We start from the raw sequence: 166,641 nt of genomic DNA, 5'->3' as shown, positions 1-166,641 counted from the left end.
CAGAAGTGAAACGCCGTAGCGCCGATGGTAGTGTGGGGTCTCCCCATGTGAGAGTAGGGAACTGCCAGGCATCAAATTAAAGAAACCCCGTACCGTAAGGTGCGGGGTTTTTTGCTTTGTGCGCCAGAAAATACCGGGTGGCGGCACCGCCTGACCGTGCCTACAATTGTTAAAACGCTTTTAACAATGGTGCTGCTTTGATACGTCCCTTTGATTACCAACAAGATTTTGCCAACATTAATTTCCGTGACCATCCAGAGCTGTATCAGGTGGGGCGGGGAGAGCAGGGTGTGCTCATGGTGGAACCTTACAAAAGCGAGATCCTACCGCACTGGCGATACAAAAATGCTGAAGTTGCAGCGCGATCGGCAAAAGAAATATACGCCCTGTTTGAAGAATATCGTCAGCAAAACGACTTTGTGGGTATGGATATGGCGCGTAAATTCATTCAGATGGGCTATACCCGCGCCAGGCGATACGCCAATCATAAAGGCGGTAAAAAGTACGATGAGAAGCGCCAGGTCAAACCGCTGGATTGCGATCCCGTAAAAGCAGAAGCCGCCGCGGTCTTCAAAAAGTGGTGGGATAAAATTCGTGCAGATGAAGATTATTTGCAGCGAAAAAAGGCGCATCAGCAGAAGTGGGGATAATTACTACGTCCGCTAATAATTCGATACCTGATCGAGTTCACAAAACGCAATGAAACATATTAGAAACATTTTATTTACCTAACGATTCGTTTTAAATCCGGTTTTACTGTTTGTGGGCAATGGCCCGCAATGTGAGACAGGGGATTTTAAAATGACAGAAACCGTAGCCAGTGCAGATACGGATAACACCAATTTGGCAAATAAGGATACCCGTCGTCGGGTTTGGGCAATCGTTGGGGCCTCCTCGGGAAACCTCGTAGAGTGGTTTGACTTTTACGTCTATTCATTCTGTTCACTCTATTTTGCCCATATCTTTTTCCCGTCAGGGAATACCACCACTCAGCTTTTGCAAACCGCAGGCGTTTTTGCCGCCGGGTTCCTGATGCGCCCTATCGGTGGATGGCTATTCGGCAGGATCGCAGACAGAAAAGGGCGCAAGACCTCCATGCTCATCTCCGTATGCATGATGTGCGTCGGCTCTCTGGTGATTGCCTGCCTGCCTGGATATGACACTATCGGAACATGGGCACCCGCATTGCTGCTGCTGGCTCGTCTGTTCCAGGGGCTGTCAGTCGGTGGCGAATACGGCACCAGTGCGACATACATGAGCGAAGTGGCGGTTGAAGGCCGAAAAGGTTTCTATGCATCATTCCAGTATGTGACCCTCATTGGCGGACAGCTGCTGGCGTTGCTGGTTGTAGTGATCCTGCAACAAATCCTTAGCGATGAAGATTTGCGCGCCTGGGGCTGGCGCATCCCGTTTGCTATGGGCGCTGCCCTGGCGGTTGTCGCCCTGTGGCTACGCCGTCAGCTTGATGAAACCTCTCAACAGGAGGTCAGGGCGCTGAAGGAGGCGGGCTCAATGAAGGGGCTCTGGCGAAACCGCAAAGCATTTTTGATGGTGTTAGGTTTTACCGCCGCGGGCTCGCTAAGTTTCTATACCTTCACCACCTACATGCAAAAATATCTGGTTAACACCACGGGCATGCATGCAAACGTTGCGAGTGTCGTCATGACGGTGGCGTTACTGGTCTTTATGCTTATCCAGCCGATTGTCGGCGCGCTGTCGGACAAAATAGGTCGCCGCACCTCCATGCTGATCTTTGGCGGCATGCTCACCCTGGGTACCGTTCCGCTTTTGACTGCGCTACAGCAGACAACGTCGCCGTATGCCGCTTTTGCGCTGATCATGGTGGCACTCATCATTATCAGTTTTTACACGGCAATCAGCGGCATTTTGAAGGCGGAAATGTTTCCCGCACAGGTGAGGGCGCTGGGTGTAGGCCTCTCTTATGCGGTCGCGAATGCCCTGTTCGGCGGTTCGGCGGAGTATGTCGCGCTATCGCTTAAGTCGTGGGGCAGTGAAACGACCTTCTTCTGGTATGTCACCGTAATGGGAGCGCTGGCGTTTATTGTCTCGCTGATGCTGCATCGCAAAGGAAAAGGTATCCGCCTTTAATAATGTGCCATCTGCCAGACGGCGTAGCCAGTTGTTGCGCCGGCTACGTCCCACGCAAAATCTTTCCAGCTCCAGCCGCTTCCTGAGGGGCGGCTATCCCAAAGCTCTTTCGATGCCCCCAGGCTTATGGAGAACATCAGGCCCATTGTGGCACTTCGATCCCGGCTATATCCCTGGTGCAGCGCATACTCATTGCCCGCAGCGGACAACATTGCAGACGCCAGAAAGTGTTGAGCTTTGTCCTGACCCGACCAGCTATCATTCGCCATATGGCTGCAACCGGTCAGGAAAAGAGGGATTATCAGGAAAGGGGTACGCATTAACAGGCTCCATAAAAAAGCCCCGTCAGTGACAGGGCCCGGGAATTACAGAATACGGCTAATGAGGCGATCGATACGGATCCGACGTAGACGGCGAATCAGCTTGCGAACTTTCACCGGATAATCCGCGATGCTTTGCAGATCGCGGTAATGACGAACCACTGTGGTATGCGTGCGTATAAGCTCCAGCTCACGATCGCGTTTCGCGGCTAACGCATGCTGAGGATCGTGAATCAGGATGGCATTCTCCAGATCCAGACGCCAGGCGCGCGGGTTCAGGTTATTACCGGTCAACAGCATCCACTCATCATCGACCCACATCCCTTTGAGATGATAGCTGTTATCTTCATCTTTCCAGAGACGCACGACCAGCTGGTCCGTGTTCACGTAGTACTGTAAACGGCTCAGGAAGCGACGCAGGTTAATCTCATAAAGATAAGGCAGTGCGCCGATGATCTTGAAAGGCTGATCTTCCGGAATGAAAAAGTCGTTTGCCGTTTTATCCCCGACGATGATTTCCACCTTTTTACCCTCACGCAGCAGCTGAATAATATTGCGCACCAGAACGGCGGGAAGGTTGAAGTATGGGGTGCAGATAGTGAGCTTATGCTCCGCGCACGGCATCAAATGGAAAATCGTCTTGTTCAGCAGGCTGGTTTTTCCCAGGCCTACCAGCGGCGTAACGGACAGCTCGTCATTACTGGCGTCCCCCTGTAAACGATAAACCGCATCGCGCAACTCCTGGCGGAAGGAGCGAACGTCGTTTTTGATTTCCGGGCTTTTCGGGCGATGAGGATCGTCAAGACGGTGGACACCCCGACCATGAACCAGGTTTTTATCTACCCAGTTGAACATGATGTCGGCCATCTGTGGATTGCGGATCAGATGGTAGCGATCGTAACGGTATTTATCGAGCTGATGGAGATAAACATCATTCAGGCTGGCGCCGCTGTAAAGAACGCTGTCATCAATGATAAATCCTTTGAAATGAAGAACGCCAAGCGCTTCACGGGTATTCACGGGCACACCATACACCGGAATATCGATCCCCGGGTTCTCCTGGGCCGTGCGGCAATACCAGTCAGCGTTAGTGTTCGAGGCGGCCGCGCCAATACGGCCACGCTGCGCGCGGTGCCAGTCAACCAGCACACGAACGTCCAATTCCGGACGTTGACGTTTCGCTTCATAGAGCGCGTTCAGGACAGCACGCCCACCTTCATCCTGTTCAAGATAGAGCGCCACAATGCAGATACGTCGCGTCGCGCTGGCAATCTTTTCCAGAAGCGTCTCCCGGAAACGAGCGGGAGCATAAAAGAACTCTACATCATCAACTGACTGAGAAATCTTCGGTAGTTGAGCAAGGTGTTGTTGATGTTTATTACGCTTAAATTTTGACAACATCACAGTGCGTTTCTTCTCTGTTCATTGAAGGGTTGTCTGTACCAGGCAAACAACATAAGCGGACAATGATACCCCAGTGATGCGAAAAGTGGGTAACATTTCCAGAAGCTTACTCGTGTTTATCCGTTGATGTCAGGCTGAGGGACAGGGAGACAATGCCTTCATCCAGCTGGATATCAACGTCAAAACCGAGCTTCCGCGCCAGGGTCACCATACCCCGATTATTTGGCATAGTAATGCCGTTCAGGCGTGACAATCCGTGATCGCGCGTATATCCAATGAGTTTTTCGAGCAGCCTTCTGCCCAACCCCAAACCTTTAAGATCGGAACGCACCAGCACGGCAAACTCCGCATCTACGTTATCCGGGTCGGAAATGGCGCGCGTCACGCCGAGGATCTCCTCTCCCTCTCCGGAACGGCGAACCGCCACAATCGCCATTTCTCGATCGTAGTCGATCTGGGTCATATTGGCTAAATCGTCGTGGGTAAATTCGTTGATTTCGCTGAAATAGCGATAGTATAAGTCTTCCTTCGTCACCTGCGAAATGAACGCTCGCAGCAGCGGCTCGTCTTCCGGCAGGATAGGGCGAAACAGCGCCCGCTCTCCATTTTTCATCTCCACCCACTCTTCCAGATGAAGCGGATAAGGACGAATGGCGAGACGGCTTTCCCGGTCACCAACAAATGACGCAATTTCCAGCGTCACGTCGAGGGCCGTAAATTCATTTCCGGAAGCGAGGAGCGGGTGGATATCCAGGCGCTGGATCTCCGCACAGTCAACAATGAGGTTAGAGACCTTCACCAGAAACTGGCTTAATCCGGCGATATCAAGCGGCCTCAGAGCGCTTCTCCCGCGGATTTTTTTACTTTTAATGGCCTGAATAATTAAATAACGCGCCAGGTTCATGTTTAGTGGTGGAAGCGCGACAGCCGCCTGTTCTTCAGGCCGCCATTCAACGCCGCCTTCACCCAGCATAATGAGCGGACCAAAAACCGGATCGTGTTCGACTACCACGCGCAGCTCCTGCGCGCCCGCACGGTTAGCCATGCTCTGCACCAGCAGGCCGTGGATCCTGGCCTGTGGCCACGTCATTTTCACGCGATCGATAATGGCATCCGCGGCCTGTTGCACTTCTGTCGCGGTGCGCAGATACAGCATGACGCCCTGCACATCTGATTTGTGCGGAATATCGGGTGAGCGCAGCTTTAGCGCGACCGGATAGCCAATCTGCTCAGCGATATGTACCGCCTCGGCGCTGTCGCCGGCAATCCAGGTGGGCAGCGTTTGTATCCCATAGCTGCCAAGAATGGGTTGCACTTCATGCGTATCAAGCGACGTGGCGCCCTCTTCGATGGCCTGCTGCAATAGCCTGTGCACGTCCACCGAATTTGCTGTGAGGTTGCCCGGCAGGGCAGGTGTTTCACGCAGCTGCTTCTGGTTGCGGCGGTATTCAACCATATGCATAAACGCGGTAATGGTGCCCTCCGGCGTGCGGTAGGTTGGCAGCCCGGCTTCACTGAACAGACGCCGCGCTTCCTGTGAGGAGAACTCGCCGCACCAGTTGGTCAGCAGGGTGACGTATTTGCCGCGCGGATGGTTTCGGACAGTCTCAATCAGCGCGCGTGCGCTTTCACTGCCGGGCGCAGCGGCGCTGGGTGAATGAATGATCATCAGCGCATCGAAATCCTGACTGTCGAGCAGGAGGGAGATCGCCCTGATGTAGCGATCGCTTGTGGCATCATCGCGTAAATCGAGCGGATTACCGGGAGTAACGCTGCCCGGCAGCACCTCCCGCAGGCGCTGAAGCGTCGCTTCGCCCAGCGTTGCCAGCTTGCCGTTGCGCAGCCACAGTTCGTCCAGCGCCAGTGCGGCGGGAGCGGCGCCGTTGCTGACGATCATCAGCTTTTCACCGCGCAGGGGGCGCATGTGGCTTAACGTTTCGACGGCAGAAAAAAGCTCGTGCGTATCCTGAACCCGCAGCAGACCGGCGCGCTGGATCGCGGCATCCCAGGCGGGATCCATCCCGGAATGGGAATGCAGCAGGCGCTGCGCCGCCGGGCTGCGCCCGCTTTTGATGACCAGAATCGGTTTATTACGCGATGCGCTACGCGACGCCGACACAAAACGACGGGCGTCGCTCAGGTGTTCAAGATAGAGCAGGATCGCGCTGGTTTTGCTGTCACGCGCCAGGAAATCCAGCAGTTCATCAACGTCAATGTCCAGGCTGTCACCCAGGGCGATGAAGTAGGAGAAGCCCATCTCACGCTGTTGTGCCCAGTCGAGGATCGTATTGGATACCGCAGCCGACTGCGAAATAAAGGCCAGCTTACCTTTACGGATCGGAACCGGGGAGAAGCTGGCATTCAGCCCTTGCCAGGGGGCAAGCAGACCCAGGCTGTTTGGACCAAGAATACGCATCTGGTAGCGGCTGGCACAGGCCAGCAGCTCAGGCTGCTGCTCAGGAGGCGACGAGAGAATAATGCAGGTTTTACAGCCTTTCTGGCCGAGCGACTCAAGCAGTTCGAGGTTTCGTTTCGCATGCGTACAGAGCACGGCGAGGTCGGGAATGAACGGTAAACTTTGCACGTCCGGCCACGCCAGCACCCCCTGAACTGCCTTATAGGCGGGCGTAACGGGCATGACCGGGCCATTAAACCCGCCAGCCAGCAGATTGCGCATCATCAGATACCCTGCGCGGTCCGGTTTCATTGAGGCGCCAATAACGGCAATGGATTTCGGACGAAGTAGCGCTTCTAACCCTCTCTGGCTCATGCAGGCCTCCCGTGAATGCAAGCGACCTGATGATTTTAAACGCTTTCTGTCTCAGTTGCTGTGACGCTACCCTTATGAACGGTTTTTCCCGCAAGATAACGTTCGCGGAAGCAGGAGAAGTGACTGCCCAGCGCGCTGGCTGCCTGGGTATCGCCTGCCAGATCCAGTAGCGCAATCGCGACCTCCGCAGTGCAGTACTGGCCGTCGGCATGGGCTTCGCGCAGGCGATAGGCCGAAACGCGCGACAGATCGACGGAAATTACCGGCAGCGCATCAAGATACGGGCTTTTGCGAAACATCTTTCTCGCTTCCGTCCAGGTGCCGTCAAGCATAATAAACAGCGGCGGTTGACCGGATGGCGGCGCCGAAAGCACCTGACGATGTTCGCCTGCATACGATGCAGGGAAAACGACCATTGGCTGATATTCCGGGCTTGCCACCAGGTCGAGCAGTGCCTGAGGTGGCTCAGTGCGCGACCACTGAAACGCCGCTGTGTCTGGCAGAATATCGGCGATCAGGCGCCCCGTATTGCTGGGCTTCATCGGTTCGGTATCAAACATGACCAGACAAAAGCGGCTTTTCGCCTCGCTCGGCGCAAGCGTTTCGCACAGGCACACCTTCAGCGGTAAAAGGCAGCGCTGGCAGCGGCGAATACGATTGCCTCGGGCCAGAAAAGGGCGGGTGGCGCGAGCAAGGCGCTCGGCGCGTAATTGAAGTACAGCGTTAACAGTCATGGGCGAAAAGGCAGGAAAAACCCCATTTTCGCAGAGGAGAGAACGGGGCACAAGATGTGCCCCGTGAATGTTACAGGGATTCGTTTAACCAGCTGTCGAAAGGCGCTTTTGGCACGGCACCGTTGAGCATGTCGATCACTTCACCATTTTTGAAAATCATAATGGTGGGAATGCTGCGGATGCGAAAACGGGCGCTGAGCTCACGTTCGGCTTCGGTATTCACTTTCACAAAACGCATTTTCCCGCTGCGCTCTTCCGCCACGTCTTCGAAAATTGGCGCAAAGTTACGGCAAGGGCCGCACCACGGCGCCCAGAAATCGACCACAACAGGCAGATCGTCCTTGAGGAGTTTGTCCAGCGTAGCACCCGTCGCGTTAATGACATCGCCATTAAATAATTCGTGGCCACAACGCCCGCATTTCGCACCGTCATCCATCCGATCGTCCGGAATGCGGTTTAAAGCCTGACAGTTGGCACATACGGTATTCATAACTAACCTCTGATAGAGCCGTGGAACAACGGCAGAACGCCGATAATGTTTCTGATATGTTACATATTATCAGTGAGCCTGTATGAAACGACAACGCGTTTTATTCAATGGGAACAATAGTCACAGGCTTTTGTACGAAATTATGGCTATGAGCTTGCACATCGGGTAATCTGCGCGCTTCGCGCAGCGCTGGTGGAGAAAAGCATGAACGACGAAATGAAAAACAAAAGCGGCAAGGTCAAAGTGATGTATGTCCGCAGTGATGATGACTCTGATAAACGCACCCAAAATCCGCGTACCGGAAAGGGTGGCGGGCGTCCAGCGTCTTCTCGTGCAGACGGTGGCCGTCGCCCCGCCCGCGATGACAGAAATAACCGCGGCGATGACCGCAAACGTGATGACCGTAAGCGTGACGATCGCAAACGCGACGATGTTGTCCGCGACGGTGGATCGCCATGGCGTACCGTTTCGCGCGCGCCGGGTGAAGAGGCGACTGAAAAGGCCGATCACGGCGGTATCAGCGGAAAAAGCTTTATCGATCCGGAAGTGCTGCGTCGTCAGCGTGCGGAAGAGACCCGTGTATACGGCGAGAACGCCTGTCAGGCGCTGTTCCAGAGCCGGCCGGAGTGTATCGTTCGCGCATGGTTTATCCAGAGCGTGACCCCGCGCTTTAAAGAAGCGCTGCGCTGGATGGCGGCGAACCGCAAAGCCTACCACGTGGTTGACGATGCCGAGCTGACTAAAGCGTCCGGTACTGAACACCACGGCGGCGTCTGCTTCCTGATCAAAAAACGTAACGGCACTACCGTGCAGCAGTGGGTCAGCCAGGCGGATGCCGATGACTGCGTGCTGGCGCTGGAAGATGTGGGTAACCCGCATAATCTGGGTGCGATGATGCGTAGCTGCGCGCACTTTGGCGTGAAAGGCGTGCTGTTACAGGACGCCGCGCTGCTGGAATCCGGTGCGGCAATCCGTACCGCGGAAGGCGGTGCAGAGCACGTTCAGCCGATCACCGGCGACAGCGTGCTGGAAGCCCTTGAGCAGTTCCGTAAAGCGGGCTACACCATTGTCACTACCTCAAGCCGTGCCGCTACGCCGCTGTTCAAAGCGACGCTGCCACGCAAAATGGTGCTGGTGTTAGGCCAGGAGCGTGATGGTCTGTCTGATGCGGCACTCTCCAGCGCTGACCTGAGCGTCTCTATCGACGGTACAGGCAACGTTGAAAGCCTGAACGTCTCCGTTGCGACCGGCGTACTGCTGGCGGAATGGTGGCGTCAGAATAAAGCATAAGCCTTTGTGCGTTTGAATGCCCGGTCCACCGGGCATTCAGGCTCAAACTACTCACTCTCTGCCGGTAATACAGGCATCCAGTCAATTGGCTTTTCCCCACGCTTTTCCAGCCACTCATTCGTCAGAACAAAATGATTACTGCCAAAGAAACCGCGGTGAGCAGACAGCGGCGACGGGTGCGGTGCTTTCAGTACGTGATGACGCTGACGATCGATAATCGCCCCTTTCTTTTGTGCATGCGAACCCCAGAGTAAAAATACGACGCCTTCACGGTGCTCATTAATCAGGCTGATGACCTTATCGGTAAAGGTTTCCCAGCCGAGGCTGGCGTGGGAGTGCGCCTGGCCTGCACGAACCGTCAACACGGTGTTCAGCAACAGCACGCCCTGGCGCGCCCAGCTTTCCAGATAGCCGTGATTAGGGCGAGTAAAGCCAGGGATCGTTCCTTCAAGCTCTTTATACATATTTAGCAGAGAAGGGGGGATAGCCACGCCCGGACGCACGGAGAACGCCAGTCCGTGAGCCTGACCAGGGCCGTGGTAGGGATCCTGCCCCAGAATAACCACCTTCACGTCGCTCAGTTCGGTATAGCGAAAGGCGTTAAACACATCTTTCTGCGGCGGATAAATCGTCTGGCCAGCCTGCCGTTCAGCCGCAACGGTGCTGAGGGTATTGATAAAGTAGGGCTGCTGCTTCTCTTCTGCCAGCACGTCATGCCAGGTTAAAGGTGTCGTCATCTCGCTCTCCTGCGAATTTCATTCTCTCCCTAGCTTACCTGTTAAAGCCCGGTGAGCAAAATAACACGCTGAAAAGTGGGCTAAGTCGTTAAATTTATTTTGGAAAAGATGCGGGATAAGTTGAATGGGTAAGATGAAGAAATTGATCTGAAACAATAAATCCAGACCACACTCTTTGTGTGGTTAGTGGTTTTGTTGATTTAAATCAATAAATCACCGGGGTCTGAATGTTATATATACACACAAGAAACAATGGTTTTACCAATTGGCCGCGAAAGGCCAGCATCAGTTAATGTAGCCTAAGGGAGGCAACACATGATTACAGGTATCCAGATTACTAAAGCAGCAAACGACGATCTGCTGAACTCTTTCTGGCTGCTGGACAGCGAGAAAAACGAAGCGCGCTGTGTCGTAGCGAAAGCAGGTTTTGCGGAAGACGAAATCGTTCCGGTGAGCAAGCTGGGCGAAATTGAATACCGTGAAATTCCAATGGAAGTGAAGCCAGAAGTCCGCGTGGAAGGCGGTCAGCACCTGAACGTTAACGTTCTGCGTCGCGAAACCCTGATGGACGCCGTTGAGCACCCGGAAAAATACCCGCAGCTGACCATCCGCGTGTCTGGCTATGCGGTACGCTTCAACTCTCTGACCCCGGAACAGCAGCGCGACGTTATTGCTCGTACCTTTACTGAAAGCCTGTAAGGTTTCAGCCACGGGGGGGAATAAAAAAGCCGGGAATGTCCCGGCTTTTTTTTACTCTTCAGTTTTTGTCTCTGGCGCAGCAGAGCTTGGCTTACGGCGCTTACCAATGTTTTTGGTGTCGCGGTGTCGCTGCTTAACGCGCGGTTTCTCTTTTTCTTTCTCTTTTCTCTCGGCACGTTTCGCGAGCGCTTTCTTGGACGGTTTACCCGTCATTTTTTCACTCGGTGCACGTGTGGTCGGACGAAGTCCGTCGATAACGCGAGCTTTAAGTGGCTCATCAACGTAGCGGCCAATTTTCTGAAGCAGCAGATGGTCGTGCGCTTCCACCAGAGAGATAGCAATACCTTTACGGCCCGCACGGCCGGTACGACCAATGCGGTGGAGATAAGTATCACCGCTGCGTGGCATATCAAAGTTGATCACGTGGCTCACGTCAGGGATGTCGATCCCGCGCGCGGCAACGTCGGTGGCAACCAGCACATTTACGCGGCCATCGGTCAGACGCTTAATCCCTTCGGTACGCTTAACCTGCGCCATTTCACCTTCGAGATAGCAGTTATTGATGCCGGCGTTGCGCAGCATTTCTGCCAGCTCATGCACGCGCTCGCGTTTGCGAACGAAGACGATGGTACGGGTTGCATCTTCCTGCTTCAGCAGGTGTTTCAGCAACTCAACCTTATGCTCCAGGTTATCTGCACGGTAGTACCACTGGTGGATCTTCTTACGCTCGCGCGTGGATGGCGTGGCGGACACTTCCACCGGATCTTCCAGCAGACGTTCGGCGAAATCTTTGATGGCATCCCCTTCAAGGGTTGCCGAGAACAGCATGGTCTGGTTACGCCAGCGCGTTTCACCCGCGATGTGTTCGATATCCTGGGCAAAGCCCATGTCCAGCATGCGGTCAGCTTCATCGAGAATGAGCGTTTCCACCGCGCGGCAGTCGAAGTTCTCTTCTTTAATGTATTGCAGCAGACGGCCTGTCGTCGCAACAACGATATCCTGGTTTTCGCTGAACACTTCCGCGTGGTTCATATACGCTACGCCGCCGGTGATGGTAGCGATATCCAGATGGGTGTTCGCCGCCAGCTCACGCGCGTGTTCGGCAACCTGCATCGCCAGCTCACGGGTCGGGGTCAGGATCAAAATACGCGGCGGGCCTGATTTTTTACGCGGAAAATCGAGCAAATGCTGCAACACAGGCAGCAAGTAGGCTGCTGTCTTCCCCGTGCCGGTTGGCGCAGAACCGAGCACATCGCGGCCCTCAAGCGCAGGCGGAATGGCCGCGGCCTGAATGGCGGTCGGGCGTGTAAAGCCTTTGCTCTCAAGAGCATTGAGCAGGCTTTCATCGAGTTCAAGTTCGGAAAAAGTCGTTACAGTCATGTTCTACCTCTGTGTGGGGCGCTGATTATAGACGTTACGGCTGTAATCTTCATCTGTTTGTATGGATATCGCTTTTCGGCCACTTCGCTTTCCCCTATGCTACTCCAGTTTCACACAGAAGGTTGCCCTGACATGTCTCAACTCAAAGCGCAGCTGCGCCGCGATGGTTTTACGTTTAAACAATTTTTTGTGGCGCACGATCGTTGTGCGATGAAAGTCGGTACAGACGGTATTTTACTGGGTGCATGGGCGCCTGTCGCAGGTGTAAAACGCATTCTGGATATCGGGACGGGCACCGGGCTACAGGCGCTGATGCTGGCGCAGCGAACGGAAGAACACGTCACGATCGATGCCGTTGAGCTTGATCCTCAGGCGGCGCAGCAGGCGCGTGAAAACGCTGCTGAATCCCCGTGGGCAGAACGCGTCAGGGTGGAATGCGCAGATGTCCTGACCTGGGCACCAGAGCAGACCGCGCGTTACGATTTGATCGTCAGCAACCCGCCGTATTTCGTGCCCGGCGTGGAATGTGGAACGCCGGAACGCGAGCAGGCGCGTTACACCCGTTCGCTCGATCACCCGTCACTCCTGACCAGTGCGGCGGAACTCATCTCGGAAGAGGGATTTTTCTGCGTGGTCCTGCCTGAAAGCACGGGCAACACCTTCATTGAGATCGCTCGTGAGATCGGCTGGAAGTTGCGTCTTCGTACCGATATCTCCGATACGGAAGGGCGCTTACCGCATCGCGTGCTGCTGGCGCTTTCGCCGAAAGAGGGGGAGTGCTTTATCGACAGGATGGTCATTCGCGGGCCAGACCAGCGTTATTCCGAAGATTACACTGCCCTGACCCAGGCCTTTTACCTGTTTATGTGAACCTGCGGCGTCAGCACCGACGGGCCGGACGTTTCCAGCGTGTCGGGATAGTCCAGCGTATAATGCAGACCACGACTCTCTTTGCGCATCATTGCGCAGCGCACAATCAGCTCGGCAACCTGCACCAGGTTGCGAAGCTCCAGCAGGTTATTGGAAACGCGGAAGTTGGCGTAATATTCATCAATTTCCTGCTGCAACATCATAATGCGGCGTAACGCGCGCTCCAGACGCTTCGTTGTGCGTACAATCCCGACATAATCCCACATGAGCAGCCGCAGCTCGTGCCAGTTATGCTGGATAACCACCCGTTCGTCAGGGTTATCCACCCGGCTTTCATCCCACGCCGGCAGGCACGCTGTCGCACACGCATAGGGCATGCGTTTGGTAATATCTTCCGCAGCAGACCACCCGTATACCAGACACTCCAGCAGCGAGTTTGATGCCATGCGGTTGGCGCCATGCAGGCCGGTATAACTGACCTCGCCGATCGCATAGAGGCCATCCACGTCGGTACGACCGTGATCGTCAACCATCACGCCTCCACAGGTATAGTGGGCGGCAGGCACAATTGGTACCGGATCGCGGGTTAAATCGATACCCAGACTCAGCAGCTTTTCGTAAATCATCGGGAAGTGCTGGCGAATAAATTCTGCCGGCTTATGGCTAATGTCCAGATACATGCAGTCCACGCCAAGCCGCTTCATTTCGTGGTCGATGGCGCGGGCCACGATATCCCGCGGCGCCAGTTCACCTCTGGGGTCGAAGTCCGGCATAAACCTGGAGCCGTCCGGGCGCTTAAGACAGGCGCCTTCACCGCGCAGCGCTTCCGTCAGCAGAAAGTTTCGCGCCTGCGGATGGAACAGGGCGGTGGGATGGAACTGATTGAACTCCAGATTCGCCACGCGGCAGCCGGCGCGCCAGGCCATGGCGATACCGTCTCCGGACGCGATATCCGGGTTCGTCGTGTACTGGTAAACCTTGGAGGCTCCGCCGGTCGCCAGCACAACGGCTTTTGCCTGGCAGGTTTCCACCTTCTCTTTATTCCGGTTCCACACCCATGCGCCGACAACGCGGCGCGTGCCGGGCAGGCCAATCTTGTCGGAAATAATCAGGTCGACGGCGTTGCTGCGCTCCAGCACCTGAATATTGGGATGGCTGAGAGCTTTGCTGACCAGCGTAGTTTCAACCGCCTTTCCGGTCGCATCAGCAGCGTGCAGAATACGGCGGTGGCTGTGCCCGCCCTCACGGGTCAGGTGATAACTCTCTTCACCATTGGGCTTAATCTGCGTATCAAACAGCACGCCCTGGTCGATAAGCCATTGCACACAGTGGCGGGCATTGCTGGCGACAAATTCTGCGGCATGCTCATCCACGATCCCGGCACCAGCAATCAGAGTATCTTCTACATGTGAGGCAATGCTGTCCGTTTCATCAAACACGGCGGCAATGCCGCCTTGTGCATAGAAGGTGGAACCTTCGCTCATCGGCCCTTTACTCAACACGATGACGTTCTGATGTTCTGCCAGGCGCAGCGCAAGGGAAAGGCCGGCAGCACCGCTACCGATGATCAGTACATCACAATGAAGTTCAGGCGTCGTGTTCATGATGTTTGTTTAATTTACTAAACATGGTGTCGGGAGAATAGCATTCTGATGCGAGTTATCGCACGTTTTTTTTGATGCGTGTTGCAATGACTAAACGAAAGGCCAGAAGTTAAATCATCGCTAAATGACGGGAAATATTTTGCGAAGCAGATCGTTAGCTTCAGATTTTGTGGTGAAATAAAGCCTGTGTTGCGTTACTCTTCTGACGATAAAGTTGATGATTCTTGTCAGAAAGCGGGTGCGTATCGTGAACAGACTTATAATGAGAGAAAATGAACGGTCTGCGGCGCGATGAACAAAAACAAAGGCGTTACGGAACTTATTGAAGAACAGACGCTCTAACTCGGTGCTTGCTCAAAGTGCAATGTTGGTAGAGTGGCGTTTCGATAACGCGTGGAATTTGGTTTGGGGAGACATTACCTCGGATGAGCGAGCAGTTAACGGACCAGGTCCTGGTTGAACGGGTCCAGAAGGGAGATCAGAAAGCTTTTAACCTACTGGTGGTGCGCTACCAGCATAAGGTAGCGAGTCTGGTTTCCCGCTATGTACCGTCAGGCGATGTGCCTGATGTCGTACAAGAGTCTTTTATTAAGGCCTATCGCGCGCTGGATTCATTCCGGGGGGATAGTGCTTTTTATACCTGGCTGTATCGCATTGCAGTCAATACGGCTAAAAATTATTTGGTTGCTCAGGGGCGTCGTCCGCCTTCAAGTGATGTCGATGCTATCGACGCGGAAAACTTCGAAAGTGGCGGCGCGCTGAAAGAAATTTCGAACCCTGAGAACTTAATGTTGTCAGAAGAACTGAGACAAATCGTTTTTCGCACGATCGAGTCGCTCCCGGAAGATTTACGCATGGCAATTACGTTACGGGAGCTGGATGGCCTAAGCTATGAAGAGATAGCCGCCATCATGGATTGTCCGGTCGGCACGGTTCGTTCACGAATTTTCCGTGCGCGAGAAGCCATTGATAATAAAGTTCAACCGCTTATCAGGCGTTGACGATAGCGGGATACTGGAAAAGGTATTAGGCATGCAGAAAGAAAAACTTTCCGCTTTAATGGATGGTGAAACGCTGGATAGTGAGCTGCTTGATGAGCTGTCTCATTCTTCCGAAATGCAACAGATCTGGGAGAACTATCACCTCATCCGCGACACGATGCGCGGTGATACCAGCGAGGTTCTCCATTTCGATATCTCAGCTCGCGTTATGGCGGCCATTGAGAACGAACCTGTTCATCAGACCACGCCGCTGATTCCTGAAGCGCAGCCTGCACCTCACCAGTGGCAGAAAATGCCGTTCTGGCACAAGGTGCGTCCGTGGGCGAGCCAGCTCACCCAGATGGGTGTCGCTGCGTGCGTATCGCTTGCAGTTATCGTTGGGGTCCAGCACTATAATACTCAGTCTGAAGCCAGCCAGCAGCCTGAAGCGCCAGTGTTCAATACGCTGCCGATGATGGGTAAAGCCAGCCCGGTGAGCCTGGGCGTACCGGCAGATGCCTCCGCAAGCGGCGGACAGCAACAGCAGGTACAGGAGCAGCGTCGTCGCATTAATGCGATGTTACAGGATTACGAGTTGCAGCGTCGTCTGCACTCCGAGCAGCTTCAGTTTGAGCAGGCCCAAACCCAGCAGGCTGCTGTGCAGGTGCCAGGAAACCAAACTTTAGGAACGCAATCGCAGTAATGAAGCAACTTTGGTTCGCCATGTCTTTGATGGCGGGTAGCCTGTTCTTCTCTGCTAACGCCTCGGCTGATGTTTCATCCGGGGCGTTGTTGCAGCAAATGAATCTGGCCAGCCAGTCACTCAATTATGAGTTGGCATTTATCAGCATCAATAAGCAGGGTGTCGAATCGTTACGCTATCGCCACGCCCGCCTTGATAATCAGCCGCTCGCCCAGCTTTTACAGATGGATGGCCCGCGACGGGAAGTGGTCCAGCGTGGGAACGAAATCAGCTATTTCGAGCCTGGCCTTGAGCCGTTTACGCTTAATGGCGACTACATCGTTGATTCTCTGCCGTCGCTCATTTATACCGATTTTAAACGTCTCGCTCCCTACTATGATTTTATCTCGGTGGGGCGAACACGTATTGCCGACAGACTGTGCGAAGTGATCCGCGTTGTGGCGCGGGATGGCACACGTTACAGCTATATCGTCTGGATTGACGCAGAGACGAAGCTGCCGATGCGCGTTGATCTGCTCGATCGCGACGGTGAAACGCTTGAACAGTTCCGCGTGATCTCCTTCGACGTGAACAGCCAGGTTGGCAACAGCATGCAAAATCTGGCCAAAGCCAGTCTGCCGCCTTTGCTTTCCGTTCCTGCCGGCGATTCTGTTAATTTCAACTGGGTACCTTCCTGGATCCCGCAAGGGTTCAGCGAAGTTTCCAGCAGCCGTCGCCAACTGCCTACCATCGAAACGCCGGTTGAGTCACGACTCTACTCCGATGGTCTGTTTAGCTTCTCTGTGAACATCAATCGCGCAACGGCGAACAGTTCCGAACAGATGCTCCGAACCGGCCGCCGGACGGTTAGTACCACGGTGCGCGATAACGCAGAAATCACCATTGTCGGTGAATTACCGCCGCCAACGGCAAAACGCATTTCAGACAGCATTAAATTCAGGGCGGCACAATGATTAAAGAGTGGGCCACGGTCGTTTCCTGGCAGGATGGCGTAGCGCTCGTCAGCTGTGATGTTAAAGCATCATGCAGCAGCTGCGCCTCCCGAGCCGGCTGCGGCAGCCGCGTGTTGAATAAGCTGGGGCCGCAGACGTCGCATACTATTGCGGTGCCAAGTGACCAGCCGCTGGTGGCAGGGCAGAAAGTGGAGCTGGGCATCGCTGAAGGTAGCCTGCTCACCTCGGCCATGCTGGTTTACCTTTCTCCGCTGGCAGGTTTGTTCGTGATGGGCGGGGTTTTCCAGATGCTGTTTGGCACGGATTTGGCCGCCATGTGCGGAGCCGCTTTAGGCGGCGTGGGCGGATTCTGGCTTGCTAAAGGCCTCTCCCCGAGACTTACCGCCCGGGAAGCCTGGCAGCCCATCATCCTCAGCGTTGCGCTGGCACCCGACCAACTTCGTGTTGAGACGCTCTCTTCTGAGGCCCGGTGATCTGCCGGGCTTTATTATTATTTACACCGCAATAAAGAAAACGCCAACTCTTCGCGCTATACCTGGCTCTAAGTGCATTTCCAGCAGACGAGGATGTAGTGTAGAATGCTGCGTTTTCGCACTGAAAAACGTCAGGCTAAGAACAGCGGCCTCCAGGAATTCGTAAGGCATAATTATTTAACTATATGAAGAACATACGTAACTTTTCGATCATAGCTCACATTGACCACGGTAAGTCGACGCTGTCTGACCGTATTATCCAGATTTGCGGTGGCCTGTCTGATCGTGAAATGGCAGCCCAGGTTCTGGACTCCATGGACCTGGAACGCGAACGCGGTATTACCATCAAAGCGCAGAGCGTAACGCTCGACTATAAGGCTTCCGATGGTGAAACCTACCAGCTGAACTTTATCGACACCCCAGGGCACGTTGACTTCTCTTATGAAGTATCACGCTCGCTGGCGGCCTGCGAAGGCGCGCTGCTGGTGGTGGATGCCGGGCAGGGCGTAGAGGCCCAGACGCTGGCAAACTGCTACACCGCCATGGAAATGGATCTCGAAGTGGTGCCGGTTCTGAATAAAATCGACCTGCCAGCCGCCGATCCTGAGCGCGTAGCGGAAGAGATTGAAGATATCGTCGGTATTGATGCGACCGATGCCGTACGTTGCTCGGCAAAAACCGGCGTCGGCGTTCCGGACGTACTGGAACGTCTGGTGCGTGACATTCCGCCGCCGGAAGGCGACCCGGATGCGCCGTTACAGGCGCTGATCATCGACTCCTGGTTTGATAACTACCTCGGCGTTGTCTCGCTGGTGCGTATTAAAAACGGCACCATGCGTAAAGGCGATAAAATCAAGGTCATGAGCACCGGACAGGTTTACAACGCTGACCGTCTGGGCATCTTCACGCCAAAACAGGTTGACCGTACCGAGCTGAAATGCGGCGAAGTGGGCTGGCTGGTCTGTGCCATTAAAGACATCCTCGGCGCGCCGGTGGGGGATACCCTGACCGGTGCGCGTAACCCGGCAGATAAAGCGCTGCCCGGCTTCAAAAAGGTGAAACCGCAGGTTTATGCGGGTCTGTTCCCGGTCAGCTCCGATGATTACGAAAACTTCCGCGATGCGCTCGGTAAGCTGAGCCTCAACGATGCCTCCCTGTTCTACGAGCCAGAAAGCTCAACGGCGCTGGGCTTCGGCTTCCGCTGTGGCTTCCTCGGCCTGCTGCACATGGAGATCATTCAGGAACGTCTGGAGCGTGAATACGATCTGGATCTGATCACCACCGCCCCGACGGTTGTTTACGAAGTAGAAACCACGTCGAAAGAGGTGATCTACGTTGATAGCCCGTCCAAGCTCCCGCCGCTGAATAACATTCAGGAACTGCGTGAGCCTATCGCGGAGTGTCACATGCTGCTGCCGCAGGAGTTCCTCGGCAACGTGATCACCCTGTGTATTGAGAAGCGTGGCGTGCAGACCAACATGGTTTACCACGGTAACCAGGTGGCGCTGACCTATGAAATTCCGATGGCGGAAGTGGTGCTCGACTTCTTCGACCGTCTGAAGTCCACCTCCCGCGGCTATGCGTCGCTGGACTACAACTTCAAACGCTTCCAGGCCTCGAACATGGTCCGCGTGGACGTGCTGATCAACGGCGAACGCGTTGATGCCCTGGCGCTGATCACCCACAACGATAACGCACCGTACCGCGGTCGCGAGCTGGTTGAGAAGATGAAAGATCTGATCCCGCGTCAGCAGTTTGACATTGCGATTCAGGCGGCCATCGGTAACCACATCATTGCCCGCTCAACCGTGAAGCAGCTGCGTAAAAACGTTCTGGCGAAATGCTATGGCGGTGACGTCAGCCGTAAGAAAAAGCTGTTGCAGAAGCAGAAAGAAGGTAAGAAGCGTATGAAGCAGGTCGGTAACGTAGAGCTGCCGCAGGAAGCATTCCTTGCCATCCTTCATGTTGGTAAAGACGGTAACGGTAAATAACCTTAAGGAGTTGGCATGGCGAACATGTTTGCCCTGATCCTGGTCATCGCTACCCTGGTGACAGGCCTGCTGTGGTGCCTGGATAAGTTTATCTTCGCCCCAAAACGCCGTGAACGTCAGGCTGCCGCGCAGGCAGCCACTGGCGATGCGCTGGACGCGAAAACCCTGAAGAAAGTTGGCCCTAAACCGGGCTGGCTGGAAACGGGAGCATCGGTATTCCCGGTGCTGGCGATTGTTCTGGTGGTGCGTTCATTTATCTATGAACCGTTCCAGATCCCGTCAGGATCGATGATGCCAACGCTGCTGATCGGTGATTTTATTCTGGTTGAGAAGTTTGCCTATGGCATTAAAGATCCGATCTACCAGAAAACGCTGATCGAAACGGGTCATCCGAAACGTGGCGATATCGTGGTGTTTAAATATCCCGACGATCCGCGCCTGGACTATATTAAGCGCGCGGTAGGTTTACCGGGCGATAAAGTGACCTACGATCCGGTGGCGAAAGAGGTGACCGTTCAGCCTGGCTGTCGCTCTGGTACTGCATGCGAAAATGCGCTGCCAATCACTTACTCCAACGTCGAGCCAAGTGATTTTGTGCAGACCTTCGCCCGTCGTAACGGCGGTGAAGCGACCAGCGGTTTCTTCCAGGTGCCAAAAGGTGAAACCAAAGAGAACGGCATTCGTCTGGTTGAGCGCAAAGAGACGCTGGGCGATGTCACTCACCGCATTCTGACCGTACCAATCGCGCAGGACCAGCTGGCAATGTACTACCAGCAGCCGGGCCAGCAGCTGGCGACCTGGATTGTGCCGCCGGGACACTACTTCATGATGGGTGATAACCGCGATAACTCCGCGGACAGCCGTTACTGGGGCTTCGTGCCGGAAGCGAATCTGGTCGGTAAAGCAACCGCTATCTGGATGAGCTTCGAGAAGCAGGAAGGCGAGTGGCCGACCGGCGTTCGCCTGAATCGTATTGGCGGAATCCATTAATTTTCGTGAAAAATAACGCGTAGCGGCTTTTATTAGCCGCTACGTGAATTATTTCAGCGATAAATCTCTTTGAACTAACGACATCCCCTGTCGTTGTGTATAGAATATTCCCCCGAAGTTTAAGGTTGGCCCTGCAAGGGTGCCACGGCACACGAAACCGCGTTGGTTTTCTCAGGTCGGTTTCGTGTGCTGCATTTTTGACGCATTCATTTATTGGTATCGCATGAACCCCATCGTAATTAATCGGCTTCAACGGAAGCTGGGCTACACTTTTCATCATCAGGAGTTGTTGCAACAGGCATTAACCCATCGCAGTGCCAGCAGCAAACATAATGAGCGTCTCGAGTTTTTAGGCGACTCTATTTTAAGCTTCGTGATTGCGAATGCGCTTTATCATCGTTTTCCGCGTGTGGACGAAGGTGATATGAGCCGCATGCGCGCCACGCTGGTGCGCGGCAACACCCTCGCTGAAATCGCACGCGAGTTTGAGCTGGGTGAATGTCTGCGTCTGGGGCCGGGTGAGCTGAAAAGTGGTGGATTCCGTCGTGAATCCATTCTTGCCGATACGGTCGAGGCCTTAATCGGTGGCGTGTTCCTGGACAGCGATATCCAGACCGTAGAAAAGCTGATCCTGAACTGGTATCAGACCCGTCTGGACGAAATCAGCCCGGGCGATAAGCAAAAAGATCCGAAAACGCGTCTGCAAGAATATTTGCAGGGTCGTCACCTCCCGCTGCCATCCTATCTGGTGGTGCAGGTGCGTGGCGAAGCGCACGATCAGGAATTTACTATCCATTGCCAGGTCAGTGGCCTGAGTGAACCGGTGGTCGGCACGGGTTCAAGCCGTCGTAAGGCTGAACAGGCTGCCGCCGAACAGGCGTTAAAAATGCTGGAGCTGGAATGAGCATCGACAAAACCTATTGCGGATTTATTGCCATCGTCGGACGTCCGAACGTTGGCAAATCCACCCTGCTGAATAATCTGCTTGGGCAGAAGATTTCTATTACCTCGCGTAAGGCGCAGACCACGCGTCACCGCATCGTCGGTATCCATACTGAAGGCGCGTATCAGGCGATTTACGTCGATACCCCGGGCCTGCACATGGAGGAGAAGCGCGCCATCAACCGTCTGATGAACAAGGCGGCGAGCAGCTCCATTGGCGACGTAGAGCTGGTGATTTTCGTTGTGGAAGGCACCCGCTGGACGCCGGACGACGAAATGGTCCTGAACAAGCTGCGCGACGGCAAAACGCCGGTGATCCTCGCGGTCAATAAAGTGGACAACGTGCAGGAAAAAGCCGATCTGCTGCCACACCTACAGTGGCTGGGCAGCCAGATGAACTTCCTGGACATCGTTCCACTGTCTGCGGAAACCGGTCTGAACGTTGATACCATTGCCGGCATCGTACGTAAGCACTTGCCAGAAGCGACTCATCACTTCCCGGAAGATTACATCACCGATCGCTCGCAGCGCTTTATGGCCTCTGAAATCATCCGCGAGAAGCTGATGCGTTTTCTGGGCGCAGAGCTGCCGTACTCGGTCACGGTTGAGATCGAGCGTTTCCAGTCGAACGAGCGTGGCGGTTACGACATCAATGGTCTGATCCTCGTTGAGCGTGAAGGTCAGAAGAAGATGGTGATCGGCAATAAAGGCGCCAAGATCAAAACTATCGGAATCGAAGCCCGTAAAGACATGCAGGACATGTTTGAAGCACCGGTTCACCTGGAACTGTGGGTGAAAGTGAAATCTGGCTGGGCCGATGATGAGCGTGCGCTGCGCAGCCTCGGTTACGGCGAAGACCAGTAAACAAAGACGGCGAGCATATGGATGGATGGCAGCGCGCCTTTGTCCTGCATAGTCGTCCCTGGAGCGAAACCAGCCTGATGCTGGACGTCTTCACGGAAGAGTCCGGTCGCGTGCGCCTTGTTGCCAAAGGCGCACGTTCCAAACGTTCTAATCTCAAAGGTGCCTTACAGCCTTTTACCCCGCTGCTGGTTCGCTTTGGCGGGCGAGGGGAAGTCAAAACCCTGCGCAGTGCTGAAGCCGTTTCCCTCGCGCTTCCGCTTTCTGGCATTACGCTCTACAGCGGTTTGTACGTCAACGAACTCATCTCACGGGTGCTTGAACATGAGACCCGCTTCTCTGAACTTTTCTTTGATTACCTGCACTGTATTCAGTCGCTCGCTGGCGCAACCGGCACCCCTGAGCCTACGCTGCGTCGTTTCGAGCTGGCGCTGCTCGGGCATCTTGGATACGGCGTCGATTTTCTGCACTGTGCGGGGAGTGGGGACGAGGTAGAAGATACCATGACCTATCGCTATCGTGAGGAAAAGGGCTTCATTGCCAGCGTCGTCGTTGATAACAGCACCTTTACCGGACGCCAGCTCAGAGCACTGTATGAACGCGAGTTCCCGGACGCCGACACCCTGCGCGCCGCAAAACGCTTTACCCGGATTGCGCTCAAGCCGTATCTTGGTGGCAAGCCCTTAAAGAGCCGCGAATTATTCAGGCAGTTTATGCCGAAACGTTAGACCACAGCATCAGAAAGAAAACCGAGGATTGTCATGGCTGAATTATTGTTAGGCGTCAACATCGACCACATCGCCACTCTGCGCAACGCGCGCGGCACCGCGTATCCGGATCCGGTTCAGGCGGCATTTATCGCTGAACAGGCTGGCGCCGACGGCATTACCGTCCACCTGCGTGAAGATCGTCGCCACATTACCGATCGTGACGTGCGCATCCTGCGCCAGACGCTGGATACCCGCATGAACCTGGAGATGGCGGTAACGGAAGAGATGCTGACCATTGCCTGCGATACGAAGCCGCACTTTTGCTGTCTGGTGCCGGAAAAGCGTCAGGAAGTGACGACCGAAGGCGGTCTGGACGTGGCGGGGCAGCTCGACAAAATGCACGACGCCTGCAAACGCCTGGCGGATGCCGGTATCCTGGTTTCCCTGTTTATCGACGCCGATTTTACCCAGATTAAAGCCGCTGCCGACGCGGGCGCGCCGTACATTGAAATTCACACCGGCTGCTATGCTGATGCTGAAAATGACGCTGAACAGGCTAAAGAGCTGGAGCGTATTGCCAAAGCGGCAACCTACGCGGCCAGTCTGGGCCTGAAGGTTAACGCCGGACACGGCCTGACCTATCACAACGTGAAGGCCATTGCTGCTCTGCCGGAAATGCACGAGCTGAACATCGGCCACGCGATTATTGGCCGGGCGGTAATGAGCGGCCTGAAAGAGGCGGTTTCAGAGATGAAGCGCCTGATGCTGGAAGCACGTCAGTAATGGCCATTCTGGGCTTAGGTACCGATATCGTTGAAATAGCCCGCATCGAAGCGGTGATCGCCCGCAGCGGCGATCGCCTGGCAAGACGCGTGCTGAGCGATAACGAATGGGCCATCTGGGAGGCGCATCAACAGCCGGTGCGCTTTCTGGCAAAGCGTTTTGCGGTAAAAGAGGCGGCGGCGAAAGCGTTCGGCACGGGCATTCGTAACGGCCTGGCGTTTAACCAGTTTGAAGTCTTTAACGATGAGCTGGGTAAGCCACGTCTGCGCTTATGGGGCGAGGCGCTTAAGCTGGCGGAAACGCTGGGCGTGGCGCACATGCACGTAACGCTGGCAGATGAACGGCACTATGCCTGTGCAACGGTAATTATCGAGAGTTAAATTTTGTCCGCATGGTGCATCAGGACAAACTTATCCCACAGCTGTTCTTCGTTCTCGACGTGTGCCGGATCTTTTAAGATCGTATTGGGGATTGGGCACACCTTCTGGCAGGTCGGCGTTTCATAGTGGCCGATGCACTCGGTGCAGCGGTCGCTGTTAATCTCATAAATGCTGTCGCCCATCGAAATCGCCTGATTAGGGCATTCGGGTTCGCACATATCGCAGTTGATGCATTTTTTAGTGATTAACAGCGCCATCGGGAAATTCTCAGAAACATCACAAACAGGGCGGGCATTATACGCGCATTTTGTGCTCAGACCAGTTTTTTTACCAGCTCTTCGCTGTGACGAATTCGCTCTGGCGCTCGCTCCAGATCCTGCTGAACCAGCGCCATAAACAGCAGATCCGTCAGCATCATTTGCGCACTTGTTGAGGAAATAGCCGCGCTGCGAGTGGCCTGTTCCTCGGCAATGGTATAGAGACAGCGCGTTGCCCGCTGCTGGAGCGCATTGGGGCTAAAGCCGGTAATGGCCAAAATTTTCCCCCCCACGCGCAGGGCCTCGTCGGTGGCCATATTTATCTCCCGGCGCTCGCCGGAATAGGAGATGGCCAGCAGCACATCGTCAGGATCCATCGCCTGAACGGTTGCCAGCAGCGCGTGCATATCCTGCTCAACGATGGCGTTATAGCCGATTTTGGTCAGCTTCCAGCCAAAGTTACGCGCCACCAGCCCGGATGCCCCAATCCCGGTCAATACAATGCGCCGCGCGTCGCGAAGCATGGCGACGCTTTCCAGCAGCTTCTCTTCGGTGTTCACGTCCAGCGTGGCATGCATTGCCGCCACGTTCTCCTTAATCAGCTTTTCACCGACCAGACGCATCGGATCGTCGCCGCGGATCTGGTTATGCACCGGCATAGACTGCGGGTTAGGGTTGCTCACCAGCGCTTCGCTGATGGCCAGCTTCAGCGCCGGAAAGCCCTTAAACCCAATCTTCTGGGCAAACTTCACCACGCTTGACTGGCTCACCCCGGCTTCGCCTGCCAGCTGCTGCGAACTAAGGTGCCGCGCGCGATCGGGCTGAGAGAGTAAAAAATCCGCGAGCTTTTTGTCACTCTGGGCAAAGCCTGCGTAGCGCTGACGAATGCGAATTAAACAGTTCATACGATCTCCTGACGAAAATGTGATTGCCTGCGCAAATACGGATTTTGCTCGCCTGAATGAATTTTATATTCCATTATAGTGCGTTTATTATGAATTAAAAATTCCAGAGGTACATAACATGAATCTAGGCTCTCTTGTTTCTGAAACGCGTAACCCGCAAACCATGGATCTTGACGCGCTCTCCACGCTTGAGCTGGTAAACCGCTTTAATCAACAGGATACCCTCGTCGCGCTGGCAGTCAAAGAGACATTGCCTGAGGTAGCAAAAGCCGTGGACGCCGCTGCCGACGCGCTGAAAGCCGGAGGACGCATTATTTATATGGGGGCGGGAACCAGCGGGCGCCTCGGCGTGCTGGATGCTTCCGAGTGTCCGCCGACCTTTGGCGTTCCGCACGGCCTGGTTGTGGGCCTGATTGCCGGCGGCCCTGGCGCGCTGCTGAAAGCGGTGGAAGGAGCAGAAGATAATCAACAGCTTGGGGAAGATGACCTCAGGACGCTGAACCTGACTGCGCAGGATCTGGTGGTCGGGCTGGCGGCATCCGGGCGTACGCCGTACGTCATTGGCGGGCTGGAATATGCCCGGAAGATCGGGTGCACCACGGTCGCCATCTCCTGCAACCCCGGCTCGCCGATAGCGCAGGTAGCGGACATTGCCATCTCGCCTGTCGTTGGGCCCGAGGCGTTAACCGGCTCGACGCGTCTGAAGTCGGGTACCGCGCAGAAGCTGGTGCTCAATATGATCTCCACCGGCGCGATGGTGAAATTCGGCAAGGTCTACCAAAACCTGATGGTGGACATGCAGGCGACCAACGTCAAGCTGGTGGACAGAGCGTGCCGCATGGTGATGGAAGCGACGGGCGCCGCGCGTGAAGAGGCGGAAAGGGTGCTTCAGCAGACCGATCACGACGTCAAACCGGCCATTCTGATGATATTAACCGGGCTGGATGCAGCCGCGGCCAGAGCCAGACTCGATGCCCATCACGGGTTTTTACGGGCGGCATTAGAACACGAATAAGAGGCGTGTATGGACAAAACAGCAGCGCTCGCCAGCGACATCCTGCTCGGGATCGGTGGGGAAAACAATATTCAGCGTCTGGAAAACTGCATGACGCGCGTGCGCGTCGAGGTGCATAACGACGACAAGCTCGATGTCACGCGCCTGAAGCAGCTTCCCGGCGTGAGCGGGTACGTTAAGCAGGGGCAACAGCATCAGCTGATTGTCGGCCCGGGCAAAGCGGCGCAGGTGGTTGACGCCATGCGCGCTCTGATGACGGGCGGGGAAACGGTTCACGCCGTTGACGACGCGGAGCGCACCAAAGCGCAGGCGAAAGCCAGGTATAAAGCCCCTATGAGCGACGCGCTGCGCCAGCTGGCCAACGTCTTTATTCCGCTGATCCCGGCGTTTATCGCGTCGGGGCTGATCACCGGGATTATCAATATCCTTAAGCGTCCGGATATTGTCGGGGATTTTGCCACGCAGTATCCGAACCTGCTGGGCATTCTCGCCATTTTCGGCAGCGCGGTGTTTGCCATCATGAACATTCTGGTGGGGGTGAATACCGCCAAAGTGTTCGGCGGCTCGCTGGCGATGGGCGGCGTGATGGCCGGGATCCTCTCCAGCCCGCAGCTGGCGCAAATTACGCTGTTTGGCGAGGCGCTTCAGCCTGGCCGAGGTGGGGTGATTGCCGTGCTGCTGGTGGTGATCCTGATGTGCTGGATCGAGAAAAAGCTGCGCGCGGTACTGCCCGGCTCGATTGAGCTGATCCTCAACCCATTGCTGACCACGCTGATTACCGGGAGCGTGGCGATTGTGGCTCTGCAACCGCTGGGCGGCTGGATCTCGGAAGCCATCGCCCACGGCGCGTCTCTGGCTATCGATCGCGGCGGGTTGCTGGTAGGCGCCGTGCTGTCCGGAACCTTCCTGCCGTTAGTCCTGACCGGTCTGCATCAGGGGATGGTGCCGATCCACGTCGAACTGGTGCAGGCGCACGGCTATAACGCGCTGCTGCCGATCCTGTCGATGGCGGGCGTTGGGCAGGTCGGTGCGGCCATCGCGATACTGATGAAAACCCGCAACGTACGTCTGAAAAAGGTCATTAAAGGGGCGCTGCCGGTTGGGTTACTCGGTATCGGCGAGCCGCTGATTTTCGGCGTTACGCTGCCGCTGGGTAAACCGTTTCTGGCCGCCTGCCTCGGCGGTGCGGTGGGCGGGGCGCTGATCAGCTACTGGAAAGTGGCGACCGTTATCACCTTTGGGATCTCCGGTTTACCGCTGGCATTAACCATCGTGACCGGAAAAGTCATGCTCTATCTGTTAGGCTATCTGGTAGCGGTGATCGCCGGGTTCCTGTTTACCTGGCTGTTAGGATTCAATGACCCAGAGGAGTAAGGTTTGGCCAATCACGAGCGTCGCGTTGTTTTTTTCGATCTGGATGGAACGCTGCACCAGCAGGATATGTTCGGCACGTTTATGCGCTACCTGCTGCGGCGCCAGCCCCTTAACGCGCTGCTGGTATTGCCCCTGTTACCCGTTATTGGCATCGCGCTGCTGGTGAAAGGCCGTGCAGCGCGCTGGCCGATGAGCCTGCTGCTCTGGGGATGTACGTTTGGTCATAGCGAAGCGCGTCTTAAGCAGCTTGAGCAGGATTTTGCCCACTGGTTTCGCGGGCACGTGGCCGCGTTTCCCGTAGTACAGGCGCGCCTTACCAGCTACCTCGACGCCAACGACGCCGATATCTGGCTGATTACCGGCTCCCCGCAGACGCTGGTGGAGCAGGTCTACTTTGATACCCCCTGGCTGCCGCGCGTGAATCTTATCGCTACGCAAATTTCCCGCGGCTACGGCGGCTGGGTCCTGACGATGCGCTGTCTGGGGCATGAAAAAGTGGTCCAGCTGGAAAAACGCATCGGCACGCCGCTGCGTCTGTACAGCGGCTACAGCGACAGCAAGCAGGACAACCCACTGCTCTATTTTTGCCAGCACCGCTGGCGCGTCACGCCTCTGGGTGAACTTCAGCAACTCGAATAGTCTTATCTATAACGGCTGTGTATAATGCCGCCCGCTTTTCGACTGGAGTATCAGCCCTTGTCCAACCCTGAACACAATCATGAATACTGGATGCGCCACGCGCTGGCGCTGGCTCAGCGCGCCTGGGAAGAGGGCGAAGTGCCCGTGGGCGCGGTGCTGGTCCATAACAATCAGGTGATTGGAGAAGGGTGGAACCGTCCTATTGGCCGCCACGATCCCACCGCGCATGCTGAAATCATGGCGCTTCGTCAGGGCGGACTGGTGCTGCAAAACTATCGTCTGCTTGATACCACCCTGTACGTCACCCTTGAACCGTGCGTGATGTGCTCCGGGGCAATGGTGCACAGCCGAATCGGCACGCTGGTATTTGGCGCGCGGGATGAAAAGACGGGCGCTGCCGGCTCGCTGATGGACGTGCTTGGGCATCCGGGGATGAATCACCAGGTGAAAACTATCGGTGGGGTACTTGCACCAGAATGTTCGGGTCTGTTAAGTGACTTTTTTCGAATGCGTCGGCAGCAGAAAAAGCAACAAAAGGCAGAATTGAAGCCTCAGGGTGATTAAGCTCGTCCGGTGCAACCACCGGATAGCTTTCAGCCAGCTGTTGGGCCTCGGTTGCCTCTTTTTCTTTCTCCAGCAAATACCCCACCAGGCTTATCTGATATTTACGAATATTCTCCACGTAGGCATACGCTTCATGTCCGCGCGCATAGCCGTACGTCAGTTTTTTATACCACTGTTTCTGGCTAAGCAGCGGCAGGCGCTGTTTTACATCAGACCAGCTGTCCGGATTACCTTTTGTTTTCGCCGTCAGCGCGCGCGCGTCGAGCATATGCGCATAGCCCATGTTATAGGCGGCCAGCGCAAACCAGATCCGCTCCCCTTCCGGGACCGTCTCCGGCACTTTTGCCATCATATCCTGCAAATATTGCGCGCCGCCGCTGATGCTCTGTTCCGCATCGGTCCGGTCGCTGATGCCGAGGCTCTGGGCGGTATTTTTGGTCAGCATCATCAACCCGCGCACGCCCGTCGGGGAGGTGGCCTGAGCATCCCAGTGTGATTCCTGGTAGGAAATCGCCGCCAGCAGCTTCCAGTCAATTTCCTGTGCGTATTTCTCAAACAGCGGTTGCAGCTCCGGCAGCACGCTGTCCACGGCGCGCAGGAAGGTGCGGGTGTCCACGTAATCAAAATCGTCACCGTGACCGAGATATTTCTCTTCCAGACGCGCCAGGGTGCCGTCTTCATTGATGGAATTAAAAAAATCGAGCATGGCCGCAGAAACGGTCTGATCGTCGTCTAGCGGGGTAAACCAGGTCACCGGCTGTTCGTCGGTCACATCCAGCGCCACGGCGATTTCAGGATGAACGCGCTGGAAGAGGCTGATCGCTACCGAATCAGCAATGGTATAGGCCAGCTTTTTATCCTTTACCTGCTCCAGCAATGCGTTGGTGCCCAGTTTCGGGTCAACCTTCCAGCTGAGGTTCGGGTATTTTTTCTCTTTTAATTCCCGCAGATCGTCAATCACCACGTGGCCGGGGGCGATGGTTAACTGCTGGTCGGTGATGTCGGCCAGCGAGCGCGGGCGCAGGCTACCCACACGGTAAACCACCTGCTGCGACACGGAGTAATAGGTTGGGCCCGGCTGATAGTTTTTGCTCCGCTCGGTGTTGTACACCAGTCCGGCGGCAAGGATATCGGCGCGGTTATGATCCAGGTCGTCAAAGAGCTGGTTAATGTTTTGTCGCACGGTGACCTTCAGCTTTACGCCCAGGTAGTCTGCAAATAGCTGTGCGAGTTCGTAATCAAGCCCAATGGTTTTACCGTTGATATCGTCATAAATAAGCGGGGAAGAGAGGGTACTGACGCGCAGCTCCCCCCGCTCCTGAATGGCGGCGATACGGTTCTCGGCTTTGCCGAACCAGGGGATAGAAGGCCAGAGGGCCACTGCCAGCAGCAACGTAACAATGCCGATGAGCAGATAATTAATCTTTAATTTTTTCAATTAGTTAATTCTCTGCGACGCCGGATGCCTCAGTGTGCTGTAGTCATGTTATGAATAGGGTTTGCCATTGATTGAGCGGCATTTTGCGCAAAGTAGCGCCAGTTGGCAACCAATTAGAGAGACAGGTCACATCTATTGTTAAACATAATGGATGATTTTATTTCGACGCAAACGGTTTCGTCGGCGCTCAGGATTCTCTATAATGACGCCCGTTTTCCCCCTTGCGCACACTGTAAGCGCCCCGGCGCTTCGAAGACGAGAGACTTATGATGGAAATTCTGCGTGGTTCGCCTGCACTGTCTGCCTTCCGTATTAACAAACTGCTGGCACGTTTTCAGGCGGCCGACCTTCCGGTAAGCAATATTTACGCTGAGTATGTCCATTTTGCTGACCTGAATGCCCCTTTGAATGCAGAGGAGCGCGTCCAGCTGGAACGCCTGCTTAAATATGGCCCAAGCCTGAGCAGCCATACGCCGACCGGCAAACTGATCCTTGCCACGCCACGTCCGGGCACCATCTCCCCCTGGTCTTCCAAAGCAACGGATATCGCCCACAACTGCGGCCTGAGCCAGATTAACCGTCTGGAGCGCGGCGTGGCGTACTATGTGGAAGCGTCCACCCTGAGCGACGCGCAGTGGCAGGCCGTTGCGGCAGAGCTGCACGACCGCATGATGGAGAGCGTGTTTGCCTCTCTGGATGAGGCGCAGAAGCTGTTTTCCCACCATCAGCCTGCGCCGGTACAGAGCGTAGACCTGCTGGGGCAGGGGCGTCAGGCGCTGATCGACGCAAACCTGCGTCTGGGTCTGGCACTCGCAGAAGATGAAATTGACTACCTTCAGGATGCATTCGTTAAGCTGAACCGCAACCCGAACGACATCGAACTGTATATGTTCGCGCAGGCCAACTCTGAGCACTGCCGCCACAAGATTTTCAACGCCGACTGGATTATCGACGGCGAACAGCAGCCGAAGTCGCTGTTCAAAATGATCAAAAACACCATGGAGCAAACCCCTGACCACGTGCTGTCTGCCTATAAGGACAACGCCGCGGTAATGGAAGGTTCCGAGGTGGGCCGCTTCTTCGCCGATCGCGAAGCGGGGCGCTATGACTTCCATCAGGAGCCTGCGCATATCCTGATGAAAGTGGAAACCCACAACCACCCGACGGCAATCTCGCCGTGGCCGGGTGCGGCGACCGGTTCCGGCGGTGAAATCCGTGACGAAGGTGCGACGGGGCGCGGCGCTAAACCAAAAGCGGGTCTGGTCGGTTTCTCCGTTTCCAACCTGCGTATCCCGGGCTTTGAACAGCCGTGGGAAGAAGATTTCGGCAAGCCAGAGCGCATCGTGACCGCGCTGGATATCATGACCGAAGGCCCGCTGGGCGGCGCGGCGTTCAACAACGAATTTGGTCGTCCGGCGCTGAACGGCTACTTCCGTACCTATGAAGAGAAAGTGGACAGCCACAACGGCGAAGAGCTGCGCGGCTACCACAAACCGATCATGCTGGCGGGCGGGATCGGCAACATTCGCGCCGATCACGTGCAGAAAGGTGAGATCGTCGTCGGCGCGAAGCTGATCGTGCTCGGCGGTCCGGCCATGAACATCGGTCTGGGCGGTGGTGCAGCCTCGTCTATGGCTTCCGGCCAGTCTGATGCGGATCTCGATTTCGCCTCCGTGCAGCGCGACAACCCGGAGATGGAGCGTCGTTGTCAGGAAGTGATCGACCGCTGCTGGCAGCTGGGCGATGCTAACCCGATCCTGTTCATCCACGACGTGGGCGCGGGCGGTCTGTCCAACGCCATGCCAGAGCTGGTGAGCGACGGTGGTCGCGGTGGCCGTTTCAACCTGCGCGACATCCTGAGCGACGAGCCGGGCATGAGCCCGCTGGAAATCTGGTGTAACGAATCCCAGGAGCGCTACGTGCTGGCGGTGGCCGCCGATCAGCTGCCGCTGTTTGACGAGCTGTGCCGCCGCGAGCGCGCGCCGTATGCCGTCATCGGTGAAGCGACCGAAGAGCAGCACCTCTCCTTGAGCGATACCCACTTTGACAACCAGCCGATCGATCTGCCGCTGGACGTGCTGCTCGGCAAAACGCCGAAGATGACCCGCGACGTCACCACCCGCAAAGCGGCGGGCAAAGCGCTGGACCGCCAGGGCATTACCGTTGCGGACGCGGTGAATCGCGTACTGCACCTCCCGGCCGTGGCAGAGAAAACCTTCCTGGTCACCATCGGCGACCGTACCGTAACCGGTATGGTATCCCGCGATCAGATGGTTGGCCCGTGGCAGATCCCGGTCGCTAACTGCGCCGTGACCACCGCGAGCCTCGACAGCTACTACGGCGAAGCGATGGCGCTGGGCGAACGTACGCCGGTGGCGCTGCTGGACTTCGCCGCCTCTGCGCGACTGGCGGTCGGTGAAGCGCTGACCAACATTGCCGCGACGCAGATTGGTGATATTAAACGCATCAAGCTTTCCGCGAACTGGATGGCCGCTGCCGGTCACCCGGGTGAAGATGCCGGCCTGTACGAAGCGGTGAAAGCGGTGGGCGAAGAGCTGTGTCCTGCGCTCGGCCTGACCATTCCGGTGGGCAAAGATTCCATGTCGATGAAAACCCGCTGGCAGGAGGGTAACGAGCAGCGCGAGATGACCTCTCCGCTGTCGCTGGTGATCACCGCGTTTGCCCGCGTGGAAGACGTACGCCATACCGTTACGCCGCAGCTGGCGACCGAAGATAACGCCCTGCTGCTGATTGACCTCGGCAAAGGCCATAACGCACTGGGCGCAACCGCGCTGGCGCAGGTTTACCGTCAGCTCGGCGATAAGCCAGCCGACGTGCGTGACGTTGCCCAGCTTAAAGGTTTCTACGACGCGATCCAGGTGCTGGTGGCACAGCGCAAGCTGCTGGCCTACCACGACCGCTCCGACGGTGGCCTGCTGGTCACCCTGGCAGAGATGGCCTTCACCGGCCACTGCGGCGTGGAAGCGAAGATTGGCGCTCTTGGCGAAGACCGCCTGGCAGCGCTGTTTAATGAAGAGCTGGGCGCGGTGATTCAGGTCCGCGCCGCAGACCGCGAGGCGGTGGAAGCTCTCCTTGCGAAGCACGGTCTGGCAGACTGCGTGCACTACCTGGGGAAAGCGGTGCAGGGTGACCGCTTCGTGATTGAAGCCGACGGCCACGCGGTGTTCAGCGAAAGCCGTACCACGCTGCGTATGTGGTGGGCGGAAACCACCTGGCAGATGCAGCGCCTGCGCGACAACCCGGAATGCGCCGATCAGGAACATAACGCGAAGGCCAATGACCAGGATCCAGGCCTGAACGTGAAGCTCTCCTTCGACATCAACGAAGACATTGCTGCACCGTACATCGCGACCGGCGCGCGTCCGAAAGTGGCCGTGCTGCGCGAGCAGGGCGTTAACTCCCACGTTGAGATGGCCGCGGCCTTCCACCGGGCGGGCTTCGACGCCATTGATGTTCACATGAGCGACCTGCTGGCGGGACGTACCGGGCTGGATGATTTCCAGGCGCTGGTGGCCTGTGGCGGTTTCTCCTACGGCGACGTGCTGGGCGCGGGCGAAGGCTGGGCGAAGTCCATCCTGTTCAACAGCCGCGTGCGTGACGAGTTCGAGACCTTCTTCCACCGTCCCCAGACGCTGGCGCTGGGCGTTTGTAACGGCTGTCAGATGATGTCTAACCTGCGCGAGCTGATCCCGGGCAGTGAAGCCTGGCCGCGCTTTGTGCGCAACCAGTCTGACCGCTTCGAAGCGCGCTTCAGCCTGGTAGAGGTGACTCAGAGCCCGTCTCTGCTGTTGCAGGGGATGGTGGGGTCTCAGATGCCAATCGCGGTGTCGCACGGTGAAGGTCAGGTTGAAGTGCGCGATGCGGCGCATCTGGCTCAGCTTGAAAGCAAAGGGCTGGTGGCGCTGCGCTTCGTTGATAACTTCGGTAAGGTCACCGAAACCTATCCGGCTAACCCGAACGGTTCGGCAAATGGTATTACTGCGGTCACCAGCGAAAGCGGTCGCGTAACGATCATGATGCCGCACCCGGAGCGAGTCTTCCGTACCGTGAGCAACTCCTGGCACCCGGAAAACTGGGGCGAGGACAGCCCGTGGATGCGCATTTTCCGCAACGCGCGTAAACAGTTGGGTTAAGGTTTAGCGTACTACCTGTAGGCCCGGTAAGCGTGAGCGCCACCGGGCTTTTTTATACCTGTCGCAAAATCGCGACAATCCTCCGGTTTGAGTGTCTCCAAAAAGAGACATTTAACTTATTGATTTATATATGGCATGACAAGTTCCCGTTAAGGTGTTGCTTAATAGCGACACTTAGGCTGGAAATCATTTACGCCGCTTTCAATACACTTATGTAATAAAATCTTTTGTAATCATAAAGATAATCGATTGTTTTGCATTCTGGCACGCGAGTTGCATTACAGTAGTCAGTGGCTCATTCACCTTCTTATGTCAGCCCCTTCGGGACGTGCTACATAAACTTCGAATGACGCACAAAAAGGTGCCTGCCGTCCAACTACTGATTATTGCAATGCTTTATCAGGCCAGGGCGAAACGTCGAGTTAGGCACCGCCTTATTCCATGACAAAGCCGGGTTTTTACCCGGCTTTGTTGTATCTGAAGGGCAGACTCAGTTACGCTCTCCTCAAACCCGGATGAAGAGAGTAATGTGTTGAAACGCTGGCCCGCTTTCCCTCGCTCCCTGCGACAGCTCGTTATGATGGCCTTCCTGCTGATCCTGCTACCTTTGCTGGTGCTGGCCTGGCAGGCCTGGCAAAGCCTGAACGCGTTAAGCGCCCAGGCGGCGCTGACTAACCGCACCACGCTTATTGATGCCCGCCGTAGCGAGGCGATGACCAACGCCGCGCTGGAGATGGAGCGTAGCTATCGCCAGTACTGCGTGCTGGACGACCGCACGCTGGAAAGGGTGTATCAGAATCAGCGTAAACGCTACAGCGAAATGCTGGACGCCCATGCCGGGGTGCTGCCGGATGACAAACTCTATCAGGCGCTGCGTCAGGATCTGAACGATCTGGCGCAGCTCCAGTGCAAAAACAGCGGTCCTGATGCCGCCGCCGCCGCACGGCTTGAAGCCTTCGCGAATGCCAACACGGAGATGGTTCAGTCCACCCGTACGGTAATCTTTTCCCGCGGACAGCAGCTCCAGCAGGAGATTGCCGAGCGCGGCCAGTTCTTTGGCTGGCAGGCGCTGGTGCTGTTTCTGGTCAGCCTGGGGCTGGTGCTGCTCTTTACCCGCATGATCATCGGCCCCGTGAAGGGGATCCAGCGGATGATTAACCGCCTGGGAGAGGGCAAATCCCTCGGGGATACCGTCGTTTTTAAAGGCCCGCGCGAGCTGCGCTCGGTCGGCCAGCGCATTATCTGGCTCTCAGAGCGTCTGGCGTGGCTGGAATCCCAGCGTCACCAGTTTCTGCGCCATATCTCACACGAACTCAAAACACCGCTGGCCAGCATGCGTGAAGGCACGGAGCTGCTGGCCGACGAAGTGGCGGGGCCGTTAACGCCTGAGCAAAAAGAGATCGTGGCGATTCTGGATGCCAGCAGCCGCAATTTACAGAAACTTATCGAACAATTGCTGGACTATAACCGCAAGCTGGCGGATGGTGCTGTGGTGCTCGAGAGCGTTGAAATTGAACCGCTGGTGGATATGGTTATCTCCGCCCATAGCCTGCCAGCAAGAGCTAAAATGATGCATACCCAGGTGGATCTCAATGCGCCAGCCTGTCTTGCAGAACCTATGCTGTTAATGAGCGTGCTGGATAATCTTTATTCCAATGCGGTGCACTATGGTACTGAATCCGGTACCATTTATATCAGAAGCAATAACAACGGTTCGCGGGTATTTATTGACGTAGCGAATACGGGAAGCCCGATTCCGGATGATGAAAAAACGATGATCTTTGAACCCTTCTTCCAGGGGAGTCATCAGCGAAAAGGTGCGGTAAAAGGAAGTGGTCTGGGGCTGAGTATTGCCCGCGACTGCATACGACGCATGCAGGGTGAGCTTAACATCGTGAGTGATGAACGCGCCGATGTCTGTTTTCGTATCGAACTGCCTCTTGAGCCGGAAAAATCAATGAAATGAATAACAACCTGGTGAGTATGTCACACGTCTTTTATCGCGCACTGCGCGCGGTGTTTTCCAGCAAAAATATGCGCCTGAGCCTGCCCTGCCTGCTGCTGGCAGGCTGTGTCACCCATGCACCAAAAAGTGCAATTAGCCACAAACAGGAAGATAAATGGCCGCAAAAACAGCTGGCCGACTTCCTTTCAACACGTTGCGATGATATCTGGAGCCTGTCGGGACACGATGTCGAATCCAACCCGCTGTTCTGGCTGCGGGGAATAGACTGCGCCCAGCGTCTGGCCCCCGCCGAGGCCCGTGCGCAGGCGGCGATGCTGGTGGACGACACCTGGCAGGACGCGTTTAAACGTGGGATCGTAATGGCCGATGCCAGAATCACCCCCGTCGAACGCCGCGCCAACGTGACGCGGCTTGATACTTACGTAATCAATATTCCCTCGCAGGTGCGCCCGGTCTATCAGCTCTGGCGGGACGGACAAACCCTGCAATTACAGCTGTCTGAAGAGCGTTTCCGCTACAGCAAATTGCAGCAGTCGAGCGACAGCGAGCTTGATGCGCTGCGCCAGCAGCAGGAGTCGCTGCGCGAGCAGCTTGATACCACCACGCGTAAGCTTGAGAATCTGACCGATATCGAGAGACAGCTCTCGACGCGTAAGCCGGCAGGCAGCTATCTGCCCGACGGGTCGAAAGGCAACTCTGCCACGACGCCAGACGGTGAGACGCCGAAACAAGAGGATGTGAAGCCATGACAAGCCGTAAACCTGCTCATCTGTTACTGGTGGATGACGATCCCGGTTTATTAAAGCTGTTGGGAATGCGTCTGGTCAGCGAAGGCTACAGCGTGGTCACCGCTGAAAGCGGGCAGGAGGGGCTGAAAGTGCTCAGCCGCGAGAAAATCGATCTGGTGATCAGCGATTTACGCATGGATGAAATGGACGGCCTGCAACTGTTTGCGGAGATCCAGAAGCAGCAGCCCGGGATGCCGGTGATTATCCTCACCGCACACGGATCCATTCCGGATGCGGTGGCCGCGACGCAGCAGGGCGTGTTCAGCTTCCTCACCAAACCGGTGGATAAAGACGCCCTCTACAAAGCAATCGACAGCGCCCTTGAGCACGCGGCGCCCTCCGGCGACGACGCCTGGCGTGAATCCATCGTAACGCGAAGCCCGGTTATGCTGCGCCTGCTGGAACAGGCGCGGATGGTGGCGCAATCAGACGTTAGCGTACTGATCAACGGCCAGAGCGGGACCGGGAAAGAGATCCTCGCCCAGGCGATCCACAACGCCAGCCCGCGCAGTAAAAATGCTTTTATTGCCATTAACTGTGGCGCGCTGCCGGAACAGCTGCTTGAGTCTGAGCTCTTTGGTCACGCCCGCGGCGCCTTTACCGGCGCGGTGAGCAGCCGTGAAGGGCTATTCCAGGCGGCTGAGGGAGGCACGCTGTTTCTCGATGAAATTGGCGATATGCCCGCGCCGTTGCAGGTCAAACTGCTGCGCGTGTTGCAGGAGCGAAAAGTGCGTCCGCTCGGCAGCAACCGCGATATCGACATCAACGTGCGTATTATTTCCGCCACCCACCGTGATTTACCCAAGGCGATGGCGCGCAACGAGTTCCGCGAAGATCTCTACTACCGACTGAATGTCGTCAACCTGAAAATTCCGGCGCTGGCCGAGCGCGCGGAAGATATTCCGCTGCTGGCAAACCATCTTTTGCGACAGGCCGCAGACCGCCATAAACCGTTTGTGCGCGCGTTCTCCACCGATGCGATGAAGCGCCTGATGACGGCAAGCTGGCCGGGCAACGTGCGTCAGCTGGTGAACGTGATTGAGCAGTGCGTGGCGCTGACCTCATCGCCCGTGATCAGCGATGCGCTGGTGGAGCAGGCGCTGGAAGGGGAAAACACGGCCTTACCGACGTTTGCGGAAGCGCGAAATCAGTTCGAGCTGAACTATCTGCGCAAGCTGCTGCAAATCACCAAAGGCAACGTGACCCACGCGGCGCGCATGGCCGGGCGTAACCGTACCGAGTTCTATAAACTCCTCTCACGCCACGAGCTGGAAGCGAACGATTTTAAAGAGTAGTACCGCAAAATCCGCCTGAATATGATACTGTGAGCAACCGATTACGAGGCAGCTTACAGGCAAGAGTTTAAGGACCGACCATGAAAAAAATTGATGCGATTATTAAACCTTTCAAACTGGATGATGTACGTGAAGCGCTGGCTGAAGTGGGCATCACCGGGATGACCGTAACTGAAGTGAAAGGTTTTGGTCGTCAGAAGGGCCACACCGAGCTGTACCGTGGCGCTGAGTACATGGTGGACTTTCTGCCGAAGGTGAAAATCGAGATCGTGGTGAGCGATGACATCGTCGATACCTGTGTAGATACCATTATCCGCACGGCACAGACCGGCAAAATTGGCGACGGGAAAATCTTCGTCTTTGACGTGGCGCGCGTGATCCGTATCCGTACCGGCGAAGAAGACGACGCGGCGATTTAACACGCTTGCCGGGTGGCGCTGCGCTTACCCGGCCTACAAAACCCTTCGTAGGCCCGTACAAGCGAAGCGCCGCCGGGCGATTACAGCACCTTATGCGGGCCGAAGCATTCGTAATGAATGTTGTCCTTGTCCACACCCAGGTCTACCAGCTGCTTCGCGGCATACTGCATAAACGCCACCGGTCCGCAAACGTAGAACTGCATTCCCGGTGCGCTGAACGCCCCTTCATGCTGCCCTAAATTCATCAGCCCTTCGCTGTCAAAACGTGCCGCTGCGCGGTCGGCTTCCGTTGGTAAACGGTACCAGGTATGCGCGGTAAAGTGCGGCAGACTGGCCGCCAGCGTTTTCACTTCATCCGCGAAGGCGTGGACATCACCGTTTTCGGCCGCGTGGAACCAGTTGACCTGCGCGCTGTGGCTGGATTTTGCCAGCGTATCCAGCATCGCCAGCATTGGCGTTTGACCCACGCCCGCGGAGATCAGCGTCACCGGCGTGCCGGGTTCCACCGCCATAAAGAAGTCACCCGCCGGCGCGGCCAGATGAACGATATCGCCCACGTTAGCGACGTTATGCAGCCAGGTCGATACCTGACCGCCTTCCTCACGTTTAACCGCAATGCGATAGCCTTTGCCGTTTGGCTTGCGGGTCAGGGAGTACTGGCGGATCTCCTGATGCGGGAAGCCTTCCGGCTTCAGCCAGACGCCCAGATACTGCCCAGGCTGATAATCCGCCACCGGCTGGCCGTCAACCGGCTCAAATTCAAAACTGGTGATAAGCGCGCTGCGCGGGGTTTTCTCAACGATACGGAAGGCGCGAGTGCCTTCCCAGCCGCCGTTCTTGCTGGCGTTTTCGCTGTAGATCTGCGCTTCACGGTTGATAAACACGTTTGCCAGCACGCCGTAGGCTTTACCCCACGCGTCCAGCACCTCCTGGCCCGGGCTGAACATTTCGTCCAGCGTGGCCAGCAGGTGGCTGCCGACGATGTTGTACTGTTCAGGTTTGATCTGGAAGCTGGTGTGCTTCTGGGCAATTTTTTCCACCGCAGGCAGAAGAGCCGGCAGGTTTTCGATGTTGCTGGCATAGGCGGCGATAGCGTTAAACAGCGCTTCACGCTGATCGCCGTTACGCTGGTTGCTCATGTTAAAAATTTCTTTGAGTTCCGGGTTATGCGCGAACATGCGATCGTAGAAATGGGCGGTCAGCTTAGGACCCGTTTCAACCAGCAGGGGGATCGTGGCCTTCACGGTAGCGATGGTTTGAGCGTCGAGCATAGCAGCTTCCTTCTGATGTTACTTTAATGATGTATTTTGGATGCATCTTATAAAAATACCCATGCAATGTAAATGGTTCTTTGCATCGTGAAAAATATGCATCACAAAGCTGAAAAGAAATCCGTTGAAAATGGCGAGAGCTTTATCGCTCAAACCCTTGCGTGGCGTGAAGGTAAACGTTTGCGTAAAATCGTTTGTCAAGACCTGTTATCGCAGAACTATTCAGTTATACTGTTGCCCGTCGTCCAACAGGACTGCCTTTTCAGGCCAAAAATTTACTTGTTAGCTGAGTCAGGAGATGCGGATGTTAAAGCGTGAAATGAACATTGCCGATTATGATGCCGAACTGTGGCAGGCTATGGAGCAGGAAAAAGTACGTCAGGAAGAGCACATCGAACTGATCGCCTCCGAAAACTACACCAGCCCGCGCGTTATGCAGGCGCAGGGCTCTCAGCTGACCAACAAATACGCTGAAGGTTACCCGGGCAAGCGCTACTACGGCGGCTGCGAGTACGTTGATATCGTTGAGCAGCTGGCAATTGACCGTGCGAAAGCACTCTTTGGCGCTGACTACGCAAACGTCCAGCCGCACTCTGGCTCTCAGGCTAACTTCGCTGTTTACACCGCGCTGTTGCAGCCGGGCGATACCGTTCTGGGTATGAACCTGGCACAGGGCGGCCACCTGACTCATGGCTCCCCGGTTAACTTCTCCGGTAAACTGTACAACATCATTCCTTACGGTATTGATGAGTCCGGTAAAATTGACTACGAAGACATGGCGAAGCAGGCTAAAGAGCACAAGCCGAAAATGATCATCGGTGGTTTCTCTGCTTACTCCGGCATCGTTGACTGGGCCAAAATGCGTGAAATCGCAGACAGCATCGGCGCGTACCTGTTTGTCGACATGGCGCACGTTGCTGGCCTGATTGCCGCAGGCGTTTATCCGAACCCGGTTCCACACGCTCACGTTGTGACCACCACCACCCACAAAACCCTGGCGGGTCCACGCGGTGGCCTGATCCTGGCGAAAGGCGGTGACGAAGAGCTGTACAAAAAGCTGAACTCTGCCGTGTTCCCAAGCGCGCAGGGCGGCCCGCTGATGCACGTTATCGCGGCTAAAGCGGTGGCGCTGAAAGAAGCGATGGAGCCAGAGTTTAAGGTTTATCAGCAGCAGGTTGCTAAGAACGCCAAAGCGATGGTGGAAGTGTTCCTGAACCGTGGCTACAAAGTGGTTTCTGGCGGGACGGAAAACCACCTGTTCCTGCTGGACCTGGTTGATAAGAACCTGACCGGTAAAGAAGCTGACGCTGCCCTGGGCCGCGCCAACATCACCGTGAACAAAAACAGCGTGCCAAACGATCCGAAGAGCCCGTTCGTGACTTCCGGTATCCGTATCGGTTCTCCGGCCGTGACGCGTCGCGGCTTTAAAGAAGCGGAAGTGAAAGAGCTGGCGGGCTGGATGTGTGACGTTCTGGACAACATCAATGACGACGCGGTTATCGAGCGCGTTAAGGGTAAAGTTCTGGAAATCTGCGCACGCTTCCCGGTGTACGCTTAATCCTCTGCGTTGCAGAACTGAAAAAGGCCGCTTATGCGGCCTTTTTTGTGGGCTAACGTCGGTCGAGGGAGATGGCCCCCGGCCCTGTAATCGCCAGCAAAATAAAGGCGCCCGCGATACTCACATTTTTGTAGAAGTTAATCATATTGGGCAGGACCGCATCCCCGGTCATATCCCAGTAGTGATGACCAATCACCGCCGTCCCCAGCGTATAGAAGACAAAGATGACCGCGAGAGGGCGGGTGAAAAAGCCAAGCACAATCAGTATCGCGGCGGGAATCTCCATCACGACGGCAATAATGGCCGCCAGCATGGGCATGGGCGCACCGAGAGACGTCATGTACTGAACGGTGCTGCTAAACCCCGTCAGCTTTGGATAACCGAAAATAATAAACAGAACCACGATGGCAATGCGGGCAATTAAAAGCAGGAGCGAACGGGAAGAGCCGAAATCAAAATAACGTAAGCTGTTCATGGCAAACGACCTCTTCAGGCGATGTCCTTTAAACGTAATACAGTTTTACCGCTCTCGCCATACGCCGACCGGCTGTGCATGATGTTAATTTTTCGTAAATTTATAGCGCGCTAACGACTTGCTAAAGTACAGGATAAACGCCAGACTATCGCCTCCATTTCGGGAGGATTCATGGTCTTGCATTCCACGCGCTGGCTGGCGCTCAGCTATTTCACCTATTTCTTTAGCTACGGTATTTTTTTGCCTTTCTGGAGCGTCTGGCTCAAGGGAATTGGTCTGACGCCTGAAACCATCGGTATCCTGCTGGGCGCAGGGCTGGTGGCGCGTTTTCTCGGTAGCCTGCTGATTGCCCCCCGCGTCAGCGATCCCTCCTTACTGATTAAAGCGGTGCGCATTCTGGCCCTGCTGACGCTGGTCTTCGCGGCCTGTTTCTGGGTCAGCCACCAGTTTGCCTGGCTGATGGTGGTGATGGTTGGCTTTAACCTGTTCTTCTCCCCGCTGGTGCCGCTGACGGATGCGCTGGCGAACACCTGGCAAAAGCAGATCACCATGGACTATGGCCGCGTGCGCCTGTGGGGATCGATTGCCTTCGTCATCGGCTCTGCGCTGGTGGGCAAACTGGTCAGCCTCTACGATTACCGCGCGATCCTGGCATTCCTGAGTATCGGGATCGCCTCCATGCTTCTGGGGATGCTGCTGCGCCCGTCGGTAATGCCGCAAGGGGAAAGCCGTCATCAGGAAAGCGCGGGCTGGCCCGCCTGGCGAAGCCTGGTGGCGCAAAGCTGGCGTTTTCTGGCCTGCGTCTGCCTGCTTCAGGGCGCGCATGCGGCCTATTACGGCTTCAGCGCCATCTACTGGCAGGGCGCGGGATATTCCGCCTCCGCCGTCGGCTATTTATGGTCGCTTGGCGTAGTGGCTGAAGTGATTATCTTTGCGCTCAGCAAAAAACTGTTCAGCCGTTTCGGTGCGCGGGATCTGCTGCTGCTTTCCGCCGTCTGCGGCGTGGCGCGCTGGGGTATCATGGGCTGGACGACGGAGCTGCCGTGGCTGATTGTGGCGCAAATTCTGCACTGCGGAACCTTTACCGTGTGCCATCTGGCGGCGATGCGCTACATCGCGGCGCGAGAGGGCGGGGACGTTATTCGTCTCCAGGCGGTCTATTCAGCGGTGGCGATGGGGGGCAGTATCGCCGTGATGACCGTCTTCGCCGGTTTCCTCTATCAGCATCTCGGGCATGGGGTGTTCTGGGTGATGGCGCTGGTGGCCTTACCGGCCATCGTCATCCGCCCGAAGGTGGCTGCTCGCGCGTGACTATGATTCGAGCATAACGCGAATATGTTCCTGCTGCTGCGAATTCAGGGTCTCAACGGCATGAATGAGCGGCGGCGAGAACAACGGCAGGGCGGTTGGATAGGGAGTAATGACCAGCGCTGCCTCGCGAGGAGCGCCCTCTTTCTTAAACGCTTCCAGGCTGAGATATCGAATATTGAGCGGCAGCAGCGTCAGTTCGCGAAGCTGCTGCTCAATCAGTTCCTCACAGGCTTTATCTTCCCCCGTTAACAGCACCACCTGTTTTTCATGCAGATCGGTTTCCTGCATCAGCCAGGCACCGAAAATCACCGCCACCAGAGCCCTCTCTTCACCGGAGAATCGCAGGCCAAATTCGGCTTCCAGCTCAGACAGCGCTTCTTTGGTGGTGCGCAGCAGCCGGGGGTAAAGACGGTGGATCTCTTCCGGCAGGCTGTTGTCGATGCCAATGTCAAATAAGGAGCGGTCCAGCGCCTGAGCCAGATGAACATATAGCTGATCGGTCAGCCCCTGCTCATCGCTGAAGTTCATGCCGGTTTGCGCCCGGAAACGGGCAATCATACGCACGATGGCGCGACGCAGGCGCTGATCCTGCTGATGTTTATCCAGCACCGGATCGGGTGTGCGGAGCATCATAAACAGCAGCGCCAGAAACAGCTGTTCATCGCCGTGCGTGCCCTGTGGAACGCGCCGTTTCCAGTGGCGAACAATTTCCTGTGCCGTAAAGTACTCCCCTCTCGACTGCGTCCAGCTGCGCTGAACGGGAGAAAACTGTGGCGTATTGCCCAGATGATGCTGAATCAGACAGTATTGCAGATAGAGCTGTAAAAACTGCACGTCGCGGGCCTCAAACTGACGCTGAAGCTTGCGCGAACAAAAGCTGATAAGCGCCCGAAGATTCGCATCGTCATAAAGAGGGCGGGCGATACCGTGCTGTTTAAGCGCGGTTTTTAAGGCCGGGGTAAACTGTTGCGAGACAAAATGCGGACACAACCGGAGCGCCCTGCGCAGCCAGTGCAGCAGGCACAAGCGCTGGTTCAGGGCGGAACCCTCAATTCGGTAGCAGCCATCAAGGTGCGTGACGATATCAAGCCGATGATAGCGCTGGATTTCATCGCGCGTCTCGGCTATATCTTGCCGTGCCAGAGCGTCGTCCACGCCGTTGGCAGCGATTATGCTCTGTGCGGTGACGGCAGCATCGGGCAGGTAAAGCATCAAAAGCACCTGGCAGCGGCGCTGCGAACTGGAAAGCACAGATGGAATTTCAAGCGTCGTCATCATCATCTGTCGGGTATCCAGTGTGAATGTTTGATAAGAATAGCTAAAGGATGGGCGCTGAAAAGCGCGCCGGCAGGCCTTTCACTCAGGATTGCTGGCGAACATCACAGAATTTTTGACGTGAGGAACAGATGCAAATAGTTAAACAAAGCGCGGTAGCGTTATTTTTGGCGGTTTTCACTTTCGCCGCCGGCGCCCATCCTCACAGTTTTATCAGCCTGAAAACCGAGCTGGTGACGGACGGCACGCAGCTCAGCGGCCTGAAAATGCGCTGGACGATGGATGAAATCACCTCCGCCGATCTGCTGTACGATGCCGGAAACGCAAAGCCCGGCGACGAGATCTGGAAAAAGCTGGCGGCAGAAGTGATGGCCAACGTGCTGGGTCAGCACTACTTCACCGAGTTCTGGCACAACGGACAAAAGGTGAAGTTTCTTAACCGTCCCACGGAGTACGGCATGACCCGCGACGGTCATCAGGCGGTGCTGACGTTTATCCTTCCGCTGGCGCACCCTCAGCCGCTGGCAGGGCAGAAGTACACGTTCTCCACGTTTGATCCAACCTACTATGTCGATATGCATTACGCCCAGGACAGCGACGTGCAGTTGCCGGAAAATTTGCAAAAAATCTGCAAAATTGCCGTGCACACGCCGACGCCCAGCGAAGAGACGCTGAATTTTGCCGTTTCCCTTGATAAAGAAGATGCGCCCCCAGAAGACATGGAATTAGGAAAACAGTTTGCGCAGGAGGTGACGTTGCAATGTCAGTGATCTCCTCTCCCGTCAGCAAGCCGCGTCGCTGGCTGCACCTCTGGCCTCTGGCGCTCTTTTTACTGTTAGCCGTCTGCGGCGCGCTCTGGCTGTGGCAGGCCTGGCCGCAGGTGATGATAAAAAGCATTATCTGGCAGCGTGAAGTCAACCAGCAGATGAGCGGGCTGCTGAAGGCGGTGGCGGAGAACCCGACCAAAGCGGGCGGTTCTCTTCTGGCGTTCAGCTTTATCTATGGCGTGCTGCACGCGCTGGGGCCGGGGCACGGTAAAATCGTCATCACCACCTGGCTTGCCACCCATCCGTCGAAGCTGAAATCGAGCATTGGCCTGACGCTGGCGTCCTCTTTACTTCAGGGCGTTGTGGCGATTGCGCTCGTGGTGATAGTCCTTTCGCTGTTGCAGCTGCCAGCCCGTCAACTGCATATGAGCAGCTTCTGGCTGGAGAAGGGGAGTTACGCGCTGGTGGGCGTGCTGGGGCTGATCCTCTGCTGGCGGGCGCTGAAAAAGTTGCGCGCGCTGCTGCAAAAACCGAAATTCAAAGCCTTTACGCCGCATCACGTTCACCATGAAAACTGCGGATGTGGGCATCAGCATCTGCCGACGCAGGCGCAATTACAGAGCGGCGACGACTGGCGCGCGCGCCTGATGATTGTGCTCTCTATGGGGATGCGCCCGTGCTCGGGAGCGATCATGGTGCTGTTGTTCAGCAAAGTGATAGGGGTATTTGGCTGGGGAATGCTCTCGGCGCTGGCGATGGCGGCGGGAACGTCTCTGACTATCTCTTCGTTAGCGTTGCTGGTGCACAGCTTCCGTCAGCTGGCGGTAAAACTCAGCGGCAATAAAACGCCGGTGCTGTGGCGACAGGTTGGCTGGACGACGCTTGCGCTGGCGGGCGGGTTGATTCTGCTGGTGGCTGCGGTCACGATGTGGATGAGCGCGGTGCCGGTGGGAAGGGGGCTGCGGCCTTTTTAGCCGTACCTGAGGGATTTGTAGGCCCGGTAAGCGGAGCGCCACCGGGCTTAACATGCTGAATTAACGCTTCAGCGCATCACTCAGTTCATCACGCATGTTTGCCAGCATGGCTTTAACGACGCGCGGGTTACCTGCAACGATGTTGCCGGTAGACATATAGTTATGACCGCCGGTGAAGTCACACACGATGGCGCCTGCTTCACGTGCGATCAGTTCGCCCGCTGCAAAGTCCCACGGCTTCAGGGACAGCTCGAAGTAACCGTCAACGCGACCGGTCGCCACGTAGGCCAGATCCAGTGCAGCAGAGCCGGTGCGACGGAAGTCCGCGCATTCGGTGAACAGTTTGCCCAGGATATTCATATAGGTGGTTGCGTGCTGCTTCGCCTTGAACGGGAAGCCGGTCGCCAGAATGGTGCCGTCCAGATCGCGTGCATTGCTGCAACGCAGACGGTAGCCGTTCAGCTGCGCGCCCTGGCCGCGGGTAGCGGTGAACAGTTCGTTACGCATTGGATCGTAGACAACGGCGACTTCAGTACGGCCTTTGATGCGTACTGCGATAGAAACTGAGAAGTGTGGCAAGCGTTTAACGAAGTTGGTAGTGCCATCCAGTGGATCGATAACCCATTGAACATCCTGATCGGTACCTTCATGTTCACCGCTTTCTTCGGTGATGATGGTGTGCTGCGGGTAAGATTTGCGGATCGTTTCGATAATAATCGCTTCTGCGGCTTTATCGACGTTAGTCACGAAATCATTGCTGCCTTTCTGGCTGGTTTCTACGGAGTCTGGAGTTTCGTAGTGTTTGGCAATTACATTACCCGCCTTGCGCGCTGCGCGCACGGCGATGGTCAGCATCGGATGCATCGGTCTCTCTCACTGGATGTTAAAGAACAGGAAAATCGGCGCAGAGTATAGCAGCGGGATCGGATTATGTCTCTCGTTTATGATAATATGCCCGAATATTCTTCAGACACTGAACCCAGACATCTAAAAATTATGCTGCAAAACATTCGAATCGTGCTGGTCGAAACATCGCACACCGGCAACATGGGCTCTGTGGCCCGCGCTATGAAAACCATGGGCTTAACGAACCTGTGGCTGGTTAATCCGCTGGTGAAACCAGACTCTCAGGCTATTGCCCTGGCGGCCGGCGCCAGCGACGTGATCGGTAATGCGCAGATCGTGGACACGCTGGATGAAGCCCTGGCCGGTTGCAGCCTGGTGGTGGGCACCAGTGCGCGCTCCCGTACGCTCCCGTGGCCGATGCTGGATCCGCGCGAATGCGGCCTGAAAAGCGTCTCAGAAGCGGAGCAGGCGCCGGTTGCGCTGGTGTTTGGTCGCGAACGCGTTGGCCTGACCAACGAGGAACTACAGAAGTGCCACTACCACGTGGCGATTGCCGCCAACCCGGAATACAGCTCGCTTAACCTGGCGATGGCGGTGCAGGTAATCGCCTACGAAGTGCGCATGGCATGGCTGGCGGCGCAGGAGAAACAGGTCGAACCTAAAGAAGAGACGGCCTACCCGCTGGTGGACGACCTGGAGCGTTTCTACGGCCACCTGGAGCAGACGCTGCTCTCTACCGGCTTCATCCGTGAAGGCCACCCGGGCCAGGTAATGAACAAGCTGCGCCGTATGTTTACCCGCGCCCGTCCGGAAAGCCAGGAGCTTAACATCCTGCGCGGGATCCTGGCGTCGATTGAGCAGAAGAATAAAGAGTAGTGCCGTGTGTTCGCCGGGTGGCGCTTCGCTTACCCGGCCTACAAAGCCCGTAGGCCCGTGCAAGCACAGCGCCGCCGGGCAAAAAATACGGCACAGAAGGTTAAATACCTGACTAAAACAGTCAAGTAAATAGTTGACCAATTTAGTCAGGAATGTCAGACTTGGCCCTGCTATGCAATACCCCCATTTTACAATAAAAAACCCCGGGCAGGGGCGAGTTTGAGGTTAAGTAAGACATGAGACTGACATCTAAAGGGCGTTATGCCGTGACCGCGATGCTGGACGTTGCGCTCAACTCCGAAGCGGGCCCGGTTCCGTTGGCTGATATTTCTGAACGACAAGGGATCTCCCTCTCTTACCTGGAACAGCTGTTCTCCAGACTGCGTAAAAATGGACTGGTGTCCAGCGTTCGTGGCCCGGGCGGCGGTTATCTGCTGGGTAAAGACGCGGGCAGTATTGCGGTTGGCGAAGTGATTAGCGCGGTGGATGAATCCGTTGACGCAACCCGTTGCCAGGGTAAAGGCGGCTGTCAGGGCGGCGATAAATGCCTGACCCACGCGCTGTGGCGCGATCTGAGCGACCGTCTGACCGGCTTCCTGAACAATATCACCCTGGGTGAACTGGTGAATAACCAGGAAGTTCTGGACGTTTCTGGTCGTCAGCACAGTCAGGATTCACAACGCAGCACCCGTTCGCAGGACGCCATCGACGTTAAACTGCGCGCGTAATTAAAAAGATAAGTATTCAGAATCAGGCCGGGGTAGTCACACCCCGCGTACTCGGTCGTACATCCAGCCGGTTGCCTGATTCCTTGCATTGAAGCGATGTACGGAGTTTATAGAGCAATGAAATTACCGATTTATCTCGATTACTCCGCAACCACGCCGGTGGACCCGCGTGTTGCCGAGAAAATGATGCAGTGTCTGACCCTGGACGGAAACTTTGGTAACCCAGCTTCCCGTTCACACCGTTTTGGCTGGCATGCTGAAGAGGCGGTAGATATCGCCCGTAATCAGATTGCTGACCTGGTTGGCGCCGACCCGCGTGAAATTGTTTTCACCTCCGGTGCGACCGAATCCGACAACCTGGCGATCAAAGGTGCGGCCAACTTCTATCAGAAAAAAGGCAAGCACATCATCACCAGCAAAACCGAACATAAAGCCGTGCTGGACACCTGCCGTCAGCTGGAGCGCGAAGGGTTCGAGGTGACTTACCTGGCGCCGCAGAGCAACGGGATCATCGACCTGAAAGAGCTCGAAGCGGCGATGCGTGACGACACCATCCTGGTTTCCATCATGCACGTTAACAACGAAATCGGCGTTGTGCAGGACATCGCGACCATCGGCGAAATGTGCCGTGCGCGCGGCATCATCTACCACGTGGATGCGACCCAGAGCGTGGGCAAACTGCCTATCGATCTGAGCCAGCTGAAGGTGGACCTGATGTCCTTCTCCGGCCACAAAATCTATGGCCCGAAAGGTATCGGCGCGCTGTACGTTCGTCGTAAGCCACGCATCCGCATCGAAGCACAGATGCACGGCGGCGGTCATGAGCGCGGCATGCGTTCCGGTACGCTGCCTGTTCACCAGATCGTGGGCATGGGCGAAGCGTACCGTATCGCGAAAGAAGAGATGGAAACCGAGATGGCACGCCTGCGTACGCTGCGTAACCGTCTGTGGGACGGCGTGAAAGATATGGAAGAAGTGTATCTGAACGGCGATCTCGAGCAGGGCGCGCCAAACATCCTCAACGTCAGCTTCAACTATGTTGAAGGTGAATCGCTGATCATGGCGCTGAAAGACCTGGCCGTTTCTTCCGGTTCTGCCTGTACGTCTGCAAGCCTGGAGCCATCCTACGTGCTGCGCGCGCTGGGCATGACTGACGAGCTGGCACACAGCTCAATCCGTTTCTCTTTAGGTCGTTTCACTACCGAAGAAGAGATTGACTACACCATCAAGCTGGTTCGTAACTCCATCGGCCGTCTGCGCGACCTTTCTCCACTGTGGGAAATGTTCAAGCAGGGCGTGGATCTGAACAGCATTGAATGGTCACATCACTAATCGGTACATAAGGAGAATTCAATCATGGCATACAGCGAAAAAGTTATCGATCATTACGAGAACCCGCGCAACGTTGGCTCTTTTGACAACAGCGACGACTCTGTCGGCAGCGGCATGGTTGGTGCGCCAGCATGTGGCGACGTGATGAAGTTGCAGATTAAAGTCAACAATGAAGGTATCATTGAAGACGCGCGCTTCAAGACCTACGGCTGCGGTTCTGCTATTGCCTCCAGCTCCCTGGTCACCGAATGGGTGAAGGGCAAGTCTCTGGACGAAGCACAGGCAATCAAGAACACGGATATTGCTGAAGAACTCGAACTGCCACCGGTGAAAATTCACTGTTCTATTCTGGCAGAAGACGCGATCAAAGCCGCCATTGCGGATTACAAAAGCAAACGTGAAGCAAAATAATTGAGGTTTGAGTATGTCGATTACCCTTAGCGACAGCGCTGCCGCGCGAGTAAGCTCTTTTCTGGCGAACCGTGGTAAAGGCTTTGGCCTGCGACTGGGCGTACGTACCTCCGGCTGTTCTGGTATGGCTTACGTACTGGAGTTTGTTGACGAGCCGGCGTCTGATGACACCGTGTTTGAAGACAAGGGCGTGAAGGTGGTGGTCGATGGCAAAAGCCTGCAATTTCTCAACGGCACTCAGCTGGACTTCGTAAAAGAAGGCCTGAACGAAGGGTTCAAATTCACGAACCCGAACGTCAAAGACGAGTGTGGTTGCGGCGAAAGCTTCCACGTTTAACCGCGCGTCATCCGAAACCCCACCGTGGCTTTGCTGCGCGTGGGGTTTGTTCTAACAGGCTACCCCTGAGATTGTTATGGATTACTTCACTCTCTTCGGACTACCCGCTCAATACCCGATCGATCTTCAGGCACTGACGATCCGTTTCCAGGATCTACAGCGTCAGTACCATCCGGATAAATTCGCCAGCGGGACGCAGGCAGAGCAACTGGCTGCGGTATCGCACTCCGCAACCATCAACCAGGCCTGGCAAACGCTGCGTCATCCGCTGACGCGTGCCGAATATCTGCTTTCGCTCCACGGCTTCGATCTGGCGAGCGAACAGCATACCGTGCGTGACACCGCCTTTCTGATGGAACAGCTTACGCTTCGCGAAGAGCTGGATGAGATTGAACAGGCCAAAGATGAAGCGCGTCTGGAACGTTTTATCACGCGCGTGAAGGGCATGTTCGATACCCGCCATCAGCAGATGGTGGAGCAACTGAACAACGAGACCTGGGACGTCGCGGCAGACACTGTGCGCAAACTCCGTTTTCTCGATAAACTGCGAAGCAGTGCTGAACAACTCGAAGAAAAGCTGCTCGATTTTTAATTTCGGAAGCAATTATGGCCTTATTACAAATTAGTGAGCCTGGCTTAAGCGCCGCACCGCACCAGCGTCGTCTGGCGGTCGGTATTGACCTGGGCACCACCAATTCCCTCGTGGCGACCGTGCGCAGCGGCCAGGCGGAAACGCTGGCTGACGAGCAGGGCCGCCATCTGCTGCCTTCCGTGGTCCACTATCAGCCGCAGGGGCACGCGGTTGGCTACGACGCCCGCGCCAACGCCGCGCGCGATCCGGCCAACACCATCAGCTCCGTAAAGCGCATGATGGGCCGCTCGCTGGCTGATATCCAGACCCGCTACCCGCACCTGCCGTATCAGCTTCAGGCCAGTGAAAACGGCCTGCCGATGATTGCCACGGCGGCCGGCCTGCTGAACCCAATTCGTGTTTCCGCTGACATCCTCAAAGCGCTGGCGGCGCGCGCGACGGCGACGCTCGGCGGCGATCTGGACGGCGTAGTGATCACCGTTCCGGCCTATTTTGACGACGCACAGCGTCAGGGCACCAAAGACGCCGCGCGTCTGGCGGGCCTGCACGTGCTGCGCCTGCTGAACGAACCGACGGCGGCGGCGATTGCCTACGGCCTCGACTCCGGTCAGGAAGGGGTGATTGCGGTCTACGATCTGGGCGGCGGCACCTTTGATATTTCTATCCTGCGCCTGAGCCGCGGCGTGTTCGAAGTGCTGGCGACCGGCGGGGATTCCGCGCTCGGCGGCGATGATTTCGACCATCTGCTGGCGGACTACATCCGCGAGCAGGCGGGCATCAGCGATCGCAGCGATGCGCGCGTTCAGCGCGAACTGCTGGATGCGGCTATCGACGCCAAAATTGCGCTGAGCGATGCGCAGTCGGTCAGCGTGAATGTCGCAGGCTGGCAGGGTGAAATCACCCGCGATCGGTTCAACGAGCTGATTGCGCCTCTGGTTAAACGCACCCTGCTGGCCTGCCGTCGCGCATTGAAGGATGCGGGCGTGGAGGCTGACGAGGTGCTGGAAGTGGTCATGGTAGGCGGCTCAACGCGCGTGCCGCTGGTGCGCGAGCGCGTGGGCGAATTCTTTGGCCGCACGCCGCTGACCTCCATCGACCCGGATAAAGTGGTTGCCGTCGGCGCCGCTATCCAGGCCGATATTCTGGTTGGCAACAAGCCGGACAGCGAAATGCTGCTGCTGGACGTCATCCCGCTGTCTCTCGGTTTAGAAACCATGGGCGGCCTGGTGGAGAAAGTGATCCCGCGTAACACCACCATTCCGGTGGCGCGCGCGCAGGAGTTCACCACCTTCAAAGACGGCCAGACCGCGATGTCCATCCACGTGATGCAGGGCGAGCGCGAACTGGTGCAGGACTGTCGCTCTCTGGCGCGCTTTGCGCTGCGCGGTATCCCGGCGCTGCCGGCGGGCGGGGCGCATATTCGCGTGACCTTCCAGGTGGACGCCGACGGCCTGCTGAGCGTGACGGCGATGGAAAAATCCACCGGCGTGGAATCGTCCATCCAGGTGAAGCCGTCCTACGGCCTGACCGATGGCGAAATCGCCTCCATGATCCATGATTCAATGAGCTACGCCGAGCAGGATGTGAAGGCGCGTATGCTGGCTGAACAGAAAGTTGAAGCCGCACGCGTGCTGGAAAGCCTGAACGGGGCGCTCGCTGCCGATGCCGCGCTGTTAAGCGCCGCCGAGCGCCAGGTGATTGACGAGGCTGCCGCGCGCTTACGCGCAGTTGCCGAAGGCAATGACGCTGACGCAATAGAAGAAGCCATTAAAAACGTTGATAAACAAACCCAGGACTTCGCCGCTCGCCGCATGGACAAATCTGTCCGCGTCGCGCTGAAAGGCCAGTCCGTGGACGAGGTTTAATATGCCAAAGATTGTTATTTTGCCTCATGCGGACCTCTGTCCGGATGGTGCTGTTCTGGAAGCGAAGACCGGTGAAACCATTCTCGATGTTGCCCTGCGTGCAGGTATCGAAGTGGAACACGCCTGTGAAAAATCCTGTGCCTGCACCACCTGCCACTGCATCGTGCGTGAAGGTTTCGACTCTCTCGCCGAGAGCACCGAAGACGAAGACGACATGCTGGATAAAGCATGGGGTCTGGAGCCAGACAGCCGCCTGAGCTGCCAGGCCGCGGTGACCGATGAAGATCTGGTCGTGGAGTTCCCGCGCTACACCATTAACCACGCACGCGAGCACTAATATGGGACTGAAGTGGACAGACAGCCGTGAAATCGGCGAAGCGCTCTACGACGCGAACCCGGATCTCGATCCGAAAACCGTACGATTCACCGACATGCACCAGTGGATCTGCGATTTAGAGGATTTCGACGACGATCCTAACGCATCCAATGAAAAAATTCTGGAGGCGATTCTGTTAGTCTGGTTAGATGAAGCAGAATAAATAACAAAACGGGCTGCCTTCAGGCGGCCCGTTTGCTAGTTGCTAATAAGGATAAATAAAATGACCGAAGCGATGAAGATTACGCTCGCCACACAGCCTGCTGACGCGCGCTGGGGCGAAAAAGCCACCTACAGCATCAACAACGACGGTATTACCCTGCACCTGACGGGCAACGATGATTTGGGTCTGATCCAGCGCGCCGCGCGTAAAATTGACGGCCTGGGCATTAAGCATGTGTCGCTGGAAGGTGAAGGCTGGGATACTGACCGCAGCTGGGCGTTCTGGGCGGGATACAAAGGCCCGAAAGGCACCCGTAAAATTGAGTGGGCGAACCTCGATGAAGCCGGTCAGAAAGAGCTGGAAAGCCGCCTGCAAATTATCGACTGGGTGCGCGACACCATTAACGCCCCGGCGGAAGAGCTTGGCCCTGAGCAGCTGGCGCAGCGCGCCGTTGACCTGCTGTCCGGCGTGGCGGGGGATAACATGTCCTACCGCATCACCAAGGGCGAAGATCTGCGCGAGCAGAACTACATGGGCATTCATACCGTGGGCCGTGGTTCTGAGCGTCCTCCGGTCCTGCTGGCGCTGGATTACAACCCAACCGGCAATAAAGAAGCGCCGGTCTTTGCCTGCCTGGTCGGGAAAGGCATTACCTTCGACACCGGCGGCTACAGCCTGAAGCAGAGCGCATTCATGGATTCCATGAAGTCCGACATGGGCGGCGCGGCAACCATCACCGGCGCGCTGGCGTTCGCCATCACTCGTGGCCTGAACAAGCGCGTCAAGCTGTACCTGTGCTGCGCGGATAACATGGTGAGCGGTAACGCCTTCAAGCTGGGCGACATCATTCGCTACCGCAACGGTAAAAATGTCGAAGTGATGAACACCGACGCCGAAGGCCGTCTGGTGCTGGCCGATGGCCTGATCGACGCCTCTGCCCAGAAGCCAGAGCTCATTATCGACATGGCGACCCTGACCGGCGCGGCGAAAACGGCCCTGGGTAACGACTACCACGCGCTGTTCAGCTTCGACGACAAGCTGGCCGCTCGCCTGCTGGCAAGCGCTGCGGCGGAAAACGAGCCGTTCTGGCGCCTGCCGCTGGCCGAGTTCCACCGCAGCCAGCTGCCGTCTAACTTTGCCGAGCTGAACAACACCGCGAGCGCGGCGTATCCGGCGGGTGCAAGCACCGCAGCAGGCTTCCTGTCGCACTTCGTTGAGAACTATCATGAAGGCTGGCTGCACATCGACTGCTCTGCAACCTACCGTAAAGCGGCGGTTGAACAGTGGTCTGCGGGGGCGACCGGTCTGGGTGTGCGTACCGTGGCGAACCTGCTGACGGCTGAGTGATCTTTTTTGCGGGGTGGCGCTGCGCTTGTGCGGGCCTACGGTTTTGTAGGCCGGGTAAGCGAAGCGCCACCCGGCGTATCTTTGAAGTAGCGAAACTATGTCAGATACTAAAAACGAATTAGAGACCCTGCTGGAGCAGGCGGCGACCGAGCCCGCCCACCGTCCGGCCTTTTTCCGCACGCTGCTGGAATCCACCGTCTGGGTGCCGGGAACGGCGGCGGAAGGTGAGCAGGTTGTCGAAGACAGCGCGCTGGATCTGCTGCACTGGGAGAAAGATGACGGCACCTCGGTGATCCCGTTCTTTACCTCGCTGGAAGCCTTGCAGGAAGCGGTAGAAGATGAACAGGCGTTCGTGGTGATGCCGGTGCGCACGCTGTTCGAAATGACGCTGGGGCAGACGCTTTTCCTCAACGCCAAACTGCCGACAGGGAAAGAGTTCACCCCGCGCGAAATCAGCCACCTGATAGGTGAGGAGGGCAACCCGCTCAGTACCCAGGAGGTGCTGGAAGGGGGAGAAACGCTGCTGCTCTCTGAAGTGGCCGAGCCGCCCGCGCAGATGATTGACTCCCTGACCACGCTGTTTAGTACCATTAAGCCGGTGAAACGCGCTTTTCTCTGCTCCATCAAAGAGGGGGCTGATGAACAGCCCGTGCTGCTGATTGGTATTGAAGCGGACGGCGATATTGAGGAGATCATTCAGGCAGCGGGAAGCGTAGCGACCGACACGCTGCCGGGCGATGAGCCGATCGATATCTGTCAGGTGAAGAAGGGCGAGAAGGGAATCAGCCACTTTATTACCGAGCACATCACCCCGTTCTATGAGCGTCGCTGGGGCGGCTTCCTGCGCGATCTTAAAACCAACCGCATTATTTAATTACGGCGGGGTGAGCCTCACCCCGTTGCCTCCAGCAGCAGTAAATCCATCAGTAGCACCAGATTCGACTCAAACGACGTCACGCCCGCGGCTTCGGCAGCGAAATGCACCGCCTCGTCATACAGCGCGAAATGCAGATCCGCCATGCCCGCCAGCGTATTGGCGGAGGCTCGGGTAAAGGCGACGACCGTCATGCCGACGTTTTTGGCTATCCGCGCTTTATCCAGTACCTGCTCCGTTTCGCCGCTGCGGGAGACGGCAATAAACACCTGATAACGCGCGGCGTTACTGAGAAAAATATTCCGGCTGTCCCCCGGCCCGGAGATGAACGCCGTTTTGCCCAGCACCTGCAACTTCTTGGTCAGGTACTCGGCAAAAAGATACGAAAACCCGGCGCCGTAGAGAAAGAAGCTCTCTTTCTGGCGCAGCAGGCTGGCAAACTGCTGGCGTTTGGCCTGGGTGACCCACTGAAAGGTGTGCTGATAGTTGGCAATAAACTGAGCGAACAGCGCCGGTAGTTCCGCATGCTGCTCAGGCTGTACGGTGATGTGCGGCGTGTCTGAAAGCAGCTGCTTGCAGTGCCAGATAAACTCGCTAAAGCCGCTGAACCCGAGCTTCTGACACAGGCGCATAATCGTCGCGGTGGAGACAAATGTCGCCAGCGCCAGCTCGCGCACCGTGATGTTGCCCACCAGCAGCGGATGCTCAGTGAGGTGGGCGAGGACGCGATACTCCGCGCGGGTCAGCGAGGACCCGCGCGTTAACAGCGTTGCCAGGCGGTTATCCATTATTTCGTCGGTTCAACCGGCAGATCGTCCCGCGCGCCCCATTCGCTCCAGGCGCCGTCATACAGCGTCACGTCATTCGCGCCAAGGGTTGCCAGCGCCAGAATCACCACGCAGGCCGTCACGCCGGAGCCGCAGCTGGCAATAATCGGACGATGCAGATCCACGCCCTGACGTTCAAAAACGGCACGCAATTCATCGGTGGTTTTCAGCTCACCTTCAAACACCAGATCGCCCCACGGCACGTTCAGCGCACCCGGAATATGGCCTCGCCTCAGCCCCGGTCGTGGTTCATCCGCTTCAGCGTTAAAGCGTGGTGCAGGACGCGCATCGACGATTTGCGCCGTCTTTTCGTGGCTGACGACCAGCACATCGGTCAGACGCTTCACCACGTGTGCGTCAAACGACGCGTCGAAATCGCCTTCCGGCAGCGTGACGTCACCCTGCTGGAGCGGCAGCTCATCGCGTTTCCAGCCCGCAAGCCCACCCGCCAGAATCGACACTTTTTCCACGCCGAAGTTTTTCAGCATCCACCACGCGCGCGGCGCGGAGAACAGATTGCCTTCATCGTAAACAACAAGATGTTTGTCTTTGCTGATGCCCAGCTCGCGCATCGCCACGGAAAACGCTTCCGGACGCGGCAGCATGTGCGGCAGGGGAGAGGTGTGATCGGAAAGCGCTTCGATATCAAAAAATACCGCGCCTGGCAGATGCCATGCGCGGTACTCACCGGGAACGTCACGATGCTCTTGCCCCGGAGGTGCCATGCGCGCATCAATAATCTGAACTTCCGGGTCGTCACCGTGCTCAATCAGCCAGTCGGCAGCGACAAAATATGAGGTGGACATGGTTGCCTCCATTCTTTTCCGTAAAAAAGGATTGTCGGTGTTTTTTCTGACACCGACAAGCTAACCACGTTCAACTCGCGAGCAAGCCCCTATTTTTTCACCGCTTCGCCGTCCTGCCAGGCCTTTTGCAGTGCAGGCCAGTAGTCGCGGTTGGCTTCGATCATCTCATCCAGGATCGCTTTCGCATGTTCCATGGTCGGCACGGTGCGGTTCAGGGTGAACGCCTGAAGTGCTTTCTCATAGCTGCCTTCGATGGTCGCCTCAACCAGCAGCTGTTCAGAGGCCAGCTGCTGCTGTAAAAGCGTCTGGTGGAACAGCGGCACCTGACCCACGCGGACGGGCTCTGGTCCTTCGGAGGTAATATAGGCAGGCACTTCCACCACCGCATCATAAGGCAGGTTGGTAATCGCCCCGCGGTTTTCGACCATCACCAGGTGACGCTGGCGCAGGTTAAACGCCAGCGAGCAGGCGACATCGACGATAAACTCACCGTGGACACCTACGTGGAAGGCATCCGGTAAAATTCCGGTGCGCTGGTACTCTTCGGCAGCGGCGAAGAGTTTTTTCTCACGCCCGTTCATCACTTCGTTGGCCCGGGTATAGTCGGGGTTTTGATGCTCCACGATCTGGTTCGGCATCAGGTAGTACTGTAGATACGGGTTCGGCAGGTACTCCGGGAAGTTATCCATAATCGGCTTGATGTTGCGCCAGGTTTTCACCCACGACGGATCCGAGTGCTGCGGGTCGGTTTTTGCGGCATCTTCCGTCAGCAGGCCAAACTTCGCGATATGTTTACGCAGCTCCGGTAATTTGTCCTCGCCGTCCACCAGCACGCGGGTAAACCAGCCGAAGTGGTTGAGACCAAAATAGTCCACCTCCAGCCTGCGACGATCCACGCCCAGGATGGCCCCCATATTACGCATCGCCGCGACCGGCATATCGCAGATGTTCAGCACCCGTGCGTTGGGGCGCAGGCGACGCACGCCTTCCGCAACAATCGCTGCCGGATTAGAGTAGTTCACGATCCACGCTTTCTCATGTGCGTAGCGTTCCACTCGATCAATCAGCTCGACCATCGGCAGGATCGTGCGCAGTCCATACGCCAGACCTCCTGGGCCGCAGGTTTCCTGGCCGACCACGCCGTGGCGCAGCGGAATTTTTTCATCCTGCTCGCGCATTTTGTACTGTCCGACGCGCATCTGGGCAAAAACAAAGTGCGCGCCGCTGAAGGCCACTTCCGGGTCGCTGGTGACGGTGAATTTGATGCTCTGGCTGTGGTCGCGAATGACCTTCTCCACCACGGGCGCAATGGTCTTCTGACGCGCCTCGTCGATGTCGTACAGGCGGATCTCTGCCAGAGGGAAATCGTCCAGGCGTACCATCAGGCTTTTCACAATACCCGGCGTGTAGGTGCTGCCACCGCCGGCAATCGACAGAATAAAGGGGGGTGTAAACATTTTTAGCTCCTTTCAGAGAAACGTCTCAACGGCTTCTCGCATTTTTTTGACATGCAGCCCGTAGACCACCTGAACGTTGTTACCTTGTTTGATAACCCCTTTCGCGCCGGTCGCTTTCAGGCGCGGTTCGTCGATGATGTCGACGTCCTTCACCGTGACGCGTAAGCGGGTGTAGCAGTTATCAACGACTTCAATATTTTCCCGGCCGCCCAGACCCACCACGATGGATTCGCCCAGCCCGTCGTTATTCCCCTTCGCCTGGTACTCCTGCTTGCTGTAGAGGCGCGTCTCCCGATCCTCATCTTCACGGCCCGGCGTTTTCATGTTGAAACGCAGGATCAGGAAGCGGAACACCACGAAGTAGAGGGCAAACATGATCAGCCCCACCACCATGTACATTGGCCAGTTGGATTTCTCCGTGCCGAGCGGCAGGTTGTAGAGGATGAAATCGATAATTCCGTTGGCGCCGATGGCGTGAACGCCAAACAGCGAGAACAGCATCATGCCGATGCCGGTCAGCACCGCATGCACCACGAACAGCAGCGGGGCGACAAACAGGAAGGAGAATTCAATCGGCTCGGTTACGCCGACCAGCAGCGAGGTCAGCGCCGCCGGGATCAGAATGGCCTTCGCAATCGCCTTACGCTCTGGCTTCGCGGTCATGTACATCGCCAGCGCGGCGGCGGGCAGGCCAAACATCTTGCTGATGCCGCGCGCATCCCACACCACGGTGCTGCTGAGCTGTTTGACGTCCGGGCAGGCCATCTCGGCGAAGTAGATATTGCGCGCCCCCTGGTAAGCCGTACCGCACACCTCCTGCGTACCGCCCAGTTCGGTATACAAGAACGGCGTATAGACCAGATGATGCAGGCCCGTCGGTACCAGAATGCGCTCAAGGAAACCGTAGATCGCCACCCCGAACGGGCCAGAGCCTTTAATAGCCAGCGCCAGGGCGCTAATACCATGCTGCGCGTACGGCCAGAGTTCGCTCATGACCACGCCGAGCAGCATAGAGACGGGCAGCATGACAATCGCCACAAAGCAGTGGCCGGAGTAAATCGCCATTGCGCCGTTAAACTGTACGCCGGAATATTTGTTGTACAGATAACCGGAGAGCGCCCCGGTCAGGATCCCGGCGAAAACGCCCATCTCCAGCACCTGGACGCCCAGTACCATGCTTTGTCCGGCGGCTTTCATCTGCTCAGCCGGAGCCAGTTCACCCTGAAGCTGTAGCGTCACGTTCATCGCGTTAATGAATACGATGAAGGTCACCAGCCCAATCAGCGCCGCGTAGCCTTTGTCTCGTGTTGCCAGCCCAATGGGGATCCCGACGGCAAACACCAGCGCCAGGTTGACCAGCACCGACACGGCAGATTTGGCGATCAGCTGGCCCACATTCTGGATCAGCGGATGGCCGAGAAACGGCAGGTACTCGGCCAGATTGCCGTTACCCAGTACATTGCCAAAGGCGATAAACAGGCCGACGATGGGTAAGATAAGTACAGGTCCATAAAGTGATTTTCCGAAATTTTGTAGGGCGTTCACGGCTCGTTTCATGGCTTTCTCTCTTATTGAACCGCGCACTCGGGGTGCGTCATGGACATAAAACTAGCAGGCTCAGCGCGAGTTTATCCAGCTATCTTCTTGTTTTAAAAACAAATGACGTGAAAGGTAACATGTTACGTTACGCCGTGTGATCGCGGTTCCAACCCGGTAGATCAGCGAGATGCAATTCTGCGAGGCGCTTTCCAGATTATAAAATTGGACTTTTTGTATTAACGAAACTTGCGGATAATACTTATCCGGACGACGACCAACAGGCCCCCTCAGGCCAGGGACACAGGATGAAACCGTTTCGCTTAGCCGCGATCTCTCTCGCGCTACTCACCACCTTTACGCTTGTCGGCTGTGATAACAGCGACGATAAACCTCAGGCCGCTGCGCCCGCAGCGTCTACGGCATCACAACAGAAAGCCCCGGAAAAAGCTGATCCTGAAAAGCTGGCTAAGCTGGCCGCGCAGAGTCAGGGCAAGGCGTTGACGCTGCTGGATGCTTCTGAAGTGCAACTCGACGGTGCCGCGACGCTGGTTCTGACCTTCTCTGTACCTCTTAAACCCGATCAGGATTTCGCCAAAACGGTGCACGTGGTGGATAAGAAAAGCGGGAAGGTGGACGGTGCATGGGAATTGGCACCCAATCTTAAGGAGCTGCGCCTGCGTCACCTGGAGCCGAATCGTAATCTGGTCGTCACCGTTGAGCATGGCCTACAGGCACTGAATAACGCAACCTTCGATAAGAACTATGAAAAGGCGCTTACGACACGGGACATTGAGCCGACGGTCGGATTCGCCAGCCGGGGATCGCTGCTGCCAGGCAAAGTGGTGGAAGGGTTGCCGGTGATGGCGCTTAACGTCAGCAACGTGGACGTCAACTTCTACCGCGTGAAGCCGGAGTCGCTGGCCTCGTTTGTCAGCCAGTGGGAGTACCGTAACTCGCTGACCAACTGGGAATCCGACAACCTGCTGAAGATGGCGGAACTGGTCTATACCGGCCGTTTCGACCTCAACCCGGCGCGCAACACGCGTGAAAAACTGCTTTTGCCGCTCAAAGAGATTAAGCCGCTCCAGCAGTCTGGGGTCTATATCGCCGTGATGAATCAGGCCGGTCACTATAATTACAGTAACGCCGCGACGCTCTTTACCTTAAGTGATATTGGGCTGTCCGCTCACCGTTATCATAACCGCCTGGACATCTTCACCCAGAGTCTTGAAAACGGTGCGGCGCAGTCAGGCGTGACCGTTACCCTGCTGAACGATAAAGGGCAGACCCTTGCCGAGGCGAACAGCGACGCCGACGGTCATGCGAAACTGGAAACCGATAAAGAAGCCGCGCTGATCCTGGCCAGCAAAGACGGCCAGACCACGCTTCTTGACCTCAAGCTTCCGGCGCTGGATCTGGCGGAGTTTGATATCGCCGGCAAGCCCGGGTACAGCAAGCAGTTCTTTATGTTTGGCCCGCGCGATCTCTATCGTCCGGGTGAAACGGTGATCCTTAACGGCCTGCTGCGCGACAGCGACGGAAAACCGCTTCCCGATCAGCCGGTAAAACTTGACGTGCTGCGTCCGGACGGACAGGTAGCACGTACGGTCGTTGTGCAACCCGAGAACGGTCTCTATCGCTTCAACTATCCGCTTGATAGCGGCGCCCAGACCGGCATGTGGCATATTCGCGCAAATACGGGCGATAACCAGCAGCGCATGTGGGATTTCCACGTCGAAGATTTTATGCCTGAGCGTATGGCGCTGAATCTGACCGGGCAAAAAATACCGGTTTCCCCGCAGGATGATGTGGGCTTTAACGTTGTGGGCTATTACCTGTATGGCGCACCGGCTAACGGCAATGCTCTGCAAGGCCAGCTTTTCCTGCGCCCGCTACGCGACGCCGTTCCTGCACTGCCTGGCTTCCAGTTTGGTGATATTGCCGAGGAAAACCTGAGCCGCAGCCTGGATGAAGTGCAGCTTACGCTGGACGAAAAGGGACGCGGGCAGGTAACCACCGAAAGCCAGTGGAAAGATACGCACTCGCCGCTGCAACTGATTTTGCAGGCCAGCCTGCTGGAATCAGGCGGGCGTCCGGTGACACGGCGCGCTGAGCAGGCTATCTGGCCTGCGGCTGAACTCCCTGGGATCCGCCCACAGTTCGCCAGCAAGGCCGTTTATGACTACCGTACCGATACCACCGTCAACCAGCCGATCGTCGATGAGAACGGCAACGCCAGTTTTGACATTGTCTATGCCGATGCCAGCGGGGCGAAAAAAGCGGCATCCGGCTTGCAGGTGCGTCTTATCCGTGAGCGTCGTGACTACTTCTGGAACTGGTCCGAGAGTGAGGGCTGGCAGTCTCAGTTCGATCAAAAAGACCTGGTTGAGGGCGAGCAGGAGCTTAACCTCAAGGCCGATGAAACCGGAAAAGTCACCTTCCCGGTGGAGTGGGGCTCATACCGTCTGGAAGTGAAAGCGCCTGATGATATGGTCAGCAGCGTACGCTTCTGGGCCGGTTACAGCTGGCAGGATAACAGCGATGGCACGGGGGCTGCACGTCCGGACCGCGTAACGCTGAAGCTGGATAAACCCGCTTATCAGCCGGGCGATACCATTAACCTGCACATTGCGGCCCCGGCAGCAGGCAAGGGCTATGCGATGATCGAATCCAGCGAAGGACCGCTGTGGTGGAAAGAGATCGACGTGCCGGCAAACGGTCTGGATCTTTCTATTCCGGTGGATAAAGCCTGGAAGCGTCACGATCTCTATCTCAGCACGCTGGTGGTTCGTCCCGGCGATAAATCCAAATCCGCCACGCCGAAGCGCGCGGTTGGATTGCTGCACCTGCCGATGGGCGACGAAAATCGTCGTCTCAACATTGCCCTTGAGAACCCGCAAAAAATGCGCCCGAACCAGACGCTCTCAGTGAAGGTGAAGGCCAGCGTGAAAGAGGGAGCTGTGCCGCAGAAAGTCAATGTGCTGGTCTCGGCCGTTGATAGCGGCGTGCTGAACATCACCGACTACGTTACGCCGGATCCGTGGGAAGCTTTCTTCGGCCAGAAGCGCTATGGCGCGGATATCTATGATGTTTACGGCCAGGTTATTGAGGGCCAGGGCCGCATGGCCGCACTGCGCTTTGGGGGGGACGGCGATGAACTGAAACGCGGCGGTAAGCCACCGGTGAACCATGTCACCATTATTGCCCAGCAGGCGCAGCCGGTAACGCTTGATGCCAATGGCGAAGGCACTATCACGCTGCCGATTGGTGATTTCAACGGCGAACTGCGTCTGATGGCGCAGGCCTGGACGGAAGACGATTTCGGCAGCAGCGAAAGTAAAGTCGTAGTGGCTGCGCCGATTATCACCGAGCTTAACACGCCGCGGTTCCTGGCGAGCGGGGATACCTCAAGGCTGACGCTGGACCTGACGAACCTGACTGACAAGCCACAAACGCTCAATGTCGTATTAACCTCTACGGGCAAGCTGGCGATTGAAAGTAGCGCGCCGCCGCGCCCGGTTCAGCTAGAGCCCGGCGCGCGCAGCACGCTGTACATTCCGGTGCGCGCGCAGGACGGTTACGGTGAAGGGGAAGTCATCGCGCTTGTTACCGGGCTTCAGCTGCCGGGTGAAACGTTTGTCCCTCAGCACAAGAGCTGGAAGATAGGCGTGCGTCCCGCATACCCGGCGCAAACGGTGAATACCGGCGCCATGCTCAACCCCGGCGAGTCCTGGACCGCGCCAGTGCAGCACAGCAGCGGCTTATCGACTGCCACTTTACAGGGGCAACTGCTGCTGAGCGGCAAACCGCCGCTGAACCTGGCGCGCTATATTCGTGAGCTACAGGCGTATCCGTACGGCTGTCTGGAACAAACCACCAGCGGCCTGTTCCCGTCGCTCTACACTAACGCCGCGCAGCTGGCGGCGCTGGGCATCAAGGGCGACAATGATGATAAACGCCGCACCGCCATTGATATCGGGATCTCCCGCCTGCTGCAAATGCAGCGTGACGACGGTGGTTTTGCGCTGTGGGATAGAAATGGTCCGGAAGAGTACTGGCTGACCGCTTATGTGACGGATTTCCTGGTTCGTGCGGGAGAACAGGGCTACAGCGTTCCCGCTGACGCGGTCAATAAAGCCAATAACCGCCTGCTGCGCTATTTGCAGGATCCGGGCATGATGTCCATCCGCTACAGTGACGACACCCAGGCCAGTAAATTCGCCGTGCAGGCCTATGCTGCGCTGGTGCTGGCGCGCCAGCAAAAAGCGCCGCTTGGGGCATTGCGTGAAATCTGGGATCGTCAGGCCCAGGCTGCTTCCGGGCTCCCGCTGATGCAGCTGGGCGTGGCGCTGAAGCTGATGGGCGACGGGCCGCGCAGCCAGCAGGCAATGGATCAGGCGATGAAAACGCCGCGCAAAGAGAGCAAAACCTGGATTGCGGATTATGGCAGCCAGCTTCGCGATAACGCCCTGATGCTCGCTCTCCTTGAAGAGAATAAGCTGCTGCCGGAGGCGCAAAATACGTTACTGAACGGCTTGTCTGAACAGGCATTTAGCCAGCGCTGGCTTTCCACGCAGGAGAGTAACGCTCTGTTTCTTGCTGGACGTTCGCTGCAAAACCTCAGCGGCGCCTGGCAGGCCACCACCAGCCTCTCCGATCAGACGCTGAACAGTGAAAAATCGCAGGTTCAAAACGTGAACGGTGCTCAGCTTGACGGTTTGCAGGTCACCAACATCGGCGCCGCGCCGCTGTGGGTGCGACTCGACAGTACCGGTTATCCGGAATATGCCCCGCAGCCCTCTTCGAAGGTTCTGAGCATCCAGCGTCATATACTGTCCCTGGACGGCAGCACGAAATCGCTCTCATCGGTGAAGAGCGGGGAACTGGTACTGGTGTGGCTTGAAGTGAAGGCCAGCCAGAACGTGCCGGATGCCCTGGTGGTGGATCTGCTCCCGGCAGGTCTGGAGCTGGAAAATCAGAATCTGGCGAGCAGCAGCGCCAGCCTGCCGGACAGTGGCAGTGAGGTGCAAAACCTGCTTAATCAGATGCAGCAGTCTGATATCCAGCACATGGAATTCCGCGACGATCGCTTTGTGGCCGCCGTGCCGGTGAACGAAGGTCAGCCGGTCACGCTGGTCTATCTGGCACGTGCCGTTACGCCGGGAACCTACCAGGTGCCTGTTCCGATGGTCGAGTCCATGTACGTTCCGCAGTGGCGAGCAACGGGGGCGGCCAGTGGCCCGCTGATCGTTGTACCGTAAAATGCGGATAACGCGCCTGATTCGCTCCCACTGGCTGTGGCTGGCGGGAGCGCTTCTCGTTTTAGGAGGGCTGGTTGTCGTCGCTGACCGCGTCTGGCCGTTGCCCCTGAAAGAGGTCAACCCTGCGCGAGTGGTCGTGGATGAGCAGGGCGTCCCGCTGTGGCGTTTTGCCGACAGCGAAGGTATCTGGCGCTATCCGGTTACCATTGAAGACGTCTCCCCACGCTATCTGGAGGCGCTGATCCAGTATGAAGATCGCTGGTTCTGGAACCACCCTGGCGTCAATCCGCTTTCTGTACTGCGTGCCGCCTGGCAGGATCTCACTTCCGGGAGAGTCGTGTCAGGTGGGAGCACGCTGACCATGCAGGTGGCGCGCCTGCTTGATCCGCATCCGCGCACCTTTGGCGGCAAAATTCGCCAGCTGTGGCGGGCGATGCAGCTGGAGTGGCATCTCTCCAAGCGTGACATTCTTACGCTGTATCTAAACCGTGCCCCGTTTGGCGGCACGTTGCAGGGCGTGGGCGCTGCAAGCTGGACTTACCTTGGAAAGCCGCCTTCACGGCTGAGCTATTCCGACGCGGCGCTGCTGGCGGTGCTGCCGCAGGCGCCAAGCCGTCTGCGCCCGGACCGCTGGCCGGCGCGTGCGGAAGCGGCGCGTAACAAAGTGCTCGACCGCATGTTGACTCAGGGCGTCTGGTCAGAGAAACAGGTGAAAGAGTCCCGTGAAGAACCGGTGTGGCTGGCTCCCCGGCAGATGCCGCAGCTGGCGCCGCTCTTTTCACGCATGATGCTCAGCAAAAGTCGTGACACAAAAATAGTCACCACGCTGGATGCAGCTCTGCAAAGACAGCTTGAAGAGCTGGCAATGAACTGGAAATCGCGCCTGCCCGCCCGCAGTTCGCTGGCGATGATCGTCGTTGATCATACGTCCATGAAAGTACGTGGCTGGGTTGGTTCGGTAGATATCAATGATGACAGCCGTTTTAGCCACGTGGATATGGTCAATGCGATCCGATCTCCGGGATCGGTTCTCAAGCCATTCATCTATGGCATGGCACTGGACGAGGGTCTCATCCATCCCGCCTCGCTGCTTCAGGATGTCCCAAGAAAAACGGGAGATTATCGTCCCGGCAACTTTGACAGTGGCTTTCACGGGCCGGTCAGCATGAGCGAAGCCCTGGTGCGTTCCCTCAACCTGCCTGCTGTGCAGGTACTGGAAGCGTACGGTCCAAAACGCTTTGCAGGCATGCTGAGCAACGCGGGATTACCGCTCATTCTCCCTGCGGGTGCGCAGCCCAATCTCTCCCTGATTCTGGGAGGCGCCGGGGCGCGCCTGGCTGATATCGCTGCCGCCTACAGCGCTTTTGCGCGTCAGGGTAAGGCGGGCCGACTGCGTTTACAGCCTGGCGATCCGCTGATCGAACGTCCGCTGCTGTCGCAGGGCGCGGCGTGGATTATTCGTCGCATACTTGCCAACGAAGCGCAGCCCCTGCCGGACAGCGCGCTGCCCCAGGTTGCGCCGCTGGCCTGGAAAACGGGCACCAGCTACGGCTACCGTGATGCCTGGGCCATCGGGCTGAATGCCCGCTATGTCATCGGTATCTGGACTGGACGTCCGGACGGTACGCCCGTTGCGGGGCAGTTTGGTTTCGCCAGCGCGGTTCCGCTCCTTAATCAGGTGAATAACATGCTTCAGTCACGCTCAATGGTGGATGAAGCGCGTCTGCCGCGCGATCCGCGTCCTGCCAGCGTTGGGCGGGGCGTGATTTGCTGGCCAGGCGGCCAGTCCCTGCCTGAAGGGAGCGAAAACTGTCGGCGTCGGCTGTCAACCTGGCTGCTTGAAGGCAGTGAACCACCTACGCTGCTGTTGCCGGAACAGGAAGGGATTCGCGGGATCCGTTTCCCGGTCTGGCTGGATAAGGCAGGAAAACGCGTCGCGGCGGATTGTCCGGATGCCACAGAGAAAGTGCTGGATGTCTGGCCGTTGCCGCTGGAGCCCTGGCTGCCTGCTGCCGAAAAACGGGCGGCTCGTCTCCCCGCCCGTTCCGGGGTTTGCCCCCCGCTGGATAACCACAATGCAGCACCGCTGATGCTGTCAGGCATCAGGGAAGGGGCGGTCATTAAACGTCTTCCGGGCGAGAAAAATATGACCCTCTTCGTTTCAACCAGCGGCGGGGAGGGGCAGCGATGGTGGTTTTTGAACGGCGATCCGCTGGACGGCCATCAAAAGAATTATTCATTACAATTATATTTGCCGGGTAAATATCAATTAATTGTTTTAGATGAAACAGGACAAACGGCGACGGTGAATTTTGAATTAGATCGCTAAGTGTTACTCCTGAAGAGTTAGCTTGATAATTATCAATATTCGTTCCTGAAAAAAAACGAGAATGCGTTTTTATTTTCAGGAACGAGCAATGAAAAAAAATAAACATCAGGGAGAGGGGATTATTCCCGCCATATCCCGGCGTCAGTTTATTCAGGCAGGATCGGCGCTCGCCGCCCTGCCGTTTGTCATCAAAACGGGCAAAGCACAGGCACAGGGCGCGGCGGTATCAGACGCTACGCCTGAAGAAAAAGTGGTGCAAACCTGTAGCACGTTTGACTGCGGCGGTAAGTGCGATATTCGTGCTCACGTCAGTGAAGGCGTCGTGACCCGAATTTCAACGCGTCCGGATAACGCGCTGGATCCGCAAATGCCGGTAATGCGCGCCTGTGTTCGTGGTCGGGCTTATCGGAAATTTGTTTATCATCCCGATCGGCTAAAATATCCAATGAAACGAGTGGGTAAACGTGGTGAAGGAAAATTCGAGCGTATTACCTGGGATGAAGCCACCACGCTTATTGCGAATCATTTAAAAACCATTACGCAAAAATACGGTGCGGCTTCACGCTATGTTCATGTGGGTACGGCGGTTTCCGGCGGGACGTTCTCCGGCGATAAAATGGTTCGTCGTCTGCTGAACTTAACCGGCGGCTATCTCGAAAGCTATCACTCGGTCAGTATGGGTAACACGGCGGCAGCCACGCCGTATACCTACGGCACCGCCGCCAGCGGCAGCTCTCTGGACACGCTGCTGGACACCAAACTGGTCATTCTCTGGGGACATAACCCGACGGAAACGATCTTCGGGCACAGCAATCACTTCTATCAGAAGATGAAGCAAAACGGGACGCGCTTTATCGTTGTCGACCCACGCTATTCCGATACGGTTTCCTCCCTGGCCGACCAGTGGATCCCGCTGCTCCCTACAACAGACAACGCCCTGATGGACGCGATGATGTACGTGATCGTCACGGAGAACCTGCACGATCGCGACTTTATTCAGCGCTATACCCTGGGCTTTGACGAAGACGCCATGCCGGAAGGTGTTTCGGCTAATGAATCCCTGATGGCTTATCTGAGCGGCGCAAAAGATGGCGTGGCGAAAACGCCCGAGTGGGCAGAGAAAATCACCCACGTGCCTGCGCAAACCATTCGTCAACTGGCGCGCGACTACGCAACCACCAAACCCGCCGCGCTGATCCAGGGCTGGGGGCCGCAGCGCCATAACTGTGGCGAGCGCACCGCACGCGGCTCAACGTTGCTGGCCACGCTGACGGGTAACGTCGGGGTAAAGGGCGGCTGGGCGGCAGGCTATGGCGGCTGCGCAAACCGGAAATTTGCCGCAGGTCCCGAAATGCCGGAAAACCCGGTGAAGGCCAAAATATCGGTAATGAACTGGGTGCAGGCCGCCGATGATGCTTCTAAGGTCACCGCGGAAGACGGCCTTAAAGATGCCGCGAAGCTGGACAGCAATATCCGCATCCTGTTCTCGCTGGCGGGCAATTATCTGGCTAACCAGAACCCGGATCTGCATCAGGCAACCCGTGTTCTGGAAGATGAGTCGAAAATCGAGTTCATCGTCGCAAGCGATCTGTTTATGACGCCGAGCGCCAGGTACGCCGACCTTCTCCTGCCGGAAACCAGCTTCATGGAACGCTGGAATATCGGCGAAACCTGGGGCACCGCAAGCTATCTCATCCTGTCAGAGAAGCTGATTGAACCCGAATTCGAACGCCGTTCAGATTACGACTGGCTGCGGGAAGTTGCTGCTAAGCTTGGCGTCGAACCTGCATTCAGCGAAGGCCTTGATGAAAAAGCGTGGATTGAGCACATCTGGGAACAGACGCGGCTCGCCATGCCAGACGAAAACCTGCCGGACTTCGCGACGCTTCAGAAAACGCGCCAGCACCTCTTCAAAAGCGCGCCTTTCGTCGCCTTTGAAGACAACATTCGCGATCCGCAGAATCATCCGTTCCCGACGCCCTCCGGTAAAATTGAGATCTTCTCGAAGCGTCTGTACGACATGCATCATCCGGAGATTCCGGCGCTGTCGCACTACGTGCCTGCCCATGAAGGGCCGGAAGACGAGCTGGCGAAACGCTTCCCGCTCCAGCTGATCACCTGGAAGGGGAAAAACCGCGCTAACTCCACCCAGTACGCCAACCCGTGGCTGATTGAAGCCCAGCAGCAAAAGCTGTGGATCAACCCGCAGGACGCGCAAAAGCGCGGCATTGCGCAGGGGGATACCGTGCGTATTCATAACGCCCGCGGCATTTGCGAGATCCCGGCGGAGGTCACGCCGCGCATTATTCCAGGCGTTGTCGCCATGCAGGCTGGCGCCTGGTGGCAGCCGGACGCGCAGGGTATCGATAAGGGCGGCTGCGCGAACGTGCTCAGTTCTGCCCGTATTACCGCGCTTGCGAAAGGGAATTCCCATCAAACCATGCTGGTGGAGGTAGCTAAAGCATGAGTCAGTTTAAACACTACGCGCCGGTGAGCGACAAACAGCTGGGTTTTTATATCGACTCTTCTCGCTGCTCGGGCTGCAAGGCCTGCCAGGTGGCGTGCAAAGATAAAAACAACCTTGAGGTCGGACGTCGTTTCCGTCGTGTTTATGAAGTTAACGGCGGGAGCTTTATCCCGACCGGGCAGGGCGGCGTCAGCAATAACGTTTTTGCCTACACGCTCTCTATTTCCTGTAACCACTGTGCGGACCCAATCTGCACCAAAAACTGTCCGACCACCGCAATGCATAAGCGTCCGGGGGACGGCATTGTCCGCGTTGATACGGATAAGTGCGTGGGTTGCGGGTACTGCGCGTGGTCTTGCCCTTACGGCGCGCCCCAGCTCAACGAGCAGACCGGGCAGATGTCCAAATGTGATTTCTGCGTGGATCTCCAGGCGAAGGGAGAACAGCCCGTCTGCGTGGCAACCTGTCCACTCGAAGCGATTAAATTCGGGCCGATTGATGAACTGCGGGCGAAGTATGGTGCGGTCTGTGATGTGAAAGGGTTACCTGATTCCTCCATCACCAAACCAAACCTGGTGATCAAGGCGCATCAGGGCGCAGAGAAAGAGGGGAAACGTCATGCATGAGTTACCGCTGCTGATTTTTACGCTGTTCCTGCAAGGATCGGTTGGCGTTACGCTCTGGCTGGCGTTCGGGGGCGCGTACGCTTCGCAACGTAGCGTGCTGCTTCCTGCCGTCGGCGCGTTTGTGCTGGCAAGCCTTGGGCTGCTCGCCTCAGCGCTGCACATGGGCTATCCGCTCAATGCGCTTAACGCGCTGCGCCACGTATCCAGCTCCTGGCTGAGCCGTGAGATCATCTTTGCCAGCCTTTACCTTGCGGCGCTTGGTCTCGCCGTGCTGCTGATGTTTGTCAAAAAGCCGGGCTGGAAGCCGCTGCTGGTTGTGGCAGGTCTGGTGGGTCTGGTCGACGTGTTCTGCATGGCGCAAATCTACATGCATGCGTCCGTGGTGACGTGGCAGCACATTAACACGCTGGTGCTGTTTATCGGCTCGGTGGGGATCATCGGCTCAGCCTGCATGGCCTGTGCGCCGCATGCCCGCATCAACGTCCGTGCGGCGGTGGGCATTGTCACGCTGCTGGTGCTTGTGCGTCTGGTGATGCAGCCCGTCTGGCTGGCGGACATCACTGCCATGGACAACGCCGTAGTGACGTTCCCTCACGCTCCGCTACGGATGCTGGAGCAACTGCGCACCGTGCATCTGCTGAGCTGGTGCGTTTCTGTTGCGGGTCTGCTGTGCTTTGCTGCGGGCGGCTTAAGAGTGGCGCGCGGCACAATGCTGCTGGGCAGCGCCTTGCTGATTGTGGGTGAGCTGATGCTGCGCTTCGTTTTCTTCAGTATTGGCTGATGGGCGGATTAACGTTTGCCCCGGCGATGGACGTGACGCATGCGTGCGTCCGTCGCCGTTTTCGCCACGCTTCCTGCTGCGCCTGTGCGGACGCCTGTCCTGCGCAGGCTTTTTCTTTTACGGACGCACGCATCTCGGTTGATGAGAGCCGCTGTATAGAATGCGGTGACTGCCTGTTTGTCTGCCCTACGGAGGCGATCGCCGGCATCAAGCCGCGAAAACGCTTTCTGTATGGCGATACGCTGGTTGGGCCTTTTACTGAACGCGCGCCCGGGGTGAATGAGCTGCTGCTGTGGCACGTGCAGCACCACGTTCGTTTTATCAGTATCGACGCGGAGCAGTACCCTGACTGGCTGCTGGCGATTGCCCGGCTCAATCTTGCGCTTCGTCGACGCGGTGAAGCGGCGTGGGCGTTTAAACTGATACCCGCCAGCGAGGTGAATATCGCCCGCCGCGCGCTGATGCACGTACCCCGCGAGGATGTCCGGGCCTGTAGCGTCGTGCCCGGTCAGCGTGAACTGCGCAGGGCGTTTTCTGCGTTTAGCGAGGCAGATATCACCCTCGACGCCGGAACGTGCGTACTGTGCGGCGCGTGCTGGCGGAGCTGTACGGAAAACGCGATTCGGTTTGAAAACGCTGAACTGGTCGTGGAAACCGGGCGCTGTACCGGCTGCGGCGGCTGCGAAGCGGTGTGCCAGCATGGGGCGATAAAAGTGACGCAAACTGAGGGGACAGCGAAAAGCGTGGCCATACCGGCATATGAAGCCGTTTGCCTGGCGTGCCACCGTCATTTCTGGTCATTTACGCCTGATGAAAAGCAGTGTCCGCTCTGTTTTCACCATCAATACGGTATGCGAAATACGGGCTGTTGCTAATCTTCGTCTCATTTTAAAAAAATGTTATGCATAACCATAGGCAATGGCGCTATTGCTCTTTATAATCCGCGCCACACCATACTCAGGTATGCAAAAACAACAGAACATTTTACAGAGGTTATCAATGGCTATTGAACGTACTTTTTCCATCATCAAACCAAACGCGGTGGCAAAAAACGTTATTGGCAGCATCTTCGCTCGCTTTGAATCAGCAGGGTTTAAGATCGTTGGCACCAAAATGCTGCACCTGACCGTTGAGCAGGCTCGCGGTTTCTACGCTGAGCACGAAGGTCGCCCATTCTTTGACGGTCTGGTCGAGTTCATGACTTCTGGCCCAATCGTGGTATCCGTACTGGAAGGCGAAAACGCGGTACAGCGTCACCGTGACCTGCTGGGTGCAACCAACCCGGACAACGCGCTGGCCGGTACTCTGCGCGCTGACTATGCAGACAGCTTCACCGAGAACGGCACCCACGGTTCCGACTCCGTTGAATCTGCTGCGCGCGAAATCGCGTTCTTCTTCGCTGAAGGCGAAGTGTGCCCGCGCACTCGCTAATAATTTCGTAAATGCCGCGTGCAAACGTGGCATCCCTGCGCCAGACTTTGTACAATGCAACGCCCCGGACGAGCAGACTGCTTACCGGGGCGTTTCTTTTCAACCCACCAAGGGCCACAACGTGTAACAACGAGGCCGGAAAATATTATGTCTGAATTAGTGAATACCTCCGAAGTCGCCATTCCTGCGGTTCCCAATAAAAATGGAAAAATTAACCTGCTGGACCTGAACCGTCAGCAGATGCGCGAGTTCTTTAAAGAGATGGGCGAGAAGCCGTTTCGTGCCGATCAGGTCATGAAATGGATGTACCACTATTGCAGCGACAACTTTGATGACATGACGGACATCAACAAAGTGCTGCGCAATAAGCTTAAAGAAGTGGCGGAAATCCGCGCGCCGGAAGTGGTGGAAGAGCAGCGCTCCTCGGATGGCACCATCAAGTGGGCCATTGCCGTTGGCGATCAGCGCGTTGAAACCGTGTATATCCCGGAAGACGATCGCGCCACGCTGTGCGTCTCTTCTCAGGTGGGCTGTGCGCTGGAGTGCAAATTCTGCTCAACGGCGCAGCAGGGCTTTAACCGTAACCTGCGCGTGTCGGAAATCATTGGCCAGGTCTGGCGTGCCGCGAAAATCGTGGGCGCGGCGAAAGTCACCGGTACGCGTCCCATCACCAACGTGGTGATGATGGGGATGGGTGAACCGCTGCTGAACCTGACCAACGTCGTGCCAGCGATGGAAATCATGCTCGACGACTTCGGTTTTGGTCTGTCCAAGCGCCGCGTGACGCTCTCTACTTCCGGCGTTGTGCCTGCGCTGGACAAACTGGGCGACATGATTGACGTCGCGCTGGCAATCTCCCTTCACGCGCCAAACGACGCCATCCGTGACGAAATTGTGCCGATCAACAAAAAGTACAATATCGAAACCTTCCTGGCCGGCGTGCGCCGCTACCTGGAGAAATCCAACGCCAACCAGGGCCGCGTGACCATCGAATACGTGATGCTGGATCATGTCAACGACGGTACCGAGCATGCTCACGAGCTGGCAGAACTGCTGAAAGATACGCCGTGCAAGATCAACCTGATCCCATGGAACCCGTTCCCGGGCGCGCCGTATGGCCGTAGCTCAAACAGCCGTATCGATCGCTTCTCCAAAGTGCTGATGGAGTATGGTTTCACCACCATCGTGCGTAAAACGCGTGGTGATGATATTGACGCAGCCTGTGGTCAGCTGGCGGGTGACGTTATTGACCGTACCAAACGTACGCTGCGCAAGCGCATGCAGGGCGAGTCAATCGCGGTTAAAACCGTCTGATTATTATGCAGACACGGCGCATTTTTTGCGCCGTGAAGCATTAATTTACTGAATAATCAGCCACAATCATTACAACTGATTAATAATTACGGTGCGTTTCATACGACTTTCGGGCAGTATGTAACGACGTAACAACAGTTTAGCGTGAAGGCCCGCCAGCGCTGTCATCTGCGGCCCGACAGTCTTATACTGTTTGTTCCAGGTTAACTGACCTGAAGTTTCGCGGTGCGGGTGGCATTGTGACTCACCGGCACCTGAACCCTTATTTTCACGTACCAGTAGTTGTAGCGAATGAATACTGAAGCCACTCACGATCAAAATGCAGCACTCTCCACTGGCGTTCGTCTTCGCAACGCCCGTGAACAACTCGGACTCAGCCAGCAAGCCGTTGCAGAACGCCTGTGCCTGAAGGTTTCCACCGTTCGCGACATTGAAGAAGATAAGGCTCCTGCCGATCTGGCTTCAACGTTTCTGCGCGGCTATATCCGTTCTTACGCCAAACTGGTTCATATCCCTGAAGACGAATTACTGCCGATGATGGAGAAGCAGGCGCCGGTACGTGCAGCAAAAGTGGCGCCGATGCAAAGCTTCTCGCTGGGTAAGCGTCGTAAAAAACGCGATGGCTGGCTGATGAGCTTTACCTGGCTGGTTCTGTTTGTGGTTGTCGGCCTGACGGGCGCATGGTGGTGGCAAAACCACAAAGCGCAGCAGGAAGAGATCACCACCATGGCCGATCAGTCCTCCGCTGAGCTTAATCAATCCAACGGCGCACAAAGCGTGCCGCTGAGTACGGAAGGGGCTGCGACCTCCAGCGAACCGCAGACGGCGGCAACGAACGCGCCTGCAACCGAAGCTGCTCCAGCGCCAGAGGCGACGGCGAATACCGCGCCAGCCACCCAGGCTCAGGATCAGAATGCGGTGGTATCGCCTTCACAGGCAAATGTTGATACCGCACCTGCGGCAACGGCACAGGCGGATAACACCGCGGCGTCGCTGCCCACTGACCCGGCTGGTACGGCGGCCCCTGCCGTTGACCCGAATGCGCTGGTAATGAATTTTACGGCGGATTGCTGGCTGGAAGTGACTGACGCAACAGGTAAAAAGCTGTTCAGCGGCCTGCAACGCAAAGATGGCACGTTAAATCTAACGGGCCAGGCACCTTACAAGCTTAAAATCGGCGCACCGGCAGCGGTACAGATCCAGTATCAAGGAAAACCTGTCGATCTGAGCCGCTTTATCAGAACTAACCAGGTTGCGCGTCTTACCGTTAATGCCGAACAATCAGCAGCACAGTAACAGACGGGCAATGCGGGAGATTTTACATGCATAACCAGGCTCCTATTCAACGTAGAAAATCGAAACGGATTTACGTTGGGAACGTGCCAATCGGCGATGGGGCGCCTATCGCCGTCCAGTCGATGACCAATACGCGCACCACGGACGTGGAAGCGACGGTCAATCAAATCAAAGCGTTAGAGCGCGTAGGCGCGGACATTGTTCGCGTCTCTGTGCCGACCATGGACGCCGCTGAGGCGTTCAAACTGATCAAACAGCAGGTGAGCGTGCCGCTGGTTGCCGATATTCACTTCGATTACCGTATCGCGCTGAAAGTCGCTGAATACGGTGTCGATTGCCTGCGCATTAACCCAGGCAACATCGGTAATGAAGAACGCATTCGCATGGTGGTTGACTGCGCCCGCGACAAAAACATTCCAATCCGTATCGGCGTGAACGCTGGCTCTCTGGAAAAAGATCTCCAGGAAAAGTATGGCGAGCCAACGCCGCAGGCGCTGCTCGAATCCGCCATGCGTCACGTCGATCATCTGGATCGCCTTAACTTCGATCAGTTCAAGGTGAGCGTAAAAGCCTCTGACGTTTTCCTGGCCGTTGAATCGTATCGCCTGCTGGCAAAACAGATCGATCAGCCGTTGCACCTTGGGATCACCGAGGCGGGCGGTCTGCGCAGCGGTTCGGTAAAATCGGCGATTGGTCTTGGCCTGCTGCTCTCTGAAGGCATCGGCGACACGTTACGCGTCTCTCTGGCGGCCGATCCGGTGGAAGAGATCAAAGTCGGTTTTGATATCCTGAAATCACTGCGTATCCGCGCGCGTGGGATCAACTTCATTGCCTGCCCAACCTGTTCACGTCAGGAGTTTGACGTGATTGGCACCGTGAACGCCCTGGAGCAGCGTCTGGAAGACATCATCACCCCGATGGACGTGTCCATCATCGGTTGCGTGGTGAACGGTCCGGGTGAAGCGCTGGTGTCCACGCTGGGCGTGACCGGCGGTAACAAGAAAAGTGGTCTCTATGAAGATGGCGTTCGTAAAGATCGTCTGGATAATAGCGACATGATCGACCAGCTCGAAGCCCGCATTCGCGCAAAAGCGACGATGATGGACGAAGCGCAGCGCATCAGCGTTCAGCAGGTTGAAAAATAACGTGATGGGAAGCAGGCTGCTTCCCATGTATGATTGAGCCCATTCTTTGGGTTCTTTTTTGTATATAGAAAGAGAATAAACGTGGCAAAAAACATTCAAGCCATCCGCGGCATGAACGATTATCTGCCTGGCGAAACCGCCATCTGGCAGCGCATTGAAGGCACACTGAAGCAGGTGCTCGGCAGCTACGGTTACAGCGAAATTCGTTTGCCGATTGTAGAGCAGACCCCGTTATTCAAACGCGCCATCGGTGAAGTGACCGACGTGGTTGAAAAAGAGATGTATACCTTTGAGGACCGCAACGGCGACAGCCTGACCCTGCGTCCTGAGGGGACGGCGGGTTGCGTACGCGCCGGCATCGAACATGGTCTCCTGTACAATCAGGAGCAGCGCCTGTGGTATATCGGCCCGATGTTCCGCCACGAACGTCCGCAGAAAGGCCGCTATCGTCAGTTCAACCAGCTTGGCGTGGAAGTGTTTGGCCTGCAAGGCCCAGATATCGACGCTGAGCTGATTATGCTGACTGCCCGTTGGTGGCGTGCGCTCGGTATTTCTGAGCACGTTTCACTGGAGCTGAACTCAATCGGTTCTCTGGAAGCGCGTGCGAACTATCGCGATGCGCTGGTGGCATTCCTGGAACAGCATAAAGAGAAGCTGGACGACGATTGTAAGCGTCGTATGTACAGCAACCCGCTGCGCGTACTCGATTCCAAAAATCCTGACGTACAGGCGCTGCTGAACGATGCGCCTGCACTGGGTGACTACCTGGACGAAGATTCTCGCGAACACTTTGCTGGCCTGTGCAAGCTGCTTGAAGCGGCGGGCATTGCCTATACCGTTAACCAGCGTCTGGTTCGCGGTCTGGACTACTACAACCGCACCGTATTTGAGTGGGTCACCTCCAGCCTAGGTTCGCAGGGCACCGTGTGTGCCGGCGGTCGTTATGACGGTCTGGTTGAGCAACTGGGTGGCCGTGCAGCACCGGCCGTTGGCTTCGCGATGGGCCTTGAGCGACTTGTTTTGCTGGTTCAGGCAGTTAATCCGGAATTTAAAGCCGATCCTGTTGTCGATATATACCTGGTGGCCTCAGGTGCGGATACGCAGTCTGCGGCGATGCAGCTTGCCGAACGCGTGCGCGATGCGCTGCCGGACGTTAAGCTGATGACCAACCACGGCGGCGGCAACTTTAAAAAACAGTTTGCTCGTGCCGATAAGTGGGGCGCAAGTATCGCACTGGTGCTGGGTGAGTCCGAAGTGGCCAACGGCGAAGTGGTAGTAAAAGACCTGCGCTCTGGTGAGCAAACTACGGTAACGCAGGACGGCGTTGCGGCACACTTGCGCACTCTATTAGGCTAAGGAGAAGGACTGCGTGGAAATTTACGAGAACGAACACGACCAGGTGGATGCGGTTAAACGCTTCTTTGCCGAAAACGGCAAGGCATTGGTTGTTGGGGTTATTTTAGGTGTAGGTGCGCTGGTAGGCTGGCGTTACTGGAACAATCATCAGGCTGACTCTGCTCGCGGTTCGTCCCTGAACTACGAAAATATCGTTAGCGCAATCAGTGCCGATCGGCCGCAAACCCTGGCGGCCGCGGAAAAATTTGCCGCTGACAACAAAAACACCTACGGCGCACTGGCTGCGCTGGAAGTGGCTCAGCAGTATGTTGATAAAAACGAACTGGACAAAGCCGCTGCGCAGCTGTCCCAGGGGCTTGCTGCTGCCAGTGACGAAAATCTGAAAGCGGTAATTAATCTGCGCCTGGCACGTATTCAGGTTCAGCAGAAAAAAGCTGACGACGCGCTGAAAACGCTTGATACCATCAAAGGCGAAGGCTTTGCCGCCATCGTTGCCGATCTCCGCGGTGAAGCACTGCTGAGCAAAGGTGACAAAGCGGGCGCGCGCAAAGCGTGGCAAGCTGGCGTGGATAGCAAAGCTTCACCTGCGCTGAGCGAAATGATGCAGATGAAAATAAATAATTTGTCCGTCTGAGAGGGACCCAATGCAATTGCGTAAATTACTTCTGCCAGGACTGCTTTCTGTTACGTTATTGAGCGGTTGTTCACTGTTCAGTGGCGAAGAAGATGTTGTCAAAATGTCCCCGCTGCCGACGGTTGAAAACCAGTTCACGCCATCCACCGTCTGGGATACCTCCGTGGGAGATGGTATTGGCGATTTTTATTCCAACCTGCACCCGGCGTTTGCTGACGGCTTGGTCTATGCAGCCGATCGCAAAGGCACCGTCAAAGCGCTGAACGCGGATGACGGAAAAGAAGTGTGGTCCATTAACCTGGCGGAAAAAGACGGCTGGTTCTCCCGTAAGCCTGCACTGCTTTCTGGCGGCCTGACCGTTGCCGGTGGTCATGTGTATGTGGGCAGCGAAAAAGCGCAGGTTTACGCGCTGAATGCCAGCGACGGTTCTGTTGCATGGCAGACCGCCGTTGCCGGTGAATCCTTGTCTCGTCCGGTCGTGAGCGACGGGCTGGTGCTGATCCATACCAGCAACGGCCAGCTTCAGGCGCTGAACGAAGCCGACGGTCTGGTAAAATGGACCGTAAACCTGGATATGCCAGCGCTGTCTCTGCGCGGTGAATCTGCTCCGGCGACCGCCTTTGGCGCCGCTATTGTGGGCGGTGACAACGGCCGCGTCAGTGCGGTACTGATGCAGCAGGGTCAGATGATCTGGCAGCAGCGAATTTCTCAGGCGACCGGTTCAACTGAAATCGACCGTCTGAGCGACGTGGACACGACGCCAGTTATCGTTGACGGTGTGGTTTACGCGCTGGCGTATAACGGCAACCTGACGGCGCTGGACCTGCGTAGCGGCCAGATCATGTGGAAACGTGAGCTGGGTTCCGTGAACGATTTCATCGTCGACGGCAACCGTATTTATATGGTGGATCAGAACGACCGTCTGCTGGCGCTGAGCACCGAAGGTGGCGTGACGCTGTGGACGCAGAGCGATCTGCTGCACCGTCTGCTGACCGCACCGGCACTGTATAACGGTAGCCTGGTGGTGGGCGACAGCGAAGGCTATATGCACTGGATCGATCCAGAGAATGGCCGCTTCGTGGCGCAGCAGAAAGTGGACGGCTCAGGATTCCTGACCGATCCGGTTGTGGCTGACGGCAAACTGCTGATTCAGGCAAAAGACGGCACGCTGTACGCGATCACGCGTTAATTACACGGCGGTTGTAGTATACTAAACGGCTCCTGTTCACTCAGGAGCCGTTTTGACATTTTTAAAAACGCCGCGAAAGCGACGTTATTTTGAATTTTATGAGGCTTCAAACATGGTACCTGTGGTCGCGCTTGTCGGGCGCCCTAACGTTGGAAAATCCACTCTTTTTAACCGTTTAACACGCACCCGTGATGCGCTGGTTGCGGATTTCCCGGGGCTGACGCGTGACCGTAAGTACGGTCGTGCAGAGGTGGAAGGACGCGAGTTCATCTGTATCGATACCGGGGGTATTGACGGTACGGAAGACGGCGTAGAAACCCGCATGGCAGAGCAGTCTCTGCTGGCTATCGAAGAAGCGGACGTGGTTCTGTTTATGGTGGATGCGCGCGCTGGCCTGATGCCTGCGGACTCTGCTATTGCCAAACATCTGCGTTCACGCGAAAAGCCAACCTTCCTGGTGGCGAACAAAACTGACGGTATCGATGCCGATCAGGCCGTTGCGGATTTCTGGTCTTTAGGCCTGGGCGATATTTATCCTATTGCGGCTTCGCATGGCCGCGGCGTGACCAGCCTGCTGGAAACCGTTCTGCTGCCGTGGGTGGATGAAGTGAACCCGCCGGAAGAGGTGGACGAAGACGCCGAATACTGGGCGCAGTTTGAAGCCGGAGAAGAAGGCGAGGAAGAGCCGGAAGACGACTTCAACCCGCAGGATCTGCCTATTAAGCTGGCTATCGTTGGTCGCCCTAACGTAGGTAAGTCTACGCTTACTAACCGTATTCTGGGTGAAGAACGCGTGGTGGTTTACGACATGCCGGGCACAACGCGTGACAGCATTTATATTCCGATGCAGCGCGATGAACGTGAATATGTCCTTATCGACACCGCAGGCGTGCGTAAGCGCGGGAAAATCACCGATGTGGTGGAAAAATTCTCGGTGATCAAAACCCTTCAGGCGATTGAAGACGCGAACGTAGTGCTGCTGGTGATTGACGCACGTGAAGGTATCTCCGATCAGGATCTCTCTCTGCTCGGCTTTATCCTCAATAGTGGGCGCTCACTGGTCATTGTCGTCAACAAGTGGGACGGCCTGAGCAACGAGGTGCGTGAACAGGTGAAAGAAACCCTGGACTTCCGTCTGGGCTTTATCGACTTTGCCCGCGTACACTTTATCTCTGCGCTGCACGGCAGCGGCGTTGGTAACCTGTTCGAATCCGTTCGTGAAGCCTACGACAGCTCTACCCGTCGTCAGAGCACCGCCATGCTGACCCGCATCATGAATATGGCTGCGGAAGATCACCAGCCGCCGCTGGTGCGCGGTCGTCGCGTGAAGCTGAAATATGCCCACGCCGGTGGCTATAACCCGCCTATCGTGGTGATCCACGGCAACCAGGTGAAAGATCTGCCGGATTCCTACAAGCGCTACCTGATGAATTACTTCCGCAAGTCGCTGGACGTAATGGGTACGCCTATCCGTATTCAGTTTAAGGAAGGGGAAAACCCGTTTGCGAATAAACGCAACACCCTGACGCCGAACCAGATACGTAAGCGTAAGCGTTTGATTAAGCATATTAAGAAAAGCAAATAAGCCTTGCTCTTCCCACTGAAACCCGCGCCTGTCGCGGGTTTTTTTATGCCTGGCGGCAGGCCATTATTAAGTCTCTGTGATGTCAATCACTATTCACTTTTAACCATGTTTATATCTAAGAAAGTAGACAATCGTCGAATTTTCGTCTTAAAGTCCAGGGTTCGGTACTAGACAAAACTAGCGCCTGGTTATCAAATGGTTAACCAACTTTTCGCCGCATGTAAAAAATCGATCGGATACGTAACCGTTCGGCGTACATGCTGGTGTTTACAAGCACGACACATACCTTTTCGGGAGAATTATGCAATCCTCTGTTAATCAAAAAGAGAGCCGAACCTTCTTCGGCCATCCTTATCCGCTCGGTTCGCTGTTCTTCACCGAGATGTGGGAGCGTTTCTCGTTTTACGGTATTCGCCCGCTGCTGATCCTGTTTATGGCCGCCACCGTCTATGACGGCGGGATGGGCCTGGCGCGCGAAAACGCCTCGGCGATTGTCGGTATCTTTGCCGGAACCATGTACCTGGCCGCGCTGCCGGGCGGCTGGCTGGCGGATAACTGGCTCGGCCAGCAGCGTGCCGTCTGGTACGGTTCGATTCTGATTGCGCTCGGTCACCTGTCGATCGCGCTGTCGGCCATCATGGGCGACAACCTGTTCTTCATCGGCCTGATGTTCATCGTGCTCGGCTCAGGCCTGTTTAAGACCTGTATCTCGGTCATGGTCGGTACCCTGTACAAAAAGGGCGACGCGCGTCGTGACGGCGGTTTCTCGCTGTTCTATATGGGCATCAACATGGGCTCGTTCATTGCCCCGCTGATTTCCGGCTGGCTGATCAAAACGCACGGTTGGCACTGGGGCTTTGGTATCGGCGGTATCGGGATGCTGGTGGCGCTGATCATCTTCCGCGTGTTTGCCGTTCCGGCCATGAAGCGCTATGACGCTGAAGTGGGTCTGGACTCCACCTGGAACAGCCCGGTGGTGAAACGTAACGGCGTAGGTGCCTGGCTGCTGGCGCTGGCGGTGGGTGTTGCAATCATCGTTACGTTGATAGCCCAGGGCGTGATTGTGATCAATCCGGTCGCGGTCGCCAGCGTGCTGGTGTATGTGATCGCCGCCTCCGTTGCGCTCTACTTTATCTACCTGTTCATCTTCGCCGGTCTGAACCGCAAAGAACGCGCCAGGCTGCTGGTGTGCTTTATTCTGCTGGTCTCCGCCGCGTTCTTCTGGTCCGCGTTCGAGCAGAAGCCAACCTCCTTCAACCTGTTCGCCAACGACTACACTAACCGCATGATCGGTGATTTTGAAATCCCGGCGGTATGGTTCCAGTCGATTAATGCCCTGTTCATCATTCTGCTGGCACCGGTATTTAGCTGGGCATGGCCAAAGCTGGCGAGCAATAATATTCGCCCGAGCAGCATCACCAAGTTCGTCATTGGTATTTTGTGTGCGGCAGGGGGCTTCGGGCTGATGATGCTGGCGGCACAGAACGTGCTGAGCAACGGTGGGGCAGGCGTATCGCCGTTCTGGCTGGTGGGCAGTATCCTGATGCTGACGCTCGGGGAACTGTGCCTGAGTCCAATCGGCCTGGCAACCATGACCCTGCTGGCACCGGAAAGAATGCGCGGCCAGATGATGGGCCTGTGGTTCTGCGCCAGTGCGCTGGGTAACCTGGCGGCGGGCCTCATTGGTGGGCACGTGAAGGCCGACCAGCTGGACATGCTGCCGGACCTCTTTGCTCGTTGCTCCATTGCGCTGCTGATTTGCGCTGCGGTGCTGATCGTCCTCATTGTTCCGGTACGTCGCATGCTGGAAAATGCGCAGACGAAACCGGCTACTGAAGCCTGATAATTCTCAGACTGCCGGGGCGGTTATCCTGCCCCGGCCCAACTTAACGGGAGAGAGCATGTCCATTACCTGTCCTGACTGCCACGCAGAGCTCGAGCCGCAAAACGGTGTTGCGCACTGCGACAGCTGCAATAAAGATATTCCCCTCGAAGCGCGCTGCCCTGACTGTCACCAGCCGCTTCAGGTACTCAAAGCCTGCGGCGCGGTGGATTACTTCTGTCAGAACGGCCATGGGCTGATCTCAAAAAAACGCGTCGAGTTCGTCAGGGCCAAGGCTTAATCGCACACGCAGCCTTCGCCTTTTTGCCACAGCTCGATCAGCGATTCCGGCGCTTCCTGCTCCGGAACCAGCACGATAATATCGGTATACTGCGCCTGATTGTGCCGGGTCCAGATGATCTGAATGCGAAAATAGCGCTGATCGCCGCTGCCCGGGGACGACACCTGGCCCGGCGGCTGCCCGCGCGGGATAGCCTGTTCCAGAATATTCACCACGCGCTGACGCTGCGCCTCGTTGAGGGTGGAGAGGGCGATAGTGCGCTGACCGCTCAGCTTAGGAATAAAGGCGACGCCGCCTTCCCGGGCCAGCTCAACCACGGCGTCATCCGTCAGTTCCGGTACCTGCATTACAGTACTCCCACCTGTTCCCAGGCTTGTTTAATTGCCGCCCCAACGTCACTACCGGAGCGCTTCTCACCATGGGCGATCGTCAGTTTTGCGAAAGCGTCAAAATCGGCATCCTGCGCCAGAGTGCGATCGCACACCGTGTCGTACCAGGCATAACCGGCTTTTTCCCAGGCGTAACCGCCGATCGCCGTCGCGGCCAGATAAAACGCCCGGTTGGGGATGCCGGAGTTGAGATGTACGCCGCCGTTATCCTCGCGCGTCTTAATGAAATCTTTCATATGCCCGGGCTGCGGATCTTTGCCGAGCAGGGGATCGTTATAGGCGGTGCCCGGTTCAGACATAGAGCGCAGCCCTTTGCCGTTAATGCCTTCCGCCAGCAGTCCTTCGCCAATCAGCCAGTCTGCCCGATCGGCGGTCTGCTTAAGATGGTATTGCTTCACCAGCGAACCAAACACGTCGGATAACGACTCGTTCAGGGCGCCTGACTGTTCAAAGTAGATCAGTCCGGCCTCGGTCTCCGTCACGCCATGGCTCAGCTCATGCGCCACCACGTCGATAGCAATGGTGAAGCGGTTGAAGATTTCCCCGTCGCCATCGCCAAAGACCATCTGCTGACCGTTCCAGAAGGCGTTTTGATACTCCCGGCCATAGTGCACGGTGCCGGTGAGGATCAGCCCTTTGTTATCAAGCGAATCGCGCTGATATTCCTTCCAGAAGAAATCATGGGTGATGCCCAGATAATCGTACGCTTCATCCACCGCCACATCGCCGTTAGACGGCTGGCCTTCATAGCGCACCTGGGTACCCGGCAGCTCCTGGGTCTGTTTTGCATCGTAGATGTCACGCTCAAGCTGACCGGCTTTATTGACGTGCGGTGCGGCGGGCTTACCCGGCATATGCGCCATCAGGGTTTGCACGTGGGTTAATGTCTGACGGGCGCAGCGCTGCTGGGGCTCTGACCCGCTTTCGATAATACGACGAAGAATATACGGAGGGATGACGCTATGTAGATGGGGCATGCTGCTCTCCTTATTAAAAAAGGCAATAGCAGCAGTATAGTTTGTAACCAGCGAAAATTTATCCGCTTTTACGCTGACGCGTTTTTTTCACCGGTTTGATCTCTTTGACTTCACTCTCAACCCAGCCGTCTGAAAGACGGGTGGTGAGCACATCCCCGGCTTTTACCTGTTTCGTTTGTTTCAGCACTTTGCCGTCCGTCGCGGTGGTCACGCTGTAGCCGCGCGCCAGCGTGGAGAGCGGGCTGACGGCTTCCAGATGGGTGACCGCATTGCCAAAACGCTCGCGGGTGGTGCTCAGGCGTGAACGAATATTTTCCGCAAGGCGATACTCGAGCTGCTGGATCCGCGTTTGCGCACGGTAGATGGTCGGCTGCGGGTTTTGCTGATTCAGACGCTGCGTGACGCGCTGCTGACGGGATACCGCGCGCTTAAGCTGGGTATCTATCGCGAAGTTCATGCGCTGACGCAGACGCTCCAGCACGGTTTGCTGGCGCGCCAGACGCAACTGCGGATGCTGCTGTTGCAGACGATGGTGAAGCTGGGTAAAGCGGCGGGTGCGGTTAGCGAGGAAATAGTCCATCGCCATCTCCAGGCGCTGCTGCGCGTTCTGGATCTGACGCAGCAGCTCCTGCTGGTTACGGCTGACCACCTCTGCCGCCGCAGACGGCGTGGGCGCGCGTAAATCCGCGACAAAATCCGCAATCGTCACGTCCGTTTCGTGACCGACGGCGCTCACGACAGGAATAAGACTGGCAAAGATCGCCCGCGCCACGCGCTCGTCGTTAAAGCTCCACAGGTCTTCCAGCGAGCCGCCGCCGCGCCCGACGATAAGGACATCACACTCCTGACGCGCATTCGCCAGTTCAATGGCGCGTACGATCTGCCCCGGCGCATCGTCACCCTGAACGGCAGTCGGGTAGATAATGACGGGCAGGGAAGGGTCACGACGCTTCAGCACGTGCAAAATATCGTGCAGGGCCGCACCGGTTTTCGAGGTGATAACCCCTACGCAGTGGGCAGGAGAGGGCAGGGGCTTTTTGAACTGCTGGTCAAACAACCCCTCAGCCGAAAGCATGGCTTTAAGCTGCTCGTACTTCTGTTGCAGCAAGCCTTCACCGGCGGGCTGCATGCTCTCGACGATAATCTGATAATCGCCGCGCGGCTCATAGAGGGTAATATTGGCGCGCACCAGAACCTGCTGGCCGTGCTGAGGACGGAACGTCACGCGACGGTTGCTGTTGCGGAACATGGCACAGCGCACCTGGGCGGTGTCGTCTTTCAGCGTAAAGTACCAGTGGCCGGAAGCGGGCTGCGTGAAGTTAGAGATTTCACCGCTGATCCAGACCTGCCCCATTTCCTGCTCAAGCAGCAAACGCACCGTCTGATTAAGGCGGCTGACAGTATAAATTGAGGGGGATTGAGAGGATAACATGTGAGCGGGATCAAATTCTAAATCAGCAAGTTATTCAGTCGATAGTAACCTGCTGAGAGGGGAGCGCAAGCATTTTTTTCAAAAAAGTGTAGATGCAATCGGTTACGCTCTGTATAATGCCACGGCAATATTTAACCACCCAGGTCAGAGATATTGCCCATGCTACGTATCGCTAAAGAAGCACTGACGTTTGACGACGTCCTCCTCGTTCCCGCTCATTCCACCGTTCTGCCGAATACTGCCGACCTCAGCACGCAGTTGACGAAAACCATTCGTCTGAACATTCCTATGCTCTCCGCAGCAATGGACACCGTGACGGAAGCGCGTCTGGCTATCGCCCTGGCACAGGAAGGCGGCATTGGCTTTATCCACAAAAACATGTCTATCGAGCGCCAGGCGGAAGAAGTTCGCCGCGTGAAGAAACATGAATCCGGTATTGTGTCCGACCCTCAGACCGTTCTGCCAACCACCACCCTGCACGAAGTGAAAGCGCTGACCGAGCGTAACGGCTTCGCGGGCTACCCGGTTGTGACCGAAGATAACGAGCTGGTGGGGATCATCACCGGTCGTGACGTGCGTTTTGTCACTGACCTGAACCAGCCTGTCAGCGTATACATGACGCCTAAAGAGCGTCTGGTGACCGTGCGTGAAGGCGAAACCCGCGACGTCGTGCTGGCGAAAATGCACGAAAAACGCGTTGAGAAAGCGCTGGTTGTGGATGCGAGCTTCCACCTGCGCGGCATGATCACCGTTAAAGATTTCCAGAAAGCAGAACGTAAACCGAACGCCTGTAAAGACGAGCATGGCCGTCTGCGCGTCGGTGCTGCGGTTGGCGCGGGTGCAGGTAACGAAGAGCGCGTTGACGCGCTGGTTGCTGCGGGCGTTGACGTGCTGCTGATTGACTCCTCCCACGGCCACTCCGAAGGCGTTTTGCAACGTATCCGTGAAACCCGTGCTAAATACCCGGATCTCCAGATCATCGGCGGTAACGTGGCAACGGGCGCAGGCGCTCGCGCACTGGCGGAAGCGGGTTGCAGCGCGGTGAAAGTGGGTATTGGCCCTGGCTCCATCTGTACTACCCGTATCGTCACCGGCGTGGGCGTTCCGCAGATCACCGCGGTTTCTGACGCGGTTGAAGCGCTGGAAGGGACCGGTATTCCGGTTATCGCTGACGGCGGTATCCGCTTCTCTGGCGACATCGCCAAAGCGATCGCCGCAGGTGCAGCCGCCGTGATGGTGGGCTCTATGCTGGCCGGTACTGAAGAATCCCCGGGCGAAATCGAACTCTACCAGGGCCGTTCTTATAAATCCTATCGCGGTATGGGCTCCCTCGGTGCGATGTCCAAAGGTTCCTCCGACCGTTACTTCCAGACCGATAACGCCGCAGACAAACTGGTGCCGGAAGGTATCGAAGGCCGTGTGGCCTATAAAGGCCGCCTGAAAGAGATCATTCACCAGCAGATGGGCGGCCTGCGCTCCTGTATGGGTCTGACCGGATGTGGTACCATCGACCTGCTGCGTACCAAAGCGGAATTCGTACGCATCAGCGGTGCGGGTATCCAGGAGAGCCACGTTCACGACGTGACGATCACCAAAGAGTCCCCGAACTACCGTCTGGGCTCCTGATAAATTTCCGCGCCCGGCTCAATGCCGGGCGCTTTGTTTTGTTTCACTTGCCTCGGAATTAGCGTCAATGACGGAAAACATTCATAAACATCGCATTCTCATCCTGGACTTCGGTTCTCAGTACACTCAGCTGGTGGCGCGCCGCGTGCGTGAGCTGGGCGTTTACTGTGAGCTGTGGGCGTGGGATGTCACGGAAGCACAGATTCGCGAGTTCAATCCAAGCGGCATCATCCTCTCCGGCGGTCCGGAAAGCACCACCGAAGAGAACAGCCCGCGCGCGCCACAATACGTGTTCGAAGCGGGCGTGCCGGTATTCGGCGTCTGCTACGGCATGCAAACCATGGCGATGCAGCTGGGCGGCCACGTAGAAGGCTCTAACGAGCGTGAGTTCGGCTACGCGCAGGTTGAAGTCGTCACCGACAGCGCGCTGGTGCGCGGTATTGAAGACTCCCTGACCGCAGACGGCAAGCCGCTGCTGGACGTGTGGATGAGCCACGGCGACAAGGTTACCGCCATCCCGTCCGACTTCGTGACCGTTGCCAGCACCGAAAGCTGCCCGTTCGCCATCATGGCGAACGAGGAAAAACGCTTCTACGGCGTGCAGTTCCACCCGGAAGTGACCCACACCCGTCAGGGTATGCGTATGCTGGAGCGCTTCGTGCGTGACATCTGCCAGTGTGAAGCCCTGTGGACCCCGGCAAAAATCATCGACGACGCCGTGGAGCGTATCCGCCAGCAGGTTGGCGATGACAAAGTGATCCTCGGTCTCTCCGGCGGCGTGGACTCCTCCGTCACCGCGATGCTGCTGCACCGTGCCATCGGTAAAAACCTGACCTGCGTCTTCGTGGACAACGGCCTGCTGCGCCTGAACGAAGCCCAGCAGGTAATGGACATGTTTGGCGACCACTTCGGTCTGAACATCGTTCACGTGGAAGGCGAACAGCGCTTCCTCGACGCGCTGAAGGGCGAGAACGATCCGGAAGCGAAACGTAAAATCATTGGCCGCGTGTTCGTGGAAGTGTTCGACGAAGAAGCGCTGAAGCTGGAAGACGTTAAGTGGCTGGCGCAGGGCACTATCTACCCTGACGTGATCGAGTCTGCGGCCTCCGCAACCGGTAAAGCGCACGTGATCAAATCTCACCACAACGTGGGCGGCCTGCCGAAAGAGATGAAGATGGGCCTGGTTGAACCGCTGCGCGAGCTGTTCAAAGATGAAGTGCGTAAGATCGGCCTGGAGCTGGGTCTGCCGTACGACATGCTCTACCGTCACCCGTTCCCGGGCCCGGGCCTCGGCGTGCGCGTGCTGGGTGAAGTGAAGAAAGAGTACTGCGACCTGCTGCGCCGTGCGGACGCGATCTTCATCGAAGAGCTGCACAAGGCTGACCTGTACAACAAGGTCAGCCAGGCGTTCACCGTGTTCCTGCCGGTTCGCTCCGTCGGCGTGATGGGCGATGGCCGTAAGTACGACTGGGTTGTCTCCCTGCGTGCGGTGGAAACCATCGACTTCATGACCGCGCACTGGGCACATCTGCCGTATGACTTCTTAGGCCGCGTGTCTAACCGCATCATCAACGAAGTTAACGGCATTTCCCGCGTGGTGTATGACATCAGCGGTAAGCCACCGGCGACGATTGAGTGGGAATAAGCCAGTAACCCAACCTGTTTTCTCATAAACAGGCAGAAGTATTTAAAACCCTCTGTTTAAACAGAGGGTTTTTTTTGCCCGATCGGGATGTGAGCTACTGGCTCATCTGCCGCGATCCACGGCAGCCGATACTGCGCCGCCATGCGCCTGGCGCCTGACCGTACTGGCGCTTAAAGCTGCGGTTGAAGGACTGCTGTGAGTCAAAGCCCAGCGCGATCGCCACGTTCAGAATCGGTTCATCACTGTGGGCCAGGCGCTCAACCGATTTTTGCAGCTTTTGTGCGCGAATATATTCGGCGAGAGGGGAGCCGGTATGTTCTTTAAAGATCCGCTGGAGATGCCATTTCGAATACCCGGCTCGCCTGGAGACGGTTTCAATGTCCAGACGGCTATCAAGGTTGTTGTCGATCCAGTCGAGTAAATCGTGAATGAATGCACCCGTGTTCATCTTGCTTCCCCCTACGCCACGCACCAAAAAGCATCTTTGTTTGTTGCATTTAAAGGTGGCCCGATTTTGCATTAATTGCAAGTATTATTGTTACATTTAAATCCCTTCTAAAAACAGGTTATTTACCTTCACCGCAAATAGCACATAAAGTGCAACAATTATTCTTGCACTTAATTAAGCGCCTTCCTACAATCGCCGCGATAGTGTATTCGCAACTGTTACAGTTTTGTGGCGATGAACGACACAAATGGCCTTCAGCCAGCCCGGACAAAGGAAGTGGCGCGGCGCCTCCCGCTGCGTCTTGCCCGGCGGCTACAATAACCGGAATAAAAATAATGAGCCTGCAAAAAACCTGGGGTAACTTTCATCTGAGCGCGATGGGGGTGATATTACTCTCCGCGCTGCTGGTCGGGTGCGATGACAGCGTCGCGCAAAATGCTGCGCCGCAGGCGCCCGCCGTCAGCGCCGCTGACGTGGTTGTGAAATCCATTAGCCAGTGGGACAGCTTTAACGGTCGCATTGAGGCGGTGGAAAGCGTCCAGTTGCGCCCGCGCGTCTCCGGCTACATTGATAAAGTGAATTACACCGACGGCCAGGAGGTGAAAAAGGGCGAGGTGCTGTTCACGATTGACGACCGAACCTATCGCGCCGCGCTGGAACAGGCGCAGGCGGCGCTGGCGAGAGCCAAAACGCAGGCCAGCCTGGCGCGAAGCGAGGCTAACCGGACCGATAAACTGGTCAACACTAACGTGGTTTCCCGTGAAGAGTGGGAGCAGCGTCGTTCGGCCGCCACTCAGGCGCAGGCCGACATTCGTGCAGCGCAGGCGGCGGTTGATGCCGCGCAGCTTAACCTGGACTTCACCAAAGTGACCGCGCCCATCGATGGCCGCGCCAGCCGTGCACTGATCACCAGCGGTAATCTGGTCACCGCCGGCGACAGCGCCAGCGTGCTCACCACCCTGGTCTCGCAGAAGACGGTTTACGTCTACTTCGACGTGGACGAGTCAACCTACCTTCACTATCAAAACCTTGCCCGCAGCGGGCAGGGGGCGTCCAGTCATCATACGGCGCTGCCGGTGGAGATCGGCCTGACCGGTGAGGAGGGTTATCCCCATCAGGGCAAAGTGGATTTTCTTGATAATCAGCTCAGGCCGAGTACCGGAACGATCCGCATGCGCGCCCTGTTAGATAACGCGCAGCGTCAGTTCACGCCGGGTCTTTTTGCCCGCGTGCGCCTGCCGGGCAGCGCGGAATTTAAAGCCACGCTTGTTGACGATAAAGCGGTGCTGACCGATCAGGATCGTAAATATGTTTATGTCGTTGATAAAGAGGGAAAAGCGCAGCGTCGCGATATTACGCCCGGGCGTCTGGCCGACGGTTTACGCATCGTACAGCAGGGGCTGAATCCTGGGGATAAAGTCATCGTCGATGGTTTACAAAAAGTGTTTATGCCGGGTATGCCGGTTAACGCGAAAACCGTTTCCATGACCGCCAGCACCGCTCTTAACTGATCCTTTACCTGAGAATCCAACCCATGGACTTTTCCCGTTTTTTCATCGACAGGCCGATTTTTGCCGCCGTACTGTCGATTCTGATTTTTATCACCGGATTAATCGCCATCCCGCTGCTGCCGGTGAGCGAATATCCTGACGTCGTCCCGCCAAGCGTGCAGGTACGCGCGGAGTATCCGGGCGCCAACCCGAAGGTGATTGCCGAGACCGTGGCAACGCCGCTGGAAGAGGCGATCAACGGCGTTGAAAACATGATGTACATGAAGTCCGTTGCGGGTTCCGACGGCGTGCTGGTGACCACCGTCACCTTCCGTCCAGGTACCGACCCGGATCAGGCGCAGGTTCAGGTGCAAAACCGGGTAGCGCAGGCTGAAGCGCGTCTGCCGGAAGATGTGCGGCGTTTGGGCATCACCACTCAGAAACAGTCCCCGACGCTGACGCTGGTGGTGCATCTGTTTTCGCCAGGCGGTAAGTACGATTCACTGTACATGCGTAACTACGCCACGCTGAAGGTGAAGGACGAGCTGGCGCGCCTGCCCGGCGTGGGGCAGATTCAGATCTTCGGCTCTGGCGAATACGCGATGCGCGTCTGGCTGGACCCAAACAAGGTGGCGGCGCGCGGGCTGACGGCCTCAGACGTGGTGACGGCGATGCAGGAGCAGAACGTGCAGGTGTCTGCCGGGCAGCTTGGTGCCGAGCCGCTGCCGAAAGAGAGCGATTTCCTGATCTCCATTAATGCTCAGGGCCGGCTGCATACCGAAGAAGAGTTTGGCAATATTGTCCTGAAAACTACGCAGGATGGGACGGTCGTCCGCCTGCGCGACGTGGCGCGCATCGAGATGGGTTCCGGCAGCTATGCGCTGCGTTCGCAGCTCAACAATAAAGACGCGGTCGGGATTGGTATCTTCCAGTCTCCCGGGGCAAACGCCATCGATCTGTCTAACGCGGTGCGTGCGAAAATGGACGAACTCTCCACCCGTTTTCCGGACGATATGAAATGGGCGGCGCCTTACGACCCGACCGTTTTCGTCCGCGATTCCATCCGCGCGGTGGTGCAGACGCTGCTGGAAGCGGTGGTGCTGGTCGTACTGGTGGTGATCCTGTTCCTTCAAACCTGGCGGGCGTCGATCATCCCGCTGATCGCGGTGCCGGTATCCGTCGTGGGCACGTTCAGTATTCTCTATCTGCTGGGCTTTTCACTTAATACCCTGAGTTTATTCGGGCTGGTGCTGGCGATTGGTATTGTGGTGGACGATGCCATCGTGGTGGTGGAAAACGTCGAGCGAAATATTGAAGAGGGGCTCGCCCCGCTTGCGGCAGCGCATCAGGCGATGCGGGAAGTGTCCGGGCCGATTATCGCCATAGCGCTGGTGCTGTGCGCGGTGTTTGTGCCGATGGCATTCCTCTCTGGCGTTACCGGCCAGTTCTACAAGCAGTTTGCGGTAACGATAGCCATTTCAACGGTGATCTCCGCGATCAACTCGCTGACGCTCTCGCCAGCGCTGGCCGCGCTGCTGTTGAAGCCGCACGGCGCGCCGAAAGATTTTCCGACCCGGCTTATCGATCGTCTGTTTGGCTGGATCTTCCGTCCGTTTAACCGCTTTTTCCACCGCAGCTCGACCGGCTATCAGGGGCTGGTGGGCAAAACGCTTGGCCGACGCGGGGCGGTGTTTGCGGTTTATCTGCTGCTGCTTTGTGCCGCGGGCGTGATGTTTAAAGCCGTACCCGGCGGGTTTATTCCGACGCAGGATAAGCTGTACCTGATCGGCGGCGTGAAAATGCCGGAAGGCTCGTCGCTGGCGCGTACCGATGCGGTGATCCGCAAAATGAGCGAAATCGGTATGAATACCGAAGGTGTGGATTATGCGGTCGCGTTTCCTGGCCTGAATGCGCTCCAGTTCACCAATACGCCGAACACCGGGACGGTATTTTTTGGCCTGAAGCCGTTCGACCAGCGTAAACACTCTGCGGCGGAAATTAACGCGGAGATCAACGCGAAAATCGCGCAAATCCAGCAGGGCTTCGGCTTCTCGATTCTGCCGCCGCCGATTCTGGGGCTGGGACAGGGATCGGGCTATTCCCTGTATGTTCAGGATCGCGCAGGTCTGGGCTATGGCGCGCTGCAAAATGCGGTGAACACCATGTCCGGCGCAATTATGCAGACGCCGGGGATGCACTTCCCCATCTCAACCTATCAGGCTAACGTTCCGCAGCTGGACGTGCAGGTCGACCGGGATAAGGCGAAAGCGCAGGGCGTGTCGCTCACCGATCTGTTCGGTACGCTGCAAACCTATCTGGGCTCGTCATACGTAAACGACTTTAACCAGTTTGGCCGCACCTGGCGCGTGATGGCGCAGGCCGACGGGCAGTTCCGCGACAGCGTGGAGGATATTGCGAATTTACGTACCCGCAATAACCTCGGCGAAATGGTGCCGATCGGCAGCATGGTGAATATCAGCACCACGTACGGGCCGGACCCGGTGATTCGCTACAATGGTTATCCGGCGGCGGATCTCATTGGCGATGCCGATCCTCGCGTGCTCTCGTCCGCGCAGGCCATGACGCAGCTGGACGCCATGTCTAAGCAGATCCTGCCGAACGGAATGAATATTGAATGGACGGACCTGAGCTTCCAGCAGGCTACGCAGGGCAACACGGCGCTGATCGTCTTCCCGGTCGCGGTACTGCTGGCGTTCCTGGTGCTGGCGGCGCTGTATGAGAGCTGGACGCTGCCGCTGGCGGTGATCCTCATCGTGCCGATGACCATGCTCTCCGCGCTGTTTGGCGTCTGGCTGACCGGGGGCGATAACAACGTCTTCGTGCAGGTGGGTCTGGTGGTGCTGATGGGGCTGGCCTGTAAGAATGCGATTCTTATCGTAGAGTTTGCCCGCGAGCTGGAAATGCAGGGCAAAGGCATTATGGAAGCCGCGCTGGAAGCGTGCCGCCTGCGCTTACGTCCGATTGTGATGACCTCAATCGCCTTTATTGCCGGGACGATCCCTCTCATCCTCGGCCACGGCGCGGGTGCCGAAGTGCGCGGCGTCACCGGGATCACCGTGTTCTCCGGTATGCTGGGCGTCACGCTGTTTGGTCTGTTCCTGACGCCGGTCTTTTACGTCACGCTGCGTAAGTTCGTGACGCGCGGCAAAGCGGAAAGAGAAGTGTTGCCTGCGTAGGACGTAGCAGACAATAAAAAACCGCCTTCACAGTGAAGGCGGTTTTTTTTCGCCGTCCGTAAAGGATTAAGGCGCTTTTTTATGCTGCGTACAGATTTCCGGCACCGGATCGCACCCGCTGGTGTCGGCTTTTTTTACCTCTTCCAGCGCGCTGGCGACGGTATGGCGCGCTAAAACCTCCAGCGAAGCCTGCTCCGCTTCATCAGCAATGGATTTGAAATACCAGCAGGCGTTGGCGCTGACCACGCAGCGGGCCGGGACGTCAGGACGGGACGCCCACAGCTTTTTATCTTCCGTGACGGAGAGGTAAATATCGCGCAGGGTAATCTCTTCTGCCGGGCGGCCAAGGTGAATAGAGCCGTTGCGGCCAAGCGTGGAGACGATAATGCCGTCGCGAGCGAGCGGAACCATTAACTTGCGGATAAAGCTCGGATTCGCCTCCAGGCCGTAGGCCAGGATTGCACTCGTCGAACGTTCACCCGATTGCTCCGCCATCGCTACGCTGAGAACCATCTGCAAAGCTGTCGGGAAGCGGTAATCTAGCATTTTTCTGTCCTGGGTCGCGGTGAATCTTGTTCTTTTTGGCACCGCAGAGGTGAATAATCAATAAGTAACAATATAACAAATACGGTAATCTTATTGAAGCAATCTGCGGCATCCGCAAAATAACGCAGCCGTTGGGGCGCGCCGCGTTTCCATTCATGTGAACGCGGGGCTCGGGAAGTCAACGGTCACCATCAGGCCACCTTCTGCTGACGTGCTCAGGTTGACCCTGCCGTTGTGCTGCTGCGTAACGGCTTTGACGATGGCAAGCCCTAAGCCACTCCCGCTCTGGATCTGATTGGGATCGCGGAAAAACCTGTCGAACACCCGCTCCCGCAGTTCAACCGGAATGCCGGGCCCCGCATCCGAGACGCGCAGCTGAGCGGATGTCTCTCTCGATTGTAGCCGCACCTCTATGCGTCCCCCCTCGGGGCTGTACTTCACGGCATTTTCGACCAAATTGTCGATCAGTGACACCAGCCGTTCCCGGATGCCTGCGACCCGGATTTCATCGTCGGCGAAAAACTCAAGCTCAATACTGCGCGCCGACGCCAGCGGCTCCAGGGCAGCCATGCGCTCCTGAATAAGCGTTGTCAGCGGCACAGGCTCCATAACCGTGTCGATGTGCGCTTCGCTGTGCTGCATCAGCAGAAGCTGATTGACGAGACGAGCAGCACGGCTATTGCTGCGAACAATGCCTGCAAGCAGCTCCTGCTGGCTTTCGCTGGTGACCCAGGACTGCAACGCCTCGACGTTGATCCGCATCGCGGCCAGAGGCGTTCGCAGCTCGTGTGCGGCATCGGCAATAAAAATTCTCTCCCTTTCGGCGCTTTCCCGCACCCTGGCGAGAAAATCATTAATCGCGTCCACCGTCTGGCGAAGCTCCCTGTGCCTCGGGACGGACTTTAAAGGAGAGAGATCGTCCGGCGTACGTAATGAAATTTCATTCACCACCCTGTTCCAGGGGCGCATCGCGATGCGGATTGACAGCCACGCGGGAAACAGAAGAAAAGGGATGCATATCATCAGCGGCATGACGTAGTAGCCGCGCGAGTTCAGGTAGATAAAGAAATTCCAGCTCCCGGCCGGGGTGAAGAGGGTGACTTCCACGTCGGAGTGCGCGGATTTGAGCGTACGGCTCGTCCAGGCGTGGTCCTCAGTCTCGACACGCTGCATTTCCCCCAGGCGGCTATTTTTCACCTCCGTTGGCGCGCCAGGCGATGAATAAATAACCTCATTATGCTTGCGAACAATGAGGTTGATGGACAGCTCCGGATCTTCGCCGCCGCCATATCCCTCCCGCAGCGCCTTGCTGAACGCTGCCAGCACAACATCACGCGCCTGCGGGCGATCGTCCATGCTCTCGACAAGGGAAAAAACGGTTTCGTAAGTCTCACTGCCCGTGAGGATCGGCGGGCTGCGCAGGTCCTCCAGCAAAATGAAGGTTAAAAAAAGACACCACAGCAGCGTAAGCAGCAGCATCTGGGCGACCATCATTCGCCTGACCAGCGTAGGGAGCCTGAGGTGATACCAAATCTTACGCATCAGCCTGCCGCCTTCTGAACCGGTACGGTATCAATGACGTACCCAACGCCGCGCACCGTTCGCACAAAGCCCTCGCCAATCTTTCGCCGGAGGTTACCCATATGCACGTCGAGCGCGTTGCTGAGGTTTTCTTTTGTGCCGAATATTCTTTCTTCCAGATATCGCCGCGTAAGCACGCGGTCGGCACGCAGCATTAAGGTTTCAAGCAGCGCATATTCACTGGCCGTCAGCTCAACGTGACGTGCGCTTACGGTCACGCGGCGCGTCGGCACATGAAGCGATAAACCGCGAATTTCTATTGCTTCATTTTCAAAGCCATAGCTACGCCGCGCAAGGGCCCGTACGCGCGCCAGCAGCTCGGCGAGAACAAAAGGTTTAACCAGATAGTCGTCTGCACCTGCATCCAGCCCACACAGGCGGTCCTGTAGCGTGCCCCGCGCCGTCAGGATAATGACGGGGACGCCCTTTAGCTGTTGACGCAGGCGCGTCATCAGGCTCATGCCATCGCCATCGGGCAGCCCCAGGTCGAGCAAAATAAGTTCCGGCACGCAGAGCGCAAGCTGATGCAGCGCATCCTCTTTGCGGCGTACCCATATAACATCAAATCCCTGATCTGCAAGGGCGATACGTACGCCGTTGCCGAGATCCAGGTCGTCTTCAATGAGGAGAATTTTCACATTGGTCACTGTATCAACAGAGAATGAAGAACAACTGAAGAAAAAACGGTAACAGGAATTATTCAGTGTTTACAGCACGTTCACGTGCTTCAGCATTTCTTCATTTACGGCTCATTAGAACCTCAGGGTGGGTATTCAGAATGTTCGTTCTGGCGTTTAACACCGCTTGTATCGTAATTATCTGAATCCAAAGGGCTTCTTTAATGAGAAACATCAAACTGCGTCATAGTTTCCCCCGTTCACGCATCGGTCGCAGCATGAAAAGCATCCTGCCGGGGGCCGTCCTGGCGTTACTGGCCGCCCCGGCGCTGGCGGCTGATCAGCCTCAGGGCAATGTGTTAACCCTGGGGGGCGGCGTCGACGTTGCGCCACGCTATTCCGGTTCGGATAAGAGCCGCGTTACGGCGGCTCAGGTGGTTGATTACGCTATGGCGAATGGTTTCTTTGTCAGCACCACGCGGGGGATCGGCTACGGCAATAGCTTTGGCAACCTGAACTACAACGCTGCGCTGAGCTATCGCGCAGGACGTAAGGATCGCGATGTAAGCAGCGATTCGATCGCCTCCGGCAGCGACTACCTGCGGGGAATGGGAGACATCAAAGGCTCAGCTATTGTTGTGCCCGGGCTGGAATACAAGGTGACCGACTGGCTTAACGTGCAGATGCAGGCTGAGGTTCCGTTTTCGTAGAGAGACAGCGGGGAAGCTGTGCATTTCGGCATTGCCAGCCCGCTTTATACATCTCCCAAAAATACGGTAACGCTGGCGCTGACCGGCAGTTGGGGTTCCAGCAAGTACATGCAAACGTACTACGGCGTCAGCGCCGACCAGTCGGCCGCGTCGGGATTTGCCCGACATGAAGCCGGTTCCGGAATATATGTGTATTCGCTGAACCTGGACTGGACCCATAAGCTCACCTCTCGCTGGAGCCTGCTTGCCGCAGCTGGCGTTACGCAGCTGACGGGTGATGCAGGCGATAGCCCAATTGTTCAGCGAAAAACGTCCCCTACGGGAAGCCTGAAGGTGGCATATAGCTTCTGATGGTTAAGCGAGGGGGAAGGGGCTTTTTGCTGACCACATACTCGCTTCAGCTGCTGCCGTCGGCAAACGCTCCGTGCGCCAGCAAATGACGTCAGCGCAAATACAGGAAGCAGGAAATATCGACGAATCATCTGTGTCTCTCCTCATCAGTTTATTATGGCGAGGGATACAGAAGACCATTTTTATGTATCGGGTATGTTTGCTTTTGCGGGCGTTTTGTACCGGTTTGTTAGCGTAGCGCTCGGGATACAGTGCGATACAGTTTGTCTGCCGGGAACGAACAAGCGTTAACGCTCGGGCGTATCCACCACAATACCTGACTGCTGCGACTGAATTTTGTCCTGATGGTGATACCAGGCGCCGATGGAGGAATATACAAAGCGGCCGAAGAAAAACATGAAGCTGATGAGCAGTATGATGCGGGTCATCCGGGTGTTGAATCGATGTCGTTTTCGCATACGCGTAGCCTGACTCACTTTATTTTCCTGAGTATACCCTTTTGGGCGATACGGCTATTAAGGCACAGCCGCAAGTCAGGGTCAATTCGTCAGAATGTAAAATACCGTCAATGCTTACATTAATTTATGTTATTAAAAACAACGCATTTATTTATCGCCTTGATAATTACAGGAAAAATATTCAAAAAAAACGTAAGAAAGATTTATTCAGATAATTTAATTTGATTTAGGTCAACGGAATCCCGCCTCTGGTATTTAAAATCCTTCCTCCACTGCTTGCCAGGAATTTTCCAGGCAACTTATACGTCAGGTTGGATGCCTGTCTTCACTTACCCTCTGGAGCGCAAGGGTTGTAAACGAGCATCTATGAATATTCAGCACATCCTGAAGCAAAATAAAGACCGCTGGTGGGCACTTCCTCTTATTTTACCCGTGGTGTTACTCCCGGTGCTGAGCGTGGCAAATACCTTAACGCAGCTGGGCGAGGGTATCGTTGCGCTCTATTATTTACCGCTCTCTTTTCTGCTGACGCTGATGCTGTTCTTTGGCATGGAGGCGCTCCCCGGCATCGTGGTGTCGCTGTTTTTACGCTATTACCCTTCCGTTGGCCTATATGAAACCGTGGCCGGCATTCTGCATTTTATCGTTCCCCTGGTGCTCAGTTGGGGCGGTTATCGCGTGTTTGCGCCCCGACGCAATATGACCGCGTACGGCGACGTGCGCCTGATGGGACAGCGTATTTTCTGGCAGGTTTTCTGCCCCGCAACGCTCTTTTTGATACTGTTTCAGTTTGCGGTGTATCTCGGCGTGTACGAAAGCCGCCAGAGCCTGGCAGGGTTAAATCCTTTCAACATCCGCACGCTCATTAACTATCAGGCGCTGCTGGTGAGCGGGCTGACGGGCGTGCCGCTCAGCTATTTGCTGATCCGTCTGATTCGCCATCCGCGCTACGTCAAAGGGCTGATATCCCAGATTCGCGTGCAAATAGACAAAAAGGTTACCGTCGTAGAGTTTGTGGCGTGGTTTTTAGTGCTGGGCGGGCTGCTGGGCATGCTGCTGCTGCCCATGAACATCAACAGCTCTATTTTCAGTACAAACTATACCTTGTCACTGCTGATGCCCGTGATGCTCTGGGGCGCAATGCGCTTCGGTTACAAGCTGATGTCGATTATCTGGACGCCGGTCCTGCTGGTGTCGATTCACTATTATTATCACTACATTCCGCAGCATCAGGGCTATGACATTCAACTGGCGATTACCTCCTCCAGCTATCTGGTCTTTTCATTTATCGTCATCTACATGTCGATGCTGGCGACACGCCAGCGCGCCATTAATATTCGTTCCCGCAGACAGGCGTTTCTCGATCCGGTTGTGCATATGCCGAATCTGCGGGCGCTGTCGCGCGAGCTGGCCAGTAACCCCTGGTCGGCGCTCTGCTTACTGCGCGTACCCGAGCTGGAAGTGCTGGGGCGTAATTACGGCGTACTGCTGCGCATCCAGTATAAACAGCAGCTGGCGCAATGGATAAATGGCACCCTTCAGCCAAATGAGCGCGTCTATCACCTCACCGGGTATGACATGGCGGTGCGTCTGGATGCGGAGTCGCATCAGCAGCGCATTGAGACGCTGGACGAGCATATCAAGCAGTTCGTTTTTATCTGGGATGGTATGCCGGTACAGCCTCAGGTCGGCGTGAGCTACTGCTATGTACGTTCTCCCGTCAATCATCTCTATCTGGTGCTGGGGGAGCTGGGCATCGTGGCCGACCTCTCCCTGTCCACCAACCACCCGGAAAATCTTCAGCAGCGCGGGGCCGTTCATTTGCAGCGTAGCCTGAAAGATAAGGTGGCGATGATGAGTCGTTTGCAGGCCGCGCTGGAGCAGGATTCCTTTACCCTGCTGGTTCAGCCGGTTCGCGGACTGCGCGGCGATCGTTACCACGAGGTGCTGCTGCGGATGCGCGACGATAACGGTGCGCTGATCTTTCCCGAGCAGTTCCTGCCCATAGCACAGGAGTTTGGCTTATCGTCGCGTGTGGATTTATGGGTACTCGAGCGTACGTTGAGTTTCCTGGCGCAGCACCGTCAGCGTCTGCCGGGCCAACGCTTTGCGATCAACCTTGCGCCGTCTACCGTCTACCGGGCTCAGTTCCCGCTTGAGGTGAGCCGCCTGTTAGCCAAATATGCCGTTGAAGCGTGGCAGCTGATTTTTGAGGTGACCGAAAGCAGCGCCTTTGGTCATGCGGATCGGGCGGAAACCAACCTCAGGAAATTACAAAAAATGGGGATACGGATCGCCATTGATGATTTTGGCACCGGCTACGCCAGCTACGCGCGGTTAAAAAGCGTGGACGCCGACATCCTCAAAATCGACGGCGGCTTTATTCGCAATATTGTCAGCAACAGTCTGGATTACCAGATTGTGGCCTCCATTTGCCATCTGGCCCGGATGAAGAAAATGCTGGTGGTGGCGGAATACGTTGAAACAGAAGAGATACGTAGCGCGGTACACGCGCTAGGTATCGATTATGTACAGGGCTATCTGATTGGGCTGCCGGTGGAGCTCGAAACATTGCTCGAAACGCAGCCTTCTGAGGAAAGCGCCTGAGCCGTTACGCGGCTGCCTCAGAGCTCTCTTCTTCAATCTTTAACAGCCAGCCGGTGACCGCTTCCCAGTACTGCTGCTCTTTTTCCAGATCCAGCAGAACCAGCGCGTTCTGGCTGAACCAGTCGTGCGGGAAGCTCAGCGTCCAGTGATGGTCGTCCGTTTTCAGCTTCAGCGTCGGCGGCGTGGTGGTTGCCTGACGCTGGTTATTAAGCAGCACGCCAAGGCGCAACAGCTGAATCAGCGGCAGGAACTGCTTTTTCTTGAACAGCGTAAAGCGCGGCAGATCGTCGAGCTTAATGGCTTTGCGGTGATAGCGCACCAGCGTCGCCATCATGGTTTGCTGCTCCTGGTTGAAGCCAGGCAGATCGCTGTTTTGCAGAATATAGGCTGAATGACGATGCATCCCGCTGTGATTGATGTTCAGCCCCACCTCGTGCAGCATTGCGGCCCATTTTAACAGCGCGGCGAGCTGCGGGTGCGCCAGCTTCGGATTCTGCTCCTCCCACTGCTCGTACATCTGAACCGTGGTTTCCAGAACCCGTTTCGCCTGCTCGCGGTCGATGTTGTACTGGTTCGCCAGGCTCTGGGCGGTGCGGCTGCGAATATCCTGATGACGGAAGCGGCCTTCCATCTCATACAGCACGCCTTCGCGCAGGGCGCCGTCAGAGAGGCGCAGCTCTTTGATCGCCAGCGCGTCAAACACGCCGCACAGGATCGCCAGCCCCGGCACGAACACCGCTTTACGTTCGTCGGACAGGCCCGGCAGACTCAGGGCGTCGAAGCTCTTATGCTTAAGCACCTCTTCGGTGAGTTTTACCAGGCGCTCAGGCGTAATAAACCCGTCTTTTTCACCCATCGCCAGCAGCACTTCGTGGGCGGCTTTAATCGAACCCGATGCCCCGAGCGCCACGTTCCAGCCCTGAATACGGTACTGCCAGGCCAGGTTTTCCAGTTTTTGTACGGCGGCCATGCGCGCGCGCTGGAAGTTTTCGCGGGTGATTACGCCGCCCGGGAAATACATCTGCGCGAAGCTGACGCAGCCCATACGGCGGCTTTCCACCAGGCGCGGCTCGAAGTCTTCGCCAATCACCAGTTCAGTGGAGCCGCCGCCGATATCAATCACCAGCTTGCGGCCTTTTTCCGGTTGGGTATGCTCCACGCCCATAAAAATCAGGCGTGCTTCTTCGTTACCGGAGATGATCTCAATCGGGTAGGGGATGACCTTTTCCGCGCGCTTCAGAAACTCCGGCGCGTTCAGCGCCTGGCGTAGCGTATGCGTCCCGACGATGCAGACGCTGGAGGGCGAAAAGCCTTGCAGACGTTCTGCGAACAGCGACAGGCAGTTTAGCCCGCGCTCCATTGCCTCTTCGCTCAGCATGTTACGCGCATCAAGACCATCGGCCAGATGCACACGCTGTTTCAGGCGACCGATGATCTGCATCGCGCCATCCACCTCGCGGGCGATGACCATATGGAAACTGTTTGAGCCAAGATCGACCGCAGCGAACTCCTGCGGACGGGGGGTATTATCGTTTATTGGCATAGGTTAATCGGGTTGCTCAAGTGATTTGATGTAATCGTAAATCGCCAGCTGCGACCGGACTTTTCGGCGATTGCCGCGCGGTACATAGCGATTACTGAGTTCTTTGTCGATATAACGTGCTTTCACCGTATCGCTGAACAGGATCTCGATAATGTCCAGAATACGCTGCTTAAGGCGGGGATCCAGCAGCGGTGCCGCCACTTCAATACGGTAATCAATATTACGCGTCATCCAGTCGGCGGAAGAGAGATATACGCGCTTATCACCGGCATTATCGAAAATATAGACGCGATCGTGTTCAAGATAGCGATCCACAATGCTGATCACGCGGATGTTGTCGCTGATGCCTTCCAGTTCGGGGATGAGCGAGCACATGCCGCGAATGAGCAGATTAACTGGCACGCCGGAGCTGGAGGCCGCGTACAGGCGGTCTACCAGGCCTTTGTCCACCAGGTTGTTGAGCTTCAGCGTGATGCCGGACGACAACCCGTTCTGCGCGTTGGCAATCTCTTTGTCGATCATATCGTACAGCAGGCGGCGCGAGTTCTGCGGGGACACCAGCAGGTAGTCGAAGCTAACCGGGCGGTACGGGTTCTCAATGAAGTTAAACACCCGACGCACTTCGTTGGTAATGCGCGCATCGGCCGTCAGCAGCGAGTAGTCGGTGTAAATTCGCGCGGTTTTCTCGTTGAAGTTACCGGTGCCGATATGGGCATAACGCACCACGTCGTCGCCTTCTTTACGGGAAATCAGGAACAGCTTGGCGTGAATTTTCAGCCCCGGCGCGGAGAAGATGACGTGCACGCCCGCTTCCGTCAGTCGGCGCGCCCAGTGGATGTTGGCCTCTTCGTCGAAGCGTGCCTGTAGCTCAACCACCACGGTCACTTTCTTGCCGTTGTGCGCCGCGTGGATCATCGCGTCGATGATGCGGGAATCTTTCGCCACGCGATAGATGTTGATTTTAATCGCCAGCACGTTCGGATCGAACGAGGCCTGACGCAGCAGCTCCAGCACGTGTTCAAAGGTGTGATACGGATAGTAAAGCAGCACATCGCGCTCGCGGATGGCGTCGAACCCGTTACGGAACTTATCGAACCAGATATGGCGCAGGCGCGGCAGCGGCTTGTTCACCAGGTTGGCTTTGCCAACGTTCGGGAAGCCGATGAAATCTTTAAAGTTGTGGTAACGCCCGCCGGGGATAATGGAATCGTAGCGGGAGATGGTCAGCTTATCGCGCAGCATTTCCACCATCGCGTCCGGCATATCGCGCTGATAAACAAAACGCACCGGCTCTGCGGTCAGGCGCTGCTTGAGGCTGGAGGACATCAGCTCCATCAGGCTGGCCTCCATCTCGTGCACCAGATCGTACTCGGCGTCACGGGTCATCTTCATCGAGTAGGCGTTTAGCGCGTCGTAATCGAAGAAGCCTTTGAAAATATCGTCAAGGCAGTAACGCAGGATGTTATCCAGCAGAATCATCGGCTTACGTCGACGCGGCGTTTCCGGCGGCAGGTTCACAAAGCGTGGAACCTTATCGGACGGAATTTCCAGCAGCGCATAGTTGATGGTCTCACCGCGAATGATTTCCACTGCCAGATAGGTGTAATCATCTTTCAGGAACTGCACCAGATCGGTTTCACGGTTGATCAGAATCGGGGTGATGTGCTGGCGCAGATAATGTTTGAAATAGTGGCGAAGCCAGTTTTGCTGATTCGCGGAGAGCTGACGTTCGTTGATCAGGAAGATTTGATTGCGTGCCATTTCCAGCAGCAGCTCGTTATAGAGGCCATCAAATTCCTGATCGGCTTTCATGACGCGAGACTGGATTTTTCCAAGCAGATGCCGCGAGTGGGAGTTTAAGCCCTGTTCTTCACTGATGATGATTCGGCGCTTCAGTTCGGCAAAGCGAACCTTATAGAACTCATCCAGATTGTTGGAATAGATGCCTAAAAAACGCATGCGCTCAATCAGCGGGTTGCTTTTATCGGCCGCTTCCTGAAGTACACGTTCGTTGAATGCTAACCAGCTTAGCTCTTTCTCAATGTATAACTTTTCCTGACCCATTACAGCTCACACTCCAGTTCAATCACAGGACGTGGTAAATCCGTCTCGTCCTTATTATGGCGAGCATTTCCACGATATGTCCAACAGTGCCAGAAAAGTATGACAGTTATTTTTTTTGTTGGGGATTTTAGAGGGTTGGGGAAGGAGTGTCGGGTGGCGCTGCGCTTACCACGACCTACGGGACCGTAGGCCCGTGCAAGCGAAGCGCCGCCGGGCAATTCAAACAGACTACTCTTCGGCCGCATAACCCTGCGGGGGCAACTTCACGCCATCCAGCCAGGCTGCGCCGTTGCGCATCTCCAGGCGTCCATCGACAAACCAGCTTACCACCAGGGGGTAAATGGCGTGCTCCTGCGTCTGTACGCGTTCGGTCACGTCGTCTTCGTTGTCGCCGTCAAAGACAGGCACTTTCGCCTGCAAAATTACCGGACCGCCGTCCAGCTCGTCGGTGACGAAATGCACGGAGGTACCGTGCTCCTCATCGCCGTTCTCCAGCACCTGACGATGGGTGTGCAGGCCGGGGTATTTTGGCAGCAGGGAAGGGTGAATATTGAGCAGCCGACCGGCGTAGTGTTCAACAAAAGCCGGACTCAGGATGCGCATGTAGCCTGCCAGCACCACGACGTCGGGTGCGTAGGCGTCAATTTCCTGCACCAGTTCGCGGTCAAACGCTTCACGGCCCGCAAACTGACTGGCTTCCAGCGCGTGCGCGGGGATATTGGCTTCCCGCGCGCGCTCAAGGCCGAATGCATCGGCCTTGTTGCTGAATACTGCCCGAATGGTGCCATTGATTTTCTTCTGTTTGCAGGCATCTATGATTGCCTGCAAATTGCTTCCGTTGCCGGAAATAAGCACCACGATGTTTTTCATTCAATGACCACACGCTGTTCGGAATCGGACGCTTTAATCGTACCGATTTTCCACGCGTTTTCACCTTTTTCTGTCAGCAGCTTAACCGCTTTATCCGCTTCGCTTGCCGGCAGGGCGATAACCATGCCCACGCCGCAGTTAAAGGTGCGGTACATTTCGTGCGAGCTCACGTTGCCGGCGGTTTGCAGCCAGTTGAAGACGGACGGCCACTGCCATGAGGAGGCGTCGATTACCGCCTGGGTAGTGTCCGGCAGCACGCGCGGAATATTTTCCCAGAAGCCGCCGCCGGTCAGGTGAGCGATGGCGTGAACGTCGACGTTCTCAATCAGCGCCAGTACGTTTTTCACGTAGATGCGGGTCGGGGCCAGCAGGTGATCGGCCAATGGTTTGCCGTCCAGCTCGGTGGTCAGCGGGTCGCAACCGCTCACTTCGAGGATTTTACGCACCAGAGAGTAGCCGTTAGAGTGCGGGCCGCTGGAGGCCAGCGCAACCAGCACATCGCCGTCAGCCACTTTGCTGCCGTCGATAATTTCTGATTTTTCTACCACGCCAACGCAGAAGCCTGCGACGTCATAATCTTCACCGTGATACATGCCGGGCATTTCAGCGGTTTCACCGCCGACCAGCGCACAGCCGGATTGCAGACAGCCTTCGGCAATGCCGTTAATGACGCTGGCTGCGGTGTCCACGTCCAGCTTGCCGGTCGCGTAGTAATCCAGGAAGAACAGCGGCTCAGCGCCCTGAACCACCAGGTCGTTGACGCACATCGCCACCAGATCGATACCGATCGTATCGTGACGCTTAAGATCCATCGCCAGGCGCAGTTTTGTCCCTACACCATCCGTACCCGAGACCAGCACAGGTTCACGATATTTTTGCGGCAGCGCGCACAGTGCGCCGAATCCACCCAGGCCACCCATCACTTCCGGGCGGCGGGTTTTTTTCACCACACCTTTGATTCGGTCAACCAGCGCATTACCTGCGTCAATATCAACACCGGCATCTTTGTAGCTGAGAGAAGTTTTGTTGGTCACGGCTCAAGTCCCCACGCGATTGCATAGCTAGTAAGAAAAATCGGCGCAATTCTAACAGTCCAGGCAAACGTTTGCGAGCCTATTCTCGGCGCGAAGATCTTTTTTTTGCAAAGGCCTGTAAAGGGCGACAAACTTGACTCTGTTCACGAAAATGAAACCGGTTTCTGCGATCTGCTTGCAACGGCTTTCCCCTTTGCACATCATCAAACTGAAACCGGTTTCTGTAACTGTTTTTGCAGAAAATAACGCAGAATGAGGGAAAGCAAATGTCTGGATTTAAAGCAGGTTTTCTGTGGGGTGGAGCCGTTGCGGCGCACCAGCTTGAAGGCGGCTGGAAAGAGGGCGGCAAGGGGGTAAGCGTTGCCGACGTCATGACCGCGGGCGCCCACGGCGTGCCGCGTGAAATCACCAACGGCGTGCTGGAGGGGAAAAATTACCCAAACCACGAAGCCATCGATTTCTACCACCGTTATAAAGAAGACATCAAACTCTTTGCCGAGATGGGGTTCAAATGTTTCCGCACCTCCATCGCCTGGACGCGTATCTTCCCGAAAGGCGACGAGCTGGAGCCGAACGAAGCAGGACTCAAATTCTACGATGACCTGTTTGACGAGTGCCTGAAGTACGGCATCGAACCGGTTATCACGCTTTCCCACTTTGAGATGCCGTTCCACCTGGTGACGGAATACGGCGGCTGGCGCAACCGTAAGCTGATCGACTTCTTCGTGCGCTTCGCGAAGGTCGTTTTTGAGCGTTACCAGCACAAGGTGAAGTACTGGATGACCTTTAACGAGATCAACAACCAGGCCAACTTCCACGAAGACTTTGCGCCGTTCACCAACTCCGGGCTGAAATATGCGCCGGGTGAAGACCGCGAGCCGGTCATGTTCCAGGCGGCGCACTATGAGCTGGTGGCCAGCGCCCTGGCGGTGAAGGCGGGCCGCGAGATCAATCCGTCGCTGCAAATCGGCTGCATGATTGCCATGTGCCCCATCTACCCGCTGACCTGCGCGCCGGACGACATGATGATGGCGATGAACGCCATGCATCGCCGCTACTGGTTCACCGACGTGCACGTGCGCGGCAAGTATCCGCAGCATCTGCTCAACTACTTCGAGCGTCGCGGCTTCGCGCTGGATATCACCGAAGAAGATAAGGCGGCGCTGACGCAGGGCTGCGTGGATTACATCGGGTTCAGCTACTACATGTCTTTCGCCACCAAAGCGACGGCAGATAACCCGGCGCTGGATTACGACGAGAGCAAGAGCCTGGTCTCCAACCCTTACGTGCAGAAATCCGACTGGGGCTGGCAGATTGACCCTGTCGGCCTGCGCTACTCTCTGAACTGGTTCTGGGATCACTATCAGCTGCCGCTGTTCATTGTTGAAAACGGCTTTGGCGCGATCGACGTGCAGGAGAGCGACGGCACGGTAAACGACCAGTACCGCATTGATTATCTGTCTGCACACATCCGCGAGATGAAAAAAGCGGTGGTGGAAGATGGCGTGGATCTGATGGGCTACACCCCATGGGGCTGTATCGATCTGGTCTCTGCCGGAACGGGCGAAATGAAAAAACGCTACGGCTTTATCTTTGTCGATAAAGATAACGAAGGGAACGGCACGCTGAACCGCAGCAAGAAGAAGTCGTTCGACTGGTATAAGCAGGTGATTGCCAGCAACGGCGATAACCTCTAATTGTCGGGTGGCGCTCACGCTTACCCGACCTACAATACACGTAGGCCCGCGTAAGCGCAGCGCCACCGGGCAAGATCCCGCACCCAAGCCGGAGCCCTGCCTCCGGCTTTTTTGTTTTTGATTGATATACGTCAAGCAAGTTGGGTATGGCGCAATCCGAAAAAAGCGGTATAATCCCGCGATTTTTTTGCGGATGCCACCTCAGAGGAGAAAGAGAATGAAGATTGTGGAAGTGAAACACCCACTCGTTAAACACAAGTTGGGCCTGATGCGTGAGCATGACATCAGCACGAAGCGTTTTCGCGAACTGGCTTCTGAAGTGGGCAGCCTGCTGACCTACGAAGCAACCTCCGATCTGGAAACGGAAAAAGTGACCATCGAAGGCTGGAACGGTCCGGTACAGGTTGAGCAGATCAAAGGTAAAAAAATTACCGTGGTGCCAATCCTGCGTGCGGGTCTGGGCATGATGGAAGGCGTACTGGAGCACGTGCCAAGCGCGCGTATCAGCGTGGTGGGTATCTACCGTGATGAAGAGACCCTTGAGCCGGTCCCGTACTTCCAGAAGCTGGTCTCTAACATCGACGAGCGTATGGCGCTGGTGGTTGACCCGATGCTGGCGACCGGTGGTTCGATGATCGCCACCATCGACCTGCTGAAAAAAGCCGGATGCAGCAGCATTAAGGTGCTGGTCCTGGTTGCAGCGCCGGAAGGTATTGCGGCGCTGGAAAAAGCGCACCCGGACGTTGAACTGTATACCGCGTCTGTCGACCAGGGACTGAACGAGCACGGGTACATCATCCCGGGGCTTGGCGATGCCGGCGATAAGATTTTTGGTACTAAATAATCGAATAACGATAAAGAAGCCGACTTTGATAGTCGGCTTTTTTTTGAATAAAAACCAACAATAACACTCAGAGGAAAACACTATGACGCGCCGTGCTATCGGGGTGAGTGAAAGACCGCCGCTTTTACAGACAATCCCGCTTAGTTTGCAGCACCTGTTCGCCATGTTTGGCGCAACCGTGCTGGTGCCAATCCTGTTTCACATTAACCCGGCTACCGTGCTGCTGTTCAACGGCGTCGGTACGCTGCTTTACCTCTTTATCTGTAAAGGCAAAATTCCGGCCTATCTCGGGTCGAGCTTCGCCTTTATTTCTCCGGTACTGCTGCTGTTGCCGCTGGGTTATGAGGTCGCGCTGGGCGGCTTTATCATGTGCGGCGTGTTGTTCTGCCTGGTCTCCTTCATCGTGAAGAAAGCGGGCACCGGTTGGCTGGACGTGATGTTCCCGCCTGCGGCGATGGGCGCCATCGTTGCCGTCATCGGCCTGGAGCTGGCTGGCGTGGCGGCGAACATGGCCGGCCTGCTGCCGGCGGATGGTCAGTCACCGGATTCTAAAACCATCATTATTTCGCTGGTGACCCTGGGCGTAACGGTGTTTGGCTCCGTGCTGTTCCGCGGTTTTATGGCGATTATCCCGATCCTGATTGGCGTACTGGCGGGCTATGCGCTCTCCTTCGTGATGGGCGTTGTGGATACTACGCCGATTGCCGAGGCGCACTGGTTCGCGCTGCCAACCTTCTACACCCCGCGCTTCGAATGGTTTGCAATCTTCACTATTCTGCCTGCCGCGCTGGTGGTAATTGCCGAGCACGTCGGCCACCTGGTGGTGACGGCGAACATCGTGAAGCGCGACCTGATCCGCGACCCGGGCCTGCATCGCTCCATGTTTGCCAACGGTTTCTCCACCATCATCTCCGGCTTCTTCGGCTCCACGCCAAACACCACCTACGGCGAGAACATCGGCGTAATGGCGATCACCCGCGTCTACAGCACCTGGGTTATCGGCGGCGCGGCGATCATCGCCATTTTGCTCTCCTGCGTCGGTAAACTGGCGGCAGCGATCCAGATTATCCCGGTGCCGGTGATGGGCGGCGTCTCGCTGCTGCTGTACGGGGTGATCGGTGCCTCCGGTATTCGCGTGCTGATTGAATCCAAAGTGGATTACAGCAAAGCGCAGAACCTGATCCTGACCTCCGTTATCCTGATTATCGGGGTGAGCGGCGCGAAGGTGCACATTGGCGCAGCGGAGCTGAAGGGCATGGCGCTGGCGACCATCGTGGGCGTCGGCCTCAGCCTGATTTTCAAGCTGATCTCGGTGATCCGCCCGGAAGAGGTGGTCCTGGACGCGGACGAAAGCGAAAAAGCGCCTCATTGATCGTCATGCCGGGCGACGGATCGCCCGGTTCTCTCCTTGCAGGTTCCGTGTTAAACTCCATTCCGATTTTATGTAAGATCTCTGGTTGAGGTATTTCTGAACGGACCGGCACAGCTCTCTCTGCCACTTTATCTCCCTGACGATGAAACTTTCGCGAGTTTCTGGCCGGGTGATAACCCCTCTTTACTGGCTGCACTGCAAAACGTGCTGCGCCAGGAACACAGCGGATACATCTATATCTGGTCACGCGAAGGCGCGGGGCGCAGCCACCTGCTGCATGCGGCCTGTGCCGAGCTTTCGGCGCGCGGCGATGCGGTCGGCTACGTGCCGCTGGATAAACGTACCTGGTTTGTGCCTGAAGTGCTTGAGGGCATGGAACATCTCTCCCTGGTCTGCATCGATAATATTGAATGCGTGGCGGGGGATGAGCCGTGGGAAATGGCAATCTTTAACCTCTATAACCGCATTCTGGAGTCGGGCAAAACCCGACTGCTGATCACCGGCGATCGTCCACCGCGTCAGCTTAATCTTGGGCTGCCGGATCTGGCGTCTCGTCTGGACTGGGGGCAAATCTACAAGCTGCAACCGCTGTCGGATGAGGACAAACTCCAGGCGCTCCAGCTGCGGGCAAGACTGCGCGGCTTCGAACTGCCGGAAGACGTGGGCCGTTTCCTGCTGAAGCGGCTGGATCGCGAGATGCGCACGCTCTTTGATACGCTCGATCAGCTCGATCGCGCGTCCATTACCGCCCAGCGCAAGCTGACCATTCCGTTTGTGAAAGATATTCTTAAGCTGTAGTTATGCCGGGTGGCGGCGACGCCTTACCCGGCCTATGGCTTTGATTTTTTTGCCCGGTGGCGGCTACGCCTTACCGGGCCTACGAAAACCGCTCTCCTTGTAGGCCGGGTAAGGCGCAGCCGTCACCCGGCTAAAGATCCCCCACCAAGTGCTCCACCAGCAGCGGAATCGGCCTTCCCGACGCCACGCTCCTGCCGTTCTCCCGCCATAGCGCCGTTCCGCTGATGTCCAGATGCGCCCACGGGATCGTCGGCGGGCAGAAGTGGTGGAGCAGCCACGCCGCCGACGCGCTGATCGCCGCATTGTTGGTCGGCGTGTTGCACAGATCGGCGATGGCGCTGTCGGTCTGCTTTTTCAGCCGCGCATCCAGCGGCAGCGACCACACCTCGTCACCGCTCCGTTTTCCCGCCCCCGTCAATGCTTCGCGCAGCGGTTCATCCTGCGTCATTAATCCGCTCAGCTCATACCCCAGCGCCTTCACGACCGCGCCCGTTAGCGTTGCCATATCAATGATATAGCGGGCCTGCGGGTGCCGCTGGCTGGCCCAGGCGATGGCGTCTGCCAGCACCAGCCGGCCCTCTGCATCGGTATTATTAATCTCAACGGTGGTGCCGTTGCAGGCCGTTGCCACCGTGCCGGGCTGCATCGCCTCCGGGCCGATAGCGTTTTCCGCCAGCGCCAGCACGCCCATGATGCGTACGGGCAATTTCAGCTCCGCAACGGCCAGCATCAGCCCGAGCACGTTAGCCGCGCCGCACATGTCATATTTCATGGTGTACATGCCCGCGCCTTCCTTCAGCCACAGGCCGCCGGTGTCAAAGGTAATGCCTTTACCGACATAGCAGCGTATCGGGCCGTCAGAGACACCGTTATAGTGGACAGCGAGCAGACGCGGCGGGCAGGCCGCCCCTTTGCCAACCGCGTGCAGCAGCCCAAGACCCTGCTCAACAATATCCTTTTCGTTCAGCACCTCGCAGCGCAGGGCAGGGTAGGCGGCACACAGTTTTTGCGCCTCTTCGACCATAAACTGCGGCGTACAGCGGTCAGACGGTATATCCGCCAGTCGCCGCGCCGCGACCATTCCGAGGGCAATAGCCTGCTGCTGGCGGAAGATCGTCTCCAGCTTCGCCCGCTGTTCCGGCAGGCAGAGGGCGGTGATGCACGTAAGACGCACCGCGTCGTCCGTTTTCTTGAGCTTCAGATCGCTCAGCCTGTGCGCCTGGTTAAAGAGAAATCGCAGTACCTGCGCCAGCACCACCTCGTCGATATCCGTCACGTCCAGCACGATATCGGCGCTGGCGGGGGCGGCAAGCAGCGGCCGCAGGGCAGCGAGCAGCCCTTCGGTCAGAGCGTCATGCCAGAGCCCATCCGGCAGCAGGGTGATACGGGCAAACGGCGCGCAGCCAAAGCGGGTGTCCGCAACGGTACTCTGCTGGCGCATTTCATCGACAAGCGCGCTTTCCGGTAAAAGAGAACTGGCCGAGCGCGCAATCAAATGGCTGTTCGGCTTCGCGTCCGCAAGCGCGCTGATAAACTGATACGTAATCATCATGACTCCTCAATGGGCGCGCGGATCCGCGCGGCATAGGCCTGCATCCACGCCTCGTCTACCGCATGATAATGCGTTTTCTCCCGCAGGCGCTCGGTACGAAAAACCGTGAGCGGCTGGCGGGCCGTCGCCACCACAAACGAGAAGGTTTTGATGTTGGTTGCGGCGCCAAACTCGCCTCTGTTGTTCATGCACACCACGGAGAGATCGCCCGCGCGGCCAAAGCGCGACATCAGCCTGTCTTCCAGTTCAAAGACGACCGAATCCGCCGCCTGCTGCGGCGTCATGCCCTGAGCCATCCGGCGAACGATTTCGTAGCTGGTGCAGCCTTTCATCAGATCTTCACCCACGCCCGTGGCGGTGGCCGCCCCGGTTTCGCTGTCGCAGTAAAAGCCGGAGCCGATAATCGGCGAGTCACCGAGGCGACCGCGTTTTTTCATGAACAGGCCGCTGGTGGAGGTGGCAACGCTCATTGAGCCCTGTTTATCGAGACCGATAACGCCGACGGTGTCGTGCCCATCGTAGGGGCTTAACCCCTTATCCAGCGTCTCGCGGCAGCGCTTGCGGTAGTGCTGCATGGCCCGTTCGGTGAGCATGCTTTTGTCGGTAAAGCCCTGGCTCAGTGCCCACTCGCGCGCGCCCTGGCCGACCAGCAGGCTGTTGTAGCGCTGACGGCTGAGCGCATGCGCCACGCGCACCGGGTTGGCGATATCCACCAGATTCCCCACCGCGCCGAACGCCAGCGTGTCGCCGTCCATATACGCCGCGTCCAGCTCCACCTCACCGTTTTCGGTCGGCAGCCCGCCGTAGCCGACGGATTTATACAGCGGGAAGTCCTCCACGGCCGCGACGGCATCAACCACCGCCGCAGCGACCGGTTTTCCCGCCGCCAGGGCAGACGCAGACTCTGTTACCCCTTCAAGCGCCATTCGCCAGGTTGCGATAATTCCCCACATGCTTTACTCCTGTTTTGCAAGGGTGGTGTCGGTTTGCGTCACCGGGGTCAGTTCCGCGGCGCGGTACTGTTTATCCACGATACGCATGAAAGGCAGGTACAGCATGGCGCCAATCAGCAGGTTGATCAGCTGCATTACGCTGCCGCTCAGGTGGCCGGTGACGATAAAACCGCTGATAACCGGCGGCAGCGTCCAGGGGATAAACACCCCGGTGGTGACGGCGACCGCGCCAATTTTCATCGCCACATACTGCACGGTGACCAGCACCAACGGCACCAGGTTGAACGGGATAAGCATGATCGGGTTCATGATCACCGGCAGGCCAAACAGGATCGGCTCGTTGATGTTAAACACCGATGCCCCTGCGCCGAGGCGCGCCACTTCACGCATGTTTTTGCTGCGGGCGAAAATCAGCATCGCGATCACCAGCGACAGCGTGGCCCCCGCGCCGCCCATCCAGATCATGTCAAAAAACTGTTCCGTGATAATGTGCGGCGGCGTCGTCCCCGCCTGGATCGCGGCGATATTATCGGTCTGGTTCTCCATCCACAGCGGGCGAATAATGCCGTTGATCATCGAACCGGAGTTAATGCCCACTGACCACAGAATGGTGATGCTGAATACCGTCATCAGCGCACCGAAATAGGAGGTGCCGTAGTGGCGCACCGGGGTAGCAACCACTTCATAAATAAACTGGTGGATGGTGCTGTAATGGGTGTTTTCGAAGATGATGCGGATGATAAGCACCAGAATCATCACCAGCAGGGCCGGGATCAGCGCCGCGAACGACTCCTGTACCGCCGGGGGCACGCCGTCCGGCATTTTGATGACCAGCTTTTTGCGCTTCAGCCAGCAGAACAGTTCCGTCCACAGCAGGGAACCGATCATCGCCACGAACAGCCCTTTGCTGCCGATCCACTCCACCGGCATCACGGTAATACCACCGTTTTCCGCCACTTTGATAAAAGGCGTTAGGATCAGAAACGCGACCAGCGCCAGGATGCCGCAGGAGATGCGGTCCTCGCCGTAATATTCCGCCAGGCGGTAGGCCACCAGGAAGCTGATAAACAGCGACATGGTCGAGAACACCGCGTTGAAGGGGATCTCAATAATCGCGCTCCAGCTGTCACCAAAGGCCTGAGACATAAACTGCTGATAGGCCTGGTTAGGGAAAGAGGAGATCACCAGCAGGATGGAGCCGACGATGATAAACGGCATGAATGAAACGTAGGCTCCACGGATGGCCCCAAGATGGCGCTGCTGGGCTGTTTTCGCCGCCAGCGGCATCAGTTTTGCTTCAAGAAATCCCAGAACATTGTTCATTGTGAACTCCGTACAAGATTGAGGGGTGTGGTTTATGTTATGTCTGTGGATTATCAGTGAAGCGCGGCGAACGAAAGGTGAAATCGGTCACAAAGCATTCGCTGCTGCATAATAAATCTCATGAGATTGGTTTCGGAGAGAGACGCGATGGAAATCAAACTGCATGCCAACGCTACGACCACGCCGCGTATCCGTCGCTACCTTCAGCAGTCCGATAAAAGCGACAGAGAGCTGGCCACTGAGCTGGGGATCTCGGTCACCACCGTCAGGCGCTGGCGCAACCGCGACCAGGTATCGGATAACCACACTACGCCCAAAGTGATACACAAAGCGTTGAGACAGGAACAGGCGGCACTGATAAATGCCCTGCGGGATATCACCGGTGCGCCGCTGGATGAGCTGCTGCTGTTGGTGAATGACGGGCTCGGGATCGCCGTTTCCCGCGCGACCCTGAACCGCTACCTCAAGCCGGCTTCGGTAAAACAAAAGGGGGCTTTGTTGCAGGGCAAAAAGGCGCTGAAGGCCGGCATCATGCCGCAGAAACTACTCCTGCATCATCAGCCGCTGTCGCTGCATATGGACGACGGTGGCGAGCAACATCTGCTCTGGGCGCGTGAACCCGTCAGCGGCTGGTGCTACGCCCGGCTTTATGCCGGCGTTTCCCCGCAATTGTTAACCCGCTGGGCGAATGAGGTGCTGGAAGCGTGTCCGGCAGATATTCAATCTGTTGAGACTTTTGGACTGGCGGTGACGCTGCCGGGGCACAGCGTTAGCGTGAAAGCGCATCCGCAGCAAATCCGCGCCGTACTGGTGGCGCTGCCGTTACGCGACATCATTCCACGGGTGAACAAAGAACCGATGGGAGAGCTGTTGATTCAACTGTGTGAGTATTACAACCGGGGGAAAGCGCAGAAAAAGCTGGGAGAGCGTACGCCGCAGGCGTTTCTGGAAGCGCTGCGGCGTAACGATTAGACGATCTCGAGCACGTCTTCCGGCGGACGACCGATACGCGCCTTGCCGTTCGCCACCACAATCGGACGCTCAATCAGCTTTGGATTATCGACCATTGCCTGGATCAGCCGCTCTTCAGTGAGATGTGTATCGTTCAGATTGAGCGATTTATACAGATCTTCTTTCTGACGCATCAGCTCGCGCGCGCTGCTCATATCGAGCATCTTAAGCAGCTGACGGATCGTCTGCGCATCCGGCGGCGTCTCCAGATACAGCACCACTTCCGGTTCGATGCCGTTAGACTTCAGCAGGCTGAGGGTGTCGCGGCTCTTGGAGCAGCGAGGGTTATGATAAATTTTTACCGCGTCTGTCATGACTTCTCCTTTATTACATCTTCTCGTACGGCTTAAAGCGTTGTTGCAGGCCGCGCAGCTGGTCGATTCGCGCGTCGTAACGGGCCTGTTGCAGGCTGCCGAGTTTCACCTGTGAACTGGCGCTGCTCAACAGGGAAATGGCCTGGTCGAGGCGGCCCGCCAGCGCCAGACCTTCCGCACGCGCGGCCAGCTCCTGATCGCGGTTACCCAGTTGCCCCTGCGCCTGGGCGAGCAGCTCCCAGCCGTTCTGGTCATCTTTATTGTTAAAGGTGTAGCGGTTCAGAATGGTCACCGCCTCGCCGGGCTGGCCGCCCTGTAAATAAGCGTTCGCCAGGTTAAGCTGCAATACCGGATTGTTACGAAGATCTTTCGCCCCTTTCAGGCGATTAATCGCATCGGTCGCTTTTTTCTGTCCCAGATCGATATCGGTGGCGAGGTCGAGATACCATGGATTATTTGGGGCCGCCGCCAGAAGCGGCTGTAGCGCTTTACGCGCTTCATCATATTTGCTGGCCTCCATAGCCTGGAGCGCCTGACCATACTGCGCCGCGTTTTTCTCGCGCACGTTGCCTTTCGCCAGCGCGTCCAGCAGATCGCTGGTGAGCTGATTACGCCCGGAGTTGTACATGCCAAGCGTTCTCACTTTTGCCATGTAGAAATCCTGCGAAGACTGCACGACCACCGGACGCATCTGGTTGGCACGGTTACGCGCATCCGAGAGGCGGCTTTCCGGCAGCGGGTGGGTCAACAGAATTTCAGGGGGACGCGACGAGTAGCGTGCCTGGTCGAGCAGTTTTTCCAGGAAGCTCGGCATGGCCTGCGGGTCAAAGCCTGCACGCTGTAAAACCTGAATGCCGATGCGGTCTGCCTCTTGCTCGTTCTGCTGGGTAAAGCTGATCATCCCCTGACGCGTTCCCGCCAGCGTCCCGGTGAGGGCCGCCATCCCGGCCTGCGGGCTGGCCATCGCCAGCAGAATAGAGCCCAGCGCGCCCACCCAGGTCAGCGGCGCGTTACGCTTCTGGTCTTCCATCGCACGCGCCAGATGGCGCTGGGTAACGTGCGAAATTTCGTGCGCCATGACCGACGCCAGCTGGCTTTCATTATCGGAATAACGGAATAACGCCGAATGCAGCACCACGTTCCCGCCAAAGAAGGCGAAGGCGTTGATTTCGTCGTTATTGATTAAGAAGAAGTGGAAGGGCGTTTTTACCGAGTCCGCGTGCGCCACCAGCCGCATCCCCAGACCGTTGATGTACTGGACCAGCAAAGGGTCGTTGATCAGTGGAGCACTGCCGCGCAGCTGGCGTACGTAATAATCCCCCATCTGCATCTCCTGCCCGATGGAGAGCGTGCTTCCTGCCGTGGTGCCCATGTCCGGCAATGAATCGGACGAGTCAGCGAAAGCGGGCAACACCTGGCCGACCGTCACGGCGGCAATCAGTGTCGCAACCAGTGTTTTTCTCAACTGCCTGAACATAACCACTGTCCTGTATGTTGGATGTGCTAATTTGACCGATGAACCCGCATAACGTTCATCTCCGCTGCCCTGCGAGTGTAGCCGTGTTATGAGATGAAGAAAATCCCATTCATCAGGGTTTTGCGAAACCTGACAGTGGAACAAAAAGGAAAGTCTTTTTTGTGACAGTTAGATACAATTCACCGTCTCACTCCCGCCATTCGATTCAGGGAAGGGTTGTATGCTCGAAATGTTAATGCAGTGGTATCGGCGTCGGTTTAGCGATCCGGAAGCCATTGCTTTACTGGTTATTCTGGTTGCCGGATTCGGTATCCTGTTCTTCTTTAGCGGCCTGCTGGCTCCTCTGCTGGTGGCGATCGTGCTGGCGTATCTGCTGGAGTGGCCCACCGCGCGTCTGGAACATATCGGCTGTTCCCGCCGCTGGGCGACCAGCATCGTGCTGGTGCTGTTTGTCGGTATACTGCTGCTGATGTCCTTCGTGGTCATGCCCATCGCCTGGCAACAGGGGATATATTTGATCCGCGATATGCCCGGCATGCTGAATAAACTGTCTGATTTTGCCGCCACGCTGCCGCGCCGCTATCCCGCGCTGATGGACGCCGGGATCATTGATGCGATGGCCGAAAATATGCGCGCCCGCATCATGACCATGGGTGATTCGGTGGTGAAGTACTCGCTGGCCTCGCTGGTAGGGCTGCTGACCCTGGCCGTCTATCTGGTCCTCGTGCCGCTGATGGTGTTCTTCCTGGTCAAAGATAAAGAGCAGATGCTGAACGCGGTACGCCGCGTGCTGCCGCGCAATCGCGGCCTGGCCGGGCAGGTCTGGCAGGAGATGAACCAGCAGATCACCAACTACATTCGCGGCAAGGTGCTGGAGATGATCGTGGTGGGCGTGGCGACCTGGGTTGGCTTTGTGATCTTTGGGCTGAATTATTCGCTGCTGCTGGCGGTGCTGGTTGGATTCTCGGTTCTGATCCCGTATATCGGCGCGTTTGTGGTGACCATTCCGGTCGTCGGCGTCGCGCTGTTCCAGTTTGGTCTGGGCACGGAGTTCTGGAGCTGCTTCGCGGTATACCTGATCATTCAGGGGCTGGACGGTAACCTGCTGGTGCCGGTGCTGTTCTCAGAAGCTGTTAACCTGCATCCGCTGGTGATTATTCTGTCGGTGGTGATTTTCGGCGGGCTGTGGGGTTTCTGGGGCGTGTTCTTTGCCATACCGCTGGCGACGCTTATTAAAGCCGTGGTCCACGCATGGCCGGATGTGCCGGCGGTGGAAGAGAAGTAGTTTTGCCGGGTAGCGCTGCGCTTACCCGGCCTACTTATTCTTGTAGGTCGGGTGAGGCGAAGCCGCCACCCGACACTCACTTTCAGGCACTTTCTTTCAGCCAGTTCAACACCACGTCGTGGTGATTACTGGTTTTGAAGTCGTCAAACACGTGCTCAACTTTACCGTCAGCGCCAATCAGGAAGCTGATGCGGTGGATCCCGTCGTAGGTTTTGCCCATAAAGGACTTCTCACCCCAGACGCCAAACTGCTCGCAAACCTGGTGGTCTTCATCGGAAAGCAGCGTGAAGTTCAGCAGCTCTTTTTCCGCAAAGCGTGACAGCTTTTCTGGCTTATCGGTGCTGATGCCCAGCACTTCCACACCGATTTTCTTCAACTCATCCATGTTATCGCGTAAACCGCAGGCCTGTACGGTACAGCCCGGCGTCATGGCTTTCGGGTAGAAATAGACCAGAACACGCTGTCCCTGGAAGTCGGTCAAATTTACTTGCTCGCCGTCTTGATCCGGTAAGCTAAATTTCGGTGCGATATCACCGGCTTTCAGTGGGTTCATTACTCAACTCCATCCTGTTCGTGCTGCGAATAATCGACGACGCTTATACTGCCTTGCGCGTGTAATTCTGTACAGAGGGCTTTGAATGCTTGCTCGATATTTGACGCATCCTGCGAGGCAGGGCTGTGGGCGGTAATTTGAATAAACAGCGTCGGGATGGCGTTCTCATCACCCGGCTGTGTGCGGGAAACCAGTTCGGCAATGTTCATCTGATGGCTGTCAAACAGCGCCGTAAAACGTTCAATCAGATGAGGTGAATCAGGCACTTCAACCTGTACCCAGACCGTGGCAGGCAGAGCCGGACGCGGGCGCGCGGTGGTGCGCTTCATCACAATCAGTAAATCCAGCTCTGCGCCCTTCAGCGGCAGGGTAGATTCGATGAGGGTAATGGCATTCCATGTTCCGGAAAGCAGCATAATGAACGTGAACTCTTCACCCAGCATAGCCAGCCGGCTGTCTTCGATATTGCAGCCGCAGCTGCTCACGTGGCGAGTGATGGTATTCACGATACCCGGCCTGTCAGCACCCAGCGCAGTGATAACCAGGTAATGTTGTGATGAGGTTGTCAAACCTGTTCTTCCTTTGCGTGGTTAAGTCTTCCTAAGGAAAGCATAAAAAAAACATGCATACAACCGCCTGAGAGCCTCAGGTCGCTTGCTTTTATTACAGTTCCAAACGTAACATTGAGGCTCTTGTTCGCACAGAGGATGGCTCATGTTCACGGGAAGTATTGTCGCGCTTGTTACACCGATGGATGAAAAAGGTAATGTCTGCCGGTCAAGCATGAAGAAGCTCATTGATTACCATGTCGCCAATGGAACCTCGGCGATCGTTTCGGTAGGGACTACCGGTGAATCCGCAACGCTGAGCCACGACGAGCACGGCGACGTTGTGATGCTGACCCTTGAGCTGGCTGACGGGCGTATTCCGGTCATCGCGGGTACGGGCGCAAACGCAACGGCTGAGGCCATTAGCCTGACCCAGCGTTTTAACGACAGCGGCGTTGTTGGCTGTCTGACGGTCACGCCTTACTACAACCGTCCTACTCAGGAAGGTTTGTTCCAGCATTTCAAAGCCATCGCCGAACATACTGACTTGCCACAAATTCTGTATAATGTGCCGTCTCGTACCGGTTGCGATATGCTGCCGGAAACCGTTGGCCGTCTCTCGAAAGTAAAAAATATTATCGGGATTAAAGAGGCGACAGGGAACTTAAGCCGCGTTCATCAGATCAAAGAGCTGGTTTCAGACGACTTTATCCTGTTGAGCGGTGACGATGCGACCGCGCTGGACTTTATGCAGCTCGGTGGAAATGGCGTGATTTCCGTGACGGCGAACGTTGCGGCGCGCGATATGGCTGACATGTGCAAGCTGGCCGCAGCCGGTCACTTTGATGAAGCTCGCGTGATTAATCAGCGTCTGATGCCGTTGCACAATAAATTATTTGTCGAACCCAATCCGATCCCAGTGAAATGGGCATGTAAGGAGTTGGGGCTTGTAGCAACCGACACGCTGCGTCTGCCAATGACACCTATTACCGACCACGGTCGTGAAATTGTCGCTGGCGCGCTGAAGCATGCCGGTCTGCTGTAAAGTTTAGGGAGATTTGATGGCTTATTCAGTACAGAAGTCGCGCCTGGCGAAGGTTGCGGGTGTTTCGCTTGTTATGCTCCTCGCTGCCTGTAGTTCAGACTCGCGCTACAAGCGCCAGGTGAGCGGTGATGAATCCTATCTTGATTCGCCGCCGCTTGCTGAACTTCACGCGCCTGCCGGCATGATCCTGCCGATCCAGAACGGTGATTATAATATTCCGGTCACGAACGGTAGCGGTCTGGTGGGTAAAGCGCTCGATATTCGTCCGCCGGCTCAGCCTCTGGCGTTGGTGAGTGGCGCGCGTACTCAGTTTACCGGTGATACGGCCTCTCTGCTGGTGGAAAGCGCACGCGGCACCACGCTGTGGCCGCAGGTGGTGAGCGTAATTCAGTCGAAAAATTACACGATTGATAAACGCGACGACGCCAGTCAGACCTTAACCACCGACTGGATTGAGTGGAACCGTCTCGATGAAGATCAGCAGTATCGCGGTCGTTATCAAGTCTCCGTTAAGCCGCAGGGTTATCAGCAGGCGGTTACCGTTAAGCTGTTAAATCTTGAGCAGGCGGGCAAACCGATTGCCGATCCGGCTGCCTTGCAGCGCTACAGCACCGAAATGCTGAACGTGATTGCAGCGGGTCTGGATAAGAACGCCACCGATGCCGCTAACGCCGCGCAGAACCGTAACGGTTCAACGTTTGACGTGCAGAGCGGTGCCGATGATACCGGTCTGCCAATGCTGGTGGTGCGTGCGCCGTTTAACCAGACCTGGCAGCGTTTGCCGGCTACGCTTGAAAAAGTGGGCATGAAGGTGACCGACAGCACCCGTTCAACGGGCAGCATCACAGCGACCTATAAGCCGCTGTCCGATAGTGCCTGGCAGGAACTGGGGGCAAGCGATCCGCAGCTGCCTTCCGGTGACTACAAAATCCAGGTCGGCGACCTCGATAACCGCAGCAGCCTGCAATTTATCGATCCGAAAGGACACACGCTGACCCAGTCGCAAAACGATGCGCTGGTCGCTGCCTTCCAGGCCGCATTCAGCAAATAATAGCGAGGGCTGGATAATCCAGCCCTTTTTATTTTCGTGCTACGCAAACGTGTGCGTGGCATAATATGCCCAGTTTTGAATACAAATCATCACACCAGGAGTAATGAAGATGCAGAAGCAAGCTGAGTTGTATCGTGGCAAAGCGAAAACCGTATACAGCACGGAAAACCCGGATCTGTTGGTGCTCGAGTTCCGCAATGATACGTCAGCAGGAGACGGTGCGCGCATTGAGCAGTTCGATCGTAAAGGCATGGTGAACAACAAGTTCAACCACTTCATTATGACCAAGCTGGCCGAAGCCGGTATCCCGACTCAGATGGAAGCGTTGCTGTCCGATACGGAATGTCTGGTAAAAAAACTGGATATGGTGCCGGTTGAGTGCGTTATCCGTAACCGTGCCGCAGGCTCCCTGGTGAAGCGTCTGGGCATTGAAGAGGGTATCGAACTGAATCCACCGCTGTTCGATCTGTTCCTGAAAAACGATGCCATGCACGACCCGATGGTCAACGAATCCTACTGCGAAACCTTCGGCTGGGTAAGCAAAGAGAACCTGGCGCGTATGCAGGAACTGACCTACAAAGCCAACGACGTGCTGAAAAAGCTGTTTGATGACGCGGGCCTGATCCTGGTCGATTTCAAGCTGGAGTTCGGTCTGTACAAAGGCGAAGTGGTGCTGGGCGACGAATTCTCTCCGGACGGCAGCCGTCTGTGGGACAAAGAGACGCTGGATAAAATGGATAAAGACCGTTTCCGCCAGAGCCTGGGTGGGGTGGTCGAAGCGTACGAAGCGGTTGCTCACCGTTTAGGCGTTAAGCTCGACTAATACGCGCATTTGCCAAAGGATGTTTGCATCCTTTGGCGTCTTATCCTTGTTTACTATGGTAATCCTTTCATTAACCGCCTACGATCATAGCTATTATAAATGGAATAGTTCGAGGTGTTTATGCGCTGGCAAGGGCGTCGTGAAAGTGACAACGTAGAAGACAGACGCAGCAGTGGTGGCGGTGGTCCGTCTATGGGCGGGCCAGGTTTCCGGTTACCCAGCGGCAAGGGCGGTATTATTCTGCTGGTCGTGGTGCTGGTGGCGGGCTACTACGGCGTCGATCTGACCGGTTTAATGACCGGTGAAACCGGGCAACAGCAGCAGTATTCGCAGCGCTCCATCAGCCCGAATGAAGATGAAGCGGCGAAATTTACTTCCGTTATTCTCGCGACGACCGAAGATACCTGGGGTCAGCAGTTCGAGAAAATGGGGCGGACCTATCAGCCGCCAAAACTGGTGATGTACCGGGGCGCAACCCGTACAGGCTGCGGCACCGGACAGTCCGTGATGGGGCCGTTCTACTGCCCGGCGGACAGCACCGTCTATATCGATCTCTCCTTCTATGACGACATGAAAAGCAAGCTGGGCGCTGACGGCGATTTTGCCCAGGGCTACGTGATCGCACACGAAGTTGGCCACCATGTGCAGAAGCTCCTCGGCATTGAGCCTAAGGTGCGTCAGATGCAGCAGAATGCGTCTCAGGCGGAGGTGAATCATCTTTCCGTGCGCATGGAGCTTCAGGCGGACTGTTTCGCTGGCGTCTGGGGACACAGCATGCAGCAGCAGGGCGTGCTGGAAACAGGCGATCTGGAAGAGGCCCTGAATGCCGCCCAGGCGATTGGGGACGATCGCTTGCAGCAGCAGAGCCAGGGGCGCGTTGTGCCGGACAGCTTTACCCACGGCACCTCCGAACAGCGCTACAGCTGGTTTAAGCGTGGCTTCGACAGCGGCAACCCGTCACAGTGTGATACCTTCGGCAAAGCAATGTGATGCTGGGGTTTGAAGCGCTGGTTAGTCAGCTTCAGCGTACCGGGCACCGCCGGCTGGTGGTGCTCAGCGGCGATGAAGCGTGGACGTTGAGCCAGGCGACTACCCTGCGCGACACGTTACCGGGAGACTGGCTGTGGCTGGAGGAGAACCCGTCTAAGTCCATCAGCGGCCTGCTGGGACGTGAATACCTGCACGCCGTTTTTGACGCGCGAGACGGGTTTGACGTCTCGGCCTTCGCCGCCCTCAGCGGGACGCTGCGCGCCGGGAGCCTTCTGGTGCTGCTGGTGCCGCCGTTCGCCGTCTGGGCCGACAGGCCCGACAGGGATTCTCTGCGCTGGAGCGACAGCGCAGAGCCGATCGCCACCCCGCACTTTGTTCACCATTTTTGCCGGACGCTTGCCGCCGATTCGGACGCCATCGTCTGGCAGCAGCACCATTCCCTGCACCTTCCCGTTGCGCCAGATGTCCCCGCCTGGCAGCCCGCCAGCGGTGAACCGCAGCGCGAGCAGGCTGAGATCCTCGACGCCCTTCTGACGATGCCTGCGGGCGTGGCCGCCGTTACGGCACCGCGCGGGCGCGGAAAGTCAGCGCTGGCAGGCATGTTGCTCAACGGCATACGCGGGAATGCGGTGGTGACGGCACCGGCCAAAGGGGCAACGGACGTCATCGCGCGTTTCGCCGGCGAATATTTTCACTTTATGGCCCCGGATGCGCTGCTGGCCTCCCCGTTGCATGCCGACTGGCTGATTGTCGATGAGGCGGCCGCTATTCCCGGCCCGCTGCTCGAGATGCTGGTGACGCGATTTCCGCGCGTGCTGTTAACCACAACGGTACAGGGCTATGAAGGAACGGGCAGGGGATTTCTGCTTAAATTCTGCGCCCGGTTCAGCGGGCTGCGGCGTTATACCTTATCTACGCCCGTTCGCTGGGCTGCCGGATGTCCGCTTGAGCGGATTGTGGCGAACGCGCTGCTGTTTGACGATGCGCTTATCGACCGCAAACCGGAAGGCGAAGTATGTTTAAGGTCGCTGGAGCCACGCGCGTGGGAGAGCGATCCGGCGCGTGTGGCAAGCGTATACGAACTGCTGTGCGCCGCGCATTATCGCACCTCACCCCTCGATTTACGCCGGATGATGGACGCCCCCGGCCAGCACTTTGCCGTTGCGCACGCGGGCGCCGACATCGCGGGCGCGCTCTGGCTGGTGGAGGAGGGGGGATTATCCCCTGAACTGAGCCGCGCGGTATGGGCGGGCTTTCGTCGGCCGCGTGGAAATCTGGTGGCGCAGTCGCTGGCGGCGCACGGCGGATCGCCCCTCGCGGCGACGCTTCAGGGCCGACGCGTCAGCCGCATTGCGGTTCATCCCCATCGCCAGCGGGAAGGCATCGGCCAGCGGCTGATCCGCAGCGCCAGCGGAGAAGATTATCTCTCGGTCAGCTTTGGCTTTACCGACGAGCTGTGGCGCTTCTGGCAGCAGTGCGGTTTTGTGCTGGTGCGAATGGGCAGCCATCGGGAGGCGAGCAGCGGGTGCTATACGGCGATGGCGCTGCTGCCGCTAAGCGAGGCGGGGCATCAGCTCTGCGAGCAGGCACATCAACGTTTATGTCGTGATATGCGCGTCCTGTCGGCCTGGAACGGCGAAAAGATCCCGGTGACGGATGCGTGGGAAGCTACCCTTAATAGTGACGACTGGCTGGAGCTGGCGGGATTTGCCTTTGCGCACCGGGCGTTTTCGACCTCGGTAGCGGCACTGACCCGGTTGTTGTCAGCCGTGGAGATGCCGCTTCCAGCGCTGCGCGGAAAAATGGCAGGGCATACGCACGACGTCGGACGGAAAGCGTTGCTGGCAAAGTTACGCGAAGAAACCGCACAAGCGCTTGAAAGGCTTGATTATCCCCGCAGCCAGCAGCTGAAAGCCGACATTTTGCAATGGCAATTTTTTCAATGACTTCTTCAGTAAAGTGGCATGGTCATTACCCCGCAGAGGCGTAAAATCCTGCTTATCAATTAAGGAGATCGCCATGAAACATGACCATTTTGTTGTGCAAAGCCCGGACACACCGGCTAAACAGTTACTGCTTCTGTTTCATGGCGTCGGCGACAATGCCGTCAACATGGGACAGATAGGCAGCTGGTTTGCACCCGTTTTTCCGGAAGCGCTGATTGTCAGCATCGGTGGCGTGGAGCCGTGCGGTCCGAACGGACGGCAGTGGTTCTCCGTTGAGGGCGTGACGGAAGAGAGCCGTCAGGCGCGCGTTGATGCCGCCATGCCTGCGTTTATCGACACCGTACGCTACTGGCAGCAGCAGAGCGGCGTGGGTGCCGACGCGACGGCGCTGATTGGCTTTTCGCAGGGGTCTATCATGTCCCTTGAGAGCGTTAAAGCGCAGCCGGGGCTGGCGTCCCGCGTGATTGCCTTTAACGGCCGCTTCGCGACGCTGCCGCAAAGCGCGACGACGCAGACCACGATCCATCTGATCCACGGGGGTGAAGACCGGGTGATTGAGCTTTCGCATGCGGTTGCAGCCCAGGACGCGCTGATGCGTGAAGGCGGGGATGTGACGCTGGATATCGTGGACGATCTGGGGCATGCCATTGACGATCGCAGCATGCAGTTTGCGCTCGATCATCTGCGCTATACCGTACCGAAGCACTACTTTGATGAAGCGCTCAGCGGCGGTAAGCCGAATGATGATGATATTGTAGAGTTTATGTGAGTTGTCCCTCACCCCCAGCCCCTCTCCCCTTTGGGGAGAGGGTCAGGGTGAGAGGTGTGCACAATTACTTCTTCTGGTCCTTCTTCGGCCAGTCGTCTTCATCGTCCCACTTGTCGTTAAAATCACGATGCGGCGGAAGATCCGGCTTGTTGGCAAGGAACTTTTTATGGTCAACGCGCTTAAGATCTTTAATCACGTTAAGCAGCACGCCTACCAGAAACACCAACACCAGAATCCACCAGTACTTTGAAAGCCAGTCCATTCGCTAATCCTCTGTAAGCACCCGTCAGGCGACGAGCTGCTCCATAATACGTTGATACATGCGGGCCAGCAGTTGTAAATCCGCTGCGTTCACACACTCGTTGATTTTGTGAATCGTCGCGTTAACCGGGCCCAGTTCGACAACCTGTGCACCCATGCGGGCGATAAAGCGTCCGTCAGACGTGCCGCCCGTTGTCAGCAGCTGTGGCTTAATCTCATTATAGTGCGCTATGGCGTTCACCACCGCATCCACCAGTTTACCGCGCTGCGTCAGGAACGGCTGCCCGGAAAGCCACCAGTCAATGGTATAGCGCAGCTGATATTTCTCCAGCAGCGCAACCACGCGTGCTTTGATCGTTTCGTCGGTCAGCTCGGTGCTGAAGCGGAAGTTAAACTGAACGAAGAGATCGCCGGGAATGACGTTGTTACTGCCGGTGCCGGCCTTGATGTTGGCAATCTGCATGCTGGTTGGCGGGAAGAATTCGTTACCTTTGTCCCACTCAATGCCCACCAGCTCGTTCAGCATCGGCGCTGCGCGGTGTACCGGGTTATCCGCCAGGTGAGGATAGGCAACGTGGCCCTGCACGCCATGTAGGGTCAAATTGCAGGTCAGAGAGCCACGGCGGCCATTTTTCACTACGTCGCCCACCACTTCGGTGCTGGACGGTTCGCCCACCAGGCAGTAGTCCAGGCGTTCGTTGCGCGCCATCAGCGCTTCAACGACCTTCACGGTGCCGTTGTGGGCGCTGGCTTCTTCATCAGAGGTGATGAGAAACGCAAGACGGTTTTTATGATTTGGATGCTGGGCAACGAAGCGCTCTGCCGCCACGACCATCGCGGCCAGGGAACCTTTCATGTCCGCCGCGCCGCGTCCAAACAGCATACCGTCGCGGATGGTCGGCTCAAAAGGCGGGTTGATCCAGCGGTCTGCGTCACCCGCAGGAACCACGTCGGTATGTCCGGCAAACGCCAGCGTCTCCCCCTGACCGCGCCAGGCCCAGAAGTTCTGCGTATCGCCAAAATCCATGGGTTCCACGGTAAAACCGATGGCACGCAGGCGCTCAATCATTAGTGCCTGACAACCTGCGTCGTCCGGGCTAAGGGAAGGACGGCGAATAAGCTGCTGAGTCAGCTCAATGACCGGGCATGACATAGACTACACCTCAACGAAAAAATCTGAATAAAGGGTTTCACTGAAACCCAGCAGCATAGGCTGACCTGGCTTGCAGAGCAATGGGCGTTTGATGATTGCCGGCATTTCAAGCATCAGTTTGGCGGCGCTGTCGGCGTTGTCGATCGTGGCCCGGAGAGATTCATCCAGCTTACGCCAGGTGGTCCCGCGGGTATTCAGCAGCGCTTCCCAGCCCAGCTCGTTGATGGCGGAATGGAGAAACGCCGGGTCAAGCCCGTCGGCACGGTAATCGTGAAAGCGATAGTCAATGCTGTGTGCTTCCAGCCAGCGGCGGGCTTTTTTGATCGTGTCGCAATTCTTAATGCCGTACATCACAACCATGGTGAATCCTTTTGTTCTTTTGTGGATTAAATGTTCAATATTTTCGAAGATATATCCTTAAGTGGAATATACCACATTCGGAATTTTTCGTGATTTACAATTCTCCATAATTCAACGAACAGCTGTAAGCTGAATAGTCTTTCATCTTTTAAGCATAGTTGTCCATCCTGTTTAAATAACCAATAAACTCAGAGGGAAATTTAAAATACTGTCATTTTTCTGACTATTTCAAAATATTGCTGTAGGTCACATAAAATTTATCCGGCAACGCTCATAGTGATCTTAAACCCACCCACATAGCGGGGCGCAATCACAGCAATCGGATAAAGTGGCTTCACAATGATGATACGTTTTCGTAGAATGCGCATAATAATAAGAGAGGTTGTTATGATTGAACGTGAAATGGGGAACTGGAAAGACTTTATCGAAGGCATGCTTCGTAAATAAATTCCGGTCAGAATTGCAAGAGCACTTAATTAACTAAAATAACCATAGTGTGAAAACATCACACAATAAAAAGGCGGCCGATAAAGCCGCCTTTTTTATTTCAACGGGTTATTCCGGCTTATCCTTCAGCGGGAAACGGCGGCGTACCAGCACGAAGAACAGCGGGACGAAATAGATCGCCAGAATCGTCGCGGAAATCATTCCACCCATGACGCCCGTTCCCACAGCATGCTGGCTGCTGGAGCCTGCGCCGGAGCTGGTGGCCATCGGCAGGACGCCGAACACAAACGCCAGAGACGTCATCAGGATCGGGCGCAGGCGCTGGCGGCAGGCGTGCAGCGTGGCGGCCATCAGCTCGTGGCCTTTGGCGTTCATCTCGTTGGCAAATTCAACGATCAGAATGGCGTTTTTCGCCGACAATCCGATAACGGTGAGGAGCCCGACCTGGAAATAGACATCGTTTTCCAGGCCGCGCATCCAGGTGGCCAGCAGCGCGCCGATAACCCCGAGCGGCACCACCAACATCACCGAGAACGGCACTGACCAGCTCTCATACAGTGCCGCCAGGCAGAGGAAGACCACCAGCAGCGAAAGAGCATACAGGGCAGGCGCCTGCGCACCGGAAAGCCGTTCCTGGTAGGACATCGCCGTCCACTCCAGGCCAAAACCGGTCGGCAATTGCTGGACCAGCTTTTCCATAATGTCCATTGCAGTACCGGTACTGACCCCCGGCGCGGCTTCCCCGACAATCTCCAGCGCCGAATAGCCGTTATAGCGCTCCAGACGCGGCGATCCGGTCTCCCAGCGGGACGTTGCGAACGCCGAGAACGGCACCATACCGCCGGTGTTATTGCGCACATACCAGCGGTTAATATCGTCCGGCAGCATGCGGTATTTGGCGGCGGACTGAACGTAGACCTTCTTCACGCGGCCACGATCCATAAAGTCATTTACGTAGCTTGAGCCCCATGCCGTTTGCAGGGTGTCGTTAATGTCGTCGATGGAAACGCCCAGCGCCTGCGCTTTACGCTGGTCAATATCCACCTGGAGCTGAGGGCTGTCATCCAGACCGTTATGGCGAACGCGCGTAAGCTGCGGATCGTTCCCGGCCAGCTCCAGCAGTTTATCGCGAGCCGCCATTAACGCATCGTGCCCGGCTCCCGCGTGGTCCTGAAGCTCCATATCAAACCCGGCTGAACTGCCCAGACCGCTGATGGCGGGCGGACTGCTGGCGAAAACGCGCGCTTCCTTGATTTTGTTGAACGCTTTGGTTGCGCGCTCAATGATGGCAAAGGAGGAGCCGGTTTCGCTGTCGCGCTGATCCCAGTCTTTCAGGCGCACAAACATGCGCGCCACGTTTTGCCCGTTACCGCCAGGGCCAGAGCCGACGGTAGAGAAAACGGAGACCACGTTATCTTTTTCCTGGGTATGGAAGTAGTTCTCAACCTTTTCCACCACCTTCAGGGTTTGCTGTTGGGTCGAGCCGCTCGGTAACTGCACGGAGGTGATAAACATGCCGCGATCTTCCAGCGGCAGGAAGGAGGTGGGCAGCCGCAGGAATAAGAAGACCATGCCGCCAAGCAGCAGGACATACACCACCATCCAGCGCATGCTGCGGTGCAGCACCTTGCCCACGCCCGCTTCATAGCGCGCCGCATTACGGTTGAACATGCGGTTAAACCAGCCGAAAAAGCCTTTTTGACCGTGATGCTCACCCTTGTGCAGCGGCTTGAGCAGCGTCGCGCAAAGGGCAGGGGTGAGGATCATCGCCACCAGCACCGAGAGCACCATCGCGGAGACGATAGTGATCGAGAACTGGCGATAAATCGCGCCCGTGGTGCCGCCAAAAAAAGCCATCGGGATAAATACCGCCGACAGCACCATGGCGATACCGACCAGCGCACCCTGAATTTGCCCCATCGACTTGCGCGTGGCCTCGCGGGGCGAAAGCCCTTCCTCGCTCATAATGCGCTCGACGTTTTCCACCACCACGATGGCATCATCCACCAGCAGGCCGATGGCCAGCACCATGGCGAACATGGTCAGGGTGTTGATGCTGTAGCCAAAGGCATACATCACCGCAAAGGTTCCCAGCAGCACCACCGGCACCGCAATGGTGGGGATCAGCGTGGCGCGGAAGTTTTGCAGGAACAGGTACATCACGAGGAACACCAGCGCGATGGCTTCGAGCAGGGTTTTCACCACGTCTTCGATAGAGGCCTTAACGAACGAGGTGGTTTCGTAGGCGACTTTGTACTCCAGGCCGTGCGGGAAATAGTGCGACAGCTCGTCCAGACGATCTAATACCAGCTGCGCGGTCGCCATTTCGTTGGCACCGGAGGCCAGCTTCACCCCTAATCCGGACGCGGCATTGCCGTTAAAACGGCTCAGGTAGTCATATTTTTCCGCCCCCATTTCCACGGTGGCGACATCACCCAGACGCACTTCCGACCCGTCCTGATTCACGCGCAGCGTGATATTACGGAACTGTTCGGGCGTCTGGAGCAGCGACTGGGAGTTGATGGTGGCGTTAAGGGCCTGGTTATCCACGGACGGCGTACCGCCCAACTGCCCCACGGCAATCTGTGCGTTCTGCGATTCGATAGCGTCGGTGACATCCTTGGCGGTCATCTGCACGCTGTTCAGCTTGTTGGGATCCAGCCAGATGCGCATGGAATACTGCGAGCCGTAGGCGTCGATATCGCCCACGCCGTTGATGCGGCTGAGCGGATCCTGGATATTACTGGCGACGTAGTCCGCGATGTCCTGTTTATCCATCGAGCCGTCGGTTGAGACGAACGCGATGGTCAAAATATTGGTGTCACCGGTTTTACGCACGGTAACCCCCTGGTTCTGCACCGCCTGAGGCAGTTTGCGCAGGGCGGATTGCAGCTGGTTTTGCACCTGCTGCACCGCTTCATCCGGATCCGTGCCCGCCGTAAAGCTCAGGGTGACCGTCGCCTGGCCCGTGGCGCTGCTCTGCGAGGACATGTACATCAGGTTATCGAGACCCGTCATGTTCTGCTCGATAACCTGCGTGACGGTATTTTCCAGCGTCTGCGCCGAGGCGCCAGGGTAGTTCGCCGTGATACGCACGTTGGGGGGCGCGAGGTCGGGGTATTGCTCAACGGGAAGTGATGTAATCGCCAGGACACCCGTCAGACACAACAGGATTGCAAGCACCCAGGCAAAAATGGGGCGATCGATGAAAAAATTCGCCATGAAAAAGTGACCTCGTTATGCAGCACGTCATTATTGTATATTGCCCGCAACACTGTAGCGGGAAGGCGCAGGCCAAACGTGGAGAAATAAAGGAGATAATGTAAATTATCATGCGCTTTTTTCAGCGCGCCTGCTTTCTCGCTATTTTTCAGCCCGATCCGCAGGCGTCCGGAACGTTACGCTGACCTGCGTACCACCCTGCGGCGGCTGGGAAAAGCCTAGCGTCCCGCCGAGCCGTCCCGCGCGTTCGCGCATAATGTTCAGACCATAATGCCCCGGCGGTTCACTGGCGTCGCCGATGCCAATACCGTTGTCGCGGATAGTGACCGTGTGCGTGCCGTCCGCAGCGGTGACGCAGCTGACGACGATCTCGCTCGCGTCGGCATGTTTAATCGCATTCAGCACCGCCTCACGCACAATCTGTAAGAGGTGCACTTGTTTTTGCGCGTCCAGCGCCAGGGACGAGAGACGGCAGTCGAGCACCAGTTTCGCCCTGGTCTGGCTTTGCAGCCCGTCAAGAGACTCCTGTAGTGCGGCAGGAAGATTGGCGTGATTGAGCGTCAGACGGAAGGTGGTGAGCAGTTCGCGTAACTGATGCCAGGCGTTATTCAGCTCGCGGGAGAAATCCGTAATGATGGTCTGTGCGGGAGCATTGTCGCCCGGCACGGCATGCTTCAGCAGCGTAAGCTGAATACGCAAATAAGAGAGCACCTGCGCCAGCGAATCGTGCAGCTCGCGGGCGATGGTGGCGCGCTCCTCCATCAGCAGCAGTTGCTGATAGTGCTTCTGCGCCTGATTGAAATAGAGCCCCCGGCCCAGCATCGTCGCCACGCTTTCCATTAGCGGCAGGGGCACATCGCCCGTCGTGCTTTGCCAGCGCAGTTCGCCGTACAGGGTATCCTGCATTAACACCGGTAACGTGTGCATCTTCTCGCCCGGTGTTTCCTGCCCTTCGCACAGCCGCCAGTCGTCGCTGGTGCGCAATTGCAGATAATTCATCTGCGTATATTCATGCACAATCTGCAACATATGCCGGAAGCAGTGGCTGTCTATCTGCCCGGTATTCAGCGCCTGCGAGCATTTGAACAGCATGTCGAGTTGCTGATGCGCTTCATTCAGATGGCGGGTTTTTTCGGCAACGGACTGCTCAAGGGAACGATACAGGGTGTGCAGTTCTGCCGACATATGGTTGAAGGCACGGGAAAGCTGGCCCAGTTCGTTAGGCAGCGCGGTATCCGGCGCGGGGGTATCGAATTGCCCCTGTTCGATACGCTCGCTCGCCGCCACCAGATTATTCAGCGGCAGCACCACCTGACGCCGGATCCGCCGCAGGGTTAATAGCGCCAGCAGCAAAATGCCCAGCCCGCCGGTCAGCGACATGAAAATGACCAGCTGAATTTTATGTTCGGTGTAGTGCTGAAGCGCCAGCACAAAGGCATCTATGCGGCCAACGAAATCCTCAATGTGGTCCTGATACCACCCGGTGTCGCCGCTGGCGATGCGCTTATCCATCTCCTGCCAGGCAAGGTGGAGCTGCCGGTAACGCTGCTTGACGTCCTCCGGCACATACCAGCGGTTTAACTTCTGCAACGCAGGTGCGCTCAGGGTTTTCTGCCAGACCGCGCGGTGTTCTGCCAGCGACGGGCTGGCGCGCTGCATCTCGTAGCCCAGGCGGTAGCTCTGCATGCGCAGCGATCCGGCGATGTTAATCGCCTCGGCGTCGCGCTGGCTGCTGGCGAGCGTGACCAGCGCAATGGCGCTGATTAATACGGACAATACAATCATCGAAAAGAAAGCCCGAGCCAGGCTTCCCGAAACGGGGCGTTTAACGGTCACTCATCAGCTTCCTGAATAAAATTGATCTGCCACAGGTTCACTGGAAATAGTTCGGCTTCCTGGGCATTTGAACATTGCGTCGCCATGCCGCTGTGGGTAAATACGATAACAATAGAAAGAATAAGGTTATTGAACCAAAAACAGGTGTAGTTATGAATCGTTTTATTATGGTCAACGGTCAGGAGTGTATCGGTTGTCGCGCCTGCGAAGTCGCCTGTGTGATGGCGCACAACGGGGAACAGCACGTACTGGGCGAGCGCCATTTTCATCCCCGCATTACGGTCCTTATCTCCGCTACCCGCAATAGCCCCGTCACCTGTCACCACTGTGAAAACGCGCCCTGTGCGCAAAGCTGCCCGAACGGCGCCATCACGCAACACAGCGACAGCGTACAGGTGAATCAACAAAAATGCATTGGCTGTAAAGCCTGCGTGGTGGCCTGTCCGTTTGGCACGATGGACTTGCTGGTCACCCCGCTGGAGAACGACCGCGTGAAGGCCTCGGCGCATAAATGCGACCTCTGCCTGGAAAGGCCGCAGGGTCCGGCCTGCGTCGAAAACTGCCCGGCAAACGTGCTCACGCTGGCTACCCCGGCGGTACTGGATAACCTGGCGAAGTCGCGGCGCGAGCGCAGTGCAAGGCTGGATGCGCAGCCGTGGCACAGCGAAGCGGTTCAGGCAGAATGCCCGCAAACCAAACGGCAGCAGAGGCAAAATACCCCGGCGCGCGGTGAACCGGACAAGCTCAGCCCCGACGCACGCGCCCGCCATTTTAACGAGATCTACCTGCCGTTTCGCCCGGAACAGGCGCACCGCGAGGCATCCCGGTGCCTGAAATGCGGCGAGCACAGCATTTGTGAGTGGACCTGCCCGCTGCATAACCACATTCCGCAGTGGATTGAACGGGTCAGGGCGGGGGACATCGTCGGCGCGGCCGAGCTTTCTCATCAGACCAACTGTTTACCGGAAATTACCGGGCGCGTCTGTCCACAGGATCGATTATGTGAAGGCGCCTGCACCCTGCGGGATGCGTCGGGTGCGGTGACCATTGGCAATATCGAACGGTATATCTCGGATCGGGCGCTGGCGACGGGCTGGATGCCGGACGTCAGCCACGTTATGCCGGTCGGTAAGCGCGTCGCCATCATCGGTGCCGGTCCGGCAGGGCTGGCCTGCGCCGACGTACTGGTGCGCAGCGGCGTCGAGGTCACGGTCTACGATCGTCATCCGGAAATCGGCGGCTTGCTCACCTTCGGCATTCCGGCCTTCAAGCTGGATAAATCCCTGTTAGCGCGGCGCAGAGAGATATTCAGCGCGATGGGTATCCGCTTCGAGCTGAACTGCGAAGTGGGGAAAGACGTGTCGATGGCCCAGCTGCAAAACGACTACGATGCCATTTTCCTCGGCGTCGGCACCTATCGCTCCATGAAAGCCGGTATTCCCCACGAGGACGCGCCGGGCGTGTATGACGCGCTGCCGTTTTTAGTGGCGAACACGCGGAACGTAATGGGTCTTGAGCCCGTCGCTGACGCGCCGTTTATCGACACCCAGGGATTGAACGTGGTGGTGCTGGGCGGGGGCGATACGGCGATGGACTGCGTGCGTACCGCGCTTCGACACGGCGCGGCGAAGGTGACCTGCGCCTATCGGCGGGACGAGGCCAACATGCCGGGCTCCAAAAAAGAGGTTAAAAACGCGAAAGAAGAGGGCGCGGCGTTTGAATTTAACGTTCAGCCGGTTGAGCTTACGCTGGATGCCGACGGCAAGGTCAACGGCATTCGAATGCTGCGCACCGCGCTGGGCGAGCCGGACGCGCAGGGGCGGCGGCGGCCTGTTCCGGTGGCGGGCAGCGAGTTTGTGATGCCTGCTGATGCGGTGATCATGGCGTTCGGGTTTACTCCGCACGCCATGCCGTGGCTTCAGGCACAGGGCGTCGACACCGACGATCGGGGGCGTATCAGGGCGTCCGTGGAGAGCCGTTATCACTACCAGACCTCGAATCCGCAGATTTTTGCCGGCGGCGATGCGGTGCGCGGTGCGGATCTGGTGGTCACCGCGATGGCGGAAGGGCGCCACGCCGCGCAGGGGATCATGGACTGGCTTGGCGTGCCGCCGCGCAGCATGCATTAACGCCGACGGGCGACAAAGCGGGCTTCACGGCGTAGTATAAACAGACTCATTTTGCCGTGGAGCCCGTATGTCCCTGAACATTAGCGTTATTAAAGACAAAATCCTTTCTGAAAATTACTTTGTCCTGCGTAACATCACTTACGATCTGACCCGCAAGAACGGGGACGTTATTCGCCACAAACGCGAAGTCTACGACCGGGGCAACGGGGCAACCATTCTGCTGTATAACCGTGAAAAGCAGAGCGTGGTGCTGATCCGCCAGTTTCGCATCGCCACGTGGGTCAATGGCAACGCGGACGGACGTCTGATTGAAACCTGCGCAGGCCTGCTTGATGACGATGAGCCGGAAGTGTGTATCCGCAAAGAGGCCATTGAGGAGACGGGTTTTGAAGTGGGTGCGGTGCAAAAAGTCTTTGAGCTTTTCATGTCCCCTGGCGGCGTCACCGAGCTGGTCCACTTCTTCATTGCGGAATACACCGATGCCCAGCGCACGCACCGGGGCGGCGGCGTGGATGACGAAGACATTGAAGTCCTGGAAATGCCTTTTGCTCAGGCTGTCGACATGGTGAAACGTGGCGAGATCCGCGACGGTAAAGCGGTGATCCTGTTGCAGTATCTGCAAACCAGCGGGCTGATGAGCGCTGCGCCGCGAGCGTGATAAGTTGTATTTGAGATAAATCTATCCGATAAATCCGATTGAGCCAGCCCGTCCAGGGCACGAAGATACGCCCCAGATTGACCTTTTCGTTTTCCGGGGCTGTGCCATTCATGCGCTACTGCGTTTTTCTTCTCTTCTTCATTTGCGTGCTTCCTGCGCCTCTGGCGTGGGCTGCACCTGCGCAGCAGTCTTTTTCTGACTGGCAGGTTACCTGCAACAACCAGAATTTCTGCGTGGCGCGAAACACCGGCGAGCATCGCGGTCTGGTCATGACGCTGAGCCGCAGCGCGGGAGCCAAAACGGACGCCAGCCTGCGCATCGATCTCGGCGGGCTTTCTGCGCCTCCGGTGAAAGAGCCTGACATCGCCCCGCGCCTGCTGCTCGACAATGTTCCGCTTACGCTCACGTCGAAGCACTGGCAGTTAACCCCCTGGCACCTTAAAACAGACGATACGGGCACCATCACCACGTTTCTCAAAACCATTCAGGAAGGTCAGGCGCTGACCCTGCGCGGCGGGAAGCAGACGATCTCCCTGGCCGGTCTGAAAGCGGCGCTGCTGTTTATCGACGCCCAGCAAAAACGCGTCGGCAGCGAAACGGCATGGATTAAAAAAGGGGACAGTCCACCGCTGAGCGTGCCGCCTGCGCCCGCCTTAAAAAAGGTGGCCGTGGTGAACCCGACGCCAACGCCGCTGACCCATCGCGAACTGAACGATCTGCTGGATTACGGTACCTGGCGCATGAACCACAGCCAGTGCTCCCTCGATCCGAACCGACGCGAAGTGCGCGTTACCGCGTTGACCGATGACAAAGCGCTGATGATCATCAGCTGTGAGGCGGGGGCGTACAATACCGTCGATCTGGCGTGGCTGGTGTCGCGTAAAAAACCCTTTGCGGCCAGAAGCGTGAAATTGCGCCTGCCGTTTACCCCGTCCAGCCAGAGTAGCGACATGGAGCTGATGAATGCCAGCTTCGATGAAAAAACGCGCGAGCTGACGACGCTGGCGCTGGGACGCGGGATTGGCGACTGTGGGATCCAGACCCGCTGGCGTTTTAACGGCCAGCGTTTCCGCCTGGTGCGCTACGCGGAAGAGCCAAGCTGTGATAACTGGAATGGGCCAGATGCCTGGCCCACGCTGTGGATCACGAGGTAGTTTTGCCGGGTGGCGCTGCCGCTTACCCGGCCTACGTTTTGGCGATTTGTAGGCAGCCGCCACCCGGCAACGCAGATCGCACTACAGCACGCTTAGCGCTTTCTCCACTACGTTCTCAACGGTAAAGCCGAAGTACGGGAACAGCTTATCGGCCGGAGCGGACTCGCCGTAGCCCCGCATGCCCACAATCGCCCCTTTCAGCCCCACGTACTTATACCAGTAGTCGGCAATACCCGCCTCCACCGCCACGCGCGCTGCAACATTCGAAGGCAGCACCGATTCCCGGTACGCTTCATCCTGCGCATCAAAGATATCCGTTGAAGGCAGAGAAACGACGCGCACCGCGTGACCTTCGGCAGTCAGCTTCTCCGCCGCTTTCACGGTGATTTCCACTTCGGAACCGGTGGCAATCAGGATCACGTCCGGCTTGCCGCCGCTGTCTTTCAGAATGTATCCACCGCGGGCGATATTTTTCACCTGCTCTGGCGTGCGCTCGATCTGCGCCAGGTTCTGGCGCGACAGGATCAGCGCCGTAGGGCCGTTATGGCGCTCAACGGCCAGCTTCCATCCCACTGCCGCTTCAACCTGATCGCACGGACGCCAGGTGCTGAAGTTTGGGGTTAACCGCAGGCTCGCCAGCTGCTCTACCGCCTGGTGCGTCGGGCCATCTTCACCCAGTCCGATGGAGTCGTGGGTATACACCATGATCTGCCGTGCTTTCATCAGTGCCGCCATACGCGCCGCGTTACGGGCATATTCGACAAACATCAGGAAAGTGGCGGTGTACGGCACGAAGCCGCCGTGGTGGGCGATGCCGTTGGCAATGGCGGTCATCCCGAACTCGCGCACGCCGTAGTGGATGTAGTTCCCGGCAATGTCTTCCTTCAGGGATTTAGAGCCGGACCAGATGGTGAGGTTGCTTGGCGCCAGGTCCGCCGAGCCGCCCAGCAGTTCGGGCAGGATCGGGCCAATGGCGTTCAGGGTATTCTGCGACGCCTTACGGGTGGCGATTTTCGCCGGGTTGGATTGCAGGTTCTCAATCAGGGCCTGGGTTTTTTCTTCCCAGTCCTCCGGCAGGCCGCCGCTCATGCGGCGGGTAAACTCGGCGGCCAGCTCCGGGTGCACTTTTTTGTAGGCGGCAAATTTTTCGTTCCACGCGTGCTGCGCTTTCTCACCGTCCTCGCGCGCATCCCAGGCTCTGTAGATCTCTTTTGGGATCTCAAAGGCCGGGTGTTTCCAGCCGAGTTTCTGACGGGTCAGCGCCACTTCCTCTTCACCCAGCGCCGCGCCGTGCGCCTCTTCTTTGCCCGCCTTGTTCGGCGAGCCGAAGCCGATGGTGGTGCGGCAAATAATCAGGGACGGTTTATCCTTGACGCTCTGCGCTTCCTGAATTGCTTTTTTCACCGCTTCCGGATCGTGGCCGTCGATCTCGTGCACCACGTGCCAGTGATAGGCCTCGAAGCGCTTCGCCGTATCGTCGGTAAACCAGCCCTCGGTTTCTCCGTCAATGGAGATGCCGTTGTGATCGTAGAAGCCAATCAGCTTGCCCAGCCCCAGCGTGCCCGCCAGCGAGCAGACCTCGTGGGAGATCCCCTCCATCAGACAGCCGTCGCCCATAAAGACGTAGGTGTAGTGATCGACAATCTCGTGGTCGGGCTGGTTGAACTGCGCGGCCAGCGTACGCTCGGCAATTGCCAGGCCGACGGCGTTCGCCAGCCCCTGGCCCAGCGGGCCGGTGGTCGTTTCAACGCCCGGCGTATAGCCAATTTCCGGGTGGCCCGGCGTTTTGGAGTGCAGCTGGCGGAAGTTTTTTAACTCCTCAAGCGGCAGGTCGTAGCCGGAAAGGTGCAGCAGGCTGTAGAGCAGCATTGAGGCGTGACCGTTGGAGAGAATAAAACGGTCCCGGTCATACCAGGTCGGGTCAGTGGGGTTGTGCTTCAGAAAGTCGTTCCACAGCACTTCAGCGATATCAGCCATCCCCATGGGGGCGCCAGGGTGGCCGGAATTGGCTTTTTGTACGGCATCCATGCTGAGGGCGCGAATGGCGTTGGCGAGCTCTTTACGGGACATAGTTCACTCCGTGGCAAGGTTAAAGTTTGGCGGCAAGAAGATCTTCGAGTTTGCGCTGGTCGACGGCGAACTGACGGATGCCGTCCGCCAGTTTTTCCACGGCCATTGGATCCTGATTGTGCTCCCAGCGGAATTCCGCTTCGGTCATGGCTTTCGGTTTTGGCAGCACGGTAGAGGTTGGCACCAGCTTGCGGATCACCGTTTCATCGCTCTCCTGTAGCTTTTTCAGCAGGTCAGGGGAGATGGTCAGGCGGTCGCAGCCCGCGAGCGCGAGGATCTGCTCGGTGCGGCGGAAGCTGGCCCCCATCACGATGGTTTCATAGCGGTGCTGCTTGTAATAGTCGTAGATATTACGCACCGATTTCACGCCCGGATCTTCGTCCACCACGTACGGATCCATCGGCTGTTTCGCCTGATACCAGTCGTAGATACGTCCGACAAACGGGGAGATCAGGAACACGCCCGCTTCGGCACAGGCACGCGCCTGGGCAAACGAGAACAGCAGCGTCAGGTTGCAGTGGATCCCCTCTTTTTCCAGCACTTCTGCCGCGCGGATACCTTCCCAGGTGGACGCAAGCTTAATCAGAATGCGCGACTTATCGATTCCCTGCTCCTGATAGAGCTCCACCAGGCGGCGAGCCTTGTTAATGCTCTTTTCCTGGTCGAACGAGAGGCGGGCGTCCACTTCGGTGGAGACGCGTCCCGGAATGCTTTTAAGAATTTCCGCACCGATATTGACCGCCAGCTTGTCGCTGGCTTCGGCGACCTGCTGCTCCTGCGTTTTCCCGCGCTGTTTGCCGTAGGTAAGAGCGTCATCAATCAGATGACTAAAGTGCGCAAGCCCCGCCGCCTTGAGCAGCAGCGAGGGGTTGGTGGTCGCGTCTTCCGGCTGATAGTGACGAATCGACTCGATGTCGCCGCTGTCTGCAACCACGGTGGTAAATTGTTTGATGCCGTCTAGCTGGTTCATAATTACTCCTTGGAAATAAAAGAGTTAGTCGAGTGCGTTAGTTCACACTTCTGAGAAAATCATGATGGACTTAACAAAAAAGCATAGCAGACGGGGGAGGCATTGCCCTCTGAGACGGGTAACATGGCTGTTATAAATTGATAACAATTTTTATTCTGCAATGGTGAGAGTTTGGCAGCCTTCAAAGTTTAGGAGCCTGCCTGCGGCGATACTATGCGGCACACCAGGGTGTGCACAGGACCGTCGACATCACCCTTTTTGACCGAAATGTGAAAGGAATAACAAGATGGATGATCAGTTAAAACAAAGCGCTCTCGATTTTCACGAGTTTCCTGTTCCGGGTAAAATCCAGGTTTCCCCTACCAAACCGCTGGCGACCCAGCGCGATCTGGCGCTGGCCTACTCGCCGGGCGTGGCTGCCCCGTGCCTGGAAATCGAAAAAGATCCGCTGGCAGCCTACAAATACACCGCGCGCGGCAACCTGGTGGCGGTGATCTCTAACGGTACGGCGGTGCTGGGGTTAGGGAATATCGGCGCGCTGGCCGGTAAGCCGGTGATGGAAGGCAAGGGCGTGCTGTTTAAGAAATTTGCCGGTATCGACGTGTTTGACATCGAAGTGGACGAGCTGGATCCGGATAAATTTATCAACGTGGTGGCGGCGCTGGAGCCGACCTTCGGCGGCATCAACCTGGAAGATATCAAAGCGCCGGAATGTTTCTATATCGAGCAGAAACTGCGCGAGCGTATGAACATTCCCGTGTTCCATGACGACCAGCACGGGACGGCGATTATCAGTACCGCCGCCATTCTCAACGGCCTGCGCGTGGTGGAGAAAAATCTCTCCGACGTGCGCATGGTGGTGTCCGGCGCGGGCGCCGCGGCTATCGCCTGTATGAACCTGCTGGTGGCGCTGGGGATGCAGAAACACAACATCGTGGTTTGCGACTCCAAGGGCGTGATTTACAAAGACCGCGAGCCGAACATGGCGGAAACCAAGGCGGCGTACGCGGTTGAAGACGACGGCAAGCGCACGCTGGAGGAGGTGATTGACGGCGCGGATATCTTCCTCGGCTGTTCAGGCCCGAAAGTGCTGACCCAGGAGATGGTGCAGAAGATGGCGCGCGCGCCAATGATCCTGGCGCTGGCGAACCCGGAACCGGAAATTCTGCCGCCGCTGGCGAAGGCGGTGCGTGAAGACGCCATCATCTGCACCGGCCGTTCGGACTATCCGAACCAGGTGAACAACGTGCTCTGCTTCCCGTTCATCTTCCGCGGCGCGCTGGACGTGGGCGCCACGGCAATCAACGAAGAGATGAAGCTGGCCGCCGTTCACGCCATCGCGGAGTTGGCGCACGCCGAACAGAGCGAAGTGGTCGCCTCCGCCTATGGCGATCAGGATCTGAGCTTCGGTCCGGACTACATCATTCCAAAACCGTTTGACCCGCGTCTGATCGTGAAGATCGCGCCAGCGGTGGCCAAAGCGGCGATGGACTCCGGCGTAGCGACGCGTCCTATTGACGATTTCGATGCCTACGTCGATAAGCTCACCGAGTTCGTCTACAAAACCAACCTGTTTATGAAGCCGATCTTCTCCCAGGCGCGCGCCGACGCGAAGCGCGTGGTGCTGGCGGAAGGGGAAGAGGCGCGCGTGCTGCATGCCACACAGGAGCTGATCACTTTAGGGCTGGCGAAACCGATCCTGATTGGTCGTCCGAGCGTGATCGAGATGCGTATTCAGAAGCTGGGCCTGCAAATTAAGCCGGGCGTGGACTTTGAGATCGTTAACAATGAATCCGATCCGCGCTTCAAAGAGTACTGGAACGAATACTATTCGATCATGAAGCGTCGTGGGATCACCCAGGAGCAGGCGCAGCGGGCGGTGATCAGCAATACCACGGTGATCGGCGCGATCATGGTACACCGCGGTGAGGCGGATGCGCTGATCTGCGGCACCATCGGTGAATACCACGAGCATTTCAGCGTGGTGCAGGAGATCTTCGGCTATCGCGAGGGCGTCCATACTGCCGGAGCTATGAACGCGCTGCTGCTGCCGAGCGGTAACACCTTTATCGCCGATACCTACGTTAACGACGATCCAACCCCGGACGAACTGGCGGAGATCACCGTGATGGCGGCGGAAACCGTGCGCCGCTTTGGTATCGAACCGAAAGTGGCGCTGCTGTCGCACTCTAACTTCGGATCATCCAAATCCGCTGCGGCGTGCAAGATGCGCCAGACGCTGGAGCTGGTGCGCGAACGCGCGCCGGAGCTGATGATTGACGGCGAGATGCACGGCGATGCCGCGCTGGTGGAGAGCATTCGTAATGAGCGCATGCCGGACAGCCCGCTGAAAGGCTCGGCGAACGTGTTGATCATGCCGAACGTGGAAGCGGCGCGTATCAGCTACAACCTGCTGCGCGTATCGAGTTCTGAAGGGGTGACCGTAGGGCCGGTACTGATGGGGGTGTCAAAACCGGTGCATGTGTTAACGCCGATTGCCTCCGTGCGTCGTATCGTGAACATGGTGGCGCTGGCGGTGGTTGAGGCGCAGACGCAGCCGCTGTAAGGGCGCGTTTGCTTACCCGACCTGGGGATTGAGTAGGCCGGATAAGCGCAGCGCCATCCGGCAGTTAAATCCAGTCGCGTACTTTAAGGAACTCACTCAAGGCAGCCTCCGGGCTGCCTTCTTTTGGCGCGTAGCTGTATTCCCAGCGCACCAGTGGCGGCATCGACATCAGAATGGACTCCGTGCGTCCACCGGTTTGCAGGCCAAACAGCGTCCCGCGATCCCACACCAGGTTGAACTCTACGTAGCGCCCGCGGCGGTAAAGCTGGAACTCACGTTCGCGCACCCCGTAATCGGTATTTTTGCGGCGTTCGACAATCGGCAGATAGGCGTCGGTAAAGCCGTCACCCACCGCGCGCATAAAGCTGAACGCGGTATCAAAATCCGGGGTATTCAGATCGTCAAAGAACAGCCCGCCGATGCCGCGCTGCTCGTCACGGTGCTTCAGATAGAAATAGTCATCGCACCACTTTTTGTATTTCGGGTAAACGTCTTCACCAAACGGCAGGCAGAGGTCGCGCGCGGTGGTGTGCCAGTGCACGGCGTCCTCTTCAAAGCCGTAATAGGGGGTCATGTCAAAACCGCCGCCAAACCACCAGACCGGATCGGCTCCCGGTTTTTCCGCGATGAAAAAGCGCACGTTGGCGTGACTGGTTGGCACAAACGGGTTATGCGGATGCACCACCAGCGAGACGCCCATCGCCTCGAAGCTGCGCCCCGCCAGCTCGGGCCGATGCGCCGTAGCGGATGCCGGCATTGCCTCGCCGTGTACATGGGAGAAATTGACGCCGGCCTGTTCAAAAATACCGCCGTTACGCAGCACGCGGCTGCGCCCGCCGCCGCCCGCGTCGCGCTGCCAGGCGTCTTCCTGAAATTCACCGCCGTCTGCGGCGGTCAGTTTCTGGCAAATTTCATCCTGCAACTGCATCAGGAAGGTTTTGACCAGCTGTGCATTGGGTTTCATCAACGTTTCCTGGAGTGCGCTTTTTGGTTATCGAACCAGTTGAAATAACTGATCACCCCGGAGGCGATGGCGTTCGCGATCTTTTGACGAAACGCCTTAGTGCCGAGCAGGCGCTCTTCTTCCGGGTTGGTAATGAACGAGGTTTCAACCAGCACGGACGGAATGGACGGGGACTTCAGCACCACAAACGCGGCCTGCTCGGTGCTTTTACTGTGCAGGCGGTGCACGGGCTTGATCCGCTTGAGGATATGCGAGCCGAGCGTCAGGCTGTTTTTGATGGTGTCCGTCTGCACAAGGTCGAACAGCACCTGCTGCAACAGATGATCTTTGTCGGTCGCTTTTTTACCGGCCACTTCATCCGCGCGGTTTTCGCGGTCGGAAAGGTATTTCGCCATGGCGCTACTGGCACCGCGGTTGGAGAGCGCAAACACCGACGCGCCGGCGGCGGAAGGGTTTGTGAAGCCATCCGCGTGAATGGACATAAACAGGTCGGCGCCGTGCTTGTGGGCAATTTCCACGCGGTCGTACAGCGGAATAAACGTGTCGCCCGTGCGCGTCAGGCGGGCGTCAATACCGTTGCTGCGTAAAATTGCGCGCACATTTTTTGCAATTGCCAGCACGACGTGTTTTTCTTTCGAACCGTTTCGGCCAATGGCGCCGGTGTCGATCCCGCCGTGGCCCGGATCGAGCATGACCAGACGCTTTGCGCCGGCTTTTTTGGTTTTCGGCTTGCTGTGTCCGTTACTGGTTTTAAGCGTGCTCTCTTCTTTTGCCTGAGCCTGCTTTGCGATGCCCGTTAACGTTAAGGCCGCCAGCCCCGCTTTGAGAACCTGACGACGCGATGTGAGTGCTTTTAATGGTTTGAATGTGCTCATGCGGCCTGAATACTAAAAAATGAGGTCCTGGTGTTATATCGTATCGTGTTTACCGTTACGACAGTCCTTATTGAGAATTGTTTTACTTTTCATTTCAATACGTGACAAAGTGACATTATGCCAAATTTTTAGACGATTTTCGCTGGTTATTGGCTAAACGCGGCGTTCACGCCATAATCACTGTTTTTAAACCCGAAAAGGCGGTTAATACCATGGAGATACGCGTTTTTCGCCAGGAAGATTTCGAAGAGGTCATCACCCTTTGGGAGCGCTGCGATCTGCTGCGTCCGTGGAACGATCCGGAAATGGATATCGAACGCAAGTTGAATCACGACGTCAGTCTGTTTCTGGTCGCGGAGGTCAACGGCGAGGTGGTCGGGACGGTGATGGGCGGATATGACGGCCACCGCGGGTCGGCCTACTATCTGGGCGTACACCCGGAATATCGTGCGCGCGGCATCGCCAATGCTTTGCTTAACCGTCTGGAAAAGAAGCTGATCGCCCGTGGCTGCCCGAAAATCCAGATTATGGTCCGGGAAGATAACGACGTGGTGCTGGGCATGTATGAACGTCTGGGTTACGAGCACGCGGACGTGCTGACGCTGGGTAAGCGCCTGATCGAAGATGAAGAGTACTGAGTTCCACCCCGGCGACTATGATGTTTACGGTCGTCTGCGTCTGCCTTTTTTGTTCTGGTGCGTTCTGCTGTTGCAGGCCAGAACCTGGGTGCTGTTCGTGATGGCTGGCGCCTCGCGCGGGCAGGGCGATACATTACTGAATCTCTTTTATCCCGATCACAATGCGTTCTGGCTGGGGTTGCTGCCCGGCGTACCGGCGGTCCTGGCGTTTCTGTGCAGCGGACGGCGGCAGGCCATTCCACGCTTCTGGCGCGCGCTTCGCTGGCTGCTGATCCTGGCGCAGGTTGTGCTCCTGGTCTGGCAACCCGTGCTCTGGCTGTACGGCGAGCCGCTTTCCGGTATCGGAATTGCGCTGGTGGTGGCGGATATTGTCGCGCTGCTGTGGTTACTCACTAACCCCCGTTTACGCGCCTGTTTTACGCAAGAGTCAGATTAACACGGCACTTTTTGCCGATACCGCACTCCAACTAGCGTTGATTTACTACGTAAGGACGTCTCAATGAAATCGCTGCGTTTACTTTTATGCGCTCTCCCGCTGGCGTTAACCGGCTGTTCCACGCTCTCCTCCATCAACTGGTCTGCGGCCTATCCGTGGAACTGGTTTGGCTCCTCAATGGAAGTGACCGAGCAGGGCGTGGGCAACATCACCGCCTCGACGGCACTGGATCAGGACGCCATTCAGGATGCCATCGGCGGTGATTATCGCCTGCGCAGCGGCATGAAAACCGAGAACGGCAACATCGTGCGCTATTTCGAAGCGTTGAAAGACGACAAGGTGGCGATGGTCATTAACGGCGATAAAGGCACGGTAACCCGCATCGCGGTGATGGATGAAGCTATTCCAGCCTCGGGTGGCGTGAAGGTGGGAACGCCGTTTGGCGAACTCTATCAGAAAGCGTTTGGCCACTGCGCCAGCGCGCCGTCGGACGACAGCGTCGCGGTTGAGTGTAAGGCCGAAGGAAGCCAACACATCAGCTACGTTTTCAGCGGCACCTGGAACGGTCCGGAAGGGTTAATGCCGTCTGACGACACCCTGAAAAAGTGGAAAGTGAGCAAAATTATCTGGAAGCAGTAATTTGCGCCTGAGCAAACCGCCTCGCTGAAATCCGGGTATAATAGCCGCCATCAATGCCACGCTGTCGTGGCATCTTTTTTTCAGGAGGAGCGATGTCTCAGGTTCAGAGTGGCATTTTGCCAGAACATTGCCGCGCGGCGATTTGGATTGAAGCCAACGTCAACGGGGACGTGGATGCCCTGCGCGGGGCCAGCAAAATTTTCGTTGATAAACTGGCCACCTTCCAGGCCAAATTCCCGGAAGCCCATCTGGGCGCGGTAGTGGCCTTCGGCAACACCGTCTGGCGTCAGCTGAGCGGCGGCGAAGGCGCGGAAGAGCTGAAGGACTTCATTCCTTATGGTAAAGGTCTCGCGCCAGCCACCCAGTACGACGTGCTGATCCACATTCTCTCCCTGCGCCACGACGTGAACTTCTCCGTCGCTCAGGCAGCGATTGAAGCCTTTGGTGACAGCATTAACGTGCAGGAAGAAATCCACGGTTTCCGCTGGGTGGAAGAGCGCGATTTAAGCGGCTTCGTCGACGGCACCGAAAACCCGGCCGGGGAAGAGACGCGTCGCGACGTGGCTGTTATCAAGGACGGCGTGGACGCGGGCGGCAGCTATGTGTTTGTCCAGCGCTGGGAGCATAACCTCAAGCAGCTTAACCGCATGAGCGTGCATGACCAGGAGATGATGATTGGCCGCACCAAAGACGCTAATGAAGAGATTGATGGCGATGCGCGTCCGGTGACGTCCCACCTGACCCGCGTTGATCTTAAAGAAGACGGTAAGGGGCTGAAGATTGTTCGCCAGAGCCTGCCGTACGGCACCGCAAGCGGTACGCATGGCCTGTACTTCTGCGCCTACTGCGCGCGCCTCTATAACATTGAACAGCAGCTGCTGAGCATGTTTGGCGATACCGACGGCAAGCGCGACGCCATGCTGCGCTTCACCCGCCCGGTCACCGGCGGCTACTACTTTGCGCCGTCCGTTGAGCGCCTGCTGGCGCTGTAAAACGCACTCCACATAGAGGCCGGGTAAGCGTTAGCGCCACCCGGCAATTTCTCCCGCACCCTTATTCCCTTTTCTGCTTCCAAATCACCAAACGGTATATAAAACCGTTACTCCTTTAGACTCCGTTATAAATATTATGACTATAAGATAGTCATCACATTTATAAGGGCGCGCAATGGCCATTACTGTACTGAAAAAAGGATCGCTGGCACTGGCAGGTTTACTGCTGGTGGCGCAGGCGCAGGCAACTGAGTTACTGAACAGTTCTTATGATGTTTCGCGCGAGCTGTTTGCCGCCCTTAATCCCGCCTTCGAACAGCAGTGGGCGAAAGAGAACAACGGCGACAAGCTGACCATCAAACAGTCTCACGCCGGCTCGTCCAAGCAGGCGCTGGCCATTTTGCAGGGGCTGAAGGCGGATGTGGTGACCTATAACCAGGTGACGGACGTGCAGATCCTGCACGACAGAGGCAAGCTGATCCCGGCGGACTGGCAAAGCCGCCTGCCGAACAACAGCTCACCGTTCTACTCCACCATGGGCTTCCTGGTGCGCAAGGGCAACCCGAAAAACATTCACGACTGGAACGACCTGGTGCGTTCTGACGTAAAGCTGATCTTCCCGAACCCGAAAACCTCCGGCAACGCGCGTTATACCTACCTGGCAGCGTGGGGCGCGGCGGACAAAGCTGACGGTAACGATAAAGCGAAAACCGAACAGTTTATGACCCAGTTCCTGAAAAACGTCGAGGTGTTTGATACCGGCGGCCGTGGCGCAACCACCACCTTCGCCGAGCGCGGGCTGGGCGACGTGCTGATCAGCTTCGAATCTGAAGTGAACAACATCCGCAAGCAGTATGAAGCGCAGGGGTTTGAGGTCATTATCCCGAAAACTAATATTCTGGCCGAGTTCCCGGTGGCGTGGGTGGATAAAAACGTTAAGGCTAACGGCACCGAAAAGGCCGCAAAAGCCTATCTCAACTATCTGTACAGCCCGCAGGCGCAGACGGTGATTACTGACTATTACTACCGCGTCAACAATCCGGACGTAATGAACAAGCTGAAGGATAAATTCCCGCAGACCGCGCTGTTTCGCGTGGAAGACCATTTCGGCGCCTGGCCTGAGGTAATGAAAACCCATTTTGCCAGCGGCGGTGAGTTAGACAAACTGCTGGCGGCGGGGCGTAAGTAATGTTTGCAGTCTCCTCCAGACGCGTGCTGCCGGGCTTTACCTTAAGCCTCGGGACCAGCCTGCTGTTCGTCTGTCTGATTTTGCTGTTGCCGCTCAGCGCGCTGGTGGTGCAGCTCTCTGAGATGAGCTGGTCCCAGTACTGGGAAGTGGTCACCAACCCGCAGGTGGTGGCGGCCTACAAGGTCACGCTGCTGTCGGCGTTCGTGGCCTCGATTTTCAACGGCGTGTTTGGCCTGCTGATGGCGTGGATCTTAACCCGCTATCGCTTCCCGGGCCGTACGCTGCTCGACGCGTTGATGGATCTGCCGTTTGCGTTGCCGACGGCGGTGGCTGGCTTGACGCTGGCGTCGCTGTTCTCCGTAAACGGCTTCTACGGCGAATGGCTGGCGAAGTTTGATATCAAAGTGACCTATACCTGGCTCGGTATCGCGGTAGCGATGGCCTTTACCAGCATCCCGTTTGTGGTGCGTACCGTGCAGCCGGTGCTGGAAGAATTAGGCCCCGAATACGAAGAGGCCGCGGAAACGCTGGGGGCCACGCGCTGGCAAAGCTTCCGCAAGGTAGTGCTGCCGGAACTTTCTCCGGCCCTGCTGGCGGGTATTGCGCTCTCGTTTACCCGCAGCCTCGGTGAATTTGGTGCGGTCATTTTTATCGCCGGGAACATCGCGTGGAAAACCGAAGTGACCTCGCTGATGATTTTTGTCCGTTTGCAGGAGTTTGATTATCCGGCCGCGAGCGCGATTGCCTCGGTGATCCTTGCCGCGTCGCTGCTGCTGCTGTTCTCGATTAACACTCTGCAAAGTCGCTTTGGTCGACGTGTGGTAGGTCACTGATGGCGGAAGTTACGCAATTGAAGCGCTATGACGCGCCCCGCATCAACTGGGGCAAATGGTTTCTGATTGGTACGGGCGTGCTGGTCTCTGCCTTCATTCTCGTTGTGCCGATGGTGTACATCTTCGTTCAGGCCTTCAGCAAAGGGATTATGCCCGCGCTGCAAAACCTGGCCGATCCGGACATGCTCAACGCCATCTGGCTGACGGTGATGATTGCCCTGATCACCGTCCCGGTGAACCTGGTGTTTGGCGTATTGCTGGCCTGGCTGGTGACCCGCTTTAACTTCCCGGGGCGTCAGCTGCTGCTGACCCTGCTGGATATCCCGTTTGCGGTGTCGCCGGTGGTGGCCGGTCTGGTCTATCTGCTGTTTTACGGCTCTAACGGCCCGCTGGGCGGCTGGCTGGATGAACACGACCTGCAAATTATGTTTGCCTGGCCGGGCATGGTGCTGGTGACGGTCTTTGTGACCTGTCCGTTCGTGGTGCGCGAGCTGGTGCCGGTGATGTTAAGCCAGGGCAGCCATGAGGATGAAGCGGCCGTGCTGCTGGGCGCCTCCGGCTGGCAGATGTTCCGCCGCGTGACGCTGCCGAATATCCGCTGGGCGCTGCTTTACGGCGTGGTGCTGACCAACGCCCGTGCGATTGGAGAGTTTGGCGCGGTGTCGGTGGTATCCGGCTCGATTCGCGGCGAAACCCTGTCGCTGCCGCTACAGATTGAATTACTGGAACAGGACTACAACACCGTCGGTTCCTTTACTGCCGCAGCGTTGCTGACGCTGATGGCGATTTTGACCCTGTTTTTGAAGAGTGTGGTGCAGTGGCGTTTAGAGAATCAGGAAAAACGTCAGCATCAGGAGGGAAATCATGAGCATTGAGATTGCCAATATTAAGAAGTCTTTTGGTCGCACCCAGGTGCTGAATGATATCTCGCTGGATATCCCTTCCGGACAAATGGTGGCGCTGCTGGGGCCGTCTGGCTCCGGTAAAACCACGCTGCTGCGTATTATCGCCGGGCTTGAACATCAGACCAGCGGACATATCCGCTTCCACGGTACGGACGTTAGCCGCCTGCATGCCCGCGACCGTAAGGTGGGCTTTGTGTTCCAGCATTACGCCCTGTTCCGCCACATGACGGTATTCGACAACATCGCGTTTGGCCTGACCGTACTGCCGCGTCGTGAGCGTCCGAATGCGGCCACCATCAAAGCGAAAGTGACCAAACTGCTGGAGATGGTGCAGCTGGCTCACCTGGCGGACCGCTTCCCGGCCCAGCTTTCGGGTGGACAGAAGCAGCGCGTGGCGCTGGCGCGCGCGTTGGCCGTTGAGCCGCAAATTTTGCTGCTGGATGAACCGTTCGGCGCGCTGGATGCGCAGGTGCGAAAAGAGCTGCGCCGCTGGCTGCGTCAGCTGCATGAAGAGCTCCAGTTCACCAGCGTTTTCGTGACCCACGATCAGGAAGAGGCGATGGAAGTGGCCGACCGCGTGGTGGTGATGAGTCAGGGCAACATTGAGCAGGTTGACGAGCCAGAGCAGCTCTGGCGTGAACCGGCGACCCGCTTCGTGCTGGAGTTTATGGGCGAGGTGAACCGTCTTCAGGGCACCATTCGCGGCGGTCAGTTCCACGTTGGCGCGCACCGCTGGCCGCTGGGCTACACCTCGGCGCATCAGGGGCCGGTCGATCTGTTCCTGCGTCCGTGGGAAGTGGACGTCAGCCGCCGTACCAGCCTGGATTCACCGCTCCCGGTGCAGGTGCTGGAAGCGAGCCCCAAAGGTCACTACACCCAGTTGGTCGTTCAGCCGCTGGGCTGGTATACCGAGCCGCTGACCGTGGTTATGCGTGACGACGAGCCGCCACACCGGGGGGAACGCTTGTTTGTGGGGCTGCAACACGCGCGCATTTATCACGGCAACGAGCGCATCGAGACGCGCGAGGATATTGCTCTGGCGGAGTCAGCCTGATAGGTTAGGATTACGTAGTTTTGCCGGGTGGCGCTGCGCTTACCCGGCCTACAATATGACGTCTGTAGGCCCGGTAAGCGATGCGCGCCACCGGGCTTTTTATTGGACAGCGATCATGAATACATTAGAAAACACCATCGGCAACACCCCTCTGGTCAAACTTCAGCGCATGGTGCCAGACAACGGCAGCGAAATCTGGGTCAAACTCGAAGGCAATAACCCGGCAGGCTCGGTAAAAGACCGGGCGGCGCTGTCGATGATTGTCCAGGCCGAAAAGCGCGGCGAGATAAAGCCCGGAGACGTGTTAATTGAAGCCACCAGCGGTAATACCGGTATCGCACTGGCGATGATTGCCGCGCTGAAGGGCTATCGCATGAAGCTGCTGATGCCGGACAACATGAGCCAGGAGCGCCGGGCCGCCATGCGCGCCTACGGGGCCGAGCTGATTCTGGTGAGCAAAGAGCAGGGGATGGAAGGGGCGCGCGACCTGGCGCTGGCGATGGCCGGGCGCGGGGAAGGCAAGCTGCTCGACCAGTTCAACAATCCGGACAACCCGTACGCGCACTACACCACCACCGGCCCGGAAATCTGGCAGCAAACCGACGGGCGTATCACCCACTTTGTCTCCAGCATGGGCACCACGGGCACGATCACCGGTGTGTCACGCTTTCTGCGCGAGCAGGCAAGCCCGGTGACGATTGTCGGCCTGCAACCGGAAGAGGGAAGCAGTATTCCGGGCATTCGCCGCTGGCCCGCGGAGTATATGCCGGGCATCTTTAATGCGCAGCTTGTGGACCAGGTGCTGGATATTCATCAGCGCGAGGCGGAAAATACCATGCGTGAGCTGGCCGTGCGTGAAGGCATCTTCTGCGGCGTCAGCTCTGGCGGTGCCGTAGCGGGCGCGATCCGGGTGGCCAAGTCCACGCCGGGAGCGGTGGTGGTTGCGATTATTTGCGATCGCGGCGATCGTTACCTGTCTACCGGCGTCTTTGGTGAAGAGAGTTATTCGCAGGGGGCGGGGATCTAAGCGTCATGGAGATGATTTTATTCCGGGATAATACCCGGGCGCAGCAAACCGATATTGTCGCCGTACAGTCGCAGGTGGTGTACGGCAGCGTAGGCAACAGCATCGCGGTGCCGAATATTCGCACCCACCGGCTGAACGTTACCGCCGTGCCAACGGTGCTGTTCAGCAATACGCCGCACTACGATACCTTCTACGGCGGTGTCATCCCGGATGAGTGGTTCAGCGGCTACCTTAAGGCGCTGGAAGAGCGGGAGATCCTGCGCGAGCTAAAAGCGGTCACGACCGGCTATATGGGCAGCGCCAGCCAGATCGTGCTGTTGGCGCAGTGGCTAAAGGCGATAAAGGTACAGCATCCCGATTTGCTGGTGCTGGTTGACCCGGTAATCGGGGATGTCGACAGCGGGATGTACGTGAAACCTGAAATTCCTGAAGCCTACCGTGAGCACCTGCTGCCGCTGGCCCAGGGCATTACGCCCAATGTGTATGAGCTGGAAGTGTTGAGCGGTAAATCGTGCCGTACGCCAGAGAGCGCCATCGCCGCCGCGCAGGGGCTGCTCTCCGACACGCTGAAGTGGGTAGCCATTACCAGCGCGCCAGTGGCTGACGATCCGCAGAATATCCACGTGGTGCTGGTCAGCGAAGAGGGCGTTACCGTAAGCGCGCACCCGCGCGTAGAGACGGACCTGAAAGGGACGGGCGATCTCTTCTGTTCGGAGCTGGTGAGCGGTATCGTCGGGGGGAAAACCGTGGCTGACGCCATTCGCATGGCGGGTGACAGAGTGACTGACGTGATGATCTACACGCAGTCGAAAGGCTACGACGAGCTTATTCTGCCTGCATAAACAAAAATGGCGCCCAAAGGCGCCATTTTACCGTGCGGCAAGAATTACTTCTTGATGCGGATAACCGGGGTTTCACCCACGGTAACGCTGCCAGACAGTTTGATCAGCTCTTTGATTTCGTCCATGTTGGAGATAACAACCGGAGTCAGGGTAGACTTCGCTTTTTCTTCCAGCAGTGGCAGATCGAATTCAATCACCGGGTCGCCAACTTTCACACGCTGGCCTTCTTCCGCGATACGTTTGAAGCCTTCGCCTTTCAGTTCAACGGTGTCGATACCGAAGTGAACGAACAGTTCGATACCGCTATCAGATTCGATAGAGAACGCATGGTTGGTTTCAAAAATCTTACCAATGGTACCGTCAACTGGAGCAACCATTTTGTTGCCAGTTGGTTTGATAGCAATGCCATCACCAACGATTTTCTCAGCAAACACTACATCCGGCACGTCTTCGATGTTGACGATCTCGCCGGAGAGCGGAGCAACAATCTCAATAGTTCCGGAGTCGCTATTGCTTTTGTCACCGAACAGTTTACTAAATAAACCCATTAGACTTATCTCCTAAGCAGTAATTTGGGCCGCATCTCGTGGATTAGCAGATTGTTTTTTCTTCAATGAACTTGTTAACCAGCGTCATTAACTCGTCCGTTGTCGGTTGAGCAAGAGCCTGCTCTGCTAATACCTTCGCATCTTCGAAGTTCGTGTTACGGATAATCTTCTTGATGCGCGGGATGGAAATGGCGCTCATAGAGAATTCGTCCAGACCCATACCCAGCAACAGAAGTGTAGCACGTTCGTCGCCTGCAAGCTCACCACACATGCCAGTCCATTTACCTTCTGCATGAGAAGCATCAATAACTTGCTTGATCAAATTCAGTACAGACGGCGACATTGGCTGGTAGAGATGTGAAATCATATCATTACCACGGTCAACTGCCAGGGTGTACTGCGTTAAATCATTGGTACCGATACTAAAGAAATCAACTTCTTTGGCTAAATGACGCGCAATGGTCGCGGCTGCCGGTGTTTCCACCATCACGCCAATCTCGATTGACTCGTCAAACGCTTTACCTTCGTCACGCAGTTCCTGCTTGTAGATTTCAATCTCTTTCTTCAGTGCACGCACTTCTTCAACAGAGATGATCATCGGGAACATGATGCGCAGTTTACCGAAAGCGGAAGCACGAAGGATTGCGCGAACCTGGTCACGCAGGATCTCTTTGCGATCCATGGCGATACGCACGGCACGCCAGCCCAGGAACGGGTTCTCTTCTTTCGGGAAGTTCATGTACGGCAGCTCTTTGTCGCCGCCGATGTCCATGGTGCGAACGATTACGGCCTGTGAGCCACACGCTTCGGCAACCGCTTTGTACGCGGCAAACTGCTCTTCTTCAGTTGGCAGTGCGTCGCGGTCCATGAACAGGAATTCAGTACGATACAGACCTACACCTTCCGCACCGTTGCGCTCAGCGCCGTCAACGTCGCGTACGGTACCGATGTTAGCGCACACTTCAACCTGATGGCCGTCCAGCGTGATGGCCGGCAGGTCTTTCAGTTTAGCGAGTTCCGCTTTCTCGGTGGCAACCTGCTCCTGAACGGAACGCAGCTGCTCGATCACATCGTTAGTTGGATTGACGTAAACCACGTTGTTTACGGCATCCAGAATCAGATAGTCGTCGTTTTTCACCTGCGAGGTGACGCTACCGGTACCCACGATAGCTGGCAGTTCCAGAGAACGCGCCATGATTGAGGTGTGGGAAGTACGGCCACCTGCATCGGTAATGAAACCCAGCACCTTGTTCAGGTTCAGCTGTGCGGTTTCAGACGGGGTCAGGTCAGCGGCAACCAGGATCACTTCGTCCTGAATCGCGCTCAGATCGATGATGGCCAGACCCAGGATGTTGCGCAGCAGGCGCTTACCGATGTCACGTACGTCAGCCGCACGCTCTTTCAGGTATTCATCGTCCAGCTCTTCCAGGGCAGAAGCCTGACCTTCGATAACTTCATGCGCAGCCGCGTCGGCCGTCATGCCTTTATCTTTAATCAGGGCTATGATTTCCTGCTCCAGCTCCTCATCTTCAAGCAGCATAATGTGCCCTTCGAAGATGGCTTCTTTTTCTTCACCGAAAGTTTCACCAGCTTTAGTTTTAATCGCTTCCAGTTGCGCAGATGCCTTGGCACGACCGCTCAGAAAACGTTCAACTTCCTGATCAACCTTGTCGGCAGAAATTTTTTTCCGGTCAATGACGATTTCGTCTTCTTTCAGCAGCAGTGCTTTGCCGAAAGCGATACCCGGGGATGCTAAAATGCCTGAAATCATAACCCTACCTTACTTGTGACTGATATTGAAAAGAACCCGGTAAACTTACTCGAGTTCAGCCATCAGCTTAACCAGATGCTCAACTGCTTTCTGCTCGTCTTCACCTTCAGCAGAAATGGTAACAACGGTACCCTGAGTCAGGCCCAGAGTTTGCAGTTTGAACAGGCTTTTTGCGCTAGCGCTTTTGCCGTTGGAAGTCACAGTGATTTCAGAAGTGAAGCCTTTCGCTTCTTTAACAAACTGAGCAGCAGGGCGGGTGTGCAGACCGTTCGGAGCGGTAATGGTAACTTCTTGCTGGAACATTGTATTTCCCCAACTTATAGGTTTAGTGTTGTGGAACTAAAGTCTAGCCTGGCGACTTAACTTTAGCCTGTATTGTTAGCGCTGACGTTTCAATCGTCATTAAACATTATGCAGTGAAAGCAAGACTTGAACCAAATCATAAAATCGATTCAGCAGCGCTATTTCGTTCACTGATTAATTTCGCGCATCAAAATAATTGCTGGTTTAAATACCAGACCCAACGGGGTGAAGCAATGCCAGGAGGGGTAAAAGTTTGAAGCAGGCCACAAAAAAGCACCTGAAAAGGTGCTTTTTTACGCGTTTTTAACATACTGGCATCACTGTTGCAGTTCTTTCTCCGTGAAGAGATCGGCAAACAGTGCGGTGCTCAAGTAACGCTCACCCGAAGAAGGCAGGATAACCACAATATTCTTATTGGTAAAGGTTTCATCTTCCAGAAGTTTGAGGGCAGCCGCAACCGCCGCGCCGGAAGAGATGCCCGCCAGAATGCCTTCCTCGTCCATCAGGCGACGCGCCGTGGAGATGGCTTCTTCATTGGCAATGGCAACCACTTTATCGATCAGCTTCAGATCCAGGTTGCCCGGAATAAAGCCTGCGCCGATGCCCTGAATTTTATGCGGGCCTGGCTTAATTTCTTCTCCCGCCAGCGCCTGAGCGATAACCGGTGAGTCCGTTGGCTCAACGGCAACGGTAATCAGATCTTTTTTACCTTTCGTGCCTTTAATATAGCGAGACACGCCGGTCAGCGTACCGCCGGTACCTACGCCGGAGATAAAGACATCAACCTGGCCGTCGGTATCTTCCCAGATTTCCGGACCGGTGGTTTTCTCATGAATTTCCGGGTTGGCCGGATTGCTGAACTGCTGAAGTAGCAGATATTTTGCCGGATCGCTGGCGACGATTTCTTCCGCTTTCTGAATCGCACCCTTCATGCCTTTCGCGCCTTCGGTCAGGACCAGATTCGCACCCAGCGCTTTCAGCAGCTTGCGACGCTCAATGCTCATGGTTTCAGGCATGGTCAGCGTCAGCTTATAGCCGCGTGCCGCCGCAACGTAGGCCAGGGCAATACCGGTGTTACCGCTGGTCGGTTCCACCAGCTCAACGCCGGGCTTCAGCACGCCACGTTTTTCAGCATCCCAAATCATATTTGCACCGATACGGCATTTCACGCTGAAGCTTGGGTTACGAGATTCGACCTTCGCCAGAATGCGTCCATTACCGATACGGTTCAGTCGAACCAGGGGCGTATGACCGATAGTCAGCGAGTTGTCTTCATAAATCTTACTCATGGCCTGTCCTTAACTGTATGAAATTGGGATACCGACCCAGCATACCTGTTGAATAAGTATGGGGAAGTAAGGAAATCGCATATCTATATGCTGCAAGGAAATAATGGGGATCAGTATGGAATAAGGGGCGGCATAAGCCACCCCTCTTTTACACATTTTTGCATTATTTCCATAACGCGTGCTTAGCACGGTAGCAGTCCACCCACATTGCCGTCGCGCCGCAAACGGCAACGGGCATGATGAACAGATTCAGGAATGGAATCATGGTGAACAGGCTGGTGAGCGCGCCGAACTGCATATTGGCAACCTTCTGAGTGCGCAGGGCGGTGCGCATCTCTTTAAACGGCACCTTATGGTTATCGAACGGGTAGTCGCAGTACTGGATAGCGAGCATCCAGGCGCTGAACAGGAACCACAGCACGGGTGCCACCGTCTGGCCGATACCAGGGATGAAATAAAGGATAAGCAGCACAATCGCGCGCGGCAGGTACCAGGCAAATTTCTGCCACTCGCGCTTCATGATGCGCGGGATATCCTTCATGATCCCCAGTACGCCCGTGTCAGGCGGGGTCGCACCGGTCAGGCGCGCTTCCAGCTGTTCGGCCAGCAGACCGTTGAACGGCGCGGCTATCCAGTTTGCTATCGTCGAAAAGAAATAGCCGAAAACCAGCAACACGGAAATGACCGCTATCGGCCAGAGCAGGTAGTCAAGCCACTGTAACCAGTCCGGCACATAGCTCATCAGGGAAGGGATCCAGCTTTCCAGCCTGGTGAACAACCACCAGAACGCGCCCCCCATCAGAAGAATGTTGATCAGCAGCGGCAAAATAACGAAGCGTCGAATGCCCGGCAGGGAGACCAGTTTCCAGCCCTGTGAAAAATACCAGACCCCGCTACGTGGGGCAGAAGAAGATGTTGAAACCATACCAGGCTGTACTCCTTTTTACACAACCAGTGGAATTGCCCGCCTATATTATCCAGTTACGGGCCAATGACCAGTTCGGAAATGTTCGAAAAACCAGCAAAAAGCACGATTTAGTTCATCTTTATGCTGTGAATGCTCTGCATACACTTGCACTTGACGTAAACGGCAAATACTCTTAGTGAGTAAATGTTTGCCGTGGTGGCAAGGTGTTAGAACAACAGAGAATATAATGATGCAGGATTTGCGTCTGATATTAATCATTGTTGGCGCGATCGCCATAATCGCTTTACTGGTACATGGTTTCTGGACCAGCCGTAAAGAGCGTTCTTCTATGTTTCGCGATCGTCCACTGAAGCGCATGAAGTCCAGTCGTGACGACGATGACGTGGAAGACGACGTCGACGGCCTTGACGACGACGGCGTGGGTGAAGTCCGTGTTCATCGGGTCAATACTGCGCCCGGCGCAGCGCATGGAGAGCATGAAGCTCCCCGCGCTCCGCAGCACCAGTATCAACCACCGTATGCCTCTGCCCAGCCGCGCCAGCCAGCGCCGCCGCCAGTGGAAGAACCTGTGCGTCATCCGCCGCAGCAGCCTGTGCAACCGCAGCCCGTTGCGCCACAGCCTGTACAGCCGCAACCTGTGCATCAGCCTGCTCAGCCAGTGCAACAGCCGCAGCCGGCTCAGCAGCCACAGCCGGTACAGCAGCCGCAGCCAGTGCAGCAACCGCAGCCGCAGCCTGAACCCGTACCGCCTGCAACACAGCCCGCTCCGCGCGTTGAGCCAGAGCCGGTAGCAGCGCCAGAACCGGTTGTTGAAAAGCCGCAGCGTAAAGAAGCAGTGATCATCATGAACGTGGCTGCCCATCACGGCACCCATCTGAACGGTGACGTGCTGCTTAACAGCATCCAGCAGGCAGGCTTCAAGTTCGGCGACATGAATATTTTCCATCGCCACCTGAGTCCTGACGGCAGCGGCCCGGCACTGTTTAGCCTGGCCAATATGGTGAATCCAGGCACGTTTGACCCGGAAATGACCGGTGATTTCGTCACGCCAGGCGTAACGATCTTTATGCAGGTGCCGTCCTACGGTGACGAACTGCAAAACTTTAAGCTGATGCTACAGTCCGCTCAGCACATCGCCGACGAAGTGGGCGGTGTGGTGCTCGACGATCAGCGTCGAATGATGACGCCGCAGAAACTGCGCGAATATCAGGACCGCATCCGCGAAGTTAAGGAAGCGAACGCGTAATCGTCGCGTTAACGTCAACCCCTCCTCAACCCCCGCTTGTCGGGGGTTTTTCTCATTGATGGTGCGATATGGACTCAATCGAACAACAACTTACTGAACTGCGAACCACGCTTCGCCATCATGAATATCTCTATCATGTTATGGATGCACCGGAAGTGCCGGATGCGGAATATGACCGCCTGATGCGTGAACTGCGCGAACTGGAAGCGCAGCACCCGGAGCTGATTACGCCAGACTCCCCGACGCAGCGCGTCGGCGCCGAGCCGCTGGGCGCTTTCAGCCAGGTGCGTCACGAAGTGCCGATGCTGTCGCTGGATAACGTTTTTGATGAAGAGAGTTTTCTGGCTTTCAATAAGCGCGTGCAGGATCGCCTGAAGAGTGTCGACAATCTGAGCTGGTGCTGCGAGCTGAAGCTGGACGGTCTGGCCGTCAGCATTCTTTATGAGAACGGCGTGATGGTGCGCGCCGCAACGCGCGGCGATGGCACCACCGGGGAAGATATCACCACCAACGTGCGCACCATACGTGCGATCCCGCTGAAGCTGCGTGGCGAGAACATTCCAGCCCGGCTGGAAGTGCGCGGGGAGGTGTTTCTTCCGCAGGCGGGCTTTGAAAAGATCAATGAAGAAGCGCGTCGTACCGGGGGAAAAGTGTTTGCTAACCCGCGTAACGCGGCGGCAGGTTCTCTGCGTCAGCTCGATCCGCGCATCACCGCGAAGCGACCGCTTACTTTCTTCTGCTACGGCGTCGGGATCCTGGAGGGCGGCGAGCTGCCAGATACCCATCTCGGGCGCTTATTGCAGTTCAAAGAGTGGGGGTTACCGGTAAGCAACCGCGTGCAGCTCTGCGACTCTCCGGAGGCGGTGCTGGCGTTCTACCGTAAGGTTGAAGAGGATCGCCCCACACTCGGGTTTGATATTGATGGCGTGGTGATCAAGGTTAACTCCCTGGCGTTGCAGGAACAGTTAGGGTTTGTGGCCCGTGCGCCGCGCTGGGCGGTGGCCTTTAAGTTCCCGGCGCAGGAGCAGATGACCTTCGTTCGCGACGTGGAGTTTCAGGTAGGGCGTACGGGGGCGATTACGCCGGTAGCGCGTCTGGAGCCTGTACAGGTGGCCGGCGTGCTGGTGAGCAACGCCACGCTGCATAACGCCGATGAAATTGCCCGCCTGGGCCTGCGCATCGGTGACAAAGTGGTGATTCGCCGCGCGGGCGACGTGATCCCGCAGGTGGTCAACGTTGTGGAGTCAGAGCGTCCTGCCGACACCCGCGCCATCGAGTTTCCGGCCCACTGTCCGGTATGTGGTTCTGACGTGGAGCGCGTGGAAGGCGAAGCGGTAACGCGCTGTACGGGCGGGTTAATCTGCGGCGCGCAGCGTAAAGAGTCCCTGAAGCACTTCGTCTCACGTCGGGCGATGGACGTGGACGGAATGGGTGACAAGATCATCGACCAGTTAGTTGAGAAAGAGTATGTCCATACGCCAGCGGACCTCTTTACGCTGACGGCAGGCAAGCTGACCGGCCTCGATCGTATGGGACCGAAATCCGCCCAGAACGTCGTCAACGCGCTTGAGGCAGCCAAAAACACCACCTTTGCCCGATTCCTCTACGCGCTCGGCATTCGTGAAGTCGGGGAGGCGACGGCGGCGGGGCTGGCGGCGTATTTCGGCACGCTAGAGGCGCTGGAGAAAGCCAGCATTGACGAGCTACAGAAAGTCCCGGATGTCGGCATCGTGGTCGCCACCCACGTCTTTAACTTTTTCGCCGAAGAGAGCAACCGTGAGGTGATCGGTAAATTACTGGAGCAGGGGATTCACTGGCCCGCCCCGGTAGTAGTGAATGCCGACGAGATCGACAGCCCGTTTGCCGGTAAAACGGTGGTGCTGACCGGTAGCCTGAGTCAGCTTTCGCGCGATGACGCGAAGGCCCGCCTGGTGGCGCTGGGGGCGAAAGTGGCGGGCAGTGTGTCGAAGAAAACCGATCTGGTGATTGCCGGGGAAGCGGCCGGCTCGAAGCTGGCCAAAGCACAGGAGCTCGGCATCGAGGTGATCGACGAAGACGAAATGATGCGCCTGTTAGGAGAATAACGTGGAAAAAGAGCAGCTCGTTGAGATCGCCAATACGGAGATGCCGTTCGGTAAATATAAGGGCCGCAGGCTGATTGATTTACCGGAAGAGTATCTGCTGTGGTTTGCCCGTAAGGATGAGTTCCCCGCCGGGCGTCTGGGCGAGCTGATGGCTATCACGTTAGTGATCAAGACTGAGGGGCTGACCCAGCTGGTTCAGCCCCTGAAGCGTCCTTAAGCTTTCGCGGCGCGGGTCTCTTCCTGCGCCAGCTTTTCCGTCTGCGCCTTATAGCGCCGCGCCAGCACCGCACACACCATCAGCTGGATCTGATGGAAAATCATCAGCGGCAGCACCATCATCCCAATGACCGACGTCGGGAACAGGATATTGGCCATCGGGATCCCGTTAGCCAGGCTCTTTTTCGACCCGCAGAAAACGATGGTGATTTCATCGGCCTTATTGAAGCCGCACCTGCGGGCCACAAAGACGTTTACCGCGATGACAATGGCCAGCAGAACAATGCTCACCACCACAATAAACAGCAGCGATCCGGCGCCCACCTTGTGCCAGATGCCGTTCACAACGGCTTCGCTAAAGGCCGTGTAAACCACCAGCAGAATGGAGCTTTGATCCGTTTTGCCGATCCATTTTTTGTGTTTCGCCACAAACTCCCCAATCCAGGGGCGGGATAAGTGTCCGAGCACAAACGGCAGCAGCAGTTGCAGACAAATTTTACCCACCTGTTCCAGGTTGCCCTCCGCACCGTGCATGTTCATCAGCAGACCGACCAGCAGCGGTGAAACGAAGATCCCCAGCAGGCTGGAAGCGGAAGCAGAGCAAACCGCCGCCGCGACGTTGCCGCCCGCCAGCGAGGTAAAAGCAATAGCGGACTGCACCGTGGCCGGCAAAATGCACAGATAGAGGAAGCCGGAATACAGCGCGGGGTCGACATTCACCGGCGCCCACCAGGCAAACAGCACGCCCAGTACCGGGAAGAGGATAAAGGTGCTGCACATTACCCAGAGGTGCAGTCGCCAGTGGCTACCGCCTGCAATAATGGCCTCCCGGGAAAGCTTGGCGCCATGCATAAAGAACAGCAGGGCAATGGCTGCCGTGGTCACGCCTTCAATAACGGGCACAAAACTGCCTCGCGCCGGGAAAAACGAGGCCAGCAAGACGACACCAATCAGGGTCAGCGTGAACGGATCAAGGATACGAAAAAGTTTCATAATCACTCCTGAAAACAGATGTCGCTATTGTGCTTTCTTCCCTTTGAGAAATAAAATTGATTTATTGCATCCATTCATGAATTAAACAGATGAATTATTCGTTACGCCAGCTTCGCGTTTTCGTCACCGTCGCGCAGGCCCGCAGCTTTAGCCGGGCAGGGGAGATCATTGGCCTCAGCCAGTCGGCGGTGAGCCATAGCGTTAAGGAGCTTGAAACGCAAACCGGGGTGAAGCTGCTCGACCGTACGACGCGAGAAGTGGTGCTCACCGAAGCGGGACAGCAGCTGGCAACGCGTCTGGAGAGGCTGCTGGATGAGCTGAACAGTACGCTGCGGGATGTCGGGCGGCTCGGGCAACAGCTTTCCGGCACCGTGAGAGTCGCGGCGAGCCAGACGATTTCGGCGCATCTTATTCCTCAGTGCATTGCGGAAAGTAATCACCGCTATCCGGATATCGATTTTGTTTTGCACGACAGGCCGCAGCAGTGGGTGCTGGAGAGTATTCGTCAGGGAGACGTGGATTTCGGGATTGTCATTGACCCCGGAGCGGTAAGCGACCTGGAATGTGAAGTGGTGCTCTCGGAGCCCTTTTTATTGCTCTGCCGCGATGATGACCCCCTGGCATCGCTGCCGCAGGTGACCTGGCAAGCCTTGCAGGGGGCAAACCTGGTGCTACAGGATTATGCTTCAGGCAGCCGTCCGCTGATAGATGCCGCACTGGCCGCGCAGGGCGTTAAGGCAACCATTGTGCAGGAAATTGGGCATCCTGCCACGCTGTTCCCGATGGTCGAAGCGGGGATTGGCATCAGCGTTCTGCCGGCGCTGGCGCTGCCACTGCCGCAGGGGAGTCGTTTAACGGTGAAGCGTTTCTTGCCCTGTATTGAACGCCAGCTGATGCTGGTACGCCGTAAAAACAGGTCTCTTTCTGGAGCGGCGCACGCCTGCTGGGATGTGGTGCGCATGCAGGCCGGGCGTTTGATGGAGGCCCGCACGCGCGATCCGCTCTTTAACGAAAACAGCGATCAGATGTAGATATCAACCATATGGTCTGCGGAGGGCTTATTGATGCCTTCCGCCACGGCCTGACCGTTTTCCTGTTTTGGCATTGCCTCTTCTGCCTGCTGACGCAGCAATTGCGCCAGCTGTGCCTGCAACATAGCCAGCTGAGATTCGAGTAATTCCTGCTGCTTATGCTTCTCTTCTGCCGTGGCATCACCCATGGCGACTTCTTTGAGCTGCTGAGTGACTTTCGTTATCTGTTTGGTCAGACGGGTGATCCGGGAAGCAATATCGTTTCCGCCGGAGCTGTTGTCGACGCTGCCGATGTCCATCGCCGACAGAGAAACGGGCTTAAGAGTTGTCATATTGAGATCCTTTTCGCCATAAAATAGAGGTATCGGCAAAGAAGGCGTGAGCTTGAGTAAAACAAGCGGTCTGGCTGCAATGGGGATGTGTTATATCGCAGATAGCAAAAAAGCGCCTTTAGGGCGCTTTTTTACATTGGTGGGTCGTGCAGGATTCGAACCTGCGACCAATTGATTAAAAGTCAACTGCTCTACCAACTGAGCTAACGACCC

At 56.8% G+C, this 166,641-nt stretch carries 147 protein-coding genes, 1 tRNA gene and 1 pseudogene; 94 read left to right on the top strand and 55 right to left on the bottom strand.

Features of this window, described 5'->3' with window-relative positions; all coding sequences use genetic code 11:
• The first annotated feature begins 197 nt into the window (after window positions 1-197).
• Together IM300_RS12650 and IM300_RS12645 are read left to right on the top strand one after the other, a co-directional pair.
• Window positions 198-650 carry a DUF4385 domain-containing protein gene (locus IM300_RS12650; protein WP_063450553.1) on the top strand — a complete coding sequence of 151 codons (453 nt, stop codon included), beginning with the start codon at window positions 198-200 and terminating at the stop codon, window positions 648-650.
• Between the two features lie 151 nt (window positions 651-801).
• A complete protein-coding gene (locus tag IM300_RS12645) occupies window positions 802-2,109 on the top strand; it encodes an MFS transporter (RefSeq protein ID WP_063867943.1) in 1,308 nt (435 codons plus the stop codon).
• Here IM300_RS12645 and IM300_RS12640 read toward each other — a convergent pair.
• The 5 genes from IM300_RS12640 to trxC form a co-directional block, all read right to left on the bottom strand.
• Window positions 2,106-2,429: a YfiM family lipoprotein gene (locus IM300_RS12640; protein ID WP_063450551.1), complete on the bottom strand. Its 324-nt coding sequence runs from the start codon at window positions 2,427-2,429 to the stop codon at window positions 2,106-2,108. The genes IM300_RS12645 and IM300_RS12640 overlap by 4 nt on opposite strands.
• Before the next feature lie 45 nt (window positions 2,430-2,474).
• Window positions 2,475-3,830, bottom strand: a complete 1,356-nt coding sequence (pssA, locus tag IM300_RS12635) for a CDP-diacylglycerol--serine O-phosphatidyltransferase (protein ID WP_193036758.1) — start codon at window positions 3,828-3,830, stop codon at window positions 2,475-2,477.
• A gap of 109 nt (window positions 3,831-3,939) precedes the next feature.
• On the bottom strand, window positions 3,940-6,603 hold the full coding sequence (pat, locus tag IM300_RS12630) for a protein lysine acetyltransferase (protein WP_193036756.1): 2,664 nt from the start codon (window positions 6,601-6,603) through the stop codon (window positions 3,940-3,942).
• Between the two features lie 35 nt (window positions 6,604-6,638).
• Complete coding sequence (gene tapT, locus IM300_RS12625) at window positions 6,639-7,337, bottom strand: tRNA-uridine aminocarboxypropyltransferase (protein ID WP_193036754.1); 699 nt, start codon at window positions 7,335-7,337, stop codon at window positions 6,639-6,641.
• Between the two features lie 70 nt (window positions 7,338-7,407).
• Window positions 7,408-7,827, bottom strand: a complete 420-nt coding sequence (gene trxC / locus IM300_RS12620; protein ID WP_193036752.1) for a thioredoxin TrxC — start codon at window positions 7,825-7,827, stop codon at window positions 7,408-7,410.
• A 204-nt stretch (window positions 7,828-8,031) separates the two neighbouring features.
• On the opposite strand from trxC, the gene IM300_RS12615 reads away from it, so the two are divergent.
• Complete coding sequence (locus tag IM300_RS12615; RefSeq protein WP_017383555.1) at window positions 8,032-9,117, top strand: tRNA/rRNA methyltransferase; 1,086 nt, start codon at window positions 8,032-8,034, stop codon at window positions 9,115-9,117.
• A 47-nt stretch (window positions 9,118-9,164) separates the two neighbouring features.
• Here the strand turns inward: IM300_RS12615 and ung are convergent, their stop codons facing one another.
• A complete protein-coding gene (gene ung / locus IM300_RS12610) occupies window positions 9,165-9,854 on the bottom strand; it encodes a uracil-DNA glycosylase (protein ID WP_003860729.1) in 690 nt (229 codons plus the stop codon).
• 315 nt (window positions 9,855-10,169) lie between these two features.
• Between ung and grcA the strand changes: the two genes are divergently transcribed.
• Window positions 10,170-10,553 (top strand): autonomous glycyl radical cofactor GrcA, encoded by a 384-nt coding sequence (gene grcA, locus IM300_RS12605; RefSeq protein ID WP_008502190.1) that lies wholly within the window; start codon window positions 10,170-10,172, stop codon window positions 10,551-10,553.
• Between the two features lie 51 nt (window positions 10,554-10,604).
• On the opposite strand, the gene srmB is transcribed toward grcA, so the two are convergent.
• Complete coding sequence (gene srmB, locus IM300_RS12600) at window positions 10,605-11,933, bottom strand: ATP-dependent RNA helicase SrmB (protein WP_063450547.1); 1,329 nt, start codon at window positions 11,931-11,933, stop codon at window positions 10,605-10,607.
• A 132-nt stretch (window positions 11,934-12,065) separates the two neighbouring features.
• Here srmB and IM300_RS12595 point away from each other — a divergent pair, with 132 nt between their 5' ends.
• Window positions 12,066-12,803 carry a tRNA1(Val) (adenine(37)-N6)-methyltransferase gene (locus IM300_RS12595; protein WP_063867952.1) on the top strand — a complete coding sequence of 246 codons (738 nt, stop codon included), beginning with the start codon at window positions 12,066-12,068 and terminating at the stop codon, window positions 12,801-12,803.
• On the opposite strand, the gene nadB is transcribed toward IM300_RS12595, so the two are convergent.
• The gene (nadB, locus tag IM300_RS12590; RefSeq protein ID WP_193036750.1) at window positions 12,788-14,407 is read right to left on the bottom strand and encodes an L-aspartate oxidase; all 1,620 of its coding nucleotides are present in this window, start codon (window positions 14,405-14,407) and stop codon (window positions 12,788-12,790) included. The genes IM300_RS12595 and nadB overlap by 16 nt on opposite strands.
• A 425-nt stretch (window positions 14,408-14,832) precedes the next feature.
• On the opposite strand from nadB, the gene rpoE reads away from it, so the two are divergent.
• The 11 genes from rpoE to acpS all read left to right on the top strand — a co-directional run bounded on the left by rpoE (window position 14,833) and on the right by acpS (window position 24,173).
• Window positions 14,833-15,408, top strand: coding sequence for an RNA polymerase sigma factor RpoE (rpoE, locus tag IM300_RS12585; RefSeq protein ID WP_006176728.1), 576 nt, complete (start codon window positions 14,833-14,835; stop codon window positions 15,406-15,408).
• 31 nt (window positions 15,409-15,439) lie between these two features.
• Complete coding sequence (rseA, locus tag IM300_RS12580) at window positions 15,440-16,090, top strand: anti-sigma-E factor RseA (RefSeq protein ID WP_193036748.1); 651 nt, start codon at window positions 15,440-15,442, stop codon at window positions 16,088-16,090.
• Window positions 16,090-17,043 carry a sigma-E factor regulatory protein RseB gene (gene rseB, locus IM300_RS12575; protein ID WP_003860717.1) on the top strand — a complete coding sequence of 318 codons (954 nt, stop codon included), beginning with the start codon at window positions 16,090-16,092 and terminating at the stop codon, window positions 17,041-17,043. Before rseA ends, rseB begins: the two co-directional genes overlap by 1 nt.
• Window positions 17,040-17,516, top strand: a complete 477-nt coding sequence (gene rseC, locus IM300_RS12570) for a SoxR-reducing system protein RseC (RefSeq protein ID WP_193036746.1) — start codon at window positions 17,040-17,042, stop codon at window positions 17,514-17,516. The genes rseB and rseC overlap by 4 nt, the downstream gene beginning before the upstream one ends.
• A gap of 185 nt (window positions 17,517-17,701) precedes the next feature.
• The gene (lepA, locus tag IM300_RS12565) at window positions 17,702-19,507 is read left to right on the top strand and encodes a translation elongation factor 4 (protein ID WP_003860714.1); all 1,806 of its coding nucleotides are present in this window, start codon (window positions 17,702-17,704) and stop codon (window positions 19,505-19,507) included.
• Window positions 19,508-19,522: 15 nt separating this feature from the next.
• A complete protein-coding gene (gene lepB / locus IM300_RS12560; protein ID WP_193036744.1) occupies window positions 19,523-20,497 on the top strand; it encodes a signal peptidase I in 975 nt (324 codons plus the stop codon).
• A gap of 223 nt (window positions 20,498-20,720) precedes the next feature.
• Entirely contained in the window at window positions 20,721-21,401 is a 681-nt protein-coding gene (gene rnc / locus IM300_RS12555) for a ribonuclease III (protein WP_003860711.1), read from the top strand.
• Window positions 21,398-22,303 carry a GTPase Era gene (gene era / locus IM300_RS12550; RefSeq protein ID WP_003860709.1) on the top strand — a complete coding sequence of 302 codons (906 nt, stop codon included), beginning with the start codon at window positions 21,398-21,400 and terminating at the stop codon, window positions 22,301-22,303. The genes rnc and era overlap by 4 nt, the downstream gene beginning before the upstream one ends.
• Window positions 22,304-22,320: 17 nt before the next feature.
• Complete coding sequence (recO, locus tag IM300_RS12545; protein WP_063867962.1) at window positions 22,321-23,028, top strand: DNA repair protein RecO; 708 nt, start codon at window positions 22,321-22,323, stop codon at window positions 23,026-23,028.
• 33 nt (window positions 23,029-23,061) lie between these two features.
• Window positions 23,062-23,793, top strand: a complete 732-nt coding sequence (pdxJ, locus tag IM300_RS12540; protein ID WP_193036742.1) for a pyridoxine 5'-phosphate synthase — start codon at window positions 23,062-23,064, stop codon at window positions 23,791-23,793.
• Window positions 23,793-24,173: a holo-ACP synthase gene (gene acpS, locus IM300_RS12535; RefSeq protein WP_063867967.1), complete on the top strand. Its 381-nt coding sequence runs from the start codon at window positions 23,793-23,795 to the stop codon at window positions 24,171-24,173. Before pdxJ ends, acpS begins: the two co-directional genes overlap by 1 nt.
• On the opposite strand, the gene IM300_RS12530 is transcribed toward acpS, so the two are convergent.
• Together IM300_RS12530 and IM300_RS12525 are read right to left on the bottom strand one after the other, a co-directional pair.
• Complete coding sequence (locus IM300_RS12530) at window positions 24,170-24,430, bottom strand: YfhL family 4Fe-4S dicluster ferredoxin (RefSeq protein ID WP_023300734.1); 261 nt, start codon at window positions 24,428-24,430, stop codon at window positions 24,170-24,172. The two genes, acpS and IM300_RS12530, sit on opposite strands and share 4 nt — an antisense overlap.
• Before the next feature lie 56 nt (window positions 24,431-24,486).
• Window positions 24,487-25,335 carry a MurR/RpiR family transcriptional regulator gene (locus IM300_RS12525; RefSeq protein WP_063450540.1) on the bottom strand — a complete coding sequence of 283 codons (849 nt, stop codon included), beginning with the start codon at window positions 25,333-25,335 and terminating at the stop codon, window positions 24,487-24,489.
• Between the two features lie 118 nt (window positions 25,336-25,453).
• Between IM300_RS12525 and murQ the strand changes: the two genes are divergently transcribed.
• Genes murQ through tadA form a run of 4 tightly spaced genes read left to right on the top strand, consistent with a single transcriptional unit; the run spans window position 25,454 to window position 28,927 of the window.
• On the top strand, window positions 25,454-26,350 hold the full coding sequence (gene murQ, locus IM300_RS12520; protein WP_193036740.1) for an N-acetylmuramic acid 6-phosphate etherase: 897 nt from the start codon (window positions 25,454-25,456) through the stop codon (window positions 26,348-26,350).
• Window positions 26,351-26,359: 9 nt separating this feature from the next.
• Window positions 26,360-27,724 (top strand): PTS transporter subunit EIIC, encoded by a 1,365-nt coding sequence (locus tag IM300_RS12515; protein WP_193036738.1) that lies wholly within the window; start codon window positions 26,360-26,362, stop codon window positions 27,722-27,724.
• 3 nt (window positions 27,725-27,727) lie between these two features.
• A complete protein-coding gene (gene yfhb / locus IM300_RS12510) occupies window positions 27,728-28,363 on the top strand; it encodes a phosphatidylglycerophosphatase C (protein ID WP_063450537.1) in 636 nt (211 codons plus the stop codon).
• A gap of 24 nt (window positions 28,364-28,387) precedes the next feature.
• Window positions 28,388-28,927, top strand: a complete 540-nt coding sequence (gene tadA, locus IM300_RS12505) for a tRNA adenosine(34) deaminase TadA (protein WP_022651606.1) — start codon at window positions 28,388-28,390, stop codon at window positions 28,925-28,927.
• Here the strand turns inward: tadA and mltF are convergent.
• Complete coding sequence (gene mltF / locus IM300_RS12500) at window positions 28,815-30,365, bottom strand: membrane-bound lytic murein transglycosylase MltF (protein ID WP_193036736.1); 1,551 nt, start codon at window positions 30,363-30,365, stop codon at window positions 28,815-28,817. The genes tadA and mltF overlap by 113 nt on opposite strands.
• A gap of 266 nt (window positions 30,366-30,631) precedes the next feature.
• Here mltF and purL point away from each other — a divergent pair, with 266 nt between their 5' ends.
• The 5 genes from purL (at window position 30,632) to glnB (ending at window position 38,987) form a co-directional block, all read left to right on the top strand.
• Window positions 30,632-34,519 (top strand): phosphoribosylformylglycinamidine synthase, encoded by a 3,888-nt coding sequence (gene purL / locus IM300_RS12495; RefSeq protein ID WP_193036734.1) that lies wholly within the window; start codon window positions 30,632-30,634, stop codon window positions 34,517-34,519.
• A gap of 532 nt (window positions 34,520-35,051) precedes the next feature.
• Window positions 35,052-36,485, top strand: coding sequence for a two component system sensor histidine kinase QseE/GlrK (gene qseE / locus IM300_RS12490; protein ID WP_107535613.1), 1,434 nt, complete (start codon window positions 35,052-35,054; stop codon window positions 36,483-36,485).
• The gene (gene qseG, locus IM300_RS12485) at window positions 36,482-37,234 is read left to right on the top strand and encodes a two-component system QseEF-associated lipoprotein QseG (protein WP_063867977.1); all 753 of its coding nucleotides are present in this window, start codon (window positions 36,482-36,484) and stop codon (window positions 37,232-37,234) included. The genes qseE and qseG overlap by 4 nt, the downstream gene beginning before the upstream one ends.
• Window positions 37,231-38,568 carry a two-component system response regulator GlrR gene (gene glrR, locus IM300_RS12480; protein WP_063450531.1) on the top strand — a complete coding sequence of 446 codons (1,338 nt, stop codon included), beginning with the start codon at window positions 37,231-37,233 and terminating at the stop codon, window positions 38,566-38,568. Before qseG ends, glrR begins: the two co-directional genes overlap by 4 nt.
• Window positions 38,569-38,648: 80 nt before the next feature.
• On the top strand, window positions 38,649-38,987 hold the full coding sequence (gene glnB, locus IM300_RS12475; protein WP_003860685.1) for a nitrogen regulatory protein P-II: 339 nt from the start codon (window positions 38,649-38,651) through the stop codon (window positions 38,985-38,987).
• Window positions 38,988-39,067: 80 nt separating this feature from the next.
• Here glnB and hmpA read toward each other — a convergent pair whose 3' ends face one another.
• Window positions 39,068-40,258 carry an NO-inducible flavohemoprotein gene (gene hmpA, locus IM300_RS12470; RefSeq protein WP_193036733.1) on the bottom strand — a complete coding sequence of 397 codons (1,191 nt, stop codon included), beginning with the start codon at window positions 40,256-40,258 and terminating at the stop codon, window positions 39,068-39,070.
• Window positions 40,259-40,345: 87 nt separating this feature from the next.
• Between hmpA and IM300_RS12465 the strand changes: the two genes are divergently transcribed.
• Both IM300_RS12465 and glyA read left to right on the top strand, forming a co-directional pair.
• Complete coding sequence (locus tag IM300_RS12465) at window positions 40,346-40,576, top strand: hypothetical protein (protein WP_139158016.1); 231 nt, start codon at window positions 40,346-40,348, stop codon at window positions 40,574-40,576.
• Window positions 40,563-41,816 (top strand): serine hydroxymethyltransferase, encoded by a 1,254-nt coding sequence (gene glyA / locus IM300_RS12460; RefSeq protein ID WP_063450529.1) that lies wholly within the window; start codon window positions 40,563-40,565, stop codon window positions 41,814-41,816. Before IM300_RS12465 ends, glyA begins: the two co-directional genes overlap by 14 nt.
• A gap of 52 nt (window positions 41,817-41,868) precedes the next feature.
• Here the strand turns inward: glyA and IM300_RS12455 are convergent, their stop codons facing one another.
• Window positions 41,869-42,291, bottom strand: coding sequence for a DoxX family protein (locus IM300_RS12455; protein ID WP_131636473.1), 423 nt, complete (start codon window positions 42,289-42,291; stop codon window positions 41,869-41,871).
• 171 nt (window positions 42,292-42,462) lie between these two features.
• Here IM300_RS12455 and IM300_RS12450 point away from each other — a divergent pair, with 171 nt between their 5' ends.
• Window positions 42,463-43,602 carry a 3-phenylpropionate MFS transporter gene (locus IM300_RS12450; RefSeq protein WP_193036731.1) on the top strand — a complete coding sequence of 380 codons (1,140 nt, stop codon included), beginning with the start codon at window positions 42,463-42,465 and terminating at the stop codon, window positions 43,600-43,602.
• Here the strand turns inward: IM300_RS12450 and csiE are convergent, their stop codons facing one another.
• A complete protein-coding gene (gene csiE, locus IM300_RS12445; RefSeq protein ID WP_063868352.1) occupies window positions 43,603-44,880 on the bottom strand; it encodes a stationary phase inducible protein CsiE in 1,278 nt (425 codons plus the stop codon).
• Window positions 44,881-45,008: 128 nt separating this feature from the next.
• Here csiE and IM300_RS12440 point away from each other — a divergent pair, with 128 nt between their 5' ends.
• Both IM300_RS12440 and IM300_RS12435 read left to right on the top strand, forming a co-directional pair.
• Window positions 45,009-45,647, top strand: a complete 639-nt coding sequence (locus IM300_RS12440) for a DUF1007 family protein (RefSeq protein ID WP_193036729.1) — start codon at window positions 45,009-45,011, stop codon at window positions 45,645-45,647.
• Window positions 45,638-46,618: a nickel/cobalt transporter gene (locus IM300_RS12435; RefSeq protein WP_193036727.1), complete on the top strand. Its 981-nt coding sequence runs from the start codon at window positions 45,638-45,640 to the stop codon at window positions 46,616-46,618. Before IM300_RS12440 ends, IM300_RS12435 begins: the two co-directional genes overlap by 10 nt.
• Window positions 46,619-46,678: 60 nt before the next feature.
• Here IM300_RS12435 and suhB read toward each other — a convergent pair whose 3' ends face one another.
• On the bottom strand, window positions 46,679-47,482 hold the full coding sequence (gene suhB / locus IM300_RS12430; RefSeq protein WP_003860668.1) for an inositol-1-monophosphatase: 804 nt from the start codon (window positions 47,480-47,482) through the stop codon (window positions 46,679-46,681).
• A gap of 132 nt (window positions 47,483-47,614) precedes the next feature.
• Here suhB and trmJ point away from each other — a divergent pair, with 132 nt between their 5' ends.
• The 11 genes from trmJ to sseB all read left to right on the top strand — a co-directional run bounded on the left by trmJ (window position 47,615) and on the right by sseB (window position 56,365).
• The gene (gene trmJ, locus IM300_RS12425) at window positions 47,615-48,340 is read left to right on the top strand and encodes a tRNA (cytosine(32)/uridine(32)-2'-O)-methyltransferase TrmJ (RefSeq protein WP_193036725.1); all 726 of its coding nucleotides are present in this window, start codon (window positions 47,615-47,617) and stop codon (window positions 48,338-48,340) included.
• A 236-nt stretch (window positions 48,341-48,576) separates the two neighbouring features.
• Complete coding sequence (iscR, locus tag IM300_RS12420; RefSeq protein ID WP_022649018.1) at window positions 48,577-49,068, top strand: Fe-S cluster assembly transcriptional regulator IscR; 492 nt, start codon at window positions 48,577-48,579, stop codon at window positions 49,066-49,068.
• A 117-nt stretch (window positions 49,069-49,185) separates the two neighbouring features.
• Complete coding sequence (gene iscS / locus IM300_RS12415) at window positions 49,186-50,400, top strand: cysteine desulfurase (RefSeq protein WP_003860663.1); 1,215 nt, start codon at window positions 49,186-49,188, stop codon at window positions 50,398-50,400.
• A gap of 24 nt (window positions 50,401-50,424) precedes the next feature.
• Window positions 50,425-50,811, top strand: a complete 387-nt coding sequence (gene iscU / locus IM300_RS12410; RefSeq protein WP_015703172.1) for a Fe-S cluster assembly scaffold IscU — start codon at window positions 50,425-50,427, stop codon at window positions 50,809-50,811.
• 13 nt (window positions 50,812-50,824) lie between these two features.
• The gene (iscA, locus tag IM300_RS12405) at window positions 50,825-51,148 is read left to right on the top strand and encodes an iron-sulfur cluster assembly protein IscA (protein ID WP_003860659.1); all 324 of its coding nucleotides are present in this window, start codon (window positions 50,825-50,827) and stop codon (window positions 51,146-51,148) included.
• A gap of 76 nt (window positions 51,149-51,224) precedes the next feature.
• Window positions 51,225-51,740, top strand: coding sequence for a co-chaperone HscB (gene hscB, locus IM300_RS12400; RefSeq protein ID WP_063867992.1), 516 nt, complete (start codon window positions 51,225-51,227; stop codon window positions 51,738-51,740).
• Window positions 51,741-51,754: 14 nt separating this feature from the next.
• Window positions 51,755-53,605 carry a Fe-S protein assembly chaperone HscA gene (hscA, locus tag IM300_RS12395; RefSeq protein WP_193036723.1) on the top strand — a complete coding sequence of 617 codons (1,851 nt, stop codon included), beginning with the start codon at window positions 51,755-51,757 and terminating at the stop codon, window positions 53,603-53,605.
• A gap of 1 nt (window position 53,606) precedes the next feature.
• A complete protein-coding gene (fdx, locus tag IM300_RS12390) occupies window positions 53,607-53,942 on the top strand; it encodes an ISC system 2Fe-2S type ferredoxin (RefSeq protein WP_003860652.1) in 336 nt (111 codons plus the stop codon).
• Between the two features lies 1 nt (window position 53,943).
• Entirely contained in the window at window positions 53,944-54,144 is a 201-nt protein-coding gene (gene iscX, locus IM300_RS12385) for a Fe-S cluster assembly protein IscX (RefSeq protein WP_003860650.1), read from the top strand.
• A 60-nt stretch (window positions 54,145-54,204) separates the two neighbouring features.
• Window positions 54,205-55,491: an aminopeptidase PepB gene (gene pepB / locus IM300_RS12380; RefSeq protein ID WP_193036721.1), complete on the top strand. Its 1,287-nt coding sequence runs from the start codon at window positions 54,205-54,207 to the stop codon at window positions 55,489-55,491.
• Between the two features lie 97 nt (window positions 55,492-55,588).
• A complete protein-coding gene (gene sseB / locus IM300_RS12375) occupies window positions 55,589-56,365 on the top strand; it encodes an enhanced serine sensitivity protein SseB (protein ID WP_131636477.1) in 777 nt (258 codons plus the stop codon).
• Between the two features lie 17 nt (window positions 56,366-56,382).
• Here the strand turns inward: sseB and IM300_RS12370 are convergent, their stop codons facing one another.
• The 4 genes from IM300_RS12370 to IM300_RS12355 form a co-directional block, all read right to left on the bottom strand.
• Window positions 56,383-57,153 carry a MurR/RpiR family transcriptional regulator gene (locus IM300_RS12370; RefSeq protein ID WP_063450521.1) on the bottom strand — a complete coding sequence of 257 codons (771 nt, stop codon included), beginning with the start codon at window positions 57,151-57,153 and terminating at the stop codon, window positions 56,383-56,385.
• Window positions 57,153-57,998, bottom strand: a complete 846-nt coding sequence (sseA, locus tag IM300_RS12365) for a 3-mercaptopyruvate sulfurtransferase (protein ID WP_193036719.1) — start codon at window positions 57,996-57,998, stop codon at window positions 57,153-57,155. Before sseA ends, IM300_RS12370 begins: the two co-directional genes overlap by 1 nt.
• An 89-nt stretch (window positions 57,999-58,087) precedes the next feature.
• On the bottom strand, window positions 58,088-59,455 hold the full coding sequence (locus IM300_RS12360) for a 6-phospho-alpha-glucosidase (RefSeq protein ID WP_063868002.1): 1,368 nt from the start codon (window positions 59,453-59,455) through the stop codon (window positions 58,088-58,090).
• Between the two features lie 12 nt (window positions 59,456-59,467).
• On the bottom strand, window positions 59,468-61,012 hold the full coding sequence (locus IM300_RS12355) for a PTS transporter subunit EIIC (protein ID WP_193036717.1): 1,545 nt from the start codon (window positions 61,010-61,012) through the stop codon (window positions 59,468-59,470).
• 287 nt (window positions 61,013-61,299) lie between these two features.
• On the opposite strand from IM300_RS12355, the gene IM300_RS12350 reads away from it, so the two are divergent.
• The 16 genes from IM300_RS12350 (at window position 61,300) to IM300_RS12275 (ending at window position 84,531) form a co-directional block, all read left to right on the top strand.
• Window positions 61,300-66,255 (top strand): alpha-2-macroglobulin, encoded by a 4,956-nt coding sequence (locus IM300_RS12350; RefSeq protein ID WP_193036715.1) that lies wholly within the window; start codon window positions 61,300-61,302, stop codon window positions 66,253-66,255.
• A gap of 1 nt (window position 66,256) precedes the next feature.
• Window positions 66,257-68,584, top strand: coding sequence for a peptidoglycan glycosyltransferase PbpC (gene pbpC, locus IM300_RS12345; protein WP_193036713.1), 2,328 nt, complete (start codon window positions 66,257-66,259; stop codon window positions 68,582-68,584).
• An 88-nt stretch (window positions 68,585-68,672) separates the two neighbouring features.
• The gene (locus IM300_RS12340; protein ID WP_305047250.1) at window positions 68,673-71,051 is read left to right on the top strand and encodes a DMSO/selenate family reductase complex A subunit; all 2,379 of its coding nucleotides are present in this window, start codon (window positions 68,673-68,675) and stop codon (window positions 71,049-71,051) included.
• Window positions 71,048-71,677, top strand: coding sequence for a DMSO/selenate family reductase complex B subunit (locus tag IM300_RS12335; RefSeq protein ID WP_022649006.1), 630 nt, complete (start codon window positions 71,048-71,050; stop codon window positions 71,675-71,677). Before IM300_RS12340 ends, IM300_RS12335 begins: the two co-directional genes overlap by 4 nt.
• Entirely contained in the window at window positions 71,670-72,458 is a 789-nt protein-coding gene (locus tag IM300_RS12330) for a DmsC/YnfH family molybdoenzyme membrane anchor subunit (protein WP_193036709.1), read from the top strand. The genes IM300_RS12335 and IM300_RS12330 overlap by 8 nt, the downstream gene beginning before the upstream one ends.
• Window positions 72,458-73,333, top strand: a complete 876-nt coding sequence (locus IM300_RS12325; RefSeq protein WP_193036707.1) for a 4Fe-4S binding protein — start codon at window positions 72,458-72,460, stop codon at window positions 73,331-73,333. The genes IM300_RS12330 and IM300_RS12325 overlap by 1 nt, the downstream gene beginning before the upstream one ends.
• 124 nt (window positions 73,334-73,457) lie before the next feature.
• On the top strand, window positions 73,458-73,889 hold the full coding sequence (gene ndk, locus IM300_RS12320) for a nucleoside-diphosphate kinase (protein ID WP_003860625.1): 432 nt from the start codon (window positions 73,458-73,460) through the stop codon (window positions 73,887-73,889).
• A gap of 147 nt (window positions 73,890-74,036) precedes the next feature.
• Entirely contained in the window at window positions 74,037-75,203 is a 1,167-nt protein-coding gene (locus IM300_RS12315) for a bifunctional tRNA (adenosine(37)-C2)-methyltransferase TrmG/ribosomal RNA large subunit methyltransferase RlmN (protein ID WP_003860623.1), read from the top strand.
• A 291-nt stretch (window positions 75,204-75,494) separates the two neighbouring features.
• A complete protein-coding gene (rodZ, locus tag IM300_RS12310; RefSeq protein ID WP_193036705.1) occupies window positions 75,495-76,499 on the top strand; it encodes a cytoskeleton protein RodZ in 1,005 nt (334 codons plus the stop codon).
• A gap of 26 nt (window positions 76,500-76,525) precedes the next feature.
• A complete protein-coding gene (gene ispG, locus IM300_RS12305; protein WP_003860619.1) occupies window positions 76,526-77,644 on the top strand; it encodes a flavodoxin-dependent (E)-4-hydroxy-3-methylbut-2-enyl-diphosphate synthase in 1,119 nt (372 codons plus the stop codon).
• A gap of 81 nt (window positions 77,645-77,725) precedes the next feature.
• Window positions 77,726-79,000, top strand: a complete 1,275-nt coding sequence (gene hisS, locus IM300_RS12300) for a histidine--tRNA ligase (RefSeq protein ID WP_107533511.1) — start codon at window positions 77,726-77,728, stop codon at window positions 78,998-79,000.
• A gap of 13 nt (window positions 79,001-79,013) precedes the next feature.
• On the top strand, window positions 79,014-79,634 hold the full coding sequence (locus IM300_RS12295; protein ID WP_193036703.1) for a YfgM family protein: 621 nt from the start codon (window positions 79,014-79,016) through the stop codon (window positions 79,632-79,634).
• A gap of 10 nt (window positions 79,635-79,644) precedes the next feature.
• Window positions 79,645-80,823, top strand: a complete 1,179-nt coding sequence (bamB, locus tag IM300_RS12290; RefSeq protein ID WP_193036701.1) for an outer membrane protein assembly factor BamB — start codon at window positions 79,645-79,647, stop codon at window positions 80,821-80,823.
• Window positions 80,824-80,935: 112 nt separating this feature from the next.
• Window positions 80,936-82,408, top strand: a complete 1,473-nt coding sequence (gene der, locus IM300_RS12285) for a ribosome biogenesis GTPase Der (protein WP_193036699.1) — start codon at window positions 80,936-80,938, stop codon at window positions 82,406-82,408.
• A gap of 301 nt (window positions 82,409-82,709) precedes the next feature.
• Window positions 82,710-84,251 carry a peptide MFS transporter gene (locus IM300_RS12280; RefSeq protein WP_107533509.1) on the top strand — a complete coding sequence of 514 codons (1,542 nt, stop codon included), beginning with the start codon at window positions 82,710-82,712 and terminating at the stop codon, window positions 84,249-84,251.
• 58 nt (window positions 84,252-84,309) lie between these two features.
• Window positions 84,310-84,531 carry a zinc ribbon domain-containing protein gene (locus tag IM300_RS12275; RefSeq protein WP_193036696.1) on the top strand — a complete coding sequence of 74 codons (222 nt, stop codon included), beginning with the start codon at window positions 84,310-84,312 and terminating at the stop codon, window positions 84,529-84,531.
• On the opposite strand, the gene IM300_RS12270 is transcribed toward IM300_RS12275, so the two are convergent.
• From IM300_RS12270 to xseA, 3 genes are read right to left on the bottom strand one after another with little or no spacing between them, the layout of a single operon-like run.
• On the bottom strand, window positions 84,528-84,878 hold the full coding sequence (locus IM300_RS12270) for a protealysin inhibitor emfourin (protein WP_063450506.1): 351 nt from the start codon (window positions 84,876-84,878) through the stop codon (window positions 84,528-84,530). The genes IM300_RS12275 and IM300_RS12270 overlap by 4 nt on opposite strands.
• Window positions 84,878-85,897 (bottom strand): M4 family metallopeptidase, encoded by a 1,020-nt coding sequence (locus IM300_RS12265; RefSeq protein WP_193036694.1) that lies wholly within the window; start codon window positions 85,895-85,897, stop codon window positions 84,878-84,880. The genes IM300_RS12270 and IM300_RS12265 overlap by 1 nt, the downstream gene beginning before the upstream one ends.
• 58 nt (window positions 85,898-85,955) lie before the next feature.
• A complete protein-coding gene (xseA, locus tag IM300_RS12260; protein ID WP_107533506.1) occupies window positions 85,956-87,329 on the bottom strand; it encodes an exodeoxyribonuclease VII large subunit in 1,374 nt (457 codons plus the stop codon).
• 159 nt (window positions 87,330-87,488) lie between these two features.
• Between xseA and guaB the strand changes: the two genes are divergently transcribed.
• Both guaB and guaA read left to right on the top strand, forming a co-directional pair.
• A complete protein-coding gene (guaB, locus tag IM300_RS12255; RefSeq protein WP_039270203.1) occupies window positions 87,489-88,955 on the top strand; it encodes an IMP dehydrogenase in 1,467 nt (488 codons plus the stop codon).
• Window positions 88,956-89,022: 67 nt separating this feature from the next.
• Entirely contained in the window at window positions 89,023-90,600 is a 1,578-nt protein-coding gene (gene guaA / locus IM300_RS12250; RefSeq protein WP_006811514.1) for a glutamine-hydrolyzing GMP synthase, read from the top strand.
• A 94-nt stretch (window positions 90,601-90,694) separates the two neighbouring features.
• Here guaA and IM300_RS12245 read toward each other — a convergent pair whose 3' ends face one another.
• On the bottom strand, window positions 90,695-91,048 hold the full coding sequence (locus tag IM300_RS12245) for a helix-turn-helix domain-containing protein (protein WP_107533486.1): 354 nt from the start codon (window positions 91,046-91,048) through the stop codon (window positions 90,695-90,697).
• Between the two features lie 335 nt (window positions 91,049-91,383).
• Between IM300_RS12245 and IM300_RS12240 the strand changes: the two genes are divergently transcribed.
• Together IM300_RS12240 and oqxB are read left to right on the top strand one after the other, a co-directional pair.
• Window positions 91,384-92,559 (top strand): efflux RND transporter periplasmic adaptor subunit, encoded by a 1,176-nt coding sequence (locus IM300_RS12240; protein ID WP_193036692.1) that lies wholly within the window; start codon window positions 91,384-91,386, stop codon window positions 92,557-92,559.
• A 23-nt stretch (window positions 92,560-92,582) separates the two neighbouring features.
• Window positions 92,583-95,735 (top strand): multidrug efflux RND transporter permease subunit OqxB, encoded by a 3,153-nt coding sequence (gene oqxB, locus IM300_RS12235; RefSeq protein ID WP_193036690.1) that lies wholly within the window; start codon window positions 92,583-92,585, stop codon window positions 95,733-95,735.
• Window positions 95,736-95,801: 66 nt separating this feature from the next.
• Here oqxB and IM300_RS12230 read toward each other — a convergent pair whose 3' ends face one another.
• From IM300_RS12230 to IM300_RS12220, 3 genes are all read right to left on the bottom strand, one after another.
• Complete coding sequence (locus IM300_RS12230; RefSeq protein ID WP_063868028.1) at window positions 95,802-96,281, bottom strand: Rrf2 family transcriptional regulator; 480 nt, start codon at window positions 96,279-96,281, stop codon at window positions 95,802-95,804.
• A 153-nt stretch (window positions 96,282-96,434) separates the two neighbouring features.
• Complete coding sequence (locus tag IM300_RS12225; protein ID WP_193036688.1) at window positions 96,435-97,823, bottom strand: HAMP domain-containing sensor histidine kinase; 1,389 nt, start codon at window positions 97,821-97,823, stop codon at window positions 96,435-96,437.
• Entirely contained in the window at window positions 97,823-98,500 is a 678-nt protein-coding gene (locus IM300_RS12220) for a response regulator (protein WP_112791776.1), read from the bottom strand. Before IM300_RS12220 ends, IM300_RS12225 begins: the two co-directional genes overlap by 1 nt.
• Before the next feature lie 203 nt (window positions 98,501-98,703).
• Between IM300_RS12220 and IM300_RS12215 the strand changes: the two are divergent.
• Window positions 98,704-99,540, top strand: a pseudogene (locus tag IM300_RS12215) (MipA/OmpV family protein).
• A gap of 287 nt (window positions 99,541-99,827) precedes the next feature.
• On the opposite strand, the gene IM300_RS12210 reads toward IM300_RS12215, so the two are convergent.
• On the bottom strand, window positions 99,828-99,998 hold the full coding sequence (locus tag IM300_RS12210; protein WP_193036686.1) for a YfgG family protein: 171 nt from the start codon (window positions 99,996-99,998) through the stop codon (window positions 99,828-99,830).
• Window positions 99,999-100,364: 366 nt separating this feature from the next.
• Between IM300_RS12210 and IM300_RS12205 the strand changes: the two genes are divergently transcribed.
• Window positions 100,365-102,605, top strand: coding sequence for an EAL domain-containing protein (locus IM300_RS12205; protein WP_193036684.1), 2,241 nt, complete (start codon window positions 100,365-100,367; stop codon window positions 102,603-102,605).
• A 4-nt stretch (window positions 102,606-102,609) separates the two neighbouring features.
• On the opposite strand, the gene ppx is transcribed toward IM300_RS12205, so the two are convergent.
• The 4 genes from ppx to purM form a co-directional block, all read right to left on the bottom strand.
• Window positions 102,610-104,148, bottom strand: coding sequence for an exopolyphosphatase (gene ppx / locus IM300_RS12200; RefSeq protein WP_063868035.1), 1,539 nt, complete (start codon window positions 104,146-104,148; stop codon window positions 102,610-102,612).
• A gap of 3 nt (window positions 104,149-104,151) precedes the next feature.
• Window positions 104,152-106,212, bottom strand: coding sequence for a polyphosphate kinase 1 (gene ppk1, locus IM300_RS12195; protein WP_006811494.1), 2,061 nt, complete (start codon window positions 106,210-106,212; stop codon window positions 104,152-104,154).
• A 228-nt stretch (window positions 106,213-106,440) separates the two neighbouring features.
• On the bottom strand, window positions 106,441-107,082 hold the full coding sequence (gene purN, locus IM300_RS12190) for a phosphoribosylglycinamide formyltransferase (RefSeq protein WP_063868038.1): 642 nt from the start codon (window positions 107,080-107,082) through the stop codon (window positions 106,441-106,443).
• A complete protein-coding gene (gene purM / locus IM300_RS12185; RefSeq protein ID WP_193036682.1) occupies window positions 107,079-108,116 on the bottom strand; it encodes a phosphoribosylformylglycinamidine cyclo-ligase in 1,038 nt (345 codons plus the stop codon). Before purM ends, purN begins: the two co-directional genes overlap by 4 nt.
• 266 nt (window positions 108,117-108,382) lie before the next feature.
• Here purM and IM300_RS12180 point away from each other — a divergent pair, with 266 nt between their 5' ends.
• The 4 genes from IM300_RS12180 to IM300_RS12165 all read left to right on the top strand — a co-directional run bounded on the left by IM300_RS12180 (window position 108,383) and on the right by IM300_RS12165 (window position 112,827).
• Window positions 108,383-109,813 carry a 6-phospho-beta-glucosidase gene (locus IM300_RS12180; RefSeq protein ID WP_107533479.1) on the top strand — a complete coding sequence of 477 codons (1,431 nt, stop codon included), beginning with the start codon at window positions 108,383-108,385 and terminating at the stop codon, window positions 109,811-109,813.
• Between the two features lie 217 nt (window positions 109,814-110,030).
• Window positions 110,031-110,657, top strand: a complete 627-nt coding sequence (gene upp / locus IM300_RS12175; RefSeq protein ID WP_040074548.1) for a uracil phosphoribosyltransferase — start codon at window positions 110,031-110,033, stop codon at window positions 110,655-110,657.
• Between the two features lie 82 nt (window positions 110,658-110,739).
• Window positions 110,740-112,029: a uracil permease gene (gene uraA, locus IM300_RS12170; RefSeq protein WP_063450489.1), complete on the top strand. Its 1,290-nt coding sequence runs from the start codon at window positions 110,740-110,742 to the stop codon at window positions 112,027-112,029.
• 96 nt (window positions 112,030-112,125) lie between these two features.
• The gene (locus IM300_RS12165) at window positions 112,126-112,827 is read left to right on the top strand and encodes a DnaA inactivator Hda (RefSeq protein WP_211482948.1); all 702 of its coding nucleotides are present in this window, start codon (window positions 112,126-112,128) and stop codon (window positions 112,825-112,827) included.
• A gap of 130 nt (window positions 112,828-112,957) precedes the next feature.
• On the opposite strand, the gene IM300_RS12160 is transcribed toward IM300_RS12165, so the two are convergent.
• The 3 genes from IM300_RS12160 to celB are packed head-to-tail and all read right to left on the bottom strand — an operon-like array spanning window position 112,958 to window position 116,655.
• Entirely contained in the window at window positions 112,958-114,376 is a 1,419-nt protein-coding gene (locus IM300_RS12160; protein WP_193036760.1) for a M17 family metallopeptidase, read from the bottom strand.
• Complete coding sequence (locus IM300_RS12155) at window positions 114,376-115,332, bottom strand: N(4)-(beta-N-acetylglucosaminyl)-L-asparaginase (protein WP_193036680.1); 957 nt, start codon at window positions 115,330-115,332, stop codon at window positions 114,376-114,378. Before IM300_RS12155 ends, IM300_RS12160 begins: the two co-directional genes overlap by 1 nt.
• 3 nt (window positions 115,333-115,335) lie before the next feature.
• On the bottom strand, window positions 115,336-116,655 hold the full coding sequence (celB, locus tag IM300_RS12150) for a PTS cellobiose transporter subunit IIC (RefSeq protein ID WP_193036678.1): 1,320 nt from the start codon (window positions 116,653-116,655) through the stop codon (window positions 115,336-115,338).
• A 147-nt stretch (window positions 116,656-116,802) separates the two neighbouring features.
• On the opposite strand from celB, the gene IM300_RS12145 reads away from it, so the two are divergent.
• On the top strand, window positions 116,803-117,627 hold the full coding sequence (locus IM300_RS12145; protein WP_193036677.1) for a helix-turn-helix domain-containing protein: 825 nt from the start codon (window positions 116,803-116,805) through the stop codon (window positions 117,625-117,627).
• Here the strand turns inward: IM300_RS12145 and arsC are convergent.
• Both arsC and bepA read right to left on the bottom strand, forming a co-directional pair.
• Window positions 117,624-117,980 (bottom strand): arsenate reductase (glutaredoxin), encoded by a 357-nt coding sequence (gene arsC / locus IM300_RS12140; protein ID WP_063868050.1) that lies wholly within the window; start codon window positions 117,978-117,980, stop codon window positions 117,624-117,626. The genes IM300_RS12145 and arsC overlap by 4 nt on opposite strands.
• A 13-nt stretch (window positions 117,981-117,993) precedes the next feature.
• Window positions 117,994-119,457 carry a beta-barrel assembly-enhancing protease gene (gene bepA, locus IM300_RS12135; RefSeq protein ID WP_063450483.1) on the bottom strand — a complete coding sequence of 488 codons (1,464 nt, stop codon included), beginning with the start codon at window positions 119,455-119,457 and terminating at the stop codon, window positions 117,994-117,996.
• A 220-nt stretch (window positions 119,458-119,677) separates the two neighbouring features.
• Here bepA and IM300_RS12130 point away from each other — a divergent pair, with 220 nt between their 5' ends.
• The gene (locus IM300_RS12130; RefSeq protein ID WP_063868052.1) at window positions 119,678-120,742 is read left to right on the top strand and encodes an AI-2E family transporter; all 1,065 of its coding nucleotides are present in this window, start codon (window positions 119,678-119,680) and stop codon (window positions 120,740-120,742) included.
• Window positions 120,743-120,824: 82 nt separating this feature from the next.
• Here IM300_RS12130 and bcp read toward each other — a convergent pair whose 3' ends face one another.
• Window positions 120,825-121,295, bottom strand: a complete 471-nt coding sequence (bcp, locus tag IM300_RS12125) for a thioredoxin-dependent thiol peroxidase (RefSeq protein ID WP_193036675.1) — start codon at window positions 121,293-121,295, stop codon at window positions 120,825-120,827.
• Window positions 121,295-121,864 (bottom strand): glycine cleavage system transcriptional repressor, encoded by a 570-nt coding sequence (locus tag IM300_RS12120; protein ID WP_000213743.1) that lies wholly within the window; start codon window positions 121,862-121,864, stop codon window positions 121,295-121,297. Before IM300_RS12120 ends, bcp begins: the two co-directional genes overlap by 1 nt.
• Before the next feature lie 145 nt (window positions 121,865-122,009).
• On the opposite strand from IM300_RS12120, the gene dapA reads away from it, so the two are divergent.
• From dapA to ypfH, 6 genes are all read left to right on the top strand, one after another.
• On the top strand, window positions 122,010-122,888 hold the full coding sequence (dapA, locus tag IM300_RS12115) for a 4-hydroxy-tetrahydrodipicolinate synthase (protein ID WP_063450481.1): 879 nt from the start codon (window positions 122,010-122,012) through the stop codon (window positions 122,886-122,888).
• A 16-nt stretch (window positions 122,889-122,904) separates the two neighbouring features.
• A complete protein-coding gene (bamC, locus tag IM300_RS12110; protein WP_063868060.1) occupies window positions 122,905-123,939 on the top strand; it encodes an outer membrane protein assembly factor BamC in 1,035 nt (344 codons plus the stop codon).
• Between the two features lie 109 nt (window positions 123,940-124,048).
• Entirely contained in the window at window positions 124,049-124,762 is a 714-nt protein-coding gene (purC, locus tag IM300_RS12105) for a phosphoribosylaminoimidazolesuccinocarboxamide synthase (RefSeq protein ID WP_001171626.1), read from the top strand.
• Between the two features lie 120 nt (window positions 124,763-124,882).
• Complete coding sequence (locus IM300_RS12100; RefSeq protein ID WP_063450479.1) at window positions 124,883-125,752, top strand: neutral zinc metallopeptidase; 870 nt, start codon at window positions 124,883-124,885, stop codon at window positions 125,750-125,752.
• Window positions 125,752-127,698 (top strand): tRNA(Met) cytidine acetyltransferase TmcA, encoded by a 1,947-nt coding sequence (locus IM300_RS12095; protein ID WP_193036673.1) that lies wholly within the window; start codon window positions 125,752-125,754, stop codon window positions 127,696-127,698. Before IM300_RS12100 ends, IM300_RS12095 begins: the two co-directional genes overlap by 1 nt.
• Before the next feature lie 73 nt (window positions 127,699-127,771).
• Entirely contained in the window at window positions 127,772-128,467 is a 696-nt protein-coding gene (gene ypfH / locus IM300_RS12090; protein ID WP_193036671.1) for an esterase, read from the top strand.
• A 64-nt stretch (window positions 128,468-128,531) separates the two neighbouring features.
• Here the strand turns inward: ypfH and IM300_RS12085 are convergent, their stop codons facing one another.
• From IM300_RS12085 to IM300_RS12075, 3 genes are read right to left on the bottom strand one after another with little or no spacing between them, the layout of a single operon-like run.
• Window positions 128,532-128,729, bottom strand: a complete 198-nt coding sequence (locus IM300_RS12085; RefSeq protein WP_000383991.1) for a YpfN family protein — start codon at window positions 128,727-128,729, stop codon at window positions 128,532-128,534.
• 24 nt (window positions 128,730-128,753) lie between these two features.
• The gene (gene dapE / locus IM300_RS12080; protein ID WP_063450476.1) at window positions 128,754-129,881 is read right to left on the bottom strand and encodes a succinyl-diaminopimelate desuccinylase; all 1,128 of its coding nucleotides are present in this window, start codon (window positions 129,879-129,881) and stop codon (window positions 128,754-128,756) included.
• Window positions 129,882-129,884: 3 nt separating this feature from the next.
• Window positions 129,885-130,241 carry an ArsC family reductase gene (locus tag IM300_RS12075; protein ID WP_063868068.1) on the bottom strand — a complete coding sequence of 119 codons (357 nt, stop codon included), beginning with the start codon at window positions 130,239-130,241 and terminating at the stop codon, window positions 129,885-129,887.
• 387 nt (window positions 130,242-130,628) lie between these two features.
• On the opposite strand from IM300_RS12075, the gene ypfM reads away from it, so the two are divergent.
• Complete coding sequence (gene ypfM / locus IM300_RS12070) at window positions 130,629-130,688, top strand: protein YpfM (protein WP_102751470.1); 60 nt, start codon at window positions 130,629-130,631, stop codon at window positions 130,686-130,688.
• A gap of 108 nt (window positions 130,689-130,796) precedes the next feature.
• Here ypfM and acrD read toward each other — a convergent pair whose 3' ends face one another.
• A complete protein-coding gene (gene acrD, locus IM300_RS12065) occupies window positions 130,797-133,910 on the bottom strand; it encodes a multidrug efflux RND transporter permease AcrD (protein ID WP_193036669.1) in 3,114 nt (1,037 codons plus the stop codon).
• Between the two features lie 141 nt (window positions 133,911-134,051).
• Window positions 134,052-135,746, bottom strand: coding sequence for a nitrate/nitrite two-component system sensor histidine kinase NarQ (narQ, locus tag IM300_RS12060; protein WP_193036667.1), 1,695 nt, complete (start codon window positions 135,744-135,746; stop codon window positions 134,052-134,054).
• A 152-nt stretch (window positions 135,747-135,898) separates the two neighbouring features.
• Between narQ and aegA the strand changes: the two genes are divergently transcribed.
• The 3 genes from aegA to IM300_RS12045 all read left to right on the top strand — a co-directional run bounded on the left by aegA (window position 135,899) and on the right by IM300_RS12045 (window position 139,687).
• Window positions 135,899-137,875 (top strand): formate-dependent uric acid utilization protein AegA, encoded by a 1,977-nt coding sequence (aegA, locus tag IM300_RS12055; RefSeq protein WP_193036665.1) that lies wholly within the window; start codon window positions 135,899-135,901, stop codon window positions 137,873-137,875.
• 67 nt (window positions 137,876-137,942) lie between these two features.
• Complete coding sequence (nudK, locus tag IM300_RS12050; RefSeq protein ID WP_063868080.1) at window positions 137,943-138,533, top strand: GDP-mannose pyrophosphatase NudK; 591 nt, start codon at window positions 137,943-137,945, stop codon at window positions 138,531-138,533.
• 110 nt (window positions 138,534-138,643) lie between these two features.
• Window positions 138,644-139,687, top strand: a complete 1,044-nt coding sequence (locus IM300_RS12045) for a DUF1176 domain-containing protein (RefSeq protein WP_107533463.1) — start codon at window positions 138,644-138,646, stop codon at window positions 139,685-139,687.
• 81 nt (window positions 139,688-139,768) lie between these two features.
• Here the strand turns inward: IM300_RS12045 and tkt are convergent, their stop codons facing one another.
• Window positions 139,769-141,757, bottom strand: coding sequence for a transketolase (gene tkt / locus IM300_RS12040; RefSeq protein ID WP_193036663.1), 1,989 nt, complete (start codon window positions 141,755-141,757; stop codon window positions 139,769-139,771).
• A 19-nt stretch (window positions 141,758-141,776) separates the two neighbouring features.
• Window positions 141,777-142,727, bottom strand: a complete 951-nt coding sequence (gene tal / locus IM300_RS12035; protein ID WP_193036661.1) for a transaldolase — start codon at window positions 142,725-142,727, stop codon at window positions 141,777-141,779.
• A gap of 286 nt (window positions 142,728-143,013) precedes the next feature.
• Here tal and maeB point away from each other — a divergent pair, with 286 nt between their 5' ends.
• A complete protein-coding gene (maeB, locus tag IM300_RS12030; RefSeq protein ID WP_102751463.1) occupies window positions 143,014-145,293 on the top strand; it encodes an NADP-dependent oxaloacetate-decarboxylating malate dehydrogenase in 2,280 nt (759 codons plus the stop codon).
• A 64-nt stretch (window positions 145,294-145,357) separates the two neighbouring features.
• Here the strand turns inward: maeB and hemF are convergent, their stop codons facing one another.
• Both hemF and amiA read right to left on the bottom strand, forming a co-directional pair.
• Window positions 145,358-146,257, bottom strand: a complete 900-nt coding sequence (hemF, locus tag IM300_RS12025) for an oxygen-dependent coproporphyrinogen oxidase (RefSeq protein WP_131636510.1) — start codon at window positions 146,255-146,257, stop codon at window positions 145,358-145,360.
• A complete protein-coding gene (amiA, locus tag IM300_RS12020; RefSeq protein WP_023314619.1) occupies window positions 146,257-147,132 on the bottom strand; it encodes an N-acetylmuramoyl-L-alanine amidase AmiA in 876 nt (291 codons plus the stop codon). Before amiA ends, hemF begins: the two co-directional genes overlap by 1 nt.
• A gap of 212 nt (window positions 147,133-147,344) precedes the next feature.
• On the opposite strand from amiA, the gene IM300_RS12015 reads away from it, so the two are divergent.
• The 10 genes from IM300_RS12015 (at window position 147,345) to pdxK (ending at window position 155,687) form a co-directional block, all read left to right on the top strand.
• Window positions 147,345-147,770, top strand: coding sequence for a GNAT family acetyltransferase (locus IM300_RS12015; protein ID WP_148420004.1), 426 nt, complete (start codon window positions 147,345-147,347; stop codon window positions 147,768-147,770).
• Entirely contained in the window at window positions 147,757-148,206 is a 450-nt protein-coding gene (locus tag IM300_RS12010; RefSeq protein ID WP_193036659.1) for a DUF2919 domain-containing protein, read from the top strand. Before IM300_RS12015 ends, IM300_RS12010 begins: the two co-directional genes overlap by 14 nt.
• A gap of 63 nt (window positions 148,207-148,269) precedes the next feature.
• Window positions 148,270-148,845 carry an RpoE-regulated lipoprotein gene (locus IM300_RS12005; protein ID WP_193036657.1) on the top strand — a complete coding sequence of 192 codons (576 nt, stop codon included), beginning with the start codon at window positions 148,270-148,272 and terminating at the stop codon, window positions 148,843-148,845.
• 92 nt (window positions 148,846-148,937) lie between these two features.
• Window positions 148,938-149,837 (top strand): Dyp-type peroxidase, encoded by a 900-nt coding sequence (locus IM300_RS12000; protein ID WP_063450462.1) that lies wholly within the window; start codon window positions 148,938-148,940, stop codon window positions 149,835-149,837.
• 175 nt (window positions 149,838-150,012) lie between these two features.
• Window positions 150,013-151,026: a sulfate ABC transporter substrate-binding protein gene (locus IM300_RS11995; RefSeq protein ID WP_193036656.1), complete on the top strand. Its 1,014-nt coding sequence runs from the start codon at window positions 150,013-150,015 to the stop codon at window positions 151,024-151,026.
• Window positions 151,026-151,859 carry a sulfate/thiosulfate ABC transporter permease CysT gene (cysT, locus tag IM300_RS11990; RefSeq protein ID WP_063868093.1) on the top strand — a complete coding sequence of 278 codons (834 nt, stop codon included), beginning with the start codon at window positions 151,026-151,028 and terminating at the stop codon, window positions 151,857-151,859. Before IM300_RS11995 ends, cysT begins: the two co-directional genes overlap by 1 nt.
• Entirely contained in the window at window positions 151,859-152,734 is an 876-nt protein-coding gene (gene cysW, locus IM300_RS11985) for a sulfate/thiosulfate ABC transporter permease CysW (RefSeq protein ID WP_063868095.1), read from the top strand. The genes cysT and cysW overlap by 1 nt, the downstream gene beginning before the upstream one ends.
• Window positions 152,724-153,818, top strand: coding sequence for a sulfate/thiosulfate ABC transporter ATP-binding protein CysA (cysA, locus tag IM300_RS11980; protein WP_102751460.1), 1,095 nt, complete (start codon window positions 152,724-152,726; stop codon window positions 153,816-153,818). The genes cysW and cysA overlap by 11 nt, the downstream gene beginning before the upstream one ends.
• 115 nt (window positions 153,819-153,933) lie before the next feature.
• Entirely contained in the window at window positions 153,934-154,845 is a 912-nt protein-coding gene (gene cysM, locus IM300_RS11975; RefSeq protein WP_193033421.1) for a cysteine synthase CysM, read from the top strand.
• Window positions 154,846-154,850: 5 nt separating this feature from the next.
• Window positions 154,851-155,687 (top strand): pyridoxine/pyridoxal/pyridoxamine kinase, encoded by an 837-nt coding sequence (pdxK, locus tag IM300_RS11970; protein ID WP_107533456.1) that lies wholly within the window; start codon window positions 154,851-154,853, stop codon window positions 155,685-155,687.
• A 44-nt stretch (window positions 155,688-155,731) separates the two neighbouring features.
• Here pdxK and crr read toward each other — a convergent pair whose 3' ends face one another.
• The 5 genes from crr to cysZ form a co-directional block, all read right to left on the bottom strand.
• Window positions 155,732-156,235, bottom strand: a complete 504-nt coding sequence (gene crr / locus IM300_RS11965) for a PTS glucose transporter subunit IIA (protein ID WP_022648946.1) — start codon at window positions 156,233-156,235, stop codon at window positions 155,732-155,734.
• A 43-nt stretch (window positions 156,236-156,278) separates the two neighbouring features.
• Window positions 156,279-158,006, bottom strand: coding sequence for a phosphoenolpyruvate-protein phosphotransferase PtsI (gene ptsI, locus IM300_RS11960; RefSeq protein ID WP_006811455.1), 1,728 nt, complete (start codon window positions 158,004-158,006; stop codon window positions 156,279-156,281).
• A 45-nt stretch (window positions 158,007-158,051) separates the two neighbouring features.
• Window positions 158,052-158,309 carry a phosphocarrier protein Hpr gene (gene ptsH / locus IM300_RS11955; protein ID WP_000487600.1) on the bottom strand — a complete coding sequence of 86 codons (258 nt, stop codon included), beginning with the start codon at window positions 158,307-158,309 and terminating at the stop codon, window positions 158,052-158,054.
• Window positions 158,310-158,626: 317 nt separating this feature from the next.
• Window positions 158,627-159,598, bottom strand: coding sequence for a cysteine synthase A (gene cysK, locus IM300_RS11950; RefSeq protein WP_193036654.1), 972 nt, complete (start codon window positions 159,596-159,598; stop codon window positions 158,627-158,629).
• A gap of 163 nt (window positions 159,599-159,761) precedes the next feature.
• The gene (gene cysZ / locus IM300_RS11945) at window positions 159,762-160,523 is read right to left on the bottom strand and encodes a sulfate transporter CysZ (RefSeq protein WP_063868105.1); all 762 of its coding nucleotides are present in this window, start codon (window positions 160,521-160,523) and stop codon (window positions 159,762-159,764) included.
• A gap of 229 nt (window positions 160,524-160,752) precedes the next feature.
• On the opposite strand from cysZ, the gene zipA reads away from it, so the two are divergent.
• From zipA to IM300_RS11930, 3 genes are all read left to right on the top strand, one after another.
• Window positions 160,753-161,772, top strand: coding sequence for a cell division protein ZipA (gene zipA / locus IM300_RS11940; protein WP_107533454.1), 1,020 nt, complete (start codon window positions 160,753-160,755; stop codon window positions 161,770-161,772).
• A 68-nt stretch (window positions 161,773-161,840) separates the two neighbouring features.
• Window positions 161,841-163,856 carry an NAD-dependent DNA ligase LigA gene (ligA, locus tag IM300_RS11935; protein ID WP_107533453.1) on the top strand — a complete coding sequence of 672 codons (2,016 nt, stop codon included), beginning with the start codon at window positions 161,841-161,843 and terminating at the stop codon, window positions 163,854-163,856.
• A 1-nt stretch (window position 163,857) separates the two neighbouring features.
• Window positions 163,858-164,073, top strand: a complete 216-nt coding sequence (locus tag IM300_RS11930; RefSeq protein ID WP_063450453.1) for a DUF3820 family protein — start codon at window positions 163,858-163,860, stop codon at window positions 164,071-164,073.
• Here the strand turns inward: IM300_RS11930 and IM300_RS11925 are convergent.
• Window positions 164,070-165,065 carry a bile acid:sodium symporter family protein gene (locus IM300_RS11925; protein WP_063450452.1) on the bottom strand — a complete coding sequence of 332 codons (996 nt, stop codon included), beginning with the start codon at window positions 165,063-165,065 and terminating at the stop codon, window positions 164,070-164,072. The genes IM300_RS11930 and IM300_RS11925 overlap by 4 nt on opposite strands.
• Before the next feature lie 89 nt (window positions 165,066-165,154).
• Here IM300_RS11925 and IM300_RS11920 point away from each other — a divergent pair, with 89 nt between their 5' ends.
• Window positions 165,155-166,096 carry a LysR family transcriptional regulator gene (locus IM300_RS11920; protein WP_193036652.1) on the top strand — a complete coding sequence of 314 codons (942 nt, stop codon included), beginning with the start codon at window positions 165,155-165,157 and terminating at the stop codon, window positions 166,094-166,096.
• On the opposite strand, the gene IM300_RS11915 is transcribed toward IM300_RS11920, so the two are convergent.
• Entirely contained in the window at window positions 166,087-166,428 is a 342-nt protein-coding gene (locus tag IM300_RS11915) for a FlxA-like family protein (RefSeq protein ID WP_193036650.1), read from the bottom strand. The two genes, IM300_RS11920 and IM300_RS11915, sit on opposite strands and share 10 nt — an antisense overlap.
• Before the next feature lie 137 nt (window positions 166,429-166,565).
• A tRNA-Lys gene (locus IM300_RS11910) sits at window positions 166,566-166,641 on the bottom strand.

The organism is Enterobacter cloacae complex sp. I2, from assembly GCF_014896205.1.
GTDB classification, from domain to species: domain Bacteria; phylum Pseudomonadota; class Gammaproteobacteria; order Enterobacterales; family Enterobacteriaceae; genus Enterobacter; species Enterobacter quasihormaechei.
The sequence above is the reverse complement of the archived record's forward strand: the minus strand, read 5'-3'. Positions and strand labels throughout refer to the sequence as shown.

Bases quoted from the DNA above. Each gene is read 5' to 3' on its own strand.
- IM300_RS12645 (WP_063867943.1), top strand. From the start codon at position 802: ATGACAGAAACCGTAGCCAGTGCAGATACGGATAACACCAATTTGGCA.
- IM300_RS12640 (WP_063450551.1), bottom strand. From the start codon at position 2,429: ATGCGTACCCCTTTCCTGATAATCCCTCTTTTCCTGACCGGTTGCAGC.
- pssA (WP_193036758.1), bottom strand. From the start codon at position 3,830: ATGTTGTCAAAATTTAAGCGTAATAAACATCAACAACACCTTGCTCAA.
- pat (WP_193036756.1), bottom strand. From the start codon at position 6,603: ATGAGCCAGAGAGGGTTAGAAGCGCTACTTCGTCCGAAATCCATTGCC.
- tapT (WP_193036754.1), bottom strand. From the start codon at position 7,337: ATGACTGTTAACGCTGTACTTCAATTACGCGCCGAGCGCCTTGCTCGC.
- trxC (WP_193036752.1), bottom strand. From the start codon at position 7,827: ATGAATACCGTATGTGCCAACTGTCAGGCTTTAAACCGCATTCCGGAC.
- IM300_RS12615 (WP_017383555.1), top strand. From the start codon at position 8,032: ATGAACGACGAAATGAAAAACAAAAGCGGCAAGGTCAAAGTGATGTAT.
- ung (WP_003860729.1), bottom strand. From the start codon at position 9,854: ATGACGACACCTTTAACCTGGCATGACGTGCTGGCAGAAGAGAAGCAG.
- grcA (WP_008502190.1), top strand. From the start codon at position 10,170: ATGATTACAGGTATCCAGATTACTAAAGCAGCAAACGACGATCTGCTG.
- srmB (WP_063450547.1), bottom strand. From the start codon at position 11,933: ATGACTGTAACGACTTTTTCCGAACTTGAACTCGATGAAAGCCTGCTC.
- IM300_RS12595 (WP_063867952.1), top strand. From the start codon at position 12,066: ATGTCTCAACTCAAAGCGCAGCTGCGCCGCGATGGTTTTACGTTTAAA.
- nadB (WP_193036750.1), bottom strand. From the start codon at position 14,407: ATGAACACGACGCCTGAACTTCATTGTGATGTACTGATCATCGGTAGC.
- rpoE (WP_006176728.1), top strand. From the start codon at position 14,833: ATGAGCGAGCAGTTAACGGACCAGGTCCTGGTTGAACGGGTCCAGAAG.
- rseA (WP_193036748.1), top strand. From the start codon at position 15,440: ATGCAGAAAGAAAAACTTTCCGCTTTAATGGATGGTGAAACGCTGGAT.
- rseB (WP_003860717.1), top strand. From the start codon at position 16,090: ATGAAGCAACTTTGGTTCGCCATGTCTTTGATGGCGGGTAGCCTGTTC.
- rseC (WP_193036746.1), top strand. From the start codon at position 17,040: ATGATTAAAGAGTGGGCCACGGTCGTTTCCTGGCAGGATGGCGTAGCG.
- lepA (WP_003860714.1), top strand. From the start codon at position 17,702: ATGAAGAACATACGTAACTTTTCGATCATAGCTCACATTGACCACGGT.
- lepB (WP_193036744.1), top strand. From the start codon at position 19,523: ATGGCGAACATGTTTGCCCTGATCCTGGTCATCGCTACCCTGGTGACA.
- rnc (WP_003860711.1), top strand. From the start codon at position 20,721: ATGAACCCCATCGTAATTAATCGGCTTCAACGGAAGCTGGGCTACACT.
- era (WP_003860709.1), top strand. From the start codon at position 21,398: ATGAGCATCGACAAAACCTATTGCGGATTTATTGCCATCGTCGGACGT.
- recO (WP_063867962.1), top strand. From the start codon at position 22,321: ATGGATGGATGGCAGCGCGCCTTTGTCCTGCATAGTCGTCCCTGGAGC.
- pdxJ (WP_193036742.1), top strand. From the start codon at position 23,062: ATGGCTGAATTATTGTTAGGCGTCAACATCGACCACATCGCCACTCTG.
- acpS (WP_063867967.1), top strand. From the start codon at position 23,793: ATGGCCATTCTGGGCTTAGGTACCGATATCGTTGAAATAGCCCGCATC.
- IM300_RS12530 (WP_023300734.1), bottom strand. From the start codon at position 24,430: ATGGCGCTGTTAATCACTAAAAAATGCATCAACTGCGATATGTGCGAA.
- IM300_RS12525 (WP_063450540.1), bottom strand. From the start codon at position 25,335: ATGAACTGTTTAATTCGCATTCGTCAGCGCTACGCAGGCTTTGCCCAG.
- murQ (WP_193036740.1), top strand. From the start codon at position 25,454: ATGAATCTAGGCTCTCTTGTTTCTGAAACGCGTAACCCGCAAACCATG.
- IM300_RS12515 (WP_193036738.1), top strand. From the start codon at position 26,360: ATGGACAAAACAGCAGCGCTCGCCAGCGACATCCTGCTCGGGATCGGT.
- tadA (WP_022651606.1), top strand. From the start codon at position 28,388: ATGCCGCCCGCTTTTCGACTGGAGTATCAGCCCTTGTCCAACCCTGAA.
- purL (WP_193036734.1), top strand. From the start codon at position 30,632: ATGATGGAAATTCTGCGTGGTTCGCCTGCACTGTCTGCCTTCCGTATT.
- qseG (WP_063867977.1), top strand. From the start codon at position 36,482: ATGAATAACAACCTGGTGAGTATGTCACACGTCTTTTATCGCGCACTG.
- glrR (WP_063450531.1), top strand. From the start codon at position 37,231: ATGACAAGCCGTAAACCTGCTCATCTGTTACTGGTGGATGACGATCCC.
- glnB (WP_003860685.1), top strand. From the start codon at position 38,649: ATGAAAAAAATTGATGCGATTATTAAACCTTTCAAACTGGATGATGTA.
- hmpA (WP_193036733.1), bottom strand. From the start codon at position 40,258: ATGCTCGACGCTCAAACCATCGCTACCGTGAAGGCCACGATCCCCCTG.
- glyA (WP_063450529.1), top strand. From the start codon at position 40,563: ATGTTAAAGCGTGAAATGAACATTGCCGATTATGATGCCGAACTGTGG.
- IM300_RS12455 (WP_131636473.1), bottom strand. From the start codon at position 42,291: ATGAACAGCTTACGTTATTTTGATTTCGGCTCTTCCCGTTCGCTCCTG.
- IM300_RS12450 (WP_193036731.1), top strand. From the start codon at position 42,463: ATGGTCTTGCATTCCACGCGCTGGCTGGCGCTCAGCTATTTCACCTAT.
- csiE (WP_063868352.1), bottom strand. From the start codon at position 44,880: ATGATGACGACGCTTGAAATTCCATCTGTGCTTTCCAGTTCGCAGCGC.
- IM300_RS12440 (WP_193036729.1), top strand. From the start codon at position 45,009: ATGCAAATAGTTAAACAAAGCGCGGTAGCGTTATTTTTGGCGGTTTTC.
- IM300_RS12435 (WP_193036727.1), top strand. From the start codon at position 45,638: ATGTCAGTGATCTCCTCTCCCGTCAGCAAGCCGCGTCGCTGGCTGCAC.
- suhB (WP_003860668.1), bottom strand. From the start codon at position 47,482: ATGCATCCGATGCTGACCATCGCCGTGCGCGCAGCGCGCAAGGCGGGT.
- trmJ (WP_193036725.1), top strand. From the start codon at position 47,615: ATGCTGCAAAACATTCGAATCGTGCTGGTCGAAACATCGCACACCGGC.
- iscR (WP_022649018.1), top strand. From the start codon at position 48,577: ATGAGACTGACATCTAAAGGGCGTTATGCCGTGACCGCGATGCTGGAC.
- iscS (WP_003860663.1), top strand. From the start codon at position 49,186: ATGAAATTACCGATTTATCTCGATTACTCCGCAACCACGCCGGTGGAC.
- iscU (WP_015703172.1), top strand. From the start codon at position 50,425: ATGGCATACAGCGAAAAAGTTATCGATCATTACGAGAACCCGCGCAAC.
- iscA (WP_003860659.1), top strand. From the start codon at position 50,825: ATGTCGATTACCCTTAGCGACAGCGCTGCCGCGCGAGTAAGCTCTTTT.
- hscB (WP_063867992.1), top strand. From the start codon at position 51,225: ATGGATTACTTCACTCTCTTCGGACTACCCGCTCAATACCCGATCGAT.
- hscA (WP_193036723.1), top strand. From the start codon at position 51,755: ATGGCCTTATTACAAATTAGTGAGCCTGGCTTAAGCGCCGCACCGCAC.
- fdx (WP_003860652.1), top strand. From the start codon at position 53,607: ATGCCAAAGATTGTTATTTTGCCTCATGCGGACCTCTGTCCGGATGGT.
- iscX (WP_003860650.1), top strand. From the start codon at position 53,944: ATGGGACTGAAGTGGACAGACAGCCGTGAAATCGGCGAAGCGCTCTAC.
- pepB (WP_193036721.1), top strand. From the start codon at position 54,205: ATGACCGAAGCGATGAAGATTACGCTCGCCACACAGCCTGCTGACGCG.
- sseB (WP_131636477.1), top strand. From the start codon at position 55,589: ATGTCAGATACTAAAAACGAATTAGAGACCCTGCTGGAGCAGGCGGCG.
- IM300_RS12370 (WP_063450521.1), bottom strand. From the start codon at position 57,153: ATGGATAACCGCCTGGCAACGCTGTTAACGCGCGGGTCCTCGCTGACC.
- sseA (WP_193036719.1), bottom strand. From the start codon at position 57,998: ATGTCCACCTCATATTTTGTCGCTGCCGACTGGCTGATTGAGCACGGT.
- IM300_RS12360 (WP_063868002.1), bottom strand. From the start codon at position 59,455: ATGTTTACACCCCCCTTTATTCTGTCGATTGCCGGCGGTGGCAGCACC.
- IM300_RS12355 (WP_193036717.1), bottom strand. From the start codon at position 61,012: ATGAAACGAGCCGTGAACGCCCTACAAAATTTCGGAAAATCACTTTAT.
- IM300_RS12350 (WP_193036715.1), top strand. From the start codon at position 61,300: ATGAAACCGTTTCGCTTAGCCGCGATCTCTCTCGCGCTACTCACCACC.
- pbpC (WP_193036713.1), top strand. From the start codon at position 66,257: ATGCGGATAACGCGCCTGATTCGCTCCCACTGGCTGTGGCTGGCGGGA.
- IM300_RS12340 (WP_305047250.1), top strand. From the start codon at position 68,673: ATGAAAAAAAATAAACATCAGGGAGAGGGGATTATTCCCGCCATATCC.
- IM300_RS12335 (WP_022649006.1), top strand. From the start codon at position 71,048: ATGAGTCAGTTTAAACACTACGCGCCGGTGAGCGACAAACAGCTGGGT.
- IM300_RS12330 (WP_193036709.1), top strand. From the start codon at position 71,670: ATGCATGAGTTACCGCTGCTGATTTTTACGCTGTTCCTGCAAGGATCG.
- IM300_RS12325 (WP_193036707.1), top strand. From the start codon at position 72,458: ATGGGCGGATTAACGTTTGCCCCGGCGATGGACGTGACGCATGCGTGC.
- ndk (WP_003860625.1), top strand. From the start codon at position 73,458: ATGGCTATTGAACGTACTTTTTCCATCATCAAACCAAACGCGGTGGCA.
- IM300_RS12315 (WP_003860623.1), top strand. From the start codon at position 74,037: ATGTCTGAATTAGTGAATACCTCCGAAGTCGCCATTCCTGCGGTTCCC.
- rodZ (WP_193036705.1), top strand. From the start codon at position 75,495: ATGAATACTGAAGCCACTCACGATCAAAATGCAGCACTCTCCACTGGC.
- ispG (WP_003860619.1), top strand. From the start codon at position 76,526: ATGCATAACCAGGCTCCTATTCAACGTAGAAAATCGAAACGGATTTAC.
- bamB (WP_193036701.1), top strand. From the start codon at position 79,645: ATGCAATTGCGTAAATTACTTCTGCCAGGACTGCTTTCTGTTACGTTA.
- der (WP_193036699.1), top strand. From the start codon at position 80,936: ATGGTACCTGTGGTCGCGCTTGTCGGGCGCCCTAACGTTGGAAAATCC.
- IM300_RS12280 (WP_107533509.1), top strand. From the start codon at position 82,710: ATGCAATCCTCTGTTAATCAAAAAGAGAGCCGAACCTTCTTCGGCCAT.
- IM300_RS12275 (WP_193036696.1), top strand. From the start codon at position 84,310: ATGTCCATTACCTGTCCTGACTGCCACGCAGAGCTCGAGCCGCAAAAC.
- IM300_RS12270 (WP_063450506.1), bottom strand. From the start codon at position 84,878: ATGCAGGTACCGGAACTGACGGATGACGCCGTGGTTGAGCTGGCCCGG.
- IM300_RS12265 (WP_193036694.1), bottom strand. From the start codon at position 85,897: ATGCCCCATCTACATAGCGTCATCCCTCCGTATATTCTTCGTCGTATT.
- xseA (WP_107533506.1), bottom strand. From the start codon at position 87,329: ATGTTATCCTCTCAATCCCCCTCAATTTATACTGTCAGCCGCCTTAAT.
- guaB (WP_039270203.1), top strand. From the start codon at position 87,489: ATGCTACGTATCGCTAAAGAAGCACTGACGTTTGACGACGTCCTCCTC.
- guaA (WP_006811514.1), top strand. From the start codon at position 89,023: ATGACGGAAAACATTCATAAACATCGCATTCTCATCCTGGACTTCGGT.
- IM300_RS12245 (WP_107533486.1), bottom strand. From the start codon at position 91,048: ATGAACACGGGTGCATTCATTCACGATTTACTCGACTGGATCGACAAC.
- IM300_RS12240 (WP_193036692.1), top strand. From the start codon at position 91,384: ATGAGCCTGCAAAAAACCTGGGGTAACTTTCATCTGAGCGCGATGGGG.
- oqxB (WP_193036690.1), top strand. From the start codon at position 92,583: ATGGACTTTTCCCGTTTTTTCATCGACAGGCCGATTTTTGCCGCCGTA.
- IM300_RS12230 (WP_063868028.1), bottom strand. From the start codon at position 96,281: ATGCTAGATTACCGCTTCCCGACAGCTTTGCAGATGGTTCTCAGCGTA.
- IM300_RS12225 (WP_193036688.1), bottom strand. From the start codon at position 97,823: ATGCGTAAGATTTGGTATCACCTCAGGCTCCCTACGCTGGTCAGGCGA.
- IM300_RS12210 (WP_193036686.1), bottom strand. From the start codon at position 99,998: ATGCGAAAACGACATCGATTCAACACCCGGATGACCCGCATCATACTG.
- IM300_RS12205 (WP_193036684.1), top strand. From the start codon at position 100,365: ATGAATATTCAGCACATCCTGAAGCAAAATAAAGACCGCTGGTGGGCA.
- ppx (WP_063868035.1), bottom strand. From the start codon at position 104,148: ATGCCAATAAACGATAATACCCCCCGTCCGCAGGAGTTCGCTGCGGTC.
- ppk1 (WP_006811494.1), bottom strand. From the start codon at position 106,212: ATGGGTCAGGAAAAGTTATACATTGAGAAAGAGCTAAGCTGGTTAGCA.
- purN (WP_063868038.1), bottom strand. From the start codon at position 107,082: ATGAAAAACATCGTGGTGCTTATTTCCGGCAACGGAAGCAATTTGCAG.
- IM300_RS12180 (WP_107533479.1), top strand. From the start codon at position 108,383: ATGTCTGGATTTAAAGCAGGTTTTCTGTGGGGTGGAGCCGTTGCGGCG.
- upp (WP_040074548.1), top strand. From the start codon at position 110,031: ATGAAGATTGTGGAAGTGAAACACCCACTCGTTAAACACAAGTTGGGC.
- uraA (WP_063450489.1), top strand. From the start codon at position 110,740: ATGACGCGCCGTGCTATCGGGGTGAGTGAAAGACCGCCGCTTTTACAG.
- IM300_RS12160 (WP_193036760.1), bottom strand. From the start codon at position 114,376: ATGATTACGTATCAGTTTATCAGCGCGCTTGCGGACGCGAAGCCGAAC.
- IM300_RS12155 (WP_193036680.1), bottom strand. From the start codon at position 115,332: ATGTGGGGAATTATCGCAACCTGGCGAATGGCGCTTGAAGGGGTAACA.
- celB (WP_193036678.1), bottom strand. From the start codon at position 116,655: ATGAACAATGTTCTGGGATTTCTTGAAGCAAAACTGATGCCGCTGGCG.
- IM300_RS12145 (WP_193036677.1), top strand. From the start codon at position 116,803: ATGGAAATCAAACTGCATGCCAACGCTACGACCACGCCGCGTATCCGT.
- arsC (WP_063868050.1), bottom strand. From the start codon at position 117,980: ATGACAGACGCGGTAAAAATTTATCATAACCCTCGCTGCTCCAAGAGC.
- bepA (WP_063450483.1), bottom strand. From the start codon at position 119,457: ATGTTCAGGCAGTTGAGAAAAACACTGGTTGCGACACTGATTGCCGCC.
- IM300_RS12130 (WP_063868052.1), top strand. From the start codon at position 119,678: ATGCTCGAAATGTTAATGCAGTGGTATCGGCGTCGGTTTAGCGATCCG.
- bcp (WP_193036675.1), bottom strand. From the start codon at position 121,295: ATGAACCCACTGAAAGCCGGTGATATCGCACCGAAATTTAGCTTACCG.
- dapA (WP_063450481.1), top strand. From the start codon at position 122,010: ATGTTCACGGGAAGTATTGTCGCGCTTGTTACACCGATGGATGAAAAA.
- bamC (WP_063868060.1), top strand. From the start codon at position 122,905: ATGGCTTATTCAGTACAGAAGTCGCGCCTGGCGAAGGTTGCGGGTGTT.
- purC (WP_001171626.1), top strand. From the start codon at position 124,049: ATGCAGAAGCAAGCTGAGTTGTATCGTGGCAAAGCGAAAACCGTATAC.
- IM300_RS12100 (WP_063450479.1), top strand. From the start codon at position 124,883: ATGCGCTGGCAAGGGCGTCGTGAAAGTGACAACGTAGAAGACAGACGC.
- IM300_RS12095 (WP_193036673.1), top strand. From the start codon at position 125,752: ATGCTGGGGTTTGAAGCGCTGGTTAGTCAGCTTCAGCGTACCGGGCAC.
- ypfH (WP_193036671.1), top strand. From the start codon at position 127,772: ATGAAACATGACCATTTTGTTGTGCAAAGCCCGGACACACCGGCTAAA.
- IM300_RS12085 (WP_000383991.1), bottom strand. From the start codon at position 128,729: ATGGACTGGCTTTCAAAGTACTGGTGGATTCTGGTGTTGGTGTTTCTG.
- dapE (WP_063450476.1), bottom strand. From the start codon at position 129,881: ATGTCATGCCCGGTCATTGAGCTGACTCAGCAGCTTATTCGCCGTCCT.
- IM300_RS12075 (WP_063868068.1), bottom strand. From the start codon at position 130,241: ATGGTTGTGATGTACGGCATTAAGAATTGCGACACGATCAAAAAAGCC.
- acrD (WP_193036669.1), bottom strand. From the start codon at position 133,910: ATGGCGAATTTTTTCATCGATCGCCCCATTTTTGCCTGGGTGCTTGCA.
- aegA (WP_193036665.1), top strand. From the start codon at position 135,899: ATGAATCGTTTTATTATGGTCAACGGTCAGGAGTGTATCGGTTGTCGC.
- nudK (WP_063868080.1), top strand. From the start codon at position 137,943: ATGTCCCTGAACATTAGCGTTATTAAAGACAAAATCCTTTCTGAAAAT.
- IM300_RS12045 (WP_107533463.1), top strand. From the start codon at position 138,644: ATGCGCTACTGCGTTTTTCTTCTCTTCTTCATTTGCGTGCTTCCTGCG.
- tkt (WP_193036663.1), bottom strand. From the start codon at position 141,757: ATGTCCCGTAAAGAGCTCGCCAACGCCATTCGCGCCCTCAGCATGGAT.
- tal (WP_193036661.1), bottom strand. From the start codon at position 142,727: ATGAACCAGCTAGACGGCATCAAACAATTTACCACCGTGGTTGCAGAC.
- maeB (WP_102751463.1), top strand. From the start codon at position 143,014: ATGGATGATCAGTTAAAACAAAGCGCTCTCGATTTTCACGAGTTTCCT.
- hemF (WP_131636510.1), bottom strand. From the start codon at position 146,257: ATGAAACCCAATGCACAGCTGGTCAAAACCTTCCTGATGCAGTTGCAG.
- amiA (WP_023314619.1), bottom strand. From the start codon at position 147,132: ATGAGCACATTCAAACCATTAAAAGCACTCACATCGCGTCGTCAGGTT.
- IM300_RS12015 (WP_148420004.1), top strand. From the start codon at position 147,345: ATGGAGATACGCGTTTTTCGCCAGGAAGATTTCGAAGAGGTCATCACC.
- IM300_RS12010 (WP_193036659.1), top strand. From the start codon at position 147,757: ATGAAGAGTACTGAGTTCCACCCCGGCGACTATGATGTTTACGGTCGT.
- IM300_RS12005 (WP_193036657.1), top strand. From the start codon at position 148,270: ATGAAATCGCTGCGTTTACTTTTATGCGCTCTCCCGCTGGCGTTAACC.
- IM300_RS12000 (WP_063450462.1), top strand. From the start codon at position 148,938: ATGTCTCAGGTTCAGAGTGGCATTTTGCCAGAACATTGCCGCGCGGCG.
- IM300_RS11995 (WP_193036656.1), top strand. From the start codon at position 150,013: ATGGCCATTACTGTACTGAAAAAAGGATCGCTGGCACTGGCAGGTTTA.
- cysT (WP_063868093.1), top strand. From the start codon at position 151,026: ATGTTTGCAGTCTCCTCCAGACGCGTGCTGCCGGGCTTTACCTTAAGC.
- cysW (WP_063868095.1), top strand. From the start codon at position 151,859: ATGGCGGAAGTTACGCAATTGAAGCGCTATGACGCGCCCCGCATCAAC.
- cysA (WP_102751460.1), top strand. From the start codon at position 152,724: ATGAGCATTGAGATTGCCAATATTAAGAAGTCTTTTGGTCGCACCCAG.
- cysM (WP_193033421.1), top strand. From the start codon at position 153,934: ATGAATACATTAGAAAACACCATCGGCAACACCCCTCTGGTCAAACTT.
- pdxK (WP_107533456.1), top strand. From the start codon at position 154,851: ATGGAGATGATTTTATTCCGGGATAATACCCGGGCGCAGCAAACCGAT.
- crr (WP_022648946.1), bottom strand. From the start codon at position 156,235: ATGGGTTTATTTAGTAAACTGTTCGGTGACAAAAGCAATAGCGACTCC.
- ptsI (WP_006811455.1), bottom strand. From the start codon at position 158,006: ATGATTTCAGGCATTTTAGCATCCCCGGGTATCGCTTTCGGCAAAGCA.
- ptsH (WP_000487600.1), bottom strand. From the start codon at position 158,309: ATGTTCCAGCAAGAAGTTACCATTACCGCTCCGAACGGTCTGCACACC.
- cysK (WP_193036654.1), bottom strand. From the start codon at position 159,598: ATGAGTAAGATTTATGAAGACAACTCGCTGACTATCGGTCATACGCCC.
- cysZ (WP_063868105.1), bottom strand. From the start codon at position 160,523: ATGGTTTCAACATCTTCTTCTGCCCCACGTAGCGGGGTCTGGTATTTT.
- zipA (WP_107533454.1), top strand. From the start codon at position 160,753: ATGATGCAGGATTTGCGTCTGATATTAATCATTGTTGGCGCGATCGCC.
- ligA (WP_107533453.1), top strand. From the start codon at position 161,841: ATGGACTCAATCGAACAACAACTTACTGAACTGCGAACCACGCTTCGC.
- IM300_RS11925 (WP_063450452.1), bottom strand. From the start codon at position 165,065: ATGAAACTTTTTCGTATCCTTGATCCGTTCACGCTGACCCTGATTGGT.
- IM300_RS11920 (WP_193036652.1), top strand. From the start codon at position 165,155: ATGAATTATTCGTTACGCCAGCTTCGCGTTTTCGTCACCGTCGCGCAG.
- IM300_RS11915 (WP_193036650.1), bottom strand. From the start codon at position 166,428: ATGACAACTCTTAAGCCCGTTTCTCTGTCGGCGATGGACATCGGCAGC.